The sequence below is a fragment of the Pedobacter sp. ok626 genome (genome assembly GCF_900100435.1).
Classification (GTDB): Bacteria; Bacteroidota; Bacteroidia; order Sphingobacteriales; family Sphingobacteriaceae; genus Pedobacter.
The window spans coordinates 1-230,686 of the sequence record NZ_FNEX01000002.1 but is presented as its reverse complement, the minus strand read 5'-3'; the positions used below and the strand labels follow the sequence as shown (position 1 = coordinate 230,686).

Genomic DNA, 230,686 nt, shown 5'->3' with positions numbered 1-230,686 from the left:
AGGAATATGCTGGAATGATCAGGTTTGCCCAACGGAATAAAAATGCCTATGATAAGATGATGTTTATTTTCGCAGCAAAGGATTTTAATCAGGCCTATAAACGGATTAAATATTTGCAGCAATTTGGACAGTATCGTAAAAAGCAGGCGGGATACATACAGGGGACTCAAAAAGATCTGAACTATAAAATTGTTATTCTAGATAAAAACCTGAAAGAAAAAAGTAATCTTTTGCATGAGCAGGAGAATGAAAAAGATAAGTTAGGTAAGAATAAATCTGAACAAGCAGCTGTACTAAATAAATATAGTAAGCAGGAAAAGCAGTTCCGTCAGGATATTGCTACTCGTAAAAAACAGCAAGCACAAATTGATCGGAATATCCGGGCGGCAATTGTTCGTGAGATTGAATTGGAAAGAAAACGTGCTGAGGAAGCTGCAAGGATAGCCGCTGCAAAAGCAGCGAAAGCTGCTGCTGCCGCTGCCGCCGCTGCTGCGGCAAAAGCGAAGGCTGAAAATAAACCTGCACCGGCTGCACCAGTAGCAGTTGCCAAGCCTAAAGCTAGTAGTAGTGGTTATTTGGCTGCCACACCTGAAGCTGCAAAATTGTCGGCCGCATTTGAAAGCAATAGAGGTTCTTTACCTTGGCCAGTAACTTCTGGATCGATTACGGAAAGTTTCGGAAAGCATAAGGAAGGTCAGGCTAGTTATGACAATGCGGGTATAACTATTCAAACTTCGGAAGGTGCTGCAGTAAGAGCCGTGTTTAACGGTAAGGTCAGTAAAGTGGGGAGTGCATTAGGTAGACATTATGTTTTGATTAAGCATGGACAGTTCTTTACTGTGTATCAGAACTTAAGATCTGTAAGCGTAAGTGCAGGCGACGATGTGAGCACAAAACAGAATATCGGAACGGTAGCTACTTCGGGCGATATGCCAGAACTGCTGTTTCAAATTTATAGAGGAGCTGTGGCGCAAAATCCTGCATCATGGATCGCTAAATAAACTATTGCAATTAATTGTTTATATTTGTTTTAAAGAAGTAAAATAGAGATCGAGATGTATTCAGGGACATTAATAGAGTTTTTAAACATGGGTGGTGGCGAGATTATGCTGATCCTTGGTGTGGTACTTTTGTTATTTGGAGGTAAAAAATTGCCCGAATTGGCTCGAGGACTTGGAAAAGGCCTGAGAGATTTTAAGGACGCATCAGAAGGAGTTAAGCGGGAGATCCATAGGAATATTAATTCCGTAGGTATTACCGATGAAATTAATGATTTTAAATCTACCTTTAATGATGCTGACAACAGTAGACATCATCCTTACGAATATAAACCTGAGGATAATGCCTATAATGACGATACGCATAAACCAGCAATAGACTTTCATAAAGACGAGCCTGCTGAAGATAAAGAGAACACAACAACAGAAACAGATAAAACTAAAATTTAATTAAAATATCATGTTTGATACAACAATATTGGCTTTTGGACTAGGCGGCGGAGAAATTGCTGTCATTGTAGTAATTGTATTGCTACTTTTTGGTGGTAAAAAAATTCCTGAATTGATGCGTGGCCTTGGAAAAGGAATTAAAGAATTTAAAGATGGAAAAGATGGTGCTGACGATGCTGTTGATCAGAACCATAGCAACACCAACAAACCATTGTAGGTTTAGGAACCCTATTTTTTAATTTAATCTATTCTTGAAGTTTGAAGAAGTATAACTCCTTAAAAGAGGTACAAGCTCTTATTGAGCAAAAAAAGCTCAGTTTGCCAGAGTTATTAGACTATTATTTTAAGCAAATAGAAAAACATGAACACCTCAATGCGTTTAATGAGGTGTTTTTTTATTCTGCGACTCATCAGGCTAAGCTTGTACAGGAAAAGATAACTGCCGGAACGGCGGGTAGATTGGCAGGAATGGTGATTGGTATAAAAGATAACATCTGCTATCAAGACCACCAGGTAACTGCTTCGTCTAAAATGTTGGAGGGTTTCGTTTCTCCTTATTCTGCTACCGTTGTAGAAAGACTAATCAGTGAGGATGCCGTAATTATTGGCAGACTAAACTGTGATGAGTTTGCTATGGGCGGTTCTAATGAGACTTCTTATTATGGTGTGGTAAAGAATGCTGCTGACCACGAAAAGGTGGCCGGTGGTTCTTCTGGTGGTTCGGCTGTAGCTGTTCAGGCCGACTTATGCCTGTCTGCTCTGGGCACTGATACTGGCGGTTCAGTAAGGCAACCCGCTGCTTTTTGCGGTTGCATAGGTTTAAAACCTACTTATGGTAGGATCTCCAGATATGGGGTGATTGCTTATGCTTCGTCCTTTGATCAGGTAGGTACCATTACTTCTTCTGTTAGCGATGCCGCAGTTTTACTTGAGGTTTTGGCTGGTGCTGATGACCATGATAGTACCGTTTCTAAACATGTTGTTCCCGAGTACTTAGAAGGATTGAAAAGCAGTGCGTCAAAAAGGATTGCTGTTTTGAAAGAAACTTTGGAAAGTGAAGCGCTTGATACGGACATAAAGGAAGCAATATTAAAGGCTATTGAGGAACTTAAAAGTCAAGGGCATACTGTCGAGTATGTTTCTTTTGACTTATTGGATTACTTAGTTCCGGCTTATTATGTGCTAACTACGGCTGAGGCTTCGTCTAATCTTTCTCGCTACGATGGGGTACATTACGGACACCGAAATCTGGAAGCTACAAGTCTAAATGAACTTTACAAACTATCCAGAGCCGAAGGTTTTGGAGAAGAAGTTAAACGCCGCATTCTGCTTGGAACATTTGTTTTGAGTGCGGGTTACTATGATGCTTATTACCAAAAAGCACAACAGGTGAGAAGACTGATTAGAGAAAAGATGGAAGAGATGCTGAGCAGCTTCGACATTGTAATCAGTCCTGTAACACCTACACCTGCTTTTAAGATCGGCGAAAATATCGATGATCCATTGGTAATGTATATGGCTGATATATTTACCGTATTGGCATCTTTGACAGGAATTCCAGCAATTGCTATTCCTTTGGGCAATAATACTAATGGTTTGCCGTTAAGTATGCAATTGATGGCCAGGCATTTCGGGGAACAAGACCTATTGTCTTTATCCCATGCTTTTTTAAGCAACGAGAATGTTGGGCAATTGACAAACCAGGCGAACTAAACCATCACCGCTTTTAATAAAGCCTGAAATAGATTTTATTAACCGATAAAAAGGAAATAATATGCCTATGAAGATATTAATATGCTTTGTATCCGCTTGTGCTGTGGCCTTTACAGGTTTTTCTGCAAATGCGCAACAACCGCAAAAGTTGGCTATAACCGACACCACCTATGTACCTGTTGTAGACGAAACCCCAACTTTCCATAATCATAACTATGTTTATAAGGCCAGATTGGATTCAATCCAAAAAACGGTACCACTTAGTTATAATGAGTATGTGCAGAACTATATAGATATTTATGCGGGGCGTAAAGATATGATGGGAAAGATGATCGGCCTTTCTAGTTATTACTTCCCGATTTTTGAAAAGGCACTTAAAAGTTATAATATTCCGGAAGAGATAAAATATCTCCCAATTATAGAATCTTCGATGAATCCCCATGCTGTATCGCGCGTAGGTGCAACAGGTTTATGGCAGTTTATGTTTGCAACAGCAAAAGGTTATGGTTTAAACATGGATAATTTTGTGGATGAACGTAAGGATCCTATACAGGCAAGTTATGCTGCTGCTGCCTATTTCAGAGATGCTTATGAGGAACTTGGCGACTGGTTACTGGCCATTGCTGCTTATAACTGCGGAATGGGGAACGTAAACCGGGCTATTGCTAAAGCAGATTCCAGAGATTTTTGGGAAATCAGAAGGTTTCTACCTTTGGAAACGCGCAATTATGTTCCTGCCTTTATTGCAGCGGTGTACGTGATGAATTATTCAGGTAGTCATCAGATCAAGGCTCAGAAATCGATTTTTCTTAAAAATACAGATACCATTCAGGTAAATCGTTTTGTTTCTCTTCCTTCACTGGCGGAAGCCATGAATATTGATGTGGATGAATTGTGGGGCTTGAATCCTTCCTATAAGAAGAAAATAGTAAATGGTACTATGCATGCGCCTAAGCGTGTGATCTTACCTAGGGTCGACCTTGCTAGTTTTACAAGAGTATACCAATTGTTGAATGAAGAAGAGTTGGAAGTAGATAAGCATATTGTATTGGCTTCGAATGGGGGGAAGACCTCACGAAAAGCTAAGGCAACTGCAAATAAACCTTCAATCTTCTATCATAAGGTCACTTCAGGACAAAACCTAAGTATCATTGCAGACAAGTATCATGTTGAAGTACAGGATCTGAAGGTATGGAATAATTTAAAAGGATCTTCGATTGTGCCTGGGCAACGCTTGAAGATCTACCATCAAGCAGAAAGCAAGCATGTAGAAAGGCCAATGAGGGGCTAATTCTTTTCTAATCTTTTTTTATTTATGGCTTATCAAAAGAATTGTAACTTTGGCGTTTTACATAGGATCATTTTATGAGTAAGATTAATAGAAAGCAAGATGCATTAGACTACCACTCGCAAGGGCGGCCGGGAAAAATTCAGGTTATACCAACCAAGCCAACAAACTCCCAAAGGGATCTGGCTCTTGCCTATTCACCAGGTGTTGCAGAGCCTTGTTTAAGCATAGCAGAAAATAAAGAAGATGTTTATAAGTATACTGCCAAGGGTAACCTGGTAGCTGTAATTAGTAATGGTACCGCGGTTTTGGGACTTGGTAATATTGGTCCGGAGGCTGGTAAACCAGTAATGGAAGGTAAAGGACTGTTATTTAAAATATTTGCAGATATTGACGTTTTTGACCTTGAATTGGATACCACAAATGTTGATGATTTTGTTAAAATCGTAAAAGCATTGGAGCCTACTTTTGGTGGGATTAACTTAGAAGATATTAAAGCACCTGAGTGTTTTGAAATTGAGCGTCGTTTGAAAGAGGAAATGAATATTCCTGTAATGCACGATGATCAGCATGGTACCGCCATTATTTCTGCCGCTGCGTTGTTAAATGCATGCGAGCTGCAGAAAAAGAAAATGGATAAAGTTAAGATCGTGGTAAATGGTGCAGGTGCTGCGGCAATTTCCTGCTCCCGTCTATACGTTTCTTTAGGTGCAAAAAAAGAAAATATAGTGATGTGCGACCGTTCGGGCGTGATTAGAGCTGACAGGACTAACCTGGATGCGATTAAAGCGGAGTTTGCTACAGATAGAAAACTGAATACGCTTGCAGAAGCCATGAAGGATTCGGATGTGTTTATTGGTTTGTCTTCAGCAGATTGTGTAACTGAGGAGATGCTGAAATCAATGGCAAAAAATCCGATTGTATTTGCAATGGCTAATCCTAACCCGGAAATTGCTTACGAATTGGCGATTAAATCCCGGAAGGATATCATCATGGCTACCGGCCGTTCTGACTATCCTAATCAGGTGAACAATGTATTGGGTTTTCCTTATATTTTTAGAGGTGCGCTTGATGTAAGAGCTACTGCGATCAATGAGGAAATGAAGATTGCTGCGGTTAGAGCGATTGCTGAACTGGCTAAGAAATCTGTTCCTGAGGCTGTAAATATGGCCTATGATGAAAAAAATATCAAGTTTGGTAAGGAGTATATCATTCCGAAGCCAATGGACATGAGGTTGATGACAAATGTGTCGACTGCGGTGGCTAAAGCTGCCATTGAATCAGGAGTTGCACGTAAAGTTATTACCGATTGGGATGCTTACGTAGAAGAGCTGAAACATAGGTTGGGCATGGATGATGCGATTATGCGTGCAATCACGAGTAAAGCTAAATCTGATCCTAAGCGTGTTGTTTTTGCTGAAGCAGATCATTATAAGATTTTAAAGGCAGCCCAGATTGTGAAAGACGAGAATATTGCTATTCCAATTTTGCTGGGAAATAAAGAGGTGATCGAAAGGATCATTGAAGAAAGTGCATTGGAGTTGGAAGGTGTAACGATCATCGATCCATTTAAGGAGCCTGAGTTGATGCAGAAATACGGTAAGTTCTTGTATGAGAAAAGGCAACGTAGAGGTTTAACCTTATTTGAAGCTACTAAGTTAATGCGTGACAGGAATTACTTTGGTGCGTCGATGGTAGAGTTTGGTGAGGCTGATGCGATGATTTCTGGTTTGACAAGAAACTATGTTTCGACCATTAAGCCTGCTTTGCAGGTGATCGGTACTGCACCGGGTGTAAACCGTGTTGCGGGTATGTATATGATGATGACCAAAAAAGGACCTGTGTTTTTTGGAGATACAACAGTAAATGTTGACCCTACTGCAGAGGAACTGGTTGATTTGACTTTGCTTATTGAGCAATCGGTTAGTAAATTTAATATTCACCCACGTGTGGCCTTGTTGTCGTATTCTAATTTTGGCTCTAACGAAGGTGTGGTTCCTGAGAAAGTAAGAAAGGCTGTTAAAATATTGCATGAGCAGCATCCGCATATTGTAGTTGATGGTGAAATGCAAGGTAATTTTGCAATGAACAATGAATTACTAAAGGACAATTTCCCTTTTAGCAGATTGGTGGATGGACCGGCAAATACATTGATATTCCCTAACCTCGAGTCTGGAAATATTGCCTATAAACTGTTGCAAGAATTGGGTGAAGCTGAGGCTATTGGTCCAATCTTATTAGGCTTAAATAAACCTGTTCATATTGTTCAACTTGGAAGTTCGGTAAGAGAAATTGTAAATATGGTTACCTTAGCTGTTTTGGATGTTCAGGGTAAAGAACAAGAAGCAAATGCCAAAAAAGGCGGTTTATTAAAAAGAATAGCTAAGAAATAATTATGTTCGAATATATTGATGGTAAGTTAGCATTTAAATGCCCTACCTATATTGTTGTGGAGGCTGGTGGTGTTGGCTATCATCTCAATATATCTTTAAATACTTATAGTAGCCTCGCGAATACTGAAAGGTGTAAGATTTATACCTGGCTACACATAAAAGAAGATGCGCATACCCTTTACGGCTTTGCCGATGAAGGGGAGCGCAGGCTTTTTTTACATTTGATTTCGGTTTCCGGGATAGGGCCGAATACAGGACGGATGATGTTATCGTCCATCACACCTGTTGAAATTCAAACAGCAATTGTAAATGCTGATCTGGCACTCATCCAAAGAATTAAGGGGATAGGAGCCAAGTCCGCACAACGACTGGTGCTTGAATTGCAAGATAAATTAAAGAAAGAGGGATCCGGCTCTTTAATGGCCGCTCCGTTAAACAATACAACAAGAGAAGAAGCGATATCGGCATTAACGATGTTGGGTTTTGCTAAGCCTGCTTCTGAAAAGGCAATAGACAATGCGGTGAAGGTTGGTGGACAGGATTTGTCTGTTGAACAAATGATAAAAATAGCATTGAAGAATTTATAAAAACCGCCATTGAAAACCTTATTGACGCTATTTCTCTTCCTGATTCTCTGTATGGGTGGACAACAAGCTTTTTCGCAAGTTGCACCTAAGAAAGCAAAACAGGATACCGTAAAAAATTCTTTCGGCTTGAAAGAGAAACAAAGACTTGGAATCAGGTCATTGTCCAATTCCTTTTCTCCATTGCCAGATAATGTGCATAGAAAGGTTGAATATGATGCCGAAAATAAACGATACATCATTCAGGAACTGGTAGGCGATAAGCCTTTTGGTACGGTGCAATACTTAACTGTAGAGGAATACCTGCGTTTGGTAAATAGTGAAATTAAACGCGATAACTGGCGTGTGCTGTCCGATCAGGAGGTAAATGATGTCAGAAAAACAGGAATCATTCCAAGTTTAAAAATCAACAGCAAAGCTTTTGAACGGATATTTGGTGGTACCACCATTGATATTCAGCCGCGTGGTGAAGCCGAACTTACCTTTTTAGGAAGGATCAATAAAAACGAAAACCCTTTATTTAACGAACGTCAACGCGTACAAGGGAACTTTGACTTTAACCAACGTATACAAATGGATGTGATTGGTAACATCGGTACTAAGTTAAAGATCAACATGAACTACAATACGGAAGCTCAGTTTGACTTTGAAAATCAGGTTAAGCTGGATTATACCGGTGGTGAAGATGACATTATACAAAAAATTGAAGCAGGTAATGTGAGCTTACCGCTAAATACAACACTGATCAGTGGTACGCAGGCACTGTTCGGGGTAAAGACACAATTGAAGTTCGGTAAGCTGAATGTAAGTACCGTTTTTACACAGCAGAAGTCGCAATCCAGGCAGATACAGATCAATAATGGGGCGCAACAAAATGAATATAGATTAAGCGCAGATAATTACGAAGCAAATAAGCACTATTTCCTGGCCCAATATTTCAGGGATAATTATAATAAATCGCAATCTAATCCCCCAACGATTACTTCGGGGGTATTAATTACAAAAATAGAGGTTTGGATTACCAATAGGGCTGGAAGTACACAAGATTCAAGGGATGTATTAGGCTTCCTGGATCTTGGTGAAAATAGGCCTTATAATTCAGCGATAGCAGGTGGAAGATCGGTACTGCCTTCAGGCTTTACAAATCCGGTATTTCCTAGAAGCTCCAATGATCTCTTGGATAAGATTCCGGCGGATTCTCGTAACACCAACTCCAATGCGATCATTGGTTATTTCGAAGATAAAGGTAAAACAGACAACTACGCGAAGTTAACTTATGCAAGGAAGCTTGCTGATAGAGAGTATACTTTTCATCCTCAGTTGGGATATATATCCTTAAATAATGGATTGAATAGTGATGAGGTACTTACGGTGGCTTATCGATATACATTTAACGGTGTGGAGTATCAGGTGGGGGAGTTTTCTACGGATGTTCCTTTCGATCCGACAACCCCTAAGGTGTTATACACCAAGTTATTGAAAAATGAGACAATAAAAACCAATTTACCTACATGGGGATTGATGATGAAAAATATCTATTCTATTGGTGGCTATCAGATTAGCCCGCAGAATTTTAAACTGGATATTTTTAGAATTGATGAGAAAACTGGTGTTGAAAAGCCCCTAATACAGGAAGGTGAGAAACTGGATGCTGACCGTAAGCCTCTCAATGGAAAACAGTGGATCCAGGTTGCAGGCCTGGATAGGTTGAATCAGCAAAATGAGCGTAAACCAGATGGGGTATTTGATTTCCAGACCGAAAATAAGCCCTTTGGTTCTAATGGAAGTAATGGGCAAAACGCTTCATTTGGTAATGCAGGAAATACGAATGGGACGACCAATAGCCTGGTAAACTTTTCTACCAATACTGTTAATGGTTACATTACTATAGATCCATTAAACGGACGGATTATCTTCCCTATTATTGAACCTTTTGGTAGGGATCTAGCCAGTCAGTTTTTACCAACTGAACAGTCTTTTATCGACAAATATACTTTTACTGCACTTTATGATTCAACAAAGGTTGTTGCTCAACAATTGTTTAGCAATCAGAACAGGTACATCATTAAAGGAGCTTACCAGTCCGAAATTGCTTCTGAGTTTAGTTTAAATGCGATCAATGTTCCAGAAGGATCAGTGAAAGTCTTTGCAGGTACAATTCCTTTGCAGGAGGGTATCGATTTTACAGTGGATTATCAGGGTGGTAGGGTTAGGATTATCAACCCAGCTTTATTAAGTTCTGGACAGCCAATTAGGATCACTACAGAAAACAATGAGTTGTTTGGCTTACAGCAGCGCTCTTTATTTGGTACACGATTGGATTATAAGGTGAATAGCAAGTTAAATCTGGGAGGTACTTTAATGAACCTAACAGAGAAGCCGCTTACGCCTAAGGTGAATATTGGGGAGGAACCGATTTCGAACACAATGTGGGGATTGGATATGAGCTATAGCTCGCCTTCAAGATTTTTGACTAAGTTGGTGGATAAATTACCGTTCCTATCTACCAAAGCTCCATCAAATATTACTTTCGCTGGTGAGTTTGCGCAGTTGATTCCTGGGCATCCAAGTGCATTAAATTTTGGTGGACAAAAGGGTGGGGTAAGTTACCTTGACGATTTCGAGGCTTCACGTTCAGTGATAGATTTGAAAAGCGCCGTTGCATGGCAGTTATCGGGAACACCTCAGCTTTTTCCTGAAGCGGGTAGAATTGATGATTTGAGCTATGGTTTTAACCGGGCCAGAATTGCATTCTATAATATAGACCCAATTTTTTATAACCGAAGCTCGAATGATTTACCTGCAAGTCTTAGGAACAATGTAAATGAACGTTCCAATCACTATGTGCGCGAGATTATTGAGCAGGAGGTTTTCCCTTTTAAAGAAACGAGCACCGGGCAGGCTTATACCCTGCCAACACTTGATGTTGCCTTTTATCCTAATGTCCGCGGTCCTTATAATTATACGACTACAGGATTTAATGCCAATGGAACATTAACCAATCCTAGATCGAGATGGGGTGGTTTGTTCCGGAAGATTGAAACAACAGATTTCCAGGCTTTGAATATTGAATACATTGAACTTTGGGTAATGGACCCAAATATTTATAAACCAAATTCTACAGGTGGTGATTTATATTTTAACCTTGGGAATATCTCTGAAGACATTTTAAAGGATGGTCGTAAATCATTGGAAAATGGTCTGCCTGCAAATGGTGATCCAAATTCTTATGATGAAACGAGCTGGGGTAGGGTACCGAAGTTGCAGCCGGTAGTACAAGCATTTGATAACGACCCGGCAGCAAGAAAAGTGCAGGATGTAGGATTGGATGGATTGGCAAATGTAGATGAGAAAAGAAAGTTTAGCATACTGATTAATCAGATAAAGGGACAATTAAATCCTGATGCAGCGGCCGAGTTTGATAATGACCCCTCGTCAGATGATTACGTATATTTTAGAGGCCGTCAGCAAGATCAGGTTAATGCCGGGATCTTAAAACGTTACCAACAGTATAATGGTACTGAAGGAAACTCGAAAACTTCGCAGCAATCAATGGAAGATTTTGGTGTGGACAATTCTGCATCTACCTCTTTGCCTGATGGTGAGGACATCAATAGGGACAACAACATGACTCAGAGTGACGAGTATTTTCAGTATAAAGTTTCTATGCGTCCAGGCGATTTGATGGTTGGACAGAACTTTGTTACGGATAAGGTTACTTCGCAGGTAAAATTGGCTAATGGACAAACTCAAGCAGTAACCTGGTATCAGGTTCGTATTCCATTGGCACAATACCAACAAAAGGTAGGGAACATTCAGGATTTTAAATCGATTCGATTCATCAGAATGTTCATGACAAATTTTGCGGATACAACGGTATTGAGGTTTGGGAAGATTCAGTTGGTGAGAGGAGAGTGGAGACAATACAATGCGAACAATGAGGCTTCGCAGGTGATCCTTGATCCACCACTACAAAATTTAGGACCTGATAATTCAACGATTGAAATATCGACAGTTAATATTGAGGAAAATGGTAAAAGAACACCTATTCCTTACGTGGTGCCACCGGGTATTGAGCGTGAGCGTGATTTTAGCAATTACCGTGGCGACACCAGACAGAATGAACAATCGCTGGCCGCAACTGTAAAGACCTTACGTGATGGCTATGGTAGAGCTACATTTAAAACTGCACTGAACGACTTTAGGTCGTACAAGCATCTGGAGATGTATATTCACCTGGAAGCATTGGGTAGTGCGATATTAAATGACAATGATCTACATGCCTTTTTAAGGATCGGAACCGACAATCAGGATAACTATTACGAGTATTCATTGCCTTTGAAAGTGACCAGACCCGGTACAAGTGATCCTTATGCAATATGGCCAGATCAGAATAAGATGGACATTGAGCTGGAACTTTTCCAGAAAGCAAAATTAGAACGGAATAAGGCCATTGATGTGGATGGATTTCCATGGAACATTAGTAAGCCCTTTAAGTACGTGGTTAATGGGAGAACGATTATTGTAAAAGGGCAACCTGATATGAGCAAGGTGCGGGTGTATATGCTTGGGATATTGAATCCATCTCGTAATAATGGAAACGGTACTACTGATGACGGTTTGGATAAGAGCGCACAGGTCTGGTTTAATGAAATGAGGCTAACGGAGTTTGACGAACGTGGTGGTTGGGCTGCTACAGCAAGGATGAATGCCAAGCTAGCTGATTTTGCAGATGTGAATGTATCGGGTAGTAAATCAACTATAGGTTTTGGATCATTAGAAAAACGAGTTAGTGAAAGAAACCGTGCAGATAATATGTTCTTTGATATTTCTTCAAGCATGGAACTGGGTAAGTTCTTCCCTCAAAAAACCGGAATTAAGATTCCTATGTTTGTGAGCTATTCTAGCCAGGTGAGTACGCCTCAATACGATCCTAAGACGCCGGATATTGAGTTGAATAATGCCTTGGAAAAAGCATCGAAATCGGAGAAGAAAGCAATTTTAGAATATGCTCAGGATTATACCACGAGGAACAGTATCAACTTCACCAATGTACGGAAGGAGCGGACAAATCCTGATAAGAAACCACAGGTATGGGATATTGAGAACTTTAACGTAAGTTATGCTTATACAAAGTTTGCACATCGTGATTTTATCAATGAAAAGAATATCCAGCAGACTTACAGAGGGTCCTTGGCTTATAATTACTCTGGACAGTCGAAAACTGTTGAGCCGTTTGCAAAGATCATTAAGTCAAATACATTGGCTTTGTTAAAGGATTTCAACTTCAATGTAGTGCCAAATGCCTTAAATTTCAGAATTGATGTAGACCGCTATTATTCGGAAAATACATTGAGAAATAACGATCCAAACAATTACATTCCTATCAATACAACTTTTAATAAGAACTTTTTGATTACCCGGGTTTACGGTATTTCATGGAATTTAACTAAGTCGTTGACGCTGGATTTTGATGCGACAAACTACTCTATCATTGATGAGCCAGAAGGTAAGATTGAGGGAATGAAGCGTGATACAGTATGGAATAATTTAAAACGCCTGGGTAGAACAACCGACTATAACCACAATATGAACATTACCTATTCCTTGCCTTTAAATAAGATTCCTGGTATGGATTGGGTAACTGTGGCTACTAGATACGGAACTAACTTTAACTGGCAGACGGAAGCTTTGTCAACCTTAAGAGATCCGTTGATTGATTTGGGAAATACGATACAAAACTCTAGAACAATACAGGTAAATCCAACACTTAACCTTGCTGGTTTGTACAATAAGTTCGGTTTTGTAAGACGTGCAAATGCGGGTGGTGACAATCCACCAAGTGGTTCATTCCTTGTTGGTTTATTAACCAGTATCAAGAATGTAAACGCAGCCTATACTAAAACCCAGGGTACGTTTTTACCAGGATACCTGCCAAGAGTAAGTTATTTTGGTTTGGACGAGGCTACTGGAGCACCGGGGCTAGGCTTTGTTTTTGGTAGTCAGCGCGACATCAGAGAAATGGCTTTAAGTCACAATTGGATTACCAGAGATACTTTGCAAACGCAACTTTACATCAACACTTTAAGAGAGGATTTAAGTTTAACCGGATTAATTGAGCCAATCAAGGATTTGAGCATTACGCTTACGGCGAATAAAAACAGAACTCTTAATTATTCTACTAATTTTAGATACGATCAAACCATTCAGGATTTTCAGAGTATGAGTCCTTTTACAACTGGAGATTATAGCATTTCCTACATCTCCATAGGAACAGCATTTTCTGAAAAACAAGGTAGTATAGTTTCCAAATTATTTGGTCAGTTCATGGACAATAGAGCTGTGATTTCTCAGCGTTTGGGTGAGCAAAATCCCAACTCTGTTGGAAGCTCAAGAGGCTATGCCGATGGTTATGATAAGAACTCTCAGGATGTAATTGTCTCTGCCTTTTTAGCTGCTTACACTGGAAAGAGTGCATCATCAATTGGTTTAAATTCTCAACCAAAGATTCCATTGCCAAACTGGCGATTGAATTACAGAGGATTGACAAGGATCGGTTTCCTTGCAGAAACATTTAGTTCGATTGACCTTAGGCATTCTTACCGCTCGGTATATAGTATCAATGGTTTTAACTCCTTGATTCGTTATAAGGAAGATAATGGCGCTGTAGTGACCAGGGATGAAAACAGAAACTTTTTACCTTACTATCAATATGCTCAGGTTACTATTGCCGAGCAATTCTCTCCATTGATTGGGGTAGATACGCGGTTAAAAAATAACATGACGGCTAATTTTGAAATCGGACGTACACGAATGTTGGGACTCAGTTTAGCCAATAGTCAGTTGGCTCAGCTATCTGAAAATAATATGGTGTTTGGTTTAGGCTACCGTACCACGAAATTCAGGTTCCCTTTCGGCTTGTTCAAGGAATTGAAAATGGATAACAACATGGACTTTAAGCTGGATGTAGCTGTAAGGGATAATAAGACTGTGATCTATAGAGCAGACGTTGCTGAAGCAGAGGTTTCTTCAGGTGCCAAAAACATTACCTTACGACCAAGTGTTGATTACATATTAAATCAAAGATTTAATGTGCGGGTATTTTATGATTCCAATGTTACCAAGCCTTATACCTCTCAATCGTTTAATACTTCGTTTAGTAACTTCGGTTTTAGCCTAAGGATTACGCTGAATTAGAGTTGTTTTAAATGATCAGATTTAATTACCTTTGACGCGGATTCGGGATAGGTTTACCTGATTTTGTTTTAAAATAGAGCTAACATATAATATAAAAAAAATGAATTTTCCATCAGAATTAAAGTACACAAAAGATCACGAATGGGTTAAAGTTGAAGGTAATGAAGCTTTTATCGGTATTACTGATTTTGCACAGCGTGAGTTAGGTGATATTGTATATATTGATATCAACACTGTAGGTGATGAAGTAGGTAAAGATGAAGTATTCGGTACTGTTGAGGCGGTTAAAACTGTTTCAGATTTATTTATGCCAGTTACAGGAACAGTATTAGAAATCAATGCTGCCTTAAATGATAATCCTGAGTTGGTAAACTCTGATCCTTATGGTCAAGGATGGATGGTAAAAGTTACTGTCGCTGATGCATCACAAGTAGATGGTTTGTTAACTGCGGATGCTTACAAAGCACTAGTAGGAGCCTAATAAATGAGCATATTTGGACAATTAAAGTATCAGATCTGGGCAGTGCTATGGACTATTGTCATTGTTGCAATGTGTTGCATGAAGATGCCTTCTGGCGCTGGCGGTGGTTTCTTTTTTGAAGGCTTTGATAAATTTGTCCATATGGGCTTCTTTTTTGTGTTAACTACACTCTTGTTCTATGGCAAGATTAAATATCAACACAATTATAGTTTTAGCTCCCTAACGATCTTTAAAATCATTGTAATTACTGCTGCTTTAGGTGGTGGAATAGAATTGTTACAATGGAAGATTTTCACTTACCGATCTGCCGAATGGTGGGATTTTGGTTGTGATATGATCGGAGTATGTATGGGCGTTTTTAGCTATGTATTATTACATAAATCAAATTATGCAAAGACTGATCATTAAGCTAGGTGTTTTGTTGTTGGTTTGCCTGGTAAGCAGTTGCAGTGTTTTTAAAGGAGGCTGCAAATGTCCAAAGGTGAGTTATAACAATTATCCCAGGCGATAGTTTATTCTTTGAAGTTACTGCTTCAATTGTGCATAAAATGACCAAATAAAGACGGTATAGGATGGCTTTCCTATACCGTCTTTATTTGGAATTATTATAAATTAAGTCTAAATTGCACCCCTATCATACCACTCAGTAAATCATAGGTCTATCCTTTAAAAATGAAGCTCAGTGGTTGATTTATAAAAACCTTAATATAGATGAAACTTTCACAGCTTAATCCAGGAGAACAAGGAACTATTGTAGCATTTACAGATTTAGAGATGTCTCTAAAATTAATGGAAATGGGTTGCTTGCCGGGCGAAATTGTAGAAGTTGAAAGGTTTGCCCCACTTGGTTGCCCAATTGCAATTCGGGTGGCAGGCTATCAGCTTTGTTTACGTAAAAGTGAAGCATCTGTTATTATAATACAATAGTGATTTGGGAAGAGATATAAAAATTGCCTTAGTTGGTAATCCCAATACTGGAAAATCTACACTTTTCAATCTCCTTACTGGATTAAATCAGAAGATTGGAAACTTTCCGGGGATTACAGTAGATAAAAAAATAGGTTACTGCAAATTGAGCAGTGGTAAGCAGGCCGAGGTTATAGATTTACCCGGTACATATAGTCTATATCCGAAAAGCAGGGATGAGAGTATTGTTTTTCAGGTATTAGCAGATAAAAATAATTCAAGTCATCCCGATATAGTCGTATTGGTAGCCGATGCTACTAATCTGAGAAGAAATTTATTACTTTACACACAGGTAGCTGATTTGAAATTGCCTGTTGTTTTGGCCTTGAACATGACAGACATGGCCAAAAAAGAAGGGATTGAAGTTGATATTGATAAGCTTTCGCAAAGATTAGGTATCCAGGTTGTTGCTATATCTGCCAGAAGTAATTCAGGCCTTGATCAACTAAAGGAAGCCATCAGCAATACCACCAAAATACCTACTCAGGCTGAAGGGGCCGATGTTCATGTACTAGCACCTGAGGCGATAGACCTGGCCAAGAAACATTTAAAATCAGACAATGATTATTTTGCATTGCAAGTGCTTCATCAATATGAAACGCTTGAGATTTTTTCTGATATAGACAGAAATGTATTTGATCAGATTAAAAAGGAGCATCATTTTGAATCGTCTAAATTACAAGCCGCCGAAACAATAGCTCGTTACCGCTATTTGGGCACTATATTAAGCGGTATAGTAAAAGACACAGGTGCAGCGAAGAAATTTGTCTTTAGTGATAAAATTGATGCTGTACTAACCAATCGCTTTTGGGGCTTTATTATTTTCATTGGTATATTATTCTTCATTTTCAATTCGATTTTCTCCTGGTCTTCGTACCCGATGGAGTTGATTGAATATACTTTTGTATGGCTTACTGAATATGGTCATCAACATCTTCCCGAGGGGATATTAACCAATTTGTTTTTGGATGGTATACTTGCAGGTTTAGGTGGTGTTGTGATTTTTATTCCGCAGATCGCTATCCTTTTTGCATTTATTTCTATTCTGGAAGATACCGGTTATATGGCCAGGGTGACTTTCATGATGGATAAAATTATGCGGAAGTTCGGATTGAGTGGTAAGTCTGTAGTACCTATGATCGGCAGTCTGGCTTGTGCCGTCCCTTCCATCATGAGTGCAAGGAACATTGAAAGCTGGAAAGACAGGATCATTACTATTATGGTTGCTCCGCTGGTAAGCTGCTCTGCCAGATTACCGGTATATACCTTATTGATAGGATTAGTTGTGCCCGAAAAAATGATTTGGGGCTTTATCAATTTGCAAGGCTTAACATTGATGGGTATGTATGTCATTAGTATTGTTACTGCAATATTGGTGGCCTTTGTAATGAATTTTCTGATCAAAGCTAAGGAGAAATCATACTTTATTATGGAGTTGCCAGTATACCGGAAACCACGCTGGAGCAATGTACTGTTTACGATGTACGAAAAATCTAAAACGTTTGTTGTAGAAGCGGGTAAGGTGATTATTGCTATTTCAATTATTCTTTGGGTACTGGCTACTTATGGTCCACCTGCGCGTTTTGCGGAGATAGATAAAAAATACGCAGCCATCGAAGCGCAGAAAGATAGTGTGCAGATTAGCACACTGGAAAGAGATAAAGCTGCTGAAAGATTAGAAAACTCTTACGCAGGAATATTGGGGCATACCATAGAACCTGCGATTAAGCCTTTAGGATTTGACTGGAAAATCGGCATTGCTTTGATCACTTCATTTGCAGCCAGAGAAGCTTTTGTGGGTACTATGGCGACTATTTATAGTGTTGATGGGGGAGATGAAGAGGTCGCCACGATAAGGAACAAAATGAGGGGTGCTAAGAATGCGGAAACGGGATTGCCTGTATTTACATTTGCTACAGCATTTTCTTTAATGTTGTTTTATGCTTTCGCGATGCAGTGTATGAGTACGGTAGCGGTGGTTTATCGGGAAACTAAATCCTGGAGATGGCCGGTTACACAGCTCGTCTATATGACTTCACTAGCCTACGTAGCGAGTTTAATTGCTTATCAGCTTTTAAAGTAATTTAGCTATATTGTGAGGGTGGAAAAGGAGAAAGTCTTATCACAATATATGCCTGTAGATGCGGCACCAATCATAGCGAAATGGATCGATTATTTCCAATGTGAGTTTAAGATCGCCAAAGGAAGAGCTACAAAGCTTGGCGATTACAGGCATCCTTATAGAGGAGCAGGTCACAAGATTTCAGTGAATAATAATCTTAACGTTTATGCATTTCTGGTGACTACCGTTCATGAATTTGCGCATCTACTTACCTGGAACGATCATAAAAATAAGGTGAAGCCACATGGAACTGAGTGGAAGTATAATTTCAAAAGAATGATGGTTCCCTTTTTGGAGCAAAACATTTTTCCTGATGATGTTAAACAAGCGATCGTTAGTTATTTAAGTAACCCTACTGCCGCTAGTTGCACAGATTTAAAGTTATCACGTGCCTTAAAAAAATACGACCAATTATTAAACGGTTCAAGATTGGAAGAACTTCCTTTGAACGCCGTTTTTACCATCAAAGATGGAAGACAGTTTAAAAAGGGTGAAAAGCTGAGAAAAAGATATCGTTGTGTTTGTCTGGATAATGGAAATGTTTACCTGTTTAACCCCCTTGCAGAGGTGATGTTGGAGGCCACAGGCTCTTAATAAGCCAGTAGCCGTTTAACAGTATCTTGCAGGCGGCTTTTCGCAAGAAAGTCATCTTCCAAAGCTTTACTCATTGGAATTGCGGTATCACTGCTTGCGCAGCGCATTACTGGTGCGTCTAGGTATTCAAAGCAATGTTCAGAGATCCACGCAGCCAGTTCTGCACCAAAACCACAACTCAAGGTGTCTTCGTGTAAAATAAGTACTCTCCCCGTTGTTTTGACTGCATTTGCGACCGCTTCTTTGTCCCAGGGCTGCAAACTTCGTAAATCTACTAAAGTCGCTGAGCGGTCTGGATTTTCGTTTAAATAAGATAAAGCCCAATGCACACCTAAACCATAGGTAATGATGCAGAATTGTGCCCCTTGTTTTAAAACATTCGCTTTGCCGATTTCAAGTGTATAGAAACCTTGTGGAACCGGGCCACTTAAGCTCCTGTATAAATATTTATGTTCAAAATAGATGACTGGGTTCGGGTCTTCGATAGCAGCGAGTAAAAGACCTTTGGCGTCCTGAGGGAAAGCAGGATAAACAACCTTTAATCCAGGTGTTTTAGTAAACCAAGCTTCGTTACTTTGGGAATGGAAGGGTCCTGCACCGGTACCTGCACCCGTAGGCATTCGGACCACTACATCAGCTTTTTCACCCCATCGGTAGTGGGTTTTTGCAAGGTTATTGACGATTTGGTTGAAACCACAAGTGGCAAAATCGGCAAATTGCATTTCCATCATCGCTTTATAGCCATTGATAGAGAGCCCTAGGGCTGCTCCGACGATCGCGGATTCACAGATTGGGGTGTTGCGGACTCTCTCCTTTCCAAACTCCTGTACAAACCCATCTGTAATTTTAAAAGCACCGCCATATTCTGCAATATCCTGCCCCATTAATACCAGATTTTTGTGCTTTTGCATGGCAACTTTTAATCCATCTGATATTGCATCCAGATAGCGCATTTCTGTTTCGGCTTCGGTGGGCGTTATGGCTGTCGAAACGTAAGGAAAATACATGTCCAGAAGTTCTTCTTCGGTATTTACCTCGGGCTCATCTTCATTAAAAGCATTTTCAACATCTTGCTCAATTTGGCTTTTAAACCTCTCTTTTATTTCAGCTATAGATTCAGGGCTGAGGATCCGTTGTTGCTGCAGGTACTCTTCAAAATTGTTAACCGGGTCTTTTGTGGCCCATTCCTCAAATAATTCCTGAGGTACATATTTTGTTCCGGAGGCTTCTTCATGGCCACGCATTCTGAATGTTAAACACTCGATGAGTACTGGTTTTGGATCTTCTCTCATGCGGGTAGCAACCTGATTGATCAGGTCATACACTTCCAGAATATTGTTGCCATCTACCTGATGGCCTTCAATTCCATAACCAATGGCCTTATCGACCAGATTTTTGCATTTAAATTGCTCGTTGATTGGCGTAGACAGTCCGTAGCCATTGTTCTCTATTAAAAAGATGACTGGCAGGTCCCATACTGCGGCAACATTGATGGCTTCATGAAAATCACCTTCGCTGGTGGCGCCTTCGCCTGTAAAAACTAAAGTTGCTTGTCTCTTGTTTCCAATTAAATCAGCCAGTGCAATGCCGTCGGCAAGTGCCATTTGAGGTCCTAAGTGAGAGATCATCCCGATAATGCGGTGCTCTTGTGTGCCGAAGTGAAAAGAGCGATCTCTGCCTTTGGTAAAGCCAGAAGCTTTACCTTGCCATTGGGCCATTAATTTTGTGAGTGGAATGTTTCTGGAGGTAAAAACACCCAGATTTCTGTGCATGGGAAGGATGTATTCTTCATTGTGCATAGCAAGGGTACTGCCTACTGCAATCGCTTCTTGTCCAATACCTGAAAACCATTTCCCTATACGACCCTGACGAAGTAGGATGAGCATCTTTTCCTCTACCATTCGAGGGTAAAGTAAGCGTAAATATAAATTTAACAGCGTTGCATTATCCTTATCTTTTCTGTCGAAGGTCATGGTTAGAGGTTTTTATTTCCCTTATTTTTTTCCTCGTATAATTTAGCAAAAGATTTAGGGGCAACGGTCGGCATTTCCCGATATTTTCCCGCAGTCTTTTTAAAGAGGTATTTAATCAGGAAATTCTTGAATTTTCCGCCAAACCAATCCATCCTTGATCTTTTTAGCATTCCGGTTTTCCAAAGTTTCCAGCCAATTTCTTCTTTTTTAGTATTCTCGTGTGTCTCTGCAGCATCCCTTCGGTTTAGCAAAAGCATTTTGTGGATGTCGATTTTAACAGGGCAAACTTCAGAACATTTTCCGCATAAGCTGGAGGCATAGCTCAAATGTTTGAACTCCTTCATTCCCTTTAAATGCGGAGTAATGATGGAACCAATTGGGCCGCTGTAGGTAGTGTTATAGGTATGGCCACCAATGTTTTTGTAAACAGGGCATGCGTTTAAGCAGGCCCCACATCTGATGCAATACAAGCCTTGACGTTGGTCTTTTTGCGCCAATAAGTTGGTGCGGCCGTTGTCTAGCAGGATTACGTACATTTCTTCCGGACCATCGGTTTCTTCACCCTGCCTAGGACCACTTAATATGGTATTGTATACCGTTAAGTTTTGTCCGGTGCCATGACTGGCAAGAAGTGGCCAGAACAAATCGAGGTCGGTCATCGAAGGAATGATCTTTTCAATGCCTACAATAGCGATATGGATTTTAGGGAAGGTGGTACAAAGTCTTGCATTCCCTTCATTTTCTGTTAATGCAATGCTCCCCGTATCTGCGATCAGGAAGTTTCCACCACTGATTCCAATATCTGCATTAAGGTACTTTTCTCTCAAAAGCTCGCGTGCTTTTTGGGTAAGTTGTTGCGGTGTATAATCTAGTGGCGTACCAAATTTCTCATGAAACAGCTTAGCAATGTCCTCTTTGTTGAGGTGCATTGCAGGAGTTACAATGTGGTATGGTGGCTGTCCAAGTAGTTGAACAATGTATTCTCCCAAATCACTTTCTAACGACTCTATCCCATTTTCTCCCAGAAATTCATTAAGATGAATTTCTTCGGTAGTCATGGATTTTGATTTGATTACGGTTTTGCCACCGCTTTTTTTGATGATACTAAGGATTTCTTTTTGAGCTTCTTCGGCGGTGTTGGCCCATATTACTTTGCCGCCTCTGCGTTGGAAATTGGATTCGAACTCAGGTAAAAATTTATCCAGGTTTTCCATCACCCGCCATTTAATTACATGAGCCTTCTTTTTGGAGTTTTCCAGGTTTTCGAATTTAGACAAACCTCGCTCAACGGCAGTATTGTATTTGCCGATATTATAATTGATAGTTGTGCGATGCCCTAAATCAAAGGCCTTCTCATCTGCCTTTGCCAAAAATTCCTCAGATACCTTCATATGCTTCCAAATATAAAAATAATTAAGTTTAGGACTTGCATGTTAGGTTTATATTACCCTCTGTTTACCGGATATCCCAAATTTGGGGCATAAAAAAACCTGCCGAATAGGGCAGGTTTTAAAATATTTAGGGAATGGTCTATTTTTTATTTTTTTCTGCTTTGACCATTTCTGTTCCAGCAAGTAAAAATGCGCCTAAACCATGAGTGTCATTTAATTCGGTTGGACGAGTATAGTAAAATTTAAGTGCTTCATCCATGTTCGTACCTATGCAAACGTCCTGCATCTGACCGTCGGGAGTGATTTTGGTCACTAGCCCTTTCCAACCTTCATTTGCTATTGAAATATACTTAGGGTTAATCCAGCCTTCATTTACAGCATGTGCAACCGTATAAACATACATTGCGGTAACTGATGTTTCCAAATAAGAATCAGGTTTGTCTAGCAATTGGTGCCATAATCCGGTCTGGTCTTGATAACGGGCAAAGCCAGAAATCTGACGTAACAATAGTTTAATTAATTCCGGTCTTTTAGGGTGATTAGCTGGTAGGTTATCCAGTAATTGTGCCTGCGCAACAGCCAACCAGCCATTGGCGCGACCCCAATGGCCTACACCCTGAAGATCTACATCTTCATAATAGTTATGGAAAAATAGCCCTGTTCTAGTGTCATAAAGGTATTTGTTAAAATTTTCTACCTGTTTAATGGCATCGTCAAAATATTTGGTGTCTCCGGTAACTTTACCCATCCTGGCCAGTAATGGAACACTCATAAACAGGTCATCTGCCCACATGGTTCTGTAACGCGGATTTGGACGCGATAATGTCCCGTCGGCTAAGCGAAGTTGCTTATTAGAGATATAATCGGCCGCCCTTTGTAAATAGGCTTTATATTCCGGTTTATTGGCCAATGCGTTTACATCTGAAAGTCCCGCTCCCATGGCGCCACATGCATCCAGGTTGGTGATGTTAAAAACAGCCCCAAACTCCGTTTTAGGAGTCTTTGCTTTATACAAGGTTTCAAAATACCCAAGATTGCCAAATATGAATTCAAAGTTATGCAACGAATAGTCTGAGTATTTTTTATCTTTCAGTACATCCGCCATTTGCATCATACCGATGGTTAAAACGCCATTTACGTACATCCATTTATTAAACTTACTCGCTACTTTTACATCTGGAGAGGAAGCCAATCCTTTAGTAGATTCGTAAGTCTCATTTGTTTTTGTATTTACAAACTTAAATGAAGTGTTTTGGATGATATTATCCGCTACTTTTCGGACAACGGCTTCAGTGTTGCTGTCCTGTGCAAAGACACTGGTTGTTCCCATTAAGGCGGCCAGGAGAAAGGTATATTTCATAGTTATTTCTTTGTGTTTTTGGCACGTAAGGTTTTTACCTCTGCAGCTAAAATTCCTCCGGCGTTATTGCCAAAGCTGTTTCTAACGAATGATAGTACATCAGCAATCTCCTGATCTGTTAGGAAATTATGCGGAGGCATAATATTGGTGTAAGTTTCTCCATCAATTTCTTCACCAGTAGACAGCCCATTAAGGATTATGTTGATCAGTCTGGTTTTGTCGCCCAATACGTAAGAGGTTTTTGTCAATGGTGGGTTCATATTTGGAACGCCAGCACCATCTGCCATATGGCAGGCCAAGCAATATTGACCATATATTTTCTTTCCGTTGGCCATCACCGCTCCCGTCACCACCTTAGGCTTTGCTGCAGGTGCTTTTTTACCTTTTGTTTGAGCAGATAATTTTATACCCCCTGTTGTTAAGATCAATAAGATTATTAAAACTCTTTTCATGCTATTCTATTATTTCTTGGTGTAAACGATGCGATAGATTGTTCCTTTGGCATCATCTGTTACATAAAGAGAACCATCAGCGCCTTGTGCAAGTCCACATGGGCGGTGATCTGCTTTATTCATGGCCGCTTTTTCAGGTGTGCCAGCAAAGTTATCTGCAAAAACTTCCCAGTCTCCATATGGTTTTCCGTTTTTAAATGGTTGGAAAACTACGAAGAAACCTTTTTGAGGTTCAGGTGCACGGTTCCATGAACCATGGAAAGCGATGAAGGCTCCATTTTTATACTTTTCAGGAAACATGTTTCCGGTATAAAATAGCAATCCATTAGGCGCCATGTGTGCAGGGTAAGCAACTGCCGGGTCGATATATTTAGAATCAGCTTCTTTTTTCTTGTCGCCGCCATACTCAGGGGCTACAATTTTTTTGTGTTGTAAGCCGTCATAGTACATAAATGGCCAGCCTGCATTGTCGCCTTTTTTTAAAGCATATAAACACTCTGCTGGTAATTCTGCAGATTCTTTCGTATCGTAAATTTCTGGCCATGAGCTGTTGAGGTTATCCCGACCATGCTGCATTACAAATAGTTGGTTGTTTTGTTGATTCCAGTCTAAACCCACTACGTTCCTTAATCCTGTCGCATAAAGTACACCCTCGCCGTAGCTTTGGTTTAGTTTATCTTTTTTAAACTGCCAGATTCCTGCTGCTGAGTCTAACAATGGACATCCTGGGATACCAGGAGACCTTAAGCCCCGATCTTGTTCCTGACAAGAGTTTGAAGGCACACCGATGTTTACATACAGGTTTCCATCATTGTCCAGTACAATAGATTTTGTTTCGTGCTGACGGCCCATCTTTAAACCTTTAACAATGGTTTCAGGATTATTTGGATCAATTACCTCGTTCTTGTCATTTAATTTATACCTAAATACTTCTTTGTTAGAAGAAGCATACAGGTATCCATCTTTCATATAGATGCCAGTACCACCATAATTGCCAAAGCCGCCGGTGATTTGAGCTCTGCCATCGCTATTTTCCTTAAGTACGATAATTCCCTTTTCGTCTTTTACTCTAGCCAGCTTTACATAGATTGTACCTTGAGGGGTAACTACAATATGCCTTGCTTTAGCACCTAAATCAGCCACTTTTAAAGCCCCAAATCCTTCAGGTAGCTTTAAACCTACATTGTCTGCATCTGGCTTAGGGCCACCTAAAGCGGAGATATCTTTAAATGCATAAAGGGTAAAAAACACGAGTGCGCTAAGTAAAACAGGTATTAATAGTATTTTTTTCATTGGTTGTTTATTAAAAGGTTAAGAAGCCAAACAATTTTATAATTGACTATTTAAAATTATCATTTCTAAACCGGTTTTATCATTAGTTAGCGTAATAAAGCAGTTGCACACCAAAGGATAGGCGCCTGACCATGCAAATCTCCGATGTTTCTTTTACGGTCTAAATAATACTGTAAGTCATTTTTCTTGTTTGTGCCTTCACATACCTCAGTTATGTCGTTGTTCTCATTGATGTATGTGATCAATTTAAGCCAGGCTTTACGTGCTGCTTTGCCATAAACTTCTTTATCTAACCAACCATTTTTTACACCTGTGATCATGGCGAAAGTAAACATTCCGGTTGCTGAAGTTTCTGGCCATGATTCTGGTTTATCAATCAATTGACGCCACATGCCATCTTCAGCTTGATATTTTAGCAAGGAAGCCATCATATCCTTATAACCTTTCATAATTCTGGTGTAATTAGGATTTGTTTTTGGTAGCGACCTTAATAATTCGGCCATTCCAACTGCCATCCAGCCGTCTCCACGTCCCCAGTAAAAAGGAACATCAGGTGCGTGATAGAACAGTCCATTAGGTTTTTGCAATTGATCCAGGTAAAAGACCATTTCTTTAGCAGCGCGGTCTATGTATTTTTGATCGCCTGTAGCTCTGTAGGCCTGAGCTTGTAAAGCGGTAATCATAAACATATCATCAATCCATAAACGGGTTTGCCAGGTGTAACCTTGGTCATAATAACCTTGTGATTCCTTGACTACTCTTGGGCCTTCTGGTGGTCCCCATTGCTTATCGGCTATTGAAAGGCCTAGATCCAGGTATTTTTTATCTTTGGTTTGTATGTATAATTCTAAGGGAACTGAACCGAATACGCTATAATCTACATGGTCGGGTACAGGAATCATTTTAGCTTCAGCTCCAAATAGTGGCTCAAAACGTACTTTTAATTTTTCTACGAGCTTTGCATCTTTACTTTCTTTTGCAAATGTTAATGCGCCATACCAGGTACAGGTTTCTGGATAGGTAATCACTTTTGGTGGGCCAGGCCTGTTAAAATTGGTATGGGGAGTTTCATTAAAATGATAAGCTACTTTTGTCCCAATTTCTTTTGGTGAAGCTCCCTTTGGCCAGTTTTTTAAATCCGCATCTTTGGATTGTGCATAAAGATTGGCTTGTCCCATTACGGTTAGGGCGGAGGCTAGACAGGCAATACCTAAAATAGAGTTTTTGTTCATAATTGTCGCTTTGTAATGAGCTTTGGTATACTTATTTGGTTGATTGTGCAAATTAAAGTTAGCTTTAATTTGATGCTTTAAAAATGCCCCAATTACCAGCGACGCTATATTGTGGCATTTTGAGCCGTAATTTGGGGTTAATGGTAAGATCGCTTAGAACTTAGCTAAATTGGGACAGTATTTTTTAGCCTATTATTATTCAATTGCATTAGTAAATTAGTGTTTTGAAATACTGATTTAATTTAAATGCACTATTATTTAACCTTAAAATTAACATTGTATGAAGAACTATCTTAGTTTGGCTTTTATAATTGCTTTATCTATAAACGCCAAGGCACAACACCGACTGGAAAAGCTTTGGGAGACGGATAGCGTAGTTAACCTTCCTGAATCTGTATTGCCAGATACAAAGAATAAAATACTGTACACATCGGTAATGGGTAATAATCCAAATGATAAGGATGGTATAGGTGGGGTGGCCAAAATCGGAATGGATGGAAAGGTGATTGATTTGAATTGGATAACAGGGTTGAACTCGCCAAAAGGATTGGCAAGGATTGGCAATGTGATGTATGCTGCAGATTTAACCGATGTGGTGCTGATCGATATTGCAAAAGGAAAAGTGACCTTAAAGATACCAATAGATAGTGCGAAGTTTTTGAATGACATTACGGTTAGTGATAAGGGTATAGTGTATGTTTCTGATTCGAGAACCAAACGCATTCATAAGATAGAAAACAATAAGCCTTCTGTATATATGGAAAACATAAGTGGTGTAAATGGATTAAAGGCTATTGGAAAGGATTTATTCATTGCGGGGGGAAAGACCATATGGAAAGCGGATGCGCAAAAGAACATAACCAAGCTGGCAGAATTGCCTTTTGGTGGTGATGGTTTAGAGCCTGTGGGGAACGGTGATTTCTTGTTCACCAGTTGGGGCGGTTATGTATATTATGTTTATGCTGATGGTAAGCACGACTTGTTGTTGGATACGCATTTAGAGAAAAAAAATACGGCTGACCTTGGCTATGATCCGATCAAAAAAATCTTATATATCCCTACTTTTTATAAGAAAACAGTAATGGCGTATCAGCTTAAATAGTTAACAAATATTTTATACAAAAAGCTCGTGTTCATAATTTAAAAACTTGAAATTAGATACCTGGTTAAATAAATTAGGTTAGCAATACACACATTTTAAATTATGGAATCAAGAAGAGCATTTATTAAAAAATCATTGTTGTTGTCCGGTGCTGCAGGGCTTTCCACCATGCTCCCAGCATCGATACAGCGGGCGCTGGCTATCGACCCAAAATTGGGAAGTAGCTTTCTCGATGCTGAGCATATTGTAATTCTGATGCAGGAAAACAGGTCGTTTGACCATTGTTTTGGTACGCTGCAAGGTGTAAGGGGATTTAATGACCCAAGGGCAATAACACTTCCAAACCAAAAGCCGGTATGGATGCAAACCGATGCGCTTGGAGATACTTACGCTCCATTTCGTTTAAATATTAAAGACTCTAAAGTTACCTGGATTGGTTCATTACCCCATTCAAGGGCCAGTCAGGTTGATGCTTATAACGGTGGGAAATATGATAAATGGTTAACTTCCAAGAAATCTGGAAATAAAGCTTATTCGGGAATGCCACTTACTTTAGGTCATTACACTCGTGAGGACTTGCCTTTTAATTATGCAATGGCTGATGCCTTTACGGTATGTGATCAGAATTTTTGCTCGGGCATGACCAGTACTACGCCTAACCGATCGTTCTTTTGGACGGGTAAGATTAGTTATGATCTGGATGGCCTGCAAAAAGTAAACATCAGAAATGATGACTTCAGTTATGGAAAGCTCCCTTGGAAGGCTTTTCCCGAAGTGCTGGAAGAGAACAATGTTGCATGGGGCTTTTATCAGAATGATTTGAGTTGTGGGGGTGGATATAAAGGTGAGGAACGTGCCTGGTTAGGTAATTTTGGATGTAATTTATTAGAGTTTTTTACCGCTTATAATGTCAAGTTCTCATCAAGATATATTACAAATCTCCAAAAATTAGTAGAAACCCTTCCTGAAGAAATTAATAAACTGCAAGAGGCAAGTCCTTCGAGTGATGCCGCAGCTAAAAAGATAAATACGGATTTGAAAAAGAAACTGGAGGCGCTGGATAATGCTGCTTCGGAATTAAAGAAATGGAGCCAGGAGGAGTTTGATAAGTTATCTGATCGACAAAAGACTTTGTTTAAAAGTGCTTTCCTGATTAATTCTGGTGATCCGGATTATAGAGATATCACTAAGCTGACCTATCAGGAGGGAAATACGAAAAGAGAGGTAACTGTACCTAAAGGTGATGTGTTGCATCAATTCAGAAAAGATGTAAATACAGGTAAACTTCCTGCTGTTTCCTGGTTGGCCGGACCTCAGAATTTTTCTGATCACCCAAGTGCGCCATGGTATGGAGCATGGTATGTTTCGGAAGTGTTGGATATCCTAACCAAAAACCCTGAAGTATGGAAGAAAACAATCTTTATCACTACCTACGATGAGAATGATGGTTATTATGATCATGTACCGCCATTTTCTATTCCAGATGCTAAGGTTCCAGGGACAGGTTTAGTTTCGAAAGGAATTGACACAGAGGTGGAGCATGTAAGGTTAGCAAATGAATTGAAACAGGGAATCCCTGAAAAGGCGGCGAGAGAAGCACCTATTGGATTGGGCTTTAGAGTTCCTATGCTGATTGCTTCGCCTTGGAGTAGAGGTGGTAGAGTTTGTTCAGAAGTTTTTGATCATACCTCGACCTTACAGTTTCTGGAAACGTTTTTTAGTAAGAAGCTTAACAAAGATGTCAGAATAGATAACATTAGTGAGTGGCGTAGAACCATCTGCGGTGACTTGACCTCGGTATTTACTCCTTTTAATGGGGAGAAGATAGATAAGATTAAGTTTCTTGACCGCAATGATATGGTTGAGACTATTTATAACGCGAAGTTTAAAGCTGATCCATCTGGATTTAAGAAAATAACGGATGCTGACTTGTCTAAGTTTGCAGCAAATCCACAGACTAGTGGATTGATGTCGAGTCAGGAGAAAGGTATTCGGCCTTCTTGTGCTTTGCCATATGAATTGTACGCGGATGGCAAATTGCAGGATAATAAACAGCAGTTTGAAATAAAACTAAAAGCAGGAAATAGTGTTTTTGGTAAAAATGCTTCTGGTGCTCCATTTACTGTTTATGCACCTGTGAAGTTTACCGATCCGTCGGCCGAGATAGGTGCACAGGTTTGTAGAAACTGGTCATTTGGGGTTAAAGCGGGAGATACTTTAACTTATAGTTGGCCCCTGGATGCTTTTGATGGGGGTAAGTATCACCTCAGAGTTAATGGGCCTAATGGTTATTATCGTGAATTTAAAGGCACGAATAACAATCCGGGGCTAGGGCTCCTTTGCACGTATGAGCGTAATGAGGCAAATGGTAAGCTGACAGGCAATGTGTCATTGAAATTGGTAAACACGCATACCTCGAAGGATTATGAGGTCTCCATTAAAGATTTGGGCTACCACAAGCCTGATCTTAAAAGGAAGATAGCAGCAGGAGGTAATGTCGAGCTTGTGCTGGATTTAAAACAGAGTCACGGTTGGTATGATTTTAATGTTTTGGTTGTCGGAGCGGATCATTTTGAGCAAAGATATGCAGGCAGGGTAGAAAATGGGCTTGCGAGCTTTAGTGATCCAGTGATGGGTGGAATTGTTTAGATTATTTGCCAATGATAAATAAGTTTGTTTAAATTGGTAGAAACAATAAAGAGCGATCAGTTATGGCTAAAGAACATCAATATCAAGCGACACTTACATGGGCGGGCAACAAAGGCTCGGGGACAATGGACTACAGGTCTTACGACAGAAGTTATATTATTTCGATCGAGAATAAGCCTGATATAATGGGATCATCAGACTCCGCATTTCTTGGTGATAAAACAAAACATAATCCTGAGGATCTTTTATTGGCTTCTTTATCGTCTTGCCATATGTTATGGTATTTGCACTTATGCTCGCAAAATGAAATCATTGTGATGGATTACAAAGATACGCCCATAGGCAAGATGACTGAAAACCCAGATGGAAGTGGCCATTTCAATGAAGTTGTGCTGAACCCGGTAGTAGTAATCACAGACGAAAGCCAAATTGAAAAGGCAAACGCATTGCATGATCAGGCACATAAGATGTGTTTTATTGCCAATTCTTGTAATTTCCCGATTAAACATAATCCTAAAAGTATTGTAGAACGTGGCTAATTGCCGGCTATACCCAAATAGATAATTCTTGGGCCTTGGTCCGAAAAAGCAATATGTAAAATATGCACATTGCTTTTTTTATATAGATTCTTTAAAAAAAGGGCATAAAAAAAAAGCCGGATGTTTATCCGGCTTTCGTGGGAAATGAGGGGTTCGAACCCCCGACCCCCTCGGTGTAAACGAGGTGCTCTGAACCAGCTGAGCTAATTTCCCTTCGATTCTACTCTTTTTGTTTTGAAACAGCTGAGTTGCTGTTTTGGTGGGAAATGAGGGGTTCGAACCCCCGACCCCCTCGGTGTAAACGAGGTGCTCTGAACCAGCTGAGCTAATTTCCCTTTGGTTCTGCTCTTTTGTCTATAAAACTAGCTGAGCAATGCTGTTGTATTTTTATCAAGGATCCCCTCGATTTGGGATTGCAAATATACACCCTTAAATGATTTTTGCAAAAAAAAGATGTTAAATTTTATGAAAGAACATCTTCTAATACCTGATGAGATCGAATGTCTCCAAAAGAAGCGGTATGTAAAGTATAGTAAACCAATATTTTATCCAAGATCAATCGACGGGTTTGATTCTCAATATTTATTTCATTTATTTTTTCAAAAGGCAAAGAAAATAAAGAAATGAAGAGCGATGCATCATGTTTATCGAGAAAATACGGATGTAAAGGAATAGCAGATTTGAATTCCCCCTCCTGTAAATCGAAGTAACTTTGATCACTTTTAGTCTGGGTACTTGGTGCAAAACCTAAGAAACGGGAAAGTTTTAGCAAAAAAGCAAGATGAAAGCTTACGTTTATTTCTTCAGTTTCATCAAACCAACAGATCGCACTAAATATAAAATCAAATAAATGTTCATCCGTGGTTTGTTGTCTGATACTTTTGTACAAGACTTCATTTAGAAAAAGGACAATGGTGCTTTTAATAATATCGTATGGAATGCTACGAAAAATAGGAGCGGGCCTAAGCTCCGAAATACGCTGTATACTTGTATTTGTTTTATGGTAAACCACCATATCCACCAGATGCAGTGGTTGCAACATATTCATCCTTATTTTGGCCTTCGGCTTTTTTACGCCGTTGATCATATAAGACTGAATACCGAATTTCTCGGTAAACATTTGTACGATGACACTGCTTTCACTGTATAACGTTGTTTTTAAAATAATGCCCCTGGTTTTATGAAGCATAGTCTAATATTTTGGGGATAAAGATGATCATTCCTATAATTGCAGCTGTAATTGCGGTTACAAGTACGGCCGCTGCGGCAACATCTTTAGTGATCTTAGCTTTGGGATGTATTTCAGGAGAAACCAGGTCTACCAGAACTTCTATCGCAGTGTTTAATAGTTCTGCCATCAACACCATTCCAATAGCAGCGACGATCCAAAGCCATTCGGCAAGGGACAATTTGAACCAGCAACCTGCAATACTTACCAGTATAGCAGTTAATAGGTGAGCTTTAAAGTTGAGTTGGCTTTTAAAAGCATAACCCAATCCGGAAAATGCATAACCAAAACCTCTTATAAATTTACCCATATTGTTTTAATTGCTTGCAAATACAAAACCTTACAAAGTAACTCATGCTTTCTTACATATCCAAGGTTTCCTTAAAACCTTTACCTTTGGTTAAGTTTTATCAACGAATGTCTACAGAAAAGAATATCCTTCATCCCCGAAATAAACACCGTTCCAGGTACGATTTTCCTGAGCTGATTAAAAGCTTGCCTGGCTTAAAATCATTTGTTGCAGTAAATGCTTATGGAGATCAATCCATTGATTTTTCTAATCCTGCTGCTGTAAAGATGTTAAATAAAGCATTGCTGAAACATTTTTATGGGATTGACAATTGGGATATACCGGAAAATTATTTGTGTCCGCCAATACCAGGTAGAGCTGATTATATCCATTATATAGCCGATTTGCTTGCGGAAAATAATGCTGGTGTTGTGCCGACAGGGAAAAAAGTGAACGGATTAGATATAGGTGTGGGGGCGAATTGTATTTACCCGATTATAGGGCGACAGGAGTACGGATGGAGTTTTACGGGTTCCGATATTGATCCTCTAGCCATTAAGGCCGCAAAAAGCATTGTAGCAGCAAATGAGCCCTTATCGGATGCGATTACCTTGAAACATCAGCCGCATAAAGCTTATATTTTTAGAGGAATTGTTAAGCCGGGAGAGTTATTTGATTTTACGATGTGTAATCCACCCTTCCATGCTTCAGCAGCTGAAGCTGCTGCAGGCTCAAATAAGAAAGTTCGCAATCTGGGTAAAGGAAAAGCAAGTCATGGGGTATTGAATTTTGGAGGACAACATACGGAGCTCTGGTGTGAAGGCGGAGAAGTATCTTTCATCAGAAATATGATCGATGAAAGCGCAGACATAGCCGATCAGTGCTTGTGGTTCTCAAGCTTGGTTTCAAAAAGCAGCAATTTATCCTTTATCTATAGAGCATTGCAAAGTGCGGGCGCAGCAGAAGTCAAGACTGTTGAAATGGCACAGGGCCAGAAGATTAGCCGCTTTGTGGCCTGGACTTATATGGATGCAGCCGAGAAAGAAAAATGGCATCGTTAAAAGACGCCTACACTAGCTTTTTTGTTTTTAAAGGTGCCGATCAACTCTTTGGTCACAAAATGTTTGAAATTGAGGGTATCACTCTCCTTGAAACGCTTTTTTACCATACAATATAGATGGAGGCACTTTATCCAGTTTAAGGCTGTTGCTTTATCTTTCCATATCTCTGGATAAACAAAAACGTCATTTCCTTCAATCCTTACTAAGTTCTTTTGCTCCAATTCATTTACATTGGCAATGATCTTTGCCGTTTGTGTAGCAAGGTTTGCATTGTTTTGTATTTTTTTTTTAGCGTAGATCATCTTTTTTGATTTTACAATGCAAAGTAACGCAGTGTAAAATTTATATCCAACATGCATATCCCTAGATCTGACATTTGACTTACAAACACTTTTACTCATCTATGCGTTGTAATTATGTTTTTAAAGAAGGTTAATCCTAAGATAGGTTTGACTACAATCATAAAATATATCATATGAAGAGTTTAGAGAATAAAGTTGCTATTGTTACCGGAGCAGGTTCTGGCATTGGTAAAGCTGTCGCCTTTTCGTTTGCTGCTGAGGGTGCAAAAGTTGTTGTTTCTGATATTAATGAGGAACATGGAAATGCTGTTGTAGCGGAGATCGTAAAAAATGGCGGGGATGCTTTTTTTATAAAAGCAGATACTTCAAAAGCAGTTGATAATGATAATTTGGTAAAGCAAACTGTAGCTCATTATGGGGCTTTACATATTAGTGTAAACAATGCGGGAATAGGAGGCGAGGCGGCACCTACAGGCGAATATCCTATTGAAAGCTGGGAAAAAGTAATCGGGATTAATCTAAGTGGGGTGTTTTATGGTTTACGCTATCAGATCCCTGCTCTTTTGAAAAGTGGAGGCGGTAGCATTATCAATATGGCTTCTATTTTAGGACAGGTTGGTACAAAGTTTTCTCCTGCTTATGTGGCTGCAAAGCATGGTGTAGTAGGTTTAACTAAATCAGCTGCACTGGAATATGCCGATCAGAAAATTCGTATCAATTCTGTTGGTCCGGGTTATATAAAAACGCCTTTGTTAGAGGAGCACCTGAGCGCAGAACAAATGGAAGGATTGGTGAAATTGCATCCAATTGGTCGCTTAGGTGAGGCACAAGAAATAGCAGAGCTTGTTTTGTGGCTGGCCTCTGATAAGGCTTCTTTTGTGACAGGAACCTATTATGCCGCTGATGGCGGGTATCTTGCCCAGTAATAAAAAGATTATTTAGCTAAAAAGCCGGAAAAATTGTTCCGGCTTTTTTATTTATTCCAGTAATAACGGTTCATCATCGTCATCTGTAAGGCTGAGCTGGATACTGTCAGTACCGGCAATACCTTCAATAGATCCCCGGATATGTGTTGCATTGAGCATCACTTTTTCCAGTTGTTTTTCTCTGGCCTTCCACAATTTCTCCATCGCATCGCGCTCGCGTTGTATAGATAATTTCATGCTCATAAAACCTTCCCTAATGGCTTTCCATTGTTCAGAAAACTCAGTGCTGGTTAGGTAATCGTATAGCATGTGCATCTTATCTCCACGGTTTTCCTGAGATTTTGTGGCACTAAATAGTTTAACGATGCCATCCCTAAGTATATAGGAAACGGCTTTTACCTCTTCAAATGAACAAATCCATACCCCGTCTTTTTCTCCAAAACAGTCCATTCCTTTTGGATAAGCCTGGGTTACAATTACAGCCACATCAACACCCATACTACGCATGTCTTTTTTTAACTTCTCTATCCATTCCATAGAGAAATCCTTCGTGCGCTTACTCTCATATATGATTTTACCACAATCCTGGCCAAATTGGTTTCTAATATGGTGCACACAATCTGCTCCACGTACTCCTTTTCCAACTTCGGTAACCAAATCAAATGGGAAAGCATTTCGTAACAGCTCTTCCAGAATCAGTTCCTGAACCTCTCCCTGAAGCTGCATAGAACCCTGTTCAGCTTTACGCTTCATTTCTTCTGCCAGTTTCTTTTGGTCGTCCAGTTGTTTTTCTAGTTCCTTTACCCTTAGCTGATGTTCCGTGTCTTTTAAGTTCGTTTTTTCAGCTTCCTGTTTACGAATTTGCTCGGTCATCTCAGCTCGCTGCTCCTGTAGCTTACGTTGAATTTCAAGTTCAAGCTCTGCTTCCTTGTCTTTCATGGCCTGTTCTTTTTTCATAAAGTCCAGTTCCTTAGATCGTGCCAGTTTCAGTTTCTCTTCATTTTCCTTGTTGGCATTGTCAAGCATTTGCAGCTTATTCTCAAAATCAGAAGAGATGCTTTTACGTAAGTTCTCTTCCAACACACCTTGTAACAGTTTTTTCTCTTCTTCAAGTTTTAGTTCAAAAGCCTTAGCTTGCTCTTTCTGTTGAAGTTCAAAAGTTTGTTCCTGCTGCTTTTGCTGTTGTGCAAATTCAGTAAGCTTTTTATTGTATTCCTCATCCTTTTGTTTGGTAAAAGAAACCATCTTTTCACGAAGGTCTTTTTTATACTCCTCAGCCATCACTTCTTCAATTGGAAAAGTGTGTGCGCAGTTGGGGCATTTTATTTCTGTAGACATAGATTGTGTATTGTTGGTTTTTAATGGGTTTGGACAAATTTACGACTATCTCTTTACAAAAAGGCTATCAGCAAACTTCATAGAAACGCTCCTGATTGGGGCATTTTCTATTTGAATGTTTAGCGATCCATCAAAATCTATTACTTCTGTGACTTTGATATTGGTGCCGATGGTAATCTTAAGTTTTTCAAGATATTGAAGAAACAAAGTAGAGGTATCTTTTACAGCAACAACTTTACATCCTTCGCCAATCGTTACTGCCGATAGTAAGGTTTTATCAATGGAAGGGATGTCGCCATTGGCCTTCGGAATTGGGTCACCATGCGGATCAAATTCAGGGAAGTCAAGATATTCTTCCAACTTGTTGACCAGTTTTTCTGACTGAATATGTTCAAGTTGTTCTGCTACCTCATGTACCTCATCCCAGCTGAAATCTAGTTTTTTATATAAAAAGGTTTCCCATAGTCTATGTTTTCTCAATATGGCAGTAGCCTTTTTTCTACCTAGGTCGGAAAGTAGAATTTTGCCATACTTCTCATAAATCACTAGCTCCTTCTCTTTCAGCTTTTTAAGCATGTCTGTAGCGGTAGCCGGCTTTACACCTAAATAAGCTGCCATTTCATTTGTGCCCACTTCTGGCTTCTCTTCATTCTGGAAGCTGAGCATCAATAGTGCTTTTAAATAGTTTTCTTCTGTATAAGATAGCATCTTGCAAACTTAGATAAATAGTTTTTAATATGTTTCGGTAGTCAGAAAATAGCGGAGGGGCCCGGGCATTAGATTGACAATTAAATGATGTGGTTCTTTGCTCTAAATCAATTAACTTTATGGCATGATTTACCGTACAACGTATCAGGCAGCAAGAATTATAGCACCAAAAGTGGAAGCGATTTTTGCGCAGCACCTCGCTGCGGCCACTGAGAGCGGTGAAGAAGACCTTGCACCATTGCCCACGGCAAATGTTGTTGAGGCAATTATTGATGCGACCTTTTGGGCTAGTTTGCGTAAAGAAGAAGGACATTCTCCAAAAATATCTCTTGCCTTTTTGCCACCAGAACAAGCAGGTAATCCTTTGCTATTTAAACAGCGACTGCCATTAAACCCTGGTACCTTAACTAAAATTGCTCCAGGAGTGGAGCGAGCAGGTATTCACCTTGGGATTTGGATAGAGGAGGGAGAATTGTATGTATGGGGAACTACGGTAAGTATTCCTAATTTTTGTTTTGTACTCGATGTTTCCGAGCCGGCATTGCTAGTGATTAAACACCGCAGAATTTATGGCTTCGGAAAGTTTACCAACATAGCAGTACTTAAGGGTGATCAGGTAAAGATGGTAGATGGTAATCATACTAATGTACCAGACTGTCCGCCAATGCTCATGTCGCTTCTTGATCTTACCGCACCATCGTATTGGAATGATTCTGTGAATGTATTGATCCAATTGGCGGTTTCTATGCGGGCACACGGTCGTGGGGGAACCTTGTTGGTTGTACCCAATGAGACAAGGAATTGGCTTCAGTCTATTATAAAGCCCATCCAATATGGGATCCAACCTTCTTTTACCGGTTTATCTAAATTGTTGCAACAGGACAGAAAAGAAGCCAGTCAGATTTTTTGGCAAACTGCATTAAAACGTGAAGTAGAACATCTTGCCGGGCTTACAGCTGTGGATGGGGCAACTGTGATCAGCAATGAGTACGAATTGTTAGCCTTTGGTGCCAAAATAGGTCGGGCAAAAGGCAAAGAAAACATTGATGAACTGTCTTTCTCAGAGCCCATTTATGGAGGATCGGCGGTGGTGATGCACCCTGCAAAAGTAGGCGGAACCAGGCATCTTTCTGCCGCCCAGTTTGTCCATGATCAAAGAGACGCTACTGCCTTGGTGGCCTCGCAGGATGGGCATTTTACCATCTATACCTGGTCCACAATACAAAATCGGGTTCAGGCACATCGGATAGACACCTTACTACTTTAAATTATAAGCTTTAAGAGAAAATAATGGCGCCAATTATGACGCTTAGAATCAGTATGATCATTACAATTCGATCTACATTAATCCATTCTTTTCTGGTTAAATGGTGTGCTGCTTTTTCTTCCTTTTGCCTGGCAAAGATTTGAAGAACGGAATTCAATTTGATCAACATAGATAGATGTAATTTGATTGATGTGCTTAGAGATTGGCAAACTCTGCGCCACAAAATCTCAAAAATGTCGAAATGTTCATAATTTCCATTTTTTCTTATTTTCTGTAAAGATTCTCCTTAAAATTGTAAATTCTATGTAAATTATTGTACTGATAATCAGACTCATAAAACTTTATTTGCTCTTTTTATAGTACTATGTATTGCATATTACTGTATAAAACATATAACTTTGTATTATGATAGCAGAAAATACGCAAACGCAAATGCGAAAGGGCATACTTGAATACTGTGTGCTGCTTATTATATCAAGGGGCGAGATTTATGCTTCGGATATTATCGCGGAATTAAAACAGGCAAAACTCCTCGTAGTTGAGGGAACGCTCTACCCATTACTTACCCGCTTAAAGAACAACGGTTTGTTGAGCTATAATTGGCAAGAGTCTACTTCGGGGCCACCACGTAAATACTACATGCTCACTGAAGATGGAAAAGCCATTTTAAAACAGCTTGATACGACTTGGCAAGAGCTGGCTTATGCCATTAATACTTCTAAAAAAGTAGCGGATCAGGAATCAAAAGGACCAATTAATCAAACCGAATCATGAAGAAGACACACAACATAAATATCGGCAACTCGATCATTCACATTGAAGAGGATGCCTACGAAATACTCACCGTTTATTTAAATGAGGTGAAACAGCATTTTTCAAAAAACGCAGATGACTTTGAAATTGTAACAGATATTGAGAACCGTATCGCAGAAATGTTCGCAGAAAAGCTCTCTGCTCAACAGAAGCAAGTGATTAATGTAGACGATGTTCAGTCTGTTATTCAACAGATGGGATCTGTAAAGGACTTCGAAACATCAGAAGAATCGCCAGAAGAGCAAATCTCAGGTCCTGAGTATAATCCAATTAAAAAATTATATAGGGATACCGATCAGGCGATGGTTGCAGGTGTTTGTGCTGGTTTAGGACATTACCTGGACATCGAAGCCAAATGGGTAAGATTATTCACGTTCCTTACCATGTTTATATTTGGGTCAGGACTGCTGGTTTACATCATCTTCTGGATTATGGTGCCTAAGGCAAAAACGAGAATAGAGAAAATGGAAATGCGTGGAGAGGAAACTAACTTGAAGGGATTTGCGAATAGTTCTCTGCATCCATTTGCTGAACAATCACGTGGTTTTATTGCTGGTTTTATTCAGGCGATGGGTGAGTTTTTGCAAGGTACCGGTAAGGTGATCTTTAAAATTATTGTTGGGTCGATAGTGGTTTTCGCATCGTTCTTTTTGTTGGGGACAATTGTTGCACTCGCTGCTTTCTTAGGTTTTTGGAATTCGGACGTGCACAACTATTTTCCTATCAGCATGGTGAATGAGGAATACTTGTTTGCAATGACAGTTGCCGTTTTTATTGTGCTGATTATTCCATTATTGGCACTGATCCTGTTTTCAATACGTGTAGGTTTTAATGGCCGGCCTATTAATAAAGTACTATCCTATGGGTTGTTGTTAATTTGGTTGGGTGCTGTGGTAACGGGAATCTATTATGTAGCAAAGGTTTCAACTGAATTTAAAGAAGGTGCAGAATTTGCGCAGACAACCCCATTAAAGGTTCATCCTGTTTATTCATTAAATATAAATATGGAGCGGTTTTTTACGAAGGAAGATAGTTTAAATTACCGAATAGATCCTGCGCGTTATAAAGGCAGAAAGATATTGAATAGCAGAGATGATGATTTTAACAGCCCAAGAAGTATCAGTTTTAAAATTGAAAAAAGCACCGACGGTAAGGTCTCTTTAAGTACTAATTTTAAATCGAGAGGCAAAACTTTTGAAGTAGCTTTAAAAAATGCTCAAAATATTCACTATGATTTTTTACAGGAGGGGGCAACTTTAAGCTTTAGTCCGGTTTTACATATACCAAAGATGAGCAACTGGCGGGGACAAGAGGTAGAACTTACTTTAAGCATTCCGGTTGGAACAGAGGTTCAGATTAGTAATGAATTTTACAGATACCTTAAAGGTGGGTATAATTATTGGGATTGTGAGCGGGAGAAGGGGGCGGAATATACCTCCTGGATCATGACAGATACAGGTGTTAAATGTAAGTTTGAGAAAGAGAAAAAAGAAGATTAAACAAATAAGGGGACTAGTAAATAGCCCCCTTATTTATTTAAATGCTACTTAAGTAGCTATGCTTATTTGACTGTATAACGGTAAACAAAGCGGCCGACGTTCCCGTTTTTATCGACACCTTCAATAACCGCTTTATAAGTACCCTTGCCATCTGCATTGTAGTATTCTAATGATAGGCCTCCATCAGCAGTTGTCATCACTTTAGGGTTCCAGTAGATCGTACTGCGTAAATCGTTAAAATTATAAGTTGCAGCAGCATTCACGTATTTAGGTGAGTAAAATTCACGTTGCTTACTGTAGCCCTTAGGTCTGATTTTAAGTACACTTGGATCAGGAATTAACTTTTTAAACTCCTCCATACTCATTTTTGTGCCTTTTGGAGCTTTCTTGGTATTGATCACCAATACACCATTCGTATTGTACATTCTGTTTACCGTACCCAATTCATCTTTAGTAAACACCTCTACGTTTTCTACCTCAGACGATTGGACGCTGGCAAGTCCAAAATAATCGATTGGCATGCCATTTAAGAAGATTTGTACCGGTACGCGACTGCCTTGTTGGTAATCTCTGTTTACATAAAAGTTGTTCTCGTAAAAAATAAGTCCTGTAGCCATAGTCTGCAGACACATGGTTAGCATGTTGCAATCTTTAAAACGATCGCCTTCTATTAAGGTTCCTGAAATAGAGCTTAAACCCGAAAGCGCTGGATAATCAGCATGGCTCGGTCTTTTCGCTTTTGCCCCTTCAATTTTTACTTCCTTAAGCTGACGTAAATAGCTGTATTGTCTTTTACTGTTGTTCAGGTATGCCGATAAAGTACTGTCGATATTGGTTACCTCTTGCGCAGGATAGGGGTTTTTGCCAATCTGTGGCGCAGGTTGACCATCCAATAAAACCATTAGATTATTTCCATTGGGATTGTATTTCGCACTAATCACCACTTCTGATGAATCAGGGAAATTAAGGTTTTGAAAAGCAAAAATTCCAGATGGGCTAGTGATGGTTTCAACACCAATTCTAGTACCTGGTACAGTTAATCGTAAATTACCTTTTCTTACTGGCATACCCGTACGATCTCTTAAAGTACCGGTTAGCGCCATACTCTGCTCTGGTAAAAAGGTAATTGGTGGGAATTTACCAGCAAGAATCTCTTTATATGCATATCGGCGAAAGCCTTGCGTAAGCATCAATACATCTAAATCAGCTAATTTTTTGGCGTTTGTTTTATTAAAATAATAATTGGGCTTTTCGATATATCCTTTTAATTCAGACGTAAGCAGTAATGAGCTTAAAATAGTGATTTCCGAATTTTCATCAACAGGTACTTTTTGCTCATCTGTTACCGCAATAGAGAAATTCCCGTCTGCAAATTGAGCTCCGTTCTTCGCTGTTACCGCTAGTTTAACTTTTTGACGAGGTTTATAAGTCGCAAGGTCAGTTTTTAAGGATAGTTTTATTCCGTGTGGTTGGTAGTTGAAGGCAAGTCTTTCACTTACAGGCTCGCCTGTTTCAGAGAATAGGGTAATTTGAACTATGCCCGCAGGAAACTTGTCTTTAGGGATTTTGGCTGCAGTTACCTGGCTGTTTAATTTTGTTTTGGCAGCATAATAAACCACTGTGCCATTGGTGGCTACGATGAATAGGTTTTTGTTCTTATTGGCTTCAAAATAAGCATCATTGGCCACTATCTTTAAGTTAAATAGCAGTGAATCTGTATTGTTAACCTGCGCTACTATTCCTGATTCAAGTGTTTTTGGTAAATCGAAACTTTTAGTTGTGCCATCACTAAAGGTGACATTGGCTTTATAAGTTTTTCCAGCTTCAGCATTGATATAAAAAGAACCCATACCCAAATGAGTAGAACTGAAGTCGCTGAGTTTAGTACCACTGTTGTCAACTACCGAACCTTTTAATTCAATACCTGAACCATTTCCATTTATCGCTTTAAAGCCAATTCGGGAAGCAATTCCAGCGATGAGTTCTCCACCCTCAGGGAAAAACTGGAGATCGTAAGCTGCAGCTGTGGTTGGTTTAAGTTTAAAAGTAGAAGTAACCACCCCCTTCTCCGTAATGTTAATATCGGTAATCAGTTCGCCAATTTTAATTTTGTCGCTTTTTCGGGGATCTATCTTTATCCTTAAGAAACCACTTTGATCTGTGGTGCCCTTGCCCTTGGCTACCACATCGTAATTTGATAGAACCCTCCAGTTTACTATTTTATTGGCCTGAATTTGATTGTCTCGGTTTTTAAACTGTATAACGGCATCGATAACCTGGGTTTTGTCCGTTTCTGTGGTCTTATAACTGAGTAGGGTATTGATCTGTTTCTCAATAGCCTCTCCAATAGGAATCGTTTTACTAAAGAAATAGTCATCGCTAAAGTTTAACATCCACATAGTATAGGCTTTAACGTAGTAATTACCTTGTTGATAAGTGCCGGGACTAAGTGGAATATATCCCGCTGCTACGCCTCCAACTACAGGAAGCTTTATAGTTTGTATCAGCGAATCTTTGTTGTTGATGACATCTACATATACTATTTTACTTAACAGTGAGGGAAGATTTTGTTCCATTGTTAAATAGGCTTTAAACCACATCGTGTCTGCAACGCTATAATATGGTTTATCGAAATGGAGATACACCTTTTCTACGGGGCGCTCGTCGTTTACCTTTTTAGTCTTTTTTAAAATGTTGTCTAAAACGACACTGTCCTGCTGCGCAAGAGCTGAAAGCTGCAGAGCAGTCGAAAGTATTATAAGGGCAATTGCAAATTTTATAAATCTCATCAAAAATGGTTGTATACAATTAATATTGCTAATATATTCATTTCATAAATGAATAGGTTAACAAGCTTGCATCTTTAACACTTTTTGACAGTTGAAAGGGGGTAAGAAAATTAGAATAAAAAAAACCGTTCCATAAACGGATTATGAAACGGTTTCTTATAAACTGTGTTTTTTTACTTAATTTCAGTTACAAAGTTCTCCAAAGGAGTCCTAACTTTTTTCAAGTTTACCAACCAATCCCCAGCTTCGTCTCTGTAGCCAAGAGGCAGAATAGTCGTACTGCGTAAACCTTGAGCTTTTAAACCTAATAACTCATCTAATTTTGCAGATTCAAAACCTTCCATGGGAGTAGCATCTACTTTTAGGAGTGCAGCTTCTGCCAGGGCTACACCGAAACCGATGTAAGCTTGTTTTGCAGCATGATGAAAATTCTCTTCAGCCGTTCTGTTTGTGTATATTCCAATTAAGTTGTTTACATAATCGGCTGTTGCAGACTCTGGTACGCCTCTTTCGTTGTTGGTGTAAGAGAACACAGATCTGATGCGTTCTTCAGTGTAATTATCCCAAGCGGCAAAGATCAAAACATGTGATGCATCGGTAATTTGCTGTTGGCCATAAGCTACGGCTTTAATTTTTTCTTTTAATTCAGGATTGGTTACCACAATGATTTTAAATGGCTGTAAACCAGATGATGTCGGTGCAAGACGGGCTGCAGCCAAAATCTGGTCAACTTTATCTTGAGAAACTTTCTCACCATTCATTTTTTTTGTGGCATAACGCCAGTTTAATGCTTCTATTAAGCTCATATTCTAATAGTTAAATCTTTTTTTAATCAAATCACTGCTTCTTTTGTTGAAAAAATAACAGTGTTAGCAAATGTACGTATGTTATTGTTTCCCTGAATAGAGGTGATGCTGTTTTGACTTTTAAATGAAAAATGTTTTTTATTATGCATGCATAGTTATATATTAGTAAAACTTATACTTATCAATGCTTGTTATATCTAAAAGGGCAAAACTTTTGAGAACGAAACAACTAATCAATCATCTACCTAAATTAAGATCAATGAAAAAGATTTTACTAAGTTTTTTACTGGCTATTCCTGTATTGGGATTCTCACAATCATTCCAGGTTAATCTCCAGGGACAAAAACAAACAGCAATGGGGGGCGCTGGTGCTGGGCTCGCCTTAGATGAAGCCGCGGTATTTTTTAATCCGGGCGCAGTCTCCTTTCTTAAAAACAATGGAGTACAAGCGGGCGTAAATGGCATCTGGCTTAAAACGGCCTTTAATCAAACGGGCTCTTCGATTACCGAACACAATAAAAGTAAGGTGCCTACTCCTGCGGCGGCCTATGCCGTTTTTGGTTCACCAGAAAATCGCTTGAGATTCGGGATTGGAGTTTATACTCCATTTGGTGGGGCAATGCACTGGAATGAAGACTGGTCGGGAAAGTTTACGGTAACCTCTCTTGATTTACAGGCAATTTATATCCAACCAACATTGAGTTTAAAGATTACAGATCAAATTGGTATTGGTGCCGGTTTGGTGTATGCTTTAGGTAAGGTAGATCTTCAAAGGGCAGTTCCATATAGCAATAATACTGGGCAACAGGCTACCGTGCAGCTCAAAGGTAATTCAAAAGATTTTGGTTGGAATGCCGGTATCTTTATTAAAACGATTTCCGGAGTGTCAGTAGGTATTACGCACCGATCTCAGGTATTAGCAACAGTAAAGAACGGAGATGCGATCTTTGCTAACGTCCCTTCTTCTGTACAGCCATTGTTGCCAGCTTCATTTAATGCAACTTTGCCTTTACCTGCTACCAGTACTGTTGGTTTTGGTTTTTATCCATCGGAAAAGACGACCATTGCACTTGATGTGAATTGGGTATGGTGGCATACTTATAAAGACCTGGCCTTTTATTATAACAATGGTACTTCTACAGTATCGCCACGTAATTATCATGATGCAGCAACTTTTAGAGTAGGTATTCAGAATCAAGCCTCTTCTTTCTTAACACTTAGAGCAGGCGCTGGTTATGCTTTATCTCCTGTTGGTACGGGTTATGTTACGCCCGAAGTTCCTGATGCAAATCGTATTCTGCTAAGTGCAGGTATTGGTTTAAAACCATCAGAAAGGTTTGGCATTGATTTCTCATTCTTATACGAGAACGTAAAATCAAGAACCGAAACGAATATCGAATCAGGGCTTAGTGGCACATTTAAAACTGTGGCCTATATCCCAGGTGTAGCATTATCTTATAAATTCTAATTTTCAAATCGCAACATCATGAACTCTACATATTTTTATAAAAGTGCATTGGCAATAGCCATTCTTGGATTGGCGGCCTGTAAACCGACGATAGATGTCCCAGCTCCAACTAAGGGGACGGCAGATTTTACACGCTACATTGCTTTAGGAAACTCACTTACTGCTGGCTTTGCAGATGGAGGTTTATCTCTGGAAGGACAACAAAATTCTTTCCCCGGGATGATCGCAGAGCAGATGAAATCCGTTGGTGGCGGCAGCTTTAGTACACCTTTCTTTCCTACTGATAAAGCCAACGGAACGGGGTATCTTAAACTAACGGCATTGACTAATGGAGTGCCTACCATTGTCCCGGAAACATCTAATTTGGCCATTCGTGGACAAGTGAATGGAGTAACGTTGTATACTAAGTATACTGGGGAAATTAATAACTTTGGTGTCCCAAATATTAAATTGATTCACGCCAGACTGCCTAAGTATGCAGATTTTAACGGTCTTTACGAGCGATTACTCCCAGGAGAATTTTTGACCAATCCAACAACTTATCTGGAGTTTGCAACATCTAAACCCTGGACGTTTTTTAGCAACTGGTTGGGTAATAACGATATCTTAGCTTATGCCACTGCCGGAGGAGCGGGTGCGCCACCAACAGACAAGGGGGTGTTTGCTACAGAGTACAATGCGGTAATTGATAAACTGACTTCAACAGGAGCTAAAGGTGTAGTAGGGACTATTCCTGGAGTAACTTCAACAGCATTCTTCAATACCGTTACTTTAAAAACATTACTTGCGGCAATTAATGCTACTCCTGCAGGAGCCAACGTAAAGGATATTTACATTCAACCTGGTGTAGGTGCGCCTAGAGCTGCTACCGCAGGTGATCTGTTTACATTGACATTAAGTTCTGCTGGTGTAATGGGTATACCAAATAATTTGGGTATACCTTACGGTTTAGATCCTCGCAATCCTGTGGCGACTCAGTATGTGCTGGACAAAGCCGAAGTCCTTACAGTTAATGATTACATCAACTCCTATAACAACACCATTAAGAGCATAGCCAACGCAAAAGGTTTAGCCATTATGGATGGTTACACATTGTTAAATGAATATGCTGCGGGGAAACCCGTAAACGGCATTCCAGTTAGTGGAGCATTTATTCAAGGTAATCTTTTCTCATTGGATGGGATCCACTTAACTCCGCTGGGCTATGCAATAACCGCTAATGCTTTTATTTCGGCGATCAACGCAAAGTATGGTTCAAACATACCAGTAGTAGACATTACCCGATATAGAGGTGTTAAACTTCCTTAATTGATATTGCTTAAATAAGAATTGATATAGGATAAAAAAGCCCATAACTGATAAAGTTATGGGCTTTTTTATGTGTTTTTAATTGCCTACACCCAGCAGTTTATCTATTTCCGTTGCAAGGCTTCGATCTTTCTCTGTCACTACGTTTCCTGCGTCATGAGTAGATAACCAGATTTCCACCTTATTCCATTCATTGGTCCATTTAGGATGATGATTGTGTTTTTCTGCTAAAAAGGCCACACGGATCATAAAGCTAAAAGCTTCTTCAAAATCTTTAAAAATTACAACTTTATAAAGCTTTTTATCCTTCTCTTCCCATTGTTTTTGCAAGATTTTTTCCATAACCGTATACTAGACAGATTGCCTGATTGCAATCCGATAAGGAAAACAATGTCGCAGTCTATAAGTTTTACTTTAGTGTTTCAATTTGGCTTTAAACAACTTCTCCAATTTTTCCATCTTTGGTAAAATCACCAGTCGACAATAAGGTTCGCTCCCGTTTTTGTTGAAATAGTCTTGATGATAATTTTCCGCTACATAAAATGGAGTAGCTTTAGTGATTTCTGTAACTATAGGCTTACTAAAAGCTTTGGCATCATTTAACTCCTTTTTATAGTTTTCAGCAATTTTCCGTTGCTCATCATTGTGATAAAATATGACAGAACGATATTGAGTGCCTATGTCGGCTCCCTGGCGGTTTAATGTGGTTGGGTCATGGCTTTTCCAGAAAACTTGAAGTAGCTCATCATATTTGATTTTTGATGGATCATAAGTGACCTCTATGACTTCAGCATGGCCAGTGCTTCCTGTGCAAACTTCTTCATAAGATGGATTGGCTATATGGCCACCTTCATATCCTGATCTGACACTCGCTACACCATTAAGTCTTTGGAATAAAGCTTCCGAACACCAGAAACAACCCATTCCAAAAGTCGCCTTTTGTAAATTTTTGGACTGGGCATTCGCGGTTATTGAGGATAAGAGCACTAAGATCATAATTGATAGATTCTTCATGGTTATTAGAATAAAGGGGAGATTCATCTCTTACATAAAGTTACGGAACGCTTAGGCTTTTAGTTTTTTTATAAACCTAACGTAGCGCTATCTTTACAATCAACTGATAATTGATGAAATTCGAGTCTGTAGTGTTGGTAACTTAAGTTTTTTATTTGTAGCTCTTTATGGCTGATGGCTTTGTAGATTTAATGTTTATTAACAATTGTTTCTTAAATTCGTGGTTATTAGCTATATAAATTAAAGATTATGTCTACACCTTATATTCCCTGTTTAGATCTGGGTTCATACATTGACGGAAATGAATCGCAGCGTAAAAAATTCTCTGATGAATTAGGCAGAGCATTCAATGATTCTGGTTTTGTAACCATTACCAATCACGGTGTGAGTCAGGAATTGATAGATAAGCTGTATCAAAATATACAAGCTGCATTTAGTCTTTCGCCGGAGCAAAAAAAGAAATACGAAAAGGTTGAACTTGCGGGTCAACGTGGATATACTAGTCCGGGCAAAGAAACCGCAAAGGGAGCGAAAACTGCCGATTTAAAAGAATTTTGGCAAATTGGTCAGGAGGTAATGGACAATGATCCAATAAAAGAGCAGTACCCTAATAATGAGTACCTGGAAGAAATTCCTGAATTTAATGCTGTAACCAGGGAGATTTATCAACGTCTGGAAGCTAATGGTAAACATTTACTTCGTGCCATCGCTACTTATTTGAATTTGCCAATTGACTATTTTGATAAAGAGGTTCACAATGGAAACTCTATATTAAGGGGTATTCACTATTTTCCGATAGAACATCCGGAAGCTTTACCTGATGATGCAGTACGTGCGGGTGCCCATGAAGACATCAACTTAATTACTTTATTGATCGGTGCTAGCGCTGATGGTCTGGAAGTGTTAACCAGAAGCAACGAATGGTTGCCAATTAAGGCGCATCATACCGATATTGTGGTGAATGTAGGGGATATGTTGCAACGTTTAACCAATAATAAGTTACGTTCAACTACGCATAGGGTGGTAAATCCACCCTTGGAATTAATGAAAACTTCAAGGTTTTCTGTGCCTTTCTTTTTGCACCCAAGAAGCAATATGGACTTAACAAGTTTGGCTTCTTGTATTGATGCAGAGCATCCCAAAGCATATACAGATATGACGGCTGGTGAATATCTTGATGAACGATTAAGAGAAATTGGTCTAAAGAAATAATCTTAAAAAATCCGTGTTCCCAAAAAGGACACGGATTTTTTCTTGCCAGCAAGAGATGGGATTTCATAGGTTGTTGTAGGGCCGCCGATCCATAGGGCTATGGCGATATGGCATGCCGCCTTGCTTCATGTGGGTAAGTTTTTTTATCAAGTAGCTTAGGTTTTAACAGGTTAGTAGATGAGTAGCTTCGACAAATTTTAATAGATACTCCAGGTCTTCTGATGTTTTAACCTTGTCTTTGGGGATTACTATCTGACTCAAACTGATGTCTGTCCATTCATCCAGTTGTTGCTTCCACTCGTGCATTTTTTTGTGTTCAAAAAAGCTTTTTATAGCCAATAATGGCTGGTTAAGCTCTTGCTTATTTAGGGCAAAGAATTGCCTTTTCCTACTGCGACTTAGCACTCTTTTTTCTGTGATGGTATCAATTTCGCCAGTCTGCGTCATCAGCCAGATACAATCAATAACTTGTTTTATGCAATTCGAGAAAAAGAGAATATTGCCAGGATTGTCAGTTTTTGCCCAAAAATCTTTATCGTAAAAACTCTGCTCCCAAATTTTTAGACTTTCGTAGGTCTGCTCAAACCTGAGATCGTGGAGGTATAAATTTCTAATAGAATTAGCTGGGTTTACAATCTCTTCTTTACTTAAGGATGTGGTATGATCTGTGTTGTTGGCAAATTTAACGGCCTTGCAGGGATTGGATTTTTGGCAGGAGCTATTGTTATAAATATTAGATCCTTGTTCTATTAAGCGCTCAATTTTTAGAAAATCATCAACCACATTGTATTCCGATAAAGCGAAATAAGCAAACTTATTACAATTCATATAGGATGCATTTAAAGCCAGTTGCAGGTAGCTGTAAATGTTATTCTTAATAGCAGATAACGATCTGGATTTGTAGAAGGATCTTAATGTGTTTTTCGGCGTGTGTTGATCTTTCCTCTGCCTGCAGGTGAATATGATGTTGAAGTTATTCATCAAACCAGGAGTTGTTTTTGTAGCGCTATGACTGCTTATAATTGAATTACCAAGCTTGGGATGATAAGTGTAAATTAACCATAGCGCATCAACTAGTTTAATCAAATCGATATAAATTCGATTGAAATGAGCTGCCCCCTTTTTTCTCCATTGCTGATCTCTGTAAATACTCGAGAAGAGATCCCATAGGTTTTCTTTAAAGGTTTTTAAGCTTCTTCTGGTGTATATCGCTTCAAGTACGGATAGCGGGTTTTTGATTTCCTGTTTTGTTAGCGAGCTAACACGATTTCCATAACAACAAAATGTGGAGTAGTTCATAATATATGGTTTTAGTTAGTGTTTTACTGATAGTAAGTTTTGTATCTTGCAGCAACAGACAAAACAAACTTCTAATCTTTTGACTGAATAAAAAAGTCAAAAGACTATTAATGATGATATTATTTTGAAAAAACCTGATCCTCAATCAATTAAAATTGGCCTGCGCTTAAAAGAATTCCGTTCCCTTCAAGGGCAGGGACCAAATGAATTCTATGGTCCGATTAACCCGAATGTCAGTAATTACGTAGCCATTGAAAATGGCCATAGGTCAATAGGCTCAAGATTAATAAAGGAGGTTACGGATAATTATCCTATTAATCCAGAATGGTTGCGCACAGGGAAAGGGGAAATGCAGCTTGCGGCTCCGGTTACTGAAATGGGGCTTATGGAGTCAGATGAGAAAGGTGTGCCTTTTTTCAATGTAAACCTTTCCGAAATCTCTTTTGGTGAATATGGTGTACTAGGCGAGGCCCCCGAATACTACGTCAACTTCAGGCCCTTCAATGACTGTGATGCCTATTTGCCAATATATGGAGATAGTATGTATCCGAAATATGCAAGTGGTGAAATTATTGCGATCCGTGAGATTACAAATTTCGATGTTCTTCAATGGGGTGAGGCCTATTTGGTAGTCACCGATGAACGTTCTAATCATATGACTACTGTAAAGCTGGTCTTTGAGCATTCCGATGCAACTAAGATTATTCTCAGGTCTTCAAATCCTAATTTTAAGGGGGATACCGTGATTCATAGAGATTCTATTCAAAAGATGTTTCTGATTAAAGGTAAAGTTACCCGCAACCAATTGTAGATAAGAATTCCCTTCTAAAAGCAATCAGCTTGTAGAAGGGAATTTTATTATTTCTGATCAATGGCCCTATTGATCACATCTTGTATGCGTCCTCTGATTTTTAACGTACTCAGTTTATCAGTTACTGAAGGATATACCCGGTTAGACAAGAAGATGTAAACTAGTCCTCTTGCCGGATCTACCCAAACACAGGTTCCGGTATAGCCCGTATGCCCATAAGTTTGAGGAGATGCGGTTTCCGATGGATATTTTTTTGTCAAATCAGGATCCCATCTGTCAAAGCCTAAACCTCTTCTGCTTACATTAGACTGTTTAGCGGTAAACATATCTACAATTTGTGGTGTAAAGTACTGTTCGCCCCCATAAGTGCCTTTATTTAATAACATTTGATAAATAATGGCTACGTCGTTAGCACTGGCAAATAAGCCAGCATGACCAGATACCCCGCCTGCAAGTGCGGCACCCTGATCGTGTACATAACCTTGCAATAATGTTTTTCTGAAATAAGTATCCTGTTCCGTAGGGACAATCTGGTCTCTTGAGAACCTATTTCTAGGTAAAAAACCAGCAGTTTGCATGCCGAGCGGTTTGTAGAAGTTGTCTTGTACGTATTGATCCAAAGGAATTCCGGTAATGCGCTCCGCAATTTCCTTCATTACATACATGCTGATGTCACTGTATACATATGTACCTCGTGTTTTTATCGGTGAGTTTAGCATTTTTGGCCACATCACATCTTTAAAGTAATTCTTTCTGACATAATAGTTATCAGCTACTTTGGTAGGGTATGCAGCACTCGAATCACGACTATAGTCACTTGGTTGTATAGCATTGTGGAAAGGGATGTAAGGGATAAAACCCGCTTGATGAAGCATCACCTCGCGAATCTTGATGTTGTTCATTGGTGACGTTCTGGCCCTGGGGATGTAAGCACCAATATTGGTGTCGAGATTTAATTTTTTTTGCTCAACCAATCGCATTATTGTTGGTGTAGTGGCGGTAGTTTTGGTTAGAGAAGCTAAATCAAAAATATCGGTCAGTTTGTCGGGGTTTTCATTGCTATAGGTATGGTTTCCATAAGCCTTATTAAAGATTACCTTTCCGTCTTTAGCAACCAATACCACTATGCCTGGGGTAGCATGAGCTTCGATTGCTTCCTTAGCGATGTCATCAATTTCTTTTAGGTTATTGGTATGCACCCCAGCATCCTCTGGGACGGTATATTTTAATCGGATACTATTGGTGCTGAAGCCCGTGCCTACTGAATATTTTGGCGATAATGTGGTGGCTAATTTTTTGTTTAAGCCAATGCCTCCAAAGATCGCCTGAGGAATCACTGTGGCGGAAATTGGTGTGTTTTGATCGGTCCAGATGATAGGACTATTGAAAGAATTGAAAAGCTGGATGGATCCCGCATCTCCAAAAAGGGTTACAATAACCTGTTTGCTTTTTGCAATACTTGAAATAAAATTGATATTTCTTGCATTTGTTGCCTCATTGGAGGGGATGGAGATAATAACTGTGTTGAAATATTTGAGGTCGTCTTCCAGGTTATCCAGCGTTGCGTCACCTAAGTATTGGGCCGAAGAGAAGCTAGTTATTTTAGCGTATTTATTCATTAAACTGTCAAATATAGTTTGGTAGTTAAATCCCAATGAAACGCTTGCAATAGTTCTTTTGTCTAACTTTAATAGGGGGACGGTTGCCTCTTGATTATTTAAAAGGACGGTATTGTTTTTAATGGCATTCGATATTTGAAGCTGTTGCTCGTTTTGTTTGCTGTCTTGTGCGCAAGCATTGAATGAGCACAAAATAAGCAGGCCGATGATCAATTTATTCATAAGGTTAAAGATAACAAAAGGATATAAAGGACGGTAAATAAGTGTATGGTAATTTTTTAACCATACAACGACAAAATATTCTGGAATGAAACAAAGGATGAGGCTTATTTTGCCTAAATTAGCAGCTTTACCGAAGATATATAGATGTCAGATATTATACAGCTTTTACCCGATAGTGTAGCCAATCAAATTGCCGCAGGCGAGGTGGTACAACGGCCAGCATCGGCAGTAAAAGAACTATTGGAGAACGCGATAGATGCGGGGGCGAATAAAATACAATTGATTGTTAAAGATGCTGGGAAGGCATTGATACAAGTGATAGATAATGGGTCTGGGATGAGTGTAACCGATGCAAGGATGTGCTTCGAGCGTCATGCTACTTCTAAAGTGCGCAAGGCGGAAGATTTGTTTGCTATCCGAACCATGGGTTTTAGAGGAGAGGCGATGGCTTCAATAGCAGCTATTGCGCAGGTGGAGATGAAAACCCGCAAACATGATGAAGAGCTGGGAACGCTTATTGAGATAGAAGGTTCTGTTTTTATAAAGCAGGAACCAGTTGCTACTTCAGAAGGTACCAGTATCAGCATCAAAAATCTATTTTACAATACACCTGCAAGACGTAATTTCCTAAAAAGTAACCCAGCCGAAATGCGTCATATCCTTGATGAGTTTCAACGGGTATCACTTGCAAATCCAGCCATAGCTTTTACACTTCATCATGATGGAGTAGAGATTTACCGCTTACCATCATCTGTTTTAAAACAGCGTATTGTTCACTTGTTTGGTAACAATTACAATGAGCGATTGATCCCTGTAGAAGAGGAAACCAGTATCATTAACTTAAAGGGATACATTGGAAAACCGCAATTTGCCAAGAAAACAAGGGGTGAACAGTTCTTTTTTGTCAATAATCGTTTTATAAAGGACGCTTATTTGAATCATGCATTGAGCAGGGCGTATGAGGAGTTGCTGGCAGATGACCATTTTCCGATGTATGTGCTGTTTATAGATATTGATCCTGCTAATATTGATGTGAATGTGCATCCTACTAAAACGGAGATCAAATATGTAGATGAGAAATCTATTTACGCTATATTACATTCAGCAGTAAAAAGGTCATTAGGTAGATTCAACATTAGTCCAACTATAGATTTTGATCAGGAAACCGGTTTTAGTGGGATGATCACTCATAAATCTCCTGAAGAAATTGTACCTCCAAGCATTAGTTTTAATCCAGATTTTAATCCTTTTTCGGGCGATAAACCAGCAACGACAAGAGAATCTGCATACGCCAGCTTCCCAAAAAGTTATGGAGGAGCTGCTGGCAGTATGTCGCCAAGTACTAAAAACTGGGGCTCACTTTATGAGATTGCTAATCATGCTCCGGAAGAGCAAGCGGCATTAGATTTACCTACAGAGGAGACTGAACATCAATTTAGTCCTGTGCAAAAGCAATTGATGCAATTGCATAATCGGTATATCATTTCCCCAATTAAATCCGGTCTGATGGTGATTGACCAGCAAGCGGCACACGAAAGGATTTTATATGAACGTTTTACCGTACATCTGGAGGATAGGAAGGGCGCTTCACAACAGAGTTTATTTCCACAAACAGTAACTTTAAGTCCAAATGATTACGAACTGGCAAAAAGCTTATTGGAGGATATCAAAAGTTTGGGCTTTGAGGTCAGAGAGTTTGGTAAGAACACCTTAGTGATCGAAGGTATTCCTGTTGATCTTGGAGGAGGGAATATTAACGAAACACAGCTTTTTGAGCATTTGATAGAAGGGTTTAAAAACTCACAGCAGGAGCTGAAATTGGATAAAAGGGACGCCCTGGCCAGAAGCATGGCAAGAAACAGTGCAATAAAGAATGGTACAGTTTTGGGACAAGAAGAGATGAATACGTTGATTGAGCAGCTTTTTGCTTGTAAAAGCCCTAACTTTAGTATTAGTGGAAAACCCGTTATTCAGACTATAGGTTTGGCGGAATTAGATAAGAAATTTGATAAATAGATAGATGAATAATATCCATATACCCCCAGTAGTAAAGAATCTGTTGATCATCAACGTGTTGTTTTTTGCTGCAAAATATGTGCTTCGTAGCGCCAACATAGATTTAGATACTTTGTTAGGTGCTTTTTATTTTGATTCACAATTTTTTAATGTATGGCAGTTAGTCACTTATATGTTTATGCATGGTGATTTTTGGCATATCGCATTTAACATGTTCGGATTGTTCATGTTTGGTGGTGTATTGGAAGCAAGGTGGGGGGCAAAAAGGTTTATTAATTTCTACTTGATTACAGGTTTGGGAGCTGTAGCTCTGCAAATGGGGGTGCAAGCTTATGAGGTTTATCACATTACGGGTTCAGCAGTTAACAACCCGGTTGTGATTGATATTGCTGCAAATTATGTTAAACTGCCTCCGGGTTTGTCGCAGATGGATCAAGCCACCTTATTTGGTATTTATGCATCTCCTATGGTTGGTGCATCAGGTGCTATATTTGGATTGTTGGTTGCTTTTGGTATGCTGTATCCAAATACAGAGCTATACATTATGTTTATTCCGATTCCTGTAAAGGCAAAATATTTTATCCCATTGTACATTCTTTTTGAACTGTTTATGGGTGTTGCAAACAGGCCAGGTGATTCGGTAGCCCACTATGCGCATTTGGGTGGCGCATTAATTGGCTTCATCCTTGTGAAGATTTGGGGAGATAAAAATAACGATAGATTTTATACCTACTATGAATAGCAATAACGTTTTAAAAGATTTAAAGTATAAAGTATTTCAATCGGGCAATCCTGTATTCTTTTATATAGGAGTTAATGTGCTTATTTATGTTGTTTTAGCACTATTAAATATTCCATTCTTTTTGTCAGGTAAAGGAGGAATTGCTTACGATAGCCTGATCAGGGAATACGTTGGCTTCCCGGCAGCACTGGATAAACTACCATTCAGGTTTTATACCATCATCACTTATCAGTTTTTTCATGATGGACTGCTCCATATCCTCTTTAATATGCTATGGCTGTTTTGGCTAGGGAATATCTTTCTTGATTTTTTAAAACCTCGTCAATTTCATTTTGTATATCTGGGTGGAGGTGTTTTCGGCGCATTGTTGTTCCTTTTGGCATATAACATATTCCCCGTTTTTGCAATGTCTTTATCGGGTGCCACAATTATTGGAGCATCAGCTTCGGTAATGGCAATTATTGTGGCCATAGCTACGTTGTTGCCAGATTATAGCATGAGGTTGCTGCTTATAGGCGATGTGAAATTGAAGTATCTAGCCATGGCTTATGTTGCACTGGACTTAATTGATATAGCCTCTAGCAATGCTGGCGGCAGCTTTGCACATATTGGTGGCGCTATATTTGGTTTTGCCTACATTAAGTTGCTGAAAAGTGGAACAGATTGGAGTACCTGGTTTAAGCGTAAACCTAAATTAAAGATAGTTAAAAATGAATCTGGTAAGCGAAGTACGCAAAAGCAAAATGACGGTGTAGATCAGGAAGAGATAGACAGAATATTGGATAAAATCTCTAAAACCGGCTACGATAAGCTTAGCAGACAAGAAAAGGAAACCTTATTTAAGGCCAGTAAAGATTAATGAGAAACGCTAAACCTACATTTCTAGATCAATTGGTTCGCCTGGCTGCGGCTGCGCTTGCGGTTGGTCTGGTACTTGGCTTTCTGGCAGGTAGGTTTGATCCACGTACTTTCCAGCTTATTGCTTTTTTTGGTCTGGCTTATCCTTTTTTTCTGGTACTAAACGTTTTGATGATTGTTTGGTGGTGTTTGCGTAAAAGATGGTTGTTTGCTATAGGGACATTGGCTTTGATTCTGGTTGGTTGGACAGCTTTGACTGCTACGTTTGGATTTGATGGTGAAGCCGGAAAAGGGCCCAAATCTGATCCGGGATTGGTACGGATGATGACTTATAATGTGCATAGTTTTAAGCCTTATGGTCAGGAAAATGTAGAACCGGTAAAGCAGAAGATGTTGAGCTTGATTGAAAATGAGAATCCTGATATCATTTGTTTTCAAGAGTATTTTACCCGAAGAAAAGGAACTTTTGACATCACGGATAGTTTAAAAAGGATCTTGAATAAACCACATTATTATTTCGTGCCTTCTTCTCAAAATGATTATGAAGCTACTGGCCTCGCTATTTTTTCGAAATATCCTATCGTAGATAAGGGAACTATCGTTTTTGGTGAAAACTATGGCGGTAATGCCAGTATATATATTGATGTAATGATTAAAAAACAAAAGATCAGGGTATATAATGTGCATTTACAATCTATCTCTTTTGATAAACAGGACTACGACTATATAGACAGGGTTAAAGATATGAACCCTAAGCTTTATCCTTCAAAAAGAATTCTGGTGATGCTGAGGAATGCCTTTTTGCTGCGTAGCGCGCAAGTAGATGTCATGAAAGCACACATGAAGACCTGTGAAACTCCCTTTTTGATTGCTGGTGATTTTAATGATACTCCTGCATCTTATGCAGTGACACAACTGACAAAATCATTAAAGAATACATTTAAAGAACAAGGAACTGGTTTTGGAAAGACTTACAATGGCAAGTTTCCTAATTTTCAGATCGACTATATAGCGACAACTAAAAGCATAAATGTGCTGAATTATCACATCATTGAAGCCGAATTGTCAGACCATTTTCCTGTTCGCAGTGACTTGAGATTAAACCCCTAAAATTTTTACCTTTGTATAATGAATACAGGCCTACACCTATATAATACGCTTTCACGAAAAAAGGAGCTCTTCGAACCGCTAAACGCGCCAAATGTTGGTATGTACGTTTGCGGACCTACCGTATACAGTGATGTTCATTTAGGCAATTGTCGTACTTTTATTTCTTTCGATTTAATATTCAGATATTTAAAATATAGTGGTTATAAGGTGCGTTACGTCCGAAACATTACTGACGCAGGGCATTTAGAAGGCGATCGTGATGAGGGTGATGATAAATTTGCAAAAAGAGCGAAGCTAGAGCAGCTGGAACCAATGGAAATTGTCCAAAAATATACTTTGGGCTTCCATGATGTATTGAGGATGTTCAATACCCTTCCGCCAAGCATAGAACCAACAGCTACCGGACACATTACAGAGCAGATTGAAATGATCAAAGAGATCATTGCGAATGGCTATGCTTACGTAGTAAACGGAACCGTTTACTTTGACGTAGAGAAATATAGTGCCGCTCATAATTATACAATATTAACGAATAGAAATCTGGAAGATATGCTGGCCAATACCCGAGAACTGGGTGGTCAGGATGATAAACATGGCAGACTTGATTTTGCATTGTGGATTGAAGCCAAGCCTGAAACCATTATGCGCTGGCCTTCTCCATGGGGTGTCGGTTTTCCTGGATGGCATATTGAATGCTCTGCAATGAGTGCTAAATACCTAGGTGATGAGTTTGATATTCACGGTGGGGGGATGGACCTTGCAGCAACACATCATACTAATGAAATTGCGCAGTCTGAAGCTTGCAATCATAAGCAACCAGCAAAATACTGGATGCATACCAATATGCTTACTGTAAATGGTACACGGATGTCTAAATCAGCAGGTAATGGATTCCTGCCTGGTGAACTTTTTACTGGTGATCATCCTTTATTGGACCGGGGTTATAGCCCAATGACAGTTAAGTTTTTCATGCTTCAGGCACATTATCGCAGTACTCTTGATTTCTCTAATGAAGCATTAGATGCTTCTGAGAAAGGGTTCAGAAGATTAATGAATGCAGTAAGCCTGCTGGAAAAATTAACACCTTCAACAGATAGCGATTTCGAGATTGAGCCTTTGGCCCTTGCTTGTGTCAAGGCAATGAATGATGATTTTAACAGTCCGGTAGTGATTGCCGAACTGTTCGAAGCTAGCCGGATCATCAATACTGTTTTCGATGGAAAAGGTAAAATCTCTGCGCCGGAATTGGACAAGCTGAAAAAGCTGATGAACAATTTTGTGTTCGATATTTTTGGACTGAAAGACGAAGAAACCTCCAATGTTGAGCTAAATGCAGTATTGGACATGGTTATCGACCTTCGTAAAACTGCTAAAGAGAACAAGGATTATGCAACTTCTGATAAAATCCGTTTGGGCCTACAAAGTATGGGCATACAGCTAAAGGATAGTAAAGAAGGTACTACCTGGTCCAAAGCCTAGGATTGTTTAATTGTTAATTACTTTTTAGAAGAGAACTCATACCAAACCCTATATTCGTAACGCAAACTATTTAAATACAATGATGAACAAGTTTCTTTATACAATTATTGCCGCTTCTCTAACCCTTGGAGCTTATGCCCAAAAATCTGATGGAAGCACTAAATCTCTAGTGAATGCTGAAAAAGAATTTGCAGAAAGCCTTGCAAAAAATGGTTCAAAGGAAGCATTTACTACTTTCTCTGCTGCAGATGGCCTTGTCTTCAGACCAAATCCTGTGAATGCTAAAACTTTTTATGCCACACAACCAGATAGTAAAAATATCAGCTGGACACCGGCGTATGCAAGGGTATCAAAAAGTGGTGATTGGGGCTTTACAACTGGTCCATATACTGAATCAGGTGATAAGCCGTCATACGGACAATATTTTTCTGTATGGAAAGAACACAATGGTAAATGGGAACTTGTTTTGGACTTAGGTACTTCAACCAATAAACCATTAAATAAAGTAACACCTGAGTACATCGAACCAAAGGAGTCTTACAAACCAAAGTTTTTAAATGATAAGGTAAGAGCTGCAGGTGCAGATATTGTTGCAACTACAGAGAAAACGCTAAATACGACCTTAAAAACTTACGGTATCCCGGCTTTTGCGGGTTTCCTGAATCCTGATGCAAGATTGATATTCCCAGGATATGAGCCAATCATTGGTAAGGATAAGATATTGCCTTTCTTTAATAGTATGGTGAATAAAATTTCGCTAAAAACTACTAAAGCAAATAAAGCAGATGGAGGTGATCTTGCTTATACCTATGGTATTGCTACTATAGATTATAAAGCAGATCTAAGAGAAAGCTTCAATTACGTGTTTATTTATGAGCGTCAGGCAGACCATAACTGGAACATCATCGCTCAGATTTTTGCACCAGCAGAACGCTAAGCAAATCTATTTGATATATAAAAGGGGCTTTATCATGCAAATGATAAGGCCCCTTTTTTGTTTGCGCCCCAATAAATCCTTATTTTAAGCCGTTATTAAATTATAAATGAAGAAAATATTACTAATTATAATTCTAGCCTCAGCCATTCAGGTGCAAGCTCAAAAGTTTTTGCTTATCGGTCATCAGGGAGCTAGAGGGATTATGCCCGAGAATACCATACCTGGAATGATCAAAGCTTTAGATCTGGGTGTAAACATACTTAATATGGGCGTGGTGATTTCTCAGGACGGACAGGTTGTGCTTTCTCACGAACCCTACTTTAACAATGAGATCAGCACCAGACCGGATGGAAAGGCGATCACTTTTAAAGATGAGAAGACCTACAATATGTATAAAATGGACTATTCGGAGATCGAAAAGTTTGATGTGGGCAGTAAGGTGCATAAGCGCTTCCCTGGTCAGATGAAGCTAAAAATCCACAAGCCACTTCTGGTAGATGTGATAGACTCTGTAGAAGCTTATGTAAAGGCAAATAAGCTGCCAAAGCCAATTTATAATATAGAAACCTCCTTAATCAGGAAAGGGGATGGCGAATTTCAGCCAGATGCTTCGGTATTTATCGAGCGGATCATGGAAATTGTAAAAGCCAAGAAACTAACAAAGAGAGTGGTGATTCAGTCGCTCGACCTTCGTCCACTTCAGTATCTCCACGAGTACTTTCCAGCTATAAAAACATCATTAATGGTAGATGAGAAGCAGGATTTTGAAGATGGGATTCAGGCATTGGGCTTTACACCAACCTATTACAGTCCATATTATGTGCTGGTTGGAAAAGGCTTAGTAGACCGTTGTCACGCTGCGGGGGTAAAAATTATCCCATGGACGGTAAACACAGCAAAAGATATGAAGTACCTAATTAATCTGGGCGTAGATGGTGTGATTACTGATTATCCAAATCAGTACAGCCGTGTAATGCAAGAATAAAGGGAAGATTTAAAAGAGGTTTTTGATGATGTGCTCAATAGAAAGGCCTTCGGCCTCTGCACGGTAATTCCGTACAATTCTATGGCGCAGGATTGCTTCTGCTACCGCTTGTACATCTTCAATATCTGGTGCGTATTTGCCGCTAATTGCTGCATGGCATTTAGCACCTATAATCAAGAATTGTGAGGCTCTTGGACCAGCACCCCAGTTTACATATTTATTTACCTCCTCGGTAGATAAAGCCGTATTGGGACGTGTTTTGCTAACCAGCTTTACTGCATACTCAACCACATTGTCAGTCACCGGAATGTTTCTTACCAGTTTTTGGAAATATTGTATCTGGCTTGCATTGATGATTTTATTCAATCCCACTTCCTGATTGCTGGTCGTATTTTTTACAATAGTCATTTCATCCTCAAATGAAGGATAACCTAACTGCACATTGAACATAAATCTGTCTAGCTGAGCCTCTGGAAGGGGATAAGTACCTTCTTGTTCAATAGGATTCTGCGTAGCCAATACAAAGAAAGGATTTGGCAATACGTGCCTCAATCCGGCCGCTGTGATTGCTTTTTCTTGCATGGCCTCTAATAGAGCCGCCTGAGTTTTAGGAGGCGTTCTATTGATCTCATCAGCAAGGATGATATTAGAAAATATCGGTCCGTTGATGAATTTAAAGTTTCTGTCTTCACCCAGAATCTCAGCTCCTATGATGTCACTCGGCATCAGGTCTGGGGTAAACTGTATCCTGTTAAAGTTGAGGTCCAGCACATTTGCTACCGTTTGAACCAGTAACGTTTTTGCCAGACCGGGAACACCAACCAGCAAACAATGTCCATTACTAAAAATGGATATCAAAACAGACTTAATGATCTCGTCTTGTCCGATAACAACCTTTCCTATTTCAGCTTTAATGCTTTTGTAGGATTGATGCAGTGCATCAACGGCTTTTATGTCATTGTCAAACTGCATGAGCGCTTATTTTTTTGCTGATAATTGAGAAGTCCACATTTTTAGCTCATCACAGTCTGTATAATCTTCGTCGATACGTACGTAGGTATTCACTCTTTTTTTCTCAAACCATGCACTTAATTCGCGGTTTACTTTGTCCTGTTGTGCGTATTCCTTAAACTTAGCATAATCCTGCTCTAAATTAGCTTTATGAGGTGGGATCTTAGATTTTAAGTAAAGGATTTTATAGCCTTCTTTACCACTCTGATCAGTGAAAAGAGTAGGAGATGATATCTCTCCAACTTTCATCGTATCAGCAATAAGGAATACTTTTGGATCTAATTTATCCGCAGGAATAAATGAAGTTCTTGCGGTCACGTTATCTGCATATAGCAACATTCCACCATTATACTGAGATTCTTTGTTGTCTGAATATTGTGATGCTGCAAAAGAAAATGGAACTTTTTTGGTTATTAAACTCTTGTATATCGTATCTGCTTTAAGTTTAATACGATCCATACTAGCTGGCGTATTTTGCGGACGAATTAGGATGTGGCGAGCCTGAACCTGCTCTCCACGACGTTCTATAACCTGTAAGATGTGGAAACCATGCTCCGTTTCAAAAACATTTGATACCTCACCAGCTTTTAATTTAAAGGCCTGAGCGGTAAATTCTTTTACCATTGCTTTACGGTCAAAAAATCCAAGGTCACCACCTTCTGGTGCCGATCCAGGGTCCTCAGAATAAGATTTGGCTAGGAAAGCAAAGTCCTCACCGCTTTTTACCCTTAAACGTAAAGCATCAATTTTATCATGGAATTTTTGTTTCTCCGCCTTAGTCAACTTAGGATACATTACAATTTCTCCAATCTCAAACTCAGTTGGGATATCTGGCAAACTATCTTTTTTATAAGAATCGAAATATTTTTTAACCTCTAACGGAGTAATGTTAATGTCTTGAGTGATGTGCGCTTCCATTTTTCTTGAAATCAACTGCTCTTTGATGTCAGGTCTGATTTCATCTTTGTATTGTAATACCGAACGATTAAGGAATTGCTCTAAACGCTCTTGTCCACCAGCTTTCTGAATTTGATAGCGCATACGTTTGTCTACTTCTTCGTCAATTTGATTTTCATCCACAGTGATCGAGTCAATCTCTGCTTGTTGTTTTAAAAGCTTATTGGTAAGAATCTGGCGTAATATTTCACACTTAACGCCCGGGTTATCAGGATTACCCATGTTAAGGTATTGTGCATACTGCTGGTTTAAATCAGATAATAGAATAATGTTGTTTCCTAACACGGCAACAACTTTGTCTATATTCTTTTTTTGTGCCTGAGTATTTAAAAACAAACAGATTAATCCGCCTGCAATCACTAAAAATTTCTTCATTATATGTTTGTTCAATTGTATTCGTTTTGCAAATTTAATATTCTCAAAAGCTAATGGCTAGTTTTTTACAACTTTGCCAGTTTCTTTACTTCATTCTGGTTAATCTTAACTGTATATTTCTTTCTAAGGTTATCAGTCCAATCTCTTTCCAGACTATCCTGATCATCTTTCGATTTATTCCAAATTTTTATTTCCGAGGCATTAAACATTAAAGCGGCCTCTTTGTACTCGTTCAAAACCATTGTATAAACCATGCTGGATTTAGTCGGCCTTTTTTGAGCAGCTAATGTCGTTTCATAGTTTTTTATCTCGGCAAGATAAGCAGTGTCTGTATCTAAACCCATCTCCTTTGCATCCAAAACTTTAAGCTTAAAGTTGATGTATTGGTTTAAATAAGCTTCTAAATCCTTAGTAGACACATTTGCGGTTCCACCATGATTCTTTTTGTAGAACCACATAAACTCTTTAGTCGTTATAGGCTTCCCATTAATGGTGGCTACATTTTGTGCAAATGCACCAGAAGTAAAAAGGCCTAAAACAATAATACAATAAACTGCTCTCACAAAAGTTATATAGTGTACATTTTTAAGGCATAAAAGTAATAAATAAAGGCACTATAATAAGATATTTAACTAATTTTAACAGAAAAAATATTCCCAGTAAAATTATCATTAATGGATAGCCAATTAACAGCTGACAAAGCAGCCCTGCATTTATTTTTTACCGATGATATTTATCTGGTAAATGAGCCTGGTATTCAGTTGGATACAGTGGTTAGTAATGTGGCGAAACCTGCTGCAATAAGCCAGCCTGAGGCTTCTCCAGCAGCACAATCTGCCGACTTTAAATTTTTGGGTAACAACAAACGGAACATTCTGATCCTTGTCAACGATGAAGAAAATGAGGTAAGTGATGAATTGGGACGTGAATTGCTCCGAAAAATTGTAAAGTCAGTAAATCTTAGTGCAAATGATTTCGCATTGTTAAACTATGCAAAATACAAAGGTACAGGCTTCCAAGCATTGCAAGATTACTTCTCCAGTACACTCATTTTTGCTTTTGGAGTAACACCCGCACAGCTTGCATTGGCTACTTCACATCCAGAACATGCAATTGTACAGGAGGGATCAGTAAGGATGATTTTCTCAGCCGAATTGAAAACGCTGGATAAAAACCCGGCCGGAAAAAAAGCCCTTTGGGGGAGTCTTCAAAACCTTGGATTATAACAATGAGAGAACTCGTATTCGCCACCAATAACCAACACAAAACACAGGAAGTTCGTAACCTGCTTTTAAACGATTATAAAGTATTAAATCTAAACGATATTGGTTGTACAACAGATATTCCTGAGACCGGGAGTACTTTTGCCGAAAATGCAACCCTAAAAAGTAGTTATGTTACTGAACATTATCAGTTGGACTGCTTCGCTGATGATAGTGGTTTAGAAATAGAAGCCCTAAATCAGGAACCTGGTATTTTTTCTGCCAGATATTCTGGTGTTAAAGATGATCAGGTGAATCTAAACCTCGTCCTTCAAAAGATGGAGGGGCAGGCCAATAGAAAAGCGCGCTTCAGAACCGTTATTTCTTTGATGCGTGGCACAGAGAATTTTCTTTTTGAAGGCATTATCAATGGAACGATCCTGGAAAGACCAATAGGAACTCAAGGCTTCGGCTATGATCCAATTTTTGTGCCTGATGGTTACAACCAGACCTTTGCCGAAATGAGTATGGAACAAAAGAACCAGATCAGTCATAGGGCATTGGCTATGAAAAAGCTTATTTCTTTTTTAAAGGAGCAGAAGCCGGTTTAATTGTATCTACTTTCGCCTTCGTTGTATCTGGATTAGTTTTAACCGGAGCAACTTCTGCTTTAGGCGTAACAGGGGTAACCGCTGTGCTGTCTTTTTTAAGGACAGCCGGTGTTTTCTCAATGCTATCTTTCTGTGCTTTGGTGTTTTTAGTTGTTGTAGCAGCAGGTTTACCCGTTGTTTTTGTAGTTGGCACCGCTCCTTTCTTAGCTGGAGCTTTAGCCTTAGGTTTGCCACTAATTACCTCTTTTTTGGAAAGGGGCCTGAACTCAGGTTTCCATTTAAAGCCGGTAAGGAAAACGTCTTCCTTTAATTCTGGGATAGGCGTTCTAACTCCTTCGGGTTCTCTTATAATAACAATTTTTGCAATTTCTTTATTTTTGAAAAGAACCTTTAGCCGACTGCTAACCGTTTGGTTCATATCCGTATAAACCTTCTTGTCATCTTGGTTAAAAAAGATACTTTCTGCGTTCCCATCTACGAACATATTTTGCAGCTTTCCTTCTTTAAAAAATGCTGTAATCAGTCTTCCTTTGATCTGGTTATATCTGGCGGAATCTGCGTTTACATTAACAAGGAAAGCATTTTGAATTACTTGAACAGCATTTAGCTTTTTGTTTTTCAATTGCAGGTAAATCGTATCTCCTGTTTGCTGTGAGCCTTCAGACCATAAAATGGGGTCTCGGTACCAGCGAAGGGTAGAGTCTGCACTTGTGTAAAATAAAGAATCAGCGGTAGCTTGCATATTGGACTTAAATACACGCACATTGTGATAAGCCTTAATAGCCCTGGTTCGAACGGTGTCTTCCGGGTTAAAAGGGACAGTATCTTTAGGTAAAGGCTTTATGAGGTCTTTACCGAGCTTAGCTTTTAAGGTGGTGTCAACTTTCCCCTTTAAGGCAGGGGCAACCTTCCCTTTTAAAGCAGTATCAACTTTTCCTTTTGCCAATGGCAGTGTAGTTTTTAATACTTTCAAAGCGCTATCCTTCCCCTTTTTTGTCACAGAGTCGGCTTTAGAAAGTAGGAGGGAGTCCTTTAGTAGTGGGATGGCTTTTTTAGGAATAGCGAGACTATCCTTCAATAAGCTGTTTTTTGCCAAACTATCTTTTCCTAATGTGATCTGGTCATTTTTTAGGGATTGTTTAGTCACTTCTTTGCCTTTCCCATTTCTTTTATCCAGTCTTTTCTGTTTTTTGTCCGAAATCTCTTCCTCAGTTGCAGCAGCCTTAGGTTTTGAAGCACCTACTTTTTTCTCTTCCTTCTCCTCTTCTCCAAGCTCATTGTCCTTCTTAATCACGGGCGATGAAATGAGTGTTAAAGTTTTTTTAAGCACCATTTGAGTCTCCAGGGTATCAGCACCCATCCATAGACTGTCGGGTTGCAATTTATCGTTCACCTTTATAGAATCGGCGGTACCTATACCCACGTAAGGGTTTTTGGTTACAATCGTCTTTTGATCTGCTTTGTAGTAAAACCCTAGCTGACCATACATCACCATTTTATCAACGGTGTCTTTAAAGACAATGTTTCTTACAGCTTTACCGTAGCCTGCTATCCCATCATAATACAAACTGTCGCCTTTAAGGGATTTTGAACCCGTGGTATAGAGATTCTTCTTTCCAAAATAAGCATATTGAGTCTTGGTGTTATAAGCTCCATTCTCGGTATACAGGTTATCATCCTTTCCCTTAATATTGGTAGGACCGTAAAAATATGTCCAATTGGTTAGGGTGTTGTAGCGTAAAGTATCTGATTTGATAACGGTCTCCGGAGTTACCACAACCACATTGTAACGGAAAAAGGCATCGCGACTATTGGAAAAATAATAACCGTTTTTACTGGTTAAGGTTACATCCTTACTCACAATTTTACCACCTGTTATGTAAGTCCCATATTTGGTAGCCATGTTGTAATCCAGGATATTGGTGGTTAATGTGGATTCCCGGTCTATCATTTTAACGTTCTCCGTTAAATGGGCGATTTTGGTATTCCCGTTATAATTTAAATAATCGGAATAGATATTGATGGTATCGCCTTGATTGATATGTACATTCCTAAAAGCATCAAAAACATTCTCAGTGATATAAAAGACAGCACTATCACAAGTCAGTGTGGCATTATCTTGTCTAAATACTGGGTTTTTTAAATAGGATATGTTCTTTTTTGCATCAAGACGAGAGTTTGTCCAACTGTCGACATTAATCTTTGTCTTCTGCTGCGCAAGCACAGAAAAGGGGAATAATAATAGGATCAGGAAATAGCGTAATATCTGCACATTACAAAGTTAGTTTTATAATTTGTTTTTTTAAAGGTTATCAAGCCATCATGAGTTTTTATTCATTATTTTTGAGACCATGTTACCCCTTCAGAATTTTAAAGACTACATCAGCCGGCATTCGCTTTTCAACGTAAAAGATAAAATCCTTTTGGCAGTTAGTGGGGGGAAGGATTCCGTCCTTATGGCGCACTTATTTAAACTCTCTGGATTTGAATTTGGTATCGCACATTGTAACTTTAATTTAAGAGGTTCCGAATCCCAAAGGGACGAAGATTTTGTGGTTACGCTAGCTGAAAAGATGGGAGTTCCATGCTATGTAACCCATTTTAAAACGAAAGAGTATGCTGCAACGCATAAAGTGTCTACCCAAATGGCGGCAAGAACACTTCGTTACGAATGGTTCGAAGAGCTTAGAGGACGCGAGGAATATGAAGTGATTGCATTGGCTCAACATCAAGATGATGCGATTGAAACCGTATTGTTGAACCTAACCAGGGGGACAGGGATTGCAGGTTTACATGGTATTTTGCCAAAAAGAGACCGATTGATCAGACCCTTGTTGTTTTTATCTTCGGCAGAGATTGCCGGTTTGATTGCTAAACAAGATATTGATTTCGTAGAGGACAGCTCCAATAAAAGCACCAATTATGCCCGCAATAAAATAAGGCTAAATGTGATTCCCCATCTCAAAGAGATCAATCCCAATTTGGATGAAACCTTTCAGCACAACATTCAGCGCTTTGCAGATACCGAGCTCGTTTTACAGCAGACAGTCGCAAAACTGAAAGCGGAAATTCTGAAAGAGAAGCAAGGAAAATTCTATCTATCTATAAAGAAAATAAAAGCATTAAATCCACAGCGCCTATTGCTGTTTGAGTTGCTAAGGCCCTTTGGATTTACAGAGTCGGTAATTGCCGAACTTTTACAAGGCTTGGATAAGCAAAGCGGGACAAGTTTCTTTAGCATTTCGCATCGTATGGTAATAGACCGACAAGAGCTGATCATTGATTCAATTGCGGATCGGGATATAGAAAATAAAAATGTCATTATTCATTCCCATGATCAGGAGGTTAATTTTTTAGGCAGTCAAATCCTGATCACTACATCTGAGGATGTTCATTTTGAGAAAAGTAGTAAAAAAGCCTTTGTGGATACCAATAAATTGATTTTTCCATTGGTGTTGAGAAGTTGGCAAGCGGGCGATAAGTTTAAGCCCATAGGTATGAGCAGGTCTAAAAAACTAAGTGATTTTTTTATAGACGAGAAGGTTCCGCTAAGCGATAAGGATTTAATTCCGGTATTGGTAAATGGAAATGGTGAACTGATCTGGATTGCTGGTTGGAGGCAGGATAATCGATATAAGCTTACTGAAGCCACTAAAAATGTAACAATTTTTGAACTTCGTCATCTACATATTACAATTCCTAAACAATCTTAAAGAGATCGAAAGGTTTGAAGCAATTAAAAAACCAGTAACTTTATAGGCAAAACACACGCACATGGGAAACCACTACGCTTTTTATGAAAAACAATACATCGGCCGCGATTATATAAGAATCTGTATCAGGTTGGTGATGGCTGCATTTTGTTTTGGTGCCTATGTTTATGAACGTGATCGCGACAATACTCAGGATCTTTTTCTTGTAGTGGGCTTCGGTATCATTGGTGTTTCTATCTTATTGCTTTTCCTGATTCAATATAAAACTATCATTGATCAGAAAAAGATTATCATTGATGGTTTATGGTCTGCTAAAAAAGTAGAGATAGATTTAAATACAATCGTTAAGGTTAGAAAAGATACCTATAGCAGTTATTTATTCAACAACCCAGTTTATAATCTTCATCGTAAGGGAAGTATCCGATTTTACTCTTCAGGTAAGGATGCGGTTGTACTTACAGATCGCGATGGCCTGGAATATTACATCGGTACCCAACGACCAAATGAGATGTATTTGGTTATTCAGGAAGAAATGAAGCATTAGTTAAATAATTGCAATTGTTTAACATAAAGATCAGTTTAAGTGCTGTAATTTGCATCGTTAAATAATTTCAATGAAACCGTCGTGAGCATAGCGAAATTAAATCGCATGTATGCTCATGATAGCTTCATAAAACTAAAATTGTTTTTAATGAAAATAGGTATCGTTTGTTACCCGACTTTTGGCGGTAGTGGTGTCGTAGCTACAGAACTTGGAAAGGCACTTGCCGATGAAGGTCATCAAGTCCATTTTATCACATACAGTCAGCCCGCCCGCCTGGATTTCTTCTCGGCCAACTTATTCTATCACGAAGTATCCGTAAGAGATTATCCTCTGTTTGATTATGCTCCTTACGAGTCGGCATTGGCTAGCAAACTTGTAGATGTGGTACGTTTCGAAAAGCTGGACATATTACATGTTCATTACGCGATTCCACATGCTTCTGCTGCTTTTATGGCTAAACAAATCCTGGAAACCTATGGTATTCATATTCCCTTCGTAACTACCTTACACGGAACGGATATTACCCTGGTTGGAAAAGATCCAACCTATAAGCCGGTTGTTACATTCTCTATCAACAAGTCTGACGGAGTAACTACGGTGTCCGAAAGTCTCAAGAAAGATACTGAAGAGTATTTTGAAATAACGAATGAAATTAAGGTGATTCCTAATTTTATAGATTTTACAAGATTTAGCTTAAAACCTAAAGATCATTTTAAAAAGGCCATTGCGCCAAATAACGAACGCATTCTTATTCATACTTCCAACTTTAGGAAAGTAAAGCGGACTGCTGATGTGATCCGTGTTTTTCATAAGATTCTGGAGAAGATTCCATCTAAGCTGTTGATGGTAGGTGATGGCCCTGAGCGTGCTTATGATGAGCAGTTGTGCAGAGATCTTGGAATTTGCGACAATGTTCGTTTCCTGGGCAAGCAAGATGCCGTAGAGGAGATTCTTTCTGTGTCTGATCTGTTCCTGATGCCTTCCGAATCAGAAAGTTTTGGTTTGGCTGCTTTAGAAGCTATGGCCTGTAAGGTTCCTGCAATTACTTCTAATTCTGGTGGTTTACCGGAACTAAATGTAGATGGTTTTTCGGGGTATATGAGTAATGTAGGCGATGTGGAAGATATGGCTAATAAAGCTATCCTGATTTTAGAGAATGATGAGGTATTGAATAGATTTAAAGAGAATGCATTTGCAAGAGCGCAGGACTTCGATTTAAAGAAGATTCTACCAGAATACGTCAATTACTATAATAAGATTATAGACGAATCGAAAGAGTTACATAAAGGTTAAAGCTTATTTAATCGGCGCAAATACTAAGCAAACTGGGGCACCCAGTTCAATTCTTTTACCGGTATCCTTTAAGGTGCCGGTTTTTTTATTGCGTTCAAAAATGACGATATCATTGGTGTACTGGTGTCCAACCAATAAATATTTCCCTGTAGGGTCAATCGTAAAGTTTCTTGGACCTTTACCTAAGGTACTGATGGTAGACACGAAATTTAGTTTTCCATTAGCTTGTACAGCAAATGTTGAAATGGTATTTGCATCACCGCGGTTGGTTTCATACAAAAACTTGCCATCTGGCGATATGTGGATATCTGCGGCATCAACTCTTCCTGAAAAATCTTTGTCAGTAGTACCAATGTCCTGGATCTTATTTAGTGTGCCATTGCTGTAGGTAAATACAGTAACAATGCCATTAAATTCATGAGCGAGGTAGGCGTATTTACCATTCGGACTGAAAGTCAGGTGGCGTGGGCCACTTCCAGGAGTAGTTTTTACTACCTGTTTGATGGTCAATAATTCTTTTTCTGCTGTTGGATTGTAATTATAGACGTAGATCTGATCTTCACCAAGGTCTGTACAGGTTACGTACTTCCTGTCAGGCGTAAATTGGACCTGATGGGCATGCGCACTTTCCTGCCTTTTCTTTGGATCTATGCTTTTTCCGGTATGTTGTACCAGTTGTTTTAGCGGACTTAAAGCGCCATTGGCTTCAATGCCGAATACAGAAATACTGCCACCACCATAATTGGCTGTGAAAGCATTTTTTTCGTTAGCAAGTACAAAACATGGTCCTGGGCTTTCAGTAGCTTGTTTGTTGATAAAGGCAAGCTCGCCTTTTAGGCCGTCAAAATTAAAAGCAGCAGCAGCGCTATTGTTAGGTGCCTCTGCTACGGAGTATACCAACTTGTTATTTTTGCTAACAGCTAAATAACTGGGGTTGGTGACATCTTTGGCTACACTTTTAAATTTAAAATCAGCAGTGTTCGCATCAAAGTTGTAAATATAAATTCCCTCGCTTTTACCCGGACTGGTGTAAGTCCCAATGATCAAATTGTATTCCTTTTTTTGTGCAAAGCTTTGCACCATTAAAAATGATAGCAATAAAAGCGAGAGAATTTTTTTCATATTGTAATTACTTAATCAGGTGTTTGATCTGAATTAGCTCATGCTCTTCCAGGTAACGCCATCTTCCACGAGGAAGATCTTTTTTAGTTAGGTTACCATAAACAACACGGTCTAGTTTCACTACATCGTATCCTAAATGTTCGAATATACGGCGTACAATCCTGTTTTTACCACTATGGATTTGTATACCAATCTCACGTTTAGAACCTCCAGTAACGTAAGATACAGAATCTGGTTTAATAATACCATCCTCTAATTCTAAACCGAACTGAATTTTATTCATGTCGCCTTGACTTAAGCTTTTGTTTAGCTCAACGTTATATATTTTGGTGATACCATTTCTTGGATGAGAAAGCTTATCAGCAAGGTCACCATCATTGGTCATCAACAATAAACCAGTTGTGTTACGGTCTAATCTACCTACTGGATAAATACGTTCTCTGCTGGCTTTTTCAACCAATTGCATTACGGTACGACGTTCTTGTGGATCGTCAGTAGTTGTGATGTAATCCTTAGGTTTGTTTAATACTACGTAAATTTTCTTTTCACGTTTTAGTAACTCACCATTGTAACGAACCTGATCATTAGCAGGATCAATTTTATGGCCCAATTCAGAAACTACTTCACCATTTACAGAAACTACACCAGCAGCAATCAGCTCATCCGCTTTACGGCGTGAGCAAATACCAGCATTAGAAATGTATCTGTTTAAACGGATCAGGCCGTCATCTTTTTGAACTGGAGCAGATTTTCTACCACGCATGGTTGGCGCTTTCTCAGGTCCAGCCCATGTGTTGTTACGGTCCTGACGAGCAGTACGTTCGCCACGTTCTGGGCGTTCAGTTCTTTCTGGACGTTCCGGGCGTGTGCCTTCGTCTTCTCTTTTTCTGAAGGGTCTGCTATCAGTACTTCTTGAAGTTGAGCTCTTTTTGTCGTCAAATTTGCGGAAAGGTTTGTCACCTCCAGTTGCAAAATGATCTTTCTTTATATAGCTACGTTTGCTTTCTCCAGCAGGAGTTTCTCTTGATCCAGCATCTTTGCTGAAAGAACGAGGTTTGAAATCTCTGCTGTCATTGTCTCTGTTGCCAGGTTTGAAATCTCTTGATCCACCGTCTTTACTAAAAGAACGAGGTTTGAAATCTCTGCTGTCATTGTCTCTGCTACCAGATTTGAAATCTCTTGATCCACCGTCTTTACTAAAAGAACGAGGTTTGAAATCTCTGCTGTCGTTGTCTCTGCTACCAGGTTTGAAATCCCTTGAGCCTGTGCTTCTAGAACCGAAGCTTTTATGATCACCGTCTTTTCCAGGTCTGGATTTAAAATCACTGCCGGAACTTCTTGGTTTAAATTCTCTTGAGTCGTTTTCGCCTCTTGGCTTAAAGCTTCTTGAATCTCCTTCTCTTGGAGGTCTGGATGCTCCGAATGGTTTTGGCTTAAACTCTTTGGCATCGCCAAACTTATTGTCTTTCCCCTCTTTATCATCAAACTTGCTTTTTCCCTTGTATGAAGACTCCGCTCCACCTGGTTTTTTGCCTGTTGTGCTTCGGTTTCCCGGTTTGGACTTGTCATCCCGACTGTTCCTGTTGTTGTTTTTTATCATGATACGCTTTTATCTGCATAATATATGCGGCGACAAAATTACTAAAAAATGCGTGGATTCACAATTGTAAGTGTCTGATTACTGCAATTTACCGATTTAATATGGTTACGTATCTGGCTGCGTTAGTTATAATTACGAAGAAATAAGACAAAATGTCAATGGTTTTTTCAGGTATTATTATGAATAGGGGATAAGTTGGGAATAAGTAGGGCTAAAATAGGGGGTTGCTTTACCCTTGCTTTAGGGTTGCGTTAGGGTTGCTTTACCCTTGGCTTACCCTATGGGTAAAGCAACCCTAAACCAAGGGTAAGGCAAGGGTAAAGCAACCCCCTACTTATTCCCAACTTTAGACCTAGTCATTCCCTAGTCATTACGGTACCTTCCAAAATTATTTTTTATGCTTGGAACTGCTTTATTTTTGCGCTCAGATTGGTCGCTAAAAAAAGCGAATTTCGGCCTTGTGTTGACATAAATTTTTGATTTACTAATTCCAGTTTTCAACACGTAATTTTCGGAAAATTTACCCTTAGCATTGACTGCCTTTTGTTGATTTTTGAATTTGTAAATCGGGTAAAGGAAACATGAAAAATGGCTAAAATTGGCACTTTTAGAATCCGGCTTTAAAGCTGTTTAAACGTCGATTTTTGCAGTTAAATTCGTAATCGCTTGATAATTAGATCGATATATTGTACCTTTGCAGGAGTTTTAAAATTATTAACCAAAAAAAGGAGGAAGATGATAAAGAAACACATAATGACATGTACGGTAATTATATCATTACTAGTTATGGCAAAAGTGTTTGCTTACAACATGCCCCAAGCAGCAAAAAATTCTTCAAAACAGGAAGAAATAACGAGTACCGATACACTAACATTTAACATCACGAAGCCATTATCTTTGATGGCTCAATTAAATTTTGCAGAGGAAACATTACCAATTGGCGATGTCAAAGTAGAGCGTAAAATGAAGAAAACGCTGGCTGCACATTACTTTAGTAATCTACATACTAATAAGCTGCACAGAAAGGCAGCAGAATGGTTCCCAATCATAGAACCGATCCTGGCCGCTTACGGCATTCCCCAAGATTTTAAATACATGGCCTTGGTCGAATCAGGATTACATAGCGGGGTGTCATCTAAGGGGGCAGCAGGCGTTTGGCAGTTTATGCCAGGAACAGCCCGTATGTATGGTCTAAAAGTTAACTCTAATGTGGATGAGCGTAATAACCTACGTAAATCTACCATTGCAGCTGCGAAATACATCAAAGATCTTTATCGAATTTTTGATAGTTGGACGTTAGTTGCAGCGGCTTATAATGTTGGCGATAGTCACATGAGACGCCAGATCAACAGACAAAATCAGGATAATTACTTCAAATTGAAGTTGAATAATGAAACGGGAGGTTATGTTTACAAACTGATCTCTATGAAACAAATTATGACAGATCCTGTTCGTTATGGTTATAAAGCTCCAAGAGAATTCCTGGCTTATAATGCAGGAAAAGCGGAAGAAAAAAATTCAGAATAATATCGAGATAAAATACTCAAAAATGGGGAAGGCCGTTCAGTTTATGCTGAGCGGCTTTTTGTTTTCGTGCAGAATTTGCTAATTTGAGCACCTTATGGAATTGATGAAACTGCGGATACAAGACATGAAATACAGTGCCGGGGAAACTCTGGTGCTCAGCTTTGAAATATTAGAAGGAAAGAAACCTGTGTATCTGGCCGGACAATTCTTAACGCTGGTGTTCAATATTCAGGGACGCGAATTGCGCAGGTCCTATTCTCTTTGTAGCTCTCCGGATGTGGATGAACCATTGGCGATTGCAATAAAAAGGGTGGAGAATGGTGAAATTTCCAGACTTCTTCATCATAAAACAGCGGTAGGAGATGTACTTCACGCTTTGGAGCCAAATGGGCAATTTACTTATCAGCCAGAACAAAAAATTAAAAGAACGGTTTTCCTCTTTGGTGCCGGAGTAGGTATCACCCCTCTTTTTTCTATTATAAAAACCGCACTTCTTAAAGAAGAAAACTCGAGACTAGTGTTGATTTATAGTCGTAGGTCTGTAGAAGAAACGCTGTTTCATGATGAATTGAATCAATTGCAGGAGCAATATACGGACAGGTTCAAGATCATCTATGTGTCTAGCCAGAGTAAAAATTTACTAATGGCCAGATTAAATGTATTCCTGATCGAGAAGATCGTAAATGAGGAGTTGGTGTTCGATAAAGCAGATGCTTTATTCTATACCTGCGGACCCATTGACTATATGGTGACTTGCCGTATAAAATTATTGGAGATGGGTTTTGACATCTCTCAAATCAAGCGAGAGACTTTTGTATTGCCAGAGGACGAAGTAGATGAAGACGATTCGACAGAAAAAAAAGTAAAACATGCCAATACTTATACGGTAGTACTAAATTTAAACCACAAAGTCTATCATTTGGCAGTTCCTTACAATAAAACTATTCTTGACGCTGCTTTAGAGCAGAAGATTAATTTGCCTTATAGTTGTCATGCCGGAATATGTAGTACCTGTATTGCAACTTGTACCAAAGGAGGGGTTGAAATGGATTATAACGAAGTGTTGATGGATGATGAGATTGCAGCGGGAAGAGTACTGGTTTGCACTGGACATCCAACAGAAGATGGGACTACATTAGTTTGGTAGTTTTTGTGGATAATGCCTTATCTTTGTGTACTAAATAGGTTGGTTCAAAAGTATTTTCATTAGCAATAAAGAACTTTTAACAAGCCCCATTGTTTTTTAATATATATGAGCAAAAATACTGTTGACCTTGGCGAGCAAAAAGATGTAGAAGTGTATGGGGCCAGGGTGCATAACCTTAAAAATATAGATATCTCCTTTCCCCGAAATAAACTTGTAGTAATTACTGGTTTAAGTGGGAGTGGAAAATCCTCTTTAGCCTTCGATACGATTTATGCGGAAGGACAGCGCCGGTATATGGAAACTTTTAGTGCCTATTCGCGCCAGTTTATGGGAGGGATGGAAAGACCTGATGTAGATAAGGTGTCAGGTTTAAGTCCGGTTATTGCCATTGAGCAAAAAACCACCAGCAAAAACCCACGATCTACGGTAGGCACAATTACGGAGATTTACGATTTTATGCGTCTTTTGTACGCGCGTACTGCCGATGCTTTCTCCTACAATACAGGAGAGAAGATGGAGCGAATGAGCGAGGATCAGATTCTCGACAACATCTTTAATAAGTTTGGTGAGATGCCTGTGAATATCCTGGCGCCTGTAGTAAAAGGACGTAAGGGACATTACAGAGAATTGTTTGAGCAAATTCGTAAGCAAGGCTATGTAAAAGTGCGTATCGATGGAGATATTCAGGACATTACGCCTAAAATGCAGGTCGACCGCTACAAAATTCATGATATTGAGATTGTGGTAGATCGCCTGATCATCGATCGTAAAGATTTAAAACGTTTACAAGACTCCTTACAAACTGCTATGCGTTTGGGTAAAGGCATTATTAAAATCAGCGATAAGGACAACAATGTTGCGCATTTTAGCCGTTTTTTGATGTGCCCAACTACAGGGATTTCTTACGATGAACCACAACCTAATAACTTCTCGTTCAACTCACCCTATGGTGCTTGCGAGAATTGTGATGGTTTGGGTTACATTTTCGTGGTAGATAAGGAATCAGTAATGCCTAACCTTAAGTTGAGCATTATGAATGGTGGCTTGGCTCCATTGGGAGAATACCGAGATATATGGATGTTCCAGGTATTAAAGGCTGTGGCTAAGAAATATAATTTCTCTTTGTCTACGCCACTTGAAAAACTGGGTGACGACATCATCAATATTATTTTAAATGGTTCTCACGAGCTGATTTCGGTAGCGGTAGAGTATAATAAATGGAACGTACAAAACTATCAGATCACTTTCGACGGGATCATTAAACTGTTGGAAGAGCAGCAGGAACGCAAAGGTGAGGCCTCTATGGAAGATATGGAGAGTTTCCGTAAACTGAAAACTTGTCCGGTTTGTAATGGTGCACGTTTAAAGAAAGAAAGTCTGCATTTTAAAATCGACGGCAAGAATATTTTTGAGCTGGCAGAAATGGATATCAGTAGCATCAAAGGCTGGTATGAAGGTTTGGAAAGCAGATTAAACGATAGACAAAATACAATTGCCAAAGAAATCTTAAAGGAGATCCGATCAAGATTGGGTTTCTTAAGTGATGTAGGGTTGAATTACTTGTCGCTTGACCGTACTGCGCGTACACTTTCGGGTGGAGAGGCGCAAAGGATCAGGTTGGCTACACAGATCGGCTCGCAGTTGATGAACGTAATGTACATCTTGGATGAGCCGAGTATAGGACTTCACCAGCGTGATAACGAGCGTTTAATTGGGGCTTTAAAAAACCTGAGAGATTTAGGGAATACCGTTTTAGTGGTAGAGCATGATAAGGATATGATTTTGGAGGCGGATCATGTGATTGATGTTGGTCCGGCAGCAGGTGTGCATGGTGGACAAATCGTTGCCCAAGGCACTCCGGCAGAGATCTTGAAATCGGATACCCTTACTGCAGCTTATCTAAATGGTAAAAAGGGCATAGAAGTGCCTAAAAAGCGTAGAAAGGGAACCGGACATAAGCTATCTATCATCAAAGCAAGTGGACACAACCTAAAAGATGTTTCTGTAGATTTCCCATTGGGTAAGTTTATTACGGTAACTGGGGTTTCTGGAAGTGGTAAATCGAGCTTAATTACCGAAACGCTATATCCAATTTTAAATCATCACTTCTTTAGAGCTAAAAAACATCCATTACCCTACGAGAAAATCAATGGCATAAAGGAGATTGATAAAGTAATTGAGATTGATCAGGCGCCAATTGGGCGTACACCACGTTCTAATCCTTCTACTTATACCGGTGTGTTTTCGGACATCCGCAATTTATATGTTCAGTTGCCTGAAGCTAAGATCAGGGGTTATAAGCCCGGTCGCTTCTCTTTCAATGTTAAGGGTGGCCGTTGCGAAACCTGTCAAGGTGGCGGAATGAAGGTAATCGAAATGAACTTTTTACCTGATGTACAGGTGCCTTGTGAAGAATGTCATGGCAAAAGATACAATCGTGAAACGCTTGAAGTACGTTACCGTAGCAAGTCGATTAGCGATGTGTTGGATATGAGTATTGAAGAGGCTTGTGTCTTTTTTGAGAACATGCCTTCTATTTATAGGAAGATTAAGACATTGAAAGATGTTGGTTTGGGGTATATTACCTTAGGTCAGTCTTCTACGACTTTGTCGGGTGGTGAGGCCCAGCGGGTTAAGTTGGCTACTGAACTTTCAAAAAAGGACACTGGCAGGACATTTTATATTCTGGATGAGCCTACAACTGGCCTACATTTTGAGGATATAAATGTGTTACTAGGTGTGCTTAACGAACTGGTGGAGCGAGGAAATACTGTATTGGTTATTGAGCATAATCTGGACGTGGTAAAAGTTGCCGATTGGGTAATAGACTTGGGCGAAGAAGGCGGTGCAGGAGGTGGAAGGATCATCTTTGAGGGTACTCCTGAAGGCTTGATCCAGAATCCGATCAGCTTAACCGGCAAGTTTCTTAAAAAGGAAATGGGCCTGTAAATCAATTGTTATGGCAGTCTTTTTAAGTGCCTTTCTACCGGATTCTGATGCTGCAAGCAAACTGCAGGTTGTAGATGAAGGACTGGAAAAGGCGGGTACGGAAAATGAAAGCTCTCCTTACAAATTAATCGAAAGCGCCGATATCAAGGGTATTCTTGAGCCCAGAAAATCTTTTTCACATAAAGGTACATATGGACATGCGCTTATTATTGCTGGTGCCGTAAAGACTATGGGAGCGGCATTGCTTAGTGCTAGTGGCTGTCTGTATGGTGGTGCCGGCTTAACAACGGTGTCTATTCCCGAAAGTGGATTGATGGCTTTAAATACAGCGCTTCCTGAAGTGATGTATTTGGAAAGAAGTCGTCTGATCAAAATAAAATCATTAAAAAAATACAATGCCATTGCGATAGGACCAGGATTGGGTAAGCTCTTTGAAGCGGTGTGTATGATGGAAGAATTGGTTGTTTTAAACGTACCGGTTGTAGTTGACGCAGATGCGCTAAATATCCTTTCTAAGCGTGATGATTTGCTTTTGCACCTGGCTAAAAATTCGATATTTACACCTCATTTAAAAGAGTTTGATTGCCTATTCGGTGAACATAAAAATTGGTGGGATAGGTTGCAGACAGGGCGCAGAATGGCCAAAAAACTAGGCTCTGTTATCGTATTAAAAAATCAATATACATTTATTATCGATCAGCAAGGCGATGTGATGATCAATCCTACAGGTAATTCTGCGATGTCGCAAGGTGGAATGGGGGATGTATTGACTGGCATAATTACGGCTTACGTTGCACAGGGTTACAGTGCAAAAGCTGCAGCCATATTGGGCTGTTATTTTCATGGAAGGGCCGGGGATGAATTGGCTTTAAGCCATCACAATATAACTGCATCGCAGTTGGCAGCACAGATTCCGGTAACCGTAAAATCGTTTTTAGTTTAGCTTTTTAGATTCCAACAGCTCCCATTACAATCATTTGATCCATGGTTGGTCCTACACTTCCACCACGTTTCTCAAGTGTGACTGCGAATGCTTGAGCTCCGGCAATTTCCTTCATTTTAAGCAAGATGTGTGCACTGTCGGCTTTTACATCAAATACGCCTAAATCTACTGGTTTGCCATTTACTAAAGCCCAAAGTTGGTATTGGTGCTGCTGATCATTGATAGGTAATTGCATTTTAGAATTATCGACCATAACATGCTGACCACCTGGATGCCAATAAACTGTCATTTTGGCTTTTGGATCCATTTTAGTTCCCGCAAGTTTTACCGTTTTCCAATCTGGGCTGCTTGTTATTTCGTCGATCTTTTGCAAATCGGAATTGCTTTCTTTGAGGTAGCTGGCTTCAGTAGCAAATTTCTCTCTATCCAGATTTAATGCGATGATTTCATTTTTAGCATTTCCGAGTTTCTCTCTGGTGGAGAAAAGTGCAGCGATGGATATTATCAACAATACTGCACAGGCAATTAATGCAATGTAAAGTCTTTTTATTTTAGTTTCGTAAGCTTTAGTCTGTAGGGGCACGATTGCGGCCTCATGTGCGGGTTTTATACTTTCAGTGTTTACTTCGAGTGGTTTGGAGAGGATTTTATTAAGAATTTCGTCTCTTAATAACTCCCGAGGTTGTCTAGCTCCCGCCATGGCATATTTTTCCAGGGTAAGTTCAATGGATGCAATTTCCTGTTTTACTTCAGGGTCTTTTGCTGCCATTGCTTCAACTTCATATCGCTCCTCGGCAGTTAATTGCCCAGTTACATATTGTTCAAGTATGCCTGTTTCTATATATGCTCTTCCTTCGTCCACCTTAATTAAACCTCTTTCTTAACTCTATAATAGCCATTCGAACCCTTGTTTTTATGGTTCCCAATGGTAAATTCAACTCTTCCGCCGCCTCTACGTGTGTATATCCTTTAAAATATACCATGTCAAGCACTGCAATTAATTCCGGTTTAAGGCCATTCACCATTTCCTTAATCCCTAACGTATCCGCATTAAAGGTTACTTCCTTCTGTGCATCAATGAAATCTACGTTATTTTCAATGTCTTGGTTTTTTTCAGCGTTCCTATAATCTTTAGAGCGCAGTTTATCTATGGCTACATTGCGGGCAATATTCATCATCCAGGTAAATAACCGACCTTTCTCTGGGTCGTAGCCATTTGCCGAATTCCAGATCTTTATAAAAGTTTCTTGTAGCAGATCTTCGGCGACTTCTATTTGAGGAATAATTCTTGAGATGACCCCAAATAATGCAGCAGAGTACATATCATACAGTGCATGCATGGCAATGGTATTTTGGCTTTTTAGGGCGTTTACCAGCTCATCTTCAGGGAGAGATATTTTTTTGTTAGTTGTCAATTCATCACTAAGATAGTGAAAGAACTATAACAACAAAGAAGTATTTACTTTTTTATTAAAAATCAAACAAGTGTTTTTCTGCATGATAAGAAGAGCGAACAAGGGGGCCACTTTCTACATACCTCAATCCTTTAGCCAATCCGAGTTCTTTGTATTTAGCAAATTGATCAGGATGAATCCAGTCAACCACAGGATGGTGGTTACGTGTTGGCTGTAGGTATTGTCCCAAGGTTAAAATGTGTACACCATTGGCAACAAGATCATCCATAGCTTCTAAAACATCGTCTTCAGTTTCTCCTAGTCCAAGCATAATTCCTGTTTTGGTTCTTAAGCCAAATTCAGAGATGCGCTTAAGGGCTTCAAGACTTCTGTCGTATTTAGCCTGGATACGCACTTGTTTGGTTAGGCGTTTTACCGTTTCCACGTTGTGGGACATTACTTCAGGGCGTTCTTCCAGCACACGGTATAAGTTATCCCATTGACCTCTAAAGTCTGGTATTAATGTTTCCAATGTGGTTTCAGGGCTTTCTCTTCTGATGGCTTGTAAAGTTTCCGCCCATATAATTGAACCTCCGTCTTTGAGGTCATCCCTGTCAACAGAAGTGATTACACAGTGTTTTACTTTCATCAGTTTTACTGAGTTTGCTACCCGGTTAGGTTCGTCAGTATCAACAGCTAATGGTCTACCTGTGGCTACAGCACAGAATGAGCATGATCTGGTACAAATGTTACCAAGGATCATAAAGGTTGCTGTACCTGCACCCCAACACTCGCCCATATTTGGACAATTACCGCTTTCGCAGATGGTATGAAGTTTATGGGTATCCACCAAACTGCGCACTTGCGCATATTCTTTGCCTACAGGAAGCTTAACTCTAAGCCAATCTGGTTTACGTTGTACTGGGTTTTCTGAAACAACCGGAAGTGCGATCATGGCACAAAGTTAAGCAATAGGTTTGAATAGTTATAAAGATGAAATGTTTATAGGATGTAAACTTGATCTATTTCATGTTAATTGATTTTATTTGACATTAAAGTAAACGAATTCTCTTAATTTTACCTCATGAGCACTTCAAAAATAACTTACAACGGTGGTTTGAGAACCACTTCTATACATGAGCGTTCCGGTAATGAAATCATCACTGATGCTCCTGTAGATAACAAAGGAAAAGGTGAAGCTTTTTCGCCAACGGATTTATTGGCCACATCATTAGGTAATTGCATGCTCACCATCGTTGGAATCGCAGCGAATGAGCATGGTTTTAATATTGATGGGACTACTTGCGATATCACTAAGATAATGGCTGAAAATCCAAGAAGAGTTGCTGAAATAGTGGTTGATTTCCAGTTTCCAGCAAATAACTATTCTGATAAAGACAAAACGATCATTGAACGTTCTGCCAATACTTGTCCAGTGATGTATAGTCTACACCCGGATATTAAGAAAACAGTAACTTTTAAATATTAATCATTTCGGCAACTTCTACTGCCGAAATGTCGCTATGAGAAGCATCCAGAATACAATCTCCGTTTTTGATCAATAAGATTTGTGGGGATTCGTGATGGACTTGAAAAGTTTCAGCTATCTGCGCCGAAAGGTCGCGATAGCTGATTAAATCTAAAAAATATAGAGAAGTGTGTTCGGGTATTGTCTCCCAATCCATTTCGAATCGTCTTTTAGCCATTGCACTTACCGAGCAACGCGTACTGTGTTTAAATATTAAACTGTAGCCTTCCTGGTTCTGAATTTGACTAATCTGTGCCAGATCAGTAATGTTTTTCCACTGCATCAAATCTCTTTATTAAATTACCTCTACTTATCCTCTTCTTCTTTTGCCTTCTGGGTAAGAGCTATACGCCGGACAAATTTTGTTGGAACAAGCTTCCAACAACGTTATTGCAAAAAACACACCAAGCAATAATATTGCAACTTTTTTCATTTGTATTTATTTTCTTTAATGAAATATCGATACTAATCTACAGTTTTTAACAAAAGAATCAAAGTATGTTATAGGGTAGCCTTCAATTCTGCCATTTTTAATGCAGTAATTGCAGCTTCGTCTCCTTTGTTACCATGTTTACCACCGGCCCTGTCTATTGCCTGTTGTTGGTCGTTAGTAGTTAACACCCCAAATATTACAGGTTTGGCATGTTTGATACCTACTTGGGTAATCCCATTGGCTACCGCATCACAGATAAAATCAAAGTGCTTGGTTTCTCCCTGGATTACACAGCCCAGGCAGATTACTGCATCAAGGTCTTTGTATTTTTGTAAAAGTATTTCGGCAGCAGCAGTAAGCTCAAAACTACCAGGTACCGGTACAGAAATAATGTTTTCTGGAGATACGCCATGTTTAAGCAAAGTTTCTAATGCGCCATTATATAGGCTACCTGTAACTTCAGCATTCCATTCTGCAACAGCAATTGCAAATTTGAAAGCGCTTCCATTAGGTACAGTAGTATGCGAAAAATCGGATAGGTTTTTAAGTTGTGTTGCCATGCTGCAAACTTAAATAAAATTCGTCTAAACTGTTAGTTTGTTGTGCTTTTTGACAGTGGGATTTATTAATGATTCAGAATAAATGGTTTTTAGAATCGCTTTTAATATATTTAGCGTTGAATGCTTGTTTCTATTTAAATAATTAACGTAATCTCTTTTAATAGGAAGCAAATTTATGTTTCGGATTAAAAGAACTAAAGTTGTATGAGTAAGATTGTGTCCCTTTATGAAAATGATATGCTTATCCGTTTAAAATCTGGGGACGAGGAGGCTTTTGACTTTTTTTATAAGAAACATAGGGGCAAAATTTACGGGAATATTTTAAAACTTGTAAAATCTACAGATATTGCTGCTGATATTTTGCAGGATGTATTTATAAAGGTGTGGAATCATGCCGGAGGATTGGATGTTGAGCAGTCTTTTGAGGGATATGTGGTCAGGATCGCGCAAAATAGTGTATATGATTTCTTTAGAAAGGCTTCCCGTCAGAAGAAACTTGAAGAGAGATTGATTGCGTCATCTTCTATTGAAGACCATCAAGACCTAGATGCAGGGGCTGAGTTAGAGGAGAGCATAAAGCTACTTGATCAGGAGATTAATCTGTTACCCCCTAAATGTCGTGAGGTGTTCCAGCTTTGTAAGATCGAAGGGAAAAGTTATGATGAGGTTGCTGCACTTCTGAACATTTCGACTGCGACCGTTAATAATCATATTGTACGGGCTACAAGAATACTTAAAACACGCTTGTCGCAAGTCGATGTCATCCTTATTCTAATGTTGATTACAATTTTTTAAACTTTTTTAAATTAAGAGTAGTTGGTTTTCGCATCATTGGCGTATTAGAATAAAATAGACGCAAGTGCAGAAACTTTCACAATTATTTAAACGCTACTTAAACAATCAATGTACTCCTGAGGAAATCAGGGTGCTGTTGGATTATTTTAATGCTGATAGCGATAATGCTGATCTTAAATTATTAATTGAAGATCAGTTGAATGCGGAAGTCCCAGCAGATTTTGAAGAGCAACCTGATGTTATTGCAGCTTTTCGTAAAACGGATAACTATTTGCAACAGCAGCTTTTCAAAAAGAGTTTTCTTCAACGTGTCTTTTCTTCTAGCTATGCCAAGTATGCAGTAGCTGCGAGTCTTGTTGGCGTTTTATTAATGGGAGGACTCTTTTATAGCCGCCTTAAAAAATCCGAGTTTCCTGAAGGTAAGCCGTTGGCTAACGACGCGAGGCCTGGAACGAATAAAGGTATCTTGACGCTTGCGGATGGTTCATCGATTGTTCTCGATGCTAATAGTGACACTACGCTTTTAAAAAAAGCCGGAGTGAGTATCAAAGTAACAAAGGAGGGCTTGGTTGTTTATCAAGTATCGGATCAGAAATCGGGAACAACGGAAGTATTGTACAATCAAATTACCACTCCAAAAGGTGGACAATATGCGGTGATTTTATCAGATGGAACCAAGGTAATGCTTAATGCTTCATCATCATTGAGGTATCCGCTGAGTTTTCCATTAGGAGTGGGAAGAAAGGTAGAGCTTAAGGGGGAGGGCTTTTTTGATGTAGAAAAGGTTTTGGAGAATGGTATTCGGAAGCCTTTTTCTGTAGAAACACCCACACAGATTGTTGAAGTCTTGGGAACCCATTTTAACCTTAGCGCTTATGATGATGATCTTGTGGTAAAAACTACATTGGTGTCTGGAAAAGTCAATGTTTATTCGATAGCAACTAAGGAGGCTAAGATCTTAAATCCTGGTGAGCAGTCGATACTTACCGCGGGGGATGCTTTTATTCACGTAAAAAAAGTCAATGTGGAAGGCGCCATAGCATGGAAAGATGGCAATTTTATGTTTGAGGACTTATATCTAAAGGATATCCTGAGACAATTGTCCCGCTGGTATGATGTAGAAGTAGATCTTAAGAATTTGCCAGAAACCAGGTATAATATCTTTATTTCTAGAAATGAAACCTTATCAAATGTTTTAAGAATGCTTGAAAAAACAGGGAATATAAAATTCTCTTTAATAAATAATACGATAAAAATTAACCGCTAATTAAACCGTAACCTAAACTAAAACCTATGCCTATGTAGTTTCGATACAAAAAGCCAAAAAAAAGACACCGACTGCGTAGCAGCGCAATCGGTGATGAATAAGGCACCCGTCAACAAAACAACTAGTTAAGAATCACCTTAAACCTAACAAATTTATGAATTTAAATGTTCAGCGCAAGCTATTTTTTGGCTTACGGCAGAATTATGTGTTTGCGCATAACCTACTCTCAAAATTTTCACTAACCATGAAGATCACAGCTTTCTTATTAATGGTTGTATGCATGCAGATTTCGGCGAAAACCTTTTCCCAAAGGATTACGATTTCGGCAAGTAATACGTCATTAAAATTTGTCCTTCTCGAAATCAGAAAGCAAAGCGGCTTAAAGTTGGTATACAATACCGACGTATTACAACGCGCCCAGCCCGTAACGGTTTCACTAAAAGAAGCCACTTTAACTGAAACGATGGATAAGGTAATGGCCAATCAGCCATTTAATTATGAAATTGAAGGCAATACTATTTTAATTAACCCCAAGACGACAAAAGTACGTGTGGTAACAGCAGCTCCACAAATCGTGGTTACTGGTAAAGTTACAGATGGAAAAGGGCCACTTCCCGGTGCTAGCATTACGGAAAAGAATACTAAAAATGTAACAAAAACCGACATCAATGGGCAGTTTACATTGAAGGTAGATAAAGAGGGCGCTATTTTGGTAGTCAGCTATATCGGTTTTAACAGAAAAGAAGTTGCTGCAACCTCTACTTTTATGAATATCGTACTGGAGGGTGGAGATCAGAGTCTGGGTGAGGTTGTGGTGACCGGATACCAGAAAGTAGATAAGAAGACTTTTACAGGCTCTGTCAGTCAGGTGGATAAAGAAATTATTAACCGCTCTGGATATACAGATGTTTCCAGAATGCTACAGGGTGCTGCTGCTGGGGTAAGTGTAGAGAATGTTTCAGGGACTTTCGGGGCAACTCCAAAAATCAGGATCCGCGGTAATGCTTCAATCAGTGCGAATCAGGAGCCTTTATATGTGATTAATGGTATTCCTATTGCATCGCCAGCCAATGTAAATGTTAGTCAGTTATATTCCGGTGATCCGGCGTCTTTACTTGGGTCGGCAATAGCAGGGCTTAATGCTGCCGACATAGAGGATATTTCTATCTTAAAAGATGGTTCGGCAACAGCCTTATATGGAACGAGAGCGGCAAATGGGGTTATTTCCATCACCACTAAAAAGGGAAAGAAGAACTCTGCCAGTATCAATCTCAGTACCGCTTATACCATTGGCGTAAAACCTGATATCAATCAGTTTAACGTGATGGATTCCAAACAGTCGATGGACCTTTCGCAAGATCTTTACAACTATGGTTACCTGTCTGTTTTAAATTATCCATCTTCAACAGGTGCTTTTACAGAGCCTTACCGTTTATATGCGTCTAATCAGATCAGTCCGCAGGAATTCAACAACAGACTAAATCGTGCCAGGGGCTTAAATACCGATTGGTTTGACGTGTTGTTTAAAAACAACTTATTACAGGAACATAGTTTGTCTTTCTCTGGCGGAGGAGATAAGTCTACTTATTATTTATCAGGAAGTTATGCTGGTGACAATGGGTCGGCAATAGGGTACAACATGAATCGGTATACGTCTGATTTTCGTGTAGTGCTTAATTTGACCTCTAAACTGGATCTGGACCTGAATCTGAATGCGTCATTCCGCGATCAGCTTTCGCCAGGGACATTTAACAGTACCACCAGTTCAAGTAGTTTTAATACAACGAGACTTTTTGATTTGAATCCTACAAGTTATGCTGCTAACACAAGCAGGGCAATGTCTCCATACGATGCAAATGGAAATCTGCAATATTATCTGCGTGATTTTGCACCATTTAATATTTTGGATGAGTTGAAGGAAAACTTCAATACATTAAGTGCACATGATGTCAGAATCTCTGTAAAGCCAACTTATAAAATCTCTAAGGACCTCACTTTTGAAACCCTACTTTCTGCGAGAAAAACGGCAGCTAAGTACGATCACGTGATGACAGAATATTCGAATGTAGCAGCAGCATACCGTGTGGCCACAAACGATAAATTAAGAGAAATGAATCCCTTTCTGTATAAAGATCCTTCAGATCCGAATTCTATTCCAGAAACCATTCTTCCACGTGGAGGTATACTGGATGCCCGTAGTAATGATGGTAGATTTCTTTACATGAGAAATACGCTGAGCTTTAAAAAAGATTGGGAAGATAAGCATAGGCTAAATGTATTTGGTGGTTTTGAGATGGCTTCGGATAAAACCACAAGTGATTACACCCGTGGATATGGCTATTTATATTATGGAGGTAAAATCATATCGCCGAGTGTGCTGGCGATGAAAAGAGCTATCGAAAAAGACGAGCGATATTATACCGAAGGATTTGTTCAGGAAAACAGAACTGCTTTGTTTCTCTCTACTCAATACTCTTTTAATAATAAATACAATATAGAAGTAGCTGGAAGGGTTGACGGGAACAATATGTTTGGCAGAAGGACCAGATCAAGGTTCTTACCAAATTACAGTGTCGGTTTATCATGGAATGTAGACCAGGAAAACTTTTTCAAACAGATCAATGCTGCAGGAAAGATTAACTTCATGAAGTTGCGTGCGAGTTATGCATTACGCGGCAACGCTTACCAGTCTTCGCCAAATATCAATGCCAACTATGTAAATGTGAACCGTCCGGATGCTGTTAACAGCGAGATCGGCATCAGGATTCTTGCACCTGAGCTATTTAGCTTAAGCTGGGAAAAAGATTTTATTACCAATTTCGGTTTGGAATTGGGCTTGTTTAACAAGTTAAGCCTTACTGCAGAATACTACACCAGAAAGAATAAAGATCTAATCAGATCGAGTTCTGTAGGATATGAGGATGGATTTGCCAGCAAAACTATTAACTGGGCGACAATGAGCAACAAAGGGGTTGACATTACTTTGGATGTCAAAGAAGTTGTGAAAACCAAAGATTTTAGATGGAATGTAGGATTGATTTATGGTTATGTAAAAAATACAATGGTTGACGGAAATCTCTTCTCGCCATTGCTGACCGAAAAAACACGTCCGGATGGATATGGTATCGTTGGGAAGCCACTATATGGTTTGTATGCTTATCGTTTTGCTAGCCTGGATGCAAATGGCCAACCTTTGTTCTATGACGGTAATACGGGTAAGACCTCCAATAATATACAGTTTTCAAGTGTAAATGACTCTCTGATTACCTATATGGGGTCAAGAATTCCTACAAGCACTGGCTCGATAACCAATTCATTTAACTATAAGTCTTTTGAATTGAGGGTGTTTTTAACCTATAGTATGGGTAATAAGGTGTTTAGATCACCAACTGTGAAACGTGTGTATGATGATAATTTGGCAGCATCTAAGGATATTGATTCGAGATGGCGTACTGCGGGAGATGAAAACCTGACAAATATACCAGGCCTTGTATCCAGTATACAGAATAGCTATTTTACTTCTGCATTTATAGAGAATGAGTTTGCCTATAACAGAAGTGATGCAATGGTGGTTAGTGCAAATGTGCTCCGTTTGAGTGAGGTGATGTTATCTTACAATGTCTCACCTAAATTATTAACTGGTGTGCCATGGATAAAAGGGGCAAGGCTAATGGCTTCTGCAAATAACATTCATTATTGGGCTAGTAGTAAGTTGCGTGGTGTCGACCCACAGAGCTTGATTTCTGGCGTGAGCTTGCCAAATCCGAGAAGTTATACATTAAGATTAACTGCACAGTTTTAAAAGATAATAAGATGAAACTATTCAATTCCAAAAATATTATAGCCTCATTATTAACCGTGCTTGCATTGTGTTTTACAGGTTGTAAAAAGTTTACAGATAAGCCTTACGATAACAGGATAGACCTGCAATTTACAGAGCATTATCAGCAGATTCTGGTTGATGCTTATCCTGAAAGGCAGGAAATGTTTACCGATATTTTAACTGATGATTTCGAGTACCACGCCAATCTGGCTCAAGCCTCTATGACCAGTTATTTCCTGCCGATATATTTATACAAAGACGAATATCCGGATAATAACTTTACCAACCCAGATGTGGCTTATCGTGAATTTTTTGCTAAGATCTACCGTGCCAATATTGTAATCAATGGGGTGGATGCTTCTACACGTGGAACTGCAGAATTTAAGGCAGCGGTCAAAGGTGAAGCGCTCGTATTAAGGGCTTATTGCCAGTTTATGTTGGTTAATCTTTTCTCTAAACATTATAATGAAGCTACTGCGGCTACAGATCTGGGCATTCCGATTGTAACGACAGTAAATGAAGAAAATGTAAAAACCTACACACGCGCTACGGTAAAGGAGACTTATGCGCAAATTGAAAAGGATGCCTCGGAAGGTATTGCTTTGCTGCAACAGGGAGCCGCTTTTGCACCTAAAAATCCCTATCATTTTACCATGGCCAGTGCTAATGCTTTTATGAGCCGGTTGATGTTGTACAAAGGGAACTGGACAGAAGCTATCAAATACGCAGATGCAGTGATTTTAGAAAAGGGACGTTTTGTTAGAGATCTTGCAACGGACCTGACTGTACTAACGGCAAACGGAATACAGGCCTTTACGGTGAAGTATATGGACCCTACTATACATCCCAATATCCTGATGAATTATTATTCTTCCAGAAACCTGGGCTTCCTTGCACCTACAGGCTATACGCGTTCTGGATTTTATGTAGCGGACTTTTTGACTACAGTACTGCCTGTAACCGATTTAAGAAATAAACTTACCTATGCTGTAGGTACAGTTATCGATAAAAGGGTCATGGTTGCCAAGTATGAAACTCAACCTAATAATCCGAACTCGGCTTTCAGGGCTTCTTATTTTTCTATGGAAGAGGTGTTGCTGAACCGGGCTGAAGCAGTGTTAAGAAGTACTGGTGGAACAGTTACTGAAGCATTGAAAGATCTTGAAGTATTACGCAAAGCAAGATATACCAATTATACTGCGCTTAATCCTGCATTATTTACCAACGAAACACTTTTAACGACTGTGTTACTTGAGCGTAGAAAAGAGTTTATCGGAGAAGGGCTGCGTTGGTTTGATGTGAAGCGTATGGGTATAAAGGTTGAACATCTGATTGGAAGAGGAGAAGCCCCGGCGGCTACTTTAATGCCTAATGATTTAAGAACGGCGTTGCAGATTCCTTTAAAAGAACAACAAGGGAATCCGGCTATTCAGTTAAACCCAAGATAAGGTTTATTAACAATGTTAAATGATATGATCATGAAAAAGATATATATACTGGTACTTGCGGTTGTACTTGCTTCAAGTGCATTTATTACTGGTTGCAAAAAAGATACGACAATTGCCATCGATGAACCTATAGATTACCTCTCGGTTAAAAAAGGTAAATGGAACGGTTTGGATAGCTTAACGGATAGTCTGTTTAAAAATTATGGAGTAAGGGTGTTTTATGAGTTTAATCCACGGATTATAGATCCGACGACTTTTTATGTGCCTGCACAATATGATAAAGCGAAGTTGTATACTAAATATGTTATCGAAAAGTTGTGGCTTGAGCCTTTGAAAAAGAACTTTCCAAAGTTTTTGAGTGACCAAAAACCGATTGAATTCCTTATTCTGGGTACGTACGTTCATTTTAACTCTATCAGTTCTGGCTTGGCTGCTGGGGCTGGTTTGAATGGACAATTCTATAGATTAGGAATGGGTGGAGCAGATGGACTTGCTTTTACCAAAGCTTCGCTTAGAGATCACATGTGCACGCTTTATCATGAACATGCACATCAACTTGACCAAAAATTTGGTAGAAGCTATGCTTACGATAGGGTATCTCAAGGGAGTTATTATCAGTTGAACTATCTGACTAAACCCAACGGACAAAGGAGGACAGATAATGACGCGCAAATAGATGGTTTTTTTACCCCATATGGCGGGTTCGCACCTGAAGAGGATTTTGCGACCTCTGTAGAGTCAATGATCCGCTATACACGGGCAGAAATCCAGACCATCGTAGCCAAAAATCCTAAATTGGCCACTAAATATCAAATAGTATATAAATTCTATTTAGACAAAGGAATTGATTTACATCAGATGCATGATATTCTGGATCAAGTAACAAGTACTTTACCATTTTAATTACAAATATTAAAACGAACTAAGATGAAAACAATATATAATATTTCTTTTCTTGCCGTTTTCATGTGTTTAATGGCTTCCTGTAAAAAAGAAACCCTGTTAGACGGGAGTAAATCTATAGAACGCTCAAATGCATTGGAAAAAGAACTGAAAACTCAGTTAAATGATTCAAAAGATGGATGGATACTATTTGTCACTCCGCTTAATGCGAACGTTAAGTCCGCAATGCCGTTTATTTTAAAGTTTGATACACTTGAAAGCAAGGTCAATATGACTTCAATTTATGGAAAAGATGTATCTAGTTTTTTTAATATATCTGCAGCAACTGGAATGCCATTACTTACCTTCTCAACCGGAACAGCACTTTCTGCAATTTATGAAATTGGGAGTACAGATGTGACGGACTACTTTTTTAAAGTTTTAAAAGTAACATCTGATACAATCACTATGCAGCCTTATAGAAAAGGTTCCAGTTCTGCAAGTGAGGGTGGAGCTATACTTAAAATGGTTAGAAATACTCAGCCTACCTGGATTAAGGAATGGCAGACCGAAAATACTAAGCTGTTTGATCAAGCTAGTTTTTTTGGAAGATACCTAACTGCCGAGATGACATTTGCAAGTGGTGAGGCCTTTACCCCTTTGAGTGTTGCTTTTATAAAGTTTAGCGCTGCTGATGCTACGTATCTGGGGGCAAACTATCCAACAGCAATCAATAATAAACAGGCCGGTGCAATGACTTTTACATATTTCCCAACACCGGCTACGAGGATTGACCCCTTATCATTTACAGGGTATAATTCTATATTTTTTGATATTTATGCAGCTGCATCCACCAATGCATTGTATGGCACTGGGCCTGCAACAATGCAACGATTACTCAAAACTAATTATTTTATGATCAGAAAAATTAATGCAACTTCTATTAATGTATTCGCGATTGATAAAAATGGTAAGGAAATCGTGACTGGGAAAATATTTTACTAAAAACTGACGCCACTTAATAACCTTTGTTGGGGCTGTATCATTCAATTGATGCAGCCCCTTTTTTATATTACTTTATCTTTGCTGTTGTTACCGTGGTAATGAAATTAGATATTGAACTTTATCTAACAAAAAACGTTATGAAGGAGAATAAATACGACAATAGCCATTTTTTTAATCAATACAGCCAGATGTCCCGTTCTGTAAATGGTTTACAAGGGGCAGGCGAATGGCATGTGCTCAAAAAGATGTTTCCTGACTTCAAAGGAAAGCGTGTGCTTGATTTGGGCTGCGGATTTGGCTGGCATTGCCGTTACGCAATGGAACAGGGAGCTATCTCTGTACTTGGCATAGATCTTTCTGAAAAAATGCTTACTGAAGCTAGAAAGATTAACAGTTTACCGGGGATAGAATATCAGCGTATCGCCATAGAAGATTTTGATTTCCCTGCGAATGCCTTCGATGTGGTGATCAGCTCTCTTGCTTTTCACTACCTGGAAGATTTCGGTAAGATTTGCGATAAGGTACATTATAGCTTGTCTAAGGCAGGCACGTTTGCTTTCTCAGTAGAACACCCAATCTTTACAGCACAGGGCTTACAGGACTGGTATTATGACGAAAAAGGGAATCGGATACATTGGCCAGTTGATCAGTATGCCAATCAAGGAATCAGGAAAGCAAATTTCCTTGGCGTAGAAGTGACCAAATACCACAAAACGCTAACAACCTATATCAGCAGTTTGATCAAATCAGGGTTCGAGATTATAGGCATTTCCGAGCCGGAGCCGGAGAAAGCACTTTTAGAAAGTATTCCTGAAATGAAAGATGAATTGCGCAGGCCGATGTTTTTAATACTCTCTGCTACCAAGAAGTAGAACAAGGATCATAAAAAAAATAGCCCTGTATACTTGATGTATACAGGGCTATTTTGTATGCCTTAAAGTGCTCCTTATTTAACTTGTACAGCTGCACGTGCAATGTACTCATCAATCATAGCCGCTTCCTGGCTCTCAGGATACTGAGTTTTTATTTTAGTATATGCTTCTTCAGCATTTTTAAAGTCTTTAAGGTTTTCGTACACCAAGCCTAGTTTTTTAAGGAACATAGGAGAAGTGAATTTGTTGCTAGCCTTATCAGCAGCTTTTTTGTAATACGTAGCTGCTTGTTTGAAGTCTTTCAACTCGCTGTAAGCATCACCTAACAAACCTAAAGCCAATGGATCTGCAACAGGACTTCCTGTCTCAGAATATTTACCCAATACTTCAGTCGCTTTTTTGTACTCGCCTTTACGCAAGTAAATACCACCAAGGTATAAGTTAGCAAGGTTCGCTGATTTCGTATTGTCATACTCCTCTGCAATTTTTTCAAGACCAGGATAGCCACCTTCGCCGTTTATAGCTTTGTTGGCCAATGAATCTGCAGCACCAATATATTGCTCTGCCTTGTACATTTTAGCTGAAGCTTCTTCAGCCCTGTTTTTAAGGTATACATTCTGGTACCAGAAGTATATGCCTATTAATACTACAATTGCACCTGCAATGAATAAAAGGCTTTTCGAATTTTCTTCTAAAAAAGAGCCCTTTCTTACCGGCTGATTTATTTCTTTTTCTGTTGTAGACATTTTATTTAAAAAAATTAAGGATTGCAAAAATACATTTTTACATCAAAGTATCAACCCTTTTCTAAGTATTTAAACAAAATTAATGAACTGAGCGTTAATTAGTACCGAGGTAAAGGTTAATATTTATATTGCGACAGCGTATCCTGAAGGAAAAACAAATCATAGAATTGACAAAGCTAAACGGTAACTTTGGCTATTGATACTATGTGGTTAAAAAACATTACTCTTCTTAATTTTAAAAACTATACGGACGCAAATGTTAGTTTTTCTAAAACTGTAAATGCATTTGTAGGTGATAATGGGGCCGGTAAAACGAATTTACTGGACGCTATTCATTACTTGTGCCTATGCAAAGGGTATTTTAATCCTATAGATACCCAGCAGATTAAAACTGGTCATGATCTTTTTATGATTCAAGGTGATTTTGATCGTGAAGAGAAGAATGAGAAGATTACTTGCGGGGTAAAACGGAATCAGAAAAAGCAATTTAAGCGGAATAAAAAGGAATACGATAAGCTGGCCAATCATATTGGTTTGTTTCCTTTGGTGATGATCTCACCTTACGATACCAATATTATTATGGAGGGAAGTGAGGAACGCAGGCGGTTTATGGATAATGTGATCTCACAAACGGATACGCATTATCTGGACGAATTGATTTTATACAACCGCCATTTGTTAAATAGGAATGCTTTGTTAAAGCAGATTGCAATAACAAGAAGCTATGATCCGACCTTATTAGAGATTTATAATGAGCAGCTGGTGGCTTCTGGTGTAAAGATCTATGCCAAACGTCAGCAATTTATGATCGAGTTTATTCCATTGTTTGATAAGTATTACCAGTTCCTGACTAGTGATAAAGAGCAAGTGAGTCTGCAATATCAAAGCCAACTAAACGATACGGCTTTTGAACAATTGTTACTGCAGTCAATAGAAAAGGACAAAATCCTGGAGAGAACGACTACTGGTATCCATAAGGATGAGTTGATATTTACCATATCTGATATGGCTTTAAAGAAATTTGGCTCTCAAGGACAACAGAAATCCTTTTTAATTGCCTTAAAATTGGCACAATATGCTTATCTTCAGAAATATAAAGGGTTTAAGCCCTTGCTGTTGCTGGATGATATTTTTGATAAACTGGACGATAGCAGGATGCATAAGCTGATGGAGATGGTCTCTCATCATGATTTTGGACAAATCTTTATTACAGATACTGGAAAGGAAAGAGTGATGGCTGTATTTAATAAAATTGATGTGCCGGTAACTTTATTTGAAGTAACTAACGGAGCAATAAATCATGCGTAAACCAAACGACATTACATTGAAAGAGGGCATTGGCAAGTTGCTGAATGTTTATAAGCTAAAAGGCAAGTTTGATGAAACCTCGGTGGTGTCTTTGTGGCCCGAACTGATGGGTACAGCGATCGCTAATCGAACTACAAAGATTTACGTCTCACAAGGGAAACTATTTATTAGGATTGAGTCATCGGTAATAAAGAATGAGTTGCTAATGGTAAAATCCGGCATCATTCAAAAAATAAATGAACGTGCCGGATCTGAAGTGATTACTGATATGGTTTTTCTTTAGACAAGATTTATCCGCCAAAGATTCTGCCGATTAACCAGATGATGAGTGCAAGTACCAATATGACTACAATTGCACCAGTCCAAATACCTGCCTTAAAAATGCCCTTTACTAACTCGCAACTCATAAGTGTAGTAGAAAGGAAGGCGATAATTGCTAAGGGAAAATATTTTCTCGTTGTCATAGGCTTGATTATTTGATGTAACAAATTAACAAACGAGAATGACAATGGTTTGATTCGTGTCTATTTTCCGTTTACTTTAAGTAGCTCAATTTCGAAGATTAGTGTGCTATATGGCGGAATGTCCTCTCCAGCGCCACGTTCTCCGTAAGCAAGGTTATAAGGAATAAAGAATTTGTACTTCGAACCCGTTTGCATCAATTGAAGACCTTCTGTCCAACCTGTAATTACACCATTTAATGGTAATGAAAGTGGTTCTTTTCTGTCGTAGGAACTGTCAAACTGTTTTCCACTAATCAAAGTTCCCCTGTAGTTAACCAATACGGTATCTGTAGCCTTAGGTTTGATACCCGTGCCTCTTGTGATTACCTGATATTGAAGTCCGCTCGGTGTAACTTGCACGCCAGCTTCTTTTTTATTTTTTTCTAAAAATGCTTTGCCTGCTGCAAGCGTAGGTGCATGTTTTTGTTTACTTACATTTTTAAATAAGTTGTTGATCGCAATTTGTGATTGCTCTTTAGCGATCAATGGCGTCGCATTACCAAAAGCATCTTTCAATCCTTTAACTAATAATTCATAGTTAAGGCTGTTAAGGCCATCATTTTTCATGCTGCTAGCCATGGTATTGCCAAAAGCATAACTTGCCGAGTCTAACGTTGATTTAAATACAACTGCTGATGGAGCTTTTTTTACTGTGGTAGTTGTTTTCTTTGTTGTGGTAGTTTTTGATTTCGTTTGAGCGTTTACAGCAAGCGCGCAGAACGGAAGCATAAGGGTAATAAGTGTTTTCTTCATTAGTTCTATTTGTTGTGGAGGAAAGGTACAAACTTTATAAAAAAATAAGCACCTTTTTTGAGGTGCTTATTTTAATACTGTCGTCATTCTGAATCATATCCAGATTAATGATCAGAGAAGTTCTTAGAAACGCTCAGCAGCAGTAAAGAAGAAATCGCCTTCAATTGCAGCGTTCTCGTCAGAATCTGAACCGTGAACAGCATTTGCATCAATTGATTTAGCATATTTCTGACGGATAGTACCTTCAGCTGCTTCAGCTGGGTTAGTAGCACCGATTAATTTTCTGAAATCTTCGATAGCGTTGTCTTTCTCAAGAATTGCAGCAACGATCGGTCCAGATGACATGAAGCTTACCAAGTCAGCATAAAAAGGACGCTCTTTGTGAACTGCATAAAACTCGCCAGCTGTTTCTGGAGTTAGTTTAGTGTATTTTAATGCAATGATTTTAAAACCTGCAGCAGTAATGTCATTAATGATAGCACCAATATGGCCATTCGCAACAGCATCAGGCTTAATCATGGTAAAAGTTCTATTTGTACTCATTTTATTTATATGATTTTTTGCAAAATTACGTTTTATACTGTTAATATTAAAGTTCGAAACTTAGATAAAATTGTTTGCTCTAAAAGGCATAAATATTATAGGCTTCAATTATCATTAAATTATTAGCTTTGCAACGAAAATTATGCTATCTATTTCAGAAATAAAATCTTTGCTGGCTACGCCACAGAAAATTGTAATTACAACACATCATAAACCTGATGGTGATGCAATGGGTTCATCATTGGGCTTATATGCGTATCTGATTCAGAAGGGGCATCATGTTCACGTAATCACGCCTAGCGATTATCCCTACTTTTTACATTGGATGCCTAATAATGCCGAAGTCATTATTTATCCTGATGAACAAGAGCGTTCAGCAAAACTGGTAGCCGAAGCTTCGATGATTTTCTGCCTTGATTTTAATGCGCTTGGTCGAATTAATGAATTGGGCGAATTGGTGAGGTCATCTAATGCTTATAAGTTGATGATTGATCACCACCTGGATCCTGAAGATTTTGATGATTACCGTCATTGGAATATCGGCGCTTGTGCTGCGGCTCAATTGGTTTACGATTTTATTGTAAATGAGTTGGAGGACGGAGCATTGATGAATAAAGACATCGCGAGTTGTTTATATACAGGGATCATGACCGATTCGGGTTCTTTCCGTTTTGAATCTGCAAATGCTGGAGTTTATCGTATTGCTGCCGATTTGATCGATTTAGGTGCCGAACACTGGAGAATTCATCAATTGGTATACGATAACGCGACAGAAAACCGTTTACGTTTCCTGGGCTATTGCTTAAGTGAGAAGCTGGAAGTAATTCCAGAATTTAATACAGCAATCATATCTGTTACTAAAGAAGAACTAAAAAAGTTTAATATTGTAACCGGTGATACCGAAGGGATAGTGAATTATGCATTGTCAATTAATGGTGTTAAATTGGCCGCATTTATTATTGAAAGAACTGATAAAGTTAAATTATCTTTGCGCTCCACAGGAGATTTTCCTGCGAACGAGATTTGTAAGAAATACTTTAACGGGGGTGGACATAGAAATGCAGCTGGTGGGTATTCCGATAAAAATTTAGTAGAAACAGTAAAAGATTTTAAAGCACTTTTACCAGATTATAAAAACCAACTGCTTCGATAAGGATGGAGTTATTGAACAGAATTTAGAAAATAAACATATAAAAAAATATAATTTAAAAAACCACATGAAGAAAGGTCTAGTAATTCTTTTCGCAGCGACACTTGGGCTAGCTGCTTGTAACAACTATAAAAAAGGTCCAGGAGGCCTGTCGTATATCATCCATAAAGATGCTGGTGGCGCAAAAATTAAAGAAGGTGATATAGTTAAGTTAAACTTTATCCAAAAAAGTGAGAAAGATTCTGTGATGTTTAACACATGGGATATGGATCAACCTCAGGTTTTCCCTGTTGCTAAAAAAGTTTATGCAGGTGATATGAACGATGTTTTAACGTTGTTTGGAGAAGGCGATAGCGCTACATTTAAATTGGATTTAGATACTATGGCTGCTCGTTCTGGCCAACCAAAACCTCCAGGAACAAAAGATAAATACATCGTGTTTACGATTAAAGTAGAAAAAGTGTTAGCTAAAAAAGCGGGCGAAGCTGATTCTACCTTCCAAAAACAAGCTAGAGATTTCTTTGAAAAAGATTACAAAGCTAGCATTGAGAAAAAGAAAGGTGCTGAAGCTGGTAAAATCAAAAAATACATTGCTGACAATAACCTGAAAACTACAACAACTGCTTCTGGTTTACAATATGTGATCAGCAAACCAGGTGATGCTGTAAAACCTGCTTTAGGTGATACAATGATGGTTAACTATACTGGTAAATTAACAACTAAAAAATCTGACGGTAAAGATAATATCTTCGATACTAGTGATGAGAAAGTTGCTAAAGAAGCAGGTAAACACAATGCAATGGCTCAATATGGTCCTCGTCCTATTACTTTAGGAAGAGCAATTCCAGGATTTGATGAAGGTTTGCAATTGATTGGTAAAGGTGGAAAAATCACTTTAATCATCCCGTCAAGCCTTGCTTATGGCGAAGGTGGTATGCCTCAGGGTGGTATCAGTCCTTTTTCTCCACTTGTATTTGAAGTTGAGTTAACTGACATTAAAAAACCAACTGCAGCTCCGGTAGCTCAGCCAGGTGCAACAGTTACACCAGTAACGCCTGCTCCAACAAAATAATATAATATATTGCCCATTAGGGTAATCACATAATAGAGGGATGTATCATTGTAAAAAATGGTACATCCCTTTTTTTATGATTTACTTCCCGGATTTGCTTCGTTTATAACAGGACAGTTCATGACAGTTTTGGTTTCAAAATGTTTTATTTTAGTGATGGATTGAAACTTTTTTGTGACTATTTGAAAGTTAATTAAACTTTATTAAATACTTAACATGAATGTTTTATCTTGCCACATAAATGAAACCAAATAAACCAATCTCAAATGAACAAACTGAGCGCATTAATCTTACTCATTTATTTTTCAGTCTCTGCACAGGCTCAAAAGCTCATTGCAGACCAATTAACCACCAACTATAAACATAATCCCATTGGGATAGATGCTGCACAGCTTCAGTTAAGCTGGAAGCTAAACTCGACAGAAAGAAACATCAGTCAAAAGGCTTACGAACTTCGAGTAGCCCTAACAGACAAAGATATTTTAAGCGGTAAAAACCTGATCTGGCAAACAGGTAAGGTAAATTCTGACCAATCTCTACATGTTACTTACAAAGGCTCCCCTTTAAAAGCCAAACAACGTTATTACTGGCAGGTTAAGGTTTGGGACAAGAACGGAAAGTCCTCAGATTGGAGTAACATCAATTTCTGGGAGACAGGGTTATTGTCGCCAGCCGACTGGTCTGCAAAATGGATACAGACCGCCAACGACACCGAAGGTAAGGTAGGGCCTGCCCCAATGTTTGGACGAGGCTTTGATATTGCCAAATCGGTTAAACAGGCCAGGTTGTACATCACTGCTCATGGCTTATATGAGGCCAAACTAAATGGACAAAGGGTAGGTGATCATTACTTTACACCTGGCTGGACCAGCTATCATAAACGCTTACAATATCAAACTTACGATGTTACCTCTATTCTAAAAATAGGTAAAAATGCGGCGCTGGTAACCATTGGTGACGGCTGGTATCGCGGAAACCTGGAGTTTAATAACAAGCGTAACCTGTACGGTAAAGAAGTGGGTTTATTATTTCAACTAGAAATTGAATATGCAGACGGGAAAAAGGAAACGATAAACTCTGATGATAACTGGACAGCTTCATTTAACGGTCCGGTAAAAGCATCTGATATTTATAATGGAGAGACCTATGATGCGAGATTGGAAAAGAATGCATCAGTACAGGATTTTATGTCTAAGGATTGGCAAAAAGTAAAAACAGTAGCTGTTAAACTGGATAATCTTGTAGCCCCGATAGGCCCAACCGTAGGTAAACACGAGCGCTTTGCTCCAGCTAAAGTGATCAAGACTCCGAAAGGTGAAACTGTAATAGATTTTGGCCAGAACCTGGTAGGCTGGGTGCAGTTAAAGATTAAAGGGAAAGCAGGTGATACGGTTACCCTGAACCATGCAGAGGTATTGGATAAAGAAGGGAATTTTTATACAGAGAACCTAAGAAAGGCGAAACAGGAAAATAAATATATATTGTCTGGCAGTAAGGTAGATGTACTGGAGCCTCATTTTACTTTCCAGGGCTTTAGGTATATTAAGCTAATGGGCTACGCTGGTAAATTGGATAGCAACACTGTAAATGCTATTGCCATTTATTCGAACATGACGCCAACGGGCAATTTCTCTACTTCTAACAAATTACTGAACCAGTTGCAAAGCAATATCCAATGGGGGCAAAAAGGAAACTTTGTAGATGTCCCTACCGATTGTCCACAACGTGATGAGCGCTTAGGCTGGACTGGTGATGCACAGGTATTCTTTAAAACAGCGGCTTACAATATGGATGTGGCAGGCTTTTTCGACAAGTGGTTGCATGATCTAAAAGTTGATCAGCACTCAACAGGGAATGTACCGGTAGTAATTCCCGATGTGCGTACCGTAAAAAATGCAGGTTCGGCAGGTTGGGGAGATGTGGCTACCATTATTCCTTGGGATTTTTACCAGGCTTATGGCGATAAGGACTTACTGGCTCGTCAGTACAGTAGCATGAAAGCATGGGTAGAGTATATTCGTAGCATCAGTAAAAACAACTTATGGAACAGCGGTCCGCATTATGGCGACTGGCTATTTTATACCATGGCAGATGATAGAGATGGTAAAGCTGCATTAACAGATAAATTTTTTATTGCACAGGCTTTTTATGCACACTCTACTCAGAACCTAATCAATGCGGCCAAAGTATTGGGAAATGAAGCAGATGTGAAAGCGTATACAGAATTGCTTAAAGTAATTAAAAAGGCTTTTATGGAAGAGTATGTAACGCCATCGGGCAGATTGGTATCCAGTTCACAAACGGCTTATGTATTGGCTTTAAATTTTGATCTGTTATCAGAAGATTTAAGGGCGCAAGCTGCAAAAAGGCTAGCGGATAATGTGGCTGCCTATGGCAATCATTTAACCACTGGATTTTTAGGTACACCTTACCTTTGCCATGTATTAACCCGCTTTGGTTATAATGATGTGGCCTATAAGTTGCTTTTGCAGGAAACTTATCCGTCGTGGTTGTATCCTGTTAAAAAAGGGGCAACAACGATATGGGAACGTTGGGATGGTATTAAACCCGATGGTTCTTTTCAGGCCACAAGCATGAACTCCTTTAACCATTATGCTTATGGGGCGATAGGCGATTGGATGTACCGCACTGTTGCAGGTATTAGTGAAGCTACGCCAGGTTATAAAGAAATAGTTGTTGCGCCGAAACCAGGTGGTGACCTTAAAAATGCGAGTGCAGAATTGGAAACCTTATATGGTAAGGTAAAATCTTCATGGACTATTGAAGGAGGCAAAACTAAATTGGAAGTAGTTGTTCCAGCTAATACAAGGGCAAAGATCATTTTGCCTGATACAGGAAATGCGACTGTAACAGAATCCAATAACGCAATAAATAAAGTTAAGGATTTAAGTAATGTTAAAAAGGTAGATAACAATACCGAAATGACAGTTGGATCTGGAATTTACCGTTTTGAGTATTAATCGCCATACATCCCCAGTAATGAAATTAGAAAGAAGAAACTTTATAAAGATAAGCTCCATTGCTACAGCAAATCTAACACTGTTGAGCCTTAATGGATTTGGCGCGATATTGAACAATGATTTAAGAGATAAGAATACTTCAATTGCTTTGGGCGATTTGGAGCAGAACTTTATAACTCCTCCTGATCAAAGTAAATCATCCTGCTATTGGTGGTGGTTTAACGGCTTGGTAGATAAGGAAGGGATTACCCGCGACATGGAAGAGTTTAGGGCAAAGGGAATGGGAGAGGTACTATTGGTGAACTCTGCAGGTGGATTAGGTGGTGTGCCTTTTCCGCAGGGAGCTAAGTTTATGTCGGAGGAGTGGAAAGAGCTGTATCGACATGCGATGAAGGAAGCTAAACGGATGAAAATCGATGTGGGCATCAACATGAGTTCGGGTTGGTGCATGGGAGGACCGTGGATTGAACCTGAAAACTCAGGTCGTTGGTACCTGCAGTCGGAACTGGCTTTAAGCGGTCCGCAGAAATTTTCTGGTGCTTTGCCTTTGCCGGGCAACAGAACGGGGTATGATAAGGTGTTTAACCCTCCCGGTTATAAGGAATACATTGATCTGCCATTAGAAAAACTGGATTACCGGGACACGGCTATAGTGGCCATTCCTGATCATGATAATCCCGCTAATCGCATTAGCGGAGAACGTGCCGCAGTTTTGGCGGCAAAGACAAACCACAAAGACCTGAGTAATTTTGCTAAAGCTGTGGATGTAATGGGGCCTGTAAAGCAGCCATGGGATAATGCAGCAACAGATCAACCCATTCCGGTACAACAGGTCATAGACCTTACGAATATGGTAAAGGACGGGTATCTGAATTGGGAAGTGCCTGCCGGTAAATGGAAAATTATCCGTACGGGGCACCGTATGACGGGGTCGAGATTGATGATTGCACAGCCTGAAGCAGATGGCCTATCGGTAGATTGGTTCGATCGTAAAGGTGTAGAGATACAGTTTGAAAAGCTGGGTAGAATGTTTATTGAAGAAGCTGCAAAAGTAGGCAACAAGCCTAAGTATTTTTGTGATGATAGCTTTGAAGATGGTTTTCCTAACTGGACGGCAAAGATAACCGAACATTTTAAGAAATACCGTGGTTATGACCCGACGCCTTACCTTCCGGCACTTTCGGGTTACCTGATTGGCAGTGCAGAAATATCAGATCGCTTTTTGCATGATTACAGGAAAACGTTGGGCGATTGTATGGCTGACGAACATTATAAACGTTTTGCTGAGCTTTGTCATGAAGCCGGTGTATTGGTTCAGAACGAATCGGCAGGGCCGAGTCGCTCGGGGACGATTTGTTTGGATGGTTTAAAAAATCTTGGCAGGAGTGATTTCCCTATGGGAGAGTTTTGGCTTGGCCCAAATCATGAAGATCCAAACACCTTGACGGATGATAAGGGCTATGGTGTATCGCGCTTAGACAATGGACAGAATAAGGTGACTAAAATGGTGGCTTCGGCATCTCATATTTACGGGAAGGAAACTGCTTCGGCAGAAGCTTTTACCACAATGAGGCATTGGCGGGATTCTCCGGCTTCCTTAAAGCAGGCGCTAGACCGTGCTTTTTGTGAGGGTATAAACCGTATTGCAATTCATACTTCTACATCTACCCGTCCGAAAGATGGAAAACCAGGCTATGAGTATGGTGCAGGCACGCACTTTAATCCGAATGTAACCTGGTGGGAGAAGTCAGGGCCATTCTTGTCGTACGTTGCCCGATCACAATATCTGTTGCGCAAAGGAAAGTTTGTGGCAGATGTGCTTTATTATAATGGCGACTGGGCACCAAATCTTGTTGAACAAAAACACATAGATCCGTTGTTGGGCAAAGGCTACGACTATGATGTATGCAATGAAGAGGTATTGCTTACTCGCCTAACGGTAAAAAATGGCAGGTTGACTTTGCCAGATGGAATGAGCTATCGTGTATTGGTATTACCGGATAGTAAAAGAATGCCTTTGGAGGTGCTGAATAAAATAAGCAATCTGGTGAAGGAAGGCGCTACGGTTATTGGCGACCGACCGGTAACGGATTCTGGGCTTAAGAATTATCCTGCCTGTGATAAGGATTTAACAAATGCCGTCAAACAACTTTGGGGAAAGGCTGATGAAAGCAAAATCAGAATTAACAACTATGGTAAAGGGCGGATTTTTGTTAAAGGCTCAATCAGAACGGTACTGCTGAATGATGGCGTAAAACCTGATTTTGAATACAGTGCTGAGCAGGGTGATTACATTGATTTTATACACCGTACTACGCCAGAGGCTGAGATTTATTTTATAGCCAACAGGAATGGTAAAACTGTGACGTCTAATTGTACTTTTAGGGTTAAAGGTCGTGTGCCGGAAATTTGGGATCCGGTTAAGGGCTCGCTTGTTAAGGCAGCTAGTTTCCGTAATGTTGATGGTAGGGTAGAGATTCCTTTGAAATTTGAGCCTTTCCAATCCTGGTTTGTTGTTTTTCCAAAAAGCCCTTCATCTGCCAAAACTGTGTCAAGCAATTACCCGGCATTAAAAACGGGAATGGAATTGAGCGGTGCGTGGAAGGTTGCCTTTGATACCCAATGGGGCGGTCCTGAGGTGGTAGAATTCGCCAGTCTGCAGGATTGGGCACAACATACCGACAAAAGGATTAAGTACTTTTCGGGAAAAGCCACCTATACCAAAACATTTAAATACAATGGGACAAAAGGCCAGTCAGTTTACCTGGATCTGGGAGTCGTAAAAAATATTGCAGAGGTAACATTGAATGGTAAAAACCTTGGCGTAGTCTGGACGGCGCCGTGGCATTTGGATATTTCATCAGCCTTAAAGGCAGGTGAAAATATCTTAAACATTGAAATCATTAACCTTTGGCCAAACCGATTGATTGGAGATGCGGCCCTGCCTGAGGCGCAGCGCATTACAAATACCAATATCGTTTTCAAAAAGGATGAACCTTTGTTGCCTTCAGGATTATTAGGTCCTGTGGTCATAAAAAGCACGGAATAAACTACCTTCTGTTTTTATTTGTTAAGCTCCGATGGTTTTTATTAACTTCGCCAATGCTTTTAACCGACACCCATACGCATTTGTATTACGAAACAGATGAGGAGAAATTAGATCAGCTGATGCAGCGTTGTTTTGACAATCAAATCGAACGCTTGTTTTTGCCTAACGTTGATGTTGCTTCTATCGCAAAAATTGATGCCCTGGTAAAGAAATATCCTAATAACTGTTTTGCAATGGCCGGCTTGCATCCTTGTGATGTGAAGGAGAATTATGAAGAGGTTTTAGATGAAATCTGCCAGAGTATGGTAGATAGAGATATTTATGCCATCGGAGAGATTGGTATAGATTTGCATTGGGATAAAAGCACACTCCCTTTTCAACAGGCTGCTTTTCGTGAGCAAATTAAATGGGCTAAAGATCTGGAACTGCCAATTGTGATTCATTGCAGAGAGGCTTTTGATGAGATATTCGAAATTTTAGAAGAAGAAAAGGCTGAGGACCTAAGGGGAATTTTACATTGTTTTACAGGAAATCTGGAGCAGGCCAATAAGGCTATTGAACTCGGTTTTTATTTGGGAATAGGTGGGGTTGTAACGTATAAAAATTCCGGTTTAGATGAGGTTTTAAAGCAAGTTCCTTTATCAAAATTGGTTTTAGAAACTGATTCTCCGTATCTGGCCCCTGTGCCTTACAGAGGTAAACCAAATGAAAGCAGCTACCTCATACACGTTGCGGAGAGACTGGCAGAAATATATGAAACCAGTGTAGAAGAAATAGCTGCTGTAACTACAGCAAATTCCATCAGCATTTTTAACATCTAATAATGACCAAGATACTCATCATATATACGGGCGGTACAATAGGTATGGTAAATGATACCGAAACCGGGACGCTGATTCCTTTTAATTTTAAGCAGATTCAGCAAAATGTGCCTGAACTGGCAAGATTGAATTATGAGCTTGAAATCCATTCTTTTGATCCGATTATGGATTCGTCAAATATGCATCCTGACATTTGGGCGGAGTTGGCAAAGCTGATTTTTACCAGGTATGATGAGTTTGATGGCTTTGTAATTCTGCATGGTTCGGATACAATGGCTTATACCGCTTCGGCATTGAGCTTTATGTTGCAGAACCTGAGTAAACCGGTTATACTTACCGGTTCGCAGCTTCCGATTGGTCAGATCAGGACTGATGCGAAAGAGAATCTGATTACTGCGCTTGAGATTGCGGCAATGAAAGAGCATGGGAGAGCTAAAGTTCCGGAAGTTTGTATCTATTTCGATTCGCAGCTGTTTCGCGGCAATCGTTCCATTAAGTACAATTCGGAGAAATTTGAGGCGTTTCGCTCTCCGAACTACCCTATACTTGCTGAAGCTGGGGTTCATTTAAATTTCTTTAATAATTATATTCTGCCTCCACCTCAAAAGGAATTGCAGGTGTTACTAGATTTTAATTCGAACATTGGGGTATTGAAAATGTATCCTGGTATTTCGCAGCAAGCGGTAATGGCGATTACACATTCGCCTGTAGATGCCATCGTTTTAGAAACTTTTGGTTCTGGAAATACAACTACTGCCGAATGGTTTATCAATTGCTTGAAAGAAGCGATAGCGAACGGCAAAATTATAGTCGACATTTCTCAATGTCAGCGCGGTTCCGTAGAGCTTGGCAAATATGAAACCAGTAAACAACTTCAGGAAATGGGTGTGGTAAGTGGTTATGACATGACTTTCGAAGCTACCATCACTAAATTGATGTACCTGATGGCACAAGGACACAGTTATGCAGAAGTCGTAAAATTGATGGAGCAATCGCTTCGTGGAGAATTGACGGCTTAAAGTAAAAATTTGTGTTAGTTTTTAGCGCGGGAATTATAATCTTAAATTTGTAGTTAAATAAAGAAGGCAATGAAGATAGAGCAGATTTATACGGGGTGTTTAGCAGAAGCGGCTTATTATATTGAGAGTAACGGAGAGGCGGCAATTATTGATCCTTTGCGTGAGGTAGCACCTTATCTTAAGAAAGCTAAGAAGGACAATGCTGTAATCAAGTATATTTTTGAAACCCATTTTCATGCCGATTTTGTTTCAGGTCATATCGACTTGGCCGAGAAATCGGGTGCTGAAATTGTATATGGTCCTACGGCTAAAACCTCTTTTCAATCGCATATCGCGGTAGATGGGGAACAGTTTAAAATAGGTGAGTTGACGATCACCGCATTGCATACTCCGGGACATACACCTGAATCAACGACTTATTTGCTGACAGATAAGGATGGTAAGCCATATTGCATTTTTACCGGTGACACCCTATTTATTGGTGATGTAGGTAGACCTGATCTTGCACAGCAGGGAGACTTGACGATGGAAGATATGGCTAGTACTTTGTACGATTCTTTACAAAATAAAATATTAACGCTTCCTGATGATGTACTGGTTTATCCTGCTCATGGTGCAGGTTCTGCTTGTGGTAAGAGCATGAGTAAGGAGACCTTTGATACCTTAGGTCACCAGAAGGAAGTGAATTATGCACTTAAAGCAACTTCGAAAGCGCAGTTTGTAAAAGAGGTTACGGATGGTATTTTGCCGCCGCCCCAGTATTTTGCTAAAAATGCCGCCATGAATAAAAATGGCTATGAAAGCTTTGACGATGTTTATGAAAAAGGACTAAAGCCTTTGAGTCCGGATGAGTTTGAAACAATGGCGAATTTATCGGGAGCAACAATTCTGGATACCAGAGATCCACAAGTATTTGCGAAAGGTTTTGTTCCTTCTGCTGTAAATATCGGTTTGAATGGTCAGTTTGCCCCTTGGGTTGGTGCTTTGATTACCGATTTAAAGCATCCTTTATTGCTGGTTGTTGAAGCTGGTAAAGAGGAAGAAACGATTACACGTTTAGCGAGGGTGGGATACGACAATACGATTGGTTATTTAGAAGGTGGTATTGCTGCATGGGAACAGGCTGGTAAGGATGTAGATACAATTAAATCAATCTCAGCAGAAGAATTTGAACGTATAGCCAATGTGGATGCATCCATCAAGGTGCTTGATGTGAGAAAGCCAGGAGAATATGAATCGGAGCATTTGGAAATGACCATGACTCGTCCTTTGGATTATATCAACGATTGGACTCCGGAAATTGACCACAACGATACTTATTATGTGCATTGCGCAGGTGGGTATCGATCTATGATTGCTTCCTCTATTCTTAAAGCAAGGGGCGTTGAGCAGGTAATAGATATTGCTGGTGGTTATGGCGCCATTAAAAACACAGGTTTAAAGCGTACTGATTTTGCCTGCCCCTCAAAAGCCATGAACGCCTAGTAAGATGCCTGGAATAAATCAGATAAAACTACCGATAGCCGCAGACATAGCTGCCTTTGAAGAAAAGTTCAAGGCGTCAATGCATAGTGATGCACCATTACTTGATCGCATAACCCATTATATTGTAAAACGTAAGGGTAAGCAAATCAGACCGATGTTTGTTTTTTTTGCTGCAAAACTTTGTGGTGGAATCATAGAATCAACCCATAGAGGGGCGGCTCTAGTAGAGCTGTTGCATACGGCTACGCTTGTACACGATGATGTGGTTGATAATGCTTACGAACGTAGGGGGTTCTTTTCGATTAATGCCTTATGGAAAAATAAGATTGCAGTTTTAGTCGGCGATTATTTGCTGGCTAAGGGCTTGTTGCTTTCTGTAAACAATGGAGAGTTTCGCTTATTGCAGATTGTTTCCGAGGCAGTGAAACAGATGAGTGAAGGGGAATTGCTGCAGATTGAGAAAGTGAGAAGGATGGATATCAGCGAAGCACTTTATTTTGATGTCATCAGACAAAAAACAGCTTCTCTTATTGCCTCTTGTTGTGCTTGTGGTGCCGCTTCGGCAGGTGCTGATGATGAGACGATAGAGAAAATGAGGTTATTCGGCGAAAAGGTGGGGATTGCTTTCCAGATTAAGGATGATACTTTTGATTTTGGAACTGATGATGTTGGTAAACCGCTTGGTATTGATATCAAAGAAAAGAAGGTTACTCTTCCACTGATTTATGCGCTAAACCGTGCTGACAAGGCAGAGAAGAAAAGAATCATTAGCCTGGTGAAAAATCATCAGGATGAGCCGGCTAAGATACAGGAGATCATCGACTTTGTGAACGCCAAAGATGGGGTGCATTATGCCAATGAGAAAATGATCCAGTATCAGCAGGAAGCTTTTGATATTCTATACAGTTTTGCACCTTGCGATGCAAGAACGGGCTTAGAACAATTGGTTCGGTATACTACCGAACGCAAGAAATAAGGCTATATTGGCTTAAACAATAGAAACTTTAATCCCCAGACTTTCCAGTCCTTTTTTGGTTTGTTCAGAAATGCCACTGTCGGTAATGATATGGTCTACTTCTTCTATTCCACATATTCTTCCGAAGCCTCGTTTTCCAAATTTGGTAGAATCTGCCAGTACAATTATTTTCTGAGACGATTCAATCATCTGTCTGTTTAAGTGTGCCTCTGATGCATTGGTGGTAGTTAGCCCAAATTCCAGATCTATTCCATCTACACCAAGGTATAATTTGCTACAGAAAACGCTGCTTAAAACATTGTCCGAATAGGGTCCGGCAACAGAAGATGAGCTTTTTCTTAATAGTCCACCAAGCTGAATGATTTCGATGTCGTTATGGTGCAGTAATTCAAGCGCAACGTTTAATGCTGCGGTAATTACAGTTAAGCTGCCTTTTGGCTTAATGCAGCGCGCCATAGCTAATACAGTTGTTCCAGAGGCAATAATGATGGAATCGTTGTCTTCAATAAGATCTGCAGCTAAAGCGCCAATTCTTATCTTTTCTGTCGATTGCAAATGTTCCTTTTCATTTACAGGTCTATCAACTGTATAAGGGTTGTTTAATGTTGCCCCGCCGTGAGTTCTGTATAGCAGGTTTTTATCTTCGAGTAGTTTCAAGTCCTTGCGTATCGTTACGGACGAAACGTCTAATGATTTGCACAGCGATTGCACGTCTATGGAACCTTCTGTTTGGATTTTATTTAAAATATATTGGTGTCTTTCGGCTATGGTGATCATTTATCTATATGTAAAGCAGTAGTAATATAAACATAATTTTTAATTGCAATATTAATTAATGCACAAACTTAACGGTAAAAAATAAATATGGCAATTTGTTTTTAATAATAAAAATCTTTGTTTAGTTTCGTTTAGTTGTATTTTTTTTGATAAACGAAAGTTTACGAAATGTTATTATTTTAAAATTGGAAAAAAACGAAATGTTGTTTAGTCGGGAATCATTCATAGCGCAAGTAGAAGCAAAAAATAATTGGGATGTTATCATTATTGGTGGTGGGGCGACTGGATTGGGGACTGCGGTGGATGCGGCAAGTAGAGGTTATAGTACGCTATTGCTGGAGCAGTCTGATTTTGCAAAAGGAACATCGAGCAGAAGTACCAAGCTGGTTCATGGTGGTGTTCGTTATTTGGCGCAAGGTGATGTTGCCTTAGTGTATGAAGCCTTACATGAACGCGGGCTTTTGTTAAAAAATGCGCCGCACCTGGTTAAAGATCAAGATTTCATTATACCCCTGTATTCCTGGTTATCTAAATATAAATATCTTATCGGACTAAAGCTTTATGATTTACTGGCTGGAAAGAGCGGTTTCAAAAAGTCGACTTTTTTATCAGCAGAGAAAGTATTAAAAGCTATCCCGGGATTAAAACCTGATGGCTTGATTGGTGGGGTGAGCTATAGTGATGGGCAGTTTGATGACGCCCGATTGGCATTGAATTTAGCGCAGACAGCTGTCGAGTATGGTGGGGTCTTATTGAATTATACTAAGGTTACTGGTTTAACAAAGGCCAACGGAAATATCAATGGCGTAAGCTTTACAGACACTGAGACCAATAAAAACTATACATTAAACGCAAAGGTGGTTATTAACGCCACTGGTGTTTTTGTAGATGAGATCTTAAAGATGGATGTTCCATCGGGAAGAGCAATCGTTCGGCCAAGTCAAGGTGCGCATGTGGTCCTTGATGCTTCCTTTTTAAAAGGGAATAGTGCATTGATGATCCCTAAAACTCCAGATGGAAGGGTATTGTTCGCTGTACCATGGCATGGAAAAGTATTGGTGGGCACAACTGATACCCCTTTAGATGAACATAGTTTGGAACCAAAGCCACTGGAAGAAGAGATTGAATTTATATTAACTACTGCAGGGAAATACCTTACAAAAGAACCTGGCAGAAATGATGTGTTGGCTGCGTTTGCTGGTTTAAGGCCATTGGCAGCGCCAGGTAAGGATACCAACAGTACTAAAGAAATTTCTAGAAGTCATAAGTTGATTATTAGTAAGTCGGGCTTGATTACCATTACGGGTGGCAAATGGACAACTTACCGCAGAATGGCTATGGATGTTGTTGATAAAGCAATTGAATTAGGGAAGCTGGCTGCAAAGAAATGCATTACACAAGATGTTAAAATACATGGATACCTTGCTGAGATGGGGACTGGAGATCTCGAATTGTATGGCGCCGATGCTGAAGGTATTCTCGCTTTAATGAAAGTAGAACCGAAACTAAGCGAAGCCTTAAATCCTGATTTTAAATATGTGAAAGCGGAAGTGGTTTGGATGGTTCGAAATGAAATGGCACGTACCATTGAGGATGTGCTTTCACGCAGGATGCGTTTGTTATTTCTGGATGCAAGAGGGGCATTGTTGCTTGCTCCGGCTGTGGCTAGTATAATGGCCGAAGAGTTGGTTAAGGATGAACGATGGATAAACGAGCAGGTTGAAAGCTTTACCACGCTTGTTAGGCAGTACTTATTATATCCGTTACCAATGAAAGGAGATGGGGGTGAAGCCCGGGTAAAGGCTATAGCCTAATTTAATTAAGACTTAACATTAATTTAAAATTGCAACCTTGATATTTGCAGCGAATTAAAGTTAGGCGAAATGAAACGAAACATTGCAAAACAAAAAGAACTAACCAAATAATTAGATGCATTATGATTAGAAATTCTACAAACTACATGCAGTTTAAAAAACCATTTAAATACCTTGCTTTTGCATGGATAGTGGTTTTTATGCAATTGCCCCAGTTACTGCTTGCCGAAACGGGTCCAGTACCTGTTTATCTGGCCAGACAGGAAACGGTCACAGTAAAAGGAACGGTTAAAGATGGTGGTGATGGACAATCGCTACCTGGTGTGACCATTTCCGATAGTCAAAGAAAAGTTTTGGGTGTAACTGATGGTAACGGCTCATTCACTGTGAAAGCGGTAAAAGGAACTGAGCTTTCTTTTAACATGATTGGTTATGCGGTTGCTAAACGTATGGTTACCGGGGCAACCAATACGATGACAGTTACGTTGAACAGTTCAAGTTCAGATCTTAATGAGGTTGTCGTTACGGCCCTAGGTATTAAGCGTGAGGAAAAGTCATTGGGATATGCCATTACTAAGGTCGACAGTACACAGTTAACCAATGCGATTTCAAGTAACTGGACAGACGCGTTGTCTGGAAAAGTTGCCGGTTTAAATTTGGTGCGTAATAGCGGCCCTGCAGCTTCAAACAAAATCATCCTGCGTGGTGAGAATAATCTTACAGGTGACAATGAGGCGCTGATCGTAATTGATGGAGTGGTTGCCAGCAGCAGCTCCAGGCGAACTGCAGCAACAGGTGGTGGTGTTTATGGAACATCTGGAGATATTATGCCAGTGGACTTTGGTAGTGGCTTAAACGACTTGAACCCTGATGATATAGAAAATGTTGTTGTATTAAAAGGTCCTGCAGCTTCGGCGCTGTACGGACAAAGAGGTGCCAATGGAGCAGTAATCATCACGACAAAATCGGCTACTAAAAATAGAAAAACGATGGGGATCAGCTTTACTTCGAACAGTGCCTGGGAAGACATTAACCGTGGCCCTGCAAGACAGAATGAATTTGGACAAGGTACGGATGGTACGACTAGCTATCAGTTTGGGACAGGAAGTACCAGCTCCAGTTATGGCCCTGCGTTCTCAGAGAATTACATGTTTTATCAATACGATCCTGCGACTAAAACAAAAGGCCTGACCAAAACGCCATGGGTTGGTTATGGAGATCCGGTGGATAATTTTTTCGTTACAGGTTTTGAATCAACTCATTCTGTGAGTTTAGATGGTACTTTTAAAAACGTTGGACTACGTTTGTCAGCCAACCATAGCGACAATGAATGGATCGTACCGAATACAGGTCTGGACAGAACGAATGTTGCATTGAATGCCAATGCCAATATAACCAAAAAGTTAAGTATCAATTTTAAAGCTCAATATAGCAACAGGCACAGTGATAATTTACCAGCGACAGGTTATGGTAATCAGTCATTGATGTATTGGTTTATTTTTGCGCAGCCAAATATCAATACCGAGTGGTATAAGGATTATTGGGCCCCTGGTAAGGAACAGCAGCAATTTGTTAACCTGACTACCTCGTTTCCCGAAGGCCCTTATGCAATATCTGAGCAGTATCTGAATGGGCAAAGACGTAACGGCTGGTTAGGTAACATACAAGCCAACTATAAATTTTCAAAGGAGTTAAGCTTGATGGTACGTGCGTCAGGTGATTATAATAAAGATACCCGGGAAACTAAGCGTCCATGGGATACTTCTTCAGGTGGGATGTTTGCACAAGGTTCATTCCGTGTAGCAGATATTAAATCTTACGAGATTAATGCTGACTTTATGCTGAAATATGACAAGAAGATCAATAACGATCTTCAAATTACGGCGAGTGTTGGGGGTAGTCAAATGCGTAACGAATATCGCAAATTAGAAAAACGTGCTGATGGGCTTAAAGTCCCTGGCGATTACAGGTTGGATAACAGTATCAATCCTTTGGTGTATGTTCCCGATACAGCACGTTACAGAATAAACAGCTTTTACGCAACAAGTTCTTTATCTTATAAAAACTATTTGTTTTTGGATTTAACTGCCCGCCAGGATTGGAACAGTACATTGGCTACTTTGACAAGAAAAGATAATGTTGGTTTTTTCTATCCATCGGCGAGTCTGGCTTTTGTAGCTTCAGATTTATGGAAGTTCCCGAAAGCAGTAAACTTTGCTAAATTCAGAGCATCGATTGCACAGGTAGGTAGTGGTAGTACTGTACCTTATCGTACTGCTTATAACTATTTAATTGCAGCAAATGGGGTGTATCCTGATAGTGCGATGACCAATCCCACTATTTTGCCAAATCCAAACCTGAAGCCGCTGATCACTACAACAGTTGAGTTAGGTTTAGATGTGAAATTGTTTAAAAGCCGCTTAAATTTTGATTTGGCTGTGTATGCCGGTAATACAAAGAACCAGATACTTAGCCGTATCATCGATCGGGCGAGCGGTTATAATGTGGGTGTCTTCAATGTGGGCCGTGTAGACAATAAAGGTATCGAGCTGGCTGTGAACGGTACTCCTATAAAGTCGAAGAATTTTAGTTGGACTGTCAACGGTACATTTAGTGCCAACCGAAATAAAATAAAAGAACTTGCTGATAGTGCTGTAGTACTGCGTACAGGTGGGTTTGGTAACTCAGGACAGATTGTAGCTATGGTAGGCGGAAGTATGGGCGATTTGTACGGAACAGGTTTTCTCCGTTCTCCTGACGGACAGATTATCTTTGATAAGACTACGGGGTTTGCCAAACCCAATGCCAATATTGAGTACTTGGGGAACACTTTACCTAAATTTAGATTTAGCTTTGGTACAGGGGTTACTTATAAGCAGTTGAGCATGAGTGTTTTGTTTGACGCTCAGTTGGGTGCAGTAGGTCATTCATTTACTTTTTCCAGAATGACATCCATGGGTAAATCTACAGCATCACTGCCAGGCCGGTATAATGGCATTGTTGGTAATGGTGTAATAGATAATGGTGACGGCACGTATCGTCCAAATGATGTAATCGCTACGGATATCGAAGGTTACTATAACTCCCTATATTACAATCAGGCAGAAGGAGGTATTTTCCGTACTGACTATTTAAAATTCAGAGAGGCTAACCTTACTTATGCTTTTAATAAAAGATTTATACAGGGCATGGGTATTAGTAAATTAACGTTAGGCGTTTATGGGCGTAATTTGTTTATATGGTCGCCTTGGCCGGCATTCGATCCTGAATTTGGAACGCTAGCAGGATCTGATATCCAGCAAGGTTTTGAGACTGGGCAGCTGCCTTCTACCAGAACTTATGGTGTGCGTTTAGTGATGGGCATTTAATTATCATAGAGATGAAAAAGAATAAAAATACGATCGTATATATACTTTTAGCAGGATTGGGCTTCTCAACTTTATCTTGTACGAAAGATTTTAATGAAATAAATACAGACCCGCTGGGCAAAGGCGCGGTGGAGGCGCACCAGTTGATGGCACCTACAATGGTGAGTTTAATGTCAACCAATATGTTGCGCAACCGTAACTTTAATAATGAATTGATGCAGGTAACTGTAGATCTTGGGGATTCAGAAGGTAAGATTTTTAGGTATGATATCAGGAACAACGTAGCTGATAATACCTGGAATAGCTGGTATGTGAATTTAACCAACATCAAAGATATGCAGACGATAGCGAGCCAGCCTGAAAAATTGAATAAGTCATATCAGGGCATATCACTCATTATTCAGTCATGGATATATTCGTTGCTGACAGATACTTATGGTGATGTGCCTTATTCGGAAGCTAACGCTGGACGCGAAGGTAATTATCAGCCGGTGTTTGATAAGCAAAAGGACATATACTTAGGTATGTTCGATAAACTGGAACAGGCAAATAATTTGCTTAAAGATGGGACTGCTATTGTTGGAACAAGTGATGCGATATTCAATGGTGATGTAGCAAAATGGCGTCGATTGGGCAACTCATTATATTTGAGATTATTGCTTCGCGTTTCGGGTAAATCCGAAGTCTCATCAACAGTTATTGCGAAAATAAAAGAAATGATTGATACCAACCCTGGTAATTATCCGGTGATGCAAAACAATCAGCATACGGCTAAATTGTTATGGACCGGTTCAAATATCAGTACACAACTATACACATCTCCATTTATGGCTAGTGTACGTGCTAATGACTTTTATGTCCCGGCCTTAGGAGAATTCTTCATTGACAATCTGGTTAGCTGGAGTGATCCTCGTATTCTTCCGTCATTTGGTTTGAGTGGAACTAATAGGTTTGGAATCAAACCGGGCCCAGGTGGTTTTGCGGGGGTATCCAGTGGTTATAACCCGGGTAGCGAGCCAGCCAAACAATCCCAATTTTATTCATCGAGCGATAACGTGGCCATTAATCTGCAAACAGACAGGTATACCGGTATCATTATGAATTGTGCGGAAGTTGACTTCATTTTGGCTGAAGCAGCGGCTAAAGGATGGATTAATGGGGATGCTGGAGCCTATTACTATAAGGGGATTGCTGATGCCATCAATTATTGGCTGCCTAATGTCATGCCAGGAGGAGCTACTGATCCGGCAGTTCTTGCCTATGTAGACGCTGCCGATATCGAGTGGAGTAATTCTGCTCCTCTGGAAAGTGTAGATGCCAACACAACAAGTAAAATGTCACTGATACATAAGCAGAAATACTATGCTTTGTTTCTGGTCGATTTTCAACAATGGTTTGAGTACCGCCGTACTTCATACCCAATATTACCAAAGGGGCCTGGTTTGCTTAATGACAAGGTGATGCCTGCTCGGTTAAATTATCCAACAATTACGCAATCAACCAATCCAACAAACTATAAAAATGCAGTAGCAGGTCAAGGACCAGATAATATTAAAACACAGGTTTGGTGGCAAAAGCCTTAATTTTTTTGAAAAATGAATAACATAGTTATGAAAAAGATACTAAAAAAATGGTTCATCCTTGCGGCACTTTTTTCTGTGTGTTTAGGATGTAAACGTGACAGTGACTATATTTCAGGTACACCCAGCCAGTTCATCTCAAATTTTGATTTGCGTAAACTTTACAGGGGCGAAGACCTGAAACTCACTGTCGAAAACATGAGAGGGGCCAGCCAGGTGACTGGGCAGGTCGTTTCAGATCACTCGGGCAATAACTTGCCCGAGGGCCTGCTTCTTATTCAAAATAAAAGGATAGTGGGGAATGCCATCGACTCCATTCGGGGTATAGCAGTTTATATTGGGGCAGCTGCAAAAAATTATGTGCCTGGAGATTCTGTACATGTGAAAATTGAAGGAGGTATATTAAAAAGGGTAGATGGTATTCTGGAGATTACTGGTAAGGCCGCAACTGATGTAATTAAGGTTGCTTCAGGCAGGCCTTTGATGATAAGAAGAGCATTTGCAAATTTGATCCTAAGCCAGCCGGAACTGTATGAGTCTACATTTGTAAATCTTTGGAAAGGTACTTTTAATCCTAGCCTGGCGCCGACGGAGAAATTTGCCGGTGATAAGACCTTAAACGACGGAACAGCAGACGTTATTCTTCACACTGAAGCAAATGCGACTTTCGCAAATCTCCTTCCACCCTATATGGCTGACTATAGAGGAACTGTGTTGACTGTTATCGAAAATGGAAAATTGGTGCCTCAGTATCGCTTGCGTACGGCCAATGACATTTTTACCCTAAGTGCAACTGCAGATGTTCCTGAAGTCATCATTACAGGATTTATTAGCGATCCGGAAGGCTCCGATACCAACGCAGAGTATATCCAATGTAGGGCGACAACAAATATCAATTTCGCAACCACCAAGTTTACAATTGTTACAACAAATAATGCCACTGCATCAGCTCCGGCTGGCGCTCCAATTGACGGCTGGGCGACAGGACAGGTGAGGACTTATAAGTTAGAACTGACTTCAGGAACTGTATCCAAGGGAGAAATCTTCTATGTCGGGGCTTCCAATAAGCTGATAAATGGTCCTTCCTCGACATCGATCGCATCTGCAAAGTGGATCAGGTCTGCAGCTTATAACACCGCCAGTCCGTTTTTCAATTCAACAAATACCACAAGGGGTAACTCTACAACCAACCTGTTGGCTAATAGTGGTAATGCTTTTGGAATGGCGGTTTTTCGTGGCATATCTATAGATAAGAACACAGTTCCTATTGATGTAGTGTTTGTACACAACGGGGGTAGTTTATATGATGCTAAAAATGGTTTAGGCTACAGGATTGGAAATACAGATGTCTATGATGTAATTGATCACAACAGCAATAACCCGACGCCGTTTTTTCTGTCAGGATCGAATACACAACGATTCGCCTATCAGCCTAACGCAGGTGCTGCTGATGGTTCAGGTCAGGGTTATTTCTTTGCATTAGGTGGTGCCTTCAATCTGACTTTAGGTAAGTGGACGAAAGCAAGGAATAATGTTCATATCAAATTGACAAAGACTTCGATTATCGATGAAATCCAGACCACAAATGCCACAGAGATGATTGGGTTGTAGGTATTCATAAATATACATTGAAACCAACGTAAGTCCCATTTCAGGGCTTACGTTGGTTACTCTAAAAAATTATAAAGACAGGGGGGAGTATAGTAGTTTAAGCGGATGGTGATTGTTTAAAAAGATACTATTAATGATAATTAACTTAACAAATTTTAATTAAAAAACAGTTATGAAAAATCAAACCTTCAAGTTGTTGTGCACAGTCGCATTTGTTATATTCTCACAGTTAACTTTCGCAACTGCTGTTAACTCAGCTGCGGCTGTTAAAGTCGGTGCAACCCCTGGCAGAATATTTAAAGTCGCCACATGGCTAAACTATCCAAATGCTATAAACGGACAGCAGTCTATGTCTTTTTGCAACGATATTGTCACCGAAACTACGATCATTCCTCAATCGAACATTCATGATGGAGATGTGATTTGCCAATGTCAGACTTACCGTTTTACATTACCGTTTCATTGTGCGTCTGTATCATGGGGCCTATACAATGCATCAATCGTGTATTCTTATTCCGACTACGACAAAGTTATCCAATTTACCAGCAACATTTTTGTTGATGGGTATGCCAATGTCTGGGTTACTGTAATTGACCCGGCAACCGGTGATCCTTACTTCTATGAAATGGCATTTACTCCATGGGTGGATTGCTGTGAATAAAAAAAACTAGCATCATTAATAGTTTTAAGGAAGGGCCTAGATCCTTCCTTAATTTTTTAATTTAAAAATACACAAGTTGAACAGAAGATCCTTTATTCAATCAATGGGCCTCATCACTGGAGGCGCCTTCATCAGTTTACAAAGCAATGCCTTTTCTAAACTAAGAAGAGATAAAACAATTACCGGTATAGTGTCCGATGGCAAAAGAGGAATTGCCAATGTGGTGATCTCAGATGGCTATAGCGTTGTGGTTACAGATGCCAAAGGAAAATATACGATTACAACCGACGATAGGGCGACCAATGTCTTTATGAGTACGCCGGCAGGTTACGAGTTTAAAACTGATTATAGCGTAGCCAGGCAATATGAAACCTTAGGCAGTCGCAATAGCTATGATTTTAAGCTTAAAGCGCTTAAAAGGAATGATAGCAAGCACAATTTTATCATTTGGGCCGATCCGCAGGTTAAATCGAAGAAAGATGTAAAACAAATGATGGATACCGCCGTGCCAGATGTGCAGCAATTGGTTAAATCAATGGGGCCCGATGCGCTGATCCATGGCATTTGTGTGGGAGATATTGTATGGGATAACCATGCTTTGTTTCCAGATTACAACCAGGCGGTGGCAGAGATGGGAATTCCATTTTTTCAGGCCTTGGGTAACCATGATATGGATTACAGAATGGGTGGTGATGAGACATCAGACAAAACTTTTAAGGAGGTATTTGGGCCTACTTATTATTCTTTTAACAGAGGCAAGGCACATTATGTAGTATTGGATGATGTTCGCTACCTGGGTAACGAAAGGGAGTATGACGGTTACATTGGCGAGAATCAATTGGACTGGTTGGCTAAGGACCTTAAATATGTAGGCAAAGACCAACTGTTGATCATCAACCTGCACATTCCTGTACACAACTCGGTTAAAAACAATGCGGCGCTTTATGCCTTGCTAGAAGGTTATCAAAACGTCCACATTATGTCGGGCCACACCCATTACAACCTCAATAAAATAACCAACGGTATATACGAGCACAATCATGGAACGGTATGTGGTGCATGGTGGACGGGGCCAATCTGCGAAGATGGTACTCCACGTGGCTATGGTGTTTATGAGGTAAATGGTACAGATCTGAAATGGTATTACAAATCAACTGGATTTGATAAAACCAAGCAAGTTAATATGTACGTAGAGGAGTTAACCGATCAAAAAAGGTTAATCGCCAATGTTTGGAATTGGGACCCGGAATGGAAAGTCGAGTACTTTTTAGACGATAAACCAATGGGTGCGCTTGAACAGCAAAAAGGCTATGATCCTTTAGCCGTACAATTGTATAAAGGAGATAAATTACCAGTTACAAGATCGTTTGCAGAGCCTAAAAAGATGGATCATTTATTTATGGCCCACTTTAGTCCCTCAGTAAAAAATGTTAAAGTGGTTGCGACAGATCGATTTGGAGAGAAATATACAACTACGCTTAATGCATAGTCGGTTGATCAAATAGCATACAAAGGAGCGATTATGAGCATATTAAGTTAATATGCACTGATCGCTTCATTTTATAAGAAACTAAATATAAATCAATGAAGAATGTAATATGTGTTGCCGCTGCGGCTTTGTTAAGTTTATCGGCCTGTAAAACCATGAAAAACTCCAGCTCAACTGCCAAAGCCGAATTCCCTGCATTTAGTACCGAAGGGCACAGAGGTGGAAGAGGTTTAATGCCTGAAAATACCATTATCGGGATGCGCCACGCTGTAGATTTAGGTGTTACTACGCTAGAAATGGATACACACATTACCAAAGATGGCAAAGTTGTAGTTACGCATGATGATTATCTGAGTCCGGCATTTATGTTAACACCTGAGGGTAAAGAAATCCCAAAATCAGATGCTAAAAAATATCCGGTTTATCAGATGGATTATAGCACATTGAAACAATTTGACCTTGGCTCAAAGCCGCATCTACTTTTTCCAGAGCAGCAAAAGATTAAAAGTTATATCCCTTTACTGGCTGATCTTATTGATGATGTACAGCAATACACTAAAGGGAAAAAGCAGATGTTCTATAACATAGAAACCAAATGTAGTGCTAAGGGCGATGGCATCGTAAACCCAGGGCCTGAAGAATTTGTGAAGCTGTTGATGGATGTGATTAACAAAAAAGGAATTACACCTTATGTCGTTATTCAGTCTTTCGATAAGAGAACATTACAAATTCTACATAAAAAATACCCTAATGTGCGTACGTCGTACCTGGTAGATAATAAAAAAACAGTTGCCCAAAATCTTGAAGATCTGGGTTTCGACCCATTTATTTTAAGCCCTGCTTTTAAAATGGTAAATGCGGATCTGGTAAAACAATGCCACGAACGTAAGATTAAAGTGATTCCGTGGACGGCAAATACTAAGGAAGATATTGCCAATTTAAAGCAGCTAAATGTAGATGGCATTATTTCAGATTATCCTAACCTATTGATCAACTAGCTAGAAAAGATTAGCGCTACTCAAACAATATCCTCAACTAACCAAAAACAATTAAATAACAATATCCGCTAACCAATCTAAATGAGTATTAAATTATTTTCGCCTGCTCCACACAAAGAGCTCTTACCTTTAAGTAGGATAGACCCTGAATATAAAAAACAACGTATTAAAGTATTTCTTGGCATATTTTTAGGCTACGCAGGCTATTACCTGGTACGTAAAAACTTCTCACTGGCTATGCCAGATCTTATTGATCAGGGATTTAGTAAGGCGCAACTTGGTTTTGCACTTTCAGGCGTATCTATCGCTTATGGCTTAAGTAAGTTCTTAATGGGAAACGTTTCTGATCGAAGCAACGCCCGTAATTTCCTTACTGCCGGCTTGGTGCTTTCGGCCTTTACCATGATTTTTATGGGGATATTTCCTTTTGCAACGTCCTCCATTGCGGTTATGTTTATCTTGTTATTTATTAACGGATGGTTTCAAGGAATGGGATGGCCTCCATGTGGTAGGGTAGTGGTACATTGGTACTCTATAAAAGAGCGCGGGACCATGATGTCTATCTGGAATGTAGCGCATAACGTGGGTGGCGGTCTGGTAGGGCCTATCGCTATTTTAGCCATAGAGATATTTGCCGACTGGCACAGTAAGTTTTATTTCCCAGGTATCATCGCCTTATTTTTTGCAGTTATAGCCTATGTTTTGGTTAGAGATACACCACAGTCTTGTGGATTGCCTCCTATCGAAGCATACAAAAATGACTATCCAAAAAACTACTCCGCAGATCAGGAAAAGGAGTTTACTGCTAAAGAGATTTTCTTCAAATATGTATTTAACAACAGGATGTTATGGTATATCGCCTTTGCGAATGCCTTTGTATACCTGGTTAGATATGGAATTTTAGATTGGGCACCCACTTTCCTGGAAGAAGCAAAAGGTTTTTCTTTAAAAGAGTCGGGCTGGGCATATTTCTTTTACGAGTATGCTGGTATTCCGGGAACACTACTTTGTGGTTTGATTAGTGATAAAGTATTTAAAGGGCGTAGAGCTCCAGCAACGATCATCTATATGGTGCTGGTACTGATTGCCGTATTGGTATACTGGAAAAACCCACCAGGAAACATCTGGATTGACAATACTGCATTAATTGCGATAGGTTTCTTGATTTATGGTCCTGTGATGCTCATTGGAGTACAGGCACTAGATTTGGTGCCTAAAAAAGCGGCGGGTACTGCTGCCGGCTTAACCGGTCTTTTTGGTTACATGGGCGGTGCTTTATTTGCCAATATTGCCATAGGCCTTGTGGTAGACAAATGGGGATGGGATGGTGGTTTCGAAGTGATAGTGGCGGCATGTGTCTTATCTATCTTCTTTACCGCATTAACCTGGAACAGAGAAAAAAGGAATTTAGCAGCGATGTAAATTTGTTATTTTAGGGTTTTACATAACCAAACACAAAATGAACTACTCACTTCACAAAATCATTGCAGGATTAAGTTTAATCTTAATTCTTGGCTCAACAGACACACAGGCTCAGGATGTAAAATGGGATAGTACCTATAGACCGGGTGCTTACCTTAAAAAAGTAGAAGCCTTTACCGCTGAAGGCATCAAAAAAAAGGATTTCGTCTTTTTGGGGAACAGCATTACTGCTGGAACAGATTGGGCTAAATTATTGGGCTTACCCAATGCAAAAAACAGAGGGATCTCTGGTGATATCACCTTCGGTGTATTGGAACGCCTGGATCAGGTAATATCTGGTAAGCCTTCAAAAGTATTTGTATTGATAGGGATCAATGATGTGTCGAGAAATATTCCGGATAGTATCATCTTAAGGAATTATAAAAACATCATTAGCAGGATAAAATCAGGGTCAAAAAAGACTAAAATCTATTTCTATACGTTATTGCCGGTGAACAGCTCATTTAATAAGTTTAAGAACCATTATGGTAAAGACGAGCACATTTTATGGCTCAATTCCGAGATCAGAAAGTTAGCTGATAAAAAGGTAACGATTATCGATCTGTACCCTGAGTTCTTAGATTCAGAAAATCATTTAAAAGCTAATCTAACACACGATGGATTGCACCTGAAGCCAGAAGGGTATCAGGTTTGGGCAGAGGTGCTCAAAAAGGGTGGCTATTTAAAGTAGTCACCCCTTATTGGCTTATTTTTTTGCGAACGCCATGGCTGGCCTGTTCATATACTGTTCAGGCCTGTTTATGTAAGGCGTTTCGTTATAAGTTTCTTTTCCTAATCTTTTCAGCGTTTTATAATGAGACACTAAAGCTGCACCGAAAGTAGGACTCTCAATATAATTGAGGTTAAAGTCCGCTGCGGTTTGTCTTACGATCTCTCCGATAGCGGGGTAGTGGATATGGCAAACTTTTGGGAAAAGGTGATGCTCAATTTGTCTGTTCAGTCCGCCACATAAAAATCCCGTCACTTTGCAGTCTACGCCAAAGTTTGCCGTAGTTTGCAGTTGATGGATGGCCCATGCCTCTTCAATATTTCCTTTCTCATCAGGAAGAGGGAAACTTGTACCCTCAACTACGTGCGCAAGTTGGAAGACTAATCCCAGTACCAAGCCTTGCGAAAACTGCATCACCAAAAAGCCGAGTACAAACTGCCACCAAGTAATGTTCATCATTAATAATGGAAGCGCAATAAACAGGAAATAGTAGATCCCTTTATAAAAGAACAATTTAAAATATTCTATTCTAGGATGTGAAGAAACGTGTTCTCCAATCTTTTTCTGAAAGAACTTCTTATAATCTTTTCTGAAAACCCAGGAAAGCATGGCAAAACTATACAATACAAAGGCATAGTAATGTTGGTAGCTTTGCACCTTATTCACTGTTTCCGTTTCTGAGAAACGGATTAAGCCGGGGGCAACATCAATGTCCTCGTCATGTCCGGCTATATTCGTGTAGGTATGGTGAACGATATTATGGCAGATGTTCCAAACATAAGGACTGGCACCAATCAGGTTAAAAACGAAGCTAAAAAACTTGTTGATGGTCGAATTTGCAGAATAGGATTTATGGATGGCATCGTGGCATACGTTAAAGCCTACAAAAGCGCCAAATGCGCCTAATATGGCACATAGCAGAAGGGTAACTCCTGCATTAAAGCCACCCAGAAGGATCATTAGATAAAGAGCAATTAAACCCGTTAGAAAAAAGAGGGTTTTGAACCACATGGCCCGATTTGCATGTATTGAAATATTGTTGTCAGTAAAATAGGCATCTACCCTTTTCCGCACTGTCACGTAAAATGTCGAATTATTGACATTCGTGAACCTAACCTTTTTTCTCATAAATTATGTACTCCCGGGTAGTGTTACGCCCTTCTTTTGATTTGGCTGATGTAACATATTTATAACGTACCCAAGATTAGCATATTGTTATTATTGTATATTTACCATAAATTAATAGTTCTCTATCAATAATTATCTAAACATAGATGCAGAACATCAATATTAAGCAGTTGGCCAAAGCGCTGAACCTGTCTACTTCAACAGTGTCCAGGGCTTTTAGGGATAATAGCGATATCAATAAAGAAACGAAGGAAAGAATCCTTTCGAAAGCAAAGGAGTTTAATTATCAGCCCAACCATTACGCAAGTAACCTGAGGGAGCAGCGGAGCAAGACCATTGCAGTGATTGTGCCGGAGCTGGCGAATAATTTTTTCTCGCAGGCGATACATGGTATTGAACGGATCGCGCGTGAAAAAGGGTATCATATTTTAATCTATGCTACGGATGACGTGTATGAAAAGGAAGTTTCCTTTATTCAGCACCTCCATAATGGCCGTGCCGATGGAATCATCATGTCGGTATCTGGCGAGGCAAATGATCATAATTATTTGAACGAACTGACCCAAAAGCGTCTGCCATTGGTGTTTTTCGATAGAGTTTATGAGGATATCATTACGCCAAGGGTAATTACCAATGATTATGATAGCAGTTTTTCTGCTACTCAGCACCTTATTAAGCAGGGCTGTAAGCGCATTGCTTACCTGGTTATCAACAAGAACCTCTCTATCGGTAAATTTAGGATGCAAGGCTATATAGATGCCTTATTAAAATATAATATCCCCTATGACGACCGTCTTGTGGTTGATTGTACGAACAGTTATTCCAAAAATAATGTGATATTGAAGCAAATGCTGACGGAATTAAAACCGGATGGAGTCTTTACTTCTGTGGAAAGATTGGCCTTTGCTACTTATTATGCTTGTTATGATTTGAATATTTCTGTGCCGGAACAACTTAAGGTAATCGGCTTTTCAAGTTTGGAGATTGCTCCACTATTAAATCCTTCTTTAACAACAATTACCCAGCCTGCTACCAAGATTGGAATAGAAGCCGCAAACCTTTTATTTAAGATGCTGGAGAACCCAGAATCTGTAGATCCAAATGAGCAGATCGTACTCAATTCTAAGCTGATTAAAAGACGATCAACAGAGCTAAGTTAAGGGTGCAAAAAAGCGTCTAAAATCTTTAAAATTTCGAGTCAAAAAAGAGCGCTTTTTGGGGCCTCAAAAACAGCCTGTTTTGAAAAAAAAATCTGAAGGTTTTGCGATTTTACGCAGAATTCTTCTCCATTTTTCTTTGGGTGCTATGAAAAAGTGTTGATAAGTCCGGGAACGATCCCGGGATCGTTCCCGGTAATTGAGGGAAAAATATACAAATACAGTTAGTGGTCTCTATTCTGTTTTTGTGTTTGTAACTATTTGTTTTATAGGTGTTTGATTATTTTTATGCGCATTTTTGCGGAGGTCTGATTGCAAATTTTTGTGCATGATTTTGAGGTTTAGAAGTATAAAATATGGTGTTAAAAATAAATTTGATATAAAATTTTGAATTGTCGTTGCCGACTGTAAATTTACCATAAGTGTTACATACACTTAACGTTAACCAAATATTACACCCTAAAAACGAGTTTAAATATGAAAGTATTTTACCTAAAAAAGCATTACCTTTTGGTGCTTTTAGTTTTGACAGCACTTGGGGCAAATGCCCAGACCGGCTCGCTGGTTGGAAAAGTACTAGACGAGACTGGACTGCCCTTACCGGGAGCATCTGTACAGATCAAAAGTTTAAGTAAAAACACCCTTACCAATGCAGATGGTACTTACAAGATTATTGGATTAAGTAATGGGACAGTATCCCTATTTATTAGCTATGTTGGCTATCAGCCCAAACAAGAATCTGTAAAGATAAATGGGAGTACAGTCGCTAATTTTAGTTTGAAGCCTGATGATCAGAGTTTAAACGAAGTTGTGGTGGTGGGTTACGGTACACAAACCCGACGCGAAGTAACCGGTTCTATCTCTAAAGTTACTGGAGATAAACTAACGGCTATTCCTGCTCCAAGTTTCGAGGCTAGCTTACAGGGACAGGCTCCAGGTGTTCAAGTAACAACTGGCAGTGGACTGGCGGGTAGTGGTTCAATCATCAGAATTCGGGGTATTGGATCAATATCGGGAGGCGGAGACCCCTTATATGTGATAGATGGGATTCCAATTACTTCCGATCCATTTATTGGTGGAAATCGTGGTGGTATGAATCAAAATCCATTAGCAACGATTAATGCGAACGATATTGAGTCAGTAGAAGTATTGAAAGATGCTGGTGCTGCTGGTATATATGGTTCACGTGGTGCAAATGGGGTAATTTTAGTGACTACTAAAAGAGGAAAGTTGGGTAGGCCTACTTTTAACTTATCGACCAAATATGGTGTAAGCACTTATGCCAACAAGCCTAAATTTGTTGACGGACCAGAATGGTTGCAATTACGTCAGGAAGCATGGGCTAATGATGGAAATACGGGATTAGCACCTTTACCGGGTGGTTTAACCTGGGCACAGGCCGAGCAAAATAACACAGATTGGTGGGATTTAGTTACTCAAACAGGTCGCCTTAACGATCAGAGTGCTTCTTTTAGTCAGGGAACGGAAAAAATAAAAAGCTTTGTTTCTGCTAATTATAGCAATAATGAAAGCTTTTTGAAGGGGAATGCTTACAAACGCTATGGTTTTCGTACAAATTTTGATATTAAGCCGACTTCTTATTTTACCACAAGCATCAATGTGGGGTATGACAGGGGAACTAATAAAAGGGTAAATGCTGCCTGGGGTGGTGGTTTGGGAGAGGCTATGTCAACCGCTTTGCCTATTTACCCCGCTTTTAATCCAGATGGATCTTATTACAACAATGCGGCAAATCCTTTGAAAAATGTTGATTTGTTAGATTGGAAGACGGTGACTGACAGGTTAATCGCAGGTGTAATGTTCGAATTGAAACCGGTTAAGAACTTAAGTATTAAGGCTATCGCCAATATGGATAATATGGATGTGAAGGAGAACCAATATCAGCCAGCCATCCTTAGGAATCAAAGCTCTGGTTATGCAAATGCATGGCCTGTAAAAGTATTGAACCACACATTTACTGGGACGGTAAATTACGACTTGGAATTCAGTAATAAACATAAATTGTCATTCCTTGTTGGGGCAGAGAATCAGGAGAGTTACCGAAATTTATACAAGGATGGTATTTACGGTGATGCAAACGGTCCTTTTAATAAAGATACTCAGAGTTACGAAAAAGCATTGGCAGATCAGATCAAAGCAAATTCTCTAAACTATGTCTTGGGCGCAGATAGAAATACTTTCGCTTCTTTATTCTCGAGGATCAACTATTCGTACGACAATAAGTACTACTTACAAGTTCTGGCCAGGCGAGATGGGTCTTCTAAATTTGGCCCCAATAATAAATATGGATTTTTCCCTGCGGCTTCAGCTTCCTGGTACATCAGTCAGGAAAACTTCTTAAGCGATAACAAAGTGATCTCAAATTTGAAACTGAGAACAAGTTATGGTTTAGTAGGTAGTTCAAATTTTCCTTCCGGTCAGTATTATTCTATTTTTTACCAAGGGAAAACATATAATGGAAATGGTACTGTAGCTCCGGATAATGTAGAAAACCCTGGATTAAAATGGGAAGAAGGGCGTAATTTTGATATAGGGCTTGATTTCGGCTTATTCAATAATAGAATTAGTGGCGAATTCTCCTATTACCACAAAAAGACTATCGGAGCATTACTCGATGGTGGTATTTCTCCTTCAACTGGTTTCTTAAGAGGATGGGTTAATGTTGGTGAAATCCTGAACGAAGGGCTGGAGTTGAGCTTGAACACGATAAACATTCAATCTGATAATTTTAAATGGATCACTCGGTTAAATATTTCTAAAAATAGAAATGAAGTGCTTAGTCTTGGTGATTTCTCAGCTGATGCTGTACGAGGCGGAACAAACGATACCCGAATCTCCATTGGTTATCCTTTAGGTGTAAACTATTTGGTGAGGTATAAGGGTGTTGATCCGGCAGACGGCTTACCTATCTGGTTGAATAAAGATGGGTATGAAACAAAAACCTTTTCATTGGATGATCGTGTAAACACAGGACAGGTGTTGCCAGATTATGTGGGTGGTTTAACAAATACCTTTAGTTATAAGGGGTTTGAGTTGAATACCTTATTCACCTTCGCTATTGGTGGCAATTTGTACGACGGTTCTGCTAAACGCCAGTTAGGTATTGTAACCGATTGGAATATTCGCTCTGATATTTCTGATCGCTGGCAGAAACCGGGTGACATTGCTAAGTTCCCTCGTTTAACCATGAACACTGGAACTTATCCTGGCTTATCAAGCGAATGGCAGTATAACTCGACTATGTTCCTGTACGATGCCACTTTTGTGAGGTTAAGAGAGGTAACGCTTGCTTATAACCTGCCGGCTAGTTTTGCACATAAATTGAGGTTGCAAACTTTAAAGGTTTTTGCTTCAGGTATGAACTTACTAACCTTTAGCAAATATCCGGGAGGTGACCCAGAGGTTGCCCGGGATTTTGAAAATAATCAGGATAGAAATATGAGTCCGAATGTAACGTATCTGACGACGCCTCAGCAAAAAAGCGTATCGTTTGGTTTATCTACCTCATTTTAATTGTTGACCATAATAGATAAGAAGATGAAATTCAATTATAAAAATATTTTAAAAACGGTTGCCGTGCTTGCTGTACTTGCAGGTACCGGAACAGGATGTAAGAAATTTCTTGACGCTCCACCACAGGACGCCTTAAATAAAGAGCAAGCCATAGGCGACGAGGCGGGGCTAATTCAGTTAATGAATTCGGCTTACCAGGTTGTTGGTGGGGATGCGATGTTCGGTGGGAAAATTCAAGCAGTAAGTGAAATGATGGCAGATCAACTAAACGGCACTAATTTGAGCGGCGATTTTGGCGAGTTTTACGGACGTAAATCATCCATTTTTGGAGATTATAAGCGGGATATGTACGTAGGGATGTATCAGGGGGTTTATCGGGCTAATTTGGTATTGGAGAACTTAGATAAAGCTACTACCGCTAAAGATAATATTGAAGGCCAGGCAAAATTCGTAAGAGCGCTTGTACACTTTGAAGTGGTTAAATTGTTTGCGCAGCCATGGGGCTTTACCACAGATAATTCTCATTTAGGGATTACAATCAGGTTAAGTACCGAAGTGGGCACCAAAAATAGGTCTACAGTTAAGCAAGCTTATGATCAGATTATTGTTGATTTAAAAGATGCTGAAAACAAACTGCCAGATGTAAATAATGGCTTGCCAACGAAATGGGCCGCTAAAGGTTTACTTGCAAAAGTATACTTCCAGATGAATGATTTTCAAAACGCATATAACTATGCCAATCAGGTTATTGAAAGTAAGAAGTTTACATTAGATGCAACTTATGCATCTCGCTTTACAGAGGCCGGATCAACCGAAAGTATATTTCAAATGATCAGCACCAGAGGAGCTTTTGAACCAGGAGCGGAATTAAGAAATCAATTCCGTTCGGACAATGGTTTGCCGCAGATGAGGTTTACAACTGCGTTTTATGCTATGGTAAATACGCCAAATGATGTCAGAAAAACGTTGTTTAATACAGTTAAGTATCCGGGTAACATCGTAATCACGAAATACAACTTAGATAGGTTTAACGTTCCGGTGATTTACCTCACAGAAATGAAACTGATCAGAGCTGAGGCCGCGGCAGAAAACAATGCCAACCTTCCAGTGGCCATTCAGGATGTCAATGATATTATGAATAGGGCATATGGTGGTACTAAGAGTATTCCTGTTGGTTCTACCCCTGCCTTTATCATTACGAATGCACGCTTTGAGCGTGGTTTGGAACTTGCCGGAGAGGGTAACAGGCTTTCGGAGATTAAACGGATCGGAGCCAAGGGCGAGAATATAGATAAACGGGGTTCAGTTTGGAACTGCCCGGGCTTTATTCTGCAATTCCCTCAGGAAGAAATGGGTACGAATATCAATTTCCAACGCAATCCTGAAGGCAACTGTTTTTAATCTTAAACTTTAAAAGATAAACGTATGAAACGTATTCAATATATACTATTCGCTATCTGTATCCTTTCGATATGGAGCTGTAAACCTGAAGAGTTTCCACCGATAGGCGAAGCACAAAATGTTGTGAAATCTATCCAGGGAACCTGGGGCTTAACTAAAGTGACACAAATTGATCAGGATGCGACCACAAAGGGCTTCCCTTATAAACAATTGGACATCACATCGGTGTACCCATACACAGACCTTGTTGTTGCTTTTATGGGCGATGCACAGGGCAATCCTTCTACTTTTACCATCACTTCTGGCAATTCTCCTAAAATAGCTGATTTAACTACAGGTAACTGGGCTGTAGATGATGTAAAAGCGCCAACTACGATTTCTTTAAAAAATGGCACGATCACGAACAGCCTTAGCATAGGTTCTTATGTAAGTCTGAAATCGGGTAAGCTATTGATTAAAAGAGATAAAAAGTTAAATGGGAAAGTAATCCTGTCTTATCAGTATGAATTCACTAAAAAGTAAGCAGATCATGAAAAAGATATTATTATTAATTATATGCTGTTTTGGTACAATATGGGCATCTGGACAAGGAAAAGTTACTTTTAGCCCTGCAACATTTACTTCTGAGGATGAGGTGACCATTACACTTGATGTAACGGGCACACCTTTGGAAGGGGCCAATGATGTTTATATCTGGGCATTTTCTAATGATGGTGTTGGTGGTGGTAAAGATGCCAGCACAAATGGGCAATGGGGAGCTTCGTCGCCAAACGCAAAATTCACTAAAACAGCGACCAATATATTCACTTTTAAGTTTACCGGGACTATACTTTTTGGTCAGAGCCCTGCCGAGCTGATTAACTTCGGTTTCCTTGGTAAAAGCATTGATGGTTCAAAACAAACGCCCGATTATAAGCCGTTTAAGTTTGATCCACTTGTATTTACGCCGGGGCAGTTTAGGTTATTTCCAGCAAAATTGGATAATACGGATATGGCTACGGTTTACTTTCATCAAAACCTGGCTACAGATATCAATCTGCAAAGGATGACTAACATCAAGGTCGATCTTAGTTTTTATAATGAGGCCGGTAGCGTCGTAGGTTCAAAACAAGGCATCGCAACAGTGAAGGAGTCGGCGATTCTATTCTCCTATTCTTTTATACCTGATAGGGTAATTACTGTCCCTGCCGGAACTAAGCTAGGTAAGTTTACTTATCAGTTTAGTGGTACTGTAAAAGATGCAGGCGGTCTTGATGTGCAAGCTAATGGCCCGGTAATAGAAGTGGTTTATACGGTGTTCAATTAATCTTAAAGTGATGAAATACAAAATATTATATACACTCCTTGTACTTGTAGCATTCGCTTTTGGGTGTAAAGAAACAACTTTTGATGAGACGTCAAAAGGGGAGGCGCTAGGTGCTTTTAATGCAACTGCACCTGCTAACAATACCATGTTGGTACTGAATTCGGCAACGCCGGGTAAAGCCATCGTAATAAGCTGGACAGCGGCCAAGCCAGGGGTGAATACCGCGCCGACTTACAAGTGGGTTGCAGCTTTAAAAACAGGTTCAATCGATCAACCAATCCTTGAATTTCCATCTGATAATGCTGGCAAAGCAACCACGCTTACCTTAACGCAGAAACAGCTGGATGATGCTTTGAAAGCAAAAGGAATAGTTGATGGTGCTAAAGCAGAATTGATTTGGCGGGTAATTGCTGATAATGGATCCTTAAAAGTGAATGGAGATACCTTTAATCTTTCTGTAACCAGGTTTGGTGATGGGGTATCCAATTTTATATTATATGGACCAGTCTCCAGTGCAGATGTGATTACCATTAATCCGATCTTAACTGCCCAGTCGTTAAATTTTAAATGGCAAAAATCATTTGCTGGAAAAGCAGGCGCTAATGTCACTTATAAAGTAAAATTCATTAAGCCAGATGGTAGTTTTACAGCTCCGCTATTTGAATTTACATCAAACAACAGTGGACTAGATTCTAATTTATCAGTAAGTTATAAAGATTTTGATGCCAAACTTACAGCAGCAGGCTTTGCAGATCAAGCGACTATTGCTACCTTAAAATGGAGTGTAGAGGCGACTTCGGGTACCTTTACTAAATTCTCTGATTATACAAATGACATTTCTGTATTGAGGGATGTGAGTTTGTATATGGTTGGTGATGCTTCTGAGTTTGGCTGGGACAATGGTAACCCAACTCATATGTTCCGCGATGCAGCCAACAGGGGATCTTATATCTATACGGGTTATTTAAATGTAGGCGATTTTAAGTTTATTACCGTTGTTGGCAATTGGGATACTCAATATGGCAATAATGGCAGCAATGGTGTAGCGCTAAAAGCTAAAGGATCTGATCCTGATCCAGGAACTTATCATGTAGCAACAGCAGGTTTTTATACGGTGAAGATCGACATCAATGCCTTAACTTTTTCTATCACTCCATATAGTGTTGCTGGGGCAACAACTTATGCCTCTATTGGAATAATAGGGAACTTTAATGATTGGGCTGATATCACGGCAATGGGTAAAAGTTCTTTTAACCCGCATATCTGGGTAATTACACAAACAATCTCGTCAAATACAGAGATGAAATTCAGGATTGCTGCTGGTTGGGATGTAAACTGGGGCGTCGCAGCAAATGCAGATGCAAAATATGGTAAGACAGTTCTAAACGCGGGTAACCTGAGTGTGAAAGCGGGGACTTATAAAATCCTGTTCAATGATTTAACCGGAGATTATATATTCTATAACAAGTAAATTTTTAGGGTTACCAAAATGAAAAAAATATTTATTGCCTTGTTTTTTAGTCTTTTGGCTTCCTGGTCACAAGCACAGCAATTGGAACGTATAGAACCCATGTTTTGGTGGACTGGGATGAAGAATCCTAAACTACAACTATTGGTGCATGGGACTAATATTGCTAAAATGGATATGGGATTGAATTATCCTGGTGTTAAGGTGCTAAAGATAAATAAGGTGGAGAACCCTAACTACCTTTTCATTGATCTGGAAATTTCTCCAAATGCCAAGGCTGGTAAATTCCCGATTGAATTTGCAAACGAAAAGGGAAAGAAGCTGCAATATATTTATGAGCTTAAAAATAGAGAAAAGGGCCCTTCCCGAATACAAGGAGTAAGCAACAAAGATTTGATTTACTTGTTGATGCCAGATCGCTTTGCAAATGGCGATCCCAAAAATGATGTGGTAAAGGGAATGCGGGAAACGAAATTGACCCGCGATTCGATGTACTATCGTCATGGCGGGGATATTCAGGGCTTAATCAATAAGCTGGATTATTTGAAAGATCTGGGCGTAACTGCGATATGGATGACCCCAGAAATTGAAAATGATATGCCCTTGGTTTCTTATCATGGCTATGCAGCAACAGACCATTATAAGATTGATCCACGTTATGGTACGTTAGCACTTTATAAAACTTATGTAGATAAGGCTCATGAGAAGGGCTTAAAAATTGTCAAGGATATCGTGCACAATCACATGGGTACCGGGCATTGGCTTTATACCGATATGCCTATGAAAGATTGGGTGAATCAATGGCCTGCCTACACACAAACTAGCTATCGCGATGAGCCGGTAATGGATCCACATACTTCCGAAGCCGATAAAAAGAAAATGCTTGATGGTTGGTTTGTACCAAGTATGCCTGATTTTAACCAAAGAAATCCCTATGTACAGAATTATCTTACCCAAAATCACATTTGGTGGGTTGAATATGCCGGGATTGATGGATTAAGGCTCGATACTTATCCTTACAATGATCCTGATTATATGAAAGACTGGGCACAAAAAATTAAAGCCGAGTTTCCAACGCTTTCTATTTTTGGGGAAACACTGGTACATACCGCTGCGGCACAAGCCTTTTTTACCGGTGGAAATACTGTAAACCGTGGTTTTGATACAGAATTGCCTGGTATTACTGATGCCGTTATTAAAAATGCCATTTATGAAGCTTTGAATGGAAAGTCGGGTTGGACTGATGGTGTATTCAGATTGTATTCAACCGTTGCACAGGATTTTCTTTATCAAGATGCAGATCGAAATGTAGTGTTTTTAGACAATCACGACATGAGTCGGTTTTATTCGATGGTAAATGAGGATCTGAACAAGTTTAAGTCGGGAATGGCTTTGCTGTTGACCATTAGAGGAATCCCGCAATTGTACTATGGTACGGAGATCCTGATGAAGAATTACTCTAACCCCGATGGTTTGGTGCGCTCGGATTTCCCAGGTGGATGGGCAGGAGATCAATCTAATAAGTTTACAGCCGCCGGTCGCACGGCACAGGAAAATGAGGCCTTCAACTTTGTTAAAACGCTAGCGAATTACCGTAAGAGTAATACAGCCTTACAAACTGGTAAACTGATGCAATTTGTGCCGGAAAATGGCTTGTATACTTATTTCAGGTATCAGACTGAAAATAGTTCCGGTACTAATGGCGCTAAGACGGTAATGATAATTGTTAATGTCGATGATACCGCCAAAAGTTTAGAAACCGCAAGGTTTGCAGAACGCCTGGGAAATGTATCATCAGCAACTAATGTCATTACTGGCGAAAAATTAAAGACGTTAAAAACGATTGCTGTACCGGCCAAAACAACATTGGTACTTGAATTAAATTAAATGAAGAATACAACACAAGATATCGCTTGCATATTTGATCTGGATGGGGTTTTGGTAGATACAGCCCTGTACCATTACGATGCCTGGAAGCAACTGGCAAACAGCTTAGGATTCGATTTTACTCATGCCCAAAATGAGCAGTTGAAGGGGGTAAGCCGGATGCGTTCGTTGGATATGATCCTTAAATGGGGCGACGTAGAGAAAACTGAAGCGGAAAAAGAAGCATTGGCTGGGCTTAAAAATTCCTGGTATGTGGCAATGATCAGTAAGATGACAGAGGCTGAAGTATTACCAGGTTCCTTAAAGCTACTGCAGGATTTGAAAGAACAGGGGATTAAAATCGCATTGGGATCGGCCAGTAAAAACTCTGGATTGATTTTAGAACGAACCAACCTGGCTCATTTTTTTGATGCCATTGTGGATGGGAATACAGTAAGTGCTTCCAAGCCAGACCCAGAGGTATTTGTAAAAGCTGCTGAATTGTTGGGTGCATTGAACAAAGACTGCGTGGTCTTTGAAGATGCGCAGGCGGGTGTGCAGGCTGCAATTGCAGCTGGAATGGCCATTGTGGGGATCGGCGATGCCGAAAATTTGCAGGGTGCACAAGTAGTTATTAAAGACCTATCGGAAATCACAATTGCCGAAATCTCGGCTTTGAAAAAATAAGGAATAGAAAAAGGATAAAGTGTGTAGCCGCTTTAGCGGTGCAAGATTAGAGCAGTATAAAGATGAAGAATTACATAAAAGCAGACGAGTGGAATATTATTGAGGAAGGTTTTGATCCTTACTTAAATAAAATATCGGAAAGTCTGTTCAGTATTGGCAATGGTCGTATAGGTCAGCGCGCCAATTTTGAAGAGGCTTATACTGGAGAAACTTTACAAGGGAATTATGTAGCGGGTGTTTACTATCCCGATAAAACACGTGTGGGTTGGTGGAAGAATGGCTATCCAGAGTACTTTGCTAAAGTGTTGAATGCAACAAATTGGATCGGCATCGAGATTGATGTTGATGGTGAAAAGTTGGATCTTTTTAAATGTGAGGTAACTGAATTTAAACGGATACTAAACATGAAGGAGGGCACATTGAGCAGGACTTTTACAGCCAAATTAAGTAGTGGAAAGATCGTTAAAGTTGATACTATTCGTTTTTGTAGCATCGCCGATGATGAGTTGGCCGCTTTACATTACAACATAAGCGCTGTTAATTTTGACGGTGTAATCACCGTTACCTCTTTTATCGATGGAGATGTAAAGAATCAGGATGCGAACTACGATGAGAAATTTTGGAATGAAGTAGCACAACATCAGGTAAATGGTACGGATTACCTGACTTTGCAGACTAAAAAAACTGAGTTTGATGTTTGTACAGCAAGCCGTACTATGATACTTTGTAATGGGGTAGCACAAAGCTTGCAGCCTGTAGCCAAAGATAAATATCTTGGACAAACTGCTGTAATATCTATTAAGAAAGACGAAATCATTGATGTTTATAAAATCGTGACCAATCTATCTTCTCTCAATTACAATAAAAGTGATCTATTGGGAGTGGCTGAGTCTAAAATGGAAAAAGCAAAGACTACAGGTTTTGATGCGTTGCTGAAGGACCAAGCTGCGGCATGGGCTGCAAAGTGGGGAGAAAGTGACATCATTATTGAAGGAGATGTTGCGGCTCAACAAGCCATTCGATTCAATATATTTCAGCTTAACCAGACCTATACAGGTAAGGATGCTCGTCTAAATATTGGTCCTAAAGGTTTTACGGGAGAAAAATATGGAGGTTCTACCTATTGGGATACTGAGGCCTATTGTATTCCATTTTATTTATCTACGGCCCCCGAGGAGGTGGCAAAGAATTTACTCGTTTATCGTTATAAACACTTGGATAAGGCCATTGAGAATGCTGAAAAGCTAGGCTTTAAAAATGGAGCGGCCCTTTATCCAATGGTGACCATGAATGGTGAGGAATGTCATAACGAATGGGAAATTACCTTTGAAGAGATTCATAGAAATGGTGCTATAGCCTTTGCAATATTTAACTACATCCGATATACAGGAGATGAAAATTACCTGGCTCAATATGGTTTAGAAGTATTGATCGGGATTGCCAGATTTTGGAAACAACGGGTAAACTGGAGCGCGGACAAACAAAAATATGTAATGCTGGGGGTAACCGGGCCAAATGAATATGAAAATAACATCAACAACAACTGGTATACGAATAAGCTGGCCGCATGGTGTTTAAAATATACCATTGAAGCTGCTATTACAGTAAAACGTATGGACCCTGAAAAGTATAAAGCCATACAAGAAAAAACAAAGCTGGTAGAAGCTAAAGAGTTTGGTGACTGGAAAGCTGTTGCTGATCAAATGTATTATCCTTACGATGAAAAGGAAGGTGTATTTCTTCAGCAAGACGGTTTTATGGATAAGGAGCAGACATTGGTGAAAGATTTGCCCGCTGAAGACAGACCCCTGAACCAGAAATGGAGTTGGGATAGGATCTTGCGCTCGGGCTTCATTAAGCAGGCAGACGTATTGCAAGGCATGTACTTTTTTGAAGATGAGTACGATCTGGAAACACTACGGAAGAACTTTACTTTCTATGAAAGCAGAACCGTGCATGAAAGTTCTTTATCTCCATGTGTACACAGTATTTTGGCGGCAAAGCTAAATGATGAAGAGAAGGCTTATGAATTTTACCTTCGCACAGCCCGTTTGGATCTGGATGATTATAACAATGATACCGAAGATGGACTGCACATTACTTCGATGGCGGGTACCTGGATGAGTATTGTAGAAGGTTTTGCAGGAATGCGCGTACGTAATGGAAGACTGTGTTTTAATCCGTTCTTACCTAAGGCATGGGATTCATTTTCTTTTAGTATCGGCTTCAGAGGCGTTCAGCTAAAAGTGAAGATCTCTTCAAAGCAAATCTGGATTATAAATAATTCTGATCGGACACTGGAAATAAGTATATTTAATCAGTCTCACACGGTCTTACCAGGTGAAAAGGCAATTACTTATCGCGAACAACTGGTATGATGTCGCTGTTAAAAAATATTACTTTGATTGTATTGACTATTATTGGTGGACAGAGCATAAGCCTGGCCCAAAGTAAACCTATTATTTATCAGTTATTGCCGCGGTTATTTGGCAATAAACAAGAAGCGCAAATCCCCTACGGCACCATTCAATTAAATGGTAGTGGGAAGTTTAACGATATCAATTCAAAAGCGCTGGATGGAATTGCAGCGCTTGGAGTAACTCATGTTTGGTATACCGGGGTAATTGCTCATGCCAGCATGACGGACTATAGTGCCTTTGGTATTCCGGCAGATGATGCTGATGTTGTAAAAGGAAGAGCAGGGTCGCCTTATGCCATCAGGGACTATTATGATGTAGACCCAGATTTAGCCGTAGATGTTAAGCACCGCATGGCCGAGTTTGAGGCCTTGGTTGCCCGCACGCATGAAAAGAGAATGAAGGTGATCATTGATTTTGTACCCAATCATGTTGCCAGAAATTACTATTCTCTAGTTAAACCTATTGGGGTAGCCGATTTTGGAGCCTCGGATGATGTTACGCAGCGTTTTAGTGCTACTAACGATTATTATTATATTCCGGGGGAACATTTCGAAGTCCCCGGACACCTAAATGTAAATGATCCTTTATATACTTTAAAAGACCTGAAGTTTGCTGAAATGCCTGCTAAGGCTACTGGGAACAATGTGTTTTCTAAAGCTCCTTCGCAAAACGACTGGTATGAAACCGTCAAATTAAACTATGGAGTTGATTATGTAAATGGAGAAAAAAAGTATTTTGATCCCATGCCGCCCGTGTGGTTAAAAATGCGTGATATTTTATTGTACTGGGCAGGAAAAGGGGTAGATGGTTTTCGCTGCGATATGGCGGAAATGGTGCCTGTTGAGTTTTGGGAATGGGTAATCCCTGAAGTAAAGGCTAAATACCCTGCACTTATATTTATAGGTGAGGCTTATAATTCGGCTGTGTATGCCACCTATTTAAATAAGGGTCATTTTGATTACCTATATGATAAGGTTGGTTTATATGATGGATTAAAAAGACTGATCAGAAATGAGCAAAATGCTGATGTGAAAGATATTAGTAAGGTTTGGCGAGTCGAAACAGCTGGTTTTGGAGACAAGATGTTGCGGTTTCTGGAAAATCACGATGAAGAACGAATTGCCTCTGCTGGATTTGCCGCTAATCCTTTTTATGCACTCCCAGCCATGGTTGTATCGGCTACTTTATCTGGTGGACCAGTGATGTTGTACTTCGGACAGGAGGTAGGGGAACCCGGTAAAGGTATAGAAGGTTTTGGTGGGGATGACAACCGGACAACAATATTTGATTATTGGGGTGTGCCCGAACACCAGAAATGGATGAATCATGGTGCTTTCGATGGTGGCTTATTGAGTAAAGAACAGATTGCTTTACGTGATTACTATAAGAAACTGATGCACATTGCCGCGACTGCTGATGCGATCAAGAACGGTCAGATTTATGAAGTTCCTGTTTCTGGAAATATGAATAACAAAATGTATGGTTACATCCGTTACAATGGCAAACAACGTTTGTTGATCATGGTGAATTTTGATCGTAAGCAAGTTTTGGAGACGAGTATACAGATTCCCGCGGACATCCTTAAGATTAAATCTTTGGGACCTGCTGAAGAATTGTTAACCAATCGGAAGTTGGATATCCTTACCGGCACTAGCATCCCCGTAAAAATAGCTCCTGTTTCTGCACAGATTATAGAATTTTAAAATAAATGAACTTAAAAACATTGACCGAAAATCCGAAGCTAAGTTTAGTCCAGATCATCAACATGAGTATCGGATTTTTCGGTATTCAATTTGGATGGGACTTACAGCGTGCCAACATGGGGCGTATTTATGAAAACCTGGGGGCTAATCCCGATCAGGTTCCTTTGTTGTTTTTAGCTGCGCCCTTAACGGGGCTGCTTGTTCAACCTATCATTGGCTATTTAAGTGATCGAACCTGGCATCCCAAATGGGGAAGGAGAAGACCTTATTTTATGGTAGGTGCCATCATTAGTTCTATTGCACTTGTTTTTATGCCACATAGCAGCGCCTTATGGATGGCAGCGGGATTATTGTGGATTTTGGATGTCGCCGGAAATGTAGCTATGGAACCTTTCCGGGCATTTGTTACGGATAAACTGCCGGATTCGCAGGTGAACAGAGGGTTTATTATGCAAAGTATGATGATTGGGCTAGGTGGTAGCATCGCTTCGGCCTTGCCTTGGCTAATGAATAATGTTTTTCATTTAAGTAACACTGCGGCACAAGGAAGCATCCCCGAAAATGTAAAGTTCTCCTTTTATATAGGTGCTTTTTTCTTTTTGGCAGCCGTTCTTTATACCGTTTTTACCACTAAAGAATATCCACCTGCCGATGTAGACTTTAAGGAAAAGGTTTTGGAAAGCAATAAAGGTTTTGGTGGCGGTGCAAAGGAGATTTGGCATTCTTTACTGAATATGCCTAAAAGGATGCAAATTGTATCGCTAGTACAGTTCTTTACATGGCCAGGCTTGTTTTTAATGTGGTTTTATTATACCACAGCTGTAGCGGTAAATGTATTTGGCGGTAAAAATGCCAGTGATCCGGTGTATGCCCATGGTGCTGATTTCGGTAGTCTAACACTTGCCTATTATAGTGTGATTACCTTTTTATTTGCCCTGGTTTTACCCAAGATAGCAGACAGGCTTGGGCGTAAAACTACACATGCATTGTGTTTGTTATGCGGAGCTTTGGGCTTAATCAGTGTTGCCTGGGTACATGATAAAAACATGCTTTATCTGTGTATGACTGGAGTAGGTATAGCTTGGGCTAGTATTTTGTCTATGCCTTATGCGATGTTGAGCGGATCCTTACCAAAGGATAAAATCGGCATTTACATGGGGATCTTTAATTTCTTTATTGTATTGCCAGAGATCATTGCCTCACTGGGCTTTGGTTGGCTAATGCGGGAGGTGCTGCATAATGATAGGCTTTTGGCTGTGCAGTTGGGCGGAGGACTAATGGTAGTTGCCGCTGTTATTTGTTATGTTTTTATCAGAGAACCCCGAAAAACCGATAAGGTTTTAGCGGATAAACTTGCTATAGAAGGACGAGATCAATAAAAATAAACCATAAGCTTATGAAAAGGATTTATTTCCTGGTACTGATTTTATCGGTATTGGCCACTGCATGTAAAAAAGGGAAGGTCAACCCAGATCCGGTTACACCCATTGTACCAGTCATACCAGCCCCCCCGGTTGACCCCGGTTTGCCCGCTGCGGCAAAGGATGGTGTTGTATTTATCAACAATGGTACATCAGCAATTGTAACCCTATATGCACCATTTAAAAAGTCGGTGGCCTTAATCGGAGAATTTAATGACTGGAAAGGTAGTCCAATGAAAAATACAGCTGATGGAAATATCTGGTGGGTACAGCTAGATAATCTAAATCCTAATACTGAATATGCTTACCAGTTTTTGGTAGATGATGATTTAAAAGTCGCCGATCCATATTGTGAAAAGATTCTGGATCCTGTTAATGACGTTTATATAGATAACAATACCTACCCGGGATTAAAAGCTTACCCTACCGGAAAAACCACAGGTATTGTAAGTATAATGCAGGCCAATCAATCAGTGTATACCTGGAAAAACTCGGCAAGTTTTACCAGACCAGCAAAAAATAATCTTGTGATTTATGAGTTGTTGGTTCGGGATTTTACAGCAGATCATAATTATGCTTCGACCCTGCAAAAGCTAGATTATTTAGTTGGATTAGGCGTAAATGCAATTGAGCTAATGCCGGTAAATGAATTTGAAGGAAATCTAAGTTGGGGATATAATCCTTCATTCTATTTCGCACCAGATAAATATTATGGTACAAAAACAGCCCTTCAGGGGTTTGTTGATGAATGTCACGGTCGAGGAATAGCCGTTATTCTGGATATGGTACTAAATCATTCATTTGGACAGTCGCCTATGGTGCAGCTTTATTTCGACAAGCCTTCTGGTAAACCTTTCGCTATCAGTCCATGGTTTAACGTAAATTCCAATACTCATCCTTTTAATGTAGGTTACGATTTTAACCATGAAAGTGCTGCTACAAAATCCTTTGCAAAAAATGTAATGAGGTTTTGGATGCAGCAATATAAAATTGACGGCTTCCGTTTCGACTTGTCAAAGGGCTTTACTCAAAAATTATCTACCGATGACGCCTCTTTTAGTGCTTATGATGCCAGTAGGGTAGCGATATGGAAAGACTACAACAGTTACATAAAGAGTATTGATGCCAATAATTTTTATGTAATACTAGAGCATTTTGCTGATGCAACAGAGGAAAAGGTATTGTCCGACGATGGTATGATGCTTTGGAACGGTTTAAATGTAAACATGAATGAAGCCACAATGGGTTGGTTGGCAAATTCAGATTTCTCCTGGGCTTTTTTTGCAAAACACGGTTTTGGAAAGTCAGAAAACCTGCTGAATTTTATTGAAAGCCATGATGAAGAACGCACCATGTTTAAAAATCTTGCTTATGGTAATGCATTTGGCACTTATGATGTGAAAAATCTTGCTGTTGCACTGAAAAGGGAAGAAATGGCTGCAGCATTCCTTTTTGCAATACCTGGGCCTAAAATGATCTGGCAGTTTGAAGAATTGGGGTATGACGTCAGTATAAACTTTAATGATAGAACGGGCAATAAACCTATTCATTGGGAGTATTTTCAACAAACGGAACGTAAAGCATTGTATAACGCTTATGCAAAATTTATCAACCTTAAAAAGAAGAATAGTATTTTCAGTTCAGCTGATGCGACTTATAATTTGTCGGCCGGTGTTAAGTATATTAAGCTCGCAGAAGCTGACAATACGGTTATGGTTGTGGGTAATTTTGATGTAAGTAGCAAAGATGCAAGTGTAGACTTTGGTGCTGCCGGTGTATGGTACGATGCCGTAACCGGGACAACAATTACTTTAACAGGAAATGCATATAACAAAACCTTGGCAGCGGGAGAGTACCATATCTACAGTAGGACAGCCCTGAACGGGGGATGAAATAAATAAGGTTTTTAAAATAAAATGTCTATTTTTACAGCCCGATTATGGAACAGATAAAAACATCATTTGATTTTGAAAAGCCTATTGCTGAGCTAGCTCAGCAAATTGAGAAGGTTAAACAAGTTGCCGATAAAACCAAAGTAGATATGTCTGCGACCTTAACTGAGCTTGAACAAAAGCTGGATCAAACCCAGCAATCATTATATAACAACCTTACAGGTTGGCAAAAAGTTCAAATGTCTCGTCACGCTGAGCGACCACAAACATTGGATTATATCAGCATGATTTGCGATGACTTCATCGAGATGCATGGCGACAGAACAGTTAAAGATGATAAAGCGATTATAGGTGGTTTTGCAACGATTAATGGCGAGACTGTAATGATCATTGGTCATCAAAAAGGCAAGAACACTAAAGAAAGACAATATCGCAATTTTGGTATGGCCAATCCTGAAGGTTATAGAAAGGCCCTTCGCTTAATGCGTTTGGCCGAAAAATTCAATAAACCTGTGATTTCTTTCATCGATACTATGGGTGCTTACCCTGGCTTAGAGGCTGAAGAACGCGGACAAGGTGAAGCTATTGCACGTAATTTGCTTGAAATGTCGGTGTTAAGAGTCCCTATTATTTGCTTTGTAGTGGGCGAAGGTGCATCCGGTGGTGCATTAGGAATTGGTATAGGCGATAAAGTATATATGCTGGAGCATACCTGGTATTCGGTAATCTCTCCTGAGTCTTGCTCGTCTATTTTATGGCGCAGCTGGGACTTCAAAGAGCGTGCAGCTGAATGCTTAAAATTAACTTCTGATGATATGTTTAGAAATAAGCTTATCGATGGGATAATTAAAGAACCGCTTGGTGGTGCACATCAAAACCCTGAGCTAATGGCACAGACTGTAAAAGATCAGATTATAAAGGATCTTGCAGTGCTTAAAAAAGAAAAGACAGACAAGATGATTGCTGCAAGGATTGATAAATTCTGTGCAATGGGTGTTGTCAACGAAGGATAAGCTCGCATTCTGTTCTCCGTCTGCATAATTTGCCCTGAAGAAGGGCAAACAACGCTAGGCCGGTTCACAGAAAACTCGCTTCTACCGAATTATAGCATGGTATTAATAACAGGATGCTAATAACAAAAAAGAGGGCTGCAATCAAATGCAGCCCTCTTTTTTGCTAAGTATTTTAATTAGTTATTCAGTGCTTATGATTAAGCACTGAATAAGGTAAGGTTAAAACGAGTTTTCTGTGAACCGGCCTAGCGTTTGTTCGAGCTTTTTCAGCGAGAATTAATGCAGCCGGAGAACAGAATGCGAGCTTTACTGACCAGCGGCAAAGTATGGTGAGAACCTTGCTTCAAGGCCTTCAAACTGATGGTTTAAGCTTTCGCTCAGTTTTGTTTGCTGATGCTGTGCGGCTGTTTTAGACATTTGATTTAGGAATGATAAACCTAGTTGAACGTTCTGTCCGCCAATAAATTTACGCTTGCTTTCAGAAACATCGGCCAGGTAAGTAAGTTCCTTTTGGATGTATGCTGCAGATTTTTCAATTAAAGCATTCGCTCTTTTAACGTCACCTAACAGATAAAGATTTTCAGCCATGAAATAGGTGCCCATCATAGAACGCATTCCATAGAAGCGCTCAGGCATTACTTCAAAGTAACGATTTACAGCTTTCTTAGCATCTTCAGCTTTACCTTCTTTGATTAAGCCAGAGATGGTGTTGTTGAATACGTTGGTAAAGATCGATATGTCATCTGATGATTGAGGATCAAGGTATTTTGCATTCTTGATATTTCCCCATACAAATTTATCCATCACGTTTTTGTAAAGAACAGGCGTGTTGATCAGCTCTGCTCTATTTGCTGATGTGTCAGCTTTTAATGGCAGTAAACGCAAGGCTAAGCCTTCGTTGTATAAATAGTTGTCAAGGCCATTGTATTGATCTGACGGTACAGTGCTGGCAAAATAGATAGGTCTTTTCCAGTCGTTGTGTACCAGAATGTCGAAGAAAGCCAATGTACCTTTGGTTACATAGTTTTTATTGAATGTCCATTCCAATACAGGAGCAATTTTACTTGAATCTGCTGGGCTTACAACGCCATTTTTAAGTACGTCGGCTTTGTTTACTGTAAGTTTAAAGTTCTTGGTAGGAATAAAGTTTTCTCTGCTTCCATCTTGTAACGGAAGTTTATCCTCAGCATCGTCAGATAAAAGGATCGCAAGAATGTTGCTTAATTCTACAGAACCAGCAACTTTATAATCCTGGTAATACATTACATCTCTAACACCTTGTACATATTGAGAAGGCTTCATTGTTATAGGTAGGGGTGCAGATTCGTTTTGCAGTTTTCTTGTTCCATTGATATACCAGTCGGTGTCGAACAAACTTAAGTTAACCAGTTTAATATCCGGTCTGATGTTTTCTACCTCTTGGGCATACCATAATGGGTAAGTATCGTTGTCACCATAAGTAAATAGAATGGCGTTAGGTGCACAGGACTGCAGGTAATCGACTGCAATGTCGTGAGCTACCATTTTGCTCGAACGATCGTGATCATCCCAACCTTGAGCGCCCATAATAACTGGTGCGGCAAATAAGCCTGTAATCGTAGCCAATACAGCTCCTGTTGCAGGTGTTAGTTTTTTGAATAACCATTCGCGGATGGCCAATACGCCTAGACCTATCCAAATGGCAAAGGCATAGAAGGATCCGGTATAAGCATAATCCCTTTCACGAGGTTCAAGTGGCTTTTGATTCAGGTAAAGTACAATAGCCAGACCGGTAAAGAAAAACAATAAGGCAACAATGCCTGCGTCCTTTTGATTTCTTTTAAAGTGCCAAATAGCACCCAGTAAACCGAGAATAAGTGGAAGGAAGAAGAAGCGGTTGTAAGCATTGCTGTCTACGATAGATGGTGGAAGGTTTTTCTGATCACCAAGCATCATCGCATCAATAGGTTTAACACCGCTTAACCATTGCCCTTCGTATAAGCTTCCTTGTCCCTGATCGTCATTTTGACGGCCAACAAAGTTCCACATAAAGTAGCGCATGTACATTTGGCCCACCTGGTACCTGAAAAGGAAACCAATGTTGTCAAACAAGCTAGGGAAATGACTATCGTCAAAACCCATCATATCCTTATAATAAGAAACATGTCGTCCCTCATCACTATACATCCTTGGGAAAGGAGTGGTTTTGTCGTATTCGTATTCAGTTTTTTTACCAGCAACCTCATATTTGTCATCACCTTTTCTATATAAGGTTTTGCCTTGTGTAAGGTTTACTTTTTGTGAGTTATAGTTAGGACCAAACAATAGTGGTCTGTCGCCATATTGTTCCCTGTTTAAATAGCTTAGGAATGAGAAAGCATTTTCAGGATCGCTGTTGTTTAGGTTAGGACTTGCTTTTGCACGGATAACAATCATCGCAAATGAGCAATAACCGAATATGATCAATACGGTTGAAAGCAATGCTAAGTTTAAAACTTTTTTCTGGTGTTTGATAGAATAACGGATTCCCCATACTAAACCAGCGATTAATAAAATGGCAAAGAAAAGTACGCCTGAGCCAAAGCCTAATCCTAAAGTGTTGACAAAGAATAAATCGAAATATGCACCAAATGAAACCAGGTATTGTATAATTCCATATTGTATAACGGCAAGAATAAGTATACCTATGATTCCTGTTTTAACAATTCCTGCAGTAGTAGGTTTGTCTGTCTTTTTAAAGTAGTAAACAAAAGCGATAGCTGGAATCGTAAGTAAGTTCAATAAGTGAATACCGATCGATAAGCCCATAATATAAGCTATAAATAGCAACCATCTATCAGCACGTGGTTCATTTGCCTGGGCTTCCCATTTTAAAATTCCCCAGAAAACGATGGCTGTAAATAAAGATGATAAAGCATATACTTCAGATTCAACAGCCGAAAACCAGAAACTATCAGAAAAAGTATAGGCCAAGGCACCAACTGCACCTGCTCCCATGATAGCGATTAAATTACCCTTAGAGATTTCTTCGTTTTCTTTGATCAGGACTTTCTTAGCTAAAGCTGTGATGGTCCAGAATAAGAATAATATAGTGGCAGCACTGGCAATTGCCGAACCTACGTTCATAAAATAGGCAATCTTATGAATATCGCCGAAAGCGAAAAGAGAGAAGAATCTTTGAATCATTAAAAATAACGGAGCACCTGGTTGATGCACAACCTGCATTTTAAAAGCGGAAGCGATAAACTCACCGCAATCCCAGAAACTTACAGATGGTTCTAATGTTAAAATATAAGTTACAGCGGCAATTAGAAAGCAAAGCCAGCCAGTAAGATTATTAATTTTTGAATAATTCATTTCTTTATTGAATAGTTAATGTGTTATTGAGGCGATTAAAATGCAGCCGAAAATAAAGAATAAGATTGATAGTAAGGCAATGTATGGAGGAGTTTAACATTTTTTAGTAATTTTTTTGGTGGTATCATTGGATTCAAGGAGCTTGATCAAGTACATAAGTTTGCTGAATCGGAACGGAGTTAAGGAATAGTCCTCACATGATCCACACATTAGACACACTTTCTTCACAAAAAGGTACCTTTTTGTGGGTTTGGTGTGAAGGAGGTGTGAACCAGGTGTGAAGAAACCTTAATCTTGTGAAGAATTTTCGTCAAGAGCATTGCATTTTGTCATTTTCCGTCTTACATACACTATAATGTAGCTAAAGTTATCGTTAAGATAGCTGAGGTGAATTTTTTCAAAAAAAATAATTGTTTTTTTATAGAAACAAATTGCTCATTTTTAAGTGGTTATTTTGAGAGGTAGAAAATAGACTTGAAATAATTCGAGTTTTTTTGAGTTTGTATTTGCAAAATTCAAAAATGTGCGTACATTTGCATTCCCTTTCAAAGCAACTCTAATCAGAAGCTTTTAAACGGAAAGATTGCCCTATAGTATAAAGGTAGTACAACGGTTTTTGGTACCGTTTGTCTAGGTTCGAATCCTGGTGGGGCAACTAACAATATTCGGATTGTGGTTTAGTTCACAATCCGATTTTTTTTAACCAGCATTGATATACCTTCGATCATGCCATTGCAATTTAATCCCGTTAAACTTTTTGCCGGAACAGGTACAAAAGAATTAGCAAAACGAATTGCCGAACAATACGGCAAACCACTTGGCGATGTAACTTTAAATAAGTTTAGCGACGGTGAGTTTCAGCCTTCTTATGATGAAACTGTACGTGGTTGTGATGTTTTTATCATACAGTCTACTTACCAACCTTCTGATAATTTAATGGAATTGTTGCTAATGGTTGATGCTGCGAAAAGGGCTTCAGCACATTACATTACTGCAGTTGTTCCTTACTATGGTTTGGCAAGACAAGATAGAAAAGATAAACCAAGGGTGGCAATAGGTGCTAAATTGGTGGCTAATCTACTGAAATCTGCGGGTATCCACAGAATCATGACTATGGATCTTCACGCTGCACAGATACAGGGATTTTTTGATATCCCGGTTGATCACCTTGATGGTTCTGTCATCTTTGTTCCTTATATTAAAAGTTTGGGACTGGAAAACTTAATAATCGCTTCACCAGATATGGGTGGTTCTTATCGTGCTCGTACTTTTGCAAAGTTCTTTAATGCAGAGGTAGTAATTTGTGATAAGAGACGTAAACGTGCAAACGAAATTGAGTCTATGTCGATCATCGGTGATGTAGTAGGACAGGATGTTGTTTTGATTGACGATATTTGCGATACCGCTGGTACCTTGGCTAAAGCAGCTGCTTTGATCATGGAAAAAGGTGCGAACAGTGTAAGAGCGGTTTGTACACACCCTGTATTATCAGGTAAAGCTTATGAAACTATTGAGAACTCAATGTTGACTGAGTTGATTGTTACGGATACGATTCCTTTAAAACAGGAAAGTGCAAAAATAAGAGTGCTTACTACTGCTCCATTATTTGCAAAAGCAATTGCCAATGTAAATGAGCATGGATCTATTAGTGACCTTTTTAATGTTTAAGAATTATAACAAATAAAATAAATAAAAATGAAAACAATCGCAATTAGCGGTTCTCCAAGAGAGAACGTAGGGAAACGCGATGCTAAAGAGCTTCGCTACGAAGGTAAAGTTCCTGCAGTATTGTATGGTGGTAAAGAGCAAATTCACTTTGCTGTTTTAATCACTGATTTGAAGGATGCTATATACACTCCAGAAGCAAACTTTATTGAAATTGAAGTTAATGGTACTAAATTGAAAGCTATCATTAAAGAATTACAATTTCACCCATTAACAGAAGTGTTAATGCACGTAGATTTTCTTCAGTTATTTGATGACAAAGAAATCTTAATGGAAATCCCTGTTAAAATTACTGGTACTTCTCCAGGTGTTAAAATGGGTGGTAAATTAGTTCAAAAATTACGTAAACTTCGTGTTAGAGCATTCCCTAAAGATATGCCTCAAACAATTGAAGTGAGCATCGCTAAAATGGAAGTTGGTAACTTGTTCCGTGTACGTGATCTTGCAAAAGGTAACTACACTATCACTAACACAGGTGAAGATACTATCGTTTCAGTTGGTATGTCAAGAGCTTTAAAACAAGCAGAACAAGCAGCTGGAAAAAAATAATTCTTGCTTAGCAGTTTAAATATAAAAAGCAGCACCCAATCGGTGCTGCTTTTTTTTGTATTTACTATTATATTTGTGGCAAGATGAGATACTTAATTGTTGGTTTAGGGAACATTGGTCCTGAATATGCGTATACCCGCCATAACATTGGTTTTATGATTGCTGACGAGCTGGTAAAGCAGCAGGAGGGAACATTTACGAATACTCGCCTGGCTTATTATGCTGAGGTTGGTTTTAAAGGTAGAAAGCTACATGTGATTAAACCAACAACTTATATGAACCTAAGTGGTAAGGCGGTAAACTATTACATGCAGGAATTAAAAATTCCCCTAGAGAACGTACTGGTTATCGTTGATGATCTGGCTTTGCCTTTGGGCAAATTGCGCCTGAAATTACAAGGTAGCAGCGCTGGACATAATGGCTTAAAAAGCATTGAGGGGCTTTGTGGCGGACAAGGTTATCCACGCTTACGCTTTGGTATCAGCGACAATTTTGGTAGAGGACAACAAGCCGATTATGTGCTGTCCCCTTTTGATAAAGATGAGTTACCGGAATTACCCGCATTGATAGATAGAAGTACAGAGCTGATCAAAAGCTTTGTTACTGTCGGTCCTGCTAAAACTATGACCGCTTTTAACCAATAACCTTAGTATATTCCTGTATTTTTTTGTGTAATACAGTTGGTTCAAATGGTTTACTAATTACATCATTGGCACCGGCAGCTATGGCTGTTTCTTTATCCGTATCCATCACTGCGGCAGAGAATGTGATAATGGGAATGTTTTCTTTTCCACTTGCATAACCTTCGCGAATCAGTTTGATGGCTTCTAATCCATTCATTACCGGCATAAAGGTATCCATTAGGATAAGGTCGTAATCGTTCTCTCTTAGTTTTTCTAATGCCTCTTTTCCGTTTTCTACGACATCCATTTCAATCTGCCAGCTTTGCAGGATTTTGGTAATCAGAAATTTATTAATGGGGTTGTCTTCAGCAACAAGAATTTTGGTGTTGCTAAGTGGTGTCAATTTTTCTTCTGTAGGTTTTTTATCCACGGTAGTTTCTTTAAATATTTCATACCAGTTGGTAAAACAAAAAGTGCTCCCCTTAAATTCTTCACTTTGCACTTCAAGTAGACCTCCTTTAAGTTTTGCGAGGTTTTTAACAATGGAGAGTCCTAAACCGGTACCTCCAAATTTAATGGTGGTTTGTTCATCTGCCTGCTCAAAAGTTTCAAAAATCTTATCAATGTTCTCTTTTGCGATGCCGATACCCGAATCTATAACAGAAAATTTGAGATGAACATTGTTCCCTTTTCTGTCCAATATCTCCACCTTTAAGCTTACAGAACCTTCATGCGTAAATTTAATGGCATTGCCAATTAGATTCATCAAGATCTGATTTAAACGAAGAGAATCGGCATGAATCATTTTTGGTAGTTCAGGATCAAGATGTATGCTTAACTCAAGTTTCTTTTCAACCGAAGGGATACGTAGCAGGTCTACAACCGCTTCGCATATTTTAACGATGTCTGTAGGTGCTCTACTGATTTTAAACTTTCCGGATTCTATTTTCGATAGGTCAAGGACATCATTGATGACCCCAAGTAAGGAGTTAGAAGAAACTTCTAGTAGGTTAACCATCTCAAGCTGCTCATCGCTAAGGGTAGTTTTTTTTAGAAGTTGAGTGATTCCAATAATTCCGTTAATTGGCGTCCGGATCTCGTGGCTCATATTGGCCAAAAAGTTATCTTTAATGCGTCTGCCTTGCTCGGCCAGATCTTTTGCTTTGATCAGTTCTTTCTGATTGGCTTCAAGCTCTTTATTCTTGGTTTTTACTTCTCTTTGATTTCTGACAAATTGGATAAATGAGTCAACCTTAGCAGAGGTAATATAGGGGTCTAAGGGTTTATATAGGTAATCAACGGCGCCGGTATTTAATCCTTTAACCGCATGCTTAGTTTCTTTGGATATGGCGGTCACAAATATGACGAGTATCTCTTTAGTTCTGGGGTTGCTTTTTAAGATTTCTACCAATTCGAACCCGTCCATTTCAGGCATTTGAACATCAATCAATGCAATGGCAATATCCATTTCCCAAGATAACCTAAGGGCTTCATTGGGATTGGTGGTACTGATTATATTAATATCATTTCTTTGCAGAAGAGCTTCAAGGGCGATAATATTTTCGGGTCTGTCATCAACAATTAATATGTTAATTTTTTCCATGCTTTTTTTATTAATTCAGCGGGTTTAAACACTATGCTATTTTTTGGTAAATGTTGTTCTTTTTGTCAATTACTTTAAAGCGGCCCAATTCAGTACTTCTTAATGTCTCTTTTGACCCAAGACATAAAAAACCAAAATTAGCTAAACTATTGTAAAATAACTCTATGACTCTTTTTTGTAGTTCGATGTTGAAATAAATAAGGACGTTGCGGCAAGAAATTACCTGGAACTCATTAAATACCCCATCTGAAGCTAGATTATGTACAGAAAAGAGAATATTCTTTTTTAAGGAATGATTAATCGATGCAGCGTTATACTTTGCCGTATAATAATTAGATAATGTGTTTGTTGTTTCGGTTTTCTGAAAATTCTCAGCGTATTGTTTCATCTTCTGCAAGTTGTAAATCCCGTTTTTTGCTTCTTCCAATACATCGGAGTTAATGTCTGTACCGTAAAAAAAGCAACGGTCGTATAAATTTGCTTCGGCGAACATGATCGCAAAAGAATAGAGCTCTTCTCCTGTAGAGCAGCCTGCATTCCAGACTTTAATCCTTTGATAGGAATTTAAATATGGGATGACATTGGTAGTTACCGATTTGTAGAAGGATGGATCTCTAAACATTTCGGTTACATTAACGGTTATCTCGATTAAAAATGACTCAAAATAATCTTGATCATTGGTTAACAGGGTACGTAAGTCGAACAAGCTTAGTTTTTGCAACTCCATGATTCTGGTTACCCTTCTTTTTAAGGAGGCAGCAGAATAGTCGCTGAAATCAAAACCATGAATGTTTTTTATGAAGATGATCAGGTTATCCAGTTCTTCATAGGTAATGGTGTCGGTATCGTTATTCATCTTAGCTTAGCCAAACTCTTAACATTGAAAGTAACTTATCCATATCTACCGGTTTGGAGATATAGTCATTGGCCCCTGCTTCAATACACTTTTCTTTATCATTTTTCATTGCTTTAGCAGTTAAGGCAATGATAGGCAACCTGGCAAAATCTTTTTTGCTTCTAATGATTCTCATGGCTTCATAGCCATCCATTTCAGGCATCATGATGTCCATGAGTACAAGATCAATCTGATTGGATTCTAGCTTCTCTATGGCTTCTCGGCCATTATTTGCGATAACAATTTTTAAATCATAGGCTTGTAGAGCACTGGATAGTGCGAATATATTACGCATATCATCGTCTGTGATCAAAATGGTTTTATCCTTCAAAACCTTTTCCATTGTAGAGGAAGTTTTGCCGCTATGATGTTTGCTGATGGTAGCTGAGGTGACAGGACCATCTTGTTTTAGCTTGTTCATAAACAAACTCACCTCATCTATTAGTCTATCGTTAGATTTATTCGATTTTAGGACCATAGCTTCGGTGTACTTCATGATATGAGCCATTTTCTCCTCATCCAATTCCATCGCGGTATTGATGATTACCGGGATATGAGCGCAGTCTGGACGAGCTTTGATGATATCCAGCAATTCGAACCCTGAAATATCCGGAAGTTTGAGGTCGAGGATAATACAATCAAAAGTATGTTGCTCCAAAAGGGTTAGTGCTTCTTTACCGGTAAAAGCTTGTTTTACTTCGACACCTCTTTCTGTTAATTGTTGCGTTAGGATGGTGCTATGCAATTCCTGATCTTCAATAACAAGCACGGTGTTTAAGTTGTATTTTAAATGAGCAGCACTTAGTAGTTCGAATGCTTCATCGAGTTGTTCTTTTTCTGTTGGTTTTTTCAGAAAGCCAATGGCTCCTTCTTTTTTGGCTTTTCCCACTTTTTCATTCCCTGCTGACATCATGTGAACAGGGATGTGTTTGGTTCTTGGATCAGCTTTTAATTTTTTAAGGATAGTCCAGCCATCCATTACCGGTAACATCACATCTAACACGATGGCATCTGGAAGCTCAGAGAAGGCCATCTCAAGGGCTACGCCACCACTGTGTGCAAGAATAGGAGCAAAGCCTTTTTCTTTTGCATAATCATTAAGTAAATCAGCAAAGGGCAGATCATCTTCAACAATCAGTAACTTTTGTTTTTCGTTTGGCTGACTTGGGATGAATTTTGGATCGGGAAGGATGGGAGTAATGGTTGGTTCTTCAATCTCAACTATCGTGTCCTGATGATGTTGATTATTCGCTTCATTATTTTTTGGAATGAAGAAAGTGAATGTACTTCCTTGTCCCTGTTTACTTTTAACCTGAATCTCTCCACCTAAGATATGCGCGAGTTCCTTGCTAATAGATAAGCCTAGTCCTGTACCCCCGTATTTTCTACTGGTAGAGCCGTCTGCTTGCTGGAAGGCTTCAAATATTAGCTTTTGCTTATCTGCAGGGATGCCAATTCCAGTGTCCTTTACCGTAATGGCAATGACGTCTTCGGTTGTCGTTTTTAATTGACTCGAGAAAAAGACTGTATCTGGTTTTGCCTTGTGTATTTCGAGTGTAATTTCTCCATGCTCCGGTGTGAATTTAAAGGCATTTGAAAGCATGTTTTTGACCACCTGTTTCACTCTCGATTGATCGGTAAGAATGGCTTTGGGTAAGGCTGTGTCAAGTATGGTTTGGAAAGTGATTTTTTTACTTTTGGCCAATTCCGTAAATAGAGCCTCCATATCTTGTTTAATGTCCGCAGGTTTTAATGGCGATATGCTAAGATCCAGTTTTCCGGATTCGATTTTAGACAGATCAAGGATGTCATTAATCAATGTTAACAAGTCAGTTCCTGCATTATGAATTACACCTGCATATTTTATCTGATCTTCATTCAGATTTTCGGGACGATTTTCTTTTAAAATACGTGCTAGAATTAAGATACTGTTTAATGGTGTTCTCAACTCATGACTCATATTGGCCAGGAATTCTGATTTGTACTTACTTGAAATCTCTAGTTCTTCGGCTTTTACACTTATCGCTTCTTTGGCTTGGTTTACGGCAATGTTGCGTTCTTCAAGCTGTTGCGCCTTTTCTTCCAATTCTGCATTGGTTTGGCGTAACTCTTCTTGTTGAACTCTTAGTTCTTCTTCTGATGCTTGCAGCTGCTCAGATTTGTAGACCAGTTCTTCGTTTGTTGTACGTAATTCTTCCTGTTGGCTTTCCAGTTCTTCCGCCTGCTGTTGGGTTTGCTCAAATAATGCTCTTAGTTTAACACGGGCCATAGCACTGTTTACACCAACACCTATGCTTTCAGCAACAGTGTTTAACAGCAATTGGACAGTCTCATTAGGTTGTGTATTTAGTCCTAATTCAATAATGGCAATAGATTCGTCTTCGAAAACTATAGGCATTACGTAAATACAGTTGGGAGGAGCTTCCCCGAGCCCAGAATGCATTTTAATATAATCTGTTGGTATGTTATCCAGTAATTTATTCTGCTTTTCTGCTGCCGCTTGCCCAATAAAACCTTCACCAAAATGATATTCATGTCTGGTGCTTTTTGTATTCTGCCAGGCATATCCCCCTTCAAATTTAATGGTCTTTTTAATTTGATTAACTAGGAAAAAGGCGCCAATGGGGGCATTGATATAGTTGCAGATTTTAGTAATAATATTGGTAGCCAGTTCATCTAACTCCTGTTCGCCACGCATGGCCTCATTAATTGCGGTAGCTCCTAAAAGCAACCAGTTTTTTTGCTCGTTCTCTGCTGAAATTTTTTCCAGTTCAAGGTTTGAATCTCTGATTTGAATTTCTGTTTCTTTTTGCTGATCAAATGTTCGTCTGATATAGGATAGTAGGAACAAGATCAGACAGAAAATGACAACTGAACTGAGTACAACTACAAGTTCGCTTTGAAAGCTACTTTTATGAATATTTGCTTTTCTTTTGATTAGCAATTCTTTTTCAGCCTGAATGATCTTATTGCTTAGTTCAAGAACTTTGTTTTTGAAAAATAGTCCAGTGCCATTCATTACACGAATTGAAGCTATATCTTCTCCTTTTAGTTCATAAGTACGTAGGGATTCTTTCATTTCTTCTACTTTCTCATGGGCGTAAAAATCAAGGGAGTCAATGAGTGTTTCCTGCGCCGAGTTGTCACTAACGGATCTTTTTAAATCCTGAATTGTATTTAAAATCTTCGAAGAATTTTCCTTATAAGGTATCAGATACGCTGGTTTTCCGCCCATGATATAACCCCTGAGCCCAGTTTCTGAATTGAGAACTTGAAACTCTATATCTTTGACGAGGCTAATCACATCGTAGGTGTGTCCCTGCCATTTGGTGTCGTCGTTAAGTTTATCAATACTAAAATATGAGGTTATTGCTGATAACAGAACAAATGATAGAGAGACAATGAAGCCTGTTAATACTTGTTGTTTAAAATTTAGTTTAAACATGCTATAGGTTGATAATTAAAATCAATAGTTATAATAACGGACAATATTAGTGATAATATTTAATTAGCGGTCTGCTGATACTTAATTTGTTCGGGAAATTAGCTTAATTCTTGGAGATATTGTAGGTATGTAGCACCAATAGGGATTGATTTGTCTCCAACCCAGACCTGACTGCGGTCAAACTTAGCTATCTTTTCTTTCGCGACAATGAATGCACGATGTATGCGGATGAAATTTTTAAAGGGCAGTAACTGCAGCATTTCGTTGAGCGTGACTCTTGTGCTAAGCAGTCTGTTGTTGTTCAGGTGAATTTGAGTGTAATTTCCTGAAGCTTCAATATAAAGAATATCGTTAATTGATACCTTTATTTGCTCATAGCCGTCTTTAACAAAGATATGAGCTACTTGTTGTAGCTCCCCTGAATTGTTTCTGAGGCTATAAAGTTCCTGAGCTTTATTACAAGCCTTTAAGAATCTTGGAAGCGAAAAAGGTTTTAGCAAATAGTCAATGGCATCGAGTTCGAAACTTTTTACTGCATGTTCAGAGTAGGCGGTAGTGAAAATTACCATTGGAGGTGTGCTTAGACTATTCAGAAAATCAATTCCATTAATGTCTGGCATTTTTATATCCAGGAAAATGAGATCTGCTTTGTTGTTCTGAAGAAAGGTTATGGCATCAAAGGCGTTTGTAAAGGTTTCAACAAGTTCAATAAAGGGAACCTTAGAGGCGTGCGACCGCACTACATCCAAAGCTATGGGTTCATCATCTATCGCTATAGCAATCATTTTTTAAAGCTAGTCATTTCCTGAAAGCTGAAGTGTAAGATGGATAAAAAATTCTTTTGCATTTTCTCTGATGATGAGTTCGTGTTGATCTGGATATAATAAGTCCAATCTCTGTCTTACATTTTGAAGGCCTATTCCAGTTTGCAACTTTTCCGGATCGTTGTTCTGTTTTAAATGGAGGCTGTTGTGGACATCGAAGTATAACGTTTTTCCACTTGTTTGCAAGGTGATTTTAATATGTGACGGGGACTGCAGACTGATGCCATGTTTAAATGCATTTTCAACAAAGGGGATGAGTAACATAGGGGAAATCAGGAGGCCATTTATTTGTTCTTCAATCTGAATTTCGATGATTATACCATCAGAGGTGGAAGTTCGTAGTTTTTGCAGTGCAATGTAGTTATTTAGATAGTCGATATCTTTTGAAAGTAAGATCTTGTCTTCTACATTTTCCTGCAACATGAAGCGCATCATATCTCCCAACCTTTGGATGCCTTCTCCGGTTCGTTCTGCTTTTTCTTGTAAAGCTGTACCATATAAGGTATTTAAAGCATTAAAAAGGAAGTGTGGATTGATCTGGGATTTTAAGAAATTGAGGTTTGCATCTGCCTTGCCAAGCTCTGTTTTTAGCGTAACGATCTCCTCCGTTTTTAAGGCATTTCTGTCTTTATAGATTCTCCATGCAATTGGAGTAACTAATATAAGTTGTGTTAAGAAATTGCCGAGTAATACAACCAGAAGGTTTGCTTCTTTATCCCCATGAGTCAATAGCTCTTTTATGGAAATGTTGATGTTAAAGAAAGTAATGTAAAGGTTATTGAAATGTCCATAGTTATTAAGTGTTATTGGTATGGTAATCATTGCCAGAATTGCTGTAGAGAATGCGGCCATGAAAAGCATAGAATAAAAGTATCGGGTACGTTTCCAGACTCTTTTTGATGATTTTGGTATGCTGCTATATATCGCATATAAGTACAACATTATAACGAAAGGCACAACTAACAATGCATAGAGCTTGACAATTGAATTGGTGTATGAGAAAAAGAGCACAGATGTAATAATGATCCAGAAACTAACCAGGTAGCCTGCTTCTAATTGCAATTCATTTTTCTTTTGATCGCTGGTTATTAAGATGTAGATGATCTTAATGGCAAGTAGCGTAGCCCAGAAAACATTAATTACACCTGATATAAAGCCGATTGAAATAAGGGTGAATGTTAACAGGACCCCATTTTTAGCCGCCCCTTCTTTCTTGTTTAGCTCGGGGGTTACATAAAAACTCAACAGAATATAACTGATAGAGATGACGAGAAAATCGAAAAAATTTGGTAAAAAATTACCCGTTACCGTACTAATCAAAGATTGAGGTTCATTGTTTAGATTTGGGGCTGCCCCACTATTAAAAAGAGAAAAGAGAAATGCAATTGCAATTGCAGCTGTAACGATTAGCAGTTCTAATTTGGCGATTTCTTTTGAGTTCATGTGATATATACTTTAAAGCAGTAGATTTCCTTTATGGTGCAATAATACAAACCGCATAGTTTTGAAATTTTAAAATGTGACGAAACCCGTTAAAAATGTGACGAATTAAGTTTTAATTTTGCGAGTATGATCGTATACGGAATACCAAATTGCAATACTGTAAAAAAAGCCAGGACCTGGCTGGAAGAAAACGGGTTTAATCCTGAGTTTCATGATTTCAAGAAAAAAGGGATTACTGCTGAAAAGTTGAATGACTGGTGTGATGTTTTTGGATGGGAAACTGTTTTAAATAAAAAAGGAACTACCTGGAAGAAGTTGAGTCCTGAGGTACAGCAAATGGTAACGGATAAAAAGTCTGCAATTGAGGTTTTACTCCAAAATAATAGTGCCATAAAACGCCCGATAGTTGAAGTTGATGGAAAGCCTATGCTGATCAGTTTTGATGAGGATCAATATAGGGCTGTTTTGAAATAGGGGCGGTAAAACTTTTCCTGTTAAACTTTGTTAAATTATATATTTACCGATTAAACAGCCTTACATTTGATTATGCTTAAAAATCTGCTCTTGTTCCTTGTGTTTATTGTTCCATTTAAAATAATGGCGCAAGGGGGGACCGTGTCTGGTAATGTTTATGATTTTGACAATCGAACCTTTCCATTACAGAGCGTTAGGGTTAGAAATCTAAGCAATAGTAGAGTTGAAGTAACTAAGGCTGCTGGGCAGTTTACAATCCCTGCTAAGGTTGGTGATTTGATTGAGTTTTCGGCGGTAGGCTACCATACAGATACTTTGTTTTTAATTAACCTGGAGTCGAAAATTATATTTTTACCGGGTAATTCCACTACGCTAAGGGAGGTTGAAATTATGGGGGCAAAAATAAATCCCTATATTTTAGCTCCCGACCCTTTTGCCAAACCTTATACGCGTGTTGCTACGGATGGTCTTCAGGGGAAAGGTAACAACGATAGGGCAGGCGGGCTACTTTTTAATCTTGGTTATGGAAAGTACAGAAGGCAGCAAGAAAAGATTAGATTGCTGGAGGAAAGAGATCGTTATCAAGCGGAAATCAATGCCGTTTTTACAGAAGCTTATGTCTCTGATCTGGTAAAGCTTAAAGGTGATGATCTGAAGAATTTTATGGCCATGTATAGACCGCCAGAGGAATTGGTGAAAAGTGAAAGACCTTTTAATTATGCTTATTATACGGTTAAAGCTTACCATAGCTGGTTAAAACTATCTCCTGAGGAAAGAAAGATATCAGCAATGCCTAAATTAAAGGCTGATTAATAATACCGTTACATTATAGGCGGATCTCATTTCGTTTTATACCTTTATTAAATTGTAACTAACAATTTAATATGATTCATAAATCCACTTTATTATGCGCTTTGCTGTGTATCTGGTGTTTTACCGGTTTTACACAGCAAGGTACTCTTCCTGCGAGCAATTACGATCCTCATGCAGCTTTTAGTCCATTGTTTTATACGCAAAATGGGAATGAATATCGTTCGGCCAGTGGAGCACCCGGGCCAAAATATTGGCAGAACCGTGCAGATTATAGCATCACTGCAAATCTTGATGAAGTAAAGAATACCGTATCTGGAACTGTTACGATTACTTATAAAAATAATAGTCCTGATCGTCTGCCTTTTTTATGGTTGCAACTGGATCAGAATTTATTTTCGACAGATTCTCGTGGTAATGCTTTGATCGCTGCAGGTAGCCGCTATGGTTCGAGAGGCGAAAAGTTAGTGGGTGGCTACAAAATAGATGGAATTGCCATATCGCAAAAATTAAAGCCGGTTAAATTTACTACGTTAACTGAGGACACCCGGATGCAGATTCGCTTAGCTGCACCAATGGAAGCGAATGGTGATATAATTGTTATCAAGATGAATTTCTCATTTATTATTCCGGTTAATGGCTCAGATAGAATGGGACATTTGGCTACAAAGAATGGGGAGATTTTTGCGATTGCGCAGTGGTTTCCTAGAATGAGTGTTTACGATGATATCCTTGGATGGAATACATTGCCTTATTGGGGTGCTGGAGAGTTTTATTGTGAGTATGGCGATGTAGATTTTGCGGTAACAGCACCAGCTAATCATATTGTAATGGGCTCTGGTGAGTTGTTGAATCCGCAAGAAGTATTTACAGCTGAACAGTTAAAACGTTGGAATGCTGCGAAACTGAGTGATAAAACAATAGCAATTAGATCTGAGTCGGAGGTGACGGATGCTAAATCGCGTCCGGCAAAAGATAAACTTACCTGGAGATTTAAAATCAAAAATACACGTGACGTGGCTTGGGCCTCTTCAAAGGCTTTTGTACTTGATGCTGCTCGTATTAATTTGCCTAGTGGTAAAAAGTCACTTGCGGTTTCGGCGCATCCGGTTGAAAGCAATGGCAAAGATGGTTATGGAAGAGCCGTGGAGTATGTGAAAGCTTCGATAGAGCATTATTCTGATAAATGGTTTGAATATCCTTATCCCATGGCGGTAAATGTGGCTTCTAATGTTGGTGGGATGGAATATCCTGGAATTGTGTTTTGTGGATGGACGGCCAAAGGGGCAAGTGCCTGGGGTGTAATTGATCATGAATTTGGACACACCTGGTTTCCTATGATTGTGGGTAGTAATGAGCGTAAGTTTGGCTGGATGGACGAGGGATTTAATACTTTTATTAATGGACTATCTACTGAAGCCTTTAACAAAGGGGAATATAATGATGAACCTGCGGATATGCATAAAATTGCCAAAGGGCTTGGCTCGCCTGGATTGGAATACATCATGTTGAGTCCAGATGCAATGAAAGAGGCGAATATTGGCATAAATTTGTACTATAAACCGGGTTGGGGAATGGATATCTTAAGGGATCAGATCCTGGGACCTGATAGGTTTGATTATGCTTTTAGAAACTATATATCGGAATGGGCTTATAAGCATCCATCACCATTTGATTTCTTTCGTGCTATGGAGAATGGTGCAGGTGAAGATCTTTCCTGGTTCTGGAGAGGCTGGTTTTTAGAGAATTGGAAAATGGATCAGGCTATTGCTGGTGTCAAAGAAGTTAAACAGGCTGGAACTATTACTGGCTATAATATTGTTGTGGCCAATTTGGAGAAAATGCCAATGCCTATCCTTATGGAGGTTAAAACAAAAAGTGGTAAGACTGATCTGGTTAAAATTTCTGTTGATGTGTGGATGAGGAATAAAACCTGGACGGTATATTATCCAACGGATGACGAGGTAGTTTCTGTTGTTTTGGATCCAAAACACGTTTTACCTGATGTTGATGAGAGTAATAATTCCTGGCGCAAAAATTAAAGAAAAATATGCCATTCTGTTCAAAGTCTGGCATCTCTTAGGCTCCTGAAGGGGAGCAAAGAGCGCCTAGGTCTTTTCATAGAAGGCGTATTTTTCTTTAGGCATGATGCAGATAGCATTATGCTTATACGTCATGCTTGAAACAAAATTTGCCTTCTACGAATAGGCCTAGGAAGATTTTCCGATTCTTCATCGGTAAAAGATTCCAGACTATGAGTAGAATGGCTAATTTTGCCCTTTATTTGAAGAAGCTAGCCTTTAGTTTCTCCGCATCTAATATTGTTTCTGGCTCTTCGAGTTTAATTAGCCAGCCCTTTTGTTTAAGCAAAACAATTTCTTCTTTGGCAACAGAAAGGTCTTTTCCCTTGATGCTCTTGTGGAATAGGATTGGAGCTTTAGGTTCGAAGTTTGCTGGTGTATTGGTTAATATTTCCAATCTGAATTTTGGCCAGATCTGAATGTCACCCAGTTGAGCCGAGTAAATTTTTTTAGTTGTGTTTGGAGGAATAATACCTGCAAATTCTCCTTTAAAATTTTCTTGTTTTTCTGTAGTTAGACTGGCTAATAGCTGGTAAGATGTCTCATTTACAAGGTGAAAGTGTGCCACAGAAGTGCTATGTTGATCGGCGACCAAAGCCAGGTAAATACCCTCCTTTTTGAATTCGGCCTCCGGGACAACGATATTGGGTTTGCTGGTCACCACATCATTGTCGGTGATGTCACCATGTACCAATGTTACTTTGCTAGCCAGAACGGGAATTTCAAAATCATTTGAATCTGTTACCCCAATGGTAGTTTTATCAATAATCCGGGTAATATACCCTTCAATGTTTTCGTCTACAAAACGAACAAAATCACCCAGTTTTAAATCCATATCATGTTGTGTTTGTTTTTATTGTAATTAGGTTGGCCGTTCGGCTTGTGATGTCTTTTATCTCGAATCGGTAGAACCGGTATACAAATCTAGTTATTCTTATTATTTTTGCACTATGGCAGGACAAGAACAAGTAAATAATCCACTACATGGCAAGACGCTTGAGTTTATATTGAAGCAATTGGTATGGCATTACGGTTGGGAGGAAATGGGGAAGCTGGTTAAGATTGCTTGTTTTAATAACAATCCGACACTTAAATCAAGTTTGACTTTTTTGCGTAAGACGGACTGGGCACGTAAAAAAGTTGAAAAATTATACTTGAATACTTTTCATTAATCTTCTATATTGTAGTTCATTAGATTTAAAATGAGCTTCGTACGATCAATTAATTTTTATGCGTCTCTCTTCTTTTTAGGTTTACTGGTGTTTGCTCGTAATTTACGGGCACAGGAAGTTGAGGATGTTCGAAACAGCATTGAGTTTTCTCCGCAAGTTTCTTTAGGGGTATTTACTGCTGATCATCAATTGCGCGGTACAGCATATGGGGGCGAGTTGACTTATCATATGAATACTGTTGCTAACCTCAGGCCCTGGATGAGGTTGATGAATTTGAAAAGTCTTGACCTGGTTTTCAATTATAAGAATATGAGTGACATTGTAATGGTGTCGGATCCAAGACCTGGTAGATTTGGTGATTCATATGCCTTGATTGCTGCACTTAATTTTTCGTTATTAAAGACCAAAAGAGCCGAGTTGCTTCTTGCGCCCGGATTTGGATTGGGGTATTTAGGCGAGACCTGGTTTACCAATGAAAATATCCTTGTAGGAAGTCACCTTAATTTTTCATCACGGATTGCATTAAAATTATCCACTCAGATTGGCCCATCTACAAAGCTATTGGCAGGAATAGATGTTCTCCATTTTTCTAATGGGGCGATAAGGGTGCCAAACAATGGAATGAATGTGAGTAGTGTTAGTTTGGGTATTGTGCAGTCTTTGAATGTAAAAAGGGTGCTTATAGATAGTGCTAGGAAGGCTGTGGAATATAAAAGGCACAGTATGGATGTTGGGGTCAATATTGGTCGGCGTGGAGTTTATAGGAGTAAGGATGGTTTGTTTAAGACCGGTTTGTATGCGGGATATAATTATCGGTTAGATGCTGTTCTTGGTCTTAGTGCAGGGCTGGATGCTGTTTATTACCATACTATATATGACCCGCTGAGGAATGATGAAACTTTTCAGTCCAAGGCAAGCTCATTTGACAGATGGCGCGTGGGGCTTGGTATCGGACCCGATTTGTGGTTAGGTAGATTGGGGCTAATGACTAAATATGGTTATTATTTGCATTATAATAGTTTGATGAATATAAAGGCCTATTGGACTACCGGATTGAAGTATCAAATTATGGGGGGCTTAGCTGTTCAAGCTAAAATGTATCTACATCAAACTGAAGCCGATTTTGTAGGTTTTGGATTGATTGTTACGCCCTAAAAAACTAAGATTTATAGATAGAAATGTGGGTATGTAATTATGCCTTTGTCTTTTAAGGGATTAAATTTGTGTTAACCCCTTGATTTATAAAATGTATTGTCTTACCTTTGCAGTCCCTTATTGAGGGGTAAAGTTTTTAAACATTAATAGAAAAACAAAAAAAGAACAATGCCAACCATTCAACAATTAGTTAGAAAAGGTAGAGTAGCACTGGAGTTCAAGAGTAAGTCTCCGGCGTTGGACAGTTGTCCACAGCGAAGAGGTGTATGTACACGTGTATATACGACTACCCCTAAAAAACCAAACTCAGCAATGCGTAAAGTTGCGCGTGTACGTTTAACCAATGGTAAAGAGGTTAACGCATACATCCCTGGAGAAGGTCACAACCTACAGGAGCACTCAATCGTATTGATTCGTGGTGGTCGTGTTAAAGATTTGCCAGGTGTACGTTATCACATCATCCGTGGAGCATTAGATACTTCAGGTGTTGCTGGTCGTAACCAACGTCGTTCTAAATACGGAACAAAACGCCCTAAGCCAGGACAAGTAGCTGCGGCACCAACAAAAGGTAAAAAGAAATAATTAGGAGGAAAACAAAATGAGAAAGTCAAAACCAAAAAAGAGAATCATTCTTCCTGATCCAAAATTTAACGATGTTCAGGTGACCCGTTTCGTAAACAACATGATGTTTGACGGAAAGAAATCTATCGCTTATTCAATTTTTTATGATGCTGTAGAATTAGCAGAGAAAAAAGTTGGTGAGAACGGATTAGAAATATGGAAACGCGCTTTAACTAACGTAATGCCTGCAGTAGAGGTTAAGTCACGCCGTGTTGGTGGTGCTAACTTCCAGGTACCAACAGAGGTTAGACCTGACCGTAAGATTGCTTTAGGCATGAAATGGTTAATTTCATATGCACGTAAACGTGGTGAAAAAACAATGAAAGAGAAATTAGCAGGTGAAATCGTTTCAGCAGCTAAGGGTGAAGGTGCAGCAGTTAAGAAAAAAGAAGACACGCATAAAATGGCTGAAGCCAACAAAGCGTTCTCTCACTTCCGTTTCTAATTATATAGAATCATAAAATGTCAAGAGATTTAAAATTTACAAGAAATATTGGAATCGCGGCTCACATTGATGCGGGTAAAACCACAACAACTGAGCGTATCCTTTATTATGCTGGGGTAAACCACAAGATTGGTGAGGTTCACGAAGGTGCATCTACCATGGACTGGATGGTACAGGAAGCTGAACGTGGGATAACAATCACGTCTGCTGCAACTACTGTTTTCTGGCCTTACCGCGGTAACAAATATCAGGTAAACGTTATCGATACCCCTGGACACGTGGATTTTACCGTAGAGGTAAACCGTTCATTGCGTGTTTTGGATGGATTGGTGTTTTTGTTTTCAGCTGTTGATGGTGTTGAGCCTCAATCTGAAACCAACTGGCGTTTAGCTAACAACTATGCAGTTCCACGTATTGGTTTCGTTAACAAAATGGACCGTTCTGGAGCTGACTTCTTAAAAGTTGTTAAGCAAGTAAAAGATATGTTGGGCAGTCACGCTGTTCCATTGCAATTACCTATCGGTGCTGAAGATAACTTTACTGGTGTTGTTGATTTGATCAATAACCGTGGTATCGTTTGGAATGAGCATGATAAAGGTATGACTTTTACTGAAGTGCCAATTCCTGAGGATATGGTTGAAGAGGTTGCACAGTGGAGAGAGAACTTATTAGAAGCTGTTGCTGATTATGATGAGTCATTAATGGAGAAATTCTTTGAAGACCCTAATTCAATCACTGAGCGTGAGATTCTTGATGCATTGCGTAAAGCAACTTTAGATGCGAAAATCGTTCCTATGGTTTGTGGTTCATCTTTCAAAAACAAAGGTGTTCAAACCATGTTGGATTTGGTAATGGAATTATTGCCTTCGCCAATGGATGTTGATGGTATCACTGGTACCAATCCTGAAACAGGTGAAGAAGTAACTCGTCAACCAGATATCAACGAACCTTTTGCAGCTTTAGCGTTTAAAATTGCAACGGATCCTTTCGTAGGTCGTTTATGTTTTATCCGTGTTTATTCAGGTAACTTAGAAGCAGGTTCGTACGTTTATAACGCACGTTCTGAAAACAAAGAGCGTATTTCTCGTATCTTCCAAATGCATGCTAACAAGCAAAACCCAATCCCTAACGTAGGTGCTGGTGATATTGCTGCTGTAGTAGGATTTAAAGATATCAAAACTGGTGATACACTTTGTGATGAGAAACATCCAATTGTTCTTGAATCAATGGATTTCCCTGAGCCAGTTATCGGTTTAGCTATTGAGCCTAAAACTCAGGCTGACGTTGATAAATTAGGTATTGGTCTTGGTAAATTAGCTGAAGAGGATCCTACATTTAGAGTTCAGACAGATCAGGAAACTGGTCAGACTGTAATCTCTGGTATGGGTGAGCTTCACTTAGATATCTTGATTGACCGCTTAAAACGTGAGTTTAAAGTTGAGGTTAACCAAGGTGCGCCACAGGTAGCTTACAAAGAAGCAATCAATGGAACAGTTCAACATCGTGAGACTTATAAAAAACAATCTGGTGGTCGTGGTAAATTCGCGGATATCCAAGTTGTTATTTCTCCTATCGATGCGGATTGGGAAAAAGGTGGCTTGCAGTTCGTAAACGAGATCACTGGTGGTTCAATTCCTCGTGAATTTATTCCATCTGTTGAAAAAGGATTTGCAGCGTCTATGGCTAATGGAGTATTGGCAGGTTATCCACTACCTGACATGAAAGTTCGCTTAATTGATGGTTCATTCCACGCAGTCGATTCAGATGCTTTATCATTTGAGCTTGCTGCTAAAATGGCTTACCGTGAAGCATTACCTAAATGTAATCCAGTATTGATGGAGCCTATCATGAAAATCGAGATCCTTACTCCTGAAGAAAACATGGGTGATGTTATCGGTGATATGAACCGTCGTCGTGGTCAACTTTTAGGTATGGATACACGTAATGGTTCTCAGGTAATTAAAGCAACTGTACCTCTTTCTGAGATGTTTGGTTATGTAACTCAGTTACGTACCATTACTTCTGGTCGCGCGACTTCTACAATGGAATTCGATCACTACGAACCAGCTCCTAAAAACGTACAGGATGAAGTAATTGCTAAATCAAAAGGTAGAATCAAGTCTGCTGAATAATAAAATTCAATCAGCAACCGGTTATTAATAGCTCTAACCGGTTGCTTTAATACATATATCATGAGCCAAAGAATTAGAATCAAATTAAAATCTTACGATTACAACTTGGTAGATAAATCTGCTGAGAAAATCGTGAAAACTGTTAAACCTACGGGTGCAGTGGTTAGCGGACCTATTCCGTTGCCTACAGAAAAGAAAATCTTCACTGTTTTGCGTTCACCACACGTGAACAAAAAAGCACGTGAGCAATTTCAATTATGTGCTTACAAACGTTTGTTAGATATTTATAGCTCTAACTCAAAAACAGTTGATGCATTAATGAAACTTGAATTACCTAGCGGTGTTGAAGTGGAAATTAAAGTTTAACTTTATTTGACAGTAAAAAGAAAAGCCTTCCCGAAATGATCGGGGAGGCTTTTCTTTTTTGTAGGTATTTACTAACCTCGACTTCTTAACTCTTCAAGTTTGTTGCGTTCGTCTTGAAGTTCTCTTGCCAGTTTTTTCTCTTTATCGTTTGCTTTAGTTTTGTAAGACTGATATTCCTGTGCGATCTCTTCATATAGATTGCTGCGATATTTTGCCTCATGGATATGTTTAGCGGATCTTAGAATCAGGAAGGCAAGCGCGGCAGCCAGGCCAATGATCAAGCTCCATACGATGGTATTATAGGTTGACTTGGTAAATGCTATTCCTAGAAAATTGATCTCGTTTATTTTTGCATTTGTACCGGCAAGGGCGCTTTCTTTTCCGCTGATTTGACTTTTTAAATCGGTGATGGCCTTTTCTTGCGCATTAAGTTTTTGGTTTGCGCTTGTAAGTTGCCTGCGTGTAGTAGAGAGGGTATCGTTAAGGTTTTTCCAAAAAGCAGAAATTCTTCCAGGATTTACCAATTTATAACCGTTTATGGTTTTTGACTTTGTAAGCAGGAGTTGGTATTGTCCTTTTAAACTTGGGTCGACTTTAGTTGAATCGTTGGTTAACTGGCCCTGAGCACTGAAGCTAAGTATTAAAGCCGAAATAATAGGGAGTATTATTTTTTTCATCATATGGGTATTGGTTTATGTCTAATTTAACTATGATATTTTAATTTTATTGTGTTTTGGTTGGAGATAGTATATTTGTAGCAATGTCGGTATTACTATTTACAATTATAGTTTTGGTAGGTGCTTTTTTGGCTGGATTGGTGGGCTCGCTTACTGGTCTGGGTGGAGGAGTAATTATTATTCCATTGTTAACACTTGGCTTAGGGGTTGATATTCATTACGCTATAGGTGCATCAATTATATCGGTAATTGCGACTTCGTCGGGTTCGGCTGCTGCTTATGTTAAGGAAGGGATCACAAACATCCGGATAGGTATGTTTTTAGAGGTCGCCACCACCATAAGTGCAATAATTGGCGCGATAGTAACTGTTTATATTAATCCGAGCTATATCGCCGTTATTTTCGGTTTGATCCTTTTGTTTTCTGCAGCGATGATGGTTAGAAAGAAAGTGGATCATTCTGATAATGATACTTCCGGGAAGCTCGCAGTTTTTTTTAAGCTGAATGGTACTTACCCTACTGAGAATGGAGTTAAGAAGTATGCGGTTCACAATGTGATTGGTGGATTCTTAATGATGTTTGTTGCGGGTACGATATCTGGCTTATTGGGGATTGGTTCTGGTGCTTTGAAAGTGATTGCAATGGATAACATCATGAGGATTCCGTTTAAGGTATCTACAACAACGAGTAATTTTATGATGGGGGTAACTGCTGCTGCTAGTGCCATTGTTTATCTTCATCGCGGGCAGATTGATCCTGGGATAGCTATGCCTGTAACTGTGGGGGTATTGCTTGGGGCTACTATTGGTTCTAAAATATTGGTGAAGACGAAAACGGATAAGCTAAAAGTGGTATTTGCAATTGTGGTTACATTTTTGGCGATTCAAATGATTTATAATGGATTATCTGGTAGGTTATGATTAAGGAGAGTAAGAATTTTTTTGCGGATAAGGATATACAGGTTATTTTGGGCACCCTATTGCGAGTTGGCGTGATTTCATCCATGACTGTAGTGTTTATTGGTGGGCTTATATACTTATTCTTTAACTATGCAAACGTAGTTGATTATGGTAAGTTTGATTCTGGAAAGTCTGGATTGGCCTCTGTTGGGGCAATTTTTGAAGGTTTAAAAACAATGGATGGGGCTGCTATTATCCAATTTGGCACATTATTATTGATTTTTACACCAGTAGCCAGGGTTGTTTTCTCTGTTTTTAGCTTCTTAATTGAGCGTGATTACCTATACGTTTTGATCGGTTTGATGGTTTTGTCCATTATCTTATATAGTTTAAGCGATAAGTTGGTTGGTTAAATCTGACTTTAATTGCATGCTACCCAGTGAAAACAAATTTTTAGCAATTATTTGAAAATATATTTAGCTAACTATTTGAAAATTAAGATTTCTTTCTTATTTTTGCCCTCCCTTAAGTGGGATGTGTATCCACCTTGAACGAAGCCCTACTGCTTCGATGGGTGTTAATTTAAAAAAAGAAAATGTCAGGTATTATTGGAAAAAAAGTAGGAATGACCAGCATATTCGACGCAGATGGTAAGAACATACCATGTACTGTGATCGAAGCTGGACCTTGTGTTGTAACACAGGTAAAGACCGAAGAGAAAGACGGTTACGTTTCAGTTCAGTTAGGTTTCGACGAAGCCAAAGAAAAGAACACTACCATGCCTCTTAAAGGCCACTTTGCGAAAGCAAGCACTACCCCAAAACGTAAATTGGTTGAATTTGAGCCGTTTGAAGAATCACTTAATTTGGGTGATACTGTAACGGTAAGCATCTTTAACGAAGGTGATTTTGTGGATGTAGTTGGTACGTCAAAAGGTAAAGGTTTCCAGGGTGTTGTAAAACGTCATGGTTTCGGTGGTGTTGGTGGACAGACTCACGGACAGCACAACAGGATGCGTGCGCCAGGTTCATTGGGTGCTGCTTCGTATCCTTCTCGTGTATTTAAAGGTATGCGTATGGCGGGTAGAATGGGTGGCGACAGAGTAAAAGTTCAGAACTTGCAAGTTTTGAAAGTTTATGCTGATCAAAATCTAGTTGTAGTTAGTGGTTCCATTCCAGGAGCTAAGGGTTCTTACGTAATCTTAGATAAGTAAGCAGATGGAAGTTAAAGTATTAAACATTTCAGGAAAAGAGACAGGTGCCAAGGTGCAACTTCCTGAGTCGGTTTTTGGCATTACGCCTGTAGACCATGCAATTTATTTAGATGTTAAGCAGTATTTGGCTAATCAACGTCAAGGTACTCACAAGTCTAAGCAACGTAATGAGATTGCTGGTTCAACCCGTAAATTATATAAGCAAAAAGGTACTGGTGGTGCTCGTGCCGGAAGTATTAAATCTCCATTGTTCAATGGTGGTGGTCGTGTATTTGGCCCTCAGCCACGTGACTATAGCTTCAAATTGAACAAGAAATTAAAATCATTAGCACGTAAGTCTGCTTTATCATACAAAGCTCAAGACAATAATGTAGTGGTTTTAGAAGATTTTACTTTTGATTCGATCAAAACTAAAAACTATATCAATTTGGTTAGCGCATTAAACTTGGCTAACGAAAAGACATTGTTGGTTTTACCTACACAAAATAACAATATCTATTTATCAAGCAGAAACATTCAGAAAGTGAAAGTAATTACTGCAGATCAGTTAAATACTTATGATGTATTAAACTGTGGCAAACTTTTGTTAACTGCGGATTCTGTAAAAACTATCGAGGAGGCGTTTGCCAAGTAATATGGAATTTTTAAAGAAACCAATATTAACAGAGAAAGCTTCTGCATTAACAGAAAAGTCTAATCGCTTTACTTTTAAAGTAGAACCCAAAGCAAATAAATTGCAGATTAAGGGAGCCATAGAAAAAATGTACGGCGTTCACATTTTAGCCATTAATACAATGGTTGTAAATGGGAAAGTTAAGTCCAGAAATACTAAAGGCGGATTAGTTACGGGACGTACCCCGAAATATAAAAAAGCTATTGTAACCCTGGCAGCAGGTGAAACAATTGATTATTACTCGAATATTTAATAAGAATTGAATAATTTATAACTATGGGCTTAAGAAAATTTAAACCAGTCACTCCGGGAACCCGCTTTAGAGTAGGTGCCAGTTTTTCGGAGATTACAGCAACCAAGCCCGAAAAATCATTGGTTGTATCTTCTAAGAAATCGGGAGGACGTAACAATACAGGAAAGATGACTATGCGCTACATGGGTGGTGGTCACAAAAAATCTTACCGTTTAATTGACTTTAAACGTGATAAGTTTGATATTCCTGCAACAGTAGCTACTGTTGAATACGATCCAAACCGTACCGCACGTATTGCATTATTACATTATGTAGACGGCGAGAAGCGTTATATTATTGCACCGGAAGGTTTGCAAGTTGGGCAGAAAGTAGTTTCGGGTGATACCGCAACTCCTGAGGTAGGAAATACTTTAAAATTGAGCAATATTCCTTTGGGATCTATTGTACACAACGTGGAGATTAATCCAGGTCGTGGTGCTCAGTTAGCACGTAGCGCTGGTGCTTATGCACAATTAGCTGCTCGTGATGGTAAATATGCTACATTGAAAATGCCATCAGGTGAAGTAAGATCTATCTTAGTTACTTGTTTAGCAACAATTGGAGCTGTTTCAAACTCTGACCATGCAAATGAAGTGTTAGGTAAAGCAGGTCGTAAACGTTGGTTAGGCCGTCGTCCGAGAACACGTCCAGTAGCGATGAACCCAGTAGATCACCCAATGGGTGGTGGTGAGGGTCGCTCATCAGGAGGTCAGCCTCGTTCAAGGAATGGTGTTTATTCTAAAGGATTTAAAACACGTTCACTTAAAAAATACTCAAATCGTTTCATCATAGAGAAAAGGAAGAAATAATGGCTCGTTCGATTAAAAAAGGACCTTATATTGACCATAACGTAGAGAAGAAAGTAGTCTCTATGAATGATTCAGGCAAGAAGTCTGTAATTAAAACTTGGTCTCGCAGATCAATGATCTCACCAGATTTTGTGGGTCATACATTTGCAGTACATAACGGTAATAAATTTATACCGGTATACGTAACAGAAAACATGGTTGGTCACAAGCTGGGAGAGTTTGCTCCAACCAGAACATTTAGGGGTCACTCTGAAAAGAAAAAATAATTAAGAGATGGAAGCAGTAGCGAAATTAAACAATTGTCCAACCTCACCGCGTAAGATGCGTTTGGTTGTAGATCTTATCAGAGGTGAGCGTGTTGAGAAAGCTTTACATATTTTAAAGTTTACCAATAAAGAAGCAGCAATAAGAGTTGAGAAACTATTATTATCAGCTATCAAAAACTGGGAAACTAAAAATGAAGGTTCTCGCCCTGAAGAAAACCAGTTATACGTGAAAACGATAATGGTAGGCGGTGGTCGTCAATTAAAAAGATTAAGACCAGCACCTCAAGGACGTGGTTACAGAATACGTAAGCGTTCAAACCATGTAACTTTGGTAGTAGATAGTAAAAACGTTGAAACTCAAACTAATTAACAGAAATGGGACAAAAAGCACATCCAATAGGTAACAGGTTAGGAATCATCAAAGGTTGGGATTCTAACTGGTTCGGTGGCAACAACTATGCTGATAAATTAGTTGAGGACGAAAAAATAAGAAAATACCTTTCTGTACGTATCGCAAAAGGCGGCGTAGCGAAAGTTGTAATTGAGCGTACGTTAAAGCGTATTACGGTTACAATCCACACTGCACGTCCAGGTATCGTAATTGGTAAAGCAGGAGCTGAGGTTGACAAGATCAAAGAAGAGTTGAAGAAATTGACTAAAAAGGAAATTCAAATCAACATTTTTGAGATCAAACGTCCTGAGCTTGATGCACAATTAGTAGCAGAAGGTGTTGCAAAACAATTAGAAGCAAGGATTTCATTCCGTAGAGCAATGAAATCTACTATCGCATCAACAATGCGTATGGGTGCTGAAGGTATCAAAATTATGACCTCTGGTCGTTTAGGTGGTGCTGAGATGGCTCGTAGCGAACAGTATAAAGAAGGAAGAATTCCTTTGCATACTTTCCGTGCAGACATTGATTATGCATTAGCAGAGGCTTTGACTACTTATGGTAAAATAGGTGTTAAAGTTTGGATCTGTAAAGGTGAGGTTTACGGTAAACGTGATCTTTCTCCTAACATCGGTGCAACTAACAATGCTCCTGGCAAACCAGGTGGCAGACCAGAAGGTGCATTTGGTGGCAGAGACAGAGATAACCGTGGCGGTGGCGACAGAAGAAACGATAACCGCGGTGGTGGTAATCGTGGCGGAAGAGGTCCTGGTCAAGGCGGTCCTGGTGCAGGAAATAATAGAGGCGGAAATACTCAGAATAGAGGTCCTCGTAAATAATTAGTTAACAAATCGTTTAACGATAATATTAAAATAAAATGTTACAGCCAAAAAGAACGAAGTTCAGAAAGATGCAGAAGGGCAGAATGAAAGGTTTAGCAACTCGTGGTGCTGAATTATCATTCGGGTCTTTCGGGATCAAATCTTTAGAGTCGACCTGGATTACCAGTCGCCAGATAGAGGCAGCCCGTATCGCCGTAACTCGTTTCATGAAACGTGAAGGTCAGGTATGGATTAGAATATTCCCGGACAAACCGATTACTAAGAAACCAGCTGAAGTACGTATGGGTAAAGGTAAAGGTGCTCCTGAATATTGGGTAGCCGTAGTTAGAGCTGGACGCATCATTTTTGAAGCAGAAGGTGTACCTATGGAAGTTGCTAAAGAAGCAATGCGTTTAGCCGCTCAAAAATTACCGATCCAAACAAAATTTGTAGTACGTAGAGATTACGTAGAAGCATAATTAGTGTAGGGTTGAATGTTGTAAGTAACTTGTTATTACAACCTCTGGACCCGCAAAATAAAAATTAATAAAATGAAGAACTCAGAAATTACAGGGCTTTCACAAGAAGAGCTAGTAGCCAGGATTGCAGAAGAGACAGAAAACTTAGTTAAGTTAAAGTTTGCGCATACAATTTCGGCTATAGAAAACCCAAGCCGCATTAGTAAGGTTAGGAAAAATATTGCCCGATTAAATACTGAAGTGACTAAGCGTAAAGCGGAGTCTGCTACTGAAACTAAATAACTTTAGAGTCGAAATGGAAAGACAATTAAGAAAAACAAGAACCGGGTTGGTGGTAAGCAACAAGATGGATAAATCTATTGTTGTAGCGGTAGAACGTAAAGTGAAACACCCGATCTATGGTAAGTTTGTTAAGAAAACTACCAAATTTATGGCTCATGACGAGAAAAACGATTGCGGTATTGGAGATACAGTACTGATCATGGAGACTCGTCCGCTGAGTAAAAACAAGAACTGGAGATTAGTGGAAATTTTAGAAAGGGCTAAATAACATGGTACAACAGGAATCAAGATTAAACGTAGCCGACAATAGCGGCGCAAAAGAAGTATTGGTTATCCGTGTACTTGGTGGTACTGGAAAGAGATATGCTTCTATTGGTGACAAAATCGTTGTTACCGTTAAAAGTGCATTACCTTCTGGAAACATTAAGAAAGGAAGCATTTCTAAAGCAGTTGTAGTAAGAACAAAGAAAGAGATCAGACGTAAGGATGGTTCATATATTCGTTTTGATGACAATGCCGCAGTATTATTAAATGCACAAGATGAGCCGCGCGGTACACGTATTTTTGGCCCGGTAGCAAGAGAACTGCGTGAAAAACAATTCATGAAAATTGTATCATTAGCACCGGAGGTATTATAAAATGAAAAATAAAGTAACTACACCAAAGATAAAAATCCGTAAGGGTGATTTAGTAAAGGTTATTGCCGGCGATTCAAAAGGTCAGCAAGGAACTGTGCTTTCAGTATTAATTTCTAAAAGCAGAATTCTTGTAGAAGGGGTTAACCTTGTATCAAAACATACAAAACCAAATGCTGCTACCCCTAATGGTGGTATCATTAAAAAAGAAGCTGCTCTTCATATTTCTAACGTAGCGCTGATTGATCCTAAAACAGGTGCAACTACGCGCGTTGGCAGAAAGCTTAATGCTGATGGGAAATTAGTTAGGGTATCTAAAAAATCAGGAGAGGAGATCAAATAATGGCTTACGTACCAAGATTAAAAAGTAAATATAAAGAGGAAATTGTAACTGCACTTAAAGATAAGTTCAATTACAAAAGCGTTATGCAGGTTCCTAAGTTAGAGAAAATATCTATCAACCAAGGTGTTGGTCGTTTCTCTGTAACTGACAAAAAGATTATGGACAGCTCTATTTTAGAGATGACTACAATCGCAGGTCAGCAAGCAGTTGGAGCGAAATCTAAAAAAGATATCTCAAACTTTAAATTGCGTAAAGGTATGCCAGTAGGTGTACGTGTAACTTTACGTGATAACAACATGTATGAGTTTTTAGATCGTTTAATTTCCGTAGCTTTGCCACGTATCCGTGATTTCAAAGGTATCAATGATAAAGGTTTTGATGGTAAAGGAAATTACACTTTAGGTGTAACTGAGCAAATCATCTTCCCTGAGATCAACATCGATAAAATCAGCAAGATTTTAGGTATGGATATTACATTTGTAACATCTGCTGCTACTGACGTTGAAGCATTGGAACTTTTAAAACAATTTGGCTTACCATTTAAAAACCAAAAAACAGAACAATAATGGCAAAAGAAGGAGTAAAAGCTCGCGAAATTAAGCGCCAAAAATTGGTTGCTAAATATGCAGAAAAACGTGCAGAACTTAAAGCTGCAGGTGATTACGAAGGATTAGATAAGTTACCAAAAAACTCATCAGCAGTACGCTTACACAATCGTTGTAAATTAACTGGTCGTCCTCGTGGATATATGCGTACTTTCGGTATATCAAGGGTATTGTTCCGTGATATGGCTTTAGCAGGAAAAATTCCTGGAGTAAGAAAAGCAAGCTGGTAATCCCAGCTTACTTGTGTTTAGGGTTGAATGCCTTAAACAGTAAACAAAAACATTAACCGATGGCAGGTCGTCTCGAATAGGTCGGGAAGGAAACCACTATCACAATTATATAACAATGAATACAGATCCAATAGCAGATTATCTTACAAGAGTAAGAAATGCCATCAAGGCAAATCACAGAATTGTAGAGATTCCTGCATCAAACCTGAAAAAGGAAATTACTAAAGTACTTTTTGATAAAGGTTACATCGCTAACTACAAATTTGAAGACACTACGGTTCAAGGAATCATCAAAATCGCTTTGAAATACAATGCGATCACGAAAATTCCTGCTATCCGCACGTTAACTCGTATTAGCAAACCAGGTTTAAGGCAGTATGCCGGCGTAGAGAATATGCCAAGAGTATTAAACGGTTTAGGTATTGCAATCTTGTCTACATCTAAAGGTGTTATGACAGATAAAGAAGCGGCTAAACTTAACATTGGTGGCGAAGTTTTGTGTCACGTTTATTAATTAAAGGAGGATAACAAAATGTCAAGAGTAGGAAAAGCCCCAATTAATGTACCTGCAGGCGTAACAATTACTGTATCTAAAGATAACGTAGTAACTGTTAAAGGCCCTAAGGGAGAATTAACTCAAGCAGTAGATTCAGATATCACTGTAAGTCAAGAAGAAGGTGTATTAACTGTACAACGCCCTTCAGAGCAAAAAAGACACAAAGCATTACATGGTTTATACCGTGCTTTGATCAATAATATGGTTGTTGGTGTAACAGAAGGTTATAAAATTTCTCAGGAACTAGTAGGTGTTGGTTACCGTGCTACAAACACAGGTAATACATTAGACTTAGTTTTGGGTTATTCTCACCACTATGTATTCCAATTACCGGAAGAGATTAAAGTGACTACAACCTCAGAAAAAGGTCAGACTCCTAAAATCATTTTAGAAAGTATTGACAAACAATTGATAGGACAAGTAGCAGCGAAAATCCGTTCGTTACGTGCACCAGAGCCATATAAAGGTAAAGGTATCAAGTTTGTAGGCGAAGTGTTAAGAAGAAAAGCAGGTAAATCAGCTTCTAAAAAATAATCATCATGGCAGGGAAAAAATTATCTCGTAGAGATCGTATAAAAAAAGGAATCAGAAAAAGATTAACAGGTTCTGAAGGCCGTCCACGTTTATCGGTTTATAGAAGCAATAAAGGGATTTATGCTCAAATTATTAACGACGTAACCGGTAGCACAATTGTATCAGCTTCATCTTTATCTAAAGATTTTTCAGGTACAGGCAATAAATCTGAGCAATCAGTAGCTGTAGGTAAATTAGTAGCTGAAAAAGCTATCGCAGCAGGTATTAAACAAGTTGTTTTCGATAGAAATGGCTATTTATACCACGGTCGCGTTAAATCGTTGGCAGAAGGTGCTCGCGAAGCTGGTTTAGAATTTTAATCTGAAAATTAGATAAGAATGTCAACTATCAATATAAAAAGAGTTAAGACTAGCGAGATCGAATTAAAAGATCGTTTAGTTAGCATACAACGCGTAGCCAAAGTAACCAAAGGTGGTCGTACTTTCAGCTTCTCAGCCATCGTGGTTGTTGGAGATGAGAACGGAATCGTAGGTTACGGATTGGGTAAAGCAAAAGAGGTAACAGAAGCAATTGCTAAAGGCATTGATGATGCTAAAAAGAACTTAGTAAAAGTTCCTTTGTTAAATGGCACTGTACCTCACGAGCAAATCGGTAAATTCTCAGGTGGTTTTGTATTAATCAAACCAGCTGCAGTAGGTACAGGTGTTATTGCTGGTGGTGCGATGCGTGCTGTATTAGAGAGTGCTGGTGTACATAACGTATTAGCAAAGTCAAAAGGTTCATCAAATCCTCACAACGTGGTAAAAGCAACAGTAGATGCTTTAACAAAAATGCGCGATGCATATACAGTTGCGCAACAACGTGGTGTTGATTTAAATAAAGTTTTTAACGGATAATATTATGGCTAAGATCAAAATAACCCAGATAAAAAGCATTATCGACAGAAGCGAACGCCAAAAAAGAACGATGCAAGCTTTAGGTTTAACTAAAATGAACCAAAGCGTAGAAGTTGAAGCCACTGCTGCCATTATCGGAATGGTTAGAAAAGTGAATCACTTAATAGCAATAGAGAGTATATAATTTATTAAAAGGTTGTTAATGTAGTTAATATAATTACATTTGCAACCTTTGTATATTGTTTCACCGTTGCCCTGATTAGTGAAAGCGAAGGGCAGCACAATAAGTTTCAAAATGAACTTAAGTAATTTAAAACCTGCAGCAGGTTCTACTAAAAATAGTAAGAGAATTGGTCGTGGTACCGGATCTGGTCGCGGTGGTACTTCCACTCGTGGTCACAAAGGTGCTGGATCTCGCTCTGGTCACAAAACCAAAATTGGTTTTGAAGGTGGTCAGATGCCATTACAACGCCGTGTACCTAAGGTAGGTTTCAAACCTATTAACCGTGTTGAATACGTTGGTGTAAACTTAGACGTATTGCAAGGTTTGGCAGAAAAATTTAACTTAACAAGCATAGATTTCGCAACCTTGCAAGAGCATGGTTTGGCATCTAAAAATGACTTAGTTAAAGTTTTAGGTCGTGGTGAAGTTAAATCTAAGATAGAAGTTAAAGCACATGCTTTTTCTGCAACTGCACAAAAAGCTATTGAGGCTGTTGGAGGCTCAATCGAAAAATTGTAATTAATGAAGAAGCTGTTTACTACTTTAAGTAATATTTGGAAAATTCAAGAATTGAAAGAGCGTATAGTTTATACGCTCATGATTCTTTTAGTTTATAGGTTTGTATCTCATGTGGTTTTACCAGGTGTAGACGCAACACTTTTAGGCGATAATACTAAGTCAGGCATTTTAGGTCTATTGGATATGTTTGCTGGGGGATCATTCTCTCGTGTATCTATATTAGCCTTGGGTGTTATGCCTTATATTTCAGCCTCTATTGTAGTTCAGCTATTAGGTATTGCCGTTCCTTCTTTTCAGAAAATGCAAAAGGAGGGTGAAAGCGGAAGAAAGAAACTTAATCAGATTACACGCTATTTAACTGTAGCCATTACCGCTGTTCAGGCGATTGGCTATGTTAAAACTCAAGTTCCTGCTGAAGCTATCGTTATTGATCACGGCTTATTCTTTGTCCTTGCAACCTTTGTTTTGTCTGCAGGTACATTGTTTGTGATGTGGTTAGGCGAGAAGATTACAGATAAAGGTATTGGTAACGGTATTTCACTAATCATTATGGTTGGTATCATTGCTCGTTTACCTGTAGCATTGTCGCAGGAAGTAAGCTCAAGAGTTGTCGGTGAAGGTGGTGGATTGATTGCGCTTGTGCTTGAAATTGTTGCTCTTTTTGCAGTTGTGATGTTTACCATTATGATTGTTCAAGGTGTACGTAAAGTTCCTGTTCAATATGCTAAAAGGATTGTTGGTAACAGACAATTTGGTGGAGTAAGACAGTATATTCCTTTAAAGGTTAATGCTGCTGGTGTAATGCCAATTATCTTTGCTCAGGCTTTGATGTTTATTCCTGCAACTTTAACAGGTTTCTTTCCTTCGTTACAGAATACCTGGTTGATTCAGTTTAGTGATTATACCTCATTGGCATATAGCTTAACATTTGCATTCTTAATTATTGCATTTACGTTTTTCTATACAGCTATTACAGTGAATCCAACTCAAATGTCGGATGATATGAAGAAGAATGGCGGATTTATACCAGGTATTAAACCAGGTTTATCTACCTCGTCATTTATTGATGATGTAATTTCTAAGATCACGTTCCCAGGAGCAATATTCTTAGCAATCATTGCAATCCTTCCTTCAATTGCTGTAAAATTTGGAATCAAATCTGAGTTTGCACATTTTTATGGAGGAACATCTTTATTGATTTTAGTGGGCGTTGTTTTGGATACATTACAACAGATTGAAAGTTATTTGTTGATGCGTCATTATGATGGATTAATGAAAACAGGTAGAGTTACCGGTCGTACAGGAATCCCTGCTGCGAGTGGTAGTAATGCTGTGATTTAATATATAGAAATGTCTAAGATCTATTATAAATCAAAAGAAGAAGTAGAACTCATTAGAGAAAGTTCTTTACTGGTATCAAAGACTTTGGCAGAAGTGGCCAAAGTCATTGGTCCAGGGGTTACAACCCAAGAACTAAATGATCTTGCAGAAACGTTTATTAGAGACCATGGTGCAATACCTGCTTTTTTAAACTACAACGGATTTCCTTACTCCTTATGTATTTCGCCAAATGAACAAGTAGTTCATGGTTTCCCAGGTGATTATATAATCAAAGAAGGTGATTTGATTTCTGTTGATTGTGGTGTAATAAAGAATAATTTTTTTGGTGATTCTGCCTATACTTTTTCGATCGGTGAGGTTGATGCGGAGCGGAAGAAGCTAGTAGATGTTACACAGGAATGCTTGAAGCTTGCAATTGAAAAAGCTGTAGTTGGCTCTAGAATAGGTGACGTTGGGTATGCAGTGCAGGCTTATGCTGAAGCAAATGGATTTGGAGTAGTAAGAGAATTAGTTGGTCATGGTGTTGGGGTGAAATTACACGAGAAACCTGAGGTACCTAATTATGGTAGACGGGGGAGTGGAATTAAACTTGAGGAGGGCATGGTAATTGCCATAGAACCGATGATCAACGCAGGTACAGCAGGTGTTAAATTTTGGTCAGATGGCTGGACAGTTACCAGTAAGGATAACAAGCCGTCCGCTCATTTTGAACACACTGTTGCGATAAAAAAGGGTAGCGCAGACGTTTTATCAACCTTTTCATTTATTGAAGAAGTTTTAAAAGAAAAAAAGTAAATAATTAAATTTTTTTATTTAATTTTGCGTCCCTGTTTAATAGCAGCTAATTAAGTAAAAATCAATATTATATGGCTAAACAAGCCTCGATTGAACAAGACGGTGTAATAAGAGAAGCACTATCAAATGCTATGTTCCGGGTAGAACTGGAAAATGGCCACGAGATTATCGCTCATATCTCTGGGAAAATGAGGATGCATTATATCAAAATTTTACCAGGGGACAAAGTCAAATTAGAGATGTCGCCTTACGATTTATCAAAGGGCAGGATTACTTATAGATATAAATAAAATGAAAGTTAGGTCATCAATTAAAAAACGTAGTGCTGATTGCAAGGTTATTCGTCGTAAAGGTAAACTTTATGTTATAAACAAGAAGAACCCTAAATTTAAGCAACGTCAAGGTTAAGACATTATTGAAGTATGATATAGATTGGATGTACAGGTTACTCAATCTGTATTACATTCAGATAATCAAACATTAGTATAAAATATGGCAAGGATATCAGGTATTGATTTACCAAGAAACAAAAGAGGCGAGATTGGATTAACCTATATCTTCGGAGTAGGTAGATCAACTGCACAACGTATATTAACGGAAGCAGGTATCGATTTAAACAAGAAAGTACAAGATTGGTCTGATGATGAATTATCAGCAATCCGTACCATCATTAACGATAGCATCAAAGTAGAAGGTGCTTTACGTTCAGAAGTTCAATTGAACATTAAACGTTTAATGGATATCGGTTGTTACCGTGGTTTACGTCACAGAAAAGGTTTGCCTGTACGTGGTCAACGTACTAAGAACAACTCTCGTACACGTAAAGGCAAGAGAAAAACAGTTGCAAACAAGAAAAAAGCTACTAAATAAAATTAGTACTGAATAATAATTATGGCTAAGAGTAAAAAAGTTACCAAAAAGCGTATTGTTGTTATTGAGCCTGTTGGACAGGCACACATCAATGCTACGTTTAACAATATCATTGTTACCTTAACAAATAACAATGGTCAAACTATTTCATGGTCTTCTGCAGGTAAAATGGGATTCAAGGGTTCTAAAAAGAACACTCCATATGCAGCAGGTCAAGCGGCATCTGATTGCGGTAAAGTAGCATTTGACTTAGGTCTACGTAAAGTAGAAGTTTTTGTTAAAGGTCCTGGTTCTGGTCGTGAATCTGCAATTAGAACATTGCAAGTTTCAGGAATTGAAGTGACCTCTATCAAAGATATTACACCGCTTCCACACAATGGATGTCGTCCTCCTAAGAAGAGAAGAGTTTAATTTATTAATTTTTAAAGCTAAGAGTCTGCAGCGTAAGGTTGCATGATACTTTAAAACAAAAAGCAATGGCAAGATATACAGGACCAAAGTCCAAAATCGCCCGTAAGTTCAGAGAACCAATTTTTGGTCCTGATAAAGTACTAGACAGAAAAAACTACCCTCCTGGGCAACATGGTGCTTCAAAAAGAAGAGGAAAGCAGTCTGAGTACGCAGTACAGTTAATGGAAAAACAAAAAGTGAAATATACTTATGGTGTATTAGAGCGTCAATTCCGTAACTTATTTACTAAAGCGTCTGCACGTGGAGGTATTACAGGTGATAACTTATTACAATTATTAGAAGCTCGTTTAGATAACACAGTTTACAGATTAGGTATTGCTACAACACGTTCAGCTGCTCGTCAGTTAGTTAGCCATAAACACGTAACAGTTAACGGTGAGGTAGTAAATATACCATCATACCAATTGAAATCTGGTGATGTGATCGCAGTGCGCGAAAAGTCTAAAACTTTAGAAGCTATTACTAACTCAGTAGCTGGTAGAGTAATCAATAAATTCAATTGGTTAGACTGGAACGCAAGTGAATTGACAGGTAAGTTCTTAGCTTATCCTAATCGCGACGAGATACCAGAAAATATCAAAGAAAACCTTATAGTAGAGTTATACTCTAAGTAATATATTTAGTTAATTGCCTTCAAGGGCAATTAACTTTTTTACGTTACATAAATTTAATAACGATCTAAAAACATTATAAATGGCAATTTTAGCATTTCAGAAACCCGATAAAGTAATCATGCAGAAATCAACTGATTTCGATGGTACATTTGAGTTCCGCCCTTTAGAGCCCGGTTTCGGTGTAACAATTGGTAATGCCTTAAGAAGAATATTGCTTTCTTCTTTAGAAGGTTATGCCATTACAAGTATTCGTTTTTCAGGCGTATCTCATGAGTTCTCTACAATGAAAGGTGTTGTAGAAGATTTAACAGAAATTATTCTTAATTTAAAACAAGTACGTTTTAAAAAATCAGGAGATGCTGGTGATTCAGAGAAAGTTTTTATTTTAATTAATGGACAAGATCAGTTTTTAGCTGGGGACATTACTAAATTCTCTAACAACTTTGAGGTGCTTAACCCTGATTTCGTTATTTGTAACATGGAGAAATCTGTTACTTTAGAAGTGGAATTAACCATTAATAAAGGACGTGGTTATGTGCCTGCTGAGGAAAATAAAATCAATGATGCTGTAGTTGGTGTGATCGCAATCGATTCGATCTTCACTCCAATGAAAAATGTAAAATACACGATTGAAAACTATCGCGTTGAGCAGAAAACAGATTATGAAAAATTAATATTAGATATTTCTACTGATGGTTCTATCCATCCTGAAGAAGCACTTAAAGAAGCTGCTAAGATTTTAATCCAGCACTTTATGTTGTTCTCTGATGAGAATTTAGTATTAGAATCTCAAGCTAAAGAAGAAACTAAAGAAGTTGATGAGGAAATCTTACATATGCGTAAGATCTTAAAAACTGAATTAGTTGATTTAGATCTTTCAGTTCGTGCATTGAACTGCTTAAAAGCAGCTGATATACGCACTTTAGCTGATCTTGTTTCTTATGATGTTGCTGATATGTTAAAATTCAGAAACTTCGGTAAAAAATCTTTGACAGAGATACAAGAGCTTGTTAAATCAAAAAGTTTATCTTTTGGCATGAACTTGTCAAAATTTAAATTGGACGAAGAATAATAAGTACAGAATATAAATAACAATATTGTTAATAGTATATAATTCCCTCGCATAAATAGAGACGGTATATACTGAATAAATCAAAAAATGAGACACGGTAAGAAAAACAACCACTTAGGAAGAACAGATTCACATCGTAAAGCGATGTTGGCTAACATGGCTTCATCGTTAATTAAACATAAAAGGATTTCAACTACTTTAGCAAAAGCAAAAGCTTTACGTATGTATGTTGAGCCTATTATTACAAAATCTAAAACTGATACTACACACTCTCGTCGTATTGTATTTAGCTATTTGCAAGATAAAGAAACTGTTACTGAGTTGTTCCGTGATGTTGCAGCGAAAGTTGCTAACCGTCCAGGTGGTTATACCAGAATCATTAAGTTAAACAATCGTTTAGGTGATAATGCTGAGATGGCATTAATCGAATTGGTTGATTACAATGAGGTTTATGGTAAAGAAGCAGAAGCCGCTGAAAAGAAAACTACTCGTCGTGGTAGAAGCAAAGCTAAAGCTACTGATGCTCCTGCTGCTAAAGCAGAAGTTGCAGTTGAAGAAGCTCCAGCTGCTGAAGAAAAATCAGAAGATAAAGGCGAATAACTATTCCCTGATTCGAAATACAAAAAAGCCCTGTCCGTTATTCGGACAGGGCTTTTTGCTTATAAGGTGAGTTCCAGTTGCTGATCTCCTGGTTTAGCTTCGTAATTTTTAATCATATTCCAGCGGATATGGTCGTGTTTTAATAACGTAAACTGGTCTACCTGAAAGCTGGCTTCAAAGTTTTTATCTTTATATTCTGCATAGATCTGAGGAAACTGGTCTTTTAGGTCTCTATAGGCAATAGTGATATGTGGGCTGATCTGGCTTTTTGGCTCTTTTGAAAGATCTCCAAGTACCTTTTTAATATTTCTGTATAGTGTGGTGATTTCGGGATTGACTAGCGCTTTAATAAATACCACTTCATTGCCAACGAATGCATCATAATTTTCTAATTTCTGCAGAAAAGGTTTGAAATTCCTGGCGGCTTCAAGAGCGCTTATTAACTGTGACTCGAAAACATCATCCAAATTTCGTAGGAATAAAAGAGTAATGTGGACCGGTGGTCGTAGTGCTTTATAGACTTTATATTTCTCTGAACATGTTTTTCTAATTTCATCAATTTGCATACTCAGTTCGGGAGGAGGCAAGATGGCAATTAGATAATTGTGCTTCATAAAGGCAATTTACTATTAATTTCAAAAGGTTATCTTTGTAGAGTAATTCAAATTCATGTCCAATCAACTCCATTTACAACAATTTCAGACACAGTTAGCTGATAGCATTTCTTCCAATGTATTTTTGAAAGTTTCATTTGGTAATTATCAGGGGAATGAAAAGGAACTAAAGAATATTTATGTACGTAAGGTGAAGATTAAGCGGGCTGATATGCTTTCGTTTACTTATCGCTATAAAACGAGGGACATCTTTAAGAATTTTCCAATTGCTGAAGGGATCACGCTGATCTCTCATTTTGTGAGTAATGACTTTAAGGTATGCACGCTGTTTACTACGGAAAAGGAAATCATATTGGAGCATGGGAAGAAGCAACAAATCTCTTTAAGAGAGAAATCAGTGAGCACAGCTGTGCAACCTACGTTAGCTCATAATAAGGAAAAGAAGCGGTTGATAAAACCTACTGGGAAAGCTTATTTGCAAGAATTGAAGATTACCGATCAAGAAGGTAATGTATTTAAAAATGCGCAGGATAAATATCGTCAAATCAATCAATATATTGAGATATTAAGTACGCTGATTAAAGATTTACCCGCTGATAAGATCAATAAGGTGGTCGATATGGGCTCTGGGAAGGGGTATCTGACATTTGCTTTGTACGATTATTTACATAACGTATTAAAATTAAATACTGGGGTCACAGGAGTCGAATATAGAGAGGACCTGGTGAATTTATGTAATGGTATTGCTTCTGGTTCAGAATTTAAGCAGCTTGATTTTGTTCAGGGAACGATTGAAGCTTATGCGGTGGATGGAATAGATCTCTTGATCGCACTTCATGCTTGTGATACGGCTACTGATGATGCGATTTATAAAGGTATAAAGGCAAATGCCGGACTGATTGTAGTTGCACCTTGTTGTCATAAACAAATCAGAAGGGAAATGGAAAAGCACAAAGTTAAAAATGATGTTTCTTTTTTAACTAAATATGGCATTTTCATGGAGCGACAGGCTGAAATGGTAACTGACGGACTAAGGGCATTAATACTTGAATATTTTGGTTATAAGACTAAAGTATTTGAATTCATTTCGGATGCGCATACTCCTAAAAATGTATTGGTGGTTGGCATTAAATCTAAAGGAACTAAGGGCGTTGATGGTGCGTCGGAAACTAGAAGGGCCGAGATTCTTGAGAAAATAAAGGAAACTAAAGCGTATTTTGGAATTGGATATCACCATTTGGAAAGATTATTTGAGCTAGATAACTAGCTTTTATATGCATTTCTGTCATACTGTCACATTTTTGTAATGGCTTTCGGACATAAAATTCGTTAATTATTCTTTGTAAGGATGATTTTCTGCCAAAACTCAATTGGCACATTGCTTGTTAAACAGATTATAAATAATAAAAGATTTCATAACATAAACAGAGATAAATAACATGTCAAAAATTATTGGTATAGACTTAGGAACAACAAACTCTTGCGTAGCCGTAATGGAAGGTAACGAACCTGTAGTTATAGCCAACAGTGAGGGTAAACGTACTACGCCATCCATTGTTGCTTTTGCAGAGAATGGTGAACGTAAAGTTGGTGAGCCTGCTAAACGTCAGGCCATAACTAACCCAACAAAAACAATTTATTCAATTAAGCGCTTTATGGGTAGCAGCTTTGCTGAAGTTAGCAAAGAAGCAGCTCGCGTACCATATAACGTTGTTAAGGGCGACAACAATACACCACGTGTAGAAATTGACGACCGTAAATATACTCCTCAGGAGATTTCTGCAATGATTTTGCAGAAAATGAAAAAGACTGCAGAAGATTTCTTGGGTCATGAGGTAACTGAAGCCGTTATTACGGTTCCTGCTTACTTTAATGATGCTCAACGTCAAGCTACGAAAGAAGCTGGTGAAATTGCAGGTTTAACTGTTAAACGTATCATCAATGAGCCAACTGCAGCTGCTTTAGCTTACGGTTTGGATAAAGCTCATAAAGATATGAAAATCGTTGTGTTTGACTGCGGTGGTGGTACTCATGACGTTTCTGTACTTGAATTGGGCGATGGTGTATTTGAAGTTAAATCTACTGATGGTGATACTCACTTAGGTGGTGATGATTTTGATCACATCATTATCGATTGGTTAGCTGATGAGTTTAAAAATGAAAATGGCATGGATTTACACCAAGATCCAATGGCATTGCAACGTTTAAAAGAAGCTGCCGAGAAAGCTAAAATTGAGCTTTCAAGTACGACTTCAACTGAGGTCAATCTTCCTTATATCACTGCTGACGCAACAGGACCTAAACACCTTGTTAGAACATTAAGTCGTGCGAAATTTGAGCAATTGGCTAGTGATTTGATCAAACGTACAATTGATCCTTGTAAATCTGCTTTGAAAAATGCTGGTTTAAAAACAAGTGATATTGATGAAATCATTTTAGTTGGTGGTTCTACACGTATTCCTGCTATTCAGGAAGCTGTAAAAGCTTTCTTCGGTAAAGAACCTTCTAAAGGTGTAAACCCTGATGAGGTTGTAGCTATTGGTGCTGCAATTCAAGGTGGTGTATTGACTGGAGAAGTTAAGGATGTATTGTTATTAGATGTTACTCCACTTTCTTTAGGTATTGAAACTATGGGTGGTGTAATGACTAAGTTAATCGAAGCCAACACTACTATTCCTTCTAAAAAAGCAGAGACTTTCTCTACTGCTGCTGATAATCAGCCTTCTGTAGAGATCCATATTTTGCAAGGTGAGCGTCCAATGGCTGCTCAGAACCGTACAATTGGTCGTTTCATTTTAGATGGTATTCCACCAGCTCCACGTGGAGTTCCTCAGGTAGAAGTAGCATTTGATATTGATGCGAATGGTATCTTACATGTAAGTGCTAAAGATAAAGCTACTGGTAAAGAGCAAAAAATCCGTATTGAAGCTTCTTCAGGTTTAACTGACGAAGAGATCAAAAGGATGAAAGAAGAAGCAGAGCAAAATGCTGATGCTGATAGAGTTGCTAAAGAAGAAGCTGAGAAAATCAATGGTGCAGATGCTTTAATTTTCACAACTGAGAAACAATTAAAAGAGTTTGGTGATAAACTTTCTGCTGATAAAAAAGCGCCTATTGAAGAAGGTTTGAAAAAACTTAAAGACGCACATGCAGCAAGAAATTTTGCTGATATTGATGCAGCTCAGGAAGAATTGCAAAATGCATGGAATGCTGCTTCAGAAGAAATGTATAAAGGTGGTCAAGACGGTGCACAGCCAGAAGCTGGTGCAGAAGGTCAGGCTAGCGGACATGCTGATGGTGGCGATAACGTTACTGATGTAGACTTCGAAGAAGTTAAAGACGACAAAAAGTAATCGTTGATTTCTATAAAAAGGAAAGGCCCTTGATCGATGATCAAGGGCCTTTCCTTTTTATAATTGGATAAAAATTAGTTCCAAAGGTTTTCTGGATAAGTGCCATTTTTAACAAGCTCATCTATGCAGCTTTGTACAAATGGTTTATCTTCTTTATAAGTTACACCGAACCACTGGCTGTCTGTAGGTATAACTTTAAAAGTTGCTGAATTGCTTTTCACAAGGTTCTCGCCAATTAGAGGAATAAAGAATTCAGCTTTAGGCTTATCTTTATTTGCTAAAGCGAATACTTTAAACAAGTCTTCAGTTAGTTTAAATACTGCTGGTGTAAAGCCCCAGAAATTCATAGAAACAGGCGTATTGTATTCCAAAGGATATTCTACACCATTCTCTTCATAAACGATCGCATCTCCTTTTTTATAAACTTGTGTACGCTCCGTAATTTCTTCCAGATAACCTGCTTCACTAGTTTTGCAAACTCCACGGGAAACCGATCCAAAATCAGATAGGGTTTTTCCAATCTGGTAGCCAACGATAGAATAGTTACTGTCTGTAGCCTCATTATTTAAAAAGTCAACCATTTTATTGAAAGCATCAAAGCCATAATAATCATCGGCATTGATTACACAAAATGGTTCTTTAATGGTCTTTCTGGCGGAAAGAATAGCGTGAGCTGTTCCCCATGGTTTTTCACGATAGATTTCTTCTTCAATACCAAACTGCTTCAAATCGAAGTTTTGGAATACGTAATCCGTCTCAATTTTACCACTTAGTTTTGGTTCAAAAATAGCTTTAAAATTATCGACAAATTCTTCTTTAATGATGAAGACTACTTTGCCAAAACCTGCCTTAATTGCATCGTATATAGAATAGTCGATAATGGTTTCATTGTTTGGACCGAAGCCATCAATTTGTTTCATGCTGCCATAGCGGCTCGCCATACCGGCGGCTAATATTAGTAGGGTAGGTTTCATTCAATTAAAATAATGAATTGGTTAATACTCAATGTAAACGTTAAATTTTTATTGGGCTAAAATACATTTTTTGATTCATCTAAGGATAGTTTTTTAAGTTAAAATCCAAATATTCCTTTACCTCCAGTACTGCGTGGTTTTTTGCCAGTAAGCATACCAAATATTCCGCGGACAATTTCTTTGCCTATCTGCCTGGTGATGGTTGCGCCCATTACTTGCTCAATGATACTTTTTTCTCCTTTTGCAGGGGCGGGCACTGCCTCAGACTGGTCTTCTCCTGCTAATTTATCATTAACCCGCTTAGTGAGTATTTCATATGCGCTCTCGGGATCAATTGCTTCCGCGTATTTGGTAGTCATAGGGCTGGCTTGGATCAAAGAGTTATAGTCTGTGAGAGGTAAGGGGCCCATAACGGCCCTTGGAGGAGTAAGCATGGTTGCTGCTACCTCAGTTGGTATACCTTTCTCGTTTAACACGGTAATCAGTGCCTGACCAGTTCCCAGGGATGTTAATATCTCATCAATTTTGTAAAAATCTGAACGAGGATAAGTATTGACCGTCTTCTTTAAAGCATCGGCATCGTTAGGGGTAAATACCCTTAATGCATGTTGAATACGATTTCCTAATTGTGACAATACACTTTCGGGTACATCTGTAGGTGCCTGAGTGCAAAAGAAGACACCTATGCCTTTAGATCTGATTAGCCTGATGATCGTTTCGATTTGTTCTAAAAAGGCTTTAGAGGAGTTTTTAAATAGCAAATGGGCCTCGTCGAAAAAGAAGACCAGTTTAGGCTTGGCCAGGTCGCCAGCCTCTGGCATGGTGTAAAATATTTCGGCCAGTAAGCTCAGCAAATATGTCGAGTATAAAACAGGTTGGGTTTGAACATCAGAAATATTTAGCAAGCTAATTGTTCCTTTGCCATCAACCTTTTCAAAAAGATCTTCAATATCAAAAGAACGTTCCCCAAACATGGCACTTAGACCTTGCTGCTCTATGGTAACTATTTTTCTTAAAATGGTACCAGATGTTGCTGTTGATATTTTGCCATAAGTGCTTTTAATTTCATCAGCTCCTTGATCCTCGGCAAGGTAGTTAACTAACTTTTTAAGATCATTTAGGTCTATAATTGGCATTTTATTGTCATCCGCATATTTGAATATAACTGCCAGTACGCCGGACTGGGTATCATTCAAATCAAGAATCTTGGCCAATAGGGTAGGGCCAAACTCCAGAACGGTAGCTCGCATCTGTGCACCAAGCTTACCTGACAATGAATAAAGTTCTAGTGGAAAGCCCGATGGGTTAAATGGTTTATTAAGTTGCTGCGACCTTTCTTCAATTTTGGCATTACTTGCTCCGGGTTGGTTTAAGCCGGATAAATCACCCTTGACATCTAGCATAAAAACAGGTACACCAGCATCCGATAATTGTTCGGCAAGTAGTTGTAATGTTCTGGTCTTTCCTGTACCGGTTGCTCCGGCAACTAATCCATGCCGGTTCATCATATGTAGTGATAGGTTTACTTCAGCATCGGCTAGTACCTCACCATTTAATATACCTGCTCCTAAATAAATATATGAGCCAGAGGGTTTATAAGAGGCTTTAATTTTTTCTGTGAATTTTGCTGATTGATCGCTCATAAGTAAATGGTTTTTAACGGATGATACATAAAAGTAACAAAAGCGGTGGGATTAAAAAAAGAAAGGGATGTCTGAAAAAAAATCAAACACCCCTTTCTTTTTTAATAGGTAATACTATTTACCGTATCTGAAATCGTGATCTTTTTCGATATTTAATAATGCATGATAGATCAGGCTTATTACATTGTCTACATCTTCCTTGTGGATCATTTCGACTGTAGTATGCATATAACGCAGCGGTAACGAAATCAGTGCAGATGGTACACCACCGTTAGAATATGCAAAAGCATCCGTATCAGTACCTGTCGAGCGTGAGGAGGCCTGACGTTGGAAAGGGATACCATTCTTTTCAGCGGTTTCAATCAATAATTTATTGAGGTTGGTTTGTACTGCTGGGGCATAAGAAACCACTGGTCCTTTACCGCAAGCCAAATCACCCTGAGTTTTTTTATTGATCATCGGCGTGGTTGTATCGTGAGTTACATCCGTAATGATCGCAACATGTGGTTTAATTCTATGCGCAATCATTTCAGCACCACGTAATCCAATTTCTTCCTGTACCGAGTTTACGATATACAATCCGAATGGAAGTTTCTTTTTATTCTCTTGAAGTAAACGTGCTACTTCGGCAATCATAAAGCCTCCAGCTCTGTTGTCCAGTGCTCTACCTACATAATAGCGATCGTTTAGGACCATAAATTCATCTTCGTAGGTAATTACACAGCCAACATGAATGCCTAGTTTTTCCACTTCTTCTTTAGAAGTACATCCGCAATCCAGAAATATATTTTTAAGGGCAGGTGCTTCTTCTTTCTCGCCACCATGACGGGTGTGTATAGCCGGCCATCCAAATACAGCCTTTACCATGCCTTTGTCAGTATGGATATTAACCCTTTTGGAAGGTGCAATCTGATGATCCGAACCTCCGTTACGAATTACGTATATTAATCCATCCTCGGTGATGTAATTCACGAACCAGGAGATTTCGTCAGCGTGAGCTTCAATTACTACTCTAAATTCGGCTTTAGGGTTAATTACCCCTACAGCGGTGCCGTAATTGTCAATAAAACTTTCATCGATATATGGTTTTAGATAGTCAAGCCATAATTTCTGACCTGGATATTCAAAGCCGGTTGGAGAAGGGTTATTGATATATTTTTCAAAAAACTGCAGTGATTTTTTATTAACCACAGCAACATGATTCTGCTTGTCGTCTTTCTTTTTAGCCATTATTCTGTTCTTTTATTGTAAGCAAATATATAAAACCGAACACAAGTCGTCGGTTAATTGTTCAGTTGTAACCCCATGGTGACAAATTCGATGCCGTTACTCATATAGGGCTGATCAGTCTGTATCATACCAAACTTATTGTAAAATCCAGTAGCAGAAACCCGGGCATTACACCATAGTTTTTGACCGCCCATTTCATTTACATAATTGATAACATGAGTTAGTAATATTGTTCCATAACCTTTACTTTGTTCAGCCGTTATAGTTGCAAATTTTCTGAATTGGTAAACATGCCCTACGTTGAATAGGGAAACTACCGCGACCAGATGATGTTTTGCATAAAGTCCGAAATGTATACCATTAGGGTCCTTAGCTAGTTTAATCGCATCAAAGGGTAAATCAGGATACATCGCCTCATGCCTGATGGGCCAGGTTAAATCAAATCTGATCTGTTCAATCTGAATCTCCACAATAGTTAAGCTTTAATTTTATGACTGTAAAAATTATAGATCAATATGTTGAGGATAACCACCAGACCTGTTCCAAGACAAAATAGGGGCCATTGACCTTTGTCCCAAAGCCATAAACCTAAGGCCGAGCCAAAGGATGCCCCCACAAAGCTAACAGACATAAATATCGTATTTAGACGGTTGCGTGCTTCAGGAACCAGGGCGTATATTCTGGTTTGGTTGGTCACATGGATTGCCTGTTGCCCGATGTCAATTAAAATAATACCAGCTATAAAAAGGTACAAATGACTGCCTGTAAAATAAAATGCGCAAATGCTTATGAGTTGTAAAATAAGCCCTACAAGTAAATTTTTACGTGGGTTTTGTCCACTGCTTAATTTACCAACCAATGGAGCTGCTAAAGCCCCTGCAGCCCCGGCAATACCAAATAGACCAATTTGCAGCGTTTGAAAATTAAATGGAGGACTAGCCAGAAAAAGTACCATCGTAGTCCAGAATGCGCTAAGAATAGCAAAAGCTAAGAAATTGATGATCGATGCCTCGCGCAAAACTGGTTGTGTTTTGATGTAGTACCACATGGAAAGCATCAACGTTTTATATGTACCATTAAAAGTTGGCTTGCTGATCGGAAAGCGTTTAGCCATTAATACTAAAAGTAGCGAACAAACACCCGCTGCAATAAAAAACATGGTACGCCAGCCCCATAAAAATCCTACGCTCCCACTTATTGTCCTTGATGCAAGTATGCCGATTAGCAATCCACTCATGATGATACCAATAGTTGGTCCCCGTTTTTCATCCGAGGTAAGGTTGGCTGCCATTGGTAAAATTAGTTGAGGAACGATAGAGCTTGCCCCAATCAACACACAAGCGATTTGTAGCATCAAGAAAGTATGCGAAAAAGCCGCCAGCAATAAAGCTGCTACCGCGACCCCAGTAATCATTAATATTTGCTTGCGACGTTCAAACATATCGCCAAGCGGCACGATTAGAAATAAGCCCAGTGCATAGCCTGCCTGCGTTAAATAGGTTATTGTACCTGCATGGCTTTCAGTCAGGTTAAATTCTCTGGCAATGAGAATCACAAGTGGCTGACAGTAGTAAATGTTTGCTACGATAAGTCCTGTACAAAAGGCCATTAATAAAACATCAGTACGGCTCAATTGCATTACAAAGGTATATTTCCGTGTTTTTTACGGGGCGTATTTACCACTTTATTTTCCAGCATTTTAAAGGCCTTAATAAGCTTATTCCTGGTTTGAGAAGGTTCTATCACCTCATCTACAAAACCACGTTCAGCAGCACGATAAGGGTTGGCAAAAGTCTCAGAATAGAGCTTTTCTTTTTCTAACCATTTTTCTTCAGGCTTTTCTGCAGTAGTAATCTCTTTTTTGAAAATGATTTCAGCAGCACCTTTAGCACCCATAACCGCAATTTCTGCTGTAGGCCATGCATAATTTAAATCAGCACCGATATGTTTAGAATTCATTACATCATAAGCACCGCCGTAAGCTTTTCTGGTGATCACTGTGATGCGTGGCACCGTAGCTTCGCTAAAGGCGTAAAGCAATTTAGCTCCGTTAGTAATGATTCCATTCCATTCCTGATCCGTTCCCGGCAAAAATCCAGGAACATCTTCAAAAACGAGCAGAGGGATGTTGAAACAATCGCAAAAACGGACAAATCTTGCAGCTTTAGTTGAGGCATGGTTGTCTAAAACTCCAGCTAGATAAGCTGGTTGATTCGCTACAATACCTATGCTTCTCCCTGCAAGACGGGCAAAACCGACAACAATATTCTCTGCATAATCCTTGTGGACCTCCAAAAAGCTCTCGCTGTCTACAGTCGCTTCAATAATGCTCCGCACGTCATAAGGCTGATTTGCATTTTGAGGCATTATGTCGTTCAAAGCAGGCCTATTCTCATTTGCCATCTCATAGGGCAGTTGAGCAGGTACTTCTTCACAGTTTTGCGGCATATAGCTGAGCAACTTTTTCACATGATTGATTGCATCAAGTTCATTGCTACATGCAAAATGAGTTACACCTGATTTGGTAGCATGGGTAGAAGCACCACCAAGTTCTTCCGAACTCACCTCTTCGTGTGTTACTGTTTTAACCACATTAGGGCCTGTAACAAACATATAAGATGTGTTTTCAACCATTAATATAAAATCGGTAATGGCCGGAGAATATACAGCTCCACCTGCACAAGGACCCATGATAGCCGATAATTGAGGGATAACACCTGATGCCTGAACGTTTCTGTAAAAAATATCAGCATAACCACCTAATGAAACTACACCTTCTTGTATACGAGCACCACCACTATCATTCAAACCAATAACCGGGGCTCCGTTCTTCATGGCCATATCCATGATTTTGCAGATCTTTTCGGCATGAGTCTCTGATAATGAACCACCAAAAACAGTGAAATCCTGAGAGAATACATATACAAGGCGACCATTGATATTCCCATATCCGGTTACTACGCCATCGCCTAAATATTTTTCGCGCTCCATTCCAAAATCGGTACTGCGGTGAGTAACCATCATTCCGATTTCTTCAAAAGAGTTTTCGTCCATTAAAAAATGGATTCTTTCCCTTGCTGTAAGTTTACCTTTTTTATGTTGACTTTCAATTCGGGCTGCACCGCCACCAGCCAGAGCTTGTTGAATTTTATCTTCTAGTAACTCTATCTTATCCTTCATTAAAAATGATTTTATCAAATATTATAAATATATCTATTACCAACGATATTGCAATCTCATTGTAACCACATCATCCTTAAGATCATTTTCATATCCAGGTAATTGAGTAGGGTTGTTTACTACATGCTCGTTATAAGCTGTTAATTTTATTCTTGGGCCAATCTGACAGGTCATGCCATAGCCTAAAGTACTAAATTTAATATCTCCAGGAGTAGTGAAGCTGTTGGGCGCACCAATTTCGCTTTCTTTAACATCACTATTCGGATCGTAGACATCATAAGCCAATAATGCCGTAAATCTGCTTTTTGCTATTCTTTGAGTAAGCCACAGGTAGTACCCTGAAAAAGGGCGTAGATATAGATCGGTAGCTGGTTGAGTCGCAAAACTCTGGCTGGCAATCGGACCTGTTATACTCGATGAACTGGCTACACCAGGTTGTGTTCCCTCAACATACTCTGCTTTAAATGATGTAGCGCCGAAGGTATTGTCGTATTGTACTTGCAAGTTTCCACCATAATAGTTACGTTTTGCATTCCATCCCACATTATTTGGACTGGTATTTTTAACAAAGCCGTTGCTTGTACTTGTATAATAGCTTTCTGTATCATTTCGTACAGAACCTTTATAAAAAGAGCCACCAAAACCTAAATGCAGTTTTTTGTTGGCTAGACTGTCAAACTTAAAGCCCAGGTTCCCAACAATGTCTTTTTTAGCATCATAATCCCTTGCAGAATAACCACTACCATTAACAACAGCCAATTCAGCAGTCAAAAAATGGAACATTTTGTGATCAGGTTTATAGGTTATCATTGCACCAATATCCCTTTCTCGGGGCATTATGGTTTGGAATACTCTAGCTCTTTCCGGAAAATCCCTATATCCTGATGAGTATACGATGGAGTATCCAAAAGGGCGGTTAAATAATCCAGCAGTAAACAAGAAATTTTTTGAATCTGGCCTATGTAGCTGTATAAACGCATCCATTAATGCAACACCATTTTGTGTAGCATCAATTTGAAAAACAATACTTGAGTATTTGTCGGCACGGTCAATTTTCAATCTTCCCCTGCGGATCATAAAACGATCTTGTGAGTTTTTCCCGAAATCTCCGCCAGAAAAAGAGGATATCCCTGCCGATTGTGCACGTTGATATTGCGTCTGAAGGTAACCTGTAATGGCAATCTCGTGTGGATCGTAGCTAGAAGGGGAGTTATTGCTCTGTGAAAATGCAAAAAACGGACACACAAGCAATAAACTGAATAATAATTGTTTCATAAACGGATGAAGGTATATAAGGGGCCTAAATTACGCTTAATGCTTCATTTTTCTATAAATTGATGAATTGATTTTCAATTTTATACGAGGAAACTATTGTTTTATCACAACTAAATTACATTTTTATTACATCTTGATTTGCTAGTTAAACTATTTTGGAGTTATTTTTGATGATATCTAAAACCAAAACCAGAGATAAATGTTCCTAAGGAAATATCGTTTATTAATTATCATCGCCTTTCTTGGCATCTTTTCAGCAAAGATGATGATATCTGGTGCGCCTGTGTTTTTTAATCATATTGACAAAGAGATTATGAACGCTGTGATTATGCAAATAGAAGTAGAGCATAGCGCAGATGGCGAAAGCGGAAAGTCAAAAGTAAAACTTTGTGATTTTAAAATCGATCTGCACTACGACTATAGCTTTTCCGCTGTACTTAGTCATTACGGTATTAACAATAGTTTTATTAATCATTTCAAACGATACGTCGATCCATTCCACCCTTCGGTACCAACCCCGCCTCCTAACAGGTGCTAATTTTGCTGCATAATTCCCTCTTAGGGATAACTATGCATTTTTTTAAAAATTAGTTACAACATTAGAATTATTGTTATGCAAAGTGGAAACTCAGTCTTTTCAAGATTGGAAGTGAAGAAGTATATATTAAAAAAGAATTTAAAGCGTGATTTGCCATCCAGTATCGTCGTATTTCTGGTTGCGTTGCCTTTATGTTTGGGTGTTGCGCTAGCCTCAGGCGCCCCGTTGTTTGCGGGTCTTGTTACAGGTATCGTTGGTGGTATAGTGGTATCGAGCCTTAGTGGTTCACAGTTAAGTGTAAGTGGACCGGCGGCGGGTTTAACAGCGATTGTTTTGGGTGCTATTGGTACATTAGGAGGTTATCAGACCTTTTTACTTGCCGTGGTACTTGCGGGAGCAATGCAGTTGATCCTTGGTCTATTAAAAGGAGGAACAATAGGTAATTACTTTCCTTCAAGTGTGATAGAAGGTATGTTGGCCGCAATCGGACTAACCCTTATCCTTAAACAATTGCCACATGCTTTAGGTGTTGACTCAGATTTTTTTGGTGATGAAAGTTTCTTACAGAAAGATAATGAGAATACCTTTTCGGCAATAAGTAGCGCGCTTGATCATTTTACATTGGCAGCCATAGTAATTAGTGGTTTGTCTATTCTGGTGCTGGTTTTCTGGCCTAAGTTTAAAAAGTTGAGTATAATTCCAGCGCCTTTAGTGGTTGTGATTTTGGGTGTGGGCTTAAGTTTAGCTTTTCAAGGAACCGGCTATGCCCTTCAGGCGAAACAAATGGTCGAAATCCCCGTGGTGAGCGGATGGGCTGAATTTAAAGATCTATTTGTAGCGCCAAACTTTTCTGAGATTTTGAATGGAAAAGTATGGATTGTTGCGGCAACGATTGCAGTTGTCGCCAGTTTAGAAACCTTGTTAAGTATAGAGGCTGTAGATAAGATTGATCCGATTAAGCGTGTTTCTCCAACCAATAGAGAATTAATGGCACAAGGAGCCGGAAATATGTTCAGTGGTTTATTAGGTGGATTACCTTTAACTTCAGTTATTGTACGTAGTTCTGCCAATGTAAATGCAGGTGCAAGAACAAAGATGTCAGCAATTTTTCATGGGGTATGGTTACTTTTATCTTTACTTTTTATCCCGGGTCTAATAAATATGATACCTTTGGCATGTTTAGCTGCTATACTATTGGTAACTGGTTATAAACTTACAAGAGTGGCATTATTTAAGCACATGTTTCACAAAGGTTGGGACCAATTTGTTCCATTTGTGATCACAATCGTAGCCGTACTGCTTACCGACCTTTTAAAAGGCGTGGCCATAGGTATGCTATTCTCTGTATTTTACCTGCTACGTACGAACATGCGTAATCCATACTTCTACAAGATTCAGGAAGAAGGCAATAAAAAGAACATCAGAATTAAACTGGCAGAAGAAGTATCCTTCTTAAACAAAGCTGCTATTCAGGTCGTTTTAAATAACATTCCAAAAGAAACAAATGTGATTATTGATGGAACCAACTCCAGATATATTGATCCGGATGTATTGGAAACCATATTTAATTATAAGCACAACGCTTATACAAAGGGTATCATTGTTACGCTTGAAAACGTAAAAGAGCAATACACCGTACCAAAATTGAATAATAAAGTAATTGAAGAAATTAATAATTAAAATATTATGTGCGCTAAATTAGAAAAACAACATACAGACAAAATAACATATGAAGGTTTATTACAAGGAAATAGGGATTGGGTAGCGGAAACGCTTAAAGAAGATCCTACATTTTTTGAAAGGCTTTCAGCTGGGCAGTCCCCACCTGTTCTTTGGATTGGGTGTTCAGACAGCCGTGTGCCGGCTAACCAAATTACGAATACAATGCCGGGTGATATCTTTGTGCATCGCAATATTGCAAATGTGGTAACGCATACCGACATGAATATGTTGAGCGTATTAGATTACTCTGTAAATGTATTAAAGGTAAAACACATCATCGTATGTGGTCACTATGGTTGCGGTGGGGTGAATGCTGCACTGGGCGACAAGCAAGTCGGTTTGATTGATAACTGGTTAAGAAATATCAAAGATGTGATCAGGATGCATGAGCGTGAGATGCAAACGATTAAAGATCCTGTAAAGAGATCGAATCGTTTGGTTGAACTCAATGCAATAGAAGGGGCTGCTAATGTTATGAGTACGTCTATTGTACAAAATGCATGGGCTGCAGGACAAGAGCTAAGTGTTCATGCCTGGGCATATAGCTTGCAAACAGGATTAATTACAGATTTACAGGTAAGTGCATCAAGTGCCGCAGATATATCTCCGGTGTTTAAAATGCAAGCCTAGAAATAACGGTATATAATTCAAACATTTGAAATTAAAAAGGCTCCTTGCATGTTCAATGCGGGAGCCTTTTTTTTATTATTAGTTTTGGATAAAGTTATTGTCCTGAAATCACTATCTTACATTAGTATATTAGAGATTAGTTTTAAACCCAACCATAAATCGATAAAGATGAAAAAGGAAAATTATAAAAATGTGATGGCTGCCTATTCATTGATAGGGTTAGTACCGCCTTTGGGTATATTATTCATTGTCGTGGACTGGCTAAAGGGAGCTAAAGTAAATGCAGTTTCCGTTATAGGTGTGATTTTAGGAATTGTACTAACCATAGTGTATTATTTGCAATTAACTGGTCAAATGTAGTTGCCCTCCTGTAGCCTAAAATAACAAGCTATTTTAAGCATAAAAAAACTCCTGGTGATGAACCAGGAGTTTTTGTGATAAAAAATACCTTCTCCGAGGAGAACGGTTATTTTTTATCCTAAAAACGGATATCTGTAATCCTTTGGCATATCAAAAGTTTCTTTGATCGCACGTGGAGAAACCCAACGTAAAAGATTGATCATTGAACCCGCTTTATCGTTAGTGCCAGAACCTCTGGCGCCACCAAATGGCTGCTGGCCAACTACTGCACCAGTACACTTATCATTGATGTAGAAGTTTCCTGCTGCATTTCTCAAAGCGTGTGATGCTTTCTCAATTGCATAACGATCCTGAGCAATTACAGCACCTGTTAATGCATAGATAGAAGTTGTGTCGATAATTTCTAATACCTGATCAAAGTCTTTGTCCTCGTAAACGTAAACCGTTAAAACAGGGCCAAACAACTCTTCACACATGGTTGTATATTTCGGATCGTCAACAACTAAAACTGTAGGCTCAATAAAGTAGCCTTTAGATTTGTCGTAACCACCACCAGCAATAATCTCTACAGATTTATCTTTTTTAGCTTCATCAATATATTTAGTCAGCTTATCAAAAGAGTTCTCGTCAATAACTGCGTTAATGAAGTTGTTGAAATCTTCAGTACCACCCATTTTAAAGGTAGCCATATCGCGTAACATATATTCTTTTACTTTAGGCCATATACTCTTAGCTACGTAAACACGTGAAGCTGCCGAGCATTTTTGTCCCTGGTATTCAAATGCACCACGGATAATGGCAGTACTTGAAGCTTCAGCTTCAGCAGAACCATGAACTAAGATAAAGTCTTTACCACCAGTTTCGCCAACAATACGTGGGTAGGTTTTGAACTTGTGAATGTTGTTACCAATAGTTTTCCAGATGTTTTGGAAAACACCAGTAGAACCTGTAAAGTGTATACCTGCAAAATCAGGGTGACTAAAAATCACATCACCTGCATCAGGACCAGATACATAAACCAAGTTAATTACACCATCAGGTAAACCAGCTTCTTTAAAGATCTGCATCAATACGTTGGCCGCATAGATCTGCGTGTTTGCTGGCTTCCAAACCACCACGTTACCCATCATGGCAGCCGAAGTAGGCAAGTTACCCGCAATAGCGGTAAAGTTAAATGGAGTTAGGGCGAATACAAACCCCTCAAGTGGGCGTTGCTCAACTCTGTTCCATGATCCCTTAGGAGATACAGGAGGTTGTTGTTTATAGATGTCAGCCATATAACTTACGTTGAAACGTAAGAAGTCAATCAGCTCACAAGCTGCATCAATTTCTGCCTGGTAAGCATTTTTAGACTGACCCAGCATTGTTGCAGCATTTAATTTATAACGGTAAGGACCAGCAATTAAGTCTGCTGCCTTTAAAAATATCGCTGCACGGTGTTCCCAAGCCAGGTTTTCCCAGTTAGCTTTAGCTGCCAAAGCAGCATCAATTGCTTGTGTTACATGAGCTTTTTCGCCCTTGCTGTATTGTCCAAGAATATGTTGGTGATCGTGAGGAGGAGTAACCTTGCCTTTATTGTCAGTATGGATTTCTTTACCAGCAATATGCATTGGTATTTCAATCTGTTTAGCACGGGCATCAGCAATAGCTGCCTTTAAAAGTTCACGTTCTTTACTTCCTGGAGCATAACCCAAAATGGGTTCATTAACAGGAGTTGGTACGTTAAAAAATCCTTTAAGCATGATATAATAAGTTGTTTTTACAAAGGTACTTTTTATTTTTATTAGAGCGGTAAAATGCTGCATTCTGTATTAACTTCATACAATGCGCTGATATAATTCTTATTTTTGGCCCCTACATGATTAAATACCTAAGATTACTGTTGTTTCCTTTTTCCATTGGCTATGGAATGGTCATTGTATTAAGGAATAAGTTGTATGATCTAGGTTGGTTTAAATCAACGCATTTCGATATCCCTGTTATTTGTGTAGGCAATTTGGTTGTAGGCGGATCGGGTAAAAGTCCAGTAACAGAATATTTAGTGAACTTGCTTTCTGATCATAAGATCGCGATACTCAGCAGAGGATACGGACGCAAAACCAAAGGTTTTATCTTAGCTGATGAAACTGCAACAGCACAAACCATAGGTGATGAACCTATGCAGTTTTATAGCAAATTTAAGCAGGTTACCGTGGCAGTTTGTGAAAATAGGGTAAAAGGAATTAATCTGTTAAAGGATGATCACGATCTTATTCTATTAGACGATGCTTATCAACATCGGAGTGTAAAGCCCGGATTCAGCATCTTGTTGTTCGAGTACCAAAAATTATTAAGTCCACAGTTTTTGTTGCCGGCCGGAAATTTAAGAGAACCATTTGTTGGGTATAAAAGGGCGCAGGCGCTGCTCGTTACTAAGGCGCCAATAGTGCTTACAGAAGACGAACGAATAAAGTGTGCCAGTAAATTTAATGGAAAAGCCAAAAATGAGTTGTCTTTTTCGTTTATAACTTATGGTGAATTAAAACATTTATTTTCCGAAGCTACACGGTCTTGCTCATCAATTACTTCCAATACAACAGTGTTCCTGATTACCGGCATAGCCAATCCTTTACCCTTAATTACTCACTTAAAGAACTATTCGGGAACTATTCAACATCATGATTATCCAGATCATTATCAGTTCAGTAAACAGAATGTGATGAAACTGGTTAAGGCTTTTAATGATGATCCTTCGAAAGAAAAAATCATTGTTACAACAGAAAAGGATGCGCAACGTTTATTAGATGTTAGTTTCAAAGAATTACTGTTAAATTTACCTGTGTTTTATTTGCCGATTAAAATAGAACTGCAACAAGAAGATAAAAATACATTTGATAAAAAGATTTTAGACTATGTTTCAAGCATTACACGAAACCGTTGAATATATAAAACGCAAAACGAATGATTTTCAAGCAGAAATTGGAATTGTTTTAGGCACAGGACTTGGTGGTCTGGTTGGCGAAATTGAGGTCGAATACAGTTTAATGTATTCTAACATCCCCAACTTTCCTATATCTACACTTGAGTTTCATTCTGGAAAGTTAATCTTTGGAACTTTAAAAGGGAAAAAAGTAATTGCCATGCAAGGTCGCCTACATTTTTATGAAGGCTATAGCATGCAGCAAATCACATTTCCAATAAGAGCAATGAAAGCATTGGGCATAAGTTGCCTGTTTGTTTCGAATGCTGCGGGATCTCTGAATCCAAACTTTAAAAAAGGAGATTTGATGATCATCAATGATCACATCAACTTGCAGCCAGAAAGCCCTTTAAGAGGACATAATGATGCCGACATGGGTCCAAGGTTTCCAGACATGAGCCAGCCTTATAGTCGCAAACTAATTGATGCTGCAATGCAAATCGCAGAAGATAACAATATCAATTGCCATCAAGGTGTTTATGTTTCTGTAACAGGTCCAAACCTGGAAACTAAAGCAGAATATAAGTACCTTAGAATAATTGGCGGTGATGCCGTTGGTATGAGTACCGTACCTGAAGTTATTGTAGCCAATCACATGAGTATCCCTGTTTTTGCCATTTCTGTATTAACAGATGAAGGATTCCCAGAAGTATTATTACCAGTTAGCTTAGAGGAAATATTGGAGACTGCCAGGACTGCAGAACCTATGATGACAAAAATATTAAGCCAGTTAATTTCAACGCTGTAATGTATAAACGCATTGTTTTATTTGTTTGTTTGCTGTTTACCATTGGTGTTGGGAGATTGTATGCGCAGGATTTAAAGACTACGGTTAGAGATAATAAGGAACTCGATTCCCTAAGAAAAAAAGAAGAGGGGGGATTGGATTCAGTCGTATTCACTTCTAAATATGTAAGGTATACTACCGTTAAGATGTCTAAAGATAGCATTCAGACTATGGCTTTGGATACAAGCTTAAATGGCTTTCAAAACTTTAATGTGTTGGTTCAACCACGTACACCAACAGTCGGTCTTGGAAACGTAGGCTTGGCTGCAATGCCCATGTTGTTTGAACCCGCAAAAAGTATTGGTTTTGACGTGGGCTTCCATTCGCTTGATTATTATGCGATGATCCAGGATGATGTTAAATATTATCAAGCCAGAACTCCATTTAGCAGTCTCTATTATGTTTCTGGTGGAGACGCCGAGCAGATATTTAAAGTGATTTTCTCGCAGAATATTAAAAAGAACTGGAACTTTGGCGCTAATTTTAATCGGATCGGTGCAAATGGGATATATCCCAGACAAAGGGGGGATGATTTGAATGGTGCATTTTTTACCTGGTATCAATCGCCGAATAAACGCTATAACCTATGGAGTAATGCCGTTTTTAATACTTTAAAGGCAATGGAGAATGGCTCCATTACTAATGATTCAGTTTTCACTATTCCTTCCAACAGAGTCATCAGTAGGATTGCGGAGCAGGTCAGGTTAAATACAGCTAAGCAATTGTGGCGTCAGGGCTCCTTTTTTATAAAACAATCCTATTTCGTTGGCCGGATAGATAGCTCCGCCCAGGAAATAACTGACAAAATATTACCAACCAATAAAATTACCTACACATTTAAGTATGATAAAAATGCTTATTCTTTTCAGAAGGATGAAGCAGACGACTATTCTGTAATTCCAAAAGGGTATGCCGATAGCACCTTTACCAACGATTCAACCAGCTATACGCGTATTCAAAATGAGTTTTTATATAGTTTCTTTCTTAGGGCAAAATCAAGCGCCTTCATTAAAAATGAGTTGAAGCTGGACGTCGGAATTAGACATGAGTATTATAATTATTCCCAACTGGCGATGTATAGGGATGGGTCTAATTTTTATGACTATCAAGCCACTTTCCAAAATATGACTTTGCTGGGAGCTGCGGGATACCGATTTAGCAATCGAATCGATTTAAACGTAGATGTAGAACAGATATTTCAGGGGCGGAATATGGGTGACTTCCATTATGAAGCTAAAAGTAATGTCTTACTAAGCAATTCAGTGGGGCGAATAGTTTTAGGCGGTTATTTTGAAAATAAATCTCCGGCAGAAATTTATAACAGATATTTTGGTAACCATTACCGTTGGATCAATGATTTTGACCGGACAAAAACGATTAACTTATCCTTTAGATACGAGAATCCAAAATTAAAGTTGGATGCTACTGCAAATTATTATCTGATTAATAATTACATGTATTTTAAAGCGAATTTACCAACCACCGGAGACCCAACAGTTGCAGAGGTACTTTCTGTTGCGCCAACTCAGCTTGGTACAAGTTTAAACCTGTTAAAAATCGCTGTAGGTAAGAAATTTACTTTTGGCAAGTTCCATTTGGATGGTTACGTGGTTTACCAGAAGACAGATAATCCTGGTGTACTCCGTACTCCTGAGATTTACACTTTTAACAGTTTCTATGTAAACCAAACTTTCTTTAAGGCCCTTAAAACGAATGTAGGTTTTGATGTGAGATACAATACACCTTATCAAAACTATTCTTATTCACCTGCAATCGGTCAGTTTTATGTAGGATCTGGACAAAGATTCGATACTACACCAATTGTTGATGTTTGGGTAAAAGCAAGCTTAAGGAAGGCTAATTTGTTTTTAAAGTGTGATTATGTCAATCAGGGTTTACCAATCAAAGGATATTATACTGTTAATCGCTATCCAATGCAAGATAGGTCGCTATTTAAGTTTGGCGTACAATGGAATTTTTACGATTAGGTTTTCTGCGGTTTCTTTTTAGCCGCAGGAAATAGAACATTGTTTAATATCAAACGGTATCCCGGTGAGTTTGGGTGTAGGTTTAAATCAGTAGGTGGGTCGCCCACGGCATGTTGATAATCTTCAGGGTCATGCCCGCCGTAAAAAGTAAATTGTCCCTTTCCAATTTCACCATTTAGATAGCGCACTTCTTCGGCTCCCTTGTTTTCGCCTAGCACAGTCACGTTAGGTTTCACCAGACGCTTTCTAAAGGCTGTGGTTTGACCCATGAAACCTTTGATTACCTTGTCGTGGTTTTGAGTGAGCATCGTCGGTACAAGGTCCCATTTGGCCGAAAAATCAAATAAGGTAAAGAAGTCGTTGCTTTGTACTAAAGTGCGGGTTTGCGTTACGTCAATATCCGAGAATTCGTAATTGCTAGGATTTAAATCAAGCTGGAAATCTTTAAAAGCAAAGGTTCTATTGAACTTTAATTTAGCCTGAGCTTGTGGATCTGCCGGATCCCCATCAAACATGCTTTCACAAATGTCAACCCCCTCGGCGCTTAGCGCAATGTCAAAGCTGTCTGTTCCAGAGCACATGGCAAATAAGAATCCCCCGCCAACACAAAATTCCTTTATTCTTTTGGCCACTTCAAGTTTCATTTCCGAAACCTTTTTAAAGCCATTGCGCTTTGCTGCGGTCTCTTGATTCTTTACATCTTCACGATACCAGGTTGCATTTCTAAACGCATTCCAGAAACGTCCATATTGTCCGGTGAAATCCTCATGGTGCATATGTAGCCAATCGTAGCCAGATAGTTTATCTTTTAATACTTCGTCATCGTATACAACATCGTAGGGTATTTCTGCGTAGGTAAGTACTAAGGTTACGGCATCGTCCCACGGTAATTTACTCTTAGGGGAGTATACCGCTATTTTGGGCGCCTTTTCAAGTTTCACCATTTCCATGTTCACCTGTGGGTCGCTGATTTCGTTTAGGATCGCAGTAACTTTCCCATCTGCTAAAACCTGATAGGAAACACCTCTTGTTTTACATTCATCCTCAATAGCTTTATTGTACTTGATTAAAAAGCTTCCCCCTCTATAGTTTAAAAGCCAGCTGACATCCGCTTGTTGTTTGATGCCCCAGTAGGCTATGCCATAAGCTTTCAGGTGGTTTTTCTGATCTTCATCCATATAGATTAATATAGACGAAGCCTTTAGCGCGATGCTAAAGAATAGCAAGAAAAATAAAATACTTAATCGTTTCGAAATCATAAACCCGGGCATAGATACGAATGTAATTATATAACGGTACAAAAAGAAGGAAATTATAAGGGATTTGGTAATCGCAATGCAACCGGTTGCGTTGATTATTGTCTGATGATCTCATCAATCAAAAATAAATGCAAATTATGTGCAAAAAAATATGGGATTTATAAATTTACGATTACCTTTATGCAAACGGTTGCACGATTAAGTATTTAATATATTATGATATGTATTTATTAGGCCTCGATATAGGCACATCTTCTATAAAAGTTTCTGTTGTTGACATAGATACGCAGAAACGGGTGGCTACGGCCCAGTATCCTGAAGAGGAAGCGGAAATCAAATCTCTTAAATCCGGATGGGCGGAACAATCACCGGTTGACTGGTGGCAAAATGCCGTTCATGCCATCCTTCAATTAAATGCAACCGGGATTTTTAATCCTAAAGATATTAAGGCAATAGGTATTGCGTATCAAATGCATGGATTGGTGATTGTTGATCAAAATCAAAATGTTTTGCGCGACAGTATCATTTGGTGTGACAGCAGGGCTGTTGAATTGGGCGAGGAAGCCTTTGATGCCATCGGACACGATAAATGTTTACAGGATATGCTAAATTCTCCCGGTAATTTTACAGCTTCCAAACTGGCTTGGGTAAAGAACAATGAGCCTGAAATTTATAAGCAGATTGATAAAGTAATGCTCCCTGGAGATTTCATTGCAATGAAATTCACTGGAAAGATTAGTACCAGTATTGCATCACTATCTGAGGGGGTATTTTGGAATTTTCGCGAAGATGAAGTGTCAAAAGAGGTATTGGATCACTATGGGATTGATCAAAAACTAATCCCTGATATAAAACCGTTGTTCTCTGTTCACGGGTCACTCAAAGCTGATGTGGCGGCATTATTAGGATTGCAGCAAGGAATCCCAGTTTCTTATAAGTCTGGTGATCAGCCTAACAATGCCTTATCCCTAAATGTCCTTAAACCTGGCGAAGTTGCGGCTACAGCTGGAACTTCGGGTGTGATTTACGGGGTAAGCGATGAGCTGACCTACGATCCGCAGTCAAGGGTAAATACTTTTGCACACGTTACTTATGCTAAGGAGAAAAAGCACACCGGTGTGTTATTGTGTATCAATGGTACCGGAAGTATGTACAGATGGGCAAAGCACAATTTCGCACCACATTTGTCTTATGCTGCACTTAATGAGCTTGCAGCCACAGCACCCATTGGAAGTAAAGGATTGAAGGTGTTGCCTTTTGGCAATGGTGCCGAACGAATGCTGAATAATAAATATACAGGCGCACAACTATTGGGGATTGACCTCAACTTACATAAACAACCTGAAATCTTTAGAGCAGTACAGGAAGGAATCGCATTTGCGTTTCGCTATGGCCTCGATATTATGCGCGAAAATGGAATGCAACCAAAAGTGATCAGGGCCGGAATGGCTAACTTATTTCTAAGCAAGGTATTTGCACAGACGTTTGTAGATGTAACGGGAGTTCCGGTAGAGCTGTATGAAAACGACGGTAGTGTGGGCGCCGCACTTGGAGCAGGTATTGGGGCTGGGATTTTTGAAAGTCCTGAAGCTGCATTTACACAACATGAGTTGATCAGGTATTTGGAGCCTAAAAATTCTGAAGCTTACGAGCCAATATACGCTGAATGGAAAAACCTTTTAGACAAAGCATTATAAATTAGAATTTAAAAATATATCAACATGACAAAAGTAGTAACAGGAACAAAGGAATTTTTTAAAGGAATTGATCAGATCCAATATGAAGGACTGAATAGTGATAACCCATTGGCTTTTAGATGGTATGATGCAAATAAAGTAGTAGCAGGAAAAACCATGAACGAGCATTTTAAATTTGCTTGTGCCTATTGGCATTCATTTAATGGAAATGGTGGTGACCCTTTTGGTGGTGCTACACATGTTTTTCCCTGGGATGAGAAGAAAGACGTGGTAGAAAGAGCAAAAGATAAAATGGATGCTGCTTTTGAATTTATCACTAAGATGCAATTGCCTTACTATTGTTTCCATGATGTAGATGTAGTAGATTATGGAGATGATATTGCTGAAAACGAACGGAGATTGCAAGCTTTGGTAGAATATGCAAAGCAAAAACAAGCCAGTAGTGGAGTGAAATTACTTTGGGGAACTGCCAACTTATTCAGCCACAAACGCTATATGAATGGTGCATCAACCAACCCTGATTTTCATGTACTTGCCCATGGCGCTGCTCAGGTTAAAGCTGCTTTAGATGCAACAATTGCATTGGGTGGAGAGAATTATGTGTTTTGGGGTGGAAGAGAAGGCTATATGAGCTTATTGAATACCAATATGAAACGTGAGCAGGAGCATCTGGCCAAATTCTTACATACGGCTAAAGATTACGCGCGTAAGCAAGGCTTTAAGGGCACATTTTTTATTGAGCCAAAACCATGTGAGCCATCTAAACACCAATACGATTACGATGCTGCAACCGTAAAAGGCTTTTTGCAGGAATACGATTTACTTGCTGATTTTAAACTTAACCTGGAAGTGAACCATGCTACCTTAGCCGGACATACTTTTCAACATGAATTGCAGGTTGCAGTAGACAGTGGTTTACTGGGTTCAATTGATGCAAACAGAGGAGATTATCAAAACGGTTGGGATACAGATCAATTCCCTAATGACATCAATGAACTGACTGAAGCGATGCTGATCATTTTAGAAGGTGGCGGTTTAAAAGGTGGCGGAGTTAATTTTGATGCCAAGATTCGTCGTAATTCAACTGACCCAGCAGATCTTTTCTATGCACATGTTGGCGGTATGGACATTTTTGCCCGTGCTTTGGTAACTGCAGATGCCATTCTTCAAAAATCAGATTATAAAACGATAAGAGCTGATCGTTATGCTTCTTTTGATAGTGGTAAGGGTGCTGAGTTTGAGCAAGGAAAGTTAAGCCTGGAGGACTTAAGGAACTACGCGGTGCAGCAAGGTGAGCCAGAGGTACGAAGTGGAAAGCAAGAATATCTGGAAAATTTAATCAATCGCTATATTTAATTTATTTTAATCGTAGTTTGTAACCGATTATTAAACCTAACTAAACCAAATTGATGAAAACCAACGTGCTGGATACGAAAGATTATATCGTATTCTTAATTTACTTTGTAATTGTAGCAGCTTATGGGCTCTATATCTACAATAAGAAAAAATCTGCCGCCAGTGGCTCTAAGGATTATTTTCTTGCCGAAGGCTCCCTTACCTGGTGGGCCATTGGAGCTTCTCTAATTGCCTCAAACATTTCGGCCGAACAATTTATCGGGATGAGTGGTTCGGGATTTAAGATGGGGCTTGCAATTGCTACCTATGAATGGATGGCAGCAGCAACACTTATAGTGGTGGCCGTTTTCTTTATTCCGGTATACCTGAAGAATAAAATCTCTACCATGCCTCAGTTCCTACATCAAAGGTATAATGGAACGGTGGCGATGATTATGGCCGTTTTCTGGCTGCTCTTGTATGTGGTGGTTAATTTAACTTCCATCCTGTATTTGGGCGCATTGGCGGTGAGCAGTATTTCAGGTTTTGACCTGGATCTTTGTATGTATGCCATTGCCGCGTTTGCTATCATCATTACCTTGGGTGGAATGAAGGTTATCGGTTATACTGACGTAATTCAGGTATTCTTTTTAATCCTTGGGGGATTGGCTACAACCTACCTGGCGCTTAGTTTAGTTTCAGAGCATTATGGAACAACGGGAATTTTGGATGGTTATAAACTGATGACCAGTAAAGCTTCTGAACATTTTCATATGATCTTGAAACCAGAGAATGAAAATTATATTGACCTACCGGGACTGAGTGTGCTTGTAGGAGGGATGTGGATCGTAAACTTGAACTACTGGGGCTGTAATCAGTACATCACTCAGCGTGCTTTAGGAGCTGATCTGAAAACAGCTCGCTCTGGTATTTTATTCGCTGCGTTTTTAAAGTTACTGATGCCAATCATTGTGGTATTGCCAGGTATTGCTGCTTATGTACTTTATAAGGATGGAGCCTTCCAAACCGAAATGCTTCAAGATGGTTCGGTTAATCCTGATCGTGCTTACCCTGTATTACTTAACCTTTTACCTGCGGGATTAAAAGGGCTTTCCTTCGCTGCCCTTACTGCTGCGGTGGTGGCTTCTCTGGCTGGAAAGGCAAATAGTATTGCGACTATATTTACATTGGATATTTATAAGAAAGTTATTAAACCCGATGCTTCGGAAGGTAATCTGGTAGTAACAGGTAAAATTGCCATTATAGCAGCTATGATTTTGGGAGTTTTAATCGCTCCACATTTAGGAATCGATAAAAAAGGAGGTTTCCAATACATTCAAGAATATACAGGCTTTGTATCTCCGGGTATCTTTGCCATGTTTATTCTAGGATTCTTCTGGAAAAAAACAACATCCAATGCGGCATTATTCGCAACTATAGGTGGTTTCGGACTCTCTTTATTACTCAAATTTTTACCAGGTATGACCGATCTTTCCTGGTTATCGGAATTCGGTTTTGCCGTTAAAAGTTCAGCCGGTATTTATGAAATTCCTTTCTTAGATAGAATGGGCTTTGTCTTTTTATTCTGTGTGATCGGGATGGTTATCATCAGTTTGGTAGAGAACAAAGGCAAAGAAGATGCTAAAGGCCTTGAAATTGATGCAACGATGTTCAAAACTTCAACTGGTTTTGCTGTTGGAGCTTTAATTATAGTGGGCATTCTTGTCGCACTTTATAGTGTGTACTGGTAACAATATATAACCGTTATTTGGTGTTTCTAGCACCAAATAACGGTCTTTTTACTATACTTGCACAAATTTGCTATTCCCCAGATCTTGAATAAAAAAACGACCATATACGATATTGCGAAGGAACTGAACATTACCGTTTCAACGGTGTCCAGGGCACTTAGTGGTTTTCCTGCAATTAGTGAGTCAACAAGACAAACTGTAATCGAGACAGCGAAAAGACTCAACTATAGTCCTAATAAGCTCGCTTCTGCCCTTAAATCAGGGAAAACTTATATTGTCGGTGTAATTGTGCCAAGCGTTCAGGCACATTTTTTTGCCTCAATTATCCATAGTATAGAAGAAGGATTAAAAGACAGTGGCTACAGGATCATTCTGTACCAATCTAATGAATCTGTTGAAAATGAGATCAAAGGGGTAAAAACGCTTCTGGAGGCTCAGGTAGATGGAATCATGGCTTCAATGTCATTGGAGACAAATGAAGTATCGCATTTTCAAGAGATCATAAAGCAGAACAAGCCACTCATTCTTTTTGATAGGATCAGTACAAAGTTAAAAGTGCCAACGGTTACCCTAAACGATTTTCGTGCTGGTTTTTTAGCCACTCAGCACCTCATTGATCAAGGCTATAAGAATATTGCTTTTGTAACTACCATTCACCAGATCAAAATCTTTAATGACCGTTTGGAAGGGTATCGAGGAGCCATGAAAGTCAATAATTTGGTTGTGAACGAGGATCAGCTCATCTTTGGTGGCCTATCTATAAAAGATGGGAGATATGGGACAGCTAAGCTTTTACGTGGTGATCATATGCCCGATGCAATTATTGCAGGGGATGACTTTACTGCGCTTGGGGTGATTAAAAAATTAAAGGAAGTTAACCTGGCCCCACCGAAGATAGGGGTAATAGGGTTTGCGAACGAAGCCTTTTCGGCTTATATCACACCTAGTCTATCTACGGTGGATCAACATCCTAATCAGATGGGCCGGGATTGTGCTGAACTGTTTTTACAAATGATCAAGCAGAATAACCCTTATGATGACATACGTAATGTTATTCTGGAGCCTACAATTGTAGAACGACAATCAACAGCATTATAATTTTTGTTAAAATCCGATTGAGTTTCCTCCATCTACAGGCATGACTACGCCAGTGATGTATTTTGCACTTGCCGAACTTAGAAAGTGAACTGCATCGGCTACATCTTCAGGCTCACCCATTTTTGCCATTGGCGTTCTGGAAAATACCTTATTCTTTCTTTCTGGGTCTGCGTCTAATGCTTTGGCAGACATGGCTGTTTTTATAAAGCCGGGAGCAACACAGTTGATCCTGATTCCTAAAGGCGAAAGTTCAGTTGCCATTGCCCTTGTCATTCCCTCTATTCCTGTTTTCGCTGCCGAATAAGCAATTACCTTTGGGATGCCATACTGTGCTGCCATCGAACTGATGTTTACAATGGAGCCACTTTGTGCGTCGATCATTTTCTTTACCACTTCACGACTGATGCTAAATACGGCAGATAAATTGACTTGAATCACATTTGCAAAATCTTCGTCTGTTACTTCGATAAAAGGCTTTTTCATATTAATGCCTGCATTATTTACCAGGATGTCAATCTGTCCAAATGAAGCATGAATCTCTTCAACAAGTGCTGGAATACCCGCCAGGTTTTGAAGATCAAATACACGATAACTGCACAGCTGACCAAATTCGGAAGCAGCAGTTTTTAATTTATCTTCATTTCTACCGATCATGATGACATGAACGCCTTCCTGAACTAATTTTCTGCTGATGGCCAGACCCAATCCAGCTCCACCGCCTGTTACTATGGCAACCTGTTTATTCATTTTATTGTTTTTTTCTTTGTGGTGACGCGTTGAAATTTGGCGACGATATATTTGGTATGACTAAAGTAAGGCTATTTTTCTAAAATTACAATCGGTTGCATCAATAATTAGCTACGACAATGCGCTCTATTCGATCGAGATCTGTTAAGAATGGAAATTGCTCTATTTATGTAGATAATGATAAAGCAGTAAGAACACACTAATGTCCTTTAATGAAATGCGTAAATGTTGTAGTGCATGTGTCAGTTGGTTTTCGACAGTGCGTTTGGAGATATCCAGGCGGCTGGCTATTTCATCATTAGACAAATGTTCCATCCTGCTTAAAATAAATATTTCGCGACAACGTTTTGGAAGCTTGCTTAGGTAACCTTTTAGACTGTCCTCCAGCTCTACGGTCCTGATTTTTTCATCACTGTCTGCCGTAAAGGTCGTTTGGTTGATTTGTTCCAAATCATCCGTGTACTGCAATGGGATTGCTCGTAATGTTTTCTGATGTCTGAATACGTGATAACGTGCCGATGCCCTTAAATAGTTTGAGAAAGATTCGATATGTAATTGTTTCCGCTTAATCCAGATGTTTAAAAAAATATCATGCGTAATCTCATTGCAAGTCTCCTTGTCGCGTACATAAGAAAAGGCTGTGCTGAAAATTTTAGACCAATACCGATCAAACAGCGCATTAAAAGCACTGGCATCATCGTCCTCACTTATCGCTTCCCACAATTGTGTGTCGGTCAATCGGTCTAATAGCATACTTGGTTACATAAAACTATGCATTATAAGCCAACAAGTATACTAATTAATTGGCATTTGATGCAGCGTTGTTGGCAGGGGGCCAGGGGCGGAATAAATATTTTTATATTTTATGTGTGTGCCGACCAAAATTATACTCTTACCATATAACCGAATATAGATTTTATGAACAAAGAAGAATATCTCTTACTGTACGAGAAGGTGTTTTCTGGAAATTGTACACTTGAAGAAAGACAGCAACTCCTTAACTATTTGGATGATTTTGAATTGCAAGATCTTCCATGGGATGCCGATCAGATGGGTGATAAGCAGCAAGCACATGATAGGCTACAGGAGCAATTGCAGCTACAGATAGCGGTCGTTCCTACTCGAAAGATTTCAATTGGCTTATTTAAATGGATGGCTGCAGCGGTAGCATTATTCGGTATATCTGTAGCCGTTTACCTGGTCAATCAGCGACCTACCAAGCCCTTAGCTATCGTAAAAAATCGACCTAAACTTTTAAAAAATGATGCCTTGCCAGGTGGAGATAAAGCCATATTGACATTGGCCAATGGTTCGCAAATTGTTTTGGATAGCGCCCATACCGGTCAACTTGCTCAACAGGGAGGTACTATAATTGGGAAAACTGCAAACGGGCAGCTGGTTTACGATGCGACTAAATCTACTGGGGATAGCCATTCTACAACTGCAAGCCTAAATACAATTACAACCCCACGTGGGGGGCAATATACGGTAGTATTGCCCGACGGTACAAAGGTTTGGTTAAATGCGGCCTCCTCTCTAAGGTTCCCGGCTAGTTTTACAGGTAAGGAAAGAAACGTGGAGCTTAGTGGTGAGGGATATTTTGAAGTAGCTAAAAATGCAGCTAAGCCATTTAAAGTAAAAGTAAACAAGGTAGAAGTAGAGGTGCTGGGTACGCACTTTAATATAATGGCCTACAAGGATGAACCTAAAATAGAAACTATTTTGTTGGAAGGAGCTGTGAAAATCAAAAACGGAGCAGCCGAGGCACTTTTAAAACCTGGACAAGAGGCGCTTGCCGGACAAACGGATACCTATTTAAAAGTACAACAAGCAAATGTTGAGGAAGCAATGGCTTGGAAGAACGGTTACTTTCTGTTCAATGCTGAGAATATTCGAAGCATCATGCGTAAGATTTCGCGCTGGTATGATGTAGACATTGTTTATGTAGGGAATGTCGAAAACAAGGATTTTGATGGCAGTGTTTCGCGCTTTAAAAATGTATCTGAGGTACTTAAAATGCTCGAACTTACTGATGCCATACACTTTAAGGTAGAAGAAGGGAGGATTATCGTTATGCCCTGATTTTTACCTAAAGGCCTTTTAACCAAAAAACCAGGAGCGTTTGCGGCGCCCCCGGCTATGTAAAGGTTAATATACAGCCAACTGATTGTGACAACCACTTATATTTTAACCTTAATAACCAAATATATGAAATTTTATGCTGCGTTGAACGACGCACACAGAACCCGGATTGCAAAAAAACTTCTGTTGATTATGAAACTCACAACCGTTTTATTGATAACTGTAATCATGCAGGTCAGTGCCAGTGGGTTTGCGCAAAAGATTAATTTAAAACTGAATAATGCAACGCTTTATCAAGTATTTAAAAAAATTAAAGCGCAAAGCGGCTACAGCTTCCTTTACAATATTCAAATGCTAAAGCAAGCCAACCTTGTTGATATTGATGTAACCAATGCACCGCTTACAGAGGCATTGGAAGCATGCTTTGCCGGTCAGCCTGTGGCCTATACCATTAATGAAAAAACTGTTATTGTGCGTAAGCGCTTGGCGGTTAGTCCCCAGGCTCAAAAACTCATAACGGTAACAGGACGTGTTACGGATGGAAAGGGACTAGCCCTTCAGGGTGTAAATATTCAGGTTCCAAATTCAAAAATAGGAACGACTACAAATGACAATGGTATTTATAAAATAAGTGTCGAGGATAATGTATCACTTACATTTAGTTACATCGGCTTTACTACACAAACCATCGCTGTTAATGGCCGGGATAAAATAGATGTCGTTTTACAAGACGCGGATCCTGCACTTACTGAAGTTGTGGTTGTTGGTTATGGTACCCAGAAAAAAGTAAGCGTTACAGGAGCGATTTCTTCGATATCATCTGCCGAAGTTAAACAAGCACCTACCTCAAATTTATCCAACTCGCTTGCGGGTCTATTACCCGGCTTAACCGTAGTTAATGGTGGTGGACGACCAGGTTCTGGCTCTACTATTTCGGTTCGCGGTAAAAGTACCTTTGGCGACAGCGGAGCGCTGATTGTTGTAGATGGAATTGTACGTGGTTTCGATCAATTAGATCCTAATGAAGTAGAAAGCATTACCGTCCTAAAAGATGCGGCTGCGGCAGCAGTATATGGCGCTCGGGCCGCCAATGGTGTAATTTTGGTAACCACTAAGCGCGGACATATTGGTAAGCCTAAGTTTAGTTATAACGGTTATGTAGGTACTCAGCAGCCAACTACTTACCCTAAGTTGATGAATGCTTATGAATACGCTACTGCCAATAATGCAGCTCGTTTAAACAATGGTGCAAATCCAGTTGGCAATCCATTATTCTATACTGATCAGCAATTACAGGATTTTAAGAACGGTAGCGTAGGAACAGATTGGTACGCCATATCTTTCAAAAAGAATCCGGTGCAGATGCAGCACAATATTAATGTTGATGGAGGTTCGGAAAATATCAAGTACTTTTTCTCTGGAGGCTATACCAACCAGGATGGAATGTATAATAACATTAACTTCAAACGCTATAATTTCCGGTCTAACGTAGATGCAAGGATCAATCAGAATTTAACGATGTCTGTCGATATTGATGCCCAAAATACAGTTAACAATAGCCCTTCTTTTACGGATGTCAATATTTTTGCCCACGTAATCAGACAGAATCCGGTATTTAATGCTTTCTATCCAGATGGCCTCCCTAAAAATACCACTGGTGAACACCCGGTTCTGGATATTAACAATTCAGGTTATATCCACGACAACAACAACTCGTTGTCGGGTACCATTGGATTTAAACAAGATATGCCATTTGTTACTAAGGGCTTATCCTTGACTGGCCGGTTCAATTACATTAAGGGTTATAAATTCCTTAAAGAGTTTGACCTTCCTTATACCATGTATGATGAAGATGCTACAGGAAAAATTATAGGAACAAAGGTCGTTGGGAAAAATCTAACTAAAACAGAACTCAATGAGAGTTTTGAACAGCCTGTAAGTAGTACCATCAATCTTTCATTGAATTACCAAAGAAGTTTTGCTAAACACGATATCTCAGCTTTGTTCCTGTATGAACAGGCATCGGGTAATATGGATAAGTTCAATGCCTATCGTACTGATTTTCCTTCTAACGAGATCGATCAACTTTTTGCAGGTGGGGATACCAATAAAGATAATAATGGGACGGCTACGCAGACTGGCAGAAAAAGTTTTGTGGGAAGGGTTAATTATGCTTATGCGGGTAAATATCTTTTTGAAGCATCTTTCAGATATGATGGATCTACTATTTTTCCTCCAGGAAAAAGATATGGTTTTTTTCCAGCAGTATCCACAGGATGGCGCATCTCTGAGGAAGGGTTTATAAAGGATAACCCGGCTTTAAGCTTTATCAATAACCTGAAATTAAGAGCTTCTTACGGTATATTGGGAAATGATAGGGTAGATCCATACCAGTACACAGATCAGTTTAGCACACAGGGAAGCCCTATAGCTATCTTTAACAACAGCGATATTGAAAGAACATTGATATATGGTGTTTATCCAAATCCAAATATTACCTGGGAACGGGCGAAAACTGTTGATGTTGGTCTGGAAGGAACTCTTTTTAATGGTAAACTAGGTTTTGAATTTGATTATTTTTACAAACGTACTTCTGATATACTTCAACCCAGGATATTGTCAATACCGGGAACCTTTGGTCGTAAAATGCCTTCAGAAAATTATGCGGTTGCAGACAATAAAGGTTATGAGATCACTTTGTCTCATAGCAGTCGCATCAATCAAGTTAACTTATCAGTAAAGGCCAATATGGCTTACGCCAAAAATATTGGTATCGTATTAGACGATGCAGCGGGCGATCCTTTATACAAAAGGCGTGTTGGAAAGGGGTTAGATTACCGTTATGGGCTAACTTCAGCAGGTATTTTTCAATCCGATCAGGAAGTTAAAAACTCTCCTTTTCAAACCAATACTACGGCCGCTGGGGACATTAAATATGTGGATAAGAACGGTGATGGGGTTATTGATGATTCGGATATTGATGTTATATCCAATGATGGTGCCATTCCTAAATTTACTTTTGGTCTATTTTTAAGTGCAGATTGGAAAGGATTTGATTTGGCAGCACTTTTTCAGGGTGCCGCCAAAAGCGATTTTTTTATGACGGGTACTGCGCGCAATATGTTTAACAATGGCGGTAACTCTAACTCTTTCGCTTACTTAAATGATTATTGGAGTCCACAAAATCCCGGTGCTGAATATCCCAGGGCCTGGATAGATGCTAATCCTAATAACAATAAAGACTCCGATTTCTGGTTAAGAAAAACAGGTTATGTGCGCCTAAAGTCTATACAATTTGGTTATACCATTCCAGGGATTAAAAAATGGAAAATTGAGAAATTAAGATTTTATTTCGCTGCCTATAACCTGTTTACCATTAGTCAGTTTAAATTGTTCGATCCAGAAGTTGATGCTAAAGGCGCAGTCTCACCTGGTAGTGCTGCTTTGGCTTCCGCTACAGTAACGCCCACTACCAACAGTGCCGGTAACTATTACCCGCAACAGAAAAACTACAACATAGGTGTTAACCTAACTTTTTAAGATTATGAAAAATTTAAGATATTTAATATCCCTTGTGGTAATATGTGGCCTATTCATTTCCTGTGATAAGGATATACTAGACAAAAAAAATCTGGCCTCATTCCCTGAAGAAGATGTTTGGAAAGATCCGAATCTGACTCGTTTATTTCTGGATAATATTTATGCCAGTAGACCTGGATTTGATAATGCAAATCCACCAATAGTGGATAACATTGTGGATGAAACTCGTATCGGCGCATCAACAGGTAATCCTTTCAACATACTACAAGGTACATGGACGCCATCTTCAAATTACTTCGATTATTGGGCTTATGACGATGTGAGAAAAGCGAATGAGTTTCTTAAGGGCATAAAAGAAAAGTCGAGTCTAAGCCAGGACTTAAAAAACCAATATACGGGAGAAGTAAAGTTTTTACGTGCCATTATTTATTTTGATATGGTGAAACGTTATGGCGGAGTACCTATTATTACTGAGCCGCAAACTCGTGATGAAGATTTATTCGTAAAAAGAAACACTACGGACGAGTGCTATAAGTTCATTGTTAAAGAGCTGGATGAGGCTGCGGCCTTATTACCTTACAAAGATAAAATCGCAACAGGTCGGGCTACAAAAGGTGCTGCCATGGCTTTAAAATCCAGAGCCTTGCTTTTTTATGCGAGCCAGCTTTACAATACCAGCAATGACAAGAGCCGTTGGGCAGATGCAGCAAAAGCGGCATTGGATGTGATGAATATTCCAGGAGCGCAGGGTTATGCATTATACCCAGATGTAAGACGAATTATGCTGGATAAAAGCAATAGTGAAGTAATTTTTGAAGTGCAATATCGTAAGCCTGATAAAGAACATGGTTGGGATGCTCAGGCTAAGCCGCTATCAATTGCCATTGGTATAGGCCCTAAAAGATGTCCTTTACAAGAGTTGGTCGATGCTTTCCCAATGGCTAATGGAAAAACTATTTATCAACCTGGTTCTGGCTATACTGAAACGAATCCATATGTTGGTCGTGATCAACGGTTTTATGCAACTATTGTTTACAATGGAGCAGAGTTCAGCGGAAGGACACAATATAGTTATGTTGGACATCGGGATGGTATTGGTAATTCTTTTTGTACAACAACAGGTTATTACCAGCGTAAAGGAGTAGATGAAACCAATAAGGGCTATAGTTCGGGTAAAGGTAGCGATCAAAACTGGATCGAAATCAGGCTTGGGGAAATCATGCTTAATTATGCTGAAGCTCAAAATGAAGCGGTAGGACCGGATCCGACTGTTTACAGTGCTGTAAATGCCATTAGAAAACGGGCAGGTATTTTAACGGATCTTGGGTCGGGTATTACGCAAGATTCTATGCGTACGCTAGTGCGGAATGAACGTTATGTAGAGCTTTGTTATGAAATGAAGCGCTATTGGGACCTGCGTCGCTGGAAAATAGCTGAAAATCCAAAAGTGTTAAATGGCCGACGCTATACTGGTATGAAAATTTCTTTACCAGCAGGAGTAACACTTCCCACAGATATTACCACCCCGGTTACGACGCCTATTGCCTGGAAATATGAACGCATAGTGGTAGATCCAAAACCATCAGTGTTTCTGCCTCACATGTATTATATGCCCATACCAAGCACACAAAGAGCAACAAATCCTAATCTTGAACAAAACCTTGGATGGTAACCTTATTAAATTAAATCATGAAAACGAACTTTAAAAATATATTCCTCTTATTTCTTTTCATCACAATCTGTAGCAGCTGTTCAAAAACGCCCAGTCCTGAAATTAGTGGTCAGACTGATCAGGCCTTTATACAGGATATCACCTTGTTAGATGCTAGCGGTAAAGATGTGACTGCAGTAAAGCCGGTTGTTCCTAAAACAGTTGTCGATCTGGTAACCGGTCTGGAAAGGCTGGATGTTGCCGGTACCCCATTAATTATTAATGTAACTGTAAAAGCAGGTACAGATCTAACGAATCTTTATATCCGTTGTATCCTGTCTAGCCAGTCTAAATTTGCGAAGGTGGGGCCGGTAATGGGTGGTTATACCAATCTGTCTTCCCCAAAAGTGTACACTATTACCTCTCAAACAGGTAAAAATGTAAATGCGTACACAATTAAAGTAATCTCTCAATAGTCTATATATTGATGGTTAATGTTGATTCTGGGCCTCTGGCATATTGTCAGAGGTTTAGTTTTTTGTGAATGGTCCGCCTTCCTTTTGATTAACACTGTCTCTTTTGCATATCAGCGCAAATTTCTCTAAGTTTGCCGTTTATAAAATTTTATCATGAGCAAAGCAATAATTAAAACAGATAAAGGTGACATGACCGTTCAATTTTACGATCAAGATGCACCAAATACAGTTGCCAACTTTAAAAAATTAGCTAACGAAGGTTTTTATAACGGGGTAACATTCCACAGGGTAATCCCTAATTTCGTTGTTCAGGGAGGATGCCCTAACTCTAAAGATGCTGCTACAGCACACTTAGCAGGTACAGGTGGCCCAGGTTATAAAATTGATTGCGAATTAACAGGTGAAAACCAACACCATGAGCGTGGCGTATTATCTATGGCTCACGCCGGAAGAAATACTGGTGGTTCACAGTTCTTTATATGCCATAGCAGAGACAATACAGCACACCTTGACAGAAACCATACTTGCTTTGGTAAAGTGATCGAGAATGTTGATATTGTTGACGAAATTAAACAAGGCGATAAGATTTTAAGCATTGAAGTAATAGAAGATTAATTCTAGGCTTCTCAAAAACAAACGATATGAATTTAAGAGGAATTGTAGCAGTATCTGGAAGACCAGGGTTGTTTAAACTTGTTGGTCAGAATAAAGCAGGATATGTTCTTGAAAGTCTGGACGCACAGAAAGTTAAAATTATAGCCAATATGACTTCAACTAAATTGGCGTCATTGGAAGATATTACAGTATACGGTGAGGATGATGATTTAAAATTAATTGATGTTTTAGCAAATATGGTTGCAGCTAAAGGAAATGTTCCTGATGCAAAGGCAGAACCAGCAGTGCTAAAAACATTTTTTAAGGAAGTAGCACCAGGTCACGATGAAGAGAAAGTTTACACTTCAGATATGAAGAAAATTGTAAGCTGGTTCCATATTCTTAAAGACCTGCCTTTATTTACTGAAGAAGCTCCTGCATTAAGCGAGGAACACGAAGCATTAAAAGCAGAGGTAGATAAAAAACCTAAAGCTGCCGTTAAGCCATCAAATGCAAAAGCACCAAGCAAAACCGCTCAGCCAGCTAAAAAAGCTGCCATGACAAGTAAAAAAGGTGTTTAGTTAGCCTTAATTGATATTGATCATTTACAAAAGGGTACCCAAAAGGTATCCTTTTGTTTTTGCAGCCAATCTGTGATTTAAAATAAATACCAAATCAGCAAAAATGCGATGGCCGATATGATGATCGCAATGATATAATTCATCCTATCTCTTTTTTTATCGCTTTTAAATTTATACTCCCTTTTATAATCCGACGGTAAACGCATAATAACCTCCTTTTATTTAATGATGTGCTGCGGCTTCAGTTTCCACAAAGTAATTTTAAATTATTCGTGGTGATAGGGTTCACCTTTTAATATGCTAAATGCCCTGTAAAGCTGCTCTACAAAGAACAATCTCACCATCTGATGGGAGAAGGTCATATCTGAAAGCGACATGCTGCCATTGGCGCGTTTATAGATGCTTTCGTCAAAGCCATAAGGCCCACCGATAATAAATACCAAATGCTGAACACTGCCAATCATCTGTTTGTTTAAATAATTTGAAAAAGCCACCGAGGTATACTTCTTTCCTTTTTCGTCCATTAAAATCACAGTGTCAAGGTTACTAATTTGTTTATGAATCAGCTCTGCTTCTTTTGATTTTTGCTGTGCCTCGCTTAGATTTTTGGTGTTTTTTATTTCGGGTATAACCAACAGGTTAAAACTAATGTAATGTTTCAATCTGTTCAGGTATTTCTCAATGCCTTCAATCAGGTACTTATCTTCTGTTTTACCTACAACCAGTAAAGTGATCTTCATTTATTTTATCTTTATCATCTAAACAATTCGTAACATCTAATCTTGACTCAAGTCAAAGGCTAGCACATAAATTATTAAGGAACCTCAAATATAATGGTAAAAACAAAACATAGCATCTTAGCCGACTATCAAAATAATGCAGACAAACAGCAAACAGAGGTTGATTACCTCAAACGTAAGTTAAATAAGATCTCTCTTTCCAGGTTGGGCCTATTTATCACGGAAATTCTAATCATTGCGCTGATCATTAATTTTGGTTTTATATGGCCGTTTGCAGTGTTGTTAGCTATTCCGTTGATTGTATTTCTATTTCTTGTAAAAAAACAAGTTGCTGTACAAAAACAATTGACTTATGCTGGTAAGTTGTTATGGGTTTATCAAAATGAGATTAATCACCTAACTGGTGGAAAAAATGGTTACAACAATGGGGAAGATTATGCAGATGAGTACCATCCTTATACTTCTGACTTAGATATTTTTGGTCAGGGGTCTTTGTATTCATTTATTAATCGCTGTAATATACAGCAGGGGATGGATATTTTGGCTGCGAACCTAAACAGGCCCAATGATCAGTCAACCATCGAACAAAGACAGGAAGCGATTATCGAATTAAAAGGCCATATTGACCAGACTTTCCATTTTCGGGCAGAGCTTCAGAATCATAAACCGGGACAACTGCAGTTGATCATCAATAAGCTTCAGGACCAGCTGCCTGAGCAGTTAAAATTTACCCGTAAAAAAACATTACGTCTGTATGTTCAGCTTGCTCCTTTTATTACGATTGGCATATTTATATTGGGTAATGTGTTTGGCGGATGGGTATGGCAACTCTTTGGAGCTGTTGCATTGTTCAATGCGAGCTTAATCATTTTTAACATGCGTCACATTAATTTGATACATAATGGCTTTAGCAAAGAATCCAGTTTGTTAAACGCGTTTGCGGATACTGTGAAGTGGACCGAAGATGTGACCTGGAAAAGCACTTACATTCAACGGTTCTTTGTCGGTGGAAAGACTGCTGTGCCTATTAGTAAACAGATTCTTAAACTTTCTTCGATTATCCAGGCATTTGATGCCAGACTTAATATAGTTGTAGGCATAGCGCTAAATATCTTTGCCCTTTGGGATTTAAGATGTTCGATTTCTTTATGCAATTGGCATGATCAATCGGCGCAGGAAACGATAGAAGGGATGAACCGGATTGGCAAGTTTGAAGAGCTGATCTCTTTTGCTACGCTAGCCCATAATCAACCGGAATGGAATTTCCCTGAAATCGCAGCTGCTTTTCATTTAAAAGCTACTGCCCTGGGGCACCCGCTGATCCCAGAGCAGGTAAGGGTATACAATAGCTTTGAACTTGAGTCCGAACCTACTGTCGACATTGTGACCGGGTCTAATATGGCTGGTAAAAGTACTTTTCTGAGAACTGTAGGGGTTAATATGACATTGGCTTTTGCTGGTGCTCCTGTATGTGCTGAACAAATGTCGCTGTCCATTTTTAAGATTCTCTCGTACATGCGAATCAAAGATTCATTAAATGATCAAACCTCAACGTTTAAAGCCGAATTAAACAGGCTTAAGATGATTTTAGATGCCATACAACTCCATCCAAATTCTTTTGTACTAATTGATGAGATGCTTAGAGGAACAAATAGTAAGGATAAATATCTGGGGTCAAAAGTTTTTATAGAGAAGTTGATTGAGCAAAAAACTCCCGCCTTATTTGCTACACATGATTTACAATTGTCTGAAATGGAGGCTGATCATAAAACTCAAGTTAGAAACTACCATTTCGATATACAGATCACTGAAGGGGAAATGAATTTCGATTATAAAATAAAGCATGGCCCTTGTACAACTTTTAATGCGGCAATTTTACTAAAACAGATCGGTTTAAGCTTGAATTAAGCTGTCGCCCGTTTATTATATACCATTTATCCAGCTTGAAATTTTTTGAAGGGCCGCAGGGTTAAGCGTCTCTTCAATATTTCCATATTCCGATTCTGCCCCTGTATTTGCTTTTTGGAATAAATGGTTTAATCCCTCCATTGGAACAATTTCAAAACGTTTGTTGCCAGCTTTTTGTAGTCCGGTTTTAATACCAGCTAAATTTGCAGTACTTTCTACCTGGAAGTCGAGGGTACCGTTAAGCGCTAAAACAGGGCATTTTACTTTAGTCAGATAAATTGCAGGGTCAAAACTTATGAAATACCTAAACCATGGTGTTTTGTATTGATTGAGGGTTCGTTGAACAATGGATTCTTTAGCCGTTCTATCCAATTTTTCTAGCGGCTCCAGATCGAGTTCTTTGCGTATAGCAAGCTCAACTTCGGGCGCTGCATGTTGTAATGGAAGATCCTTAACATCGTTCATCACTGTAAACACTTTTAAATTGCTTGCCATTTTTTGTGCTACCTCATCGGAAGGAGCGCCTGAAAGCTTCATCGCATCGCCAATCTGCCTGGAGAGTAGTTGTGTTATTGGAATACCCGGACCTGCCATTAAAACGACGAATTTTACATTTGGATTGCGACTGGCAACAATTGGTGCAACCATACCACCTTCGCTATGTCCTATAAGGCCAATGGCCATATTTTTAAGATCGGGTCTGGAAAGTAGGTACTTTACTGCGGCTTCTGCATCATCTGCAAAGTCGGCTGTAGTTGCTTTTGAAAAAATTCCAGTTGATTTGCCAATCCCCCTGTCGTCATACCTTAGTACGGCAATACCTTGTCTGGTCAAGTAATCGCTAAGTACAAGGAATGGACGATGATTAAAAAGCTCTTCATTCCGATTTTGCGGACCTGATCCGGTTATTAAGACTGCAATTTTATCAGCTTTGCCGTTGGCAGGCAAGGTTAATGTCCCAGCAAGATTATTGCCGCCAGTGGTGTTAGTAAAGGTTACTTCTTCTTGTTTATAAGGAAAATCTTTGGGATCCTGAGGTCTTGTTTGTGGGGCTGCGAGTGCATTTTCGGCTTTATTGCTCAGCGCTAATACAGTATGTACCGGACCTTGTTGAAATGTTCCATTTATTTTATTACTGTCAGGTACATAAGTTCCTGTGTATTTCATTCCAATACTTGATGCCTCAACGGTTAAAGTCTTATTTGTAAAAGTAGTTTTACTGGTAGGCATACCCTTTGCACCTTGTTGAGGACTATCCATTGTTGTTGCATATTCACTTCCAGTTTTGGTAATATGGAAAACCAGAGGTAACGAAGTACCCTGAATATTTAATGTGCCATACCATGTTCCAATAGGTTCCTGGGCAAACAAAGTGCTACCTAGTAGTATTAAAGCTATTGTTGAATATATACTTTTCATTGGGTTATAATTTGATTTTCAATTGAGATGAAGCGATCGTGATTTCGTATTTGTAAATTAAACTTTATTACGATATGTTGTATATAAAAATGATGAGCTGTGGAATAGACTTAACACTAACTTAATAAGTGATTAGCATATTGCCCTTTATACAGAAATGATATGATCAAGGCATCTGATTTTGGAAAGGATTTTTTATGGGGAGTGGCTACAGCGGCAGCGCAGATTGAGGGTGCTGCGGAGGGGTATGGGAAAGGTTTGTCTATCTGGGATACTTTCTCTAAAAGATCTGGAAAAACTAAAAAGGGGCATCAGCCGACTGTAGCGTGTGATTTTTATCACCATTACAAGGAAGACATCGCGCTGGTTAAGCTGTTGGGGTTCGGTGTTTTTCGTTTTTCCATTTCATGGCCTCGTATTCTGCCAACTGGCAAGGGAGACGTCAATAAGGAAGGGCTTAAGTTCTATCACCAGGTAATTGATGAATGTTTATTACAAGGTATTGTCCCTTATGTTACTTTGTATCATTGGGATTTACCCGAGGCATTGGAAGATGAAGGTGGCTGGACCGCTTTTTCTATTAACTACAGCTTTAATCTTTTTGTCTCTATTTGTGCAAAGGAATATGGGGATAAGGTAAAGAACTGGATTGTATTGAATGAGCCTTTTGGTTTTACGTCCTTGGGTTATATGTTGGGGGTTCATGCGCCGGGAAAAACTGGCCTAACCAATTTCTTTTCTGCTGTTCATCATGCTGCCATAGCGCAGGCAGATGGCGGTCGAATCTTAAGGTCAGAAGTCAAAAACGCACATATAGGAACTAGTTTCTCCTGTTCAGAGATAATCCCTTATACGCAAAGTGCTTCGGATATATTGGCTGCTAAGCGGGTAGATTGTCTGATGAATCGCTTGTTTATCGAACCGCTGTTAGGGATGGGCTATCCTACGGCGAATTGGGATGTGATGGAAAAGTTTTCCATCCAGCACTCCACCTGGCGACATACGGAACGGCTTACTTTTGATTTCGACTTTATAGGTCTACAGAATTATTTCCCTTTAACTATAAAATACAATGCTTTCATTCCTGTGGTGCAAGCCTGGGAAGTAAAGGCTAAAAGCCGCAAAAAACCACATACAGCAATGGGTTGGGAAATTAATGCCAACAGCTTTTATAACATCATTAAACAATTTGCTGCCTATCCAAATATTCCTCCTATAATGATCACTGAAAATGGCGCGGCTTATCACGATAAGGTTATTAACCAGCAGGTTCATGACCAAGATCGTATTGCTTATTTTGAGCAATATTTAGCGGCTTTGCTAAAGGCAAAGCGAGAAGGGCTTCCTATTACTGGTTATATGGCCTGGACACTAATGGATAACTTTGAATGGGGGGAAGGTTTTAATGCTCGATTTGGATTGGTACATACTGATTTTAAAACGCAGCAGCGTACAGTTAAAGACTCCGGACTTTGGTTTAAAGACTTTTTGGGGCATTAATGTTTTTTTATTCGGAATTAGGGATCGATTCTGTCAGGATGAGCTGATCTTTCTGATCATAATAAGTGCAAGTCATCAATGATAAATTCACTATCCATCTATCGATTCCTGTTTCTGCACAATGCCTGCAAAAACTGAGGTAATCCGTTTTCCCTGCCTGATGCATTTTCAAATACTTCGTAAACTTTTTCTTATGACTTACAGCAGCGACGACTAACGGTTCATACTTTGCCTTGGAGCTGAGCTGATGGCCATTATGCCCAAAATACTGGGTATGGCTATCGGATACAAAGGTCACAAATTCTTCTACTCCTGATTTTTTGATCGCTTGAATGTACTTAGGGAAATCTGCTCCGCTTTTCACTTTTTCATGTTCCTGCTCAATTTGCGCAATTGTAAAAGATTCCTCCTGTAAATTGGTGGATATTGCTTTGAGTTCCGTTTTAGGTTTATTAAAATGTTCAGAATCCCTCAC

Annotated in this window: 202 protein-coding genes and 3 tRNA genes (1 of these 205 cut by a window edge); 146 read left to right on the top strand and 59 right to left on the bottom strand. The window is 39.2% G+C overall.

What is annotated here, in order from left to right:
* The 13 genes from BLS35_RS03160 to BLS35_RS03100 form a co-directional block, all read left to right on the top strand.
* Positions 1-1,001, top strand: partial view of a murein hydrolase activator EnvC family protein gene (locus tag BLS35_RS03160; RefSeq protein WP_090777715.1) — the 3' portion only. It extends 316 nt beyond the left edge of the window; 1,001 of the gene's 1,317 nt are visible here — the last part of the coding sequence; the start codon falls outside the window, past its left edge; it ends in the stop codon at positions 999-1,001.
* 54 nt (positions 1,002-1,055) lie between these two features.
* Positions 1,056-1,448, top strand: a complete 393-nt coding sequence (locus BLS35_RS03155; RefSeq protein ID WP_090777713.1) for a Sec-independent protein translocase subunit TatA/TatB — start codon at positions 1,056-1,058, stop codon at positions 1,446-1,448.
* Between the two features lie 10 nt (positions 1,449-1,458).
* Positions 1,459-1,665: a Sec-independent protein translocase subunit TatA/TatB gene (locus BLS35_RS03150; protein ID WP_090777711.1), complete on the top strand. Its 207-nt coding sequence runs from the start codon at positions 1,459-1,461 to the stop codon at positions 1,663-1,665.
* 41 nt (positions 1,666-1,706) lie between these two features.
* The gene (gene gatA, locus BLS35_RS03145; protein WP_090777709.1) at positions 1,707-3,161 is read left to right on the top strand and encodes an Asp-tRNA(Asn)/Glu-tRNA(Gln) amidotransferase subunit GatA; all 1,455 of its coding nucleotides are present in this window, start codon (positions 1,707-1,709) and stop codon (positions 3,159-3,161) included.
* A 67-nt stretch (positions 3,162-3,228) separates the two neighbouring features.
* Positions 3,229-4,452, top strand: a complete 1,224-nt coding sequence (locus tag BLS35_RS03140) for a lytic transglycosylase domain-containing protein (RefSeq protein WP_090778157.1) — start codon at positions 3,229-3,231, stop codon at positions 4,450-4,452.
* Between the two features lie 74 nt (positions 4,453-4,526).
* On the top strand, positions 4,527-6,842 hold the full coding sequence (locus tag BLS35_RS03135) for an NADP-dependent malic enzyme (protein WP_090777707.1): 2,316 nt from the start codon (positions 4,527-4,529) through the stop codon (positions 6,840-6,842).
* A gap of 2 nt (positions 6,843-6,844) precedes the next feature.
* Positions 6,845-7,429: a Holliday junction branch migration protein RuvA gene (gene ruvA, locus BLS35_RS03130; RefSeq protein ID WP_090777705.1), complete on the top strand. Its 585-nt coding sequence runs from the start codon at positions 6,845-6,847 to the stop codon at positions 7,427-7,429.
* A gap of 9 nt (positions 7,430-7,438) precedes the next feature.
* A complete protein-coding gene (sprA, locus tag BLS35_RS03125) occupies positions 7,439-14,623 on the top strand; it encodes a T9SS outer membrane translocon Sov/SprA (protein ID WP_371328236.1) in 7,185 nt (2,394 codons plus the stop codon).
* A gap of 100 nt (positions 14,624-14,723) precedes the next feature.
* Positions 14,724-15,104, top strand: a complete 381-nt coding sequence (gene gcvH / locus BLS35_RS03120; protein ID WP_090777701.1) for a glycine cleavage system protein GcvH — start codon at positions 14,724-14,726, stop codon at positions 15,102-15,104.
* A 3-nt stretch (positions 15,105-15,107) separates the two neighbouring features.
* Positions 15,108-15,512 (top strand): VanZ family protein, encoded by a 405-nt coding sequence (locus BLS35_RS03115; protein ID WP_090777699.1) that lies wholly within the window; start codon positions 15,108-15,110, stop codon positions 15,510-15,512.
* Positions 15,513-15,815: 303 nt separating this feature from the next.
* Positions 15,816-16,031, top strand: a complete 216-nt coding sequence (locus tag BLS35_RS03110) for a FeoA family protein (protein WP_090777697.1) — start codon at positions 15,816-15,818, stop codon at positions 16,029-16,031.
* Between the two features lie 4 nt (positions 16,032-16,035).
* Positions 16,036-18,153 (top strand): ferrous iron transport protein B, encoded by a 2,118-nt coding sequence (feoB, locus tag BLS35_RS03105; protein ID WP_090777694.1) that lies wholly within the window; start codon positions 16,036-16,038, stop codon positions 18,151-18,153.
* Between the two features lie 18 nt (positions 18,154-18,171).
* The gene (locus BLS35_RS03100) at positions 18,172-18,786 is read left to right on the top strand and encodes a SprT family zinc-dependent metalloprotease (protein WP_254778626.1); all 615 of its coding nucleotides are present in this window, start codon (positions 18,172-18,174) and stop codon (positions 18,784-18,786) included.
* On the opposite strand, the gene BLS35_RS03095 is transcribed toward BLS35_RS03100, so the two are convergent.
* From BLS35_RS03095 to BLS35_RS03070, 6 genes are all read right to left on the bottom strand, one after another.
* Positions 18,783-20,759, bottom strand: a complete 1,977-nt coding sequence (locus tag BLS35_RS03095) for an alpha-ketoacid dehydrogenase subunit alpha/beta (protein ID WP_090777690.1) — start codon at positions 20,757-20,759, stop codon at positions 18,783-18,785. The two genes, BLS35_RS03100 and BLS35_RS03095, sit on opposite strands and share 4 nt — an antisense overlap.
* Before the next feature lie 2 nt (positions 20,760-20,761).
* Positions 20,762-22,150, bottom strand: coding sequence for a LutB/LldF family L-lactate oxidation iron-sulfur protein (locus tag BLS35_RS03090; protein ID WP_090777688.1), 1,389 nt, complete (start codon positions 22,148-22,150; stop codon positions 20,762-20,764).
* Positions 22,151-22,289: 139 nt separating this feature from the next.
* Positions 22,290-23,510, bottom strand: coding sequence for a glycoside hydrolase family 88/105 protein (locus tag BLS35_RS03085; RefSeq protein WP_090777686.1), 1,221 nt, complete (start codon positions 23,508-23,510; stop codon positions 22,290-22,292).
* 2 nt (positions 23,511-23,512) lie between these two features.
* Positions 23,513-23,962, bottom strand: a complete 450-nt coding sequence (locus BLS35_RS03080) for a c-type cytochrome (RefSeq protein WP_090777683.1) — start codon at positions 23,960-23,962, stop codon at positions 23,513-23,515.
* Between the two features lie 9 nt (positions 23,963-23,971).
* The gene (locus tag BLS35_RS03075; RefSeq protein WP_090777681.1) at positions 23,972-25,255 is read right to left on the bottom strand and encodes a PQQ-dependent sugar dehydrogenase; all 1,284 of its coding nucleotides are present in this window, start codon (positions 25,253-25,255) and stop codon (positions 23,972-23,974) included.
* Positions 25,256-25,341: 86 nt separating this feature from the next.
* Positions 25,342-26,487: a glycoside hydrolase family 88/105 protein gene (locus BLS35_RS03070; protein ID WP_090777679.1), complete on the bottom strand. Its 1,146-nt coding sequence runs from the start codon at positions 26,485-26,487 to the stop codon at positions 25,342-25,344.
* 280 nt (positions 26,488-26,767) lie between these two features.
* Here BLS35_RS03070 and BLS35_RS03065 point away from each other — a divergent pair, with 280 nt between their 5' ends.
* The 3 genes from BLS35_RS03065 to BLS35_RS03055 all read left to right on the top strand — a co-directional run bounded on the left by BLS35_RS03065 (position 26,768) and on the right by BLS35_RS03055 (position 30,777).
* Entirely contained in the window at positions 26,768-27,589 is an 822-nt protein-coding gene (locus tag BLS35_RS03065) for an SMP-30/gluconolactonase/LRE family protein (protein ID WP_090777677.1), read from the top strand.
* A gap of 102 nt (positions 27,590-27,691) precedes the next feature.
* The gene (locus BLS35_RS03060) at positions 27,692-30,238 is read left to right on the top strand and encodes a phosphocholine-specific phospholipase C (RefSeq protein ID WP_090777675.1); all 2,547 of its coding nucleotides are present in this window, start codon (positions 27,692-27,694) and stop codon (positions 30,236-30,238) included.
* A 62-nt stretch (positions 30,239-30,300) separates the two neighbouring features.
* The gene (locus BLS35_RS03055) at positions 30,301-30,777 is read left to right on the top strand and encodes an OsmC family protein (protein ID WP_090777674.1); all 477 of its coding nucleotides are present in this window, start codon (positions 30,301-30,303) and stop codon (positions 30,775-30,777) included.
* A 138-nt stretch (positions 30,778-30,915) separates the two neighbouring features.
* Here BLS35_RS03055 and BLS35_RS03050 read toward each other — a convergent pair.
* The 4 genes from BLS35_RS03050 to BLS35_RS03035 all read right to left on the bottom strand — a co-directional run bounded on the left by BLS35_RS03050 (position 30,916) and on the right by BLS35_RS03035 (position 32,315).
* A tRNA-Val gene (locus tag BLS35_RS03050) sits at positions 30,916-30,990 on the bottom strand.
* A 44-nt stretch (positions 30,991-31,034) separates the two neighbouring features.
* Positions 31,035-31,112, bottom strand: a tRNA-Val gene (locus tag BLS35_RS03045).
* 128 nt (positions 31,113-31,240) lie between these two features.
* Positions 31,241-31,966, bottom strand: coding sequence for a DNA repair protein RecO (gene recO, locus BLS35_RS03040; protein ID WP_090777672.1), 726 nt, complete (start codon positions 31,964-31,966; stop codon positions 31,241-31,243).
* The gene (locus BLS35_RS03035) at positions 31,956-32,315 is read right to left on the bottom strand and encodes a diacylglycerol kinase family protein (RefSeq protein WP_090777670.1); all 360 of its coding nucleotides are present in this window, start codon (positions 32,313-32,315) and stop codon (positions 31,956-31,958) included. The genes recO and BLS35_RS03035 overlap by 11 nt, the downstream gene beginning before the upstream one ends.
* Before the next feature lie 44 nt (positions 32,316-32,359).
* On the opposite strand from BLS35_RS03035, the gene rlmF reads away from it, so the two are divergent.
* Positions 32,360-33,355, top strand: a complete 996-nt coding sequence (gene rlmF / locus BLS35_RS03030) for a 23S rRNA (adenine(1618)-N(6))-methyltransferase RlmF (RefSeq protein WP_371328235.1) — start codon at positions 32,360-32,362, stop codon at positions 33,353-33,355.
* Here the strand turns inward: rlmF and BLS35_RS03025 are convergent.
* Positions 33,352-33,657 (bottom strand): hypothetical protein, encoded by a 306-nt coding sequence (locus tag BLS35_RS03025; RefSeq protein ID WP_090777669.1) that lies wholly within the window; start codon positions 33,655-33,657, stop codon positions 33,352-33,354. The two genes, rlmF and BLS35_RS03025, sit on opposite strands and share 4 nt — an antisense overlap.
* Positions 33,658-33,830: 173 nt before the next feature.
* Here BLS35_RS03025 and BLS35_RS03020 point away from each other — a divergent pair, with 173 nt between their 5' ends.
* Positions 33,831-34,583, top strand: coding sequence for an SDR family NAD(P)-dependent oxidoreductase (locus tag BLS35_RS03020; RefSeq protein WP_090777667.1), 753 nt, complete (start codon positions 33,831-33,833; stop codon positions 34,581-34,583).
* A 51-nt stretch (positions 34,584-34,634) separates the two neighbouring features.
* Here BLS35_RS03020 and BLS35_RS03015 read toward each other — a convergent pair whose 3' ends face one another.
* The gene (locus BLS35_RS03015; RefSeq protein ID WP_165973289.1) at positions 34,635-35,921 is read right to left on the bottom strand and encodes a DUF2130 domain-containing protein; all 1,287 of its coding nucleotides are present in this window, start codon (positions 35,919-35,921) and stop codon (positions 34,635-34,637) included.
* Between the two features lie 45 nt (positions 35,922-35,966).
* Positions 35,967-36,629, bottom strand: coding sequence for a metal-dependent transcriptional regulator (locus BLS35_RS03010; RefSeq protein ID WP_090777665.1), 663 nt, complete (start codon positions 36,627-36,629; stop codon positions 35,967-35,969).
* Between the two features lie 124 nt (positions 36,630-36,753).
* Between BLS35_RS03010 and BLS35_RS03005 the strand changes: the two genes are divergently transcribed.
* The 3 genes from BLS35_RS03005 (at position 36,754) to BLS35_RS02995 (ending at position 40,208) form a co-directional block, all read left to right on the top strand.
* The gene (locus BLS35_RS03005) at positions 36,754-37,896 is read left to right on the top strand and encodes a putative sensor domain DACNV-containing protein (protein ID WP_090777663.1); all 1,143 of its coding nucleotides are present in this window, start codon (positions 36,754-36,756) and stop codon (positions 37,894-37,896) included.
* Positions 37,897-38,301: 405 nt separating this feature from the next.
* Positions 38,302-38,670: a PadR family transcriptional regulator gene (locus BLS35_RS03000; protein WP_090777661.1), complete on the top strand. Its 369-nt coding sequence runs from the start codon at positions 38,302-38,304 to the stop codon at positions 38,668-38,670.
* The gene (locus BLS35_RS02995; protein ID WP_090777659.1) at positions 38,667-40,208 is read left to right on the top strand and encodes a PspC domain-containing protein; all 1,542 of its coding nucleotides are present in this window, start codon (positions 38,667-38,669) and stop codon (positions 40,206-40,208) included. The genes BLS35_RS03000 and BLS35_RS02995 overlap by 4 nt, the downstream gene beginning before the upstream one ends.
* A 62-nt stretch (positions 40,209-40,270) precedes the next feature.
* Here the strand turns inward: BLS35_RS02995 and BLS35_RS02990 are convergent, their stop codons facing one another.
* Together BLS35_RS02990 and BLS35_RS02985 are read right to left on the bottom strand one after the other, a co-directional pair.
* Positions 40,271-42,997, bottom strand: a complete 2,727-nt coding sequence (locus tag BLS35_RS02990) for a carboxypeptidase-like regulatory domain-containing protein (RefSeq protein ID WP_090777656.1) — start codon at positions 42,995-42,997, stop codon at positions 40,271-40,273.
* Between the two features lie 173 nt (positions 42,998-43,170).
* Positions 43,171-43,803, bottom strand: coding sequence for an NAD(P)H-dependent oxidoreductase (locus BLS35_RS02985; protein WP_090777654.1), 633 nt, complete (start codon positions 43,801-43,803; stop codon positions 43,171-43,173).
* A gap of 259 nt (positions 43,804-44,062) precedes the next feature.
* Between BLS35_RS02985 and BLS35_RS02980 the strand changes: the two genes are divergently transcribed.
* Both BLS35_RS02980 and BLS35_RS02975 read left to right on the top strand, forming a co-directional pair.
* A complete protein-coding gene (locus BLS35_RS02980) occupies positions 44,063-45,271 on the top strand; it encodes an OmpP1/FadL family transporter (protein WP_090777652.1) in 1,209 nt (402 codons plus the stop codon).
* Between the two features lie 18 nt (positions 45,272-45,289).
* On the top strand, positions 45,290-46,579 hold the full coding sequence (locus BLS35_RS02975; protein WP_090777650.1) for an SGNH/GDSL hydrolase family protein: 1,290 nt from the start codon (positions 45,290-45,292) through the stop codon (positions 46,577-46,579).
* A 78-nt stretch (positions 46,580-46,657) separates the two neighbouring features.
* Here BLS35_RS02975 and BLS35_RS02970 read toward each other — a convergent pair whose 3' ends face one another.
* The gene (locus BLS35_RS02970; RefSeq protein ID WP_090777648.1) at positions 46,658-46,921 is read right to left on the bottom strand and encodes a 4a-hydroxytetrahydrobiopterin dehydratase; all 264 of its coding nucleotides are present in this window, start codon (positions 46,919-46,921) and stop codon (positions 46,658-46,660) included.
* A 72-nt stretch (positions 46,922-46,993) separates the two neighbouring features.
* Complete coding sequence (msrA, locus tag BLS35_RS02965; RefSeq protein ID WP_254778625.1) at positions 46,994-47,593, bottom strand: peptide-methionine (S)-S-oxide reductase MsrA; 600 nt, start codon at positions 47,591-47,593, stop codon at positions 46,994-46,996.
* A gap of 249 nt (positions 47,594-47,842) precedes the next feature.
* Between msrA and BLS35_RS02960 the strand changes: the two genes are divergently transcribed.
* Complete coding sequence (locus BLS35_RS02960) at positions 47,843-48,805, top strand: isopenicillin N synthase family dioxygenase (RefSeq protein ID WP_090777644.1); 963 nt, start codon at positions 47,843-47,845, stop codon at positions 48,803-48,805.
* A 162-nt stretch (positions 48,806-48,967) separates the two neighbouring features.
* Here the strand turns inward: BLS35_RS02960 and BLS35_RS02955 are convergent, their stop codons facing one another.
* Entirely contained in the window at positions 48,968-50,104 is a 1,137-nt protein-coding gene (locus tag BLS35_RS02955) for a hypothetical protein (RefSeq protein WP_090777641.1), read from the bottom strand.
* A gap of 124 nt (positions 50,105-50,228) precedes the next feature.
* On the opposite strand from BLS35_RS02955, the gene BLS35_RS02950 reads away from it, so the two are divergent.
* Complete coding sequence (locus BLS35_RS02950; RefSeq protein ID WP_254778623.1) at positions 50,229-50,915, top strand: S24 family peptidase; 687 nt, start codon at positions 50,229-50,231, stop codon at positions 50,913-50,915.
* A gap of 47 nt (positions 50,916-50,962) precedes the next feature.
* On the opposite strand, the gene BLS35_RS02945 is transcribed toward BLS35_RS02950, so the two are convergent.
* On the bottom strand, positions 50,963-52,756 hold the full coding sequence (locus BLS35_RS02945; RefSeq protein ID WP_090777638.1) for a serine hydrolase domain-containing protein: 1,794 nt from the start codon (positions 52,754-52,756) through the stop codon (positions 50,963-50,965).
* Between the two features lie 144 nt (positions 52,757-52,900).
* Between BLS35_RS02945 and mutL the strand changes: the two genes are divergently transcribed.
* The 7 genes from mutL (at position 52,901) to BLS35_RS02910 (ending at position 60,883) form a co-directional block, all read left to right on the top strand.
* Entirely contained in the window at positions 52,901-54,772 is a 1,872-nt protein-coding gene (gene mutL / locus BLS35_RS02940) for a DNA mismatch repair endonuclease MutL (RefSeq protein WP_090777636.1), read from the top strand.
* Between the two features lie 4 nt (positions 54,773-54,776).
* A complete protein-coding gene (locus tag BLS35_RS02935; protein WP_090777634.1) occupies positions 54,777-55,514 on the top strand; it encodes a rhomboid family intramembrane serine protease in 738 nt (245 codons plus the stop codon).
* Complete coding sequence (locus BLS35_RS02930) at positions 55,507-56,373, top strand: rhomboid family intramembrane serine protease (RefSeq protein ID WP_090777631.1); 867 nt, start codon at positions 55,507-55,509, stop codon at positions 56,371-56,373. Before BLS35_RS02935 ends, BLS35_RS02930 begins: the two co-directional genes overlap by 8 nt.
* The gene (locus BLS35_RS02925; protein ID WP_090777629.1) at positions 56,373-57,482 is read left to right on the top strand and encodes an endonuclease/exonuclease/phosphatase family protein; all 1,110 of its coding nucleotides are present in this window, start codon (positions 56,373-56,375) and stop codon (positions 57,480-57,482) included. The genes BLS35_RS02930 and BLS35_RS02925 overlap by 1 nt, the downstream gene beginning before the upstream one ends.
* An 18-nt stretch (positions 57,483-57,500) precedes the next feature.
* On the top strand, positions 57,501-58,961 hold the full coding sequence (gene cysS / locus BLS35_RS02920; RefSeq protein WP_090777627.1) for a cysteine--tRNA ligase: 1,461 nt from the start codon (positions 57,501-57,503) through the stop codon (positions 58,959-58,961).
* 79 nt (positions 58,962-59,040) lie between these two features.
* Positions 59,041-59,898, top strand: a complete 858-nt coding sequence (locus tag BLS35_RS02915; RefSeq protein ID WP_090777625.1) for a YybH family protein — start codon at positions 59,041-59,043, stop codon at positions 59,896-59,898.
* Positions 59,899-60,004: 106 nt separating this feature from the next.
* The gene (locus tag BLS35_RS02910; RefSeq protein ID WP_090777623.1) at positions 60,005-60,883 is read left to right on the top strand and encodes a glycerophosphodiester phosphodiesterase family protein; all 879 of its coding nucleotides are present in this window, start codon (positions 60,005-60,007) and stop codon (positions 60,881-60,883) included.
* Between the two features lie 9 nt (positions 60,884-60,892).
* Here the strand turns inward: BLS35_RS02910 and BLS35_RS02905 are convergent, their stop codons facing one another.
* From BLS35_RS02905 to BLS35_RS02895, 3 genes are all read right to left on the bottom strand, one after another.
* Positions 60,893-61,855 carry an AAA family ATPase gene (locus tag BLS35_RS02905; protein WP_090777620.1) on the bottom strand — a complete coding sequence of 321 codons (963 nt, stop codon included), beginning with the start codon at positions 61,853-61,855 and terminating at the stop codon, positions 60,893-60,895.
* A 6-nt stretch (positions 61,856-61,861) separates the two neighbouring features.
* Positions 61,862-63,226, bottom strand: a complete 1,365-nt coding sequence (locus tag BLS35_RS02900) for a peptidylprolyl isomerase (protein ID WP_090777618.1) — start codon at positions 63,224-63,226, stop codon at positions 61,862-61,864.
* A 65-nt stretch (positions 63,227-63,291) separates the two neighbouring features.
* Positions 63,292-63,789, bottom strand: a complete 498-nt coding sequence (locus BLS35_RS02895) for a hypothetical protein (RefSeq protein WP_090777617.1) — start codon at positions 63,787-63,789, stop codon at positions 63,292-63,294.
* A 111-nt stretch (positions 63,790-63,900) separates the two neighbouring features.
* Between BLS35_RS02895 and BLS35_RS02890 the strand changes: the two genes are divergently transcribed.
* Both BLS35_RS02890 and BLS35_RS02885 read left to right on the top strand, forming a co-directional pair.
* On the top strand, positions 63,901-64,452 hold the full coding sequence (locus BLS35_RS02890; protein WP_090777615.1) for a hypothetical protein: 552 nt from the start codon (positions 63,901-63,903) through the stop codon (positions 64,450-64,452).
* Positions 64,453-64,454: 2 nt separating this feature from the next.
* On the top strand, positions 64,455-65,039 hold the full coding sequence (locus BLS35_RS02885; protein ID WP_090777614.1) for a non-canonical purine NTP diphosphatase: 585 nt from the start codon (positions 64,455-64,457) through the stop codon (positions 65,037-65,039).
* Here BLS35_RS02885 and BLS35_RS02880 read toward each other — a convergent pair.
* On the bottom strand, positions 65,005-67,311 hold the full coding sequence (locus tag BLS35_RS02880) for an OstA-like protein (protein ID WP_090777612.1): 2,307 nt from the start codon (positions 67,309-67,311) through the stop codon (positions 65,005-65,007). The genes BLS35_RS02885 and BLS35_RS02880 overlap by 35 nt on opposite strands.
* 79 nt (positions 67,312-67,390) lie before the next feature.
* Between BLS35_RS02880 and tilS the strand changes: the two genes are divergently transcribed.
* From tilS to bshA, 3 genes are all read left to right on the top strand, one after another.
* Positions 67,391-68,752 carry a tRNA lysidine(34) synthetase TilS gene (gene tilS / locus BLS35_RS02875; protein WP_090777610.1) on the top strand — a complete coding sequence of 454 codons (1,362 nt, stop codon included), beginning with the start codon at positions 67,391-67,393 and terminating at the stop codon, positions 68,750-68,752.
* 61 nt (positions 68,753-68,813) lie between these two features.
* The gene (locus BLS35_RS02870; protein ID WP_090777608.1) at positions 68,814-69,296 is read left to right on the top strand and encodes a hypothetical protein; all 483 of its coding nucleotides are present in this window, start codon (positions 68,814-68,816) and stop codon (positions 69,294-69,296) included.
* 147 nt (positions 69,297-69,443) lie between these two features.
* Positions 69,444-70,589 (top strand): N-acetyl-alpha-D-glucosaminyl L-malate synthase BshA, encoded by a 1,146-nt coding sequence (bshA, locus tag BLS35_RS02865; protein ID WP_090777605.1) that lies wholly within the window; start codon positions 69,444-69,446, stop codon positions 70,587-70,589.
* Positions 70,590-70,592: 3 nt separating this feature from the next.
* Here bshA and BLS35_RS02860 read toward each other — a convergent pair whose 3' ends face one another.
* Together BLS35_RS02860 and BLS35_RS02855 are read right to left on the bottom strand one after the other, a co-directional pair.
* Positions 70,593-71,711, bottom strand: a complete 1,119-nt coding sequence (locus BLS35_RS02860; RefSeq protein ID WP_090777603.1) for a lactonase family protein — start codon at positions 71,709-71,711, stop codon at positions 70,593-70,595.
* Between the two features lie 7 nt (positions 71,712-71,718).
* The gene (locus BLS35_RS02855) at positions 71,719-73,311 is read right to left on the bottom strand and encodes a pseudouridine synthase (protein ID WP_090777601.1); all 1,593 of its coding nucleotides are present in this window, start codon (positions 73,309-73,311) and stop codon (positions 71,719-71,721) included.
* A 786-nt stretch (positions 73,312-74,097) separates the two neighbouring features.
* Between BLS35_RS02855 and BLS35_RS02850 the strand changes: the two genes are divergently transcribed.
* The 4 genes from BLS35_RS02850 to BLS35_RS02835 all read left to right on the top strand — a co-directional run bounded on the left by BLS35_RS02850 (position 74,098) and on the right by BLS35_RS02835 (position 79,877).
* On the top strand, positions 74,098-74,838 hold the full coding sequence (locus BLS35_RS02850; protein WP_371328234.1) for a lytic transglycosylase domain-containing protein: 741 nt from the start codon (positions 74,098-74,100) through the stop codon (positions 74,836-74,838).
* 94 nt (positions 74,839-74,932) lie between these two features.
* Complete coding sequence (locus BLS35_RS02845; RefSeq protein ID WP_090777597.1) at positions 74,933-75,985, top strand: 2Fe-2S iron-sulfur cluster-binding protein; 1,053 nt, start codon at positions 74,933-74,935, stop codon at positions 75,983-75,985.
* A gap of 105 nt (positions 75,986-76,090) precedes the next feature.
* The gene (gene uvrA / locus BLS35_RS02840) at positions 76,091-78,934 is read left to right on the top strand and encodes an excinuclease ABC subunit UvrA (protein WP_090777595.1); all 2,844 of its coding nucleotides are present in this window, start codon (positions 76,091-76,093) and stop codon (positions 78,932-78,934) included.
* Positions 78,935-78,944: 10 nt separating this feature from the next.
* Positions 78,945-79,877 (top strand): NAD(P)H-hydrate dehydratase, encoded by a 933-nt coding sequence (locus BLS35_RS02835; RefSeq protein WP_090777593.1) that lies wholly within the window; start codon positions 78,945-78,947, stop codon positions 79,875-79,877.
* A gap of 4 nt (positions 79,878-79,881) precedes the next feature.
* On the opposite strand, the gene BLS35_RS02830 is transcribed toward BLS35_RS02835, so the two are convergent.
* From BLS35_RS02830 to lipA, 3 genes are read right to left on the bottom strand one after another with little or no spacing between them, the layout of a single operon-like run.
* Entirely contained in the window at positions 79,882-80,739 is an 858-nt protein-coding gene (locus BLS35_RS02830; RefSeq protein ID WP_090777591.1) for an anti-sigma factor, read from the bottom strand.
* A gap of 1 nt (position 80,740) precedes the next feature.
* The gene (locus BLS35_RS02825; protein WP_090777589.1) at positions 80,741-81,292 is read right to left on the bottom strand and encodes an RNA polymerase sigma factor; all 552 of its coding nucleotides are present in this window, start codon (positions 81,290-81,292) and stop codon (positions 80,741-80,743) included.
* Positions 81,293-81,347: 55 nt separating this feature from the next.
* Entirely contained in the window at positions 81,348-82,226 is an 879-nt protein-coding gene (lipA, locus tag BLS35_RS02820) for a lipoyl synthase (protein ID WP_090777587.1), read from the bottom strand.
* Between the two features lie 129 nt (positions 82,227-82,355).
* On the opposite strand from lipA, the gene BLS35_RS02815 reads away from it, so the two are divergent.
* Positions 82,356-82,760, top strand: a complete 405-nt coding sequence (locus BLS35_RS02815; protein WP_090777585.1) for an OsmC family protein — start codon at positions 82,356-82,358, stop codon at positions 82,758-82,760.
* Here the strand turns inward: BLS35_RS02815 and ytxJ are convergent.
* Together ytxJ and ribH are read right to left on the bottom strand one after the other, a co-directional pair.
* Positions 82,750-83,082 (bottom strand): bacillithiol system redox-active protein YtxJ, encoded by a 333-nt coding sequence (gene ytxJ, locus BLS35_RS02810; protein ID WP_090777583.1) that lies wholly within the window; start codon positions 83,080-83,082, stop codon positions 82,750-82,752. The two genes, BLS35_RS02815 and ytxJ, sit on opposite strands and share 11 nt — an antisense overlap.
* Before the next feature lie 218 nt (positions 83,083-83,300).
* Positions 83,301-83,792 (bottom strand): 6,7-dimethyl-8-ribityllumazine synthase, encoded by a 492-nt coding sequence (gene ribH / locus BLS35_RS02805; RefSeq protein WP_090777581.1) that lies wholly within the window; start codon positions 83,790-83,792, stop codon positions 83,301-83,303.
* A 204-nt stretch (positions 83,793-83,996) separates the two neighbouring features.
* Here ribH and BLS35_RS02800 point away from each other — a divergent pair, with 204 nt between their 5' ends.
* The 7 genes from BLS35_RS02800 to BLS35_RS02770 all read left to right on the top strand — a co-directional run bounded on the left by BLS35_RS02800 (position 83,997) and on the right by BLS35_RS02770 (position 93,884).
* Positions 83,997-84,587 (top strand): RNA polymerase sigma factor, encoded by a 591-nt coding sequence (locus tag BLS35_RS02800; protein WP_090777579.1) that lies wholly within the window; start codon positions 83,997-83,999, stop codon positions 84,585-84,587.
* Between the two features lie 64 nt (positions 84,588-84,651).
* On the top strand, positions 84,652-85,854 hold the full coding sequence (locus BLS35_RS02795) for a FecR family protein (RefSeq protein ID WP_090777577.1): 1,203 nt from the start codon (positions 84,652-84,654) through the stop codon (positions 85,852-85,854).
* Between the two features lie 154 nt (positions 85,855-86,008).
* Positions 86,009-89,656 (top strand): SusC/RagA family TonB-linked outer membrane protein, encoded by a 3,648-nt coding sequence (locus tag BLS35_RS02790; protein WP_090777575.1) that lies wholly within the window; start codon positions 86,009-86,011, stop codon positions 89,654-89,656.
* A gap of 11 nt (positions 89,657-89,667) precedes the next feature.
* Positions 89,668-91,125, top strand: a complete 1,458-nt coding sequence (locus BLS35_RS02785) for a RagB/SusD family nutrient uptake outer membrane protein (protein WP_090777573.1) — start codon at positions 89,668-89,670, stop codon at positions 91,123-91,125.
* A 30-nt stretch (positions 91,126-91,155) separates the two neighbouring features.
* Positions 91,156-92,028 carry a substrate import-associated zinc metallohydrolase lipoprotein gene (locus tag BLS35_RS02780; RefSeq protein WP_254778622.1) on the top strand — a complete coding sequence of 291 codons (873 nt, stop codon included), beginning with the start codon at positions 91,156-91,158 and terminating at the stop codon, positions 92,026-92,028.
* A gap of 24 nt (positions 92,029-92,052) precedes the next feature.
* Positions 92,053-93,012, top strand: coding sequence for a DUF4302 domain-containing protein (locus BLS35_RS02775; protein WP_090777571.1), 960 nt, complete (start codon positions 92,053-92,055; stop codon positions 93,010-93,012).
* 137 nt (positions 93,013-93,149) lie between these two features.
* Positions 93,150-93,884 carry a class I SAM-dependent methyltransferase gene (locus tag BLS35_RS02770; protein WP_090778149.1) on the top strand — a complete coding sequence of 245 codons (735 nt, stop codon included), beginning with the start codon at positions 93,150-93,152 and terminating at the stop codon, positions 93,882-93,884.
* Between the two features lie 74 nt (positions 93,885-93,958).
* Here the strand turns inward: BLS35_RS02770 and BLS35_RS02765 are convergent, their stop codons facing one another.
* Complete coding sequence (locus BLS35_RS02765; protein WP_090777569.1) at positions 93,959-94,630, bottom strand: tetratricopeptide repeat protein; 672 nt, start codon at positions 94,628-94,630, stop codon at positions 93,959-93,961.
* A 204-nt stretch (positions 94,631-94,834) separates the two neighbouring features.
* On the opposite strand from BLS35_RS02765, the gene BLS35_RS02760 reads away from it, so the two are divergent.
* Together BLS35_RS02760 and BLS35_RS02755 are read left to right on the top strand one after the other, a co-directional pair.
* Positions 94,835-95,938 (top strand): DNA replication/repair protein RecF, encoded by a 1,104-nt coding sequence (locus BLS35_RS02760; protein WP_090777567.1) that lies wholly within the window; start codon positions 94,835-94,837, stop codon positions 95,936-95,938.
* The gene (locus BLS35_RS02755) at positions 95,931-96,221 is read left to right on the top strand and encodes a DciA family protein (RefSeq protein WP_090777565.1); all 291 of its coding nucleotides are present in this window, start codon (positions 95,931-95,933) and stop codon (positions 96,219-96,221) included. Before BLS35_RS02760 ends, BLS35_RS02755 begins: the two co-directional genes overlap by 8 nt.
* 7 nt (positions 96,222-96,228) lie before the next feature.
* Here the strand turns inward: BLS35_RS02755 and BLS35_RS27650 are convergent, their stop codons facing one another.
* The 3 genes from BLS35_RS27650 to BLS35_RS02745 form a co-directional block, all read right to left on the bottom strand.
* Entirely contained in the window at positions 96,229-96,402 is a 174-nt protein-coding gene (locus tag BLS35_RS27650; protein ID WP_165973288.1) for a hypothetical protein, read from the bottom strand.
* A 60-nt stretch (positions 96,403-96,462) separates the two neighbouring features.
* Positions 96,463-97,194, bottom strand: coding sequence for an FKBP-type peptidyl-prolyl cis-trans isomerase (locus BLS35_RS02750; protein WP_090777562.1), 732 nt, complete (start codon positions 97,192-97,194; stop codon positions 96,463-96,465).
* A gap of 123 nt (positions 97,195-97,317) precedes the next feature.
* Positions 97,318-97,737, bottom strand: a complete 420-nt coding sequence (locus tag BLS35_RS02745; protein ID WP_090777560.1) for a nucleoside-diphosphate kinase — start codon at positions 97,735-97,737, stop codon at positions 97,318-97,320.
* A 142-nt stretch (positions 97,738-97,879) separates the two neighbouring features.
* Here BLS35_RS02745 and BLS35_RS02740 point away from each other — a divergent pair, with 142 nt between their 5' ends.
* The 8 genes from BLS35_RS02740 to BLS35_RS02705 all read left to right on the top strand — a co-directional run bounded on the left by BLS35_RS02740 (position 97,880) and on the right by BLS35_RS02705 (position 110,290).
* The gene (locus BLS35_RS02740; RefSeq protein ID WP_090777559.1) at positions 97,880-98,890 is read left to right on the top strand and encodes a DHH family phosphoesterase; all 1,011 of its coding nucleotides are present in this window, start codon (positions 97,880-97,882) and stop codon (positions 98,888-98,890) included.
* A gap of 64 nt (positions 98,891-98,954) precedes the next feature.
* Positions 98,955-99,959, top strand: coding sequence for an FKBP-type peptidyl-prolyl cis-trans isomerase (locus tag BLS35_RS02735; RefSeq protein WP_090777557.1), 1,005 nt, complete (start codon positions 98,955-98,957; stop codon positions 99,957-99,959).
* A 266-nt stretch (positions 99,960-100,225) separates the two neighbouring features.
* The gene (locus BLS35_RS02730) at positions 100,226-102,940 is read left to right on the top strand and encodes a glycoside hydrolase family 78 protein (protein ID WP_090777555.1); all 2,715 of its coding nucleotides are present in this window, start codon (positions 100,226-100,228) and stop codon (positions 102,938-102,940) included.
* Positions 102,941-102,959: 19 nt separating this feature from the next.
* A complete protein-coding gene (locus BLS35_RS02725; RefSeq protein ID WP_090777554.1) occupies positions 102,960-105,989 on the top strand; it encodes a glycosyl hydrolase in 3,030 nt (1,009 codons plus the stop codon).
* 53 nt (positions 105,990-106,042) lie between these two features.
* Entirely contained in the window at positions 106,043-106,810 is a 768-nt protein-coding gene (locus BLS35_RS02720) for a TatD family hydrolase (RefSeq protein WP_090777553.1), read from the top strand.
* A 2-nt stretch (positions 106,811-106,812) separates the two neighbouring features.
* Positions 106,813-107,829, top strand: a complete 1,017-nt coding sequence (locus tag BLS35_RS02715; protein WP_090777551.1) for an asparaginase — start codon at positions 106,813-106,815, stop codon at positions 107,827-107,829.
* 69 nt (positions 107,830-107,898) lie between these two features.
* On the top strand, positions 107,899-109,314 hold the full coding sequence (locus BLS35_RS02710) for an MBL fold metallo-hydrolase (RefSeq protein WP_090777549.1): 1,416 nt from the start codon (positions 107,899-107,901) through the stop codon (positions 109,312-109,314).
* A 4-nt stretch (positions 109,315-109,318) separates the two neighbouring features.
* The gene (locus tag BLS35_RS02705) at positions 109,319-110,290 is read left to right on the top strand and encodes a polyprenyl synthetase family protein (protein ID WP_090777547.1); all 972 of its coding nucleotides are present in this window, start codon (positions 109,319-109,321) and stop codon (positions 110,288-110,290) included.
* 12 nt (positions 110,291-110,302) lie between these two features.
* Here the strand turns inward: BLS35_RS02705 and BLS35_RS02700 are convergent, their stop codons facing one another.
* Positions 110,303-111,067: a DeoR/GlpR family DNA-binding transcription regulator gene (locus BLS35_RS02700; RefSeq protein ID WP_090777545.1), complete on the bottom strand. Its 765-nt coding sequence runs from the start codon at positions 111,065-111,067 to the stop codon at positions 110,303-110,305.
* Positions 111,068-111,267: 200 nt separating this feature from the next.
* On the opposite strand from BLS35_RS02700, the gene BLS35_RS02695 reads away from it, so the two are divergent.
* From BLS35_RS02695 to BLS35_RS02655, 9 genes are all read left to right on the top strand, one after another.
* On the top strand, positions 111,268-112,881 hold the full coding sequence (locus BLS35_RS02695; RefSeq protein ID WP_090778147.1) for a glycerol-3-phosphate dehydrogenase/oxidase: 1,614 nt from the start codon (positions 111,268-111,270) through the stop codon (positions 112,879-112,881).
* 122 nt (positions 112,882-113,003) lie between these two features.
* Positions 113,004-116,249 (top strand): SusC/RagA family TonB-linked outer membrane protein, encoded by a 3,246-nt coding sequence (locus BLS35_RS02690; RefSeq protein WP_090777543.1) that lies wholly within the window; start codon positions 113,004-113,006, stop codon positions 116,247-116,249.
* Positions 116,250-116,260: 11 nt separating this feature from the next.
* The gene (locus tag BLS35_RS02685; protein WP_090777541.1) at positions 116,261-117,832 is read left to right on the top strand and encodes a SusD/RagB family nutrient-binding outer membrane lipoprotein; all 1,572 of its coding nucleotides are present in this window, start codon (positions 116,261-116,263) and stop codon (positions 117,830-117,832) included.
* A 27-nt stretch (positions 117,833-117,859) separates the two neighbouring features.
* Positions 117,860-119,440, top strand: coding sequence for a DUF5689 domain-containing protein (locus tag BLS35_RS02680; RefSeq protein ID WP_090777539.1), 1,581 nt, complete (start codon positions 117,860-117,862; stop codon positions 119,438-119,440).
* A 172-nt stretch (positions 119,441-119,612) separates the two neighbouring features.
* Positions 119,613-120,101: a hypothetical protein gene (locus tag BLS35_RS02675; protein WP_090777537.1), complete on the top strand. Its 489-nt coding sequence runs from the start codon at positions 119,613-119,615 to the stop codon at positions 120,099-120,101.
* Positions 120,102-120,177: 76 nt separating this feature from the next.
* A complete protein-coding gene (locus BLS35_RS02670) occupies positions 120,178-121,590 on the top strand; it encodes a calcineurin-like phosphoesterase C-terminal domain-containing protein (protein WP_090777535.1) in 1,413 nt (470 codons plus the stop codon).
* Between the two features lie 95 nt (positions 121,591-121,685).
* Positions 121,686-122,588: a glycerophosphodiester phosphodiesterase family protein gene (locus BLS35_RS02665; protein WP_090777533.1), complete on the top strand. Its 903-nt coding sequence runs from the start codon at positions 121,686-121,688 to the stop codon at positions 122,586-122,588.
* An 81-nt stretch (positions 122,589-122,669) separates the two neighbouring features.
* Positions 122,670-124,010, top strand: a complete 1,341-nt coding sequence (glpT, locus tag BLS35_RS02660; RefSeq protein WP_090777531.1) for a glycerol-3-phosphate transporter — start codon at positions 122,670-122,672, stop codon at positions 124,008-124,010.
* 37 nt (positions 124,011-124,047) lie between these two features.
* Positions 124,048-124,740 carry a GDSL-type esterase/lipase family protein gene (locus BLS35_RS02655; RefSeq protein ID WP_090777529.1) on the top strand — a complete coding sequence of 231 codons (693 nt, stop codon included), beginning with the start codon at positions 124,048-124,050 and terminating at the stop codon, positions 124,738-124,740.
* Positions 124,741-124,755: 15 nt separating this feature from the next.
* Here BLS35_RS02655 and BLS35_RS02650 read toward each other — a convergent pair whose 3' ends face one another.
* The gene (locus BLS35_RS02650) at positions 124,756-125,907 is read right to left on the bottom strand and encodes a fatty acid desaturase family protein (protein ID WP_090777527.1); all 1,152 of its coding nucleotides are present in this window, start codon (positions 125,905-125,907) and stop codon (positions 124,756-124,758) included.
* Between the two features lie 146 nt (positions 125,908-126,053).
* Between BLS35_RS02650 and BLS35_RS02645 the strand changes: the two genes are divergently transcribed.
* The 13 genes from BLS35_RS02645 (at position 126,054) to BLS35_RS02580 (ending at position 145,775) form a co-directional block, all read left to right on the top strand.
* On the top strand, positions 126,054-127,067 hold the full coding sequence (locus BLS35_RS02645; protein WP_090777525.1) for a LacI family DNA-binding transcriptional regulator: 1,014 nt from the start codon (positions 126,054-126,056) through the stop codon (positions 127,065-127,067).
* A gap of 474 nt (positions 127,068-127,541) precedes the next feature.
* Complete coding sequence (locus BLS35_RS02635) at positions 127,542-130,598, top strand: SusC/RagA family TonB-linked outer membrane protein (protein ID WP_090777521.1); 3,057 nt, start codon at positions 127,542-127,544, stop codon at positions 130,596-130,598.
* Positions 130,599-130,622: 24 nt separating this feature from the next.
* On the top strand, positions 130,623-131,999 hold the full coding sequence (locus BLS35_RS02630) for a RagB/SusD family nutrient uptake outer membrane protein (RefSeq protein ID WP_090777519.1): 1,377 nt from the start codon (positions 130,623-130,625) through the stop codon (positions 131,997-131,999).
* Positions 132,000-132,023: 24 nt separating this feature from the next.
* A complete protein-coding gene (locus BLS35_RS02625) occupies positions 132,024-132,521 on the top strand; it encodes a DUF5004 domain-containing protein (RefSeq protein ID WP_090777517.1) in 498 nt (165 codons plus the stop codon).
* 7 nt (positions 132,522-132,528) lie between these two features.
* On the top strand, positions 132,529-133,305 hold the full coding sequence (locus BLS35_RS02620; RefSeq protein ID WP_132225977.1) for a hypothetical protein: 777 nt from the start codon (positions 132,529-132,531) through the stop codon (positions 133,303-133,305).
* A 10-nt stretch (positions 133,306-133,315) separates the two neighbouring features.
* Positions 133,316-134,776 carry a SusE domain-containing protein gene (locus BLS35_RS02615; RefSeq protein ID WP_090777513.1) on the top strand — a complete coding sequence of 487 codons (1,461 nt, stop codon included), beginning with the start codon at positions 133,316-133,318 and terminating at the stop codon, positions 134,774-134,776.
* Between the two features lie 18 nt (positions 134,777-134,794).
* On the top strand, positions 134,795-136,660 hold the full coding sequence (locus BLS35_RS02610) for a glycoside hydrolase family 13 protein (protein WP_090777511.1): 1,866 nt from the start codon (positions 134,795-134,797) through the stop codon (positions 136,658-136,660).
* Entirely contained in the window at positions 136,661-137,326 is a 666-nt protein-coding gene (gene pgmB, locus BLS35_RS02605; protein ID WP_090777509.1) for a beta-phosphoglucomutase, read from the top strand.
* 62 nt (positions 137,327-137,388) lie between these two features.
* Complete coding sequence (locus tag BLS35_RS02600) at positions 137,389-139,704, top strand: glycoside hydrolase family 65 protein (RefSeq protein ID WP_090777507.1); 2,316 nt, start codon at positions 137,389-137,391, stop codon at positions 139,702-139,704.
* Positions 139,701-141,449: an alpha-amylase family protein gene (locus BLS35_RS02595; protein WP_207909103.1), complete on the top strand. Its 1,749-nt coding sequence runs from the start codon at positions 139,701-139,703 to the stop codon at positions 141,447-141,449. The genes BLS35_RS02600 and BLS35_RS02595 overlap by 4 nt, the downstream gene beginning before the upstream one ends.
* Before the next feature lie 5 nt (positions 141,450-141,454).
* Positions 141,455-142,828, top strand: a complete 1,374-nt coding sequence (locus BLS35_RS02590; protein ID WP_090777503.1) for an MFS transporter — start codon at positions 141,455-141,457, stop codon at positions 142,826-142,828.
* Positions 142,829-142,845: 17 nt separating this feature from the next.
* On the top strand, positions 142,846-144,762 hold the full coding sequence (locus tag BLS35_RS02585) for an alpha-amylase family glycosyl hydrolase (RefSeq protein ID WP_090777501.1): 1,917 nt from the start codon (positions 142,846-142,848) through the stop codon (positions 144,760-144,762).
* A gap of 47 nt (positions 144,763-144,809) precedes the next feature.
* Positions 144,810-145,775, top strand: coding sequence for an acetyl-CoA carboxylase carboxyltransferase subunit alpha (locus BLS35_RS02580; RefSeq protein WP_090777499.1), 966 nt, complete (start codon positions 144,810-144,812; stop codon positions 145,773-145,775).
* 306 nt (positions 145,776-146,081) lie between these two features.
* Here BLS35_RS02580 and BLS35_RS02575 read toward each other — a convergent pair whose 3' ends face one another.
* Positions 146,082-149,111, bottom strand: a complete 3,030-nt coding sequence (locus BLS35_RS02575; RefSeq protein WP_090777497.1) for a glycosyltransferase family 117 protein — start codon at positions 149,109-149,111, stop codon at positions 146,082-146,084.
* Positions 149,112-149,695: 584 nt separating this feature from the next.
* On the opposite strand from BLS35_RS02575, the gene BLS35_RS02570 reads away from it, so the two are divergent.
* From BLS35_RS02570 to pth, 4 genes are all read left to right on the top strand, one after another.
* Positions 149,696-149,766, top strand: a tRNA-Gln gene (locus BLS35_RS02570).
* Between the two features lie 71 nt (positions 149,767-149,837).
* Positions 149,838-150,779: a ribose-phosphate pyrophosphokinase gene (locus BLS35_RS02565; RefSeq protein ID WP_090777496.1), complete on the top strand. Its 942-nt coding sequence runs from the start codon at positions 149,838-149,840 to the stop codon at positions 150,777-150,779.
* Between the two features lie 27 nt (positions 150,780-150,806).
* Complete coding sequence (locus tag BLS35_RS02560) at positions 150,807-151,385, top strand: 50S ribosomal protein L25/general stress protein Ctc (protein WP_090777494.1); 579 nt, start codon at positions 150,807-150,809, stop codon at positions 151,383-151,385.
* 83 nt (positions 151,386-151,468) lie between these two features.
* Positions 151,469-152,029, top strand: coding sequence for an aminoacyl-tRNA hydrolase (gene pth / locus BLS35_RS02555; RefSeq protein WP_090777491.1), 561 nt, complete (start codon positions 151,469-151,471; stop codon positions 152,027-152,029).
* On the opposite strand, the gene BLS35_RS02550 is transcribed toward pth, so the two are convergent.
* From BLS35_RS02550 to BLS35_RS02530, 5 genes are all read right to left on the bottom strand, one after another.
* Complete coding sequence (locus tag BLS35_RS02550) at positions 152,019-153,611, bottom strand: response regulator (protein ID WP_090777489.1); 1,593 nt, start codon at positions 153,609-153,611, stop codon at positions 152,019-152,021. The genes pth and BLS35_RS02550 overlap by 11 nt on opposite strands.
* Before the next feature lie 31 nt (positions 153,612-153,642).
* Positions 153,643-154,467, bottom strand: coding sequence for a CheR family methyltransferase (locus BLS35_RS02545; RefSeq protein ID WP_090777488.1), 825 nt, complete (start codon positions 154,465-154,467; stop codon positions 153,643-153,645).
* A 1-nt stretch (position 154,468) separates the two neighbouring features.
* Positions 154,469-157,951 (bottom strand): response regulator, encoded by a 3,483-nt coding sequence (locus BLS35_RS02540; protein ID WP_090777486.1) that lies wholly within the window; start codon positions 157,949-157,951, stop codon positions 154,469-154,471.
* Positions 157,952-158,049: 98 nt separating this feature from the next.
* Positions 158,050-158,736 (bottom strand): LytR/AlgR family response regulator transcription factor, encoded by a 687-nt coding sequence (locus tag BLS35_RS02535; RefSeq protein ID WP_090777484.1) that lies wholly within the window; start codon positions 158,734-158,736, stop codon positions 158,050-158,052.
* Between the two features lie 9 nt (positions 158,737-158,745).
* Positions 158,746-160,218, bottom strand: a complete 1,473-nt coding sequence (locus BLS35_RS02530) for a sensor histidine kinase (protein ID WP_090777483.1) — start codon at positions 160,216-160,218, stop codon at positions 158,746-158,748.
* Between the two features lie 126 nt (positions 160,219-160,344).
* Between BLS35_RS02530 and BLS35_RS02525 the strand changes: the two genes are divergently transcribed.
* From BLS35_RS02525 to BLS35_RS02515, 3 genes are all read left to right on the top strand, one after another.
* A complete protein-coding gene (locus BLS35_RS02525) occupies positions 160,345-160,692 on the top strand; it encodes an ArsC family reductase (RefSeq protein ID WP_090777481.1) in 348 nt (115 codons plus the stop codon).
* A gap of 72 nt (positions 160,693-160,764) precedes the next feature.
* Positions 160,765-161,505, top strand: coding sequence for a carboxypeptidase-like regulatory domain-containing protein (locus BLS35_RS02520; RefSeq protein WP_090777479.1), 741 nt, complete (start codon positions 160,765-160,767; stop codon positions 161,503-161,505).
* A gap of 71 nt (positions 161,506-161,576) precedes the next feature.
* Positions 161,577-163,544 carry a M1 family metallopeptidase gene (locus BLS35_RS02515; protein WP_165973287.1) on the top strand — a complete coding sequence of 656 codons (1,968 nt, stop codon included), beginning with the start codon at positions 161,577-161,579 and terminating at the stop codon, positions 163,542-163,544.
* A gap of 238 nt (positions 163,545-163,782) precedes the next feature.
* Here the strand turns inward: BLS35_RS02515 and BLS35_RS02510 are convergent, their stop codons facing one another.
* Positions 163,783-164,418, bottom strand: a complete 636-nt coding sequence (locus BLS35_RS02510; RefSeq protein ID WP_090777477.1) for a hypothetical protein — start codon at positions 164,416-164,418, stop codon at positions 163,783-163,785.
* A gap of 115 nt (positions 164,419-164,533) precedes the next feature.
* Here BLS35_RS02510 and BLS35_RS02505 point away from each other — a divergent pair, with 115 nt between their 5' ends.
* The 6 genes from BLS35_RS02505 (at position 164,534) to rpsJ (ending at position 169,474) form a co-directional block, all read left to right on the top strand.
* The gene (locus BLS35_RS02505) at positions 164,534-164,755 is read left to right on the top strand and encodes a VF530 family protein (RefSeq protein WP_090777475.1); all 222 of its coding nucleotides are present in this window, start codon (positions 164,534-164,536) and stop codon (positions 164,753-164,755) included.
* A gap of 30 nt (positions 164,756-164,785) precedes the next feature.
* On the top strand, positions 164,786-165,910 hold the full coding sequence (locus BLS35_RS02500) for an acyloxyacyl hydrolase (protein ID WP_090777473.1): 1,125 nt from the start codon (positions 164,786-164,788) through the stop codon (positions 165,908-165,910).
* A gap of 168 nt (positions 165,911-166,078) precedes the next feature.
* The gene (rpsL, locus tag BLS35_RS02495) at positions 166,079-166,492 is read left to right on the top strand and encodes a 30S ribosomal protein S12 (RefSeq protein ID WP_008244597.1); all 414 of its coding nucleotides are present in this window, start codon (positions 166,079-166,081) and stop codon (positions 166,490-166,492) included.
* A gap of 16 nt (positions 166,493-166,508) precedes the next feature.
* Positions 166,509-166,976, top strand: a complete 468-nt coding sequence (gene rpsG, locus BLS35_RS02490; protein WP_090777471.1) for a 30S ribosomal protein S7 — start codon at positions 166,509-166,511, stop codon at positions 166,974-166,976.
* Between the two features lie 17 nt (positions 166,977-166,993).
* Positions 166,994-169,108, top strand: coding sequence for an elongation factor G (gene fusA / locus BLS35_RS02485; RefSeq protein WP_090777469.1), 2,115 nt, complete (start codon positions 166,994-166,996; stop codon positions 169,106-169,108).
* Positions 169,109-169,168: 60 nt separating this feature from the next.
* Positions 169,169-169,474, top strand: a complete 306-nt coding sequence (rpsJ, locus tag BLS35_RS02480) for a 30S ribosomal protein S10 (RefSeq protein ID WP_008244591.1) — start codon at positions 169,169-169,171, stop codon at positions 169,472-169,474.
* Between the two features lie 71 nt (positions 169,475-169,545).
* Here rpsJ and BLS35_RS02475 read toward each other — a convergent pair whose 3' ends face one another.
* Positions 169,546-170,154, bottom strand: coding sequence for a hypothetical protein (locus tag BLS35_RS02475; RefSeq protein ID WP_254778621.1), 609 nt, complete (start codon positions 170,152-170,154; stop codon positions 169,546-169,548).
* A gap of 80 nt (positions 170,155-170,234) precedes the next feature.
* On the opposite strand from BLS35_RS02475, the gene BLS35_RS02470 reads away from it, so the two are divergent.
* The 31 genes from BLS35_RS02470 to rplQ all read left to right on the top strand — a co-directional run bounded on the left by BLS35_RS02470 (position 170,235) and on the right by rplQ (position 186,580).
* Entirely contained in the window at positions 170,235-171,071 is an 837-nt protein-coding gene (locus BLS35_RS02470; protein WP_090777465.1) for a sulfite exporter TauE/SafE family protein, read from the top strand.
* Positions 171,068-171,463: a DUF1634 domain-containing protein gene (locus BLS35_RS02465; protein ID WP_090777463.1), complete on the top strand. Its 396-nt coding sequence runs from the start codon at positions 171,068-171,070 to the stop codon at positions 171,461-171,463. The genes BLS35_RS02470 and BLS35_RS02465 overlap by 4 nt, the downstream gene beginning before the upstream one ends.
* 182 nt (positions 171,464-171,645) lie before the next feature.
* Positions 171,646-172,263, top strand: coding sequence for a 50S ribosomal protein L3 (rplC, locus tag BLS35_RS02460; protein WP_090777459.1), 618 nt, complete (start codon positions 171,646-171,648; stop codon positions 172,261-172,263).
* A gap of 4 nt (positions 172,264-172,267) precedes the next feature.
* Entirely contained in the window at positions 172,268-172,897 is a 630-nt protein-coding gene (rplD, locus tag BLS35_RS02455) for a 50S ribosomal protein L4 (protein WP_090777457.1), read from the top strand.
* 1 nt (position 172,898) lies between these two features.
* A complete protein-coding gene (rplW, locus tag BLS35_RS02450) occupies positions 172,899-173,189 on the top strand; it encodes a 50S ribosomal protein L23 (protein ID WP_090777455.1) in 291 nt (96 codons plus the stop codon).
* A gap of 23 nt (positions 173,190-173,212) precedes the next feature.
* On the top strand, positions 173,213-174,037 hold the full coding sequence (gene rplB / locus BLS35_RS02445; protein ID WP_090777453.1) for a 50S ribosomal protein L2: 825 nt from the start codon (positions 173,213-173,215) through the stop codon (positions 174,035-174,037).
* Positions 174,037-174,303, top strand: coding sequence for a 30S ribosomal protein S19 (rpsS, locus tag BLS35_RS02440; protein ID WP_008244581.1), 267 nt, complete (start codon positions 174,037-174,039; stop codon positions 174,301-174,303). Before rplB ends, rpsS begins: the two co-directional genes overlap by 1 nt.
* A 7-nt stretch (positions 174,304-174,310) precedes the next feature.
* Complete coding sequence (rplV, locus tag BLS35_RS02435) at positions 174,311-174,673, top strand: 50S ribosomal protein L22 (RefSeq protein ID WP_090777451.1); 363 nt, start codon at positions 174,311-174,313, stop codon at positions 174,671-174,673.
* Positions 174,674-174,678: 5 nt separating this feature from the next.
* On the top strand, positions 174,679-175,533 hold the full coding sequence (gene rpsC, locus BLS35_RS02430) for a 30S ribosomal protein S3 (RefSeq protein WP_090777449.1): 855 nt from the start codon (positions 174,679-174,681) through the stop codon (positions 175,531-175,533).
* 38 nt (positions 175,534-175,571) lie between these two features.
* Positions 175,572-175,994: a 50S ribosomal protein L16 gene (gene rplP / locus BLS35_RS02425; RefSeq protein WP_090777447.1), complete on the top strand. Its 423-nt coding sequence runs from the start codon at positions 175,572-175,574 to the stop codon at positions 175,992-175,994.
* Between the two features lie 72 nt (positions 175,995-176,066).
* On the top strand, positions 176,067-176,276 hold the full coding sequence (gene rpmC, locus BLS35_RS02420) for a 50S ribosomal protein L29 (RefSeq protein ID WP_090777445.1): 210 nt from the start codon (positions 176,067-176,069) through the stop codon (positions 176,274-176,276).
* A gap of 13 nt (positions 176,277-176,289) precedes the next feature.
* The gene (gene rpsQ / locus BLS35_RS02415; protein ID WP_048907439.1) at positions 176,290-176,544 is read left to right on the top strand and encodes a 30S ribosomal protein S17; all 255 of its coding nucleotides are present in this window, start codon (positions 176,290-176,292) and stop codon (positions 176,542-176,544) included.
* A 1-nt stretch (position 176,545) separates the two neighbouring features.
* Positions 176,546-176,914: a 50S ribosomal protein L14 gene (rplN, locus tag BLS35_RS02410; protein WP_090777443.1), complete on the top strand. Its 369-nt coding sequence runs from the start codon at positions 176,546-176,548 to the stop codon at positions 176,912-176,914.
* Position 176,915: 1 nt separating this feature from the next.
* The gene (gene rplX / locus BLS35_RS02405) at positions 176,916-177,254 is read left to right on the top strand and encodes a 50S ribosomal protein L24 (protein WP_012780784.1); all 339 of its coding nucleotides are present in this window, start codon (positions 176,916-176,918) and stop codon (positions 177,252-177,254) included.
* Positions 177,254-177,820 (top strand): 50S ribosomal protein L5, encoded by a 567-nt coding sequence (rplE, locus tag BLS35_RS02400; RefSeq protein ID WP_090777441.1) that lies wholly within the window; start codon positions 177,254-177,256, stop codon positions 177,818-177,820. The genes rplX and rplE overlap by 1 nt, the downstream gene beginning before the upstream one ends.
* Entirely contained in the window at positions 177,820-178,089 is a 270-nt protein-coding gene (rpsN, locus tag BLS35_RS02395) for a 30S ribosomal protein S14 (RefSeq protein ID WP_012780786.1), read from the top strand. Before rplE ends, rpsN begins: the two co-directional genes overlap by 1 nt.
* A gap of 115 nt (positions 178,090-178,204) precedes the next feature.
* A complete protein-coding gene (gene rpsH, locus BLS35_RS02390; protein WP_090777439.1) occupies positions 178,205-178,603 on the top strand; it encodes a 30S ribosomal protein S8 in 399 nt (132 codons plus the stop codon).
* 18 nt (positions 178,604-178,621) lie between these two features.
* Positions 178,622-179,179 (top strand): 50S ribosomal protein L6, encoded by a 558-nt coding sequence (gene rplF, locus BLS35_RS02385; RefSeq protein WP_090777437.1) that lies wholly within the window; start codon positions 178,622-178,624, stop codon positions 179,177-179,179.
* Positions 179,180-179,184: 5 nt separating this feature from the next.
* The gene (gene rplR / locus BLS35_RS02380; protein WP_090777435.1) at positions 179,185-179,538 is read left to right on the top strand and encodes a 50S ribosomal protein L18; all 354 of its coding nucleotides are present in this window, start codon (positions 179,185-179,187) and stop codon (positions 179,536-179,538) included.
* 18 nt (positions 179,539-179,556) lie between these two features.
* Positions 179,557-180,075 (top strand): 30S ribosomal protein S5, encoded by a 519-nt coding sequence (gene rpsE / locus BLS35_RS02375; protein WP_008244566.1) that lies wholly within the window; start codon positions 179,557-179,559, stop codon positions 180,073-180,075.
* A 4-nt stretch (positions 180,076-180,079) separates the two neighbouring features.
* Positions 180,080-180,259, top strand: a complete 180-nt coding sequence (rpmD, locus tag BLS35_RS02370; protein ID WP_090777433.1) for a 50S ribosomal protein L30 — start codon at positions 180,080-180,082, stop codon at positions 180,257-180,259.
* A 111-nt stretch (positions 180,260-180,370) separates the two neighbouring features.
* The gene (gene rplO / locus BLS35_RS02365) at positions 180,371-180,817 is read left to right on the top strand and encodes a 50S ribosomal protein L15 (protein WP_090777431.1); all 447 of its coding nucleotides are present in this window, start codon (positions 180,371-180,373) and stop codon (positions 180,815-180,817) included.
* Positions 180,818-180,820: 3 nt separating this feature from the next.
* Positions 180,821-182,158, top strand: coding sequence for a preprotein translocase subunit SecY (secY, locus tag BLS35_RS02360; RefSeq protein ID WP_090777429.1), 1,338 nt, complete (start codon positions 180,821-180,823; stop codon positions 182,156-182,158).
* A 9-nt stretch (positions 182,159-182,167) separates the two neighbouring features.
* A complete protein-coding gene (gene map, locus BLS35_RS02355; RefSeq protein WP_090777428.1) occupies positions 182,168-182,953 on the top strand; it encodes a type I methionyl aminopeptidase in 786 nt (261 codons plus the stop codon).
* A gap of 71 nt (positions 182,954-183,024) precedes the next feature.
* Positions 183,025-183,243: a translation initiation factor IF-1 gene (gene infA, locus BLS35_RS02350; RefSeq protein WP_008244555.1), complete on the top strand. Its 219-nt coding sequence runs from the start codon at positions 183,025-183,027 to the stop codon at positions 183,241-183,243.
* A gap of 1 nt (position 183,244) precedes the next feature.
* Positions 183,245-183,361 (top strand): type B 50S ribosomal protein L36, encoded by a 117-nt coding sequence (gene ykgO, locus BLS35_RS02345; RefSeq protein WP_008244551.1) that lies wholly within the window; start codon positions 183,245-183,247, stop codon positions 183,359-183,361.
* An 84-nt stretch (positions 183,362-183,445) separates the two neighbouring features.
* Positions 183,446-183,823: a 30S ribosomal protein S13 gene (gene rpsM, locus BLS35_RS02340; RefSeq protein ID WP_090777426.1), complete on the top strand. Its 378-nt coding sequence runs from the start codon at positions 183,446-183,448 to the stop codon at positions 183,821-183,823.
* A 21-nt stretch (positions 183,824-183,844) separates the two neighbouring features.
* On the top strand, positions 183,845-184,234 hold the full coding sequence (gene rpsK / locus BLS35_RS02335) for a 30S ribosomal protein S11 (RefSeq protein ID WP_048907426.1): 390 nt from the start codon (positions 183,845-183,847) through the stop codon (positions 184,232-184,234).
* A 65-nt stretch (positions 184,235-184,299) separates the two neighbouring features.
* Entirely contained in the window at positions 184,300-184,908 is a 609-nt protein-coding gene (rpsD, locus tag BLS35_RS02330) for a 30S ribosomal protein S4 (protein ID WP_090778145.1), read from the top strand.
* Positions 184,909-184,987: 79 nt separating this feature from the next.
* Positions 184,988-185,980, top strand: a complete 993-nt coding sequence (locus BLS35_RS02325; RefSeq protein WP_090777424.1) for a DNA-directed RNA polymerase subunit alpha — start codon at positions 184,988-184,990, stop codon at positions 185,978-185,980.
* Between the two features lie 87 nt (positions 185,981-186,067).
* Positions 186,068-186,580 (top strand): 50S ribosomal protein L17, encoded by a 513-nt coding sequence (gene rplQ / locus BLS35_RS02320; protein ID WP_090777422.1) that lies wholly within the window; start codon positions 186,068-186,070, stop codon positions 186,578-186,580.
* A 59-nt stretch (positions 186,581-186,639) separates the two neighbouring features.
* Here rplQ and BLS35_RS02315 read toward each other — a convergent pair whose 3' ends face one another.
* Positions 186,640-187,194 (bottom strand): 2'-5' RNA ligase family protein, encoded by a 555-nt coding sequence (locus tag BLS35_RS02315; protein ID WP_090777420.1) that lies wholly within the window; start codon positions 187,192-187,194, stop codon positions 186,640-186,642.
* Positions 187,195-187,249: 55 nt separating this feature from the next.
* On the opposite strand from BLS35_RS02315, the gene BLS35_RS02310 reads away from it, so the two are divergent.
* On the top strand, positions 187,250-188,461 hold the full coding sequence (locus BLS35_RS02310) for a class I SAM-dependent methyltransferase (protein ID WP_090777417.1): 1,212 nt from the start codon (positions 187,250-187,252) through the stop codon (positions 188,459-188,461).
* Positions 188,462-188,633: 172 nt separating this feature from the next.
* On the top strand, positions 188,634-190,547 hold the full coding sequence (dnaK, locus tag BLS35_RS02305; RefSeq protein ID WP_090777416.1) for a molecular chaperone DnaK: 1,914 nt from the start codon (positions 188,634-188,636) through the stop codon (positions 190,545-190,547).
* Positions 190,548-190,621: 74 nt separating this feature from the next.
* Here the strand turns inward: dnaK and BLS35_RS02300 are convergent, their stop codons facing one another.
* The 7 genes from BLS35_RS02300 to BLS35_RS02270 all read right to left on the bottom strand — a co-directional run bounded on the left by BLS35_RS02300 (position 190,622) and on the right by BLS35_RS02270 (position 198,849).
* Complete coding sequence (locus BLS35_RS02300) at positions 190,622-191,521, bottom strand: nucleotidyltransferase family protein (RefSeq protein ID WP_090777414.1); 900 nt, start codon at positions 191,519-191,521, stop codon at positions 190,622-190,624.
* Between the two features lie 98 nt (positions 191,522-191,619).
* Positions 191,620-193,164, bottom strand: a complete 1,545-nt coding sequence (locus tag BLS35_RS02295; protein WP_090777412.1) for a helicase HerA-like domain-containing protein — start codon at positions 193,162-193,164, stop codon at positions 191,620-191,622.
* Between the two features lie 114 nt (positions 193,165-193,278).
* A complete protein-coding gene (locus tag BLS35_RS02290; RefSeq protein ID WP_090777410.1) occupies positions 193,279-194,394 on the bottom strand; it encodes a M42 family metallopeptidase in 1,116 nt (371 codons plus the stop codon).
* A gap of 53 nt (positions 194,395-194,447) precedes the next feature.
* Positions 194,448-194,864: a GNAT family N-acetyltransferase gene (locus BLS35_RS02285; protein WP_254778620.1), complete on the bottom strand. Its 417-nt coding sequence runs from the start codon at positions 194,862-194,864 to the stop codon at positions 194,448-194,450.
* A gap of 5 nt (positions 194,865-194,869) precedes the next feature.
* Complete coding sequence (locus BLS35_RS02280) at positions 194,870-196,033, bottom strand: MFS transporter (RefSeq protein ID WP_090777406.1); 1,164 nt, start codon at positions 196,031-196,033, stop codon at positions 194,870-194,872.
* Complete coding sequence (locus BLS35_RS02275; RefSeq protein WP_175459567.1) at positions 196,033-197,574, bottom strand: acyl-CoA carboxylase subunit beta; 1,542 nt, start codon at positions 197,572-197,574, stop codon at positions 196,033-196,035. The genes BLS35_RS02280 and BLS35_RS02275 overlap by 1 nt, the downstream gene beginning before the upstream one ends.
* Before the next feature lie 36 nt (positions 197,575-197,610).
* Positions 197,611-198,849 carry a porin family protein gene (locus tag BLS35_RS02270; protein WP_090777404.1) on the bottom strand — a complete coding sequence of 413 codons (1,239 nt, stop codon included), beginning with the start codon at positions 198,847-198,849 and terminating at the stop codon, positions 197,611-197,613.
* Between the two features lie 199 nt (positions 198,850-199,048).
* Here BLS35_RS02270 and BLS35_RS02265 point away from each other — a divergent pair, with 199 nt between their 5' ends.
* The 4 genes from BLS35_RS02265 (at position 199,049) to BLS35_RS27465 (ending at position 202,099) form a co-directional block, all read left to right on the top strand.
* Entirely contained in the window at positions 199,049-199,387 is a 339-nt protein-coding gene (locus tag BLS35_RS02265; RefSeq protein WP_090777402.1) for a hypothetical protein, read from the top strand.
* A 75-nt stretch (positions 199,388-199,462) separates the two neighbouring features.
* Positions 199,463-201,067: a SulP family inorganic anion transporter gene (locus tag BLS35_RS02260; protein ID WP_090777400.1), complete on the top strand. Its 1,605-nt coding sequence runs from the start codon at positions 199,463-199,465 to the stop codon at positions 201,065-201,067.
* Between the two features lie 6 nt (positions 201,068-201,073).
* On the top strand, positions 201,074-201,739 hold the full coding sequence (locus tag BLS35_RS02255; RefSeq protein ID WP_090777399.1) for a carbonic anhydrase: 666 nt from the start codon (positions 201,074-201,076) through the stop codon (positions 201,737-201,739).
* A gap of 168 nt (positions 201,740-201,907) precedes the next feature.
* The gene (locus tag BLS35_RS27465) at positions 201,908-202,099 is read left to right on the top strand and encodes a hypothetical protein (protein WP_132225976.1); all 192 of its coding nucleotides are present in this window, start codon (positions 201,908-201,910) and stop codon (positions 202,097-202,099) included.
* A 113-nt stretch (positions 202,100-202,212) separates the two neighbouring features.
* Here the strand turns inward: BLS35_RS27465 and pruA are convergent, their stop codons facing one another.
* Positions 202,213-203,841, bottom strand: a complete 1,629-nt coding sequence (gene pruA, locus BLS35_RS02245; protein WP_090778142.1) for an L-glutamate gamma-semialdehyde dehydrogenase — start codon at positions 203,839-203,841, stop codon at positions 202,213-202,215.
* 116 nt (positions 203,842-203,957) lie between these two features.
* On the opposite strand from pruA, the gene lpxK reads away from it, so the two are divergent.
* The 3 genes from lpxK to BLS35_RS02230 are packed head-to-tail and all read left to right on the top strand — an operon-like array spanning position 203,958 to position 207,833.
* A complete protein-coding gene (gene lpxK / locus BLS35_RS02240) occupies positions 203,958-205,019 on the top strand; it encodes a tetraacyldisaccharide 4'-kinase (protein ID WP_090777395.1) in 1,062 nt (353 codons plus the stop codon).
* Positions 204,991-205,806, top strand: coding sequence for a purine-nucleoside phosphorylase (locus BLS35_RS02235; RefSeq protein WP_090777393.1), 816 nt, complete (start codon positions 204,991-204,993; stop codon positions 205,804-205,806). Before lpxK ends, BLS35_RS02235 begins: the two co-directional genes overlap by 29 nt.
* Positions 205,806-207,833: a putative porin gene (locus BLS35_RS02230; RefSeq protein ID WP_090777391.1), complete on the top strand. Its 2,028-nt coding sequence runs from the start codon at positions 205,806-205,808 to the stop codon at positions 207,831-207,833. The genes BLS35_RS02235 and BLS35_RS02230 overlap by 1 nt, the downstream gene beginning before the upstream one ends.
* On the opposite strand, the gene BLS35_RS02225 is transcribed toward BLS35_RS02230, so the two are convergent.
* Positions 207,830-209,011: an asparagine synthetase B gene (locus BLS35_RS02225; protein WP_207909104.1), complete on the bottom strand. Its 1,182-nt coding sequence runs from the start codon at positions 209,009-209,011 to the stop codon at positions 207,830-207,832. The two genes, BLS35_RS02230 and BLS35_RS02225, sit on opposite strands and share 4 nt — an antisense overlap.
* Before the next feature lie 302 nt (positions 209,012-209,313).
* Here BLS35_RS02225 and BLS35_RS02220 point away from each other — a divergent pair, with 302 nt between their 5' ends.
* The 4 genes from BLS35_RS02220 (at position 209,314) to BLS35_RS02205 (ending at position 214,973) form a co-directional block, all read left to right on the top strand.
* Complete coding sequence (locus tag BLS35_RS02220) at positions 209,314-210,789, top strand: xylulokinase (protein ID WP_090777389.1); 1,476 nt, start codon at positions 209,314-209,316, stop codon at positions 210,787-210,789.
* Between the two features lie 24 nt (positions 210,790-210,813).
* Positions 210,814-212,145 (top strand): xylose isomerase, encoded by a 1,332-nt coding sequence (gene xylA, locus BLS35_RS02215; RefSeq protein ID WP_090777387.1) that lies wholly within the window; start codon positions 210,814-210,816, stop codon positions 212,143-212,145.
* A 53-nt stretch (positions 212,146-212,198) separates the two neighbouring features.
* A complete protein-coding gene (locus BLS35_RS02210; protein WP_090777385.1) occupies positions 212,199-213,875 on the top strand; it encodes a sodium/sugar symporter in 1,677 nt (558 codons plus the stop codon).
* Positions 213,876-213,959: 84 nt separating this feature from the next.
* On the top strand, positions 213,960-214,973 hold the full coding sequence (locus tag BLS35_RS02205) for a LacI family DNA-binding transcriptional regulator (protein WP_090777383.1): 1,014 nt from the start codon (positions 213,960-213,962) through the stop codon (positions 214,971-214,973).
* 6 nt (positions 214,974-214,979) lie between these two features.
* On the opposite strand, the gene BLS35_RS02200 is transcribed toward BLS35_RS02205, so the two are convergent.
* Entirely contained in the window at positions 214,980-215,720 is a 741-nt protein-coding gene (locus BLS35_RS02200) for an SDR family NAD(P)-dependent oxidoreductase (protein ID WP_090777381.1), read from the bottom strand.
* A 162-nt stretch (positions 215,721-215,882) separates the two neighbouring features.
* On the bottom strand, positions 215,883-216,473 hold the full coding sequence (locus BLS35_RS02195) for an RNA polymerase sigma-70 factor (RefSeq protein ID WP_254778619.1): 591 nt from the start codon (positions 216,471-216,473) through the stop codon (positions 215,883-215,885).
* Between the two features lie 165 nt (positions 216,474-216,638).
* Between BLS35_RS02195 and BLS35_RS02190 the strand changes: the two genes are divergently transcribed.
* The 6 genes from BLS35_RS02190 to BLS35_RS02165 all read left to right on the top strand — a co-directional run bounded on the left by BLS35_RS02190 (position 216,639) and on the right by BLS35_RS02165 (position 224,644).
* On the top strand, positions 216,639-217,802 hold the full coding sequence (locus BLS35_RS02190; protein WP_090777379.1) for a FecR family protein: 1,164 nt from the start codon (positions 216,639-216,641) through the stop codon (positions 217,800-217,802).
* A gap of 192 nt (positions 217,803-217,994) precedes the next feature.
* The gene (locus BLS35_RS02185; protein WP_207909102.1) at positions 217,995-221,342 is read left to right on the top strand and encodes a TonB-dependent receptor; all 3,348 of its coding nucleotides are present in this window, start codon (positions 217,995-217,997) and stop codon (positions 221,340-221,342) included.
* Between the two features lie 4 nt (positions 221,343-221,346).
* Positions 221,347-223,014, top strand: coding sequence for a RagB/SusD family nutrient uptake outer membrane protein (locus BLS35_RS02180; RefSeq protein WP_090777375.1), 1,668 nt, complete (start codon positions 221,347-221,349; stop codon positions 223,012-223,014).
* 17 nt (positions 223,015-223,031) lie between these two features.
* Positions 223,032-223,469, top strand: a complete 438-nt coding sequence (locus tag BLS35_RS02175; RefSeq protein ID WP_090777373.1) for a hypothetical protein — start codon at positions 223,032-223,034, stop codon at positions 223,467-223,469.
* A 153-nt stretch (positions 223,470-223,622) separates the two neighbouring features.
* Complete coding sequence (locus BLS35_RS02170) at positions 223,623-224,084, top strand: peptidylprolyl isomerase (RefSeq protein WP_090777371.1); 462 nt, start codon at positions 223,623-223,625, stop codon at positions 224,082-224,084.
* Positions 224,085-224,110: 26 nt separating this feature from the next.
* Complete coding sequence (locus BLS35_RS02165; protein WP_090777369.1) at positions 224,111-224,644, top strand: DUF5606 family protein; 534 nt, start codon at positions 224,111-224,113, stop codon at positions 224,642-224,644.
* Between the two features lie 266 nt (positions 224,645-224,910).
* Here the strand turns inward: BLS35_RS02165 and rlmH are convergent, their stop codons facing one another.
* Positions 224,911-225,384, bottom strand: a complete 474-nt coding sequence (gene rlmH / locus BLS35_RS02160; RefSeq protein WP_090777367.1) for a 23S rRNA (pseudouridine(1915)-N(3))-methyltransferase RlmH — start codon at positions 225,382-225,384, stop codon at positions 224,911-224,913.
* A gap of 93 nt (positions 225,385-225,477) precedes the next feature.
* On the opposite strand from rlmH, the gene BLS35_RS02155 reads away from it, so the two are divergent.
* Complete coding sequence (locus BLS35_RS02155; protein ID WP_090777365.1) at positions 225,478-227,292, top strand: MutS-related protein; 1,815 nt, start codon at positions 225,478-225,480, stop codon at positions 227,290-227,292.
* Between the two features lie 15 nt (positions 227,293-227,307).
* On the opposite strand, the gene BLS35_RS02150 is transcribed toward BLS35_RS02155, so the two are convergent.
* Positions 227,308-228,711, bottom strand: coding sequence for an alpha/beta hydrolase family protein (locus BLS35_RS02150; RefSeq protein WP_090777363.1), 1,404 nt, complete (start codon positions 228,709-228,711; stop codon positions 227,308-227,310).
* Positions 228,712-228,873: 162 nt separating this feature from the next.
* Between BLS35_RS02150 and BLS35_RS02145 the strand changes: the two genes are divergently transcribed.
* Complete coding sequence (locus tag BLS35_RS02145) at positions 228,874-230,211, top strand: GH1 family beta-glucosidase (RefSeq protein WP_090777361.1); 1,338 nt, start codon at positions 228,874-228,876, stop codon at positions 230,209-230,211.
* A 7-nt stretch (positions 230,212-230,218) separates the two neighbouring features.
* Here the strand turns inward: BLS35_RS02145 and BLS35_RS02140 are convergent.
* Positions 230,219-230,686, bottom strand: a 468-nt coding sequence (locus tag BLS35_RS02140; protein WP_254778618.1) for a DUF1398 domain-containing protein, incomplete at its 5' end; no start/stop codon positions are given.

Bases quoted from the DNA above. Each gene is read 5' to 3' on its own strand.
- BLS35_RS03155 (WP_090777713.1), top strand. From the start codon at position 1,056: ATGTATTCAGGGACATTAATAGAGTTTTTAAACATGGGTGGTGGCGAG.
- BLS35_RS03150 (WP_090777711.1), top strand. From the start codon at position 1,459: ATGTTTGATACAACAATATTGGCTTTTGGACTAGGCGGCGGAGAAATT.
- BLS35_RS03140 (WP_090778157.1), top strand. From the start codon at position 3,229: ATGAAGATATTAATATGCTTTGTATCCGCTTGTGCTGTGGCCTTTACA.
- BLS35_RS03135 (WP_090777707.1), top strand. From the start codon at position 4,527: ATGAGTAAGATTAATAGAAAGCAAGATGCATTAGACTACCACTCGCAA.
- ruvA (WP_090777705.1), top strand. From the start codon at position 6,845: ATGTTCGAATATATTGATGGTAAGTTAGCATTTAAATGCCCTACCTAT.
- gcvH (WP_090777701.1), top strand. From the start codon at position 14,724: ATGAATTTTCCATCAGAATTAAAGTACACAAAAGATCACGAATGGGTT.
- BLS35_RS03115 (WP_090777699.1), top strand. From the start codon at position 15,108: ATGAGCATATTTGGACAATTAAAGTATCAGATCTGGGCAGTGCTATGG.
- BLS35_RS03110 (WP_090777697.1), top strand. From the start codon at position 15,816: ATGAAACTTTCACAGCTTAATCCAGGAGAACAAGGAACTATTGTAGCA.
- BLS35_RS03095 (WP_090777690.1), bottom strand. From the start codon at position 20,759: ATGACCTTCGACAGAAAAGATAAGGATAATGCAACGCTGTTAAATTTA.
- BLS35_RS03090 (WP_090777688.1), bottom strand. From the start codon at position 22,150: ATGAAGGTATCTGAGGAATTTTTGGCAAAGGCAGATGAGAAGGCCTTT.
- BLS35_RS03085 (WP_090777686.1), bottom strand. From the start codon at position 23,510: ATGAAATATACCTTTCTCCTGGCCGCCTTAATGGGAACAACCAGTGTC.
- BLS35_RS03080 (WP_090777683.1), bottom strand. From the start codon at position 23,962: ATGAAAAGAGTTTTAATAATCTTATTGATCTTAACAACAGGGGGTATA.
- BLS35_RS03075 (WP_090777681.1), bottom strand. From the start codon at position 25,255: ATGAAAAAAATACTATTAATACCTGTTTTACTTAGCGCACTCGTGTTT.
- BLS35_RS03070 (WP_090777679.1), bottom strand. From the start codon at position 26,487: ATGAACAAAAACTCTATTTTAGGTATTGCCTGTCTAGCCTCCGCCCTA.
- BLS35_RS03065 (WP_090777677.1), top strand. From the start codon at position 26,768: ATGAAGAACTATCTTAGTTTGGCTTTTATAATTGCTTTATCTATAAAC.
- BLS35_RS03060 (WP_090777675.1), top strand. From the start codon at position 27,692: ATGGAATCAAGAAGAGCATTTATTAAAAAATCATTGTTGTTGTCCGGT.
- BLS35_RS03055 (WP_090777674.1), top strand. From the start codon at position 30,301: ATGGCTAAAGAACATCAATATCAAGCGACACTTACATGGGCGGGCAAC.
- recO (WP_090777672.1), bottom strand. From the start codon at position 31,966: ATGCTTCATAAAACCAGGGGCATTATTTTAAAAACAACGTTATACAGT.
- BLS35_RS03035 (WP_090777670.1), bottom strand. From the start codon at position 32,315: ATGGGTAAATTTATAAGAGGTTTTGGTTATGCATTTTCCGGATTGGGT.
- rlmF (WP_371328235.1), top strand. From the start codon at position 32,360: ATGCTTTCTTACATATCCAAGGTTTCCTTAAAACCTTTACCTTTGGTT.
- BLS35_RS03025 (WP_090777669.1), bottom strand. From the start codon at position 33,657: ATGATCTACGCTAAAAAAAAAATACAAAACAATGCAAACCTTGCTACA.
- BLS35_RS03020 (WP_090777667.1), top strand. From the start codon at position 33,831: ATGAAGAGTTTAGAGAATAAAGTTGCTATTGTTACCGGAGCAGGTTCT.
- BLS35_RS03015 (WP_165973289.1), bottom strand. From the start codon at position 35,921: ATGTCTACAGAAATAAAATGCCCCAACTGCGCACACACTTTTCCAATT.
- BLS35_RS03010 (WP_090777665.1), bottom strand. From the start codon at position 36,629: ATGCTATCTTATACAGAAGAAAACTATTTAAAAGCACTATTGATGCTC.
- BLS35_RS03005 (WP_090777663.1), top strand. From the start codon at position 36,754: ATGATTTACCGTACAACGTATCAGGCAGCAAGAATTATAGCACCAAAA.
- BLS35_RS03000 (WP_090777661.1), top strand. From the start codon at position 38,302: ATGATAGCAGAAAATACGCAAACGCAAATGCGAAAGGGCATACTTGAA.
- BLS35_RS02995 (WP_090777659.1), top strand. From the start codon at position 38,667: ATGAAGAAGACACACAACATAAATATCGGCAACTCGATCATTCACATT.
- BLS35_RS02990 (WP_090777656.1), bottom strand. From the start codon at position 42,997: ATGAGATTTATAAAATTTGCAATTGCCCTTATAATACTTTCGACTGCT.
- BLS35_RS02985 (WP_090777654.1), bottom strand. From the start codon at position 43,803: ATGAGCTTAATAGAAGCATTAAACTGGCGTTATGCCACAAAAAAAATG.
- BLS35_RS02980 (WP_090777652.1), top strand. From the start codon at position 44,063: ATGAAAAAGATTTTACTAAGTTTTTTACTGGCTATTCCTGTATTGGGA.
- BLS35_RS02975 (WP_090777650.1), top strand. From the start codon at position 45,290: ATGAACTCTACATATTTTTATAAAAGTGCATTGGCAATAGCCATTCTT.
- BLS35_RS02970 (WP_090777648.1), bottom strand. From the start codon at position 46,921: ATGGAAAAAATCTTGCAAAAACAATGGGAAGAGAAGGATAAAAAGCTT.
- msrA (WP_254778625.1), bottom strand. From the start codon at position 47,593: ATGAAGAATCTATCAATTATGATCTTAGTGCTCTTATCCTCAATAACC.
- BLS35_RS02960 (WP_090777644.1), top strand. From the start codon at position 47,843: ATGTCTACACCTTATATTCCCTGTTTAGATCTGGGTTCATACATTGAC.
- BLS35_RS02955 (WP_090777641.1), bottom strand. From the start codon at position 50,104: ATGAACTACTCCACATTTTGTTGTTATGGAAATCGTGTTAGCTCGCTA.
- BLS35_RS02945 (WP_090777638.1), bottom strand. From the start codon at position 52,756: ATGAATAAATTGATCATCGGCCTGCTTATTTTGTGCTCATTCAATGCT.
- mutL (WP_090777636.1), top strand. From the start codon at position 52,901: ATGTCAGATATTATACAGCTTTTACCCGATAGTGTAGCCAATCAAATT.
- BLS35_RS02935 (WP_090777634.1), top strand. From the start codon at position 54,777: ATGAATAATATCCATATACCCCCAGTAGTAAAGAATCTGTTGATCATC.
- BLS35_RS02930 (WP_090777631.1), top strand. From the start codon at position 55,507: ATGAATAGCAATAACGTTTTAAAAGATTTAAAGTATAAAGTATTTCAA.
- BLS35_RS02925 (WP_090777629.1), top strand. From the start codon at position 56,373: ATGAGAAACGCTAAACCTACATTTCTAGATCAATTGGTTCGCCTGGCT.
- cysS (WP_090777627.1), top strand. From the start codon at position 57,501: ATGAATACAGGCCTACACCTATATAATACGCTTTCACGAAAAAAGGAG.
- BLS35_RS02915 (WP_090777625.1), top strand. From the start codon at position 59,041: ATGATGAACAAGTTTCTTTATACAATTATTGCCGCTTCTCTAACCCTT.
- BLS35_RS02910 (WP_090777623.1), top strand. From the start codon at position 60,005: ATGAAGAAAATATTACTAATTATAATTCTAGCCTCAGCCATTCAGGTG.
- BLS35_RS02905 (WP_090777620.1), bottom strand. From the start codon at position 61,855: ATGCAGTTTGACAATGACATAAAAGCCGTTGATGCACTGCATCAATCC.
- BLS35_RS02900 (WP_090777618.1), bottom strand. From the start codon at position 63,226: ATGAAGAAATTTTTAGTGATTGCAGGCGGATTAATCTGTTTGTTTTTA.
- BLS35_RS02890 (WP_090777615.1), top strand. From the start codon at position 63,901: ATGGATAGCCAATTAACAGCTGACAAAGCAGCCCTGCATTTATTTTTT.
- BLS35_RS02885 (WP_090777614.1), top strand. From the start codon at position 64,455: ATGAGAGAACTCGTATTCGCCACCAATAACCAACACAAAACACAGGAA.
- tilS (WP_090777610.1), top strand. From the start codon at position 67,391: ATGTTACCCCTTCAGAATTTTAAAGACTACATCAGCCGGCATTCGCTT.
- BLS35_RS02870 (WP_090777608.1), top strand. From the start codon at position 68,814: ATGGGAAACCACTACGCTTTTTATGAAAAACAATACATCGGCCGCGAT.
- bshA (WP_090777605.1), top strand. From the start codon at position 69,444: ATGAAAATAGGTATCGTTTGTTACCCGACTTTTGGCGGTAGTGGTGTC.
- BLS35_RS02860 (WP_090777603.1), bottom strand. From the start codon at position 71,711: ATGAAAAAAATTCTCTCGCTTTTATTGCTATCATTTTTAATGGTGCAA.
- BLS35_RS02855 (WP_090777601.1), bottom strand. From the start codon at position 73,311: ATGATAAAAAACAACAACAGGAACAGTCGGGATGACAAGTCCAAACCG.
- BLS35_RS02850 (WP_371328234.1), top strand. From the start codon at position 74,098: ATGGCAAAAGTGTTTGCTTACAACATGCCCCAAGCAGCAAAAAATTCT.
- BLS35_RS02845 (WP_090777597.1), top strand. From the start codon at position 74,933: ATGGAATTGATGAAACTGCGGATACAAGACATGAAATACAGTGCCGGG.
- uvrA (WP_090777595.1), top strand. From the start codon at position 76,091: ATGAGCAAAAATACTGTTGACCTTGGCGAGCAAAAAGATGTAGAAGTG.
- BLS35_RS02835 (WP_090777593.1), top strand. From the start codon at position 78,945: ATGGCAGTCTTTTTAAGTGCCTTTCTACCGGATTCTGATGCTGCAAGC.
- lipA (WP_090777587.1), bottom strand. From the start codon at position 82,226: ATGATCGCACTTCCGGTTGTTTCAGAAAACCCAGTACAACGTAAACCA.
- BLS35_RS02815 (WP_090777585.1), top strand. From the start codon at position 82,356: ATGAGCACTTCAAAAATAACTTACAACGGTGGTTTGAGAACCACTTCT.
- ytxJ (WP_090777583.1), bottom strand. From the start codon at position 83,082: ATGCAGTGGAAAAACATTACTGATCTGGCACAGATTAGTCAAATTCAG.
- ribH (WP_090777581.1), bottom strand. From the start codon at position 83,792: ATGGCAACACAACTTAAAAACCTATCCGATTTTTCGCATACTACTGTA.
- BLS35_RS02800 (WP_090777579.1), top strand. From the start codon at position 83,997: ATGAGTAAGATTGTGTCCCTTTATGAAAATGATATGCTTATCCGTTTA.
- BLS35_RS02790 (WP_090777575.1), top strand. From the start codon at position 86,009: ATGAATTTAAATGTTCAGCGCAAGCTATTTTTTGGCTTACGGCAGAAT.
- BLS35_RS02785 (WP_090777573.1), top strand. From the start codon at position 89,668: ATGAAACTATTCAATTCCAAAAATATTATAGCCTCATTATTAACCGTG.
- BLS35_RS02780 (WP_254778622.1), top strand. From the start codon at position 91,156: ATGAAAAAGATATATATACTGGTACTTGCGGTTGTACTTGCTTCAAGT.
- BLS35_RS02775 (WP_090777571.1), top strand. From the start codon at position 92,053: ATGAAAACAATATATAATATTTCTTTTCTTGCCGTTTTCATGTGTTTA.
- BLS35_RS02770 (WP_090778149.1), top strand. From the start codon at position 93,150: ATGAAGGAGAATAAATACGACAATAGCCATTTTTTTAATCAATACAGC.
- BLS35_RS02765 (WP_090777569.1), bottom strand. From the start codon at position 94,630: ATGTCTACAACAGAAAAAGAAATAAATCAGCCGGTAAGAAAGGGCTCT.
- BLS35_RS02760 (WP_090777567.1), top strand. From the start codon at position 94,835: ATGTGGTTAAAAAACATTACTCTTCTTAATTTTAAAAACTATACGGAC.
- BLS35_RS02755 (WP_090777565.1), top strand. From the start codon at position 95,931: ATGCGTAAACCAAACGACATTACATTGAAAGAGGGCATTGGCAAGTTG.
- BLS35_RS27650 (WP_165973288.1), bottom strand. From the start codon at position 96,402: ATGACAACGAGAAAATATTTTCCCTTAGCAATTATCGCCTTCCTTTCT.
- BLS35_RS02750 (WP_090777562.1), bottom strand. From the start codon at position 97,194: ATGAAGAAAACACTTATTACCCTTATGCTTCCGTTCTGCGCGCTTGCT.
- BLS35_RS02745 (WP_090777560.1), bottom strand. From the start codon at position 97,737: ATGAGTACAAATAGAACTTTTACCATGATTAAGCCTGATGCTGTTGCG.
- BLS35_RS02740 (WP_090777559.1), top strand. From the start codon at position 97,880: ATGCTATCTATTTCAGAAATAAAATCTTTGCTGGCTACGCCACAGAAA.
- BLS35_RS02735 (WP_090777557.1), top strand. From the start codon at position 98,955: ATGAAGAAAGGTCTAGTAATTCTTTTCGCAGCGACACTTGGGCTAGCT.
- BLS35_RS02730 (WP_090777555.1), top strand. From the start codon at position 100,226: ATGAACAAACTGAGCGCATTAATCTTACTCATTTATTTTTCAGTCTCT.
- BLS35_RS02725 (WP_090777554.1), top strand. From the start codon at position 102,960: ATGAAATTAGAAAGAAGAAACTTTATAAAGATAAGCTCCATTGCTACA.
- BLS35_RS02720 (WP_090777553.1), top strand. From the start codon at position 106,043: ATGCTTTTAACCGACACCCATACGCATTTGTATTACGAAACAGATGAG.
- BLS35_RS02715 (WP_090777551.1), top strand. From the start codon at position 106,813: ATGACCAAGATACTCATCATATATACGGGCGGTACAATAGGTATGGTA.
- BLS35_RS02710 (WP_090777549.1), top strand. From the start codon at position 107,899: ATGAAGATAGAGCAGATTTATACGGGGTGTTTAGCAGAAGCGGCTTAT.
- BLS35_RS02705 (WP_090777547.1), top strand. From the start codon at position 109,319: ATGCCTGGAATAAATCAGATAAAACTACCGATAGCCGCAGACATAGCT.
- BLS35_RS02700 (WP_090777545.1), bottom strand. From the start codon at position 111,067: ATGATCACCATAGCCGAAAGACACCAATATATTTTAAATAAAATCCAA.
- BLS35_RS02695 (WP_090778147.1), top strand. From the start codon at position 111,268: ATGTTGTTTAGTCGGGAATCATTCATAGCGCAAGTAGAAGCAAAAAAT.
- BLS35_RS02690 (WP_090777543.1), top strand. From the start codon at position 113,004: ATGATTAGAAATTCTACAAACTACATGCAGTTTAAAAAACCATTTAAA.
- BLS35_RS02685 (WP_090777541.1), top strand. From the start codon at position 116,261: ATGAAAAAGAATAAAAATACGATCGTATATATACTTTTAGCAGGATTG.
- BLS35_RS02680 (WP_090777539.1), top strand. From the start codon at position 117,860: ATGAAAAAGATACTAAAAAAATGGTTCATCCTTGCGGCACTTTTTTCT.
- BLS35_RS02675 (WP_090777537.1), top strand. From the start codon at position 119,613: ATGAAAAATCAAACCTTCAAGTTGTTGTGCACAGTCGCATTTGTTATA.
- BLS35_RS02665 (WP_090777533.1), top strand. From the start codon at position 121,686: ATGAAGAATGTAATATGTGTTGCCGCTGCGGCTTTGTTAAGTTTATCG.
- glpT (WP_090777531.1), top strand. From the start codon at position 122,670: ATGAGTATTAAATTATTTTCGCCTGCTCCACACAAAGAGCTCTTACCT.
- BLS35_RS02655 (WP_090777529.1), top strand. From the start codon at position 124,048: ATGAACTACTCACTTCACAAAATCATTGCAGGATTAAGTTTAATCTTA.
- BLS35_RS02650 (WP_090777527.1), bottom strand. From the start codon at position 125,907: ATGAGAAAAAAGGTTAGGTTCACGAATGTCAATAATTCGACATTTTAC.
- BLS35_RS02645 (WP_090777525.1), top strand. From the start codon at position 126,054: ATGCAGAACATCAATATTAAGCAGTTGGCCAAAGCGCTGAACCTGTCT.
- BLS35_RS02635 (WP_090777521.1), top strand. From the start codon at position 127,542: ATGAAAGTATTTTACCTAAAAAAGCATTACCTTTTGGTGCTTTTAGTT.
- BLS35_RS02630 (WP_090777519.1), top strand. From the start codon at position 130,623: ATGAAATTCAATTATAAAAATATTTTAAAAACGGTTGCCGTGCTTGCT.
- BLS35_RS02625 (WP_090777517.1), top strand. From the start codon at position 132,024: ATGAAACGTATTCAATATATACTATTCGCTATCTGTATCCTTTCGATA.
- BLS35_RS02620 (WP_132225977.1), top strand. From the start codon at position 132,529: ATGAAAAAGATATTATTATTAATTATATGCTGTTTTGGTACAATATGG.
- BLS35_RS02615 (WP_090777513.1), top strand. From the start codon at position 133,316: ATGAAATACAAAATATTATATACACTCCTTGTACTTGTAGCATTCGCT.
- BLS35_RS02610 (WP_090777511.1), top strand. From the start codon at position 134,795: ATGAAAAAAATATTTATTGCCTTGTTTTTTAGTCTTTTGGCTTCCTGG.
- pgmB (WP_090777509.1), top strand. From the start codon at position 136,661: ATGAAGAATACAACACAAGATATCGCTTGCATATTTGATCTGGATGGG.
- BLS35_RS02600 (WP_090777507.1), top strand. From the start codon at position 137,389: ATGAAGAATTACATAAAAGCAGACGAGTGGAATATTATTGAGGAAGGT.
- BLS35_RS02595 (WP_207909103.1), top strand. From the start codon at position 139,701: ATGATGTCGCTGTTAAAAAATATTACTTTGATTGTATTGACTATTATT.
- BLS35_RS02590 (WP_090777503.1), top strand. From the start codon at position 141,455: ATGAACTTAAAAACATTGACCGAAAATCCGAAGCTAAGTTTAGTCCAG.
- BLS35_RS02585 (WP_090777501.1), top strand. From the start codon at position 142,846: ATGAAAAGGATTTATTTCCTGGTACTGATTTTATCGGTATTGGCCACT.
- BLS35_RS02580 (WP_090777499.1), top strand. From the start codon at position 144,810: ATGGAACAGATAAAAACATCATTTGATTTTGAAAAGCCTATTGCTGAG.
- BLS35_RS02575 (WP_090777497.1), bottom strand. From the start codon at position 149,111: ATGAATTATTCAAAAATTAATAATCTTACTGGCTGGCTTTGCTTTCTA.
- BLS35_RS02565 (WP_090777496.1), top strand. From the start codon at position 149,838: ATGCCATTGCAATTTAATCCCGTTAAACTTTTTGCCGGAACAGGTACA.
- BLS35_RS02560 (WP_090777494.1), top strand. From the start codon at position 150,807: ATGAAAACAATCGCAATTAGCGGTTCTCCAAGAGAGAACGTAGGGAAA.
- pth (WP_090777491.1), top strand. From the start codon at position 151,469: ATGAGATACTTAATTGTTGGTTTAGGGAACATTGGTCCTGAATATGCG.
- BLS35_RS02550 (WP_090777489.1), bottom strand. From the start codon at position 153,611: ATGGAAAAAATTAACATATTAATTGTTGATGACAGACCCGAAAATATT.
- BLS35_RS02545 (WP_090777488.1), bottom strand. From the start codon at position 154,467: ATGAATAACGATACCGACACCATTACCTATGAAGAACTGGATAACCTG.
- BLS35_RS02540 (WP_090777486.1), bottom strand. From the start codon at position 157,951: ATGTTTAAACTAAATTTTAAACAACAAGTATTAACAGGCTTCATTGTC.
- BLS35_RS02535 (WP_090777484.1), bottom strand. From the start codon at position 158,736: ATGATTGCTATAGCGATAGATGATGAACCCATAGCTTTGGATGTAGTG.
- BLS35_RS02530 (WP_090777483.1), bottom strand. From the start codon at position 160,218: ATGAACTCAAAAGAAATCGCCAAATTAGAACTGCTAATCGTTACAGCT.
- BLS35_RS02525 (WP_090777481.1), top strand. From the start codon at position 160,345: ATGATCGTATACGGAATACCAAATTGCAATACTGTAAAAAAAGCCAGG.
- BLS35_RS02520 (WP_090777479.1), top strand. From the start codon at position 160,765: ATGCTTAAAAATCTGCTCTTGTTCCTTGTGTTTATTGTTCCATTTAAA.
- BLS35_RS02515 (WP_165973287.1), top strand. From the start codon at position 161,577: ATGATTCATAAATCCACTTTATTATGCGCTTTGCTGTGTATCTGGTGT.
- BLS35_RS02510 (WP_090777477.1), bottom strand. From the start codon at position 164,418: ATGGATTTAAAACTGGGTGATTTTGTTCGTTTTGTAGACGAAAACATT.
- BLS35_RS02505 (WP_090777475.1), top strand. From the start codon at position 164,534: ATGGCAGGACAAGAACAAGTAAATAATCCACTACATGGCAAGACGCTT.
- BLS35_RS02500 (WP_090777473.1), top strand. From the start codon at position 164,786: ATGAGCTTCGTACGATCAATTAATTTTTATGCGTCTCTCTTCTTTTTA.
- rpsL (WP_008244597.1), top strand. From the start codon at position 166,079: ATGCCAACCATTCAACAATTAGTTAGAAAAGGTAGAGTAGCACTGGAG.
- rpsG (WP_090777471.1), top strand. From the start codon at position 166,509: ATGAGAAAGTCAAAACCAAAAAAGAGAATCATTCTTCCTGATCCAAAA.
- fusA (WP_090777469.1), top strand. From the start codon at position 166,994: ATGTCAAGAGATTTAAAATTTACAAGAAATATTGGAATCGCGGCTCAC.
- rpsJ (WP_008244591.1), top strand. From the start codon at position 169,169: ATGAGCCAAAGAATTAGAATCAAATTAAAATCTTACGATTACAACTTG.
- BLS35_RS02475 (WP_254778621.1), bottom strand. From the start codon at position 170,154: ATGATGAAAAAAATAATACTCCCTATTATTTCGGCTTTAATACTTAGC.
- BLS35_RS02470 (WP_090777465.1), top strand. From the start codon at position 170,235: ATGTCGGTATTACTATTTACAATTATAGTTTTGGTAGGTGCTTTTTTG.
- BLS35_RS02465 (WP_090777463.1), top strand. From the start codon at position 171,068: ATGATTAAGGAGAGTAAGAATTTTTTTGCGGATAAGGATATACAGGTT.
- rplC (WP_090777459.1), top strand. From the start codon at position 171,646: ATGTCAGGTATTATTGGAAAAAAAGTAGGAATGACCAGCATATTCGAC.
- rplD (WP_090777457.1), top strand. From the start codon at position 172,268: ATGGAAGTTAAAGTATTAAACATTTCAGGAAAAGAGACAGGTGCCAAG.
- rplW (WP_090777455.1), top strand. From the start codon at position 172,899: ATGGAATTTTTAAAGAAACCAATATTAACAGAGAAAGCTTCTGCATTA.
- rplB (WP_090777453.1), top strand. From the start codon at position 173,213: ATGGGCTTAAGAAAATTTAAACCAGTCACTCCGGGAACCCGCTTTAGA.
- rpsS (WP_008244581.1), top strand. From the start codon at position 174,037: ATGGCTCGTTCGATTAAAAAAGGACCTTATATTGACCATAACGTAGAG.
- rplV (WP_090777451.1), top strand. From the start codon at position 174,311: ATGGAAGCAGTAGCGAAATTAAACAATTGTCCAACCTCACCGCGTAAG.
- rpsC (WP_090777449.1), top strand. From the start codon at position 174,679: ATGGGACAAAAAGCACATCCAATAGGTAACAGGTTAGGAATCATCAAA.
- rplP (WP_090777447.1), top strand. From the start codon at position 175,572: ATGTTACAGCCAAAAAGAACGAAGTTCAGAAAGATGCAGAAGGGCAGA.
- rpmC (WP_090777445.1), top strand. From the start codon at position 176,067: ATGAAGAACTCAGAAATTACAGGGCTTTCACAAGAAGAGCTAGTAGCC.
- rpsQ (WP_048907439.1), top strand. From the start codon at position 176,290: ATGGAAAGACAATTAAGAAAAACAAGAACCGGGTTGGTGGTAAGCAAC.
- rplN (WP_090777443.1), top strand. From the start codon at position 176,546: ATGGTACAACAGGAATCAAGATTAAACGTAGCCGACAATAGCGGCGCA.
- rplX (WP_012780784.1), top strand. From the start codon at position 176,916: ATGAAAAATAAAGTAACTACACCAAAGATAAAAATCCGTAAGGGTGAT.
- rplE (WP_090777441.1), top strand. From the start codon at position 177,254: ATGGCTTACGTACCAAGATTAAAAAGTAAATATAAAGAGGAAATTGTA.
- rpsN (WP_012780786.1), top strand. From the start codon at position 177,820: ATGGCAAAAGAAGGAGTAAAAGCTCGCGAAATTAAGCGCCAAAAATTG.
- rpsH (WP_090777439.1), top strand. From the start codon at position 178,205: ATGAATACAGATCCAATAGCAGATTATCTTACAAGAGTAAGAAATGCC.
- rplF (WP_090777437.1), top strand. From the start codon at position 178,622: ATGTCAAGAGTAGGAAAAGCCCCAATTAATGTACCTGCAGGCGTAACA.
- rplR (WP_090777435.1), top strand. From the start codon at position 179,185: ATGGCAGGGAAAAAATTATCTCGTAGAGATCGTATAAAAAAAGGAATC.
- rpsE (WP_008244566.1), top strand. From the start codon at position 179,557: ATGTCAACTATCAATATAAAAAGAGTTAAGACTAGCGAGATCGAATTA.
- rpmD (WP_090777433.1), top strand. From the start codon at position 180,080: ATGGCTAAGATCAAAATAACCCAGATAAAAAGCATTATCGACAGAAGC.
- rplO (WP_090777431.1), top strand. From the start codon at position 180,371: ATGAACTTAAGTAATTTAAAACCTGCAGCAGGTTCTACTAAAAATAGT.
- secY (WP_090777429.1), top strand. From the start codon at position 180,821: ATGAAGAAGCTGTTTACTACTTTAAGTAATATTTGGAAAATTCAAGAA.
- map (WP_090777428.1), top strand. From the start codon at position 182,168: ATGTCTAAGATCTATTATAAATCAAAAGAAGAAGTAGAACTCATTAGA.
- infA (WP_008244555.1), top strand. From the start codon at position 183,025: ATGGCTAAACAAGCCTCGATTGAACAAGACGGTGTAATAAGAGAAGCA.
- ykgO (WP_008244551.1), top strand. From the start codon at position 183,245: ATGAAAGTTAGGTCATCAATTAAAAAACGTAGTGCTGATTGCAAGGTT.
- rpsM (WP_090777426.1), top strand. From the start codon at position 183,446: ATGGCAAGGATATCAGGTATTGATTTACCAAGAAACAAAAGAGGCGAG.
- rpsK (WP_048907426.1), top strand. From the start codon at position 183,845: ATGGCTAAGAGTAAAAAAGTTACCAAAAAGCGTATTGTTGTTATTGAG.
- rpsD (WP_090778145.1), top strand. From the start codon at position 184,300: ATGGCAAGATATACAGGACCAAAGTCCAAAATCGCCCGTAAGTTCAGA.
- BLS35_RS02325 (WP_090777424.1), top strand. From the start codon at position 184,988: ATGGCAATTTTAGCATTTCAGAAACCCGATAAAGTAATCATGCAGAAA.
- rplQ (WP_090777422.1), top strand. From the start codon at position 186,068: ATGAGACACGGTAAGAAAAACAACCACTTAGGAAGAACAGATTCACAT.
- BLS35_RS02315 (WP_090777420.1), bottom strand. From the start codon at position 187,194: ATGAAGCACAATTATCTAATTGCCATCTTGCCTCCTCCCGAACTGAGT.
- BLS35_RS02310 (WP_090777417.1), top strand. From the start codon at position 187,250: ATGTCCAATCAACTCCATTTACAACAATTTCAGACACAGTTAGCTGAT.
- dnaK (WP_090777416.1), top strand. From the start codon at position 188,634: ATGTCAAAAATTATTGGTATAGACTTAGGAACAACAAACTCTTGCGTA.
- BLS35_RS02300 (WP_090777414.1), bottom strand. From the start codon at position 191,521: ATGAAACCTACCCTACTAATATTAGCCGCCGGTATGGCGAGCCGCTAT.
- BLS35_RS02295 (WP_090777412.1), bottom strand. From the start codon at position 193,164: ATGAGCGATCAATCAGCAAAATTCACAGAAAAAATTAAAGCCTCTTAT.
- BLS35_RS02290 (WP_090777410.1), bottom strand. From the start codon at position 194,394: ATGGCTAAAAAGAAAGACGACAAGCAGAATCATGTTGCTGTGGTTAAT.
- BLS35_RS02280 (WP_090777406.1), bottom strand. From the start codon at position 196,033: ATGCAATTGAGCCGTACTGATGTTTTATTAATGGCCTTTTGTACAGGA.
- BLS35_RS02275 (WP_175459567.1), bottom strand. From the start codon at position 197,574: ATGAAGGATAAGATAGAGTTACTAGAAGATAAAATTCAACAAGCTCTG.
- BLS35_RS02270 (WP_090777404.1), bottom strand. From the start codon at position 198,849: ATGAAACAATTATTATTCAGTTTATTGCTTGTGTGTCCGTTTTTTGCA.
- BLS35_RS02265 (WP_090777402.1), top strand. From the start codon at position 199,049: ATGTTCCTAAGGAAATATCGTTTATTAATTATCATCGCCTTTCTTGGC.
- BLS35_RS02260 (WP_090777400.1), top strand. From the start codon at position 199,463: ATGCAAAGTGGAAACTCAGTCTTTTCAAGATTGGAAGTGAAGAAGTAT.
- BLS35_RS02255 (WP_090777399.1), top strand. From the start codon at position 201,074: ATGTGCGCTAAATTAGAAAAACAACATACAGACAAAATAACATATGAA.
- BLS35_RS27465 (WP_132225976.1), top strand. From the start codon at position 201,908: ATGAAAAAGGAAAATTATAAAAATGTGATGGCTGCCTATTCATTGATA.
- pruA (WP_090778142.1), bottom strand. From the start codon at position 203,841: ATGCTTAAAGGATTTTTTAACGTACCAACTCCTGTTAATGAACCCATT.
- lpxK (WP_090777395.1), top strand. From the start codon at position 203,958: ATGATTAAATACCTAAGATTACTGTTGTTTCCTTTTTCCATTGGCTAT.
- BLS35_RS02235 (WP_090777393.1), top strand. From the start codon at position 204,991: ATGTTTCAAGCATTACACGAAACCGTTGAATATATAAAACGCAAAACG.
- BLS35_RS02230 (WP_090777391.1), top strand. From the start codon at position 205,806: ATGTATAAACGCATTGTTTTATTTGTTTGTTTGCTGTTTACCATTGGT.
- BLS35_RS02225 (WP_207909104.1), bottom strand. From the start codon at position 209,011: ATGGATGAAGATCAGAAAAACCACCTGAAAGCTTATGGCATAGCCTAC.
- BLS35_RS02220 (WP_090777389.1), top strand. From the start codon at position 209,314: ATGTATTTATTAGGCCTCGATATAGGCACATCTTCTATAAAAGTTTCT.
- xylA (WP_090777387.1), top strand. From the start codon at position 210,814: ATGACAAAAGTAGTAACAGGAACAAAGGAATTTTTTAAAGGAATTGAT.
- BLS35_RS02210 (WP_090777385.1), top strand. From the start codon at position 212,199: ATGAAAACCAACGTGCTGGATACGAAAGATTATATCGTATTCTTAATT.
- BLS35_RS02200 (WP_090777381.1), bottom strand. From the start codon at position 215,720: ATGAATAAACAGGTTGCCATAGTAACAGGCGGTGGAGCTGGATTGGGT.
- BLS35_RS02195 (WP_254778619.1), bottom strand. From the start codon at position 216,473: ATGCTATTAGACCGATTGACCGACACACAATTGTGGGAAGCGATAAGT.
- BLS35_RS02190 (WP_090777379.1), top strand. From the start codon at position 216,639: ATGAACAAAGAAGAATATCTCTTACTGTACGAGAAGGTGTTTTCTGGA.
- BLS35_RS02185 (WP_207909102.1), top strand. From the start codon at position 217,995: ATGAAACTCACAACCGTTTTATTGATAACTGTAATCATGCAGGTCAGT.
- BLS35_RS02180 (WP_090777375.1), top strand. From the start codon at position 221,347: ATGAAAAATTTAAGATATTTAATATCCCTTGTGGTAATATGTGGCCTA.
- BLS35_RS02175 (WP_090777373.1), top strand. From the start codon at position 223,032: ATGAAAACGAACTTTAAAAATATATTCCTCTTATTTCTTTTCATCACA.
- BLS35_RS02170 (WP_090777371.1), top strand. From the start codon at position 223,623: ATGAGCAAAGCAATAATTAAAACAGATAAAGGTGACATGACCGTTCAA.
- BLS35_RS02165 (WP_090777369.1), top strand. From the start codon at position 224,111: ATGAATTTAAGAGGAATTGTAGCAGTATCTGGAAGACCAGGGTTGTTT.
- rlmH (WP_090777367.1), bottom strand. From the start codon at position 225,384: ATGAAGATCACTTTACTGGTTGTAGGTAAAACAGAAGATAAGTACCTG.
- BLS35_RS02155 (WP_090777365.1), top strand. From the start codon at position 225,478: ATGGTAAAAACAAAACATAGCATCTTAGCCGACTATCAAAATAATGCA.
- BLS35_RS02150 (WP_090777363.1), bottom strand. From the start codon at position 228,711: ATGAAAAGTATATATTCAACAATAGCTTTAATACTACTAGGTAGCACT.
- BLS35_RS02145 (WP_090777361.1), top strand. From the start codon at position 228,874: ATGATCAAGGCATCTGATTTTGGAAAGGATTTTTTATGGGGAGTGGCT.